This is a genomic window from Acidovorax sp. Leaf73 (assembly GCF_916855635.1).
GTDB lineage: Bacteria > Pseudomonadota > Gammaproteobacteria > Burkholderiales > Burkholderiaceae_C > Acidovorax > Acidovorax facilis.
This window is the reverse complement of record NZ_CAKASI010000003.1, coordinates 340620-569735: the sequence shown is the minus strand read 5'-3', so window position 1 is coordinate 569735 and position 229116 is coordinate 340620. Positions and strand designations below refer to the sequence as shown.

Genomic DNA, 229116 nt, shown 5'->3' with positions numbered 1-229116 from the left:
AGCGCCGGTATGGGGTTCTTGATCGACCAGGTGGATACATTCATGTCGAATGCTCCTCAATTGATAGCTGCTTGCGCTTTATTGGTAAGCGCTAGAGCCATTTTTTTATTGAAATCCGGAGCTTGTGAGGTGCTGCTGGCGGGCGGCGTGCTCACCACCCGCACCAGGTCACCGTCGTTCAGGAAGCCAGCGCCACGCACCGCTACCGAGGCATTCGCGTCCAGACCCGAGAGCACCTCGACCCGGTCAGCCACGCGGCGGCCCGTCTGCACCTTGCGCATTTGCACACGCTGCTCGGCACCCACCACAAACACGTACGAGAAGCCGTCGCGCACCACCAGCGCCTCTTGTGGCACGGTGAGTGCATCGCTGGCGCCCAGCGCGAACTCGCCGCGCGCGAACATGCCCGCACGGAAGTCTGTGTTCAGGGGTAGATCAACGTACACCAGCGCATTACGCGTCTGCGGGTCCACCGTCGGCGCAATCATGCGCACCGTACCCTCCGCCGTCGCGCCGCTGGCCGCCGTCACGCTGACCTTGGCACCGGGCGCAATGCGGCGCAGCTCGGTGGACGTGACTTCGGCGCGCCATTCGAGGCGCCCCTTGCGCACCATGCGGAACAGCTCGGTGCCCGCGCCCACCACCGCGCCCACGGTGGCGGTGCGGGCCGAGATCACGCCGCTGTCGGGCGCCACCACCTGGGTGTACTTCAGACGCAACTGCTGTGCGTTCAGCGTGGCCTTGGCCGCCTCCACGCGAGCCTGCGCGGTCTTCTCGGCCGTGGTGTACTGCTGGATCTGCTGCTGGCTCAAGGCGCCCGTGGCCTGCAGCGAGCGGGCCCGGTCGGCATTGGCAGCGGCTTCGGCCGCATTGGCCTGGGCTTCGAGCAGGCTGGCGCGGACCTGGGCCACATCGGCCTGTACGGTTTCGGCAGAGAAAGTTGCCAGCACCTGGCCGGCCTTGACCACGTCGCCCACATTCACACGCACGTCGGTCAGGCGCAGACCGTTGCTCTCGGCGCCAATGCTGGCCTCTTGCCAGGCGGCCACATTGCCGTTGGCCGCCAGGCGCAGGGGCACCGAGGTGCGCTGGGGTTGGGCCGTGCTCACGGTAAGCGCGGGGCGGGGCTGGCTGGCCTTGGGCTCATCGGCGGCGCGCGATGCGCCAGAGAAAACCAGCGCACCGCCCGTGGCCAGCACGCAGGCAGTGATCACGGCGAAGGCGGTGGGGGAAAACTTGAAGAAGAAAGAGGAGTGTTGCATGTGCATCTGTCCTGGAGAATTCATATCAGCTGTGCATGGTGTTGGGCGTGGCCCAGTGCGCTCGAAACTGGCGATGCGCAGACGAGGGCAGCCAAGCAAGGGCCGCCCCGCAGCGAGGGCTGCGTCCCCCTGCCCGCGTTGCGCAGCAATGCGAGAGCGGGGGGAAGGCGCAAAGCGCCTCAGGGGGGTGTCTCATAGCTTCCATCCACCGCCAGCGGCGCGGTACAGCGCAACCCAGGCGGCCTGGCGTTCATGCTGCAGCGCGATCAGCGCGTTCTCGGCCGCCAAGGACGTGCGCCGCGCGTCTTCCAGCTCCACCAGACTCGCCAGGCCGCCGCGCCAGCGCGCTTCGGTGGCATCAAAAGATGTGCGATAGCCCGCAGCCGCAGTTCGCGCGCTGGTGCTGCGCTCGGCCGTGCTCTGCAGCCGCACCAGCGCCTGTTCGACCTCGCTCACGGCCTGGCGCACCTTGGCGCGGTAGAGCGCGGCGGCTTCGTCATAGCGCGCCTGCGCCGCGTCCACCTGCGCGCCGCGCCGGCCACCATCGAACAGCGGCACGCTGAGCGCCAGCGGGCCGATGGTCCAGGTGTTCAGGTCGGTGGTCACGCCACCGCTGCGCACCCACGCCGTGCCCACCGAGCCGCTGAGAGACAGGCGCGGGTAACGCTGGGCCTGGGCGCTGCCCACTTCGGCACTGGCAGCGGCGACTTCGCGCTCGGCGTTGTACACATCAGGGCGCTGGGCCAGCACCTGGGCGGGTAGCGTGGCGACGGCGAACAGGGTGTCGGGGGCTGTGGCGGCAGGCGTGGACAGGCGCGAACGCAGCGCCGGCTCCTCCCACCCGGTCAGTGCCACCAGGGTCTTGACCTCCACATCGCACTGCATGCGCTGCTGCGATGCACGCGCCTGCGCTTCGGCGGCACTGGCACGGGCCAGGGCAGCCGTGGCGGGCGCCGTGAAGCCGGCGCGTTCGCTAAGACCTGACAGGCGCGAGGTTTCGCCACGCGACTGCGCATCGCGCTCGGCCACGCGCAGCTGCTCCAGGCAGGTGCGCAGGCTGCTCGTCTGCTGCGCCACCTCGGCGGCCACGCTCACGCGCGCCTCGTGCCACAGCGCCTGTGCGCCCGCCAGCCGCTCATCGGCAGCGGTCTTGGTCGCGCGGTTCGCACCAAAAAGGTCAATCTCCCAGCTCGCCTGCAGCCCGGCCTGCGCCGTGGTCGCGATGCCTGCAAGCTGTTCGTTGAAACCCCGGCTGGCGCTGGCCTGCGCATCGAGCGACGGCAGCAGGGCGGCGCGGCTGGCCACCTGCGTGGCCCGGGCCTGCGCAATGCGGGATTGGGCCTGCGCCACACCGGGGCTGACGGCCTGGGCCGCGTCGATCAACTCCACGAGCAGCGGGTCGCCCAGCTGCGTCCACCATCGGGTCAGATCCCCCAGCGAGCCCTGGTGCGGCAAGGGCGCCTGCCACGCCACAGGCGGAGTGGTGGGCACTTGGGCGGGGGGCGCTGTGATGGCACAGGCGCCCAGGGCCAGGGGCAGGCAGGTGGCCCAGAAGAATCGGGTCTTGCTCAAAGTCATGCGTTGGATTCCTTGTGCGAATTCCGTGAAGTACTGCGGCGCGCGGGCTGTTGTACGGCCTGCCGCCTGGCGATCTCGCCCTGCACCATGCTCAGGGCGTAACCGGTCAGCCGGTCCACCCATTCGTCCACAGCCCCAGACCCCGCCAGCTGCGGTGCAATAGCCTGCAGCGGGTCGCGCTGGGTCCACATCTGCATAACCAGCCCGGCCAGCGAGAAGGCGAGGCGGTGCATGTCGTCGTCCGCTGCGGCCACGCCCATGTGGCGGCACAGCACTTGGACCAGCGCCAGATGGGGTGCCCGGCACTCGCGCTCGATGAGCTCGGGCCACACATGGGTAGGGTCCAGCAGCTCGCGCACGTGCAAGCGCAGCGACTGGGTCACAAGGTCATCGTGCTTGAGCGGCTCCAGAAAGCCACCGAAGTAGGCGGCCAGCGCCTGCTGCAAGGTCAGCGCAGGGTCGGCAAACACCGGGATGAGGTCGCTGCCGCTGCCGAAGGGCTCGTAGAACGTGGCTGTGTAGAGGCGCGCCTTGTCGCCAAAATGGTAGGCGATCGCTGCCACGTTGGTGCCGGCGGCTTCGGCAATGGCACGCACCGAGGTCTGTGCAAAGCCCCGCTCGGAAAACAGCTGCAGCGCGGCGCGCAGCAGGCGCACGCGCGTGTCTTCTCCATCACTGCGGGCGGTGCGCTGGGCTGCGGGAATGAAATGGGCGCCGAAACTCATGGCACCGGATTACACACCAGAATTCAAACAACCGTTTGAATTAGCGATGCCACGCGGAAAATTCAGCCCGCAAAAATGCAACAAAACGTCACACCTTGGTGCGACTCAACCGAACACGGACCTCCACAGGGCCAGCACCGCATCGCGCTCGGCCTGCAGTGCGGGGGGGGCAACCTGGGTGGGCGCCTCGTCCAGGCGCGCCACGTGTTGCACGCGCCGCAGTTCGCGGTACGCATCCGCAGCCGCCACACCCACGCCAGGGGGCAACAGCCGCACCTGCTCGGCGCGCTGCAGCAGCGCGATGTTGCCCACATTGCCCACCAGCTCCGGGTGGTTTGCAGACTGCGAGAGCACCAGGTATTGAACGGCAAACTCCGCATCCACCATGCCGCCCGGACTGTGTTTCACATCGAACTGCCCGTCGCGCGTGGGGTGCGCTGCGCGCACACGCTCGCGCATGGCCACGATCTCCTCACGCAGGGCGGCAGCGTCGCGTTCGGAGGTGATGACAGCCTCGCGCACGGCATCGAAGCGCGCCTGCAAGGCCTCGCTGCCCATCACAAAACGCGCGCGTGTCATGGCCTGGTGCTCCCAGGTCCACGCGGTGTTGCTGCCCCGGCGCTGCTGGTAGTTGGCGTAGGCCTCGAAGCTCGTGACCAGCAGACCTGAGCTGCCATTGGGCCGCAACGCAGTGTCGATCTCGTACAGATCGCCCTCGCCCGTCTTCACGGTGAGCCAGTTGATGAGCTTGCGCACAAAGGCCGCGTAGACCTCGGGGGCGCGTTCGTCGTCGTCATCGAACACAAAGACGATGTCTAGGTCACTGCCGTAGCCCAGTTCCTTGCCGCCCAGCTTGCCGTAGCCAATGATGGCGAATTGCGGGCTCTCGCGGTGGCGCGTCTTGAGCCGGCTCCAGCACCACTGGGCCGTGATGCGCAGCACGCTGTCAGCCAGGGCGGACAGGTCATCCGCCACCTGCTCGACGGTGATGCGCCGCTCCACGTCGCGCGCGAGGGTGCGGAAGGTTTCCGCGTGCTGGGCACGGCGCAGCAGGTTGAGCAAGGTTTCGTCATCGTCCTCGCCCGTGGACTGCAGCGACGCGAGCCGCACGGCCAGTTCGCGCTCGAAGTCGGCCACCACAAAACGTTCGGCGAGCAGCGAATCCCCCACCAGTTCATCGATGACGCCGGGGTGCTGCAGCAGGTAGCGGGCGGGCCATTTGGCCGCACCCAGGAGGTGCAGCAATTGCTCGTGCACAGAGGGGCGCTCCAGCAGCAGCGCCAGATAGCTCTCGCGGCGCAGCAGCGGCTCCAGCCAGTTGGCAAGGCGCAGGGCGGCCTCTTCGGTGACGCGGCCTTCCTTGAGCCACTGTGCGGTGCGTTGCACCAGCCGGAACAGGCGGGCACGGGCTTCGTCGCGCAGCCCCGCCACGCGCGGGTGGTTGCGCCATTCGGCAACGCGCTCGCGAAATCCGGGCGGTAACTGCTCCAGCAGCGTGTCGAATTCGGGGGGGGCTGCTGCCGCAGCGCGGGGGCCGCCACAGCCTCCGCCATTGCACTGCTTCTTGCCCGCCCCGCCCAGCAGGGTGTCGAATTCCTGGGCCACCAGTTCACGGTGTGCGTCCAGCTCGTGCAGGAAGGCGCAGCAATCGGGATACCCCAGGGTGTGCGCGATCCACGCCAGATCGTCATCGCGCGTGGGCAGCACATGGGTCTGCTGGTCATCCAGGTACTGGATGCGGTGCTCCACACGGCGCAAGAAGACGTAGGCCCGCGCGAGCGCATCGGCCGTTTCCTGCGGCATCAGCCCCGCCTGGGACAGGCGGGTGAGCGCATCAAGCGTAGGGCGGCGGCGCAACTCGGGGAACTGGCCGCCCCGCACCACCTGCAGCAGCTGAACCGTGAACTCGATCTCACGAATGCCGCCGCGCGAGAGCTTGACGTCGTTGGCGCGCTCCGGGTGGCCCGCGCTGCGCTTGGCGGCATGGTCCCGGATCTGGCGGTGCAGCACCCGCAGCGCATCGAACACGCTGTAGTCCAGGTAGCGGCGGAACACAAAGGGCAGCACCACACCGCGCAGCGCCTGAACCTCAGGGCTGGCAATGCAATCACGCGGTGCCACCACGCGGCTCTTGAGCCAGGCAAAACGCTCCCACTCGCGCCCATGCAGCTGCAGGTATTCCTCCAGCGCCGACAACGAGACCGAAGGCGGGCCAGAGTTGCCATTGGGGCGCAGCGCCAGGTCCACGCGGAACACAAATCCGTGTTCGGTGGTGTCGCCCACCAGGCTGTAGATGGCCTTGACCGCACGTGCAAAGTATTCGTGGTTCGAGATGCGCCCCCGGCCATCAGCCGTGCCCGCCGTTTCGCCATCGTGCTCGTACACGTAGATCAGGTCGATGTCGCTGGAGACGTTCAGTTCCCGGGCACCGAGCTTGCCCATGCCGATGATCCACAGCTGCACGGGCTGGCCGTCCGGCCCGCGCGGCGCGCCGTGGCGCTCGTCCAGCTCCTGGCGGGCGTGTTGGCTGGCCCTGTCCAGCGCCAGCTCGGCCAGCTCGGTGACCGCGCTGGTAATGTCCGCCAGCGGAGCCTGCGTCTCGCAGTCCATCTGGATCAGCCGCTCCATGACCAGCTGGCGCAGCACCCGGAGCGCGGTGCCCGTGTCACAACCGCGTGCGCGCAGCGCGTCGTAGGCCTGCTCCATGCTGGGCCACCGGGGAACACCGGGCGGCAGGAGCAGCAGGTCAGCCTCGTAGCGGCGATGCAGGCGCTGATAGAAACGCGAGTGCGCGGCCCCGTGAACAAAGGTCGCGGAGGGATTGCAGGGGGATTCAGGATACGGGATCGACATGGCAGCCGCAGCGCAACGCTGCGTACATAAGAACACTGGTTTGTAGTGAACCCGCGCTAAGCCTGCGGGTCATAATTCCTGCCACATTCAATCCCACCATGATCGATCCCACCACGCACCCCACCCGCCTGCTGAAAATTGTGGCAGGTCTCGCGCGGTGGTCACTGGGCTTGCTGCTGGCCTTCTGGCTGCTGCTGACCATCGCGTGGGGGGCCCTTCATGGCTGGATTGTGCCGCGAATCGGTGATTTCCGCCCACAGCTGGAGGCGCATGCCGCACGGGCGCTGGGGGTTCCTGTCCAGATCGGTGCCATCGCGGCGCACACCGAAGGCCTGATCCCTTCCATTGAACTCTCGGATGTCACCCTGCTGGACGCAGCCGGCCGCTCTGCCCTGCGCCTTCCACGGGTGGTGGTGGCGCTGTCGCCGCGCTCCCTGCTCAAGGGCGGGTTCGAGCAGCTGTACATCGAAGAGCCCGAGCTGGATGTGCGCCGCACTGCGGACGGCCGCATCCAGGTGGCGGGCCTGGATTTCTCCCAGCAGCAGGGCGAGGACAACGCCGCCGCCGACTGGCTGTTTTCACAGGGCGAGGTGTTCATCCGAGGTGGCACGGTGCGCTGGACCGATGAGCAGCGCGGCGCCCCGGAGCTTGCGCTGGAGAAGGTGGACCTGCTCTTGCGCAACGGCAACTGGCACCATCACATGCGGCTGGATGCCACGCCGCCCGAAGCCTGGGGAGACCGCTTCACGGTGACGGGGCTGTTCCGCGCCCCCTTGCTGCGCGCGCGCGACGGCAACTGGAAACACTGGAATGGGCAGGTCTTCGCCGACTTTTCCCGGGTGGACGTCTCGCGGCTGCGCCACCATGCCGATGTGGGCGTGGATATCGCACAGGGCCGGGGCGCGCTGCGAGCCTGGGCCGATGTGCAGCGCGGGCAGATTGTGGGCGGCACAGCCGACCTGGCGCTGGCCGATGTCAATGCCACACTGGGTGCAGACTTGCAGGCGCTGGTGCTGCCGTCCATTCAGGGGCGGCTGGGTGGGCGCCGACTGAACGGGGGGTTCGAATTCTCGACCCAGGCGCTGCAATTCAAGACGGACGATGGTCTCACCTGGCCCGGAGGCAACGTCCGGCTTGTGCACACGGCAGCGGCCGGCAAGGCTCCCGCGCAAGGCGAGTTCCGCGCCGACCGCCTGGACCTGGCTGCCCTGGCGCAGGTCGCCAGCCGCCTGCCCCTGGGCGCCACGGCACATGAGGCCGTGCGCACCTATTCACCCCACGGGCTCGTGGACGAGATCCAGGCCACCTGGAAAGGCCCTCTCGAAAACCTGCAGCAGTATCAAGTACGCGGGCGCATTCGCGGATTGGCGCTGGCAGGCGACACCCCCGCCAGCGCTTCCACCCAACTGGGCCTGCGGGGTGCCACGGTGGACATCGACATGACCCAGGCGGGCGGCAAGGCAGCGCTGACCATTGCCTCCGGCGCGCTGGTGCTGCCCGGCGTGTTCGAAGACCCAGTGCTGCCGCTGGACAGGCTCAGCGCCGATGTGCGCTGGCAACTCGATGGCGACCGCATCGCCGTGCAGGCCACCGACGTGCAGTTTGCCAATGCCGACGCCCAAGGCGAGGCCCGGGCCACCTGGCATACCAGCGATGCGGGCAAGGTGGCACACCGCTCTCGCTTTCCGGGGGTGCTGGACCTCACAGGCACCCTGAACCGGGCGGACGGGACCCGTGTGCACCGCTACCTGCCGCTGTCCATCCCCCAGGAGTCGCGCCACTATGTGCGCGACGCCGTGGTGGCGGGCAGCGCGAGCAACGTGCAGTTCCGCGTCAAAGGGGATCTGCACCACCTGCCTTTCGACGACCCCAAACAAGGCGAATTTCGCATCGCAGCCCGCGTGAAGGATGTCACCTACGCCTACGTCCCTACGCAGCTGCAACCGGCCAATACGTTGCCGTGGCCTGCATTGACGGAGCTGGCGGGGGAACTGGTCTTTGAACGCTCCTCCATGCAGGTGCGCGGCGCCAGTGGCAGTTTTGCGGGACGTCCGGGCCTGCGCCTGTCGAAGGTGGACGCCAAGATTCCAGACCTCTCCCATACCGTGGTGGGTGTCAGTGCCGATGCCCGGGGGCCGCTGACCGAGCTGCTCACGCTCATGAACACGTCGCCTTTGGGCCGGATGACCGGCAATGCACTGGAGCAGGCCAGCGGCACCGGCAACGCAGATTTCAAGTTGCGCCTGACCTTGCCGATCAGCGACATCGAAAAATCCAAGGTCCAGGGCAGCGTCACGCTGGCGGGCAACGAACTGCGCATTACCCCCGACACCCCGACGCTGAGCCGAGTGCGGGGCGTGGTGCAGTTCACCGAAGGCGGTTTTTCGCTCAATACCGTGCAGGCCCAGGCACTGGGAGGGCCTGTGCGGCTGGAGGGCGGCATGCGCGCTCTGCCCTCCAATGCCCCGGCTACCGAATCGGCCGTGCAGCTTCGCGCACAGGGCACCGCCACGGCCGAAGGGCTGCAGCAGGCATCACAACTGGGCATGCTCTCGCAGCTGGCGCGCCGCGCCACGGGCAGCACCGCGTATTCCATGGCGCTCGCGTTTCGCCGTGGCGTGCCGGAGGTGCAGGTGACCACCAGCCTACAGGGGCTGGCGCTGGCGCTGCCCGCCCCGCTGGGCAAGACGGCCGAAGGCAGCCTGCCAATGCGGTTTGAAACCCAGGTGGCCCGCGAATCGCTGGTGGGCCTTACGCAGGCTGGAAATGGCACCGAAGCCCCGCCTTTGCGCGATCAGATCACGCTGGACCTGGGCGCACTGGGCTCGGCCACTTACATTCGGGATCTGGGCGGGCCCCAGGCCCGGGTGCTGCGCGGTGCCATCGGCATCGGCCTGTCGGGCGGGGAATCCGCCCCGGTGCCCGCGCAGGGTGTGGCGGCCAACATCAGCCAGGGCAAGCTCGATGTGGATGCCTGGGAAGACGTGCTGACCCAGGCAACCGGCAGCGAACCCGCTGCACGCCCCACGACCGCACCCGGATCGCCAGGCTCAACGGGAACGCCCAGCACGGCGCAGGACTACCTGCCCACCACACTGGCCTTGCGCGCCCGCGAACTCACGTTGCAGGGTCGCACCCTGCACAACATCGTGGCCGGCGCGCTACGGGACGGCACCACCTGGCGTGCCAACCTCGACGCCACAGAACTCAACGGCTATCTGGAATACCGCCAGCCAGGCGGCGCCGAACACCCCAATGGGCGCCTGTTTGCGCGGCTCTCGCGCGTGAACATGCCCCAGAGCGACGTCACCCAGGTCGAGGCCCTGCTGGACGAGCAGCCCGGCGCCCTGCCCGCGCTGGACATCGTGGTGGATGACTTTGAACTGCGTGGCAAACGCCTCGGGCGTGTGGAGATAGAAGCGCAGAACCGGGGCGGAGATGGCACGCAGCGCGAATGGCGCCTCTCCAAATTCAATATCCTCGCGCCCGAGGCGAACTTCACAGCCAACGGCAACTGGGCGGTGCTGAACACCGCAGGTGTGGGGCCCCGCACGCCGGAGCGGCGCACGGTGCTCAACTTCAAGCTGGACATCCGCGACTCGGGCGACCTGCTGGGCCGCATGGGCATGGCCAATGTGGTCCGGCGCGGCAAGGGCCGCATGGAAGGGCAGGTGGCCTGGATCGGCGCGCCGTTCAGCCCTGACTACCGCAGCATGACCGGGCAGATCAACCTGAACGTGGAGTCCGGCCAGTTCCTCAAAGCCGACCCAGGCCTGGCCAAGCTGCTGGGCGTGCTGAGCCTGCAATCGCTGCCACGCCGCCTGACGCTCGACTTCCGCGACGTGTTCAGCGAGGGTTTTGCGTTCGACTTTGTCCGGGGCGATGTGCGCATCGAGCAGGGCGTGGCCACCACGAACAATCTGCAGATGAAGGGCGTCAACGCCGCCGTGCTGATGGAGGGCAGCGCCAACATCGATCAGGAAACCCAGGACCTGCGCGTGGTGGTGGTGCCCGAGATCAACGCCATGACCGCGTCCCTGGTGGCCACAGCCATCAACCCGGTCATTGGGCTGGGCAGCTTCCTGGCCCAGGTATTTCTGCGCGGCCCGCTGATCGAGGCGGCCACGCAGGAGTTCCGCATCGATGGCACCTGGACGGACCCCCGCGTGGTGCGCGTGGCCCGCCGCAACCGCGAGGCAGGCCCTGCAACCGGCACGCCCACACGCCCCAGCGCACCCCGCACCGGAGAACCGTCATGATGAAAGTTGCTGCGATCCAGATGGTGTCCTGCACCCGGCTCGACGACAACCTGCGCGCTGCGCGCGCCCTGCTGGAGCAGGCCGCCAGCGCAGGTGCCGAGCTGGCCGTGCTGCCCGAATACTTTTGCGTGATGGGCCACAAGGACACCGACAAGATCGCCCTGCGCGAAGCACCGGGCGAGGGCCGTATCCAGCACTTTCTGGCCAGCGCGGCACGCGAGCTGCAGATGTGGATTGTGGGGGGCACCTTGCCGCTGGTGGCCACCACACCCGACCGGGTGCGCAACACCACCTTGGTGTTCAACCCCGCTGGCGACTGCGTGGCACGCTACGACAAGATTCACCTTTTCTACTTTGACAACGGGCGCGAGCAGTTCCACGAAGGCCGGGTCATCGAAGCGGGCAACACCCCCGTGCAGTTCGAGCTGCCATCGCGCGACGGCCACTGCTGGCGCGTGGGCCTCTCGGTGTGCTACGACCTGCGCTTTCCCGAGCTGTACCGCGCCCACGCCAGCGCGGGTGCAGACCTGCTGCTCGTGCCCAGCGCGTTCACCCACACCACCGGCCAGGCGCACTGGGAGCTGTTGCTGCGCGCCCGCGCCGTGGAAAACCTGGCGTATGTGCTGGCGCCCGCACAGGGCGGTGTGCACGAAAACGGGCGGCACACCTGGGGCCGCAGCATGCTGGTGGACCCCTGGGGCACCGTGCTCGCCCAGCAGGACCAACTGGCGGGCGTGGTGTCGGGTGTGGTGGACCCGCAGCGCCTGCGCGACATTCGCCTGCAGTTGCCCGCCTTGTCGCACCGCGTCCTGTGAAGATCCCGCAGCAGCGCACACTCTTCAGACGCTGGCGCGGCGCATGGCGGCGCTGGTCGCTGTGGACCCTGCTGGTAGCCCTGGTGATCTCCATGCTCGCCACCATGGTGTGGCTTGCGGGGCGCTACGAGGCCAGTCAGGTGCAGTCGCGCCTGGAGCGTGACACGGCCGACGCGGTGTCCGACATCCGCGTGGCGCTTACGCGCAACCTGCAAAGCCTGCAGGCCCTGCACGCGGGCGACCCGGGCCAGCTGGCCTGGGAGGTCGATGCAGCCGAGCTGCTGCGCAACCGGCGGGAGCTGGTGCGCATCGAGTGGCGCGATGCCGACCTGCGGGTACGCACCCATGCCCAGTCGCCCTACCGCCCCGTGGCCTGGGACGCCCGGCTGCGCGAGGGTAACCAGTCCGACGCCGCCATTGCCTGTGCCAACGCACGCCGCCTGAGCAGCCCAGCCTATTCAAGCAGCTACTTTCAGCCCCACGGCGACGGGCTGGGCTCGGAGATGATGGAGCTGTGCCTGCCGCTCACCTCGGGCGGGCGCAGCACGGGTTTCCTGGTGGTCACGTATTCGCTGCAGGACGTGCTGATCAACCTGGTGGCGCACAACCTCACCCGCAGCCAGGAGGCCTCGTTCACGGAGGCCGACGGCACCCGGCTGGCCGTGCTGGGCGCCGCGCGCCGCGGCTCGCGCATGTTCACGGCCACGCACCTGCTCGATCTACCTGGCAGCACCCTGGTGCTGCGCATGGACACCTGGCACAGCGCGCCCAGCCTGTTCCCCAACGTGCTGACCGCGCTGGTCACCGCCATGTCGATTGCGCTGGTCACCGTGATGGTGGTGCTGGTGCGCGACAACCGCAGGCGCCTGCGCGCCGAGCGCGACCTGGCCGACGCGCTGGCGTTTCGCAAGGCCATGGAGGACTCGCTGGTCACAGGCCTGCGCGCCCGCGATCTGGAAGGCCGCATCACCTATGTCAACCCGGCCTTCTGCGCCATGGTGGGGTTCAGCGCGCCGGAGCTGCTGGGCCAAAGCGTGACCGCGCCCTACTGGCCCCCCGAGCGGGTGGAGGAGTATCGCCAGCGCCAGGCCATCCGCTTTGCGGGCACCATGCCGCCGCGCGAGGGTTTCGAGTCAGAATTCATGCGCAAGGACGGCACCCGCTTCCCTGTGCTGATCATCGAGGCCCCGCTCATCAACGCCCAGGGCCTGCACACGGGCTGGATGAGCGCGTTCCTCGACATCAGCGAGCAGCGGCGGGTGGAAGAGCTGTCGCGGGCGTCACAAGAGCGGCTGCAGGCCACCGCCCGCTTGGCCACCGTCGGCGAAATGGCCTCGCTGCTGAGCCACGAACTCAATCAGCCCCTGGCCGCCATTTCCAGCTATGCCACCGGCTCCATCAACCTGCTGGAGGCGCCCACACCGGCAGAGCAGGGCGCAGGCGCAGCTGCCCATGCCGAGCAGCTGCAGGATGTGCGCATGGCCATGCAACATATTGCGCGGCAAGCCGAACGCGCAGGCAAAGTGATCAAGAGCGTCCACGACTTTGTGCGCCGCCGCGACCAGGCGCGCGAAGCGGTGTACGCGCAGCAGTTGCTCGATGCCATCCTGCCGCTGGTGAGCCTGCAGGCACGCAAGCTGGGGGTGCGCGTGAACACCTCACTGGAGCCCCACCTGCCCCCCGTGTTGTGCGACCGCACCATGGTCGAGCAGGTGCTGCTCAATCTGGCGCGCAATGCCATGCAGGCCATGGACGACCCCGCCCTACCCACGCGCATTCTGGACATTCGGGTGCGGCGTGCGGCGTCGAACCAGCACAGCGGCTGGATCGAGTTTGCGGTGACCGACCTGGGATCGGGCATTCCCCCGGACGTAGCCGAAAGGCTTTTCACCCCGTTTTTCACCACCCGCCCCGAGGGCATGGGTCTGGGGCTGAGCATGTGCCGCACGGTGATCGAGCAGCATGGCGGTTTTCTCGGATTTGCGCCCCATGAACCGCGTGGTACGGTGTTTACCTTCACGTTGCCAGCGGCAACCCCCTGAGCGACTGCGTCACTTCCCCCTTCTCTCGCGCTGCGCGCGGGAAGGGGTACGCCGCTAGCGCGGCGGGGCGGCCCCCGCCCAGGTCGCGCCGGTTGCGTCGACCGCGCGTAACCGACAATGCACTAGTTAACCGAGTTAAACCATGGAGCCCACCACCAACGCCACCGTGTACATCGTGGACGACGACGCCAGCGTGCGCGAAGCGCTGGCGTGGCTATTGCGTTCGCGCAGGCTATTCAGCGAGTCCTTTGAGAGCGCCGAGGCCTTTGACGCCATGCTCTCAAGCCGGCCCGCGCAGCGCCAGCCCTGCTGCCTGCTGCTGGACGTGCGCATGCCCGGCATGAGCGGCCTGGCGCTGTTCGACCTGCTGGCGGTGCGTGGTGACCTGGCCACCATGCCGGTGATCTTCCTGACCGGCCACGCGGACGTGCCCACTGCCGTGGACACCGTCAAGAGGGGTGCGTTTGATTTCTGCGAAAAACCGTTTTCCGACAACGCGCTAGTAGACCGTGTCGAGCAGGCGCTGGCCAAGTCGGCCGAGCGCCTGGCGCAACTGCGTGAGCGCAGCGACCTTCAGGTGCGCCTGCGCGATCTGACGGACCGCGAGCGCGATGTGATGGACCTCGTGGTAGCGGGCCTGCCCAACAAGCTGATCGCTGACCAGCTCGATATCAGCGTGCGCACGGTGGAGGTGCACCGCTCACGCGTGTTCGACAAGATGCAGGTCAAGTCGGCCGTGGAGCTGGCCAATCTGCTGCGCACAGAGAAGTAGGGCTCTGCGCGCCCGCCCCACGCCCTCTCGGGTGTGGTTGCTTACCCGCGTGGCCGCTCGCCCACAAAGATCTCCACGCGCCGATTGCGCGCCCGGCCGTCGGCCGACTCGTTCGTGGCGATGGGATACCGCTCCCCCATTCCGTCGATGGCGATGCGGCGCCCGTCCACGCCCCGCCCCGTGAGATAGCTGCGCGTGCTGGCAGCGCGGTCCATCGAGAGCGGGTTGTTGATGGCGTCGCTGCCGGTGTTGTCGGTGTGGCCCACGATGCGGACATCGGTGTTGGGGTTGTTGCGCAGCCCGGCAGCGAACTGGTCGAGCACGGGCGCGAAATTGGGCTGGATGTCCGAACGGCCCACGGCAAACGAAATGTCGCTGGGGATGTTGAGCATGAGCTGGTTGTCGGCGGTCTGCGTCACGCCGATGCCGGTGCCTCGCGTGGCCTGCTCCATCTCGCGCTTCTGGCGCTCCATGTTCTGCGACCAGATGTAGGTGCCCAGGGCCCCCACACCGGCACCTACCACTGCCCCGGTACCAGCGCTGCCACCGGTGGCCGAGCCGATGACGGCGCCTGCCAGCGCGCCCACGCCGGCCCCGGTAGCGGTACGGCGCTGGGTGTCGTCCATGCTGGCGCAGCCAGTGGCCAGAACGATGACGGCGGTGGCGCCGAGAAGAATGTGTTTGCGCATGGTGGTGCTCCTTGAAAGATTCAACGGAGCTGGGCGCTTCGGGACTTCCGATCGCGTGCCGCATGGCCTGTGGTGGGCCTAGGCCTCGGGTGCGCCCAGCTCATCGCCATCGTGGCTGCAGCCGGGCCGGGGCACCATCGGCACAGCGGCACCCTGGCTGTAGGACGAAGCCGCCTGGGCCCGCTGCACGCGCGCAGGCAAGGTCATTGCGCCGGAGGTGGTGGGGGAGCTGCCTGGGGGGATTCCGCTGGCGGTGGAGGCAAAGGCTCCTGCGGCGGCGGCTGCAGCTCGCCACCCTTGCGGCCCGAGAACATCGTCCACCAGACGATGGCCACCAGCAACACCAGCGCCAGCAGCGCTTCAAGCAAAATCAGCCCCATGAAATTGACACTCCTGCGCGTTGCTTTGACGGCGCTGATTGTAGGAACGCTGGCCGCCTGCTCCACGCCCCCTGCCCCAAGCCCCTCCCGCCCCGGGGCCATCCCCGCGCCACCACCGCCCAGCACCGTGGTGCTGCCCGGCGACACCGGCCCGCTGCCGCCACCGATGTCACAGCCCAAAAGCCGCTGGATTCCCGTGCGCTGGGCCGAGCTGCCGGGCTTTGCCGACGATGCGTTGCACGAGGCCTGGAACGCCTGGATCAAGAGCTGCGAACGCCCCCAGCCCCCCTTCACTGCGCTGTGCAGCGAAGTGCGCCAGCTCAGCATTGCCACCGCCGACGAGCAACGCGCGTGGCTCATCGCCCGCCTGCAGCCCTACCGCGTTGAAGCAACCGACGGCAACCCCGAAGGCCTGCTCACCGCGTACTACGAGCCGATGATGGAGGCCACCCGCCAGCCAGGCAATGGGTTTACCGTGCCCATCTACCGCGTACCGACCAGCCTTGGGGCCCGCAAGCCCTGGTACACGCGCCAGCAGATCGAGACCCTGCCGGAAGCGCAGGCCGCGCTCGCGGGCCGCGCCATCGCCTGGCTGCGCGACCCTGTGGAATCGATGGTGCTGCACATCCAGGGCTCGGGCCGCCTGCGCATCGCCGAGGCAGACGGCACGGTGTCGCTGGTGCGCGTGGCTTACGCGGGGACCAACGACCAGCCCTACCAAAGCATCGGCCGCTGGCTGCTGGACCAGGGCTACACCCGCGACGCCACCTGGCCCGGCATCCGCGCCTGGCTGGCCGCCAACCCCCAGCGCACCAACGAGCTGATGTGGACCAACCCTCGCTACGTGTTCTTTCGCGAGGAGCCTCTGAACCCGCTGGACGCAGGCTTCGGCCCGCGCGGCGCCCAGGGCGTACCGCTCACCCCCGGCCGCTCCATCGCCGTGGACCGCCAGAGCATCCCGTACGGCACACCCGTCTGGCTGGCCTCCAGCGGCCCGCAGGTGCAGCTCAACCGCATGGTGATGGCGCAGGACACGGGCAGCGCCATCCTGGGGGCGGTGCGTGCAGACTTCTTCACTGGCTGGGGCCCGGAAGCGGGCGACATCGCCGGGCGCCTGAAGCAGAACCTGCGTCTGTGGGCGTTGTGGCCCCGTTGATTTTTGAATGATTTTGGCTGTCAGCGCTTATTGAATAAGCGCTGACAGCTATTGAAATAATAGCAAACTCTCAGTCACCTCTGCGAACCAGCGCCCAGCGGTTGGCAGCCCCATTCACGGGCACGGCACCCTCGCCGCTTCGGTCTCCACCCGCTGGGCCGCAGCCGCCGCCGCGAACGCCATGGCCGGGGGCACGGTCACGGTGCGCAGTTGATCGCCCGTGACGCGGTACTCGTACTCGCGCGTCGAGCCCACCATCTCCGTCCTGAAAGTGCTGCCCGCCATGGTGGCCGCATACACCTGGGGGCGGACGACCTGGTAACGGTACGTGGTAATGGCCGTCCCGCTGGCGGTCTTGCAGGTCGATTCGAACTGATCTTCCTTGAACTGCAGGGTGCAGCGGCCGGAGGTGTCTTCGGCCTTTTCGCCATCGGGGGTGGTCAGCACGATTTTGGCGGCGCGCCAGCAGCCGAGCAGGGCTGGATCGGAGGCGGCGTGGACGCAGGGGACGATACACAGGAAAGAAAGCAGCAGGCGGGAGCGCGCGAGGAGATTCATAGGTTCATCTCACCCCATACAGAACAAGAACCAAGACCGACGCTGCGGCAAATGCGGCCCACGAGATCACGGTATATCTCGCGCCGATCTGGCCGTGCTTGGCCAACGACCAGATCGTCGTGATGTCATACGGGATACCGCGCGCGGCGCAATAGATAGCGGGGGCGAGAACCCCGTTCCCCAGCACGATCAAATACGCGAGTGGAAGCAGCGGATGCACTTGGTAGAGCATCTGAAAAATGAAGGTCATGGGCCGGGATTTTCAACCGAGTCGCACTGGCCGGGGGCGTTCAGCCCGAAGGGCGGAGTGAGGCGAGCCACAATGCTACAAAATTTATAGCTTATAGCGCTTACCCCACAAGCGCTAGCGACCAAAAACATCTCAAATCGCACAAAACCCAGCCCACGGCCGCCAACGCCCACCTTGTCCCCCTCGGCGGCGCATCCCCCATAAAGCCCCAGCGTGTGGCCCCGCTGCGCCACGTCATACAGCCATCACCCGATAAAGCACAGCAGGTATTCCGTCCGGGCTTCCTCGCGGATGGGTTCCACAAAACCGAGGGGACTGGCTGATGCCATGCAGCAATGGCCAGCCCCACATGCCCCGGAGCAGGATGGTGAAACCGATGGAGTTTTTGTGACGCGTTGTAAGAGGCACTCGCGGAACGAAGCAACGCCGCCGCCGCATCGCCCCACGTGCAGACGTTGCAAGACCATCTGTAAACAGCCATTCCTGCGGGCAGGGTGCATTTACAGAAGACTACAAAGTCAACGGCACCACTACCAGATTGGCCCTTGAGAATCTGCGCTCGTCTTCGGCAGGTAGTGGCTCACTGGGCGAACAAGGGCCTATCGCCGCCGTAACACTTCCGCCGGCCAAGAACCGCGAGAAGCACACGGATGGCACAAAGCCGCCGCTTTTGACAGCGGAGTGCAGGGGCGCCGAACCTGCCAGGCCTGCGTCGGCATGGGCTTCATTGCGGTGCCATGGTGGCGTCATGGCGATGGCAGTTGTTCTGTTCCAGCGCCGAAGACAGGGAGGAGGTCTGTGCCCCAGCACAGATCGTGTTTGTTATTAACAATGAGAGGATCGCAGCATGCGACAAGGTATTTTGAAGAGTGTTTTGGGAATGAGCTTGGGCCTGGCGATGACCACGGGTGTGCATGCCGAGCTGCTCAACATCAGCACAAACGCGGTGCAATCGCAGAACACGCCGACAGCGGCTTGCACGATTGTGGGCGCAGGTGGGAAGACGTTGCCGGACGGCAGCAAAGTGTTCGTCGTCCTGGCAGAAGGCATGGCTGCCGATTCCAACCCCACGCTGGTGATCCGATTCAGCGACAACTCCACCGGGAGTAACGACGACTGGAATTCCACATCTATCGACGCTAGCGGCAAGCCCATCCGGACGAATACTGCAGGATGGCTGGGCCGCAACCCAGGGCGCGAAAGTGATGCTGGCACAGTGGTCGCGGCGATTCCAGGCGAATGGTTTTGTGTGACTTCGCGTGAAGTTTCCGGCGGCGATGCGCTTCGTCCGGTGGCGATCTCCGTGACCGACGTCACGGCAAAGGCGGCGAGCGCGAAGTCTGCTGCCGTGGGTGCAGATGCGGGCTTGCGTTCCGATATCTGGGCCGGTTCGCCCGACTGATCCAACAGCCGCTCATTGGCTTCGGGGCGTTGCACGCTCCTATTGAAAGGGAACACCATCGTGTGTTCCCTTTTTTTCGGGCTACCGCATTGTCTGCACCAGCGGCATGCGCGGATGATTTATAGCTACCCGGGGAGGCCCCTCATTGCTCCACCGCCCAGCGCGTCACCCGGGGCGGCGCATCGCCCACATGAAACGCCAGCTTGCGGTCGCGCAGCGCCACGTCCGAGGCCGTCACGCGGTCAAAACGGCGCAGGTGCTCCGTCCACGACTCGTCCTCGATGCGCTCCACGTACCGCGCGGGCTGGCTGATGTCGTGCAGCAACTGCCAGCCCAGGGCGCCCTGGCGCAAACGGCTGCGGCGGCTTTCCTGCATCACGGCGCGAAATTCAGCGGCGCGGGCGGGGTCGATGAAGTATTCGATGGTGACCACCAGGTGCCCTGATCCCGGCGGTGTGTCGGCCACGGGCGCCTTGAAGGCGCGCGAGGGGCTCAGGTCCTCCTCCATGCTGCGGTCCGCCACCAGGCGCTGCACCAGCAGCATGGCCACCACGCCGGTGGCGGCGGCAATGCCCAGGCTCACATGCACATCGGTGACCGTGGCCACCTGGCCCCACACGGCGGCGCCCAGCGCGGTGGAGCCCATGATGGCCATCTGGTAGATGGACATGCCACGCGCGCGCACCCAGTTGGGCAGCGCGAGCTGGGCAGACACCGACAGCGAGTTGGCCGTGGTGATCCACGCCATGCCCGCCACGAACATCGCGGGCACGGCCACGTACACATTGGGCGCCACGGCCATCACGCCCGTGGCGGCGGCCTGCAGCGCTGTGCCGCGTATCACCAGCACATCGCGCGCCATGGCCTGGCGCAGGCGCGGCAAGAACATGGCCGCCGTGATGGCGCCCGCGCCCATGCTGGCCAGCAGCAGCGTGAAGGTGCCCGCGCCGCCGCCTTCGAGCCCTTTGGCCAGCAGCGGCAGCAGGGCCAGCAGTGCGGTGGCGTGCAGAAAGAAGATGGAGATGCGCCACAGCACGGCCCGCATGCGCGGCGACTGGCGCACGAACTGCAGGCCCACGCGCATGGCGCTGGTCAGACGCTCGCGGCCCAGCGGGCTGGGTGTGTGCACCCGCTTCCAGCGCATGATGACCAGGCCCGAGACGATGGACAGCACGGCGTTGAGCACAAACACCGAGGCGCTGCCCGCGCTGGCGATGATGGCGCCCGCCAGCAGCGGGCCGATGATGCGCGAGGCGTTCATGGCCACGCCGTTGAGCGCGAGTGCGGCGGGCAGCTGCGGACGGCTGACCAGCTCCGGCACGATGGCCGCAAACACCGGCCAGCGCATGGCCAGGCCAATGCCGTTGGCAAAGGTGAGCGCCAGCAGCAGCGGCGCCGTCATGCCTCCGGCCAGGATGGCCACACACAGCACCAGCGCCACGGCCGCGACCCAGAACTGCGTGGCGATGAAGTAACGGCGCCGGTCCAGGATGTCGGCCAGCGCACCGCTGGGCAGGCCCAGCAGGAACACGGGCAGCGTGGAAGCGGTCTGCACCAGCGCCACCAGCACGGGCGAGGTGGTGAGCGTGGTCATGAGCCAGGCGGCCGCCACGTCGTTCATCCACATGCAGGTGTTGGCCGCCACCCAGGTGAGCCAGAGCATGCGGAACACGGGCACCGACAAGGGCGCAAACGGTGAGAGCGAAGCCGCCTGGTTCAGCGCCGCGCTGTCCCCCAACTGGGCGGCAACGGACTCTTCGGTGCCATGCGCCAGATCCGCACGCGCGGCACGGTCTGCAGCCGCATCGCTTTGCGGCGGGGCGCCCGGGCTCAGGTCCGGGGCATCAGGGGAGGGCGGGGGCGCAACGCTGCGCGTGCTTTCGTGGGACGGCAATGGCGGCATGTCTGCGCATTGTGCGACGGTTGGCGCGGCTGTGGTGGCTCAGCGCCAAATAGCCCACTGCGGGCCTGCGCCAAACGGGCCATCACCGGCGCCGCGCTTCGTCATGGGGCATCGGTCGGCGCAGCCGGGACCTGGGTGCCCGCCTGTTTGGTTTGCCGCAGCAGCAGCCAGGCCATGAGCCAGAGTGCCGCCACGCCCGCCAGCAGCACGCCCCACAACACGGCGCTGCGCGTGGAGATGCCGCCGCTGGCCGCCGCAGCGGGCACCTGCGCGCCGTCTGCGGGCTGGCCGCCGGTGATATCGGCACGGGCCACATCGGCCAGCGCCACGGGCAGCTGGTTCTCTTGCGCGGGCTGGTAGCCCGGCACCAGGCTGGCCAGGGGCAGGAAGGCGCTGGCCGCCGCCGTGGCCCCGGGCAGCCCCGCCGCCAGCGTGAAGGGCCCCTGCCCGCTGGCCAGGAACACCAGCTGCGCGGGCTCGAACTGCAGCGCCAAAGCGGGCGCGGCAGCAAAACCGGGGGTCTTGGGGTCGGCTTCGATCTTGATCTCGCGCACCGAGGCACCGCCCAGCTCCACGGGCCCGCTGGCCTGTTCCTTGCCGCCGGTTGCCATCTTGTAGACCACGGCACTGGCCAATGGCGACCAAGGCTGCTCGCGGTGGTTGCGGCCCAGCACGCGCACGGGAATCAGCACATTGCTGCCGGGCGGCGTGATGGCGAGCGCGGCGACCGGTGTGGCAAACGGCAGCGCAAACACCAGCTCGCGCGGGTTGGCCAGGGCGGGCGTGGCCATGCTGGCGCTGACGCGCTCGCGCGGGCCCGTTTTGGACGAGGTAGCCAGCGTGGCGCCGCGCAGGGTCACGGCAGCGTCGCCCCAGGTCACGCGCAGGTAGTGGCCCTTCAGGTCGGCGCGCTGCAGGTCGACCTGCTCGTTGCCCAGGCGGCCCGGTGCCGTGGGCGCCGCCGCAGCGTCGGCACGGTAAAGCACGGTCTCGGCCAGTGGCTGCCAATGTTTGAGGTCCTTGCTGGCCTGCACCCGGAACGTCACGGGCTGGCCCGCAGGCAGATCCACGTCCAGGGCCATGCGGGCCACGGGCAGCTGCACATTGCGCGCGTCGAGCAGCGCGCCGCGCACGGCCTGTGGGGTGGCAGGGCCTGCCGTGGTGGTCGTGGCGGCCGTGTCGATCTGCACCACACGCTGGCCCTGGCGCTCCTCGATGCGCAGCGACAGGCCTTCCAACCCGGCCTGCCCTGGCGTGCCGTGCCCGCCCAGGATGGGATAGGCCGGCAACACCACCGATTCCTCCGGCGCGCTGGCGGCGGCCACGCCGGCCAGCGCCATGGGCACAGGCTGGCCCGCGCCGTTGAAGAGGCGCACATCGGCATAGCCCGGGCTTTGCAGGCGCACCAGCACCTCGGCGGGCAGCACCACGCGCTGCAGCGGCGCATCGGCCGCGAGCGTGACAGGAATGCGGATGGCGTGGGCCGCAGGGCTGTTGGCATCGGCCGCCGCCTGGGCCACGCCGGTGCACAGGGACAGGGCGGCAGCGGCCAGCACCAGGGGCAGGTTCAGGGCGACAGGCTTGTTCATAGCAGTGTTTCTGGTTGCGATGGCGCTGGCGGTGGCGCAGCAGGCTCCGCTGGGGCTGCCGCCTTGGATGGCGACTTCGGAGGTAGAGGCGCAAAGTAGCCCACCACCAGCATCAGCACACCCACGGCGATGAAGGCAATGATGCGTTCGGCACCCCCCGCGTTGGACAGATCGATCAGCAGCAGCTTGACCACCACCACGCCCAGCAAGCCCGCGCCCACCAGCCACAGCGGCCGCTGCACGCGGCGGTGTGCCAGCACCATCATGCTGAGCGCCAGCAGCGTCCACAGGATGGCGTAGCCGGTCTGCACCACAAAGCTGTTGAACAGCGCCGAGGCATCCCAGCGTACGCCAAAGAAGTGGTGGGCCACCCGCAGCCACACGGTGTTGATCACTATGAACGCGAGCAGCGCCAGGGCCACCAGCGCATGGCGCCCGGTGAGCCAACCCGAGCGGCCCGGGGGCGGCAGCGCTGCGAGCAGCACCCGCCGCCAGAACACCAGGCCGCCCAGCGCAAGCGCCAAGGTCAGGTCGGTGGGGTTGAGCAGCGGGATGTAAGGCAGCGGCGCCGTGTGTCCGGACGAATGCACGGCGGCCAGCAGCGCGCCCCCGAACACCAGCACCGCCAAGGGCAGGGCGGCCAGCCAGTAGTAGGCCTCGGCATGCGGGTTCAGCGGCCAGGGCAGCGCCGCGCGTGCCGCAGGCTGGTTGCCACGGCCCGCCCAGAGCGCGAGCAGCATCAGCACCGCAATCGCGCTGACCAGCAGGACCACACCGGCCCACGAGGTACGCCACAGCTCGGCCTTGCCGATGCCGGACCAGAGGCAGTCGGCCAGCAGCAAGGTCACCAGCCAGGCCGTGGCGGCGTGGAACCAGCCGAAGCGCGGCGCGCTTTGGGCGGACGGGCCCTCAGCGTCCGCCGCCTGCCAGCGATCGGTCTGCCACAGCATCCACCCATGCAGCGTCAGCACGATGGGCCACACGGCCCAGGCGGGGGTGGTCAGCACGCGATGGCCATCCACCACCTGCGCCACGAACCCCAGCGCCAGCACGCCGATGGTGGCGCGCGCGGGCCAGGTGGCCACGGCCCAGCGCGTGCGCAGGCCGAGCACCATCGACAGCGCGGCGCTCAACACCACAGCCAGCATGCCCAGCAGTTCGGCAACGCGGCCCGAGAACACCGGGACGGGCCACTGATTCGCCTCGGTGGCGGGCACGCTGCGCGTGATCTCCAGCCACCAGGCCAGGCACCAGAAGACAAAGCCGTAGAGGTAGGCTGGGTTGGGCAACAGCACCTCCACCCTGGCATAGCCCTGGGCCCAGGCCGAACCGCTGTGGGGCAGCGGCTGGCGCAGCCACCAGGCCAGCAGCAGCGCGGGCAAAGCAATCAGCATCGCGCCCAGGAAGGCCGGGTTGGCCAGCGGCAGGGGCGAGACCTGCAGGCCACCACCGTCCACGCCGCCCATGAACGCCAGCATGGCCACGACCTGCAGCACCAGGCCAAAGGCACGCGGCATCCAGCGGGCCTGGCGCATGCCGACCCAGAAGGCGCCCGCGCCTTCGAGCGCCCACACCGCCGAGGTCCACTGCGCATCCAGCGCGAGCGGCACGGCCAGCGTGGCAAAGCCCACGCCGATGGCGATGAAACATTCGGTGAGCAGGCGCCAACTGGCTTGCGCGCGGCGCACCAGCACGGTCGCGGTCAGCAGGTAGACCGCCGCAAAGGCCAGCGCCGAGAAGGCCGCGCCCAGCTCAAACGGCTGCACCAGCCCGGCCTGCAGCCCAAAACCCACCAGCGGCGTGCCGAAGACCAGCATGCTGTCCACCGTCTTGCCCAGCTTCGTCGGCGTGTTGCGCGCATAGAAGATGGCGGTGAACAGGTAGATCAGCACAAAGCCCACGAGGAAGGGCTGCGTGCTGGCGTAGTGATCGGGCACATATTTGAGCGCCCCCCAGGCCGTGGCCACGCCGAAGGTAGCGACAAAACCCACCACGTTGAGCACGCGCCAGGAGCGCTTGTGGGCGATGAAGAGAATCGCCAGGTTGAGCAGGGTGTAGTAGCTGAACAGGCCGACATGGCTGCCCTGGCCGGTGGAGAGCAGGATGGGCGCCGCAAAGCCCCCGGCGAACGCCGCCACCGCCAGCGCGCGCGAATCCTGCAGCAGCGCCAGCGCACAGCTCGCCGCGCAGACCGCGATCATCAGCCCGAAGGCCCAGAGCGGCGGCAGCAGCCCATAGAGCCGGAAAGCCGCAAACACGGTGAGGTAGATCACCGCCACGCCGCCGCCCTGCAGGGCCAGCGCAAAGCCGGGTTTGTCGGTGCGCTTGCGGAAACCCACCCCCAGCAGCGCAATGCCCACCGCTGCAACCGCCGCCAGGCGGAACTCGACCGGCAGCAGCCCGGCCGACGCCGCGTAGCGCGCAAGGAAGGACAGGCCGATGAACAGGATCACCAGGCCCACACGCACGATGGTGTTGCCGCCCAGGAACCAGTTCTTGGCCGCGAGCACGGCGAGCTCGATGGGGTTGGGCTGCGCGGGCGGGGCTGTCTTGCGGGGCTCGGAGGGGGCGACAGGCGCATCTGTGCGGGCGGCCACCGGGGCCGACGCCGGAGCCAACGCGGGGACGCGCGGCAGGCCTTGGGGCGTGAGTTCGCCGGCCCAAAAAGCGTCGTCCGCATCCCGAGGATCGTCGCTGGGGGTGGGCGGTGGAGGGGGTGCGTGTGGCGCAGGCCGTTGCGCCACTTGCGCTGCCGCCACAGGCCGGTCTTCGGCAACCGGCGCTGCCTGCGGTGCCCGCGTGGGCTGGGCGGTGGCCTTGGTGGCGTGCGCCTGCAGCTCGGTGCGGATGGCAGAGCGGATCGCCCAGCGCAGCGACAGCCCTGCGAAAAAGCCCAGAATGCCGCCCACAAACGGCCCGAAGTCGCCGTAACCGCCGAACCACGAGCCCAGCACCGCGCCCCAGAAAATGCCCCAGATGATCATGCCGCCCTCGCCCTCTTTTTTGGGCTCCGGTCGGCAGGCCCTGGGGCTGTGCGCGAGAGGAGCCATCGTATTGGTAGACCCACCGGCAACCGCTCGCGCAGCCACCTTGCGAACCAACACCCCGGTCAGGGACACGAGGTGCAGGGCCTTGCAGGCGCGTGGCGGAGAGGGTGCGTGCGGCAGCTTGGCAGCCCCGCTGTGGTTCCGCAGGCTTATACAGCACACCCTGCGCAGGAACCATTCCCTAACGCCTTGTTACCTCGCAGGGCGCCCAGCCACATCAAGCCCCTCGCCCCGGGGCGGGGGGTTGTGCTGCCCGGATTTGAGGCAAAAACAGGCCTCTGCGCCCGTCCATCAATCCATAGCAGCTATCAATATAGTAGCAATTATCCTTTGACCCGCGCCAGGTGCGTGAGCGGCAGCGCCCCGCTGGCCTTCACCTCGCCCAGCGAGAAGCTGGTGTGCATGTCTTTCACATTAGGCAAGTTCAGCAGCACATCGCGCGCAAACTGCGAAAAGCTGTCCAGGTCGCGCGCCACCACCTGCAGCTCGAAGGTGCCGGTGCCGCTGATGTAGTGACACGACACGACCTCGGGGATCTGGCGGATGGCCTCTTCCATCTTGCGCGTGAGGTTGCCCGTGCTGCGGTCGGCGTCCAGCCGCACAAAGGCCAGCACCCCCAGGCCAATCTTGTGCCGGTCGATCTCGGCGCGGTAGCCCTTGATGAAGCCTTGCTCTTCCAGCGCCCGCACGCGGCGCCAGCAGGGCGCGGCCGACAGGCCCACGCGCTGGGCCAGCTCGGCGTTCGTCAGGCGCGCGTCAGCCTGCAGTTCGTTGAGGATGGCGATATCGAATTTGTCGAGAGTGTTCACAAAATGGCTGCGATGAGAAAGATCCTTTCTCAGAATAGCCTAAACACGGCACAGAACGCAAAGACATATCAGCGGCGCAGACATACACTTCTCTCCACACTGGAGTCGCGGCCCTAAACGGGCGGATGGACTCTTCCCCCCACCGGCCCACAAGGCGCGGCCCCCACAAAAAAGCCATTGGAGACATAGCCATGAATGCCCCACTCCCAGAATCCGTCCGCAAGGCGCTGGAAACCGTCACGCTTGACGACAAGTATTCCCTGGACCACGGCCGGGCCTTCATGAGCGGGGTGCAGGCCCTGGTGCGCCTGCCCATGCTGCAGCGCCAGCGCGATGCGGTGGCCGGGCTGAACACCGCCGGTTTCATCAGCGGCTACCGGGGCTCCCCGCTGGGCACGTATGACCAGGCGCTGTGGGCAGCCAAGAAGCACCTGGCGGCCAACAACATCGTCTTCCAGCCCGGCGTGAATGAAGAGCTGGGCGCCACGGCCGTCTGGGGCACGCAGCAGCTGGACCTGTACCCGCAGAGCAAGAAGTTCGACGGCGTCTTCGGCATCTGGTACGGCAAGGGCCCGGGCGTGGACCGCTGCTCGGACGTGTTCAAGCACGCCAACATGGCGGGTACCGCCAAGCATGGCGGCGTGATCGCCATTGCGGGCGACGACCACATCAGCAAGAGCAGCACGGCCGCGCACCAGAGCGACCACATCTTCAAGGCCTGCGGCACGCCGGTGTTCTTCCCGAGCAGCGTGCAAGAGATCCTGGACATGGGCCTGCACGCCTTTGCCATGAGCCGTTTCTCGGGCGTGTGGTCGGGCATGAAGACCATCCAGGAGGTGGTGGAGTCTTCCAGCAGCATCAACATCGACCCGGACCGCGTGAAGATCGTGATGCCCGAGGACTTCGTGATGCCACCCGGCGGCCTGCACATCCGCTGGCCCGATGCGCCGCTGGAGCAGGAAGCGCGTCTCATGGACTACAAGTGGTACGCGGCCCTGGCGTACATCCGCGCCAACAAGCTCAACTACAACGTCATCGAAGGCAAGAACGACCGCTTCGGCATCATTGCCAGCGGCAAGGCCTACAACGACACACGCCAGGCGCTGGTGGACCTGGGCCTCGATGACGACACCTGCCGCCAGTTGGGCATCCGCGTGCACAAGGTCAACGTGGTGTGGCCGCTCGAAGCGACCATCACCCGCGACTTTGCACAAGGCCTGCAAGAGATCCTGGTGGTGGAAGAAAAACGCCAGGTCATCGAATACCAGCTGAAAGAAGAGCTGTACAACTGGCGCGCCGACGTGCGCCCCAATGTGCTGGGCAAGTTCGACGAGCCCGAGGGCGATGCCACGGGCGGCGAATGGAGCATGCCCAACCCCAGCCAGAACTGGCTGCTGCGCGCCAAGGCCGACCTGACGCCCGCCATCATCGCCAAGGCGATTGCCAAACGCCTGAAGAAACTGGGCGTGCCCGGCGACATCATCGCGCGCATGGATGCACGCATCAGCGTCATCGAAGCCAGCGAGCGTGGCATGGCCGAACTGAAGGTGGACACGGGCGAGCGTGCGCCCTGGTTCTGCAGCGGCTGCCCGCACAACACCAGCACCCGCGTGCCCGAAGGCTCTCGCGCCGTGGCCGGCATTGGCTGCCACTACATGGCCAACTGGATGCCCGACCGCAACACGTCCACCTTCACGCAGATGGGCGGCGAGGGCGTGACCTGGGTGGGCCAGGCACCGTTCACCACCGACCAGCATGTGTTTGCCAACCTGGGCGACGGCACGTACTTTCACAGCGGGCTGCTGGCCATCCGCCAGAGCATTGCGGCCGGCACCAGCATCACCTACAAGGTGCTCTACAACGACGCCGTGGCCATGACCGGCGGCCAGCAGGTGGGCGAGCGGCCCGAGGGCCACTCGGTGCTGCAGATCATGAACAGCCTCAAGTCCGAGGGCGTGGCCAAGCTCATCATCGTGACCGACGAGCCGCAGAAGTACGACGGAGTACCGCTGGCCGAGGGCGTGACGGTGCACCACCGCGACGAGCTCGACACGCTGCAGCGCCAGTTCCGCGAGATCAAGGGCTGCACGGTCATCATCTACGACCAGACCTGCGCGACCGAAAAGCGCCGCCGCCGCAAGCGCGGCACCCTGGCCACGCCCGACAAGACCGTGGTCATCAACGAGCTGGTGTGCGAGGGCTGCGGCGACTGCTCGACCAAGTCCAACTGCCTCTCCGTCGAGCCCGTGGAGACCGAATTTGGCCGCAAGCGCCGCATCAACCAGAGCACCTGCAATAAGGACTACTCGTGCGTGAACGGCTTCTGCCCGAGCTTCGTCACGGTGGAGGGCGGCAAGCTCAAGAAGCCCAAGAAGGAAAAGAAGGGCGACCTGTCGGCGCTGCCCTCCATTCCTGAACCCGTGCTGCCGGTGGCCGAAGCGGCCTGGGGCATCGTGGTCGGCGGCGTGGGCGGCACGGGCGTGATCACCATCGGCTCGCTGCTGGGCATGGCGGCGCACCTGGACGGCAAGGGCGTCATCACGCAGGACGCCGGCGGCCTGGCCCAAAAGGGCGGCGCCACCTGGAGCCACATCCAGATCGCCAACCGGCCCGAGGCCATCTACACAACCAAGGTCGATACGGCCAAGGCGGACCTGGTGATTGGCTGCGATTCCATCGTGGCGGCCCACAAGTACACGCTGGCAGTGATGCAGCCCGGCCGCACCTTTGTGGCGCTCAACACGCACGGCACGCCCACGGCGGCGTTTGTGACCAACCCGGACTGGCAGTTCCCCGGCGCCAATTGCGACAGCGCGATTGCCGCGGCGGTCGGCGCAGGCGGTGTGGGCAGCTTTGACGCTGAGCAGGTGGCCACCCAGCTGCTGGGCGACAGCATCTACACCAACCCGCTGATGCTGGGCTATGCCTGGCAAAAGGGCCGCGTGCCACTGACTTTCGCCTCGCTGATGCGCGCCATGGAACTCAACGGCGTGCAGGTGGACAACAACAAGGCCGCGTTTGAATGGGGCCGCCGCTGCGCGCACGATCTGGCGTCGGTGCAGGCGCTGTTCCAGGCTGCGCAGGTGATCCAGTTTGTGAAGAAGCCCTCGCTGACCGAGATGATCGCCAAGCGTGTCGAATTCCTCACTGGCTACCAGAACGCGGCCTACGCGGCCGAGTACCACGCGTTTGTCGAGAAGGTGAAGGCGACCGAATCGCGGCTGGACGTCGGCACCCGCCTGAGCGAAGCCGTGGCCCGCTACCTGTTCAAGCTCATGGCGTACAAGGACGAGTACGAAGTGGCGCGCCTGCACACCGACCAGGCTTTCACGGACAAGATCGCCAACATGTTCGAAGGCGACTACAAGCTGGTGCACCACCTGGCACCACCCATGACGGCCAAGAAGAACGACAAGGGCGAACTCGTCAAGCAGCCCTTCGGCCCCTGGATGCGCAGCGCTTTTGGCCTGCTGGCCAAGATGAAGGGTCTGCGCGGCACGGCGCTGGACGTGTTCGGCAAGACCGAGGAGCGCCGCATGGAGCGCGCGCTGATCGTGGAATACCGCGCCTGCATCGACGAACTGCTGGCCACGCTGAATGCGGACAACCTGGCCCTGGCCGTGGAGATCGCCCGCATCCCCGAAGAGATCCGGGGCTATGGCCACGTGAAGGAGCGCCACCTGAAAGCGGCACGCCCCAAATGGGACGGCCTGATGGCCCAGTGGCGCAGCGGCAAGGCGACCGAGCCCCGGCGCCAAGCGGCCTGACACACGGCCCGCAGCGGCCGTTTGGGGCGGAGAGCCCGCGCCTGGCGCGGGCTTTTTGCTATTAATTGATGAGCTATAAATACATAACCATCAAGCGCCAGCAGCCATTTTTACCCAAATAGCTGTCAATCCATCCCTTGCGCCGCCTGGCGCGGCAAACACCCGCTGCCGCCTTGGGTCTTCCTCCTGGGGACACAGGCGGGGCGCCGCATACAATGCCCTGTTCTGCCCTGACAGGCGCTTTGGCGCTTGCCTCTGGCGGGTTGTGTGAATTTTGAACATCCGTTGTGGAGTCCAGTCCGTGTTTATTTCTTCCGCTTTTGCCCAAACCGCACCCGCAGCAGCCGCTGGCGGCGGCGACATGATGTCCACGCTCACGGGCATGCTGCCCCTGGTGCTGATGTTTGTGGTGCTGTACTTCGTCATGATCCGCCCCCAGATGAAGCGCCAGAAGGAACACCGCGCCATGATCGAAGCCATTGCCAAGGGCGATGAAGTGGCCACCGCTGGCGGCATCGTCGGCAAGGTCACGCGCCTGTCCGAAGGTTTCCTGCACATCGAGATCGCCAGCGGCGTGGAAGTGCAGCTGCAGCGCAGCGCCGTGGTTCAGGTGCTTCCCAAGGGTTCGGTGAAGTGAGGATCAACCCCCTGAGCGGCTGCGCCGCCTCCCCCTTCTCTCGCGCTGCGCGCGGGACGGGGGACGACGCCCGTGGCTTGGCAACGCCAGTTCCACGGTGTCCGCTGGCATGAGGGGATCGGCGCACACAGCGCCTGAAATACTGAGATAAGAGCGCGATCATGAACCGTTATCCGGTCTGGAAGTACGCGATCCTGGTGATCGTGCTGCTGGTGGGGGTGTTGTACACCCTGCCCAATTTCTTCGGCGAGGCACCTGCCGTGCAGGTTTCGTCGGCCAAAGCCACCGTCAAGGTGGATACTGCCGTGCAGCAGCGGGTGGAAGAGGCGCTCAAGGCGGCTGGCGTCACGCCAGACTTCGTGGAACTGGAAGGCAACTCGGTGCGCGCGCGTTTCGATGCGCCCGACACGCAGCTCAAGGCCAAGGACGCGATCCAGAAGGCCCTGGTACCCGACGCCAGCGATCCCTCGTACATCGTGGCGCTGAACCTTGTGTCCCGCTCGCCCGTCTGGCTCAAATCCCTGCACGCCAACCCCATGTACCTGGGCCTGGACCTGCGCGGCGGCGTGCACTTCATGCTGCAGGTGGACATGCAGGCGGCCTTGACCAAAAAAGCCGAGTCGTACGCAGGCGACATCCGCACCGCACTGCGCGACAAGAGCATCCGCCACGGCGGCATCAGCCGCGAAGGGCAGAACATCGACATCAAGGTGCGCGACGAAGCCACGATGACTGCAGCCCGCAACCTGATTGCGGACCAGTTCCCCGACCTCCAGGTCGCCAGCACGCCCGAGGGCACTGAATTCAAGCTGCGCGTTGCCATCAAGCCCGAAGCCACGCGCAAGGTGCAGGAGCAGGCGCTCAAGCAGAACATGGTCACGCTGCACAACCGGATCAACGAACTGGGCGTGGCCGAACCCGTGATCCAGCAGCAGGGCCTGGACCGCATCGTGGTGCAGCTGCCCGGTGTGCAGGACACGGCCAAGGCCAAGGACATCCTGGGCCGCACCGCCACGCTGGAAGTTCGCCTGGTGGACGAGGGCACCGAAGCCCGCGCCGCCGAGACTGGCCGTGGCCCCGTGCCGTTCGGCTCAGAACGCTATCTGGAACGCAGCGGCCAGCCGGTCATCGTCAAGAAGCAGGTGATCTTGACCGGCGAGAACCTGACCGATGCCCAGCCGGGCTTTGACGGCCAGACGCAGGAACCCACTGTGAACCTCACGCTGGACGCCAAGGGTGCACGCATCTTCAAGGACATCACGCGCGAGAACGTAGGCAAGCGCATGGCCATCGTGCTGTTTGAAAAGGGCAAGGGCGAAGTGGTGACCGCGCCGGTGATCCGCACCGAGATCGGCGGCGGGCGCGTGCAGATTTCGGGCCGCATGACCACGGCCGAAGCCAACGACACCGCGCTGCTGCTGCGCGCCGGTTCGCTGGCGGCGCCCATGGAAATCATCGAAGAATTCACCATCGGCCCCAGCCTGGGCGCCGACAACATCGAGCGCGGCATCAACAGCGTGGTCTGGGGTCTGATCGCGATTGCCATCTTCATGTGCGCCTACTACATGCTGTTTGGCGTGTTCTCCAGCATTGCGCTGGGCGTGAACGTGCTGCTGCTGGTGGCGGTTCTGTCGATGCTGCAAGCCACACTCACATTGCCGGGCATTGCCGCCATGGCCCTCGCGATTGGGGTGGCCATTGACTCGAACGTGCTGATCAATGAACGCATCCGCGAGGAGCTGCGCTCGGGTGTATCGCCACAGGCGGCCATCCATACGGGCTACGAGCGTGCCTGGGCGACGATTCTCGACTCCAACGTGACGACGCTGATTGCAGGCCTGGCCCTGCTGGCCTTTGGCTCCGGCCCGGTGCGCGGGTTTGCCGTGGTGCATTGCATCGGCATCCTGACCAGCATGTTCTCGGCCGTGTTCTTCTCGCGGGGCCTGGTGAACCTGTGGTACGGCCGCCAGAAGAAGCTCAAGAGCGTGTCGATCGGTACGGTCTGGAAGCCAGATACCGACACCGCCGTGGCCAAGACGAACTAAAGGACAACGGCCATGGAATTCTTCCGCATCAAAAAAGATATCCCCTTCATGAAGCACGCGTTGATCTTCAACGCGATCTCCTTCATCACCTTTGCCCTCGCAGTGTTCTTCCTGCTGACCCGTGGCCTGCACCTGTCGGTGGAGTTCACCGGCGGTACGGTCATGGAAGTGGCCTACAGCCAGCCCGCCGAACTGGCCAAGGTCCGCGAGACGGTTTCCGGCCTGGGCTATCCGGACGTGCAGGTGCAGAACTTCGGCACCGCCCGCGACGTGATGATCCGGCTGCCCGTGCAAAAGGGCGTCACATCCGCGCAGCAAAGCGAGCAGGTGCTGGGCGCGCTCAAGGCCGCTGACCCCGAGGTCACGCTGCGCCGCACCGAGTTCGTCGGCCCGCAGGTGGGTGAGGAACTGGTGCATGGCGGCCTCATGGCGCTGGCCATGGTGGTCGTGGGCATCGTGATCTACCTGGCCTTCCGCTTCGAGTGGAAGTTCGGGGTCGCAGCCATCATCGCCAACCTGCATGACGTGGTGATCATCCTGGGCTTCTTCGCGTTCTTTCAGTGGGAGTTCTCGCTGTCGGTGCTGGCTGCTGTGCTGGCCGTGCTGGGATACTCGGTCAACGAGTCGGTCGTGATCTTCGACCGGATCCGCGAGGCCTTCCGCAAGTACCGCAAGATGAGCACGCACGAGGTGATCGACCACGCCATCACGAGCACGATGAGCCGCACCATCATCACCCACGCTTCGACCGAGGCCATGGTGCTGTCGATGTTCTTCTTTGGCGGCCCCAGCCTGCACTACTTTGCGCTGGCGCTGACGATCGGCATCCTGTTCGGCATCTACTCGTCCGTGTTCGTGGCAGCCGCCATCGCCATGTGGCTGGGCGTAAAACGCGAGGACCTTGTCAAGCCCGTCAGAAAAGATGGGGATCCGAATGATCCCCATGCCGGAGCCACCGTCTGACCCGCTAATATCTGCCCATGCAGCCCACGCCCTCTTCCGTTCCGCAGCGCCGCCTGGCCCGCCAGGCGCGCCAGCGGTTCGTAGAGGGCATCTGTGCAGGGCTCCCGGATCTGGACAAGACGGTCCTGGACCTCCTGACAACGCTGATGACCCAGACGGGCACGGCGCGCGAAATGCAGTCGCACCGCGATGCCTGGATGCGGTACCAACAGCACCACGCAGCCTGGACAGATCGCACCGGCAAGGCCTGGCGCGATGCGTTGTCCCCCCACAGCAGCACCACCCGGGGTGCCCTGGCAGCCAATGGCGCAAACCCCCAGTTCGAACTGTTGAGCGACGACGTGGTGGAAAACAAGATCCTGGCTTCACGCATGGCCCTGACGGTCAGCGAACAGGTGAGCCAGCAGTTCGACACACTGCGCCAGCGCACCCAGTCGCTGGAAGGCCAGGAACTCGACAGCAGCGACATCCTTCGTCCGGAAGCCGTGTGCCTGCTGCTGGTCGAGCAGTGGGTGGAGGCCGGACTGCCCCGCACCGACCTGCAGACCGTGGTGGACCCGCTGCAGCGGGAACTGGCCAACTTGCTCCAGAAACAGTACCAGGCCGTCAACGTGTTCTATGTGGAACAGGGTGTGACGCCACAGGCGGACCTGAAGTCCCGCGTGCGGCGCACGGCAGGGGGGGCGATCACCGGCAGCGGTGGGAGCAACGACTCCGGGGCCGGAGGCCTGGCCTCCCAGGCACTGGCCCAGACCCGGGATGCCATGGCGGCAGCGCGCGGGGGCATGATGCCCCCCCAAGGCGGTCGGCCCATGCCCCAGCATCCGTCCCGCATGCCCCCACCGGGCTACCCGCAGCACGGAATGCCAACTGCGTTTGCCACCGGCATGACTCCGCTGGCACGCGCCCGCCAGCGCGCCCACGGTGTGATGGGGCAACTGCGCAGGCTGCTCACACAGCCTGCCACCGGCTTCGACATGGTCAATGCCCCACCAGCGTCTGCGGCGCTGGCCCATGCACTGACCGCCCACCGTGTGCACGCCGACACGTACTACAGCGGTGTCGCCACCCTGATGGAAGACTACAGCCCTGCGGCCGTGGTCCAGTTGGCAGGTGCCGTGCGCGAACGCTCGACCGAACTCAAGAAAAAAGCCTCGACGGCCGGTGAAAAAGCCATCATTGAAGTGGTGGCCCTGATGTTCCAGAGCATCCTGGCCGAGGACCGCATCCCGCCAGCCGTGCGCGTGTGGTTTGCGCGGCTTCAGGTGCCTGTGCTGCGCGTGGCACTGGCCGAGCCAGAGTTTTTCAGCAACCTCAACCACCCAGCGCGCCAGCTGATCGACCGCATGGGCGCCTGCGTGATGGGCTTTGATGCGACCAGCATCAATGGCAGCGCACTGGAGGCGGAAATCCGCCGCGTGGTACAGGTGATTGAGCAGTACCCTGAAACCGGCCGCCGGGTGTTCCAGCTCGTCTACGACGAGTTCGAGAAATTCCTGTCCAAGTTCCTCACCGAAAAACAGGCTACGTCGCGCCTGGTTACGGTGGCTCAACAGGTGGAGCAAAGGGAGACGCTGGCGATCCAGTACACCATCGAGCTGCGCACCATGCTGCGCGACATGCCGGTGCGCGACGAGATCCGCGAGTTTCTGTTCAAGACCTGGGCCGAAGTCCTGGCCCTCTCGGCCGTGCGCGACGGCCCCCAGCACGCAGACACCATCTCGCTCAAGCGCACAGCCGCCGACCTCGTCTGGGCCGCCAGTGCCAAGCCCAACCGCAGCGACCGCGCGCAGGTCATCCAGAATCTTCCTGGCCTGCTGCAGCGACTGCGCCAGGGGCTGGCCCTCATGGGCGTGAACGGCGCGCCGCAGGACGCCCAGATCAAGATCCTCACCGACACCCTGGCCGATGCCTTCCTGTCCAAGACGGCCTCCATCCCGCAGGCCCACATTGACGCCATGGCCAAGCGCCTGGCCAATCTGGAGGACTTTATTAGCGACGCCACGCTGGGCGACATGCCGCTCAATGCCGACAACATCGAAATGATGCTGGGTATCGACGCTTCGTCCATTCACGTGGTCGCCGACAACGGCGCCCCGGTGGAAGACGCCATGGTGGCCTGGGCCCAGGAACTGCAGCCTGGCACCTGGTACACACTGGACCACAACGGCGCATCGGCCCAGGTGCAGTACGCGTGGCAAAGCCAGCGCAAGCAGCTGCACCTGTTCGCAGCCGTGGATGGCAGCAGCTACCTGATCCAGCTGCGCAGGCTGGCTGCGTACTTGCAAGCGGGCTTGCTCGTGGCCCAGGACGAAGAAGGCCTGACCTTGCGCGCCACGCGCGATGCACTGGCCAAGCTGGACGCAAACCCCGAGCGGCTGCTGGACTGACGCGGTTTCAGGGGCATCAAGACGATGCCTGTGCCACCGGGCAACGAGAGGTCACCGCCAGCGTCAGGCGCTGCCCAGCCGCTGGTACAGGCCGCCGGGCAGACGCGCCACCTGGCCATCCAACTCCAGCTCCAGCAATTCCACCTGCAGCGACGCCGCATCCATGCCCGTGCGGGCCACCAGGGCATCCACCCCCATGGGGTCAAAACCCAGCGCCTGCAACAAGGGGCTTTCAGTCTGGCGAGTGTCGATATCCGTGCTGCCTTCTTCGTCAAGCACGGCAGCGCCAGAAGAGGCGCTCTGCTTGCCTGCCGCAGGGGGCATGCGCAGTTCTTCCAGCACATCCTGCGCGGACTCCACCAGCTTGGCGCCCTGGCGTATGAGCGCATGGCAACCCCGCGATTGCGGTGCGTGAATGGAGCCAGGAATGGCAAAGACCTCGCGGCCCTGTTCCGCCGCCATTCGGGCGGTGATCAGCGAACCAGACGCCAACGCCGCCTCGACCACGAGAGTGCCTTGAGAGAGGCCGGAGATGATGCGGTTGCGCTTGGGGAAATTGGCGGCCAGCGGTGGCGTGCCCAGGGGGTATTCGCTGACCAACACCCCGTGGGCTGCAATGCGGTGGGCCAGGTCAAGGTTCTTGCGGGGGTAGACGCGATCCAACCCGGTGCCCACGACCGCAATGGTGGCGGGTGTTGCCTCCGCAAAGGGGTCGGAGGACACATCCAGCGCACCTTCATGGGCTGCCGCATCCACACCCAGCGCGAGCCCCGAGACGATGGTGAAGCCCGCCCCCCGCAGTGCGCGCGAAAAAAGCCGCGCGTTGTCCGCGCCCTGTGCCGTGGGGTTGCGGCTTCCGACCACGGCCAGGCACCGGGCGGTCGGAAACGGGTTTTGCGCCACCAGCCGGGCCGCCCCCATCAGGTACATGAGCAGCGGGGGATCTTCGGTGTCCAGCAACGACTGGGGATACCGGGCATCCCCCAATGTGATCACCGCACGGGCAGGTCCTTGTCGGTCTGCTCCCTCCAGCCAATGCCAGGTGGTCTCCAGCAACGCCTCCCATCCGCTGGGTACGGTACACAGCGCCTTGGCCTGGGCCAAGGTCACACAGTCCTGCAAGGCAGTTTCGGGTTGGCGGAAGATGTCCTGCGGCAGCCCAAAACGGGCCAGCAGGCGCCGCGCGGCGCTATTGCCCACGCCCTGGGAAAGCGTGAGGCGCAACCAAGCGCCCAGCTCGTCGCGGTCCATGGAGGCAGTTGATAGAAGAACCACGGCAACGCCGGCCCGCCACCGCGCCACCCACAGGCAGCCGTGCGGCTTCAGCCAGTCCGCCGTTATTCCTGAGGATTGATCAGGCGGTCGCCCACGCGCACGCCGCTGCGGATTTCAAGCAGCAGCGCGTACGAGACGCGATCGAAGGTCCGGAACACCATGGCCGTCCCGTTGCTCTCGCTGGGTAGCTTGATCATGGTCTTCCCCTCGCCAGTCACATCCTTGATGCGGTCGCCCTGGGTCAGCAGCGACAGGACATGACCTGGCTCAATGCCGTCTTGCGAACCCATGTTGATCGCAACCACCTGGTTCTGGGCGGCATAGGCTGCCGAGAAGCTGCCGTAGATGGAGACGATGCGCGCGTCCACATCGATGTGGGGCGCTCGTGGGGTGTAGCTGGTGAAGACCCGGGCAGGCGCTGGCAGGATGCGGTCCCCTGCGCGTATCTCTTCCTTGGTGCCGGACAGATCCACAGTGGCAGGCACATATTCAGAGACATAGCCGCCCTTGCCGTTGGGAATCTCTTCAAAAGACTCGCCACGCACCAGCTCGGCCTTGCCCAGGTACTGTGCTTCGTACCCCAGGATTTCACCCGTCACCGGATCCTTCATGGCCACGGCATCGCGGAAAACACGGAAAAAACGGGGCTCGCCAGGTTCTGCACGAACGGGGGCGGATGCATCGCCGCGCACATAGGCGCGGTCGCCACTGGCCATGAGCACGCGATCTTCGGTGGTGGCCACAATGCGGGGAGCCCGTTGCAACACGTCGGCATCCACCACCAGAGGCTCCACGAGGAAGGGCTCAATCAGGTGAGACTTGAGTGTGGGGAGCGCCGTGCTGGCCAGACTGTCGCTGCGGGTGCGGGGCGACACGCGCACCGTCTGAGGCTCTGAATCCGACACGCCAGGGGGTGTCGTCCGCAGGCGGGCGTAGCTGCCATCCTTGTCCAGGTAAAGCGTCTGGCCCGGATAAATCAGGTGCGGGTTTGCAATGGCCTTGAGGTTCATGCCCCACAGTTCGGGCCAGCGCCAGGGCCGCTTGAGGTACAGACCCGAAATACCCCACAACGTGTCGCCGCGCTGCACCGTGTAGGTGTCCGGGGCGTTAGGCGCTAGCTCGGACAAGGGGATGCCACGCTCCGACACTTGCTGTGCCGTGGCGCGCTGACCGCTGGAGATGGGAGGGGTCTGGGCCTGAGCCGGTGCGACCAGCAAAGCGCCAGCGATGATGGTGAGCGCGCCCAGGGCGGTCCGCCGCACGCTGGTGAATGCTGTCATGTTGTTCCTTTTCTCATGCATTGGGAAACGCCCCCTCGCTGGCACCTCGACGCACGGAGCAACCGCGCAGCCGGGCAAATACGTTACAAAGCTTCTTAGATTCTCTGCTCAAGCCCTTGATTCGGCAACGATTATTGGCTGGCGGCGCTGCAGCAGGCCTTAAAAGTGGCGAAAATAGCGACATCTCTTGGCAGCTTTCATGGCAATCCTTCCCATTCTCTGTTACCCGGACCCCCGGCTTCACAAGGTTGCACGCCCCATTGCGGCGGTGGACGACCGCATCCGGACGCTGGTCTCCGACATGCTGGCCACCATGTACGACGCCCATGGCATTGGCCTGGCCGCCACCCAGGTGGACGTGCACGAGCGCCTGGTGGTCATCGACGTTTCTGAGGAACGCAACCAGCCGCTGGTGCTCATCAACCCCGAACTGGTCTGGACCAGTGCCGAAAAGCACCTCAACGAAGAAGGTTGCCTCTCGGTACCCGGCATCTACGACGGCGTTGAACGCTTCGATGCCGTGCATGTGCGGGCACTGGACGCCCAGGGCCAGTCCCGCGTCATTGAGGCCGATGGCCTTCTGGCGGTGTGCATCCAGCACGAGATGGACCATCTCATGGGCAAGGTGTTTGTGGAATACCTCTCCCCACTCAAGCGCAACCGCATCAAGACCAAGATGGTCAAGCAGCAGCGGGGGGCGCGCGAGTGACCGGTCCGGCGCTCTGCACCCGCAGGGGTGGCGGAGTGCTGGCGCGCCTGACGCTTCTTGTGCTGGCGGTGCAAATTTCGGGCTGTGCGCTGCCAGCCCGCGAAAAAGCCGGCGCGCTGCGCGCCGAGGTGGTTGCCCGTCTGGGGCCGCCCACCGCCTCCTTCCCTTTGCCAAGCGGCGAGCGGCTGCTGTACTCCGAACTGCCCGCAGGGTTTGCGGCCTACAACCTGGATTTCGACGCCAGCGGCAGGCTGGTGCGCAACGAGCAGGTGCTGACGCAGGCGCGCTTTGAGAACCTTCCGGTGGGCATATGGACCACCGCCGATGTGCAGCGCACCTTTGGCGCGCCTTTGCGCGTGGAGCGTGTGGCGCGGTTCGAGGGCGACATCTGGACCTACCGCTTCCGCCAGAACTCCGACCCGCGCCTTGCCCACGTCCACCTGGACCGCCAGGGCGTGGTACGGCAGGTGCTATTCACGGACGAGCTTCCCCATTTTGACAACGCGCGCGACTGAGTGCGTACTTACCTCCTGACAACGGTTTCCCATGAGAGTCATTTTTGCCGGCACGCCCGAATTTGCCCGCGTGGCGCTGGAGCGGCTGCTGGCCGCAGGGTTCACGGTGCCCCTGGTCCTGACCCAGCCCGACCGCCCCGCGGGGCGCGGCATGAAGCTGCAGGCCTCCCCCGTCAAGCAATGCGCGCTGGAACACGGCATCCCGGTGGCGCAGCCCCGCAGCCTGCGCCTTGACGGCAAATACCCCGACGATGCAGCCGCCGCGCGAGATGCGCTGGTGGCTGCGCAGGCCGATGTGATGGTGGTGGCCGCCTATGGACTCATCCTGCCACAGTGGGTATTGGATCTCCCGGCCCAAGGGTGCCTGAACATCCACGCCAGCCTGCTGCCCCGCTGGCGGGGCGCCGCGCCCATCCATCGCGCCATCGAGGCCGGGGATGCAGAAACCGGCGTCACCATCATGCAGATGGATGCTGGCCTGGACACCGGCGACATGCTGCTGATGGAACGGCTGGCCATCGCCCCCATGGACACGACTGCCACCCTGCACGACCGGCTGGCCGCCCTCGGGGGCCGCATGATCGTGGAGGCTCTGGAACTGGCCGCCTGTGGAGGGCTGAAGGCTGTGCCCCAGCCCGCCGAGGGCATCACCTACGCCCACAAGATCGAGAAGGCCGAGAGCACCATCGACTGGTCGCTGCCCGCCACGGTGATCGGCCAGCGTATTCGGGCGTTTGACCCGTTCCCCGGAGCCAGCACCGAATGCGCCGGGGAAACGATCAAAGTGTGGAGTTATGAAATTGATAGCAATAAAACGAATACGGATAAGCCTCAGGGCCAAATTTTGTCGGTAAATGGCGACGGAGTGACGGTCGCCTGCGGCGAAGGCACGCTGCGCCTGACCACCTTGCAGCGGGCGGGGGGCAAGCGGCTCGCAGCGGCCGATTTCTTGCGGGGCTTTGACCTGCAGCCCGGCATGGTGCTGGGCGCTGCGCCCACCACCGCCGCGACACCAGCATGAGCCGCCGGGCCGCCATCGGCAACACACTGCGCCACCCCTCCTTTCGCGTGGCCGCCGTCGACATGGCGGGCACGGCCGTGGGCATCGGGGCCTGGGGCCTGGTCACCGGAGTGGTCATGGTCAAGAGTGGGCTGTCCGTGGGGATGGCCATCTTCATGTCGCTGGTGGTGTATGCCGGCAGCGCGCAGCTGGCGGTCATCCCTTTGATGGCGGTGGGCGCACCGCTGTGGGTGGTCTGGCTCACGGCGAGCTGTGTGAACCTGCGTTTTGTGATCTTCAGCAGCATGTGGCGCAGCTACTTCGCGCACCTGCCGCTGCGCCAGCGCCTGGCGGTGGGCTATTTCAGCGGCGATGTGATCTACGTGGCCTTCATGAAGCGTTTTCCGGAGCCGCGCCCCCAACCCGAGCAGGTGCCGTATTTCTGGGGTGCTGCCAGCACCAACTGGCTGGCCTGGCAGGTGCCGTCCATCGCCGGCATCCTGCTGGCCAATGCCGTGCCGCTGTCCTGGGGCCTGGGGTTTGCGGGCGTGCTGGCGCTGCTGGGCGTGCTGCTGTCGCTGCTGTTCGACCGGGCCACCTGGCTGGCCACCGGGGTCGCCGCCACGGCTGCAATTGCCGCGTTTGCACTGCCGCTCAAGCTCAACATCCTAGTGGCCATTGCGGCAGCGGTGGCTGCGGGCCTCTTGATGGAAGCAGTGGACCGCCGCCGCCACAAGCCCGAACTGGTCCTGTTGCCCGCCGACAGCGTGCTGCCCCCTGAAGAACGCGAGCAGGTCGAAGCCGGCGACGTGGTGCCACTGCGCGAGGAGCGCCATCCATGATGAACGACTGGTCCTGGATCGAACCCGCCATCGCCATCTTCGGCCTGGCCGTGATCACGGTGGTGTCGCGCTCGTTCTTCATGATCCCCGAGCGCGAGCTGCCGCTGCCCGACTGGCTCAAGCGCGGGCTCAAGTACGCACCGCTGGCCGCCCTCACCGCCGTGATCGCGCCCGAGATCCTGATGACCCAGGGCGAACTCATCGGCACGTTCATGGACGCGCGCATCCCTGCCGTCCTGTGCGCCACTGCCTACTACTTCTGGCGGCGCGGCATCCTGGGCACCATCGTGGTTGGCATGGTTGTGTACCTGCCACTGCACATCGGCTGGAATTGGTAGAGAAGCACCTCCTGAGCCGTGTGCGTCAGTGCCGCCGCCAGAGGCGGTGGCTCTTCGGTGCAGTCCAAGCCTGCGCAGGCAGGCTTGGAGCCGCTGCCCCTCAGCCCCCAGGGGGACGACGCCAGGGGCCTGGCAGAGCCAGTCCCACGGGTGCAATGGCACGGGCGCGGGAGCCGCATGGGCTTCGCTCACTAAAATGGCAGCCCTCAAGAGCCCGATTCAATCCACCCCTCCCGCCATGAACATCCTCCGCTTTTCCGATCTGTGCGCCCAAGGCAAGGCCCAAGGCCAGCGCGTTTTCATCCGTGCCGACCTGAACGTTCCCCAGGACGATGCTGGCCGCATCACCGAAGACACCCGCATCCGCGCATCGATCCCCTGCATCCGCATGGCGCTGGACGCCGGGGCGGCCGTCATGGTGACCAGCCACCTGGGCCGCCCGACCGAGGGTGAGTTCAAGCCCGAGGACTCGCTGGCCCCCGTGGCCGCACGCCTGTCCGAGCTGCTGGGCCGCGATGTTCCGCTGGTCTCGAACTGGGTGGACGGCGTCACCGTTGCCCCAGGCCAGGTCGTGCTGCTGGAAAATTGCCGCCTGAACGTGGGCGAGAAAAAGAACAAGGAAGACCTGGCCCGCAAGATGGCTGCGCTGTGCGACATCTTCGTGAACGATGCCTTTGGCACCGCCCACCGCGCCGAAGGCACGACCTACGGCATCGCACAATTCGCCCCCATTGCCTGCGCCGGCCCGCTGCTGTCGGCCGAGATCGACGCCCTGACCAAGGCCCTGGCCCATCCCCAGCGCCCGCTGGCCGCCATCGTGGCGGGCTCCAAGGTCTCGACCAAGCTCACCATCTTGAAGAGCCTGGCCGACAAGGTGGACCAGCTCATCGTGGGCGGCGGCATTGCCAACACCTTCATGCTGGCGGCGGGCCTGCCCATCGGCAAAAGCCTGGCCGAACCCGACCTGCTGGACGAAGCGCGCGCCGTGATCGCCGCCATGAAAGCGCGCGGCGCCGAAGTGCCGATCCCCACCGATGTGGTTACCGCCAAGGCCTTTGCCGCCGATGCCCCAGCGACCGTCAAGGCAGCCAAGGACGTGGCCGAGGACGATCTGATCCTGGACATCGGCCCCGAAACCGCCGCCCGCCTGGCCACCCAGCTCAAGTCCGCAGGCACCATCGTCTGGAACGGCCCGGTGGGCGTGTTTGAATTCGCGGCCTTTGAAAACGGCACCCGCGAGATTGCCAAGGCCATTGCCGAATCGCCCGCGTTCAGCATTGCTGGCGGTGGCGACACCCTGGCGGCCATCGCCAAATACGGCATTGAAAAACAGGTGGGTTATATCTCCACTGGCGGCGGCGCCTTTCTGGAAGTGCTGGAAGGCAAGACGCTGCCCGCGTTCGAAATCCTCGAAAAACGCTTCGTTACCATCGTTTGAAATTTGTTACACACACCGGTACAAGCAAATGCAGCCACGCGTAAGCAAGCACGCCAATCTGTGACCAAAAACAACGAATTGCGTGTGTCTGGGCGCAGTTACCTCAATTTTTTCTTGTTTTTGTTGAGTATCGCGCCCAGAATTATTTTTCAATCGCGTGGGATGTATCTGTTCATGTCCCCGCCTCTCAAAGTCCGTAGGAGGGAATCATGAAATTTTCAAAGGCAGTCAGCTTGGCGGTATTGGCCGGCGCTGTGGCTACTTTGGCGGGATGTGCTTATCGTTCGCCCATTCCCCTGGCGGAGAACTTTGAGCTGACGGTACAACCCAAGGTCCGCTCGGCGGGCCACTGGGAACTGGTCTCGAACGATGTGGTGGCGCAAACCCTCAGCACGCTCGACAAGACCGGCATGGCCCCTGGCACGCAATTGCATGTCGCGCTGCCCCCCAACCCGAGCGCATTCGATCTGGCATTCCGTGATTTCCTGATCACCAAGCTCGTGCAAAGCGGTGCGCCTGTTTTGCAGGATCCTGGCCAGGCACTCAACGTGACGTACAACACGCAGGTGGTTCGTCACAACAGCCCCCGCCCCCACTTCATTCCTGGCCAGTTCACGATGATCGCTGCGGGCCTGATGGCAGCCTACGGGCTGCGTCACGAGCACCTGGATCTGCAACTGCTGGCCGCGCTGGGTGCCACCTCGCTGGCTGACTACGGCGCCAGCATCAACTCGGGCGGCCCCACCAACACCGAGCTGATCCTGACCACCACGGTCACACGCGGCGGCCAGTATGTGGCCCGCAAGACCGATGTGTACTACCTCGAGAACGCGGACACGCCGCTGTTCATGCGTCCGTCGTACTACAAGAACGTCAATATGAAGGTAGTTTCGCAATGAAAACCGCAGCACTTCTGACCGCGCTGGCCGCAGCAGCTTTGCTGGCCGGCTGTGCCAACAATGGCGCGCCCACGCGCACCGATCCGACCTACCAGGAAGCCGCCAACAACCAGTTCCTGACCAGCAGCCGCGATGCCGTGGCCAAGCTGACCGCCGGTTTCGACCTGAGCGCTGCAGGCAGCGGCCCCGTCCTGGTGGCCACCGTGGTCAACGTGAACGACCTGAGCCGCTCGGCCCCTCTGGGCCGCACGCTGTCCGAGCAATACGCCTCGCACATGGCGGCCAGCGGTTTCAACGTGAAGGAAATCAAGCTGCGCGGCGACGTGTTCGTGCGCGAAGGTGCTGGCGAGTTGCTGCTGTCCCGCGAAATCAAGGATATCGCCCGCAGCCACAATGCCTCGCTGGTGCTGGTGGGTACCTACTCGGCCGCTGCGAATTTCACCTACGTGAGCCTCAAGCTCGTGCGCACGGAAGACAGCCGCATCATCCGCGGCCACGACTACGCACTGCCCAACGACCGGGATGTGCAGCGCCTGCTGGCGGTACCGCGCTGAGGGAATGCGAATTCGGTAGGGGTGCTCCCGCTGCGTACGGGGACTCCCGAACCACCCCCAAAAAGGCCGTCTCGACGGCCTTTTTTGTTGCCCACTGCGGGCTCGTGACCACACCCCGGAGTCCTCTGCGCCGCAGCGGTGGGCAGAAAACCGTGCGGCGGTGCTTGTCACCCCACCTAAAATCACGCCCCATGACCTTCACCGACATGCTGCGCGACGCCACGGCGCAAAACAACTCCCTGCTGTGCGTGGGCCTGGACCCGGAGCCCACGCGGTTTCCTGCGGGAATGCTGGGCGATGCGCACAAGATCTATGACTTCTGCGCCGCCATCGTGGACGCCACGGCCGATCTGGTGTGTGCCTTCAAGCCACAGATCGCCTACTTTGCCGCCCACAGCGCCGAAGACCAGCTCGAACGTCTGATGCAGCACATGCGCGCCAACGCGCCGCATGTGCCGGTGATCCTGGATGCCAAGCGCGGCGACATTGGCTCCACGGCCGAGCAGTACGCCAAGGAGGCCTTCGAGCGCTACGGTGCCGATGCGGTCACGCTGTCGCCCTTCATGGGCTTCGACTCCATCGAGCCCTACCTGGCCTACCACGGCAAGGGCGCCTTTTTGCTGTGCCGCACCTCCAACCCGGGCGGCGACGACCTGCAGACCCAGCGCCTGGCCAGCGTCGAGGGCCAGCCGCTCATGTATGAGCATGTGGCACGGCTGGCGCAAGGCCCCTGGAACAAGAACGGCCAGCTGGGCTTGGTGGTGGGTGCCACCTACCCACAGGAGATCGAGCGCGTGCGTGCCATTGCGCCCACACTGCCGCTGCTGATCCCGGGCGTGGGCGCCCAGGGTGGCGACGCCGCTGCCACCGTGCGCGCCGGGCTGCGCGATGGCGGGCCGATCATCGTGAACTCGTCGCGGTCCATCCTGTACGCGTCCAAGGGCGACGACTTTGCAGCGGCGGCGCGCACCGAGGCCCAGCGCACCCGCGCAGTGCTCGAAGCGGCCCGCGCGCGCTGACACCCCACTTTCAGCTCCTACAACCTTCGCGCCGCAGCTGCACCCGGATCACACCCATGCAGCTCAAGTGGCTCGAAGACTTCATCGTGCTGGCGCAGGAGCGCAGCTACACGCGGGCAGCCGAGCTGCGGCATGTCACGCACCCCGCCTTTGGCCGCCGCATCCGCGCGCTGGAGGCCTGGGCGGGTACGCCGCTGGTGGAGCGCGGTGGCGGCCCCGTCACCCTGACGCCTGCCGGGCAGAGCTTTCTGGAAACCGCCGGCCACATGGCGCGCAGCCTGGCGCAGTCGCACGAGGAGCTGCAGAGCCTGGCCGGGCGGCAGGCCCGCACCGTGACGCTCGCCACCGGCCGCACCCTGGCACGCACGGTGGTGGCCGACTGGCTGGTGCGGCTGCAGCCCATTTTGCAGAACGCCGAGCTGTGCATACGCACCCGCGCTCTGGCAGACACCGTGGCGCTGCTGGAAAGGGGTGAAGCCGACTTCTCGCTCGTGTACCACCACCCGGCGCTGGCGATACGGCTGGATGCGCGCCAGTTCATGCATGTCACGGTGGCGTCCGACCGGCTGGTGCCCATTTCGCGGGCGACGGCACAAGGGCAGGCGCTGCACCGCTTCGGGCAGGACCACCTGCCCGTGCCCTACCTGGCCTATGCCCCCCAGCTCGCGCTGGGCCGGCTGGTGGAAGACCATCTGTCCCAGAACCCGCATGCGCCCCGGCTGCAGCGGGTGGTGGAATGCGACTCGGCCGACGCGCACTACGAATACGTGCAAAAAGGCCTGGGCGTGGCGTGGCTGCCCTGGTCCATGGTGCACGCCGATTGCCAGGCCAAACGGCTTGCGCCTGCGGGCGATGCGCGCATGGAAGTGCGTTTCGACGTGCGCCTGTACCGACCCAAACGCCGACTCGGCCCCGTGGCCGAAGCGCTCTGGAAAGCCCTGGCACAGCGTTGACATCCCAGGGTTTGCCCGAGGGGGCAGAACCTATTTGGCACACCTCGGTGCCATTTCAGCACCACAGACGTGTGCCCGCCTTTTCACAATGGCTCCACCCACAAGAACTTCACTGGAGCCCCGCATGCAAAACACTCCCTCCCTGCGCCGCACCGCCTTGCTGTGTGGCATGGCCCTCCTGGCGGCCCCAGCGTTCGCACAGGATGTGTATCCCTCCAAACCCATCACCATTGTGGTGGGCTACCCACCCGGGGGCAGCACCGACCTGACCGGCCGCACCGTGGCCACGGAATTGAGCGCCAAGCTGGGCGTGCCGGTGGTGATTGAAAACATTGGGGGCGCAGGCGGCGCGATTGGTGCACAGAAGGTGGCGAGCAGCGCACCCGACGGCTACACCTTTCTGGTGGGCGCCAGCAACGAGATTGCCATCAACAAGCTGGTGACCAAGAAGGTGAAGTACGACGTGAAGGACTTCACCGCCATCGGCCTCATCGCCTCGCAACCGCTGGTGCTGGTGGCATCCACCGGCGCGGGCGTGAAGAACCTGGCCGAATTCACGCAGAAGGTGTCCAAGAACCCGGGCAAGTTCAGCTACGGCAGTTCGGGCGTGGGCACCTCGCTGCACCTGGCGGGCGAGATGGTCAAGGAGCAGGGCAAGCTCTTCATGACGCACATCCCTTACCGGGGCGTCGCGCCGCTCACCAACGACCTCATGGGCAACAACCTGGAATATGGCGTGTTCGTGCTCTCCAGCGGCCTGCCACACATCAAGAGCGGAAAGGTGATCGCCCTGGGCACCACCGAAGCCAAACGCTCCGCCGCCACACCGGACATCCCGGCCCTGGCCGAAACCCCGCAGTACAAGAACGTGGACATTGGCGTGTGGTTTGCGCTGATGGGCCCGGCCAACCTGCCCAAGCCGGTGTTCGACAAGGTGAAGAAGGCGCTGAACGACACCCTGCAGTCGCCCGATTTCAAGAAGAAGATGGAAGCCAGCGGCTCCACCGTGGCTGCGACCACGGTCAACATCGACCAATTCCTGGCGGCCGAAGTCGCCAAGTACAAGAAGATTGTGGAATTCGCCAAGATCGAAGAATGAGCAGCAGCACCGCCCCCCAAAACACGGCCGTTCCACCGCTGGCCTTCGAGCTGCCCGCGCCCGACATCACCGCCTGGCGCGTTGGCAACACAGGCACCGAAGGCGTCTGGCATTTCGACTCGGGCGAACCCGGCCGCCACGTGATGGTCAGCGCGCTGGTGCATGGCAACGAGCTGTGCGGCGCCTGGGCCTTGAAGGGCCTGCTCGAAGCGGGCGTGCGGCCGCAGCAGGGCACGCTCACGCTGGCGTTCTGCAACCTCGATGCGTTCGACCGGTTTGACGCGAGCAACCACGACGCCTCGCGCTTCACCGACGAAGACCTCAACCGCCAATGGCTGGACGAGCGCATCAACGCAGCCGATACCAAGGAGCGCCGCCGCGCCGCCGCGCTGCGCCCGTTTGTGGCGCAGGCGGACTGGCTGCTCGACATCCACTCGATGCACGAGCCCTCGGCCCCACTGCTGCTCACCGGCATCCAGCCGCGCAACCTGGAACTGGCGCGCGCCATGCGCTCGCCCGAGCACATCGTGGTGGACGCGGGCCACAAGGACGGCGTGCGCATGCGCGACTACGGCCGGTTTGGCGCGCTGGAAGACGACCACGGCAACAGCACCCGTTCGCTGCTCATTGAATGTGGCTTCCATGGCGACCCGGCCAGCCGCGCCGTGGCGCAGGACCAGTGCGTGCGCTTCATCGAACAGTCCGGCGCCCTGAGCGCCGACGCCCTGGCGCAGCAACTGCCCGGCTGGCGCCTGCCCGATGCGCCCCGCCAATGGGCGCTGGAGGTGACCGGCCCCGTGGTGGCCACCAGCAGCGCCTTCCGCTTTGTGGCGCCCTACACGGGGCTGGAGCTGTTTGAAAAGGCTGGCACCGTGATCGGCGACAACGACGGTGTGCCGGTGACCACGCCGTATGACAACTGCGTGCTGGTGATGCCGTCGGTGCGCCAGGCGCGCGCGGGCGTGACGGTGGTGCGGTTCGCGCGGCGCAGGGCGCTGTAAGCGCGCAGTAACAGCTCAGTAGCGGCGCAACAGGCGCACTGCAGAGGCGGTGGGTGGCAGGAGCCCCCGCCTCCTTCTATTCAAATACTATAAATTCAATAGCTGCTAGCGCTTATCCATCAAGCGCTAGAGGCCATTTTTGCTTGTATTTTTGGCCCCAGCACCACACAGGCCAGAGCTGCCACCACCAGCACAATCCCCGCCCACTGCCAGGGCGCCACGCCCTCGTCCAGCAGCAGCCAGCCTGCGGTGAGCCCCACCACCGGCACCGCCAGGCTGAAAGGGGCCACGCGGTTGGCAGGGTAGCGCTGCAGCAGGTTGGTCCACAGCGCATAGCCAACAATGGTGGCCGCCCAGCCCAGGTAGGCCACAGCCGCCCACGACAGCAAGGGCACATCCGCCAGCGTTTGCCACTGCAGCCAGCGTGCGGCGTCAGGGTCGAACACGGCAGACAGCGCCACAAAAGGCAGCACCGGCACCAGGCTGCTCCAGATCACAAACGCCAGCGGATCAAACCCCGGGCTTTGCTGCTGCGCGAGGCGCGCCACGATGTTAGACGAGGCCCACATGGCAGCGCCGCACAGCGTCAGCAGCAAACCGGCCAGCGTGGTGGCCGCCGCTACACCCACGCCAGAGCCTGGGCCCACGTAGTTCATCGCAAAACACACCAGCCCCAGCGCGGCCAGCACCATGCCCCACCGCAAGGGCAACCCCGGCCGCTCGCGCAGCAGTGCAAAGCCGAACAGCGCGGTGAAGAACACCTGCGTCTGCAGCAGCACACTGGCCAGCCCGGCCGTCATGCCCACCTTGAGCCCTACAAACAGAAAACCGAACTGCCCCACGCCCTGGAACAGCCCGAACAACAGCACCCAGCGCCAGTGCATGCGCGGCGGGCGCACTAGCAGCACCAGCGGCAAGGCGGCACACAGGTAGCGCGCGGCGCCCAGCTGGAAGGGGCTGAAGCTGCGCAGCCCCCATTTCATCGCAACGAAGTTGACGCCCCACAGGACCACCACCACCAGGGCGGCCAGCAGGTCGCGCGCACGCAGCGGGCCACCTACCGGGCCTGGAGGGCCGGATACAGGCGCCGTCATTGCGCAGCCCGCGCAGCGTCGATGTGTGCCTTCACCCGCTGGGCCAGGGCCATGTCGCCGGGGGTTTCCGGGCTCCATTTGTCGATGGCACGGGGCTGCTCGTCGGCATCCACGGCGGTGTAGACCGCCACACAGTGCAGCACCTCTTGCAGCGGCTCGCCATGGATGCCACCGCTGCGCACCTCCACGGCCAGGTGCATGGCGGTGTCGGTGGTTGACGCCAGGCGCGCATGCACCTCCACCAGATCCCCCGGGCGAATGGGGTGCACAAAATGCGCGCCGCCCACAAACTCGGTGATGCACGGCCCCTTGGCCCAGGCGCTGGCGCAGGCAAAGCCGGCCTCGTCCACCCAGCGCAGCACAGTGCCACCGGGCACACGGCCGGCCTGGGGCAGGGTGCTTTGCGACGCCAGGAAACGCAGGGTGATCGATTGCATGCCAGGTGCTCCAAGGGGCGGGTGTTGGGGCCATTATTCTCCAGCGCGCCCTCTGCCGCCGCCCCGCCTGCATGCCTCCAAAGACGCCCCGCAGGTCGGCGAAAATTGACCTGAGTCAAAACCCTACTCAAAACAGCCCCCTACATTGCGTTACATCCCGCGCGGCCTGATGGAGGGCCGCATCCCAGTCGGCGGGTGCCGACACCCCGCCCCCTGAGGTCTACCCTTTTGCGCACACACCCACCGTGCGCCTACTGCCATGTCCCTTCTTCACCGCTTGAACCTGCTCGAAAAATTCCTCATCCTGGGGACACTCGGGCTCATGATGAGTGCGCTGCCCACCTACCTGACGGTGCGCGATGCGCTGCACGCCATTGGCCATGCGCGCCACGAGGCGCAGGGCATGGTCCCTGCGCAGGCACTCACCCGCCTCGTGCAGCAGATGCAGGTGCACCGGGGCCTGTCGGTGGGCATGCTGGGCGGCGACGAAACCCTGGCAGCACGCCGCCCCGCTGCGCGCGATGCCGTCAACGCGGCGCTGGACGATGCCACCACCCGCTTTGCGGCCGCCAAGGTGCCCGCCACCCAGATGGCCGCCTGGACCCAGGCCCAGCAGACCTGGCGCACGCTGGAGCAGGCCGTGGCCGCACGCAGCATCGAGCAGGCCCAGAGCACGGCGCAGCACACGCAGCTCATCGCGTCGCTGCTGCAGCTCAACGAATCCTTGCTGCATGCCTATGGCCTGCAGATCGACCCCGACGCCGACACGCACGCACTGATCCAGGCCTCGCTGGTGCAGGCGCCCATGCTGGGCGAAAAGCTGGGCATGCTGCGCGCGCAAGGCGCCAGCGCCCTGGGCAAACGCGAGCTGACGCCCCAGGGCAAGGGCCAGTTGCTGGTGCTGCAGCAGCGTGTGGCCGAGCTGCAGGCCGACACCTTCCGGGGACTGGACCGCGCCCTGCAAGGCAATCCCGATCTCCAACGCGCCCTGGGCAGCAGCGCGCAGGCCGTGCAGGGCCAGATCCAGCAATCGCTGCAGATGGCCGAGCGCGATGTGATCAACGCCAGCGAACTCCAGCTGCCCTCCAAGGACTATTTCGACGCCTTCACCCGCACCATCGAAGCGCTGAACGCGCTCAACAACCTGTCCATGGCCAGCCTGGACCAGGCGCTGCAGGCCCGGGTGTCCGACCTGCAGCGGGGGCTGCTGTGGGTGGCTCTGGCGCTGGTCGTCACGCTCTCGGCCACCAGCGGCATGGCGCTGGTGTTTGTGCGCTCGATGACGGTGCCGCTGTCGCAGGCCGTGGCGCTGTCACGCGCCGTGGCGCAGGGTGACCTGAGCGGCGCCCCGCTGGCCCACGGCACCAACGAAGTCGGCCAGCTGCTGCAAGCGCTGCAGCAGATGCGCAGCCAGCTCACGCAGGTGGTGCGCCAGGTGCGCAACGGTTCTGAAAACGTGGCCACGGCCAGCGTGCAGATTGCCCAGGGCAATACCGACCTCTCGGCCCGCACCGAAAGCCAGGCCAGTGCGCTCGAAGAAACCGCCGCCTCGATGGAGCAGCTCAACGCCACCGTGCGCCAGAACGCCGACAGCGCCCAGCAGGCCAGCCAGCTGGCCGCGAGCGCGAGCACCGTGGCCACCCAGGGCGGCGAGGTCGTGGCCCAGGTGGTCAACACCATGCAGGGCATCAACGCCGCGTCGCAGAAGATCTCGGACATCATCGGCGTGATCGACTCCATCGCCTTCCAGACCAACATCCTCGCGCTCAACGCGGCCGTGGAAGCCGCCCGCGCGGGCGAGCAGGGCCGGGGCTTTGCGGTGGTGGCCAGCGAAGTGCGCAGCCTGGCCGGACGCAGTGCCGAGGCCGCGCGCGAGATCAAGGCCCTCATCAGCGCCAGCGTGGAGCGCGTGGAGCAAGGTACGGCCCTGGTGGACCGGGCGGGCAGCACCATGACCGAGGTGGTGGCGTCCATCCGCCGCGTGACCGACATCGTGGGCGAGATCAGCGCGGCCAGCCACGAACAATCGCTGGGCGTGGCCCAGGTGGGCGAGGCCGTGACGCAGATGGACCAGGTCACGCAGCAAAACGCCGCCCTGGTCGAGGAAATGGCCGCCGCCGCCAGCAGCCTGCAGAACCAGGCCGAAGACCTGGTGCAGGTGGTGTCGGTGTTCCGTCTGGGGGACGAAGGCCAGGGCCAGCACAGGGCACCACGTCCCACAAATTCGCTACGAATTCAATAGCTATTGGTGCTTACCCATCAAGCGCTAGCGGCCATTTCTATTCAAACTCTGCGCGCCTCGTGGCTCCGCGGCGCTGCGCGGAGCGGCGGATGGACCGGGCAGCCCGCTCGCTCCTCCGTTGCGCATCCGTTCACGCCGTCGCAGGCTCACCACCCGGCCCCGCCACCGGCAGCACCAGCCGCGCGCGCAGCCCCTGGCCGGGGGCGCTGTGCAACTCCAGCGCACCCCCCTGGGCGCGCGCCACGCGCTCGGCAATCGCCAGCCCGAGCCCGGCCCCCGGTGCGCCCGCACGCGCCGTGCCGCCGCCACGTGCAAAAGGCTGGCGCATGCGGTCGATCTCTTCGGCGGTGATGCCGGGGCCTTGGTCCTGCACCTCCAGCCATACCTGGGTGGCGTCTGCCCCCGTGCGCAGCACCACCGGCGGCGCACCGTGGCGCCAGGCGTTTTCCACCAGGTTGTCCAGCGCGCGGCGCAGGGCCTGGGGGCGCACGGGCACGTCGGGCAGGGCCCCCAGTTCCAGCACCAGCGCGCGGCCATGGTCGGCGTGCGCCTCGGCCACGGCCTGGGCCAGGTCGTTGAGCGATGCGGTGGTGGGCGCCTCGGCCTCACCGCTGCGTGCGAACTGCAGGAACTGGCCCACGATGCCGTCCATCTCGTCGATGCTGCGCGCCATGCTGGCCGCCAGCGGCGCATCGACCTGCGGACCCGCAATCTCCACCCCCAGGCGCAGCTTGGTCAGCGGCGTGCGCAGGTCGTGCGACACACCGGCCAGCATCAGGGCGCGCTCGTGGTCGGCGGTGGCCAGACTCTGTGCCATCTGGTTGAAGCTGCGCGCCACGGTGGCGATTTCTTCGGGCCCATCATCCGGCAGGGTTGCGGGCGACTGGCCTTGCGCCAGTTGCTGTGCCGCGCCCACCACCTGCACCAGCGGGCGGTTGATGTGGCGCTGCAGCCACCACGCGCCCAGCAGCGCCAGCAGCATGCTGGCCAGCGTGGCGGCCAGCCAGGCGCCGGTGAACTCACGGCTGGGGAACACGCTGGGCAGGTTGAGCCAATAGCTCTCGGCCCCCTCCGCGCCCTCGTGCACCACACGCAGGGACAGCACGCCGGTGCTGTCGCGGCGCCACAGCGGTTGCGTCGGTTGCGGTGTCTGTGTCGCAGCATCGTCCGCACCCAGACGGCGCGACACGGCCTGCACAAACTGCCGCTCCAGGGGCGACAGCAGCGCACGCCGCGCAGCGCTCTCCGGCGCAGCGGGCGGTGCGGACAACACGGCCTGCCGGTTGAACGCCTCGACAAATGCCACACGCTGCGCCGGGGACAGTGCCTGCAGCCCCGCACGCAGCGCGGCCACATTGCGCGCCACGCCATCGGCCACCTGCGCCACACGGGGCTTGAAGATCATCTGCCGCACCAGCACCGCCGCCACCAGCTGCCCCAGCACGATGAGCGCGGCCATCAGCAGCAGGTTGCGCCCGAGCAGGCTGCGTGGCCAGAGCCCCCAGCGGCGGGTGGTTGCAAAGGCCATCATGGCTGGCGCCCCCCGCCCGGCGCAGCGCCATCGGGCACAAACACATAGCCCACGCCCCACACCGTGCGGATGTGGCGCGGCTGGGCCGGGTCTGCCTCGATGAGCTTGCGCAGGCGCATCACCTGCACGTCGATGCTGCGGTCGGTGGCGGTGTGGTCGGGCCCATAGGCCAGCGCGATAAGCCGGTCGCGCCCGAGCGGTCGGTGTGGCTGCTGGGCCAGCGCCTGCAGCAGCGCGAATTCGCCGGTGGTCAGGGGCACGTCCTGCGCACCCTGACTGTGGTTGTCGTCGCGACCATCGTTGCGCTCCAGCCGGCGCTCGTCCAGCCACAGCGTGAAGGCGCCAAACACAATGCGCCCGCCCGCCTGGCGCGGCCCGGTGTGGGCACCCAGCACACGCTGGCGCCGCACCATGGCCTGGATACGGGCCAGCAGCTCGCGCGGGTTGAAGGGCTTGGGCAGGTAGTCGTCGGCGCCCATCTCCAGGCCCACGATACGGTCCACCGGGTCGCCGCGTGCGGTGAGCATCAGGATGGGAATGGTCTCGCCCTGCGCACGCAGGCGGCGGCAGATGGCCAGGCCGTCCTCGCCCGGCATCATCACGTCGAGCACCAGCACATCGAAGCGCTCGCGCTGCAGCAGCACGTCGAGCGGGCTCGCGCCATCGACCGTGCGCACGGTGTAGCCCTGGTCGCTGAGGTAGCGCTGCAGCAGGGCACGCAGGTCGGGCTCGTCATCAGCGACCAGGATTTTGGCCAGGGGGTCGGTCATGGGCAGGGAGCAACGTGGCAAGTGAAGGCGGCGTGGTGGCAATGGTAGGCGCTACTTGGACGGTACGGCGGGCCATGCACCCCCAGCCATGACAAGGCATGACGGAGCCGCAGGCGTTTGTCATGGTTTGTCATACATCGGTGGATTTCTGCCATCAATGGCTCACACCCGGGACCCACAGTACAACCATGCCGCACCCCAAGGCAAACCCCAAGGAGTTGACCACCATGCCTTTGCTGCCCCAAGCCTTTGACAACGACCTGCTGCACCGCACCGCGCTGGCAGCGGGTGTGCTCGTACTACCCGCCCTCGCCACCCTGGGGCTGAGCGCCGTGCTGGCGCTGACCGCCCCCACCGAAGCGCAGGCCCGCACCCGCCGGAGCGTGGAACACAACGCCGATGGCAGTACCACCACCCACACCGGCGTGGCCCGCAGCGGCCCGAACGGCGCGATGCTGCGCGGCCGCACCGCCACCACCGATGGGCAGGGCAACGGCAGCGTGACCCGCCGTGGCGCCGCCGTGGGCGCGCAGGGCGGGGTGGCCGCACGCCAGGGCAGCACCACCCGCAGTGTTGACGGCAGCGCCAGCCACAGCGGCACGGTGTCCGCCCAGAATGCCCAGGGCAGCCTGCACAGCAGCGGCGGGGCGAGCCGCAATGCCGACGGCAGCGTGGAGCAGGCCCGCAGCACCACCGCCACCAGTGCGGCCACCGGCAACAGCGTGCAGACGCAGAGCAGCTACAGCAAGGACAGCGGCTTGAGCCGCAGTGCCACCTGCTACGACGCGAGCGGCACGGCCATGGCTTGTCCGACGCGGCCTTAACACCGTCTGGACCCAGCCATCGATTGCCACCCTCTGACCTCAGGAGCCTTGCCATGTCCCTGCGCCGCACCCTCACCTTGACCACCCTCGCCGCGCTCACGCTGGCCACCGCCAGCGTGCAGGCCCAGACCACCGCGCACAACGGCGGCCGCCTGCGCGCTCTCATCGCACAAAAGCAGGCAGCCGCCGCACCGGCAGCCCTGTCTGCAGGCGTGCAGCGCATCGCCGATGTGCCCTACGGCACCGACCCGGCACAGCGCATGGATGTGTATGTACCCACCAGCCCCACCACGGGCACCAACAGCCTGGTGGCCAGCGCGGTGCGCGCGCCGGTCATCTTCATGGTGCATGGCGGCGGCTGGCGGCATGGCGACAAGGCCATGGGCCGCGTGGTGCAGGAGAAGGTGAACCGCTGGGTGCCCAAGGGCTTCATCCTCATCTCCATCAATTACCGCATGCTGCCCGACGCGCCCGTGGCCGTGCAGGAGCGCGATGTGCAGGCCGCCCTCATGGCCGCGCAGCAGCACGCGGGCACCTGGGGGGGAGACCCGAACCGCTTCATCCTCATGGGGCACTCGGCCGGTGCCCACCTGGTGGCCCTGCTCAATGCCCGCGCCCCGCAGGCACTGCGCGAAGGCGCCTGGCCGTGGCTGGGCACGGTCTCGCTGGACAGCGCCATGATGAACGTGCCCGCCCGCATGCGCGCCCCGCACCTTCCGCTGTACGACGACGCCTTTGGCACTGACCCTGCTTATTGGGTGGCGATGTCGCCCTTCCACCAGTGGACGGCGGGCGCTCCGCCGATGCAGATGGTGTGCTCCACCCAGCGGGCGGACGACCCCTGCCAGCAATCCGATGCCATGGCCCGCCACGTGCGCAACCAGGGCGGCCGCGCCGAGGTGTTGCCGCAGGACCTGGACCATGGCGAAATCAACGCCCAACTGGGCCTGGAGAGCGACTACACCCGGGCGGTGGAGGCCTTCATGGGATCGCTGGACGCTGAGGTGGCCCGGCGGCTGCAGTGATGCAGCGGCAATTTGCTCCTGAATCAATAGCTGCTAGCGCTTTATAGATAAGCGCTAGCAGCCATTTTCATTCAAATTTCGCCTGCAGGTAGGGCGCCAGATACCGCCCCGTATGGCTGGCCGGGTTGGCCGCCAGCTCCTCGGGCGTGCCCACGCCCACCACGGTGCCACCGCCTGCACCACCCTCCGGCCCCATGTCGATGAGCCAATCGGCGGTTTTGATCACGTCGAGGTTGTGCTCGATGATGACGATGGTGTTGCCCGCGTCGCGCAGCTGGTGCAGCACCTTGAGCAGCAGGTCAATGTCGGCAAAGTGCAGGCCCGTGGTGGGCTCGTCCAGGATGTAGAGCGTGCGGCCCGTGTCGCGCTTGGAAAGCTCCTGCGCCAGCTTCACGCGCTGCGCCTCGCCGCCCGAGAGCGTGGTGGCTGCCTGGCCCAGGCGGATGTACGACAGGCCCACGTCCAGCAGCGTCTGCAGCTTGCGCGCTATTGTTGGAACGTCCTTGAAGAAGGCGGCGGCGTCTTCCACCGTCAGCTCCAAAATTTGGGCAATGTTCTTGCCCTTCCACAGCACTTCCAGCGTCTCGCGGTTGTAGCGCTGGCCGTGGCAGATGTCGCAGGGCACGTACACGTCGGGCAGGAAGTGCATCTCCACCTTCACCACACCGTCGCCCTGGCAGGCCTCGCAGCGGCCCCCGGCCACGTTGAAGCTGAAGCGCCCGGGGCCGTAGCCGCGCTCCTTGGCGGTGTTCACCTCGGCCATCAGCTCGCGGATGGGGGTGAACAGGCCGGTGTAGGTGGCGGGGTTGCTGCGCGGCGTGCGGCCAATGGGGCTCTGGTCGACGTTGATGACCTTGTCGAAGTACTCGATGCCCACGATCTCGTCGTGCGCGGCAGGCTCTTCGTGCGCGCGGTACAGCTGGCGGGCCACGGCGGCGTACAGCGTGTCGTTGACCAGCGTGCTCTTGCCCGAGCCCGACACGCCCGTCACGCAGGTGAGCAGGCCCACGGGGAAGTCCACCGTCACACCCTTCAGGTTGTTGCCCGTGGCGCCTGCCACCCGCAGCGCCTGCAGGGCGCCCTGGCGTGCGTGGTGCTCGGCCATGCGTTCGGCGCGGCGTTTGCTGGCTTCGGTCTGCGGAAAGCGCGACTTGGCCTTGGCCTCCACCACGGGTGCAGCCTGCTCGAGCACCGGCAGCCAGGGCGTGCGGCGCGGGGGCACGGCAATCGAGCGCACGCCCGACAGGTACTGGCCCGTGAGCGACTGTGTGTTGCCACGCACTTCGTCGTACGTGCCCTGCGCCATCACGCGCCCGCCGTGCACGCCCGCACCGGGGCCCATGTCGATCACATGGTCGGCGGCGCGCATCATGTCTTCGTCGTGCTCGACCACGATCACGCTGTTGCCGATGTCGCGCAGGTGTTTGAGCGTGGCGATCAGGCGGTCGTTGTCGCGCTGGTGCAGGCCGATGCTGGGCTCGTCCAGCACGTACATCACGCCCGTCAGGCCCGATCCAATTTGCGAGGCCAGGCGGATGCGCTGCGCCTCGCCCCCGGAGAGGGTCTCGGCGCTGCGGTCCAGGCTCAGGTAGCTCAGGCCCACGTCGTTCAGGAACTGCAGGCGCGTGGCGATCTCGCGCACGACCTTGTCGGCGATCTCGGCCTTGGCGCCCGTGAGCTTCAGGTCGTTGAACCAGGTGTGGGCGGTGTTCAGTGTGGCGTGGCTCACTTCAAAGATGGCGCGGGCCTGCTCGCCCTCGCCCAGCCGCACGTGGCGGGCTTCGCGGCGCAGGCGAGTGCCGTGGCATTCGGGGCAGGGCTGGGTGCTGCGAAAGCGCGCGAGGTCCTCGCGCACCACCACCGAATCGGTCTCGCGGTAGCGCCGCGACATGTTGGGGATGATGCCCTCGAACGGGTGCTTCTTGGCATACACCTTGCCCTTGGAGGCACCGCTGTCCATGATGTAGCTGAAGGCGATTTCTTCCTCGCCCGAGCCGTGCAGGATGGCGTGCTGCACCGGTGCCGGCAGCGACTCGAACGGCGCCTCGATGTTGAACGCATAGTGCTTGGCCAGGCTCTCGAGCATCGCAAAGTAGTAGCCGTTGCGCCGGTCCCAGCCCTTGATGGCGCCGCTGGCCAGGCTCAGCGTGGGAAAGGCCACCACACGCGCCGGGTCAAACACGTCGCGCTGGCCAATGCCGTCACATGCGGGGCATGCGCCCATGGGCGAGTTGAACGAGAACAGGCGCGGCTCCAGCTCGGGCAGCGAATAGCTGCACACCGGGCAAGCAAACTTGCTGCTGAACAGGTGCTCTTGCCCCGTGTCCATCTCCAGCGCCAGCACGCGGCCATTGCCCTCGTGTCCGCCCACTCGCAGCACCGCCTCGATGCTCTCGGCCAGGCGCTGCTGCAGGTCGGCGCGCACCTTGATGCGGTCGATCACCACGTCGATGTTGTGCTTCTCGGTCTTCTTGAGCGCGGGCAGGTTCTCGTGCTCGTAGATCTGGCCATCCACCCGAAAGCGGACGTAGCCCAGCGCCTGCATCTGCGCAAACAGTTCGGTGAACTCGCCCTTCTTCTCGCGCGCTACGGGCGCCAGCAGCATGAGCTTGGTGTCTTCGGGCAGGGCCAGCACGGCATCCACCATCTGGCTCACCGTTTGCGCGGCCAGCGGCAGGTTGTGGTCGGGGCAATACGGCGTGCCAGCGCGGGCGTACAGCAGACGCAGGTAGTCGTGGATCTCGGTCACCGTGCCCACGGTGGAGCGCGGGTTGTGGCTGGTGGCCTTCTGCTCGATGGAAATCGCGGGCGAAAGGCCTTCGATCAGGTCGACATCGGGCTTGTCCAGCCGCCCCAGAAACTGCCGCGCATAGGCCGACAGGCTCTCCACATAGCGCCGCTGGCCCTCGGCATACAGCGTGTCGAACGCCAGGCTGGACTTGCCCGAGCCCGACAGCCCGGTGATCACCACCAGCTGGTTGCGCGGGATGTCGAGGTCGATGTTCTTGAGGTTGTGCGTGCGCGCCCCCCGGATGCTGATGCGCTGCTCACGCAGGGCGCGGGCGAGGTAAAGGCCGCTGCTGTCGGCAGCTTGGGCATCGGTGGGGGAATGGGAGTCGGTCACGGAGTGGGGAAACAGCAGGGAAACCGACCATGATAGGTCAAGCCCCATGCCCTGTGTTGCAGCTGCTGCCATGCCAGTACCATTGCACGCCATATTCATTTGCCTACGCCAAAGTGACCGATCCCACACCACCCCACGTCCCCCATGTCCATGCCCAGGCGCTGACCGTGACCCGTGCGGAGCGCGAGCAGCTGGGAGGCCACCCCGGCCGGGTGGTCTGGCTCACCGGCCTGTCGGGTGCGGGCAAATCGACCATTGCCAATGCGCTGGAGCGGGAACTGAATCGCCAGGGTAAACGCACCTACATCCTGGACGGCGACAACATCCGCCAGGGGCTGAACCGTGATCTGGGGTTTTCGGACGCGGACCGGGCAGAGAACATCCGGCGTGTCGCACAAGTGGCCCGCCTGTTTGTGGACGCGGGCGTGATCGTGGTGGTGGCTTTCATTTCGCCCTTTCGTGCAGAACGCCAGGCGGCCCGGGAACTGTTTGCCCCGGGCGACTTCCTGGAAGTGTTTGTCGATGTGCCGCTGGCACTCGCCGAAGAGCGCGACCCCAAAGGCCTGTACCGCAAGGCCCGCACGGGCGAGTTGCGCCAGTTCACCGGTATTGATTCGCCCTACGAGCCACCGCTGGCCGCCGAGCTGGTGCTGCCCACAGCCCAGCTCACGCCCCAGGAATGCGTGCAGCGGATCTGCGCTTTGCTGTGAGCCTTTGGGCCGGTCAGCCATGCCTTGGGAGCCGTGCCACGCCCCGCACATGCCCACGCGAATCACAACTCCTGCCCAATGGGCGAAAATCCCTGCTTTACCTGCCCCATAGGGCACCACCGTGCCGGATTCTCCTTCTTCACTTGCGGGCGCTGCCCCACCGCCCCTGTCGCCATCGCCTTCCGGCAACGCCATGACCCCGCAGGAGCGCCGCTCCAGCCTCAGCCTGGCGCTGATCTTTGCGCTGCGCATGCTCGGACTGTTCCTGGTCCTGCCTGTGTTTGCGCTGGAGGCCCGCAAGTACCCCGGTGGGGATGACCCCGCCCTGGTCGGTCTTGCCATGGGCATCTACGGCCTGACACAGGCGGTACTGCAGTTGCCGCTGGGCATGGCCTCCGACCGGTTTGGGCGCAAGCGCGTGATCGTGCTGGGTCTTTTGGTGTTTGCAGCGGGTAGCATGCTGGCCGCACTCGCCGATTCGCTCACGGGGCTGCTGGTGGGCCGCGCGATGCAGGGCGCCGGTGCCGTGTCGGCCGCCGTCACCGCCCTGCTGGCTGACCAGACGCGTGATGCCGTGCGCACCAAGGCCATGGCCCTGGTGGGTGGCAGCATCGGGCTGATGTTTGCCGTCGCGCTGGTGGCCGCACCGGTGCTGGCGGCCCACATCGGGCTGGCGGGCTTGTTCGGGCTGACCTGCGCCCTGGCGCTGGCAGGCGTGGCGGTGGTGATTTGGTGGGTGCCTGCAGAAACCGCGCAGCACCAGAATGCGCCCCGGGGCCGCCTGGCCGATGTGTGGGCCCACCCCGACCTGCTGCGCCTGAACCTGGGGGTTTTCGTTCTGCACACCGTGCAGTTGTCCATGTGGGTGGCCGTGCCGGCCATGCTGGTACAGGCGGGCCTTACCAAAGACCACCACTGGCAGGTCTACCTGCCTGCGGTGGTGCTCTCGTTTGCGGCCATGGGCGGGCTGTTTGCGCTGGAGCGCGCGGGCCGCCTGCGCGCCGCCCTGCTGGGTGCCATCGCACTGGTGCTGCTGGTGCAGGCAGGCCTGGGCCTGCTGGCGGGCAGCGGCAGCACACCCACACTGTGGGTGCTGGGGCCGTTGCTGTTTGTGTTTTTCTGCGGATTCAATGCGTTGGAGGCCAGCCAGCCCAGCCTGGTATCGCGCATGGCGCCGCCGCAGCTGCGCGGCGCGGCGCTGGGCAGCTACAACACGCTGCAATCGCTGGGCCTGTTTGCGGGCGGCGCGCTGGGCGGCGCCCTGGTGAAATGGGCCGGCGCGCCGGGCCTGTTTGCCGCCACCACCGTGCTCACGGCGCTGTGGCTGGTACTGACCTGGCCCCTGCGGCCCGTGGGGCGCGGCGGCCACTGAGTGGTGGATCGCGCCATGCCGCCAGAGCTTCCATTGCGAGCCGGTTGCGGCACAATGGCGCGTTTGGCGCCCGGAATCCTTCTCCAAATCCGGCGCTTCTTTCATCCCTTTAAGGCAAAAACAGCACCATGGCATCCGTAAACAAAGTCATCATCGTCGGCAACCTGGGCCGCGACCCTGAAATGCGCACTTTCCCCAGTGGCGACCAGGTGGCCAACGTGACGATTGCCACCACCGACAAGTGGAAGGACAAGCAGTCTGGCGAAATGAAGGAAGCCACCGAGTGGCACCGCGTGGTCTTCAACGGCCGCCTCGCCGAAATCGCTGGCCAGTACCTGCGCAAGGGCTCGCAGGTGTACGTGGAAGGCAGCCTGCGCACCCGCAAGTGGACCGACCAGAGCGGCGTGGAAAAGTACAGCACCGAAATCCGTGCTGACCAGATGCAGATGCTGGGCAGCCGCCAGGGCATGGGCGGCGGCCAGGGTGGTGGCCAGCAAGGCGGCGGATACGACGATGGCGGCTACGGCGGTGGCGACCAGGGCGGCGGCTACGACCAGGCCCCCCGCCGCGCCGCGCCCCCACCACGCCCCATGGCGGCCCCTGCCCAGCGCCCTGCGCCTGCGCCCGTGGCACAGCCACCCCGCGCAGCCTCGGGGTTTGACGACATGGATGACGACATCCCGTTCTAGAAGCCGCGCTTTCCAGTTTTGTAAAAAGGCCCGCAGCACACACGCTGCGGGCCTTTTTTTGCGCCCGCATGATGGTCAAGAAGCGCTGAGAGGCTGAGGCAGCGGCACGCGGCGCTTCTTCTACAACGGCCAGCGTCCTCCCCACCCCCTCAGTTTGTCCAGTGCGGCACGGGGACAACGGCGCCAACACTTTCTTACACCGGTTGCGCCCAACTCGAAGATCATCGGGCGCTTGTTGGCGGCTGGCCTGCGGTGCCGCCAGCAAATTCTGGTTAGTCACAACAACATTCAACAGCACAAGAGAGGGATAGCCATGCCAGGCTTTGTTCGCAAGATTTTGATTTTCATCACCGGTTACGCGTGGCTGCTGCTACTGGCCGGGCCCGGCCTGATCGGCCTGTCGCTGTACAGCGGCTGGAAGGCCGATGGCGACCACGCCTACGCAGCGCGGGAAAGCCTGCAGACCGTGGCAGGCACGGTGACGCAGGCTTCGGAGGTCACCGTCAAGCGCAAGCGCCGCGCTACCAAGCAGTTCTACGAAATCAGCGTCCAGCCCGAAGGAGCAGGCGCCGAGGCCCGCAAGCTGCGCATCGACTACAGCACACCCCAGGAACTGGTGGGCAACCTGATCGACGAAAAAATCACCGCTTTGGTGGACAAGAGCGACAACGACCTGGTGTACGAAGTGGCGGTCGATGGCAAGCCCGTGATCAGCTATGAGACCACCAGGCAGCGCCTGCAGGCCGAGGCAGCGTCCTCCGCCCGGTCCTTCAGCGGCGCTGGCACCTGGATCTTCGCGATCCTGCTGACGCTGATCGGCGCCGCCGGTGTGTGGTCCAACCGCAGGCTGCGTGCAGCGGACTCCAGCCAGCAGCTCAGCGCGGCCTGAGAAATTTTCACAGAGAGGGAGGGAGGAGGCGCCTGGTGCGCCCCTCCCGTGATTTCACAACCAACACACAGAGCGAGGAATGCGCCATGAATCCCAATGTCCTGACCCCTTCGACGCCGGAAGGCGCACCGTTTGAACGGCGCGATTTCATCGTTGCTACCTACAAGCACCTCGGTGTGGCCATGCTGGCCTTCGTGGTGCTTTCCGCCGTCCTGATGGCGACCGGATTTTCCGGCACAGCGGCCAAGATGCTGCTGGCCAGCGGCAACAAGTTCCTGTGGCTGGGCGTCATGGGCGCGTTCATGCTGGTGGGCTGGCTGGCCTCGTACATGGCCGACAACGCAGAGAGCCCGCAAACACAGCTGATGGGCCTGGGCCTGTATGTGCTGGCCGAAGGCCTGATCTTCGCGCCGATGTTCGGCATCGCCCAGATCGTGGCCCCCGGTGCCATTGGCGCTGCGGCCTTCATCACGCTGCTGCTGGTGGGCGCGCTCACCTGGACGGCGTTCACCACCAAGACCAACTTCTCGTTCCTGGGCGGCATCCTGAAGGTGGGCGGCCTGGTGGCCCTGGGCACCATCATTGCCGGCGCCATCTTTGGCTTCAAGCTGGGCATCTGGTTCTCGGGGATCATGGTGCTGTTTGCCGGCGCCTGCGTGCTGTACGACACCTCGCGCATCATCCACGACTACCCCGCCGACCGCCCTGCGGGAGCTGCGCTGCACCTGTTTGCATCGATCGCGCTGATGCTCTGGTACGTGCTGCGCATCCTGATCAGCCTGGCGACCAACGACGACTGAGCCACCATCCTTGAAGCCCCGCGCGGTGGCAAGGGCCGGCTCCTGCAAAGGGGTCGGCCCTTTTCTTTGAAGCAGGCTAAATCCAAGAAAAAACAGGCTCTAGCGCTTGATGAATAAGCGGTAATAGCTATATTATTGATAGCAAATGATCGTAGATGCATTCAGGTGCACCTGACAGGCGTGGCCCAGCCGTCGTCCGAGGTCGCATTCCCCGTGGGCGCACCGCAGCCCCACAGCCTGCCGCCCAACTCTGGCATGCCATTTTCCTGTCGTCCCTTGCGCCCGCTGCTGGCACAATTAGAAACAGCAAGACAGCCAGCATGCACCTGTGCGCGCTCGCTGGCCCGTCGATAACGCCTCGCGCGCCACGGCGGCATCTCGACGACTCCCCATTACCTACTGATCCTCTTTCTGTCCATCATGCGCAAATACTTCTGGCTATCCTTGACCTGTGCGGCCTTGCTCGCCAGTTGCGGCGGCGGCTCGTCCGACGGCGAAGACGTGGGCCCCGCCCCTGGCGTACAGCAATACCCCGGCGGCGTGTGGGAGGGCACGGTGGGTACCGGCGCTGCGCAGCGGCAGGTGGTGGGCTACATCGATCCCGGCCCGCTGGGCACCGGGGGCGAGTTCTACATGGCACGCGAGGCCCCGGGCGCAGCGGGCTTTGATGCGTTTTACGGGCGCCTGAATGTCAACGTCACGGCAGTGCTGGCCACTGGCGTCACGTACTACTCGGTCCAGGACGGCAAATTTGCCACGGGCCTGACGCTGCGTGGCACGGCATCGAACAGCGGCAAGATCGGCCGCACCGACGGCATCAGCGGCAATTACTCCGACCCGGTGCAGACGGCGGCTGCGTCTGGCGCGGTGGTGCCGATCAAGCTCTCGTACAGCAGCCTGAACTTCCACCCCGCACGCGCGAGCCTGGTCGAGGGCACCTACCGGGGTACCGGCCTGTTTGGCGGTGGATGGGTACTCACCGTCACCCCACAGGGCCAGCTCTCGGGCCGCATCGGCGGCTGCCTGGTCACGGGCACGGCCACGCCACGCGCCGCAGACTCCCCGCTGTATTCGATGACGCTCAATCTGTCGGGCGACACCACCTCCTGCGAGGCCAGCGGCACGCAGCAATCCGGCATCGCCGTGCTGCGGTTTGATGCGGCAGGGGTGCCCAACGGCATCTGGGTGTTCACGCGCAATGCGACGGGCCCGAACAACACCTTCACCCTCAACGGCATTGCCGACCCCCGCACCACCGTGCCGCCTTCCACCACGCCGTTGTCGGTGGCAGGCAACTGGCAGGGCTCCTTCACGCTGCCTGCAGGCGTGATTGGCGATACGACCGTCTGGGGCAGCGTGCTGCCGGACGGCGGCCTGTTCTTCTACACCAACAGCAGCCTGGACCACAACGCGCTGTATGGCCGCCTTATCCGCTACGAGAACAACGTCACGAACAACCGTTTTGTGACGGCCAACGATGGCGTGTTCTTCAACCGCCTGCTGGCCAACACGGGCGCCTACAACGAGTCCGTGCTGATCGACGGCACGCTCCAAAGTGGCGATGGCACCAGCACCGCCGGCCTGTTCAGCGGCAGCTTCAGCTACCCAACGCAGCCAGGCGGTTTCCCCACCCGCTTCAGCGTGACGCCCGACCCGCTGTACGCGCTGCCCTCCGGCAAGGTGCCCAACGCGGCTCTGATCGTTGGTACCTACAAGATGGCTGGCACGGGTTTTGGTGGCGACACCACAACGCTGACGGTGTTTGCCGATGGCGCCATCACGGGCCTGACCACCAGCGGCTGTGAAGTGGCGGGCAAGCTCCTGGGCGAACTGGGCAGTGGTCTGAACCTGTACCGCGTCGAGGCATTCGGCTACCTCAACAGCCCCAACGCACCCATCACCTGCGGCCTGTCCTCAGGCCCGCCGCAGTCCGGCTCGGCATCGGCACAGTTCGATGCGAATGGCAAGGTCATTGGCCTGCGCATTCTGACTGCCGGGTTGTCCGTGGCTGGCACACGTGCCCACACCGTGTTTGTGGGCGCCAAGCAGACCACGCCGTAACGGCAGGGAGCACCCCTCGCGCTAGGCGGGGGGTGCTGCAACCGGGCAATCACTGCGGTACCCCTGTGGTCGGCCCATGGGCCTTGGCTTACAGCGCCTTCACCCCGCGCAAGCGCCATGTGGCACGCAGACAGTGCTCCCGCCACAAGCGGGTTGCCCATAAAAAAGGCCCGTCGCACGTGAAGTGCGACGGGCCTTTTTGTGGCTTGCAGAGAGCGGGTGAGCGCCCTGGAAAAGTTCAGTAGCTATACGGTGACCGCAAGGGGTTCACCGGGAACGCCTGCAGGCCGTTGTAGGGCTGGAAGGCATAGCGCACATACAGGCCACCCGCGAACTCGCGGTAGTTGCGTGCGTTATTGAGCGACAGGTGCCCACCCACGAACACCTGCGGATGCATCTGGTATTCCATGGCCGCACCCAGGTTGTAGCCCAGGCCCGTGCGGGACTGGCCGGGGTAGATGGCCGTGGCGCCCGTTTCGCCAAAGGCCAGCGCGTCGGCCGCTGCCTGGACGGCAGACACCTGCCGCGATGGGCTGTTGGGGAAGTACGGCGCCGCATCCTCCTTGAAATACTGCACGCCCACCGAGCCCTTGAGCTGGTAGGACAGGCGGCCATTGCGCTGCGCCCATTCGACGGGAATGCCAAAGGACACGAACTGCTGGGGACTGAAATAGCCACCGTGGCCCACCGTGAAGTAGCGCAGGTTGCGCTGGTACGACAGCCCCGTGAAGCTCAGGCCCGCCGTGAGGTCGGCGTTCGATGTGCGGTGCACATGCCAGTACATCCCGCCACCCAGCTCGGCCCGCGCATTGCTGCGCACGCGGGTACCGGTCAGGCCATGCAGCGAACCGTACCCATAGATCCCCAGTTCACCGTCGTCCCAGGTCAGATCAACGCGGCCCCCCGAAGCGGACACGCCGCCCCAGCGGTCGCCGGTCCGGGCATCACGGACACCGGCAAACGACAGCAGGCTGTCGGTCACCGGGCGGCGCGAGAGGTCCACGGCCACGGTCAGGTCGTCGGTGATGGCTGTGCGGTATCTCGCGCCTGCCGTCACATCGGACTGGCCGAAGCCCAGCGGCGTGCTGCCGATGTCTGCCCGGAAGCCTCCGCTTTCATAGCCTACGCTCAGGCCGACGCCGCTGTCGCTTTGCGAGCCAGCACCGCGTTCGGGCATGGCCAGGGCCGTGACCGGGCCACCACCAAAGCGGCTGATGGTGCCGTAGGGAGAGCCGGGCGAACCTGCGCTGGCGCCCGTGGGCGTTACGCCCAGCAGCAGGTGACCGTCACCCACGCTCATCTTGAGCTGCACGGGCGCTTCGATCTCGGAAAGCTGGCTCATGCCTGCCTCGCCCTGCCGTGCGCGCGCAACTGCGCCCACGGAGAACGAAGAAATCTGGCTTTGCTGCACTTCGCGCAGCTCATCGCGGGCCGTGCGGGGCCGCGTGGGGTCGGGCACGTTGCCCAGGCCCGCCGTGGACCAGGCAGAAGGTGCTGCAGGAGCAGGCATTGCGCGTTGCGCAGGCAAGGACTGGGCGCCGCCCGCATACCCACCACCGTAGGCCTGTGCAGGCGTGTAGTAGCCCGCCGCAGCCGGGGCCGTAGCGCCCATCGGCTGCATGGGTTGTGCTGGCGGCACGTACACAGGTGCCATGGCCGGCGCCGCCGCAGAGGCACCCACCGACCGTGGGGTCGAAGAAGGCAGTGCCGCAGCGTTGCGCCGCGCAGCGCTCGTCGAAGCCGCCGTGTCAGCCGCCGCCACCGGGCTGGACGCCTCGGGGTAGTAACTGGCGGGCGTCATGGGAGCGGCCTGCGCATAGGCCTGCGGTGCCGTGCCAAAGCGGCTTGCACCGGCCGGGTCGGGAATGTAGAGGCCTGCAGGTGCGTTGTTGCTGCGCGCTACTGGCTGGGCCGCGTACTGCTGGGGGGTGTAGCCCACCGGCGACCGTGCGACGGCTGCGGCACCAGGCACTGACAGCCCGCCCCCGGCACGCTGCTGCAATGCCGCGCGCTGGGCAAATGGATTGCCCGAACGTGCAGGCCCCGCCGCCACGCCACTGGCGGCCAGCACGGCATCGCGCTGCGCGTTTTCGGCAGCAACGGCAGCCGTGAAGAACTCGGTGGCCTTGGAATTCTTGCCCTGCGCCCGGTACAACCGACCAGCGGCCGTCAGCACTTCGGGATCACGCGGCGCGCGCGCCAGCGCCACGGACAGCAGCGACTCCGCATAGCCATAGTCCTTGGCGCCCGTGGCCATGGCTGCGGTCTGCAGGATGAGGGGCACGTCATTGGGAGACTTTTCCAGCAGCCGCGCATACAGCGCCTGCGCCTGGGCATAGTCGTTGTTGGCCGCGTACATGCGGGCCAGTGCCGCCATGGCCAGGGGCTCGTCGGGCTGCTCGGCCAGCAAGGGAACGAGCGTGTCGTAGGCCGCGACCAGGTCGCCCGCCTCGCGCAGGCCATCGGCCTGGCGCACGATGTAGGCGCGGCGGATGTCGCTGAAACTCTTGCGCTCGCGGTCATTCATCGGGGCCGTCTGCAGCTGCCGCAGGATGCCCGCCAGTTCCACATCCTGCTGGGTCTTGAGCAAGGTGGCTGCGTACTGCAGGCGCAGGCCGACATCGGGCCGGGGGGTGCGCGCCAGCACCTGGCGCACCATGCCGAGCGCGCGCTGCGGATCGCCAGCGTCCGCGTAGGCCAAGGCCATGGCGCCCAGCAATTCGGGGTCTTGGGTGGCAAAGGACTCGGCCTGGGCCAGGGTGGCCAGGGCTTCCGTCTGGCGACCTTCGGCCGCCAACGCCGACGCAGCCGATGCCTGCACATGCACCCACACCCGCTTTTGCAGCGCGGCGATGTCACGGGTGCGGTGCTTTTCTGGAACGCGGTCCAGCAGCGCCAAGGCGCTGGGCCAGTCACCAGCCTCCGAGGCCAGCAGGGCGCTGGCATACAGGGCCTCGGGCATATTGGGGTTGGACAGCAACAACCCGTCCATCACGCCCCGCGCCTCGGCCACCGCGCCCATGCGCAGGTACAGGCGGGCCAGGTCCAGCCGCACCCAGGGGCTGGCCGGATCGTTCAGCAGGGCATCTTCCAGCGCTGCGCGGGCGGCGGCGGTATCGCCACGCTCCGTCGCTGCGCGGGCCTGGCCCAATGCCTGCGCAGCACGCAGGCGCCCCAGGGCTCCCACCTTTTCTTGCTGCGAGGGTGACAGCTTCTCCACCAGCGCCAGGGCTTCGGCCGCCTTGTTGTTCTGCGCCAGCACGCCCACGAGGCCCCGCACCGCGTCGGGGTTGTCGGCCTGGCGCGCGAGCACACGGCGGTAGGCCGCCTCGGCGGCGTCGTACTGGCCATCTTCGACCAACAGGTCTGCCAGGTCGGTTTCGGCCGTGACTTCGGCCGGATTCAGCCGCACAGCCTGCTCCAGCGAACGCCGCGCTGCCGCTGTCTCACCGCGTTCGCGTTCGGAGGTGGCCTGCTCGACCAGGCTCCAGTAGGTGGCACTGTCGAGCGCCTGTTTCCAGCGGCTGGCCGAGCCCGCACGCGAGGCCCGCTCCAGCAGCCCGCGCGCGTCGGCAAACCGTTCCTGGCGCAAACGCAGAATGCCCAGGCCACCCAGCGCATCGCCGTCGGTGGGACGGGATTCGAGCACGTTCAGAAATGCGGCCTCTGCAGCATCCAGCTCGCCATCGTCCAGGGCCTGGAACCCTGCTGTCGTCCGCTGGCGCAGCGGGTCGGCCGTCCGGACGGAAGCTGCCTGAGACTGTTTTTGCAGGTTCTGGGCCTGCACCAGGCGCGTCTGCACCGCAGTGTCTCCGGGATTGGCGCGCAGGAATTCCTGGTACAGCGGGATGTCGGCCGAGCGATTGCCCGTCCAGGCCAGCGCCTTGCGCCAGCTTTCCGTCGCCGCCTTGCCCACATCGGCGCGCCCGGCCAGCCGCGACAGCTGGGCGATGCCTTCGCGGCGCGTGGATTCGCGGTAGGTCAGGTGTTGCGCCAGGGCCAGCGCAATCTGCGGGTCTTCGGGCGATTCCTGCGCCAGGCGGTTCAACCCCCGGCGGGCCTCGTCCCAGCCGCCTGCTGTGGCGCCCAGCGTCTGGTAGTACTCCAGCGCCAGGGGGCCGGTGGGAGCGCGGTCTCCCAGTGCCGCCTGGTAGGTGCTCAAGGCCTGGCTGGCCTGCCCGCTGCGGGCCTGCTGGCGCGCAGTTTCGATCTGGGGTGCGCTGCGGCCCGTGCGGATGGATTCCTGCAACCGGCTGACCAGCGGGCTGCGCGGATGGGCTGCCTGCAACTGGTTCAGGTAGCGCTGGGCGCCCTCGGGGCGGCGGGCGTTGAGCTCCACCAACGCCATCCCATAGAGGGCCTGGGCGTTCTGGGGGTTGATGCGCAACAGCTTCTGCCACGCCTCACCCGCGCGTTCCGTGTCGCCGCGCTCCTGCCAGTACTGCCCCTGGTCCAGCAGGGTCTGCTCGGCCCCGGTCTGCGCCCAGGCAACGGGGGCCATCAGCGAGGCCAGCAGCCCCATGGCAAGTGTTTGATGACGACGACGTTTGGAGGACATGCCTTCCTTCTCCCTGCGAGGCTCCCGGCCACCGAGGTGCCGGGAATGTGTTGCGTGATTCAGAAACAGCCGGGCGTGCTTTGCACCGCCTCAGCCTTTTTGCTTCAGCCGGGCCCGTGCGCGCGCTCTCAGCGACAGGTACATGATGATCGCTATCAGCACCGCCGCCGACACGCCCAGGACAATCAGCAACAGCGGATTGCGCGAAAGAAACCACTGGGTATACAGCAAGGGGCCCAACTGACCCACATGGTAGTTTTTCTCGGCCACCAGGCTGTCCACCTGCTTGCCCCGGATGACCGTGGTGCTGCCCTGCACGTGTTTGAGCATTTCGGCATCCAGCAGTGCATCCATCACTTGCGACAGACCTGCAGGCTGGTTGCTGGCAACCAGCACCACACTGCGGCCACCGCGCAAAGGCGATTCAAAACCTGCCACCAGAGCATCGGTGCTGTCGCTGGAAAACGCAACCTGGCTGCGCCGTGCGTGCACGCTGGAGTCCTCGCCAAAGCCCCACCAGCGCAGCAGGCGGTTGGCGAAATCCGACATCTGGAAACTCTTGGTTTCGCCCTGCAGGAGGGCCGGAATGGAACTGGCCCATTGCTTGAGCAGGGGCTGGTTGCCGCCGGAGGCAATGACCAGCAGGTCCTTGTCGGCAAGCCGCTCCACCTGCTGGGCCTGCGCCACGGTCACGCCCAGGGCAGGGTATCCCGTGACGCGCCCCATGACACCCATCAGGCCCAGATAGGCCGCGTACTCCTGCGCACCCGGCTTGTCCGGCATCACCACCGCAGATTCAGAAAGGTCTGCCATGCGTGTGAACGGGAACCCTGCATTGCCAAAGGCCGCCAGATCCGGCATGGCGATGAAATGCGGAAAACCGGAGATGTCGATGGTCGAGTCGGCCTCGACAGAGCCCCGGACGTTGTCGAGTGGCACGTCCTTGCAGGCGCCCTGCTTGACCACGTCATAGTAGTAATGCATCTGCAGCTGCGACTGGGCCGGCAGCTTGAACAGCGGGATGTGGAAAGTCTCGCGCTCCGGCGCCATCTCGCCCTTGGGGACCACCTTGGTCAGCAGGCGGTCCAGAGCGCCGGGTTCTTCATGGTTCACTGCGTGCAGGGGCAACGAACGCAGGAACTGCTGGTTCACATTGATGTTGAGGGTGGACTTGTCCGGGTTCGGGCGCGGGGTATAGCGATACCGCAGGTCCACCGGGATGCCCTTCTGGCGCCATGCGAACAGGTCGGGCGGCAGGAAGAAGTTCAGGCGGATCAGATCTGGCGAGTAGCCGGACACGTTGAGCGCATCGGCCTCGACCAGTTCACCAAATTTCACGGGCCGGTCATTGGAAAGCCAGTTGGGCGCGTCGTACGGCTTGCGGGGCTTGAGTTCCGTGACCTCGGTGATCCGTGCCAGCGGGCCGGACAGGGCCGAGGAACCGATGGCCAGTGCCTTGGCGGCAACGCCAAGCTCGGCCTCGTCCCGCCCCATGACCAGCAGCAGCTTGCCATGGCGGTCTGCCGGGTGGCTCACCACGGCCACGGTGGGGCCCTGGATGTCTGGCAGGGTCAGCCCGGCGGGCGCTTGCGCCTTGCCCGCGATCATCACCACCGCGTTGCCGCGCGCGGGGAGTTCGCCCACCAGTGACGGGAACCTCGCTCCCCGGAAACCCGCCAGCGCGCCAAACCAGGATGACATCGTGCCTGCGGCCTGCAAGGTGCCCGTGTTGGGCACTGCGCCGAACACCATCGGCAGCTCCAGCGGGCGCACATCCCGGCGATCAAAGAAAGGCTGCGGCAGCAGCGCCAGATCGTTCGTCTGGGCCACGGGCGCCACCGTCAGTTCCAGCACGCTGTCGTTGCCGACGTTGGCCCACAGGCTGGAGTGCAGCGGGTCTTCGCACTCCATCGTGTAGTGGCCGATCAGCTGCAGGTTGAGCCGGTTGAACTCGGTGATGAGGCGCGGCGGGATGACGATCTCGCGCTGCAGGTTTTCGCCCGCCTGCTGCGTGGTCACCGGAATGGTGGCGGCCACCTGCTCGTTCACCAGCACCTTGATATGGGACAGGTTGGGGAGCAGGGCGGGCGAGTAGGAGTAGTTCAGCTTCAGTCGCGCGCCTGTGACCACTTCGTCGTTGCGCACGCTGAACGCCACACCGCTGGTGCCGTCCACACCCCGCAATTGCAGCGGAAACAGGGCCCCCAGATCCTTGAAACTGGTGCGGTGTACACGCACTCCACTCTCGGTCGGTTGCGCCGCAGCCAGCATTTCCGCCCCAGCCAAGCCCGCTGGTGCAGGGGCCGCAGCAAGTTGGGATACGGGCACGGCCGTCCCTGTCAGTACCAAGGCCAGCATGGCAGGCAGCATGCGCTTGCGCGGCAGCCGCGCTGTCGGATGTCTTTTGGGAATCATGGTGTCGAGTCTTTGGAAACAGGGAAAGGCTTAACGGGGCTTGAGGGACTTGACGGCGGAGACGGTCAGTTGTCCCATGCCGCGCACTCCAATCGCAATCACGCTCCAGAGCGAGCGCAGCGGCTTGTCGCGCTGGCCCGTGCCCCAAGTGGCAATCCAGGCATCCGCCCGTGCAAAGGTCAGCGATGCCAGTTCGGCCTGCTGGCGCAGACTGAGGTTGTCGAACTTCACGCCCAGACGCCCCTTGCCACTGAACGTGACAACGGCCGGAAAAACACCTTCTTCGTCGGACCGGAACAGCGACACGGAAAGGCGGCTGCCCATGGGAATGTCGCTGTCCGCCGGAACGGACAGGCCCAGCCCGTGCTGCGAGAAATCTTCGGTCTTGCAAACCAGCGTGCGGCCGTTATCAAAGCGGATGACAGCGGGCAGGGCAGCCGCCACGCGCGGTGTGCCACGGATCTGGCGCGTCTCGCTGGCCACCGCCACACTGGCGCCCAGCAGGATGACGTTGTAGGTGGTCCAGACCATGTTGATGACCAGCGTGGTGGTTTCGTCGCCGGCGGAGGAGAACAGCTTCCAGATCCCCACCGCAAAACCCACCAGATTGATCACCAACAGCACCACGTAAGGCCGTGCAATGGTCCAGTCGAAATAGGCTTTCTCGATCACGCCCCCCTTGGCCGTCACGTTGAACTTGCCCAGCTTGGGGTTGATGAAGGCAACGATCACCGGGCGCATGATGTACCAGGCCAGCACTGACTCGTACACCTCGTTCCAGAACGAGTGGCGAAAGCGCCCCTGGATGCGGGAGTTGGTCACGCTGGCGTGGGCCAGGTGGGGCAGCGCATAGGCGGTGATCATCAGCGCCGTGGCCTGGAACACGTGGGCCCCGAAGAACAGGTAGGCCAGCGGTGCAGTCAGAAACACCAGGCGCGGCAGTCCGTAGAAGAAATGCAGCATCGCATTCAGGTAGCACAGCCGCTGGCCGAACTTGAGACCCTTGCCAAAGAGCGGGTTGTCGGTGCGCGCGATCTGCGCCATGCCCCGCGCCCAGCGAATGCGCTGGCCTACGTGGCCGGAAAGGCTCTCGGTGGCCAGGCCCGCAGCCTGAGGCACTTCGAGGTAAGCCGTGTTGTAGCCCAGGCGGCTGAGCTTGAGCGCCGTGTGGGCGTCCTCGGTCACGGTTTCTACCGCAATGCCACCCACTTCCAGCAACTCCTTGCGGCGGATGATGGCGCAAGAACCGCAGAAGAACGACGCGTTCCAGAGGTCGTTGCCGTCCTGGACGATGCCGTAGAACAACTCGCCCTCGTTGGGCATCCGGTGGAACGTGTCCAGGTTGCGCTCAAACGGATCGGGTGAGAAGAACACGTGCGGCGTCTGCAGCATGACCAGGTTGGTGTCCTTGAAGAACCAGCCCATGCAGACCTGCAGGAAGGAACGCGTGGGGATGTGGTCGCAGTCAAAGATGGCGATGTATTCGGAACTCGTGACTTTGAGCGCCGCGTTGATGTTGCCCGCCTTGGCGTGGTGGTTGTTGTCGCGGATCAGGTAGCCGACGCCCAGCTCTTCGCAGAACTCACGGAACTCGGGACGGCGGCCGTCGTCGAGCACATACACGTGCAGGCGATCGGCGGGCCAGTCCAGGCTCATGGCCGAGAACACCGTCTGGCGCACCACTTCAAGCGGCTCGTTGTAGGTCGGAATGAACACATCCACGCTGGGCCAGGTGCTGATGTCCTGGGGCATGGGAACCGGGCGGCGCTGCAGGGGCCACGCCGTCTGGAAGTAGCCAATGAGCAGCACCGCAAAGGCATACAGCTCTGCCAGCACCAGGCCATAGCCGAATGCCGCATCCAGCCAGTTGGTAAAGCCGATGGTGTCGGTAAAACGCCAGTAGATGTAACGCGACGAGGCCGAGATCGACAGCACGATCATTGCCAGCGTGGACAGGCGGCCGGGGGTCCTGCTCAGCAGCAAGGCCGCACCAAAAGAACCCACCGAAAAGAGAATCTGCCCCTGGAGATCCAGCGGTACGCTGATGACCAACCCCATCAGCAAGGCACTGAACACCACAGCCGCGACACGCGCTACGGGGTGCTGCCACAGATCCCACCCGGTGATGGCATGCACCACGGTGCGCCAGTGTGCCTGGGGACTGTGGGAATCGGCGTCAGCTACCTCGTCGGCCTGCGGGCGTTGGTCGATACTCATTGCGCGGCTCCAGCCAGTGGCAGTCGCAGGCGCTGCGCAAGGACGCGCGCGCACTTGCACAGATCATCGGCCGCCTGGCCTTGGGGGTCATACTCCAGCACGCTCTGGTCGTAGGCGAGCGCCTCGCGCACCGCCTGGTCTTCGTGGACCACGCCCACCAGGCGCTCACCCAGGTTGTCCTGCATCACACGCGTGATGTCTTTGGACAACTGGCGCGCGCCGTCCACCTGATTGAGCACGTACAGCGTTTCGGAAAAATCAGGGCGCGGTGTGCAGTAGGTGTGCACCAGCCGCTGCATCAGGGCCAGCGCCGCATAAGACGCCGCATCCGGCAGGCTGACCACCACCACCACCTGGGCCGCCGACAGCGCCTGCTGCATATAAACAGAAGGACCGGGCGGCGTGTCGACCAGCACCACGGCATCCTCCGGAAGTTCCAGGCCCTGCAATTGCTGCACCAGCCAGTTCGGGTGTGCGTCCAGGTGCCGCTCGAAAGCCACGCGGTCAGACTCGTTCACCACGCCATAGGGCAGCACATGCACGCCCGATGGGCTTTGCACGCAGACCGAGCCCCAGTCTTCGCCTGCCAGGCTGGCACGGGATACACCGGCCAGAGAACGGGGATCGGCGCCGAAATGCAAGCCCAGCGCATTCTGGGGGTCCATGTCCACCACCAGCAACGTCGCAACACCTTCGCGCTGCAGTGCGGTAGCCAGGTTGGCCGTCAGGGTCGTCTTGCCCACGCCACCTTTGGCAGAAACGATGGCAATCACTTTCATAGGTGGCCCTTGCGAGGCTGCCAGGCGGGCGCTGGCGCAGCGCCGGCGGCCACGGGAGCACCCGCCAGACGCGCAAAAACCGATGGGAGGTCCACCGGCAAGGACTCCTGGTGCACGGCCTGCTCTTCAGCAACAGTCGGCGCAGCCTGTCCACGCAGGCCCGCAAGACCCGCCAGGGGGGAACGCGAGGCCAGCGCAGCCGCTGGCGGCAGACGGTCTGCCGCTACTGCTGCGGGCGCGGCCACCGGGCGGGGCGACTCGGCGGCGACGGGTGCAGTGCGCTGCACTGCCACAACGGGCTCTGGTCGCGCCGAAACGGAGGCCTGAGCCTGCTGGGGAAGAGGCGCCGCAGCGGTACCGGCGCTTCGGTCTACCGAGGGCACGTCATCGGCCACGGCATTACGAACGGCGGAGACAAGGGGCCAGCGCTCGTTGGAGAGTTGGTGCTCCTGCTTGCGGGCCAGCTCATGGTAGGGGTCTGCCTTGGCCCCAAACTGCTGAAAGAGGTTCACGATGTCGTCTGAGTGTTTCATGGGTCACCGCCAATGCCGCAACATATAGATCCGAAACCCGGTGCTCAGCGCGACAGCTGAAGGTGTACACACCCCCAGGTATCGGCAGGTGCGCATTGCACCACCTTGAGTTGCCCGGCACCCGCTTGGTCGAACCAGCTTTGGTAGACCCCTTCGAGGAAACCACCGGACCAATGCACGTGGTCCGGCCCGAATGCAGCAGATACGGGCGAGAGGCTGTGGTGGATGTTCAACTGCGCAACTTCCTGCGTCAAATCGACCCAGCCCCAGTCGATGCTCGTCCAGACCGCCGTCATGCTGCGCTGCAGGTCTTCCACAGTGGCACACGCTGGCAAAGGATGGTCTGCCGCAAACCGCACGCCCACCCGGAACATCAGCGCGCGAAGGTCTTCCGGTGGCAGGGCCGCGACAAATTCCGCTGCAAGAGCCTGGAAAAACCCTCGCCATTGCACCGAACACTGCTGCCGGACCAGGTGCGCGGCGATGTCGGGGCTCGAAGGCATGGAAACAATTTGAGACATGGTGCAAGCACGAGCAAGCTTCGGGCCCGTTTTTGACGGCCGTCAGCAAGATGAACTAAGGGTTTACCACGTGCATTTTTTGATACATGTGGTTTCAAACAGCGTTTTCGGGAATTCTAGAAGCCACGCCGTGACAAATGACGCTTGTGGCGACGAACCAAAGGTCAACTTAGTTCAACTGGCGGTAACTACGTAGAAGTTTGTGGGTGTCACGCCACAAGAATTAATTATTTACTATTTGGATTATTCAATCCATAGTCTTAATTAATTAGAAAACCCCATTTGTGGGGGTGCACCACAATCGGCTAGAGGGCTAATGTGCCCCAGATGTTTCAGTCTGTCGCACCAAAAATGACCCCGCCCCCGAGGCAGACCTCCCCGTCGTACAAGACCGCACTCTGTCCCGGCGTCACCGCCCACTGCGCCTGTGGGAAACGCAGCTGAAAACCCGCGCCGTCCGCGCTGACGACGGTGCACGCGGCGTCCTGCTGCCGGTAGCGGGTCTTGGCGGCATAGTTCCCCGGCACAGGGGGGTGGCCGGACGTCCAGCTGGCATCTTGCGCCTCCAGGGCGGAGGACAGCAGCCAGGGGTGGTCGTGCCCCTGCACCACGCGCAGCGTGTTCCTGGCCAGGTCCTTGCGGGCCACAAACCAGGGCGCATGCTCGCCGCCGCCACGTTGTGCGCCCTTCTCCTTGATTCCGCCGATGCCCAGGCCCTGGCGCTGGCCCAAGGTGTAGAACGACAAGCCCACATGCTGGCCCAGCTTGCGGCCCCGGTCGTCCAGGATGGGGCCGGGCTCATGGCTGATGTAACGGTTCAGGAACTCGCGGAACGGCCGCTCGCCAATGAAGCAGATGCCCGTGGAATCCTTCTTCTTGGCATTGGGCAGGCCAATCTCCTCGGCGATCCGGCGCACCTCGGTCTTGTGCAACTCGCCCACCGGGAACAGCGTCTTGGACAGCTGCGCCTGGTTCAGGCGGTGCAGAAAGTAGCTCTGGTCCTTGGAGGGATCCAGCCCCTTGAGCAGCTCGAACAGGCCGGAGGATGGGTTCTGACGCACGCGGGCGTAGTGCCCCGTGGCGATCTTCTCCGCGCCCAGGCGCATGGCATGGTCCAGAAAAGCCTTGAACTTGATCTCGGCGTTGCACAACACGTCTGGGTTGGGCGTGCGGCCCGCTTGGTACTCACGCAGGAACTCGGCAAACACGCGGTCCTTGTAGTCGGCTGCGAAGTTGACGTGTTCGATCTCGATGCCGATCACGTCGGCCACGGCGGCGGCGTCCACGAAGTCGATGTTGGACGAGCAGTATTCGCTGTCGTCGTCATCTTCCCAGTTCTTCATGAAGATGCCGACGACTTCGTGGCCCTGTTGCTTGAGCAGGTGGGCGGTCACGGCAGAGTCCACTCCGCCCGAAAGGCCCACGACAACACGTTGTTTGGGCGGTTTGGTATTGGCAGTCATTGCCCCGATTGTATTTTTTGCGCCGTGGCAGCACTGCGTGGGCGCACAGAACGCGTAGCCACCAGCAGGTCATAGAGCTGCTGCGCAGCGGGCGACAGCGATTTGCCCCTGCGTTTGATCAGCCCCATCTGGCGCGTCACCACGGGCTCGATCAGCGGAATGCTCACCAGCGTGGGATGGTCCTTACCCGGCATGGCCAGGCTGGGCACGGCAGCCACGCCCAGGCCCGCCTCCACCAGGCCGAGCAGCGTGGTCACGTGCTTGGCCTCGTACAGGCACTGGGGGCGGTCGGGCACGTTGGCCAGCGCCAGGTCCATCAACAGACGGTTTCCCGAGGTCTTGCCCACCGACATGAAGTCGTGCTGGCCCAGCTCTGCCCAGGTGACCTTCTTGCGCCGCGCCAGCACATGGTCGCGCCGGCAGGCGGCTACGAAGCGCTCGGCCAGCACGGGCTTGAACTCGATCTCGGCCTCCTGGCTGCCGATGAAATTGAGGCCAAAGTCGGCATCGCCCTGCGCCACGGCCACCAGCACCTCGTTGGCGCTGGCGTCGTGCACCTTGACGCGGATTTTCGGAAACCGCTCGTGGTAGCGCTTGACCACCTGCGGCAGGAAGTAATACACGGCCGAGGGCACGCAGGCAATCGTCACCTCGCCCATTCGCCGCGCGGCCACATCGCCCAGGCCCATGAGCATGCCGTCCAGGTCGTCCAGCCACACGCGGGTCTTGCGCGCGAAGTCACGGCCCACGGCCGTGAGCGTGACGCGGCGCGTGGTGCGGTCAAGCAGGCGCACGCCCAGGGCTTCTTCGAGCTTGTCGATGCGACGGCTGAAGGCAGGCTGCGACAAGTGGATCGCCTCGGCCGCAGCACGAAAGCTCTGCAGCTCAGCCACCGCGGCAAAGGCCTGGATGTCAGCAAGATCGAATTTGTTGTTCATGGGCATGGGCTTTCAAAACGCTTCGCTGTTGCGCAGCACGCATCAAACGATCAGAACATTGCAATTCACGAACGTGATTTCACCATGTACAAGGGCTCATAGCCTATTGCGCTGCATGCATCAATCATTGTCAACAATGCAATTCACAGAACAGATGAAGCGTCGCACCATGCCGACCCATGAGCTACAACCTTCCTTGCGTTCTGATGCGTGGCGGCACTTCCCGGGGGCCGTTCTTCCTGGCCGACTGGCTGCCGCAAGACCCTGCGGCGCGCGACCGCACCCTGATCGCCGCGCTGGGCTCGCCGCATGAATTGCAGATTGACGGCCTGGGCGGAGGAAACTCGCTGACCAGCAAGGTGGCGATCGTTTCCAGGTCGGTACATGCCGACTGCGATGTGGACTACCTCTTCGCCCAAGTCAGTGTGGAAGAGGCCCGCGTGGACACGCGGCCCAACTGCGGCAACATGCTGGCGGGCGTGGGGCCCTTTGCCATCGAGCAGGGGCTGGTGCCCGCTTCCGGCCATGGAAACACCACCACGGTACGGGTCTACAACGTCAACACCCGTTCACGCATTGATGTGCAGGTGTGTACCGCTGGCGGACGGGTGCACTACGACGGCGATGTGCATATTGACGGCGTGCAGGGCACTGCGGCACCGGTGCTGATGAACTTCCTGGACGCCTGGGGCGCCGTCACGGGCCAGATTTTCCCGACCGGCCAGCGCATCGACACCATCCACGGCCTGCAGGTCACCTGTATCGATGCAGCACAGGTCATGGTGCTGGTGCGCGCAGCCGACCTGGACCTGCGTGGCAACGAGAGCCCTGCGGAGCTGGATGCCAATGCCGAGCTGCTTTCCAGGCTGGAAGCGTTGCGGTGCGAAGCCGGTCTGCGCATGGGCATGGGCGACGTATCGAACAGCGTGCTGCCCAAGCCCGTGATCGTGTCTGCGGGCGATCAACCGGGCAGCGTCGTCTCGCGCTATTTCACACCCCACCGCTGCCACCGCTCACACGCCGTGACCGGTGCGATTGGCGTGGCTGCTGCCCACGTGCTGCCAGGCACGGTGATCACCGACTCCCTGCAGCACGCCATTGCAGGCACACGCCGTGTGGAAGTGCTGCACCCCGCCGGCCGCATTCATGTGGACGTGGAACTCACCGAAGTGGACGGCCAATTCAAGCTGGTGCAGGCCGCGCTGGTTCGCACGGCGCGAAAAATTCTGGAGGGCACGCTGTTCGTTTCAGAAAACGCATTCACCCACTGATTTCACACCCCAACCCTTTGGATGACAGGAGACAAAAAATGATTCGCCAACACTTTGCGCCATCGCGCACACGCCGCACCCTGCTCACCGCGGCGGCCCTCGCCACCGCTGTGCAAATGATCCCCACCCTGGCACATGCGGCCTATCCCGACAAGCCCATCACGCTCGTGGTGCCGACCGCCGCTGGCGGTGGCAACGACGGCATGGCGCGCGTGGTGGCGCTCAAGCTGTCCACCCTGCTGGGGCAACAGGTCATCGTGGAGAACAAGGCGGGCGCCAACGGTGCCATTGCGGCGGAGTTTGTGGCCCGCGCGGCGCCCGATGGTCACACGATTCTTTTTGGCTACATCGGCACCCACGGGATGAGCCCTGCGCTGCAAAAGCTGCGCTACGACCCCATCACGCAGTTCGAGCCCATTGGCATGGTGAGCTACTCGCCCACGCTCATGGTGGTTCACCCCAAGGTGCCAGCCAAGTCGGTGAGCGAGCTGGTGGCGTTGACCAAAGCCAAGCCCCAGGACTTCAACTACGCCTCGGCCGGCAACGGCACAGCTCCGCACTTCTCCGCCGAAATTTTCAAGTTGGAAAGCGGTGCGCAAATGGCCCACGTGCCCTACCGGGGTGCCGCGCCCGCGATGAATGACACCATGGCCGGGCAGACCCAGGTCATGTTCCCCAGCCTGTTCTCAGCCTACCCTCACGTCAAGAACGGCAAGCTGCGCGCCCTGGCGCTGGCAGGCCCCAAGCGTTCATCGCTGTTGCCCGATGTGCCCACGCTGGAAGAGGCGGGCGTGAAAGGCGTCGAGATCACGCAGTGGTACGCCCTGTTTGCGCCCGGCAAAACGCCCAAGCCCGTCGTCGATCAGCTCAACAAAGCGCTCAACACCGCCCTGGCGGACAAGGACGTGGCACGGCGCATTGAAGAACAAGGCGCCGTGGTGGACCCCAGCACGCCCGAGCAATTGGCCCTGACCGTACGCCAGGAGATCGCCAAGTGGAAGGGCGTCGTGCACAAAGCCCAGCTCACCCCCGATTGAGGCCCCAAAAATACCCTCGCACCCGTTTCAGATTTCAATCAGGCAGGAGACATCTATGAGAAAAAGAATAGGCAACATCGGTGCGCTTTGTGCCGCACTGGCCAGCAGCTGCATCGCGGCACAAACCAGCGGCGTCACGCTGTATGGAACCGTGGACCTGGGGCTGCGCCACGGCAGCGGCCTCACGGCGGCCAATGCGGCAGCCCCCGGCTCGTCGCATAGCCTGGGCAGCGGCATACACACCACCAGCCGCTGGGGGCTTCGCGGCAGCGAAGACCTGGGGGGCGGTGCCAAGGCGCTGTTCCAGTTCGAGAGCGGGCTGAACGCCGACACCGGCGCTTCTGCCAACGCCAGCAAGACCTTTGATCGCGCATCCTGGGTCGGTCTGGAGGGCGGATGGGGCACGCTGGCCCTGGGCCGCCAGACCACCACACTGGCGGATGCCATCTCGCCCGTGGACCCGCTGGGCATGCGCTTTGCCAGCTTCAACCCCAGCATCGGCGTGGCCGCGCTCAGCCAGCATGGCCTGGGCATCGAGTTCGGCAGTGCGGGGTCCACGTCAGGCTCGTACCGGCTGGACAACGCGATCAAGTACACAGCGCGATTTGGCGGCCTCACCGCACGGGCGATGTTGGGCACGGGTGAAGTGGTTGGAAAGACATCGGCCCTGTCGTCGCGCGGGGTCGGCATGGCCTATGCGGCCAGCGGCGTCACACTGTCGGGCGCATTCCAGACCTTCAAGGACACGAACCAGCGCACCCTGGACGGAGCCACCCTGGGCGCGGCCTACCAATGGAACACCGTGCGCCTGGCGGCCAACGCGGCACGCAGCGATGCCGAGACAGCGGTCGGCAAGCACACGGTGCAGCGCGTGTTCTCGGCAGGCGCGACCTGGTCCGTCACGCCCCTGTTCGATCTGACGGCTGCCTACTACAAGGTGGACCGCACCCGCACGGGCGCCGCCGACGACGGCTACGGCCGCCTGGTGGCGTTTGCCGAATACAAGCTCTCGCGCCGCACGAAGGTGTATGCCGAGCTGGACAACACCCGCTGGCGCAACGGCTTCCAGGGTGCGGCGAACAAGGCCACTGCCACCGGCATCTCCGCCGGTGTGGTGCACACGTTCTGAGCAGAACTTAGAACCTGTTCAAGATCTTTTCGGGGTCGCACAAGTCCCTTGCCGGGATGGGATGCAAGGCGCGGGGTGCGGTGGATAGCTCGGCTATCCACAAGCGCCGCAACGCCGCAGACCGCCCGGCAAGGCACTTGCCCGAAGGGTTGGAGTGAAATCGGGCGATTGAACGCCCTGGCCGCTTGCATGGGCATGAGCCCATGCGGCGCATCCGAAGCATCCACTCATCCCGATTGCACTCCAATGCGATCCCCGAAAAGACCTTGAACAGGTTCTCAAACAAACTTGCCGGTGATGCCCCCGTCCACCACCAGTTCGGTGCCGGTCACGTAGGCAGCTGCATCGCTGGCGAGGAAGGCGCAGGCATGGGCCACGTCCCAGGCCGTGCCCATGCGGCCCATGGGCACCTGGCGGGCGCGCGCGGCGCGGGCCTCGTCGAGGCTGGTGTCCGAGAACATCTTCGCCACCGTGGTGGCAATGCGCGGCGTGTCGATGAGCCCGGGCACCACCGTGTTGGCGCGTACGCCCTGGCCCGCGTACTGCTGCGCCACCATGCGCGTGAAATGCGTGACGGCCGCCTTGGTCACGCCATAGGCCAGGTGTGGGTAGCCGAGGTAGCGCATGCCCGCGATGGACGAGATCGCAATGATGGAACCCCGCCCGCGCTCCACCATGGCGGGCAGCACCTGCTGGCAGGCCAGCAGCAGGCTGTTCACATTGACGGAATGGATGCGGTCGAAGTCTCCAACGCTCGTCTCCAGCGGGCCGCCGGTCTTGCCGATGCCCACGTTGTGGTGCAGCACGTCGATGGCGCCGCCGAAGCGCTCGCGCCCCTCGGCAAACAGGCGCTGCACATCGGCCGCGTCCGCCACGTCGCCCACCAGGGTGGCGGCCGTGCCGCCCTCGGCGTGGATGAGCGCCGTGGTCTCCTCAGCCGAGGCCGCGTCGCGGTCTACCACGCACACGCTGGCGCCCAGGCGCGCGTAGGTCACGCAGGCGGCGCGGCCAATACTCCACCCGGGGCCGGCGGACCCGCCGCCTGCCACGAAGACCACGCGGCCCGACAGGTCGAGCGGCAGGGCGGGATGATGGCCTGGCTGCGCGCTCATGCGTCCGTGCCCTGGCCGGCACTGCCGCCGACGAAGGGAATGGCGTGCTCCACCGTGTCCCAGATGAAGCGGCCCGAGGGGCTCTGCTGCTCTTCCACGATGTGCGCCACCAGCCCGGCCGCGCGCGAGATCACGGCAAAGCCGCGCATCACGGCCGTGGGCACGCCGATCTCGCCCAGCAGCGCGGCCACCGCGCCTGTGGCGTTGATGGTGATGGAGCGGCCTGCAACCGCGTCCACGGCTTTGGACAGCATCTCCAGCGCGCGGATCTTGTCGCCCCGCAAATCGGGTTCGGCACGGCCCATTTCCAGCAGCTTGTAGGCGCGCGGGTCCACGGGCTTGTGCAGGTGGTGGCCGAAGCCCGGCACGGGCGATTTGAGCCCTTTGCAGTGGCGTGCAATGGCCAGCGCTTCAGCCTCGGGGTCCTGGGCCGCCGCGATGCGGTCGAGCAGGCCCGAGCAGTTCTCCATGGTGCCCACGAAGGAGCTGCCCACGGCCAGCAGGCCCGCGCTTACGGCGCCCTGCAGGTTCTCGGGCGCGCTCATGTAGATGAGCCGCGTGGCAATGGCGCTGGGCGTGAGGCCGTGCTCCATCAGCACGATGAGCACCACGTCGGTGATGCGCAGGTCCACGCCGCGCGGCGTGCGGCCCAGGATCTGCATGAGCATCACCTCGGTGAAGGTCTTCTTCCCCATCAGGTCCTCCACCAGATTCGCATCGCGGTAATGCAGGCTGGTGAGGGTGTGGGTGCACAGGCGGGTGACGGGGTTCTTGGAAGCAGTTTGGGTCATGAGATGGGTTCCTTCGTTCAGGCAGTGGCCGTACCAGCCAGGGCAGCCAGGGCCGCATCGCGCACGGCAGACTTGAGCACCTTGCCCACGGGCGAGCGCGGCAGGCTCTCGTGAAAGTGGATGCGCTTGGGGGTCTGCACCGGGCCCAGGCGTTCGCGCACAAAGGCGATCAGCTCGGCCTCACTCGCGTGCTCGCCGGTGCGCAGTTGCACGGCGGCCTGCACGGTCTCGCCCCATTTGTCGTCGGGCAGTCCGAACACGGTGCATTCGTGCACCGCAGGGTGCTGGCCCAGCGCGTTCTCCACGTCCACGGGGTAGACGTTGAAACCGCCAGTGATCACCATGTCTTTGAGCCGGTCCTTGAGGTAGAGAAACCCCCGCTCATCGATCAGGCCCCGGTCGCCCGTGTGCAGCCAGCCGTCCACCAGGGTCTCGGCGGTCTTCTCGGGCAGGCGCCAGTAGCCGGTCATCAGCAGGTCGCCCCGCGCCACCACCTCGCCCACCTCGCCCGGGGGCAGCAGGCGGCCATCGGGCGCCATGATGGCCACGTCGCTGAACCAGGTAGTGCGGCCCACCGAGGCCAGGTTGCGCTCGTCCTCGAAATCTTCGGGGCACAGCACGGTGAGGATCTGCGGCGCCTCGGTCTGGCCGTAGGTGGTGCCCAGCACCGGGCCAAAGAACTCGCGCACCTGGCGGATCTTGTCGGGCGGCATGGGCGCGCCGCCGTAGATGAGCCGGCGCAGGCGCGGAAAGTCCGCGCGGGAGGCGCCAGGCAGCGCCATCAGCATGTAGACCAGCGTGGGCGGCATGAAGCACACGGTGCCGCCGCGCTCGCGGAAGGCCGTGCGCACCGCCTCGGCGCCCGCGCCGGCCAGCACCACGTGGCAGCCACCCTGCGCCAGGATAGGCAGGATGTACGTGGAGGTGCCGTGTGTGATGGGTGCGGCCACGATGTAGCGCTCGTGCTCGTCAAAGCCCCAGGCGTGGATCTGGTTGGTTATGTTGGCCATCCACGCGCGGTAGGGCTGCATCACGCCCTTGGGTGCGCCCGTGGTGCCGCCAGTGAACTTGAGGGCCTGGGTGGCGTCGTCCGGCAGGTCCAGCTGCGGGCGGGGTGCGCCAGCGTGCGCAGCGGCCAGGCTGGCCAGCGTGGAGGCGTCCTCGGTGGCCGGCGCCCCAGTCAGCACGCGGGCGCCGGGCGCGCCTTCGAGCAGGTCGGCGCACGCGGCGTCTAGCACCAGCAGGGTGGGCTCGGTGGCGTCGATGATGCGGCGGATCTCGGGCCGCGTGCTCTTGGGGTTGAGCGGTACCCACACCTTGCCGCAGGCCAGCACGGCCAGCAGCGCGGCGATGTGGTCGGCGCTGTTGCCCGCGCAGATGCCCACGCGGCTTTGGGGTGTGGGGTCGATGGCTGTGAAGCCCGCCGCGAGCGCTGCCACGCGGGCGGCCAGCGCGTCGTAGCGGATGGAGCCCTCGGGCGCGTCGATGGCGATGCGGTCGGGCCAGCGCTGGGCGGCCCGCCAGAAGAAGTCGATGGGGAACATGGTGAGGACAGGGTTTCCTGGGTTGCCTTCAAAAGGAGTGCAAACGGTGGGCAAAGCCCAGCGAAGCGGTCCTGGCTAGGCGTTCCGTCGCAGGCAGTACGGTCAGTACGACAAGACGGAACAACGACGCCGGGAGGGCTTTTCCCGCCGTTTACTCGGCCGATGCGCCCGATTCCTTCACCACTTCACGCCAGCGCTTGATCTCGGTGGCGGCAAACTGGCGCATCTTGTCGGGGGTGCCACCGTCGGGCGTGGCGGCCAGCTCCTGCAGGCGCGTGCGCACCTCGGGCTGGGCCAGCACCTTGTTCAGGGCCGCGTTGACCTGCTCGATCACGGCGCGCGGCGTGCCCGCCGGTGCGGCCAGGCCAAACCACGACTGCACGTCAAACCCCGCATAGCCCGACTCGGCCAGCGTGGGCACGTCCGGCAGCAGGGGCGAGCGCTGGGCACTGGTGATGGCAATGGCGCGCAGCTTGCCGGCCTGCACATGCGGCAGGGCCGACGGCGTGTTGTCGAACATCGAATCCACCTGGCCGCCCAGCAGGTCGGTGACGGCGGGTGCGCTGCCCCGGTAGGGCACATGCAGCATCTTGAGCTTGGACTGCATCTTGAACATCTCGCCAGAGAGGTGGATGGACGAGCCGCTGCCCGAGGACGCAAACGTGATGCCGTCCTTGGACTCCTTGGCGTAGCGCACGTAGTCGGCAAGGTTCTTGATGGGCAGCTTGGGGTTGACCACCAGGATGTTCGGAATCTTGGCGATCATGCCGATGGGCTCGAAGTCCTTGACCGGGTCGTAGCCCAGCTTGGGGTACAGCGTGGCGTTGATGGTGTTGGCGATGGTGTAGACGTAGAGCGTGTAGCCATCGGCCGGCGCGCGCGCCACGGCCTCTGCGCCCACGTTGCTGTTGGCGCCTGCGCGGTTGTCCACCACCACGGGTTGGCCCAGCTGGTCGCCGAGCTTGACGGCCACCATGCGCGCAATCACGTCCGTGGCGCCGCCCGCCGCATAACCCACCACCAGCTTGACCGGTTTGGTGGGCCAGCCCGAGGCATTGGGCTGGGCCTGCAATGGCATGGCGGCGCCGCAGGCCAGGGTGGCGACCAGCGCCAGCAGGGCGCGGCGCGGCAGGGATGGCGAAGCTTTGCGCTGACCCAGCGCGGCGGGGGTGTGTGGGCTCATGGTGTCTGTCTCCGGTGGTTCTTGGAAAAATGCCGTCGTGGCACCCTGCTGCGTGCTCTGCGGCACACTGCGCACTGGTTGCGTTGACGAACAAATTCTTTCCCATGCCCTCCCGACCTGCGAATTCAAACGTCCGGCTGCCGGACGAACGTGTGAGTGCGCACACGGCAGACGAACCGGCCGACGACCACGGCAGCCGCACGCTGCGGCGCGGCCTGCAGGTGCTGGACGCCGTTCTGGCCCATGGCCGCGACGGCGCGCGCGTGGTGGACCTGTGCCGCGCCGCCGCGCTGGAGCGGGCCCCCGTGTACCGGCTGCTCGCCACGCTGATGGAGAGCGGCTACGTGGCGCAGCGCGGGCGCTTTCGCTACGTGGCGGGCCCGCGCCTGGCCGCCCTGGCCGAGCCCCCGGGCCAGCCCAACCTGGCCGTGCGCCTGGCGCCTGTGCTGGAGCGAGTAAGCCGCGCCTGTGGTGACGCAGCCTTTGCCATCGTGCGCGAAGGCCCCACCTCGCACTGCATTGCACGCCATGTGGGCACGCACCCGGTGCAGATCCTGGTGATCCAGGTGGGCACGCGCCAGCCGCTGGGCGTGGGCGCCGCGGGCCTGGCGTTGCTGGCGGCACTGCCCGATGCCGAGATGCAGGCCTGCATCGACGCCAACGCGCAAGATCTGCCGCGCTACGGCGGCATGACGCCCGAGCGCCTGCAGATCCTGGTGCGCGCCACGCGCGAGCGCGGCTGGTCGGTGGTGGGCAACCACGCCACGCAGGGCGTGCTGGCGGCTGGCATGGCCGTGCGCAACGCGGCGGGCGAACCCGTGGCGGCGATCAGCGTGGCATCGACCGTGGACCGCATGCCGCGCGACCGCCAGCAGCTCATCGCGCGCTGGATGCGCGAGGCGCTGGCGGCGCACCTGCCCAATGGCATCTGAGCGGGTCTGCGGCACACTCTGGCAAGCCGCAGACGGACGATGCCAGCCAGCCGACGCCGCGAACGCCACCGAAGCAATTACTATAAAAATGATAGCTCTCAGCGATGAATGGACCAGCGCCAGATGGCAATTTGGCTTCAAACCAATGCTTCCCCTGCATTTCCTCCACCCTGTTGACCGCCCTGCATCCGAGTCACGCCACGCACCCTGAGGCACGCCCATGGAACTGAGACAACTGCGCTATTTCGTGCGTGTGGTGGAGCAAGGCTCCATGAGCCGCGCTGCGCTGGACCTGGACGTGGTGCAGTCCGCGCTGAGCCAGCAAATCACCCGGCTGGAGAGCGAGCTGGCCACCCGCCTGCTGCAGCGCACGCCGCGCGGCGTCACGCCCACAGAGGCAGGGCTGGCGTTCTTTCGCGAGGCGCAGCTCACCCTGCGCCATGCCGACCAGGCCGTGCGCGCGGCGCAGCAGGCGCGGCTGTCGGGCACCGTCACCGTGGGGCTGGCGCCCACCACTTCGGGCGTACTCGGCCTGCCACTGATGCAGGCCATGCGCACACGCTACCCCGACGTGCGGCTGCACATGGTGGAGAGCATGTCGGGCCACCTCACGGCCATGCTGCATGCGCGCGAGCTGGACCTGGCCGTGCTGTTCGACACGCGCCTGCACCAGGCGCAGCAGGCTACCGGCGCGCGCCGCTGGGACATGGCGCCGCTGCTGGAGGAAGACCTGTTCCTCATCTGCGCCCGTGACCGACGGGAGGGCCCCTGCAACCCCCGTGGCCGGCAGCTGCCGGAAACCATCACCGTCGCCGAGCTGGTGCAAGAGCCGCTGATCCTGCCCACTGGCCCACACGGCCTGCGCAGCACGCTGGACACCGCCTTTGCCCGCGACCGCGTGGCGCCGCACGTGGTGCTGGAGGTGGACTCGCTCGCCATGGTGATGGCCGCCGTGGACGCGGGCCTGGGCTCCACCGTGCAGCCCTGGGCTGCCATGGGCCGCTACCCCGATGCGGCCGAGCGCTTTCAGTGCGCGCGCCTCACCGACGCGCCCGCGCGCCGCGTCAACCTGCTGTGCAGCCTGCCCGACGAAGAACTCTCGCCCGCCGCGCTGGCCGCGCGCGTGGTGCTGACGGACTGCGTGCGCGAATTGGTCACTACGGGTCAGTGGTTTGGCACGGCATGGATCGGTGGGCAGGACGCCAGCGCCTGAGTGGCCACGCCGCAGCCATCACGATCCGTGATACCCCCATGACCTGAACCCGCTGCACGGCGGGCCTGTGTCTCCCTACAGTCGCCATCACCCCGATGAACGACACGGCAACCACGCCAGGAGACACCCCATGGGTCCCACACCCCCCTCTTCATTCCCCCGCGCGCAGTACACCGCCGGGCGCCACCAGCCATGAGCGGCGATGCTGTGGCCGATGTGCTGGTCATCGGTGGCGGCAATGCCGCCCTGTGCGCCGCCCTGATGGCACGCGAGGCGGGCGCCAGCGTGCTGCTGCTCGAATCCGCCCCGCGCGCCTGGCGCGGCGGCAATTCCGCCCACACCCGCAACCTGCGCTGCATGCACGATGCGCCGCAGGATGTGCTGGTGGATGCCTACCCCGAGGAAGAGTTCTGGCAAGACCTGCTCAAGGTAACGGGCGGCCTCACCAACGAACACCTGGCGCGCCTGGTGATCCGCGAGTCGAGCACCTGCCGGCCCTGGATGCGCCGCCACGGCGTGCACTTTCAGCCCGCGCTGGCGGGCACGCTCCATGTGGCGCGCACCAACGCGTTCTTCATGGGTGGCGGCAAGGCGCTGGTCAATGCCTACTACCGCAGCGCGGAGCAGCTGGGCGTGCAGATCCGCTACGAAGCGCCCGTGGAGCGCATCGAGATGGACGGCAGCCGCTTCATCGCTGCCCACCTGGCGAATGGCGAGCGTATCGCCGCCAAAAGCTGCGTGCTGGCCGCGGGCGGCTTTGAATCGAACCGCGAGTGGCTGCGCGAGGCCTGGGGCCAGAACGAGCGCGGCGAGTGGCCAGCCGACAACTTCCTGATCCGCGGCACGGCCTACAACAAGGGGGTGCTGCTCAAGCACCTGCTTGAAGACCATGGCGCGGACCGCATCGGCGACCCCACGCAGGCGCACATGGTGGCCATCGACGCCCGCGCGCCGCTGTACGACGGCGGCATCTGCACCCGCATCGACTGCGTGTCGCTGGGCGTGGTGGTCAACCGCAATGGCGAGCGCTTCTACGACGAGGGCGAGGATTTCTGGCCCAAGCGCTACGCCATCTGGGGCCGCCTGGTGGCGCAGCAGCCGGGGCAGATCGGCTACTCCATCATCGACAGCAAGGCCATTGGCCGCTTCATGCCGCCCGTGTTCCCGGGCGTGAAGGCCGACACCCTGCCCGAGCTGGCGCAAAAGCTGGGCCTGCCCGTGGACACCTTCACACGCACGCTCGATGCCTACAACGCCGCCTGCCGCGTGGGAACGTTTGACCACACCACGCTGGACGACTGCCACACCGAAGGCGTTGCGCCCGCCAAGACGCACTGGGCGCGGCCCATCGACACCGGGCCGTTCTACGGCTATGCGCTCAAGCCTGGCGTCACCTTCACCTACCTCGGCCTGCACACCGATGACACGACTGCGGTGCGCTTTCACAACCAGCCCAGCCCCAACCTGTTTGTGGCGGGCGAAATGATGGCCGGCAACGTGCTGGGCAAGGGCTACACCGCCGGGGTGGGCATGAGCATTGGCACTGCGTTTGGCCGCATTGCCGGCACGCAGGCCGCGCTGGCATCAAAACAGGCTCCATCGCTTTCCCATCAAGCGCCAGCAGCTATAAAAACAGGAGTTAACCATGCAAGCGCTTGAAGCCCTGACGCGCGACGCCCGGGCGCTGGCGAACGGCGAGATCGTGCTGTCTGCACCCGAAACCGAAGTGGCGCGCCAGCTGCAGATCTGCAATGCCTGCCGCTACTGCGAAGGCTTTTGCGCCGTGTTCCCGGCCATGACAAGGCGGCTGGAATTTGGCAAGGCCGATATCCATTTCATTGCCAACCTGTGCCACAACTGCGGCGCCTGCTTGCACGCCTGCCAGTACGCACCGCCGCACGAATTTGCGGTGAACATTCCTCAGGCCATGGCCCAGGTGCGCGGCCAGACCTATGCCGACTACGCCTGGCCGCCCGCACTGGGCCAGCTCTACCAGCGCAACGGCTTGACCCTTGCGCTGGCGCTGGTGGGCGGGCTCACGCTGTTCCTGCTGCTGGCCGTGGTGCTGCACGGGCAAGGGCTGGCGGCGCTGTGGCACGCGCCCGTGGGCGGCTTCTACGGCATCTTCCCGCACAACCTGCTGGTGGGACTGTTCGCGCCCGTCTTTCTGTTCGCCGTGCTGGCGCTGGGCCTGGGCGTGCGCCGTTTCTGGCGCGATATCACACCCGCCACCAGCGGCGCACCGCTGAGCGCGCCCGCCACGGCCGAGGCCACCGATGCGGTGCTGCGCCTGAAGTACCTGGACGGCGGCCACGGCGACGGCTGCCACAACGAGGACGATGCCTACACCCTATCGCGCAGGCGTTTCCACCACCTCACCTTCTACGGCTTCATGCTGTGTTTTGCAGCCACCAGCGTGGCCACGCTGTACCACTACCTGCTGGGCGCGCCCGCACCGTACGACCTGCCCAGCCTGCCCAAGCTGCTGGGCGGGCTGGGTGGCATCAGCCTGGCGATTGGCACGGCCGGCCTGTGGCGGCTGAACCAACGCCGCCACCCGCAACACGGCGATGCCGCGCAAAAGCCCATGGACCGCGCCTTCATCGCCCTGCTGTTCCTCACCGCCACCAGCGGCCTGGCGCTGTGGGGGGCACGCGGAAGCGCTGCCCTGCCGCTGCTGCTGTGCCTGCACTTGGGCGCGGTGATGGCGCTGTTCGCCACCATGCCCTACGGCAAGTTTGCGCACGGCATCTTCCGCACCGCATCGCTGCTGCGCCACGCGGTGGAAAGGCGCCAGCCCCACCCCATCGGTTTGAGCGCCGACTGAGCCAACGATCCATACACCACCCACGATGAAGGAGACACCCATGAAAAAACGCACCCTGCTGCACTGTGCCCTGGCACTGGCAACCGCCCCCCTGGCGTTCGGCGCTGCCGCGCAAGACTTTCCGCCCAAGAAGCCCGTCACGCTCGTCGTGGGCTTTGCCGCAGGCGGTGCAGCCGACGCGGCGGCGCGACTCATTGCCAAGAAGCTGGGTGAGAACATCGGCCAGTCGGTGGTGGTGGACAACAAAGGCGGCGCAGGCGGCAATATCGCGCACCAGTTCGTGGCCAATGCGGCACCCGACGGCACGGTGCTGCTGTTCGGCTCGGTGGGCCCGCTCACCATTGCGCCGCACTTGATGAAACTCACCTATGACCCGTTCAAGGACCTGGCGGCGATCTCAGGCGGCGTGAACTTCCCCAACGTGCTGGTCGTGCACAAGGCTGCAGGCGCAAAGACGCTGGCAGAGTTTGTGCAGCTGTCCAAGAAGAAGCCTGGCAGCGTTGACTTTGCCTCCACGGGCGCGGGCTCAGCATCGCACCTGGCGGGCGAGCTGTTCAACCAGCGGGCGGGCATCGACATGACCCACGTGCCCTACAAAGGTGGGGCACCCGCCTTGCAGGATTTGCTGGGCGAGCGCATCACCTCCTACTTTGCAGCCCCACCCACGGCCCTGCCGCACATCGAAACGGGCAGGCTGATCCCGCTGGCCACCACGGGTCTCACGCGGCCGGCTTATCTGCCCAACATCCCCACCGTGGCGGAATCGGGCTTTCCGGGCTTTGAGGCGCTCAACTGGTATGCGTTTGTGGCGCCGGGCAAAACGCCGGTGCCGCTGCTGGAGCGCTGGAACCAGGAGATCGTCAAGGTGCTCAACGACCCGGCCGTGAAGGACGCACTGAACAAGCACGGCCTGACGCCCCAGCCCACCTCACGCGCCGAACTCACCGCCTTCATGAAGAAGGAGTCGACCCAGTGGGCTGCCATCATCAAGGAGCGCAAGCTCACGGCGGACTGAGCTGGCCTCTGCGGCAAAGCGGTGCCCCCGCCGCCCCATGCAGGTCAGGCCATCTTCTTGCGCGCCGCGCTGCCGCGTGCTGAAAAGCCGGCCCGTCCGCCGCTGGCCTGGGCCTCACCCAGCAGCCAGCGTGTGAACTGCGCGACCGATTCGTTCTCGGCCAGTGCTGCACGGCTGCACAGGTAATAGCCCCGGTCCGTGTTCACGGCCGGGCTGAAGGGCAACACCAGCTGGCCCAACGCCAGTTCGGCTTCGATCAGCATGGGCTGGATCACCGTGACCCCCATGCCCGCACAGGCTGCAACGATCAGGTTGTTGCCCAGATCAAACCCCGGGCCCAGTACGGGGGCTACGTCTATCCCTGCGGCCTTTTGCAGCCACAGCGCCCAATTGCCGGGAAAGTTGATGTGCTGCAGCAGCGTTGCCTTGAGCAGATCACGCGGTTGGCGCAGCTTGGCCGCCAGCGCCGGGGTGCAAGCGGGCACGATCTCCCGCCCCGCCAAGTAGCGTGCACGGATGCCGCGCGGCCAAGTGCGCCCGGGGCGCTTCACATTGACCCACAGGTCCACGTCGTCGCGCGTGAAGCTCTCATCGTGGTGGAACGGCCGCAGCTCGATCTCGATGTCAGGGTGCAGCGTGTGGAACTGGCCCAGCCGTGGGACCAGCCAGCGGGTGGCCAGGGTGGGTACTACGCTGACCCGCAGCCGACGCTTTGAAGCGCGCACCCCGAACCGGCTCACGGCGGTCTCCAGGCCTGCCACATGGGCCTCCACCAATTGCTGGAACTCGCGGCCCCGCGCCGTGGGTAGCACCCGGGGGCCGGAGCGGTCCAGCAGCGTGCATTCCAGCCGCTGCTCCAGCCGCTGCACTGCCCGGCTGACAGCCGCCTGGGTCACGTACAGCACACCCGCCGCCTGTCGAAAACTGCCAAGCTGGCAGACCGCAAGAAAGGCGTGCAACTCGGGCAGCGAGGGGGACTTGAACTGCATGGTGGTGATTACATCCGGTTATCAGCGCAGATCAAATTGTCGTTTGCCCGCAGGCACCTGGCTCCCTACGCTTCGCCCATCTGCCCCACCTTGATTCCCGAGAACCATGCAGCTGCCCGAAGCCCTTCTCCCCGCCGCGCCCGTCCAGGTGCTCCTGCCCGCCACCGATGCCGCCATCCCCTTGGTCTGCGACTCTCCGCACAGCGGCACCGACTATCCGCCCGACTTTGGCTATGCCGTCTCCACCGCCGATCTGCGCAAGTGCGAAGACACCCATGTGCACTGGCTGTGGGACGCCGTGCCGCGTGTGGGCGGCACGCTGGTGCACGCCACCTTTGCGCGCAGCTACATCGACCCGAACCGCCATGAGCACGACATCGACCCCACCATGCTGGCCGATGCCTGGCCCGGCAATACCGCCCCTACCGCCCGCACCCTGGAGCTGGGCATGGGGCTGGTTCCCAGCCACACCCCCACGCACCAGCGCATCTACGCGCGCCGCCTGTCGGCCCAGGAGGTTGCGCACCGCATCACCCACTACTGGCGCCCATACCAACATGCGCTGGCGCAGGCACTGGAGGCCGCCGCCCAGCGTGGCCCGCGTTGGCACCTGAACTTGCATTCCATGCCCAGCAACGCCTACGAGCGGCTGGGCCGCGTGGCGCCCGGCCCGCTGGCCGACGTGGTGCTGGGCGACCTGAACGGTCGCAGCTGCAGCAGCGCATTCACCCAGCGCGTGGCCGAAGCTTTCCGCCGCCGCGGCTACTGCGTGGCCATCAACGACCCCTATGCAGGCCAGGAGCTGCTGCGCCGGTTCGGGGCGCCTTCGCGGGGTCATGAAAGCCTGCAGATCGAGATCAACCGGGCCATCTACCTGAACGAGCAGACGCGGGAGCCGCTGCCACACGCCAACCGCGTGCGCGCGGACATCACCGACCTGCTGCACGAGATGGCCGCCCATATCCGCAGCGCTTGCCTGGACAACGCCTGATTTCAACCAAGAGGACCCACCATGCCCACCCCCATGAACCGCCGCCGTTTTATCGCATCGACCAGCGCCGTGACGAGCGCCATTGCCCTGCCGGCACTGGCCCAGGCGCCCGACCGCTATCCCACACGTCCGATCACGCTGGTGGTGCCGTTTCCGCCCGGAGGCGCCGTAGACAACTCCGGCCGGGCGATAGCCGACAGGCTGGGCCGAGTGCTGGGGCAGCCCGTGATTGTGGAAAACAAAGGGGGCGCTGGCGGCACCATCGGCACCACGCAGGTGGCCAAGGCCCAGCCCGATGGCTACACGCTGATCGTCACCTCGCAGACCACGCATGTGATCAACCCCGCCCTGTCGGCCAGTCTGCCCTACGACGCGGTCAATGACTTCGCCCCCATCACGCTGATTGATCGCCTGGCCAATGTGCTCTTGATCACCCCCGGCCTGCCCGTGAAGAACTTCGCCGAGTTCGTGAAATACGTGAAGGAGAACCCGGGCAAGCTGAACTACGCCTCCTCGGGCAATGGCTCGCTGGCGTACCTGAGCATGGAGCTGCTCAAGGCCAAGCTGGGGCTGTCCATCACCCACATCCCATACAGGGGCGCTGGCCCCGCGCTGACCGACCTGCAGGCGGGCCAGGTGCACATGACCTGGAACAACCTGTCCTCCAACCTCAGCATGGCTCAGAACGGTCGCCTGCGCGCTCTGGCGGTGGCATCGCCAATCCGCGCTCCCCAGCTGCCGGATGTCCCGACCTTCGACGAGCTGAAGTTGCCGGAGCTGAACCTGACTTCCTGGACAGGTCTTGCCGCACCTGCAAAAACGCCGGAATCCATCGTTGCGCAGCTCTACGAAGCGATGCGTACCGTGTTGCGTGATCCGCAAACACAAAGGGCATGGAATGACCGCGGCGCTATGCTGCCTGATACCGTGAAGCCCGCAGAGTTTCGCAAGGAGATTCAGCAGCGCATCGGTTTTTACAAGAACATCGTGAAGACCCACAAGATCTCCGTGGATCAATAGTGCCCACTCCCCATCCGTGCGGAATGGACGAAACATATCCCCGACCTCGTGCGCATGTGGGCAAGCCATCAGCACGTTGGAACATCGCCTTCAACTGGCCCATCCGCTCGCACCAGCCCATCATCCAGCAACTGCGCAAGCCAGCCGCCGAGCACAGTGGGGTCGCCTTGCCACAGGCCGCTGCCCAGCAGCGCCGCGCAGGCGTCGTGCACCGAGGCACCGGCGTACAGCGCTTGCACCCAGGCGGCCTCGGCCGCGTCGAGCGTGCGAAAGTGCGGCTGGTGGCCTTTGCGCCAGACCAGCAGCGTGGCCGGTGCAGGCAGGGCCACGGCCTCGGGCACGTCGTCGTCGGTATGGATGGCGTTCCACACCCCCACAACGTTCGTCGTGATCGCGCGCAGCAAGGCGCTGGGGTGCAGTACACCAGGGCGGGTGGTCCAGGTGTCCGACGCCTGAGCAGCCGCAGTCTCCAAGGTCGGCACATCGGCACTGTCAAAGCGGGTGCGAAGATCCCAGTCGAGCTGGGCCAGTTCATGCAGCTCGGGGTTGTCGGGGTACGCCGCGCGCAGCGTGCCCACCAGGCCTTCGCCATAGCGGTTCAGGCTGCGCGTGCGCGGCGGATGGGCCTCGGCGTAGTCGCGCGCATGGGCCTCGAAGGTGTCTGACCCCATGTAGAGGCAAGTCTTGGCATAGGTGTCGGCCAGCACCTCGGCCAGCCGGGCGCGGTAGGCATGGTGGTAGATGGGCAGGCGACCTGTGATGAGGTCTTCGGGCATTTCGGGCGGCAGCGCATTCGCCAGCACACGGTCGGCAAAGTGGCGCTGCACCGCAGCCAACCCCGTCGGGTCTGCCGTGGGGGCCAGGGTGATGGAGGTGATCGCGACAGGCTCGGGTGGGGCCACATGCTCCGCGGCAACGCGCCGGGCGATGGCCATTTCATCCAGCAGCTCGGCCAGCGGCGGGATGTGGTCGTCGCGCTCGATCATCGCGGCCACAGCGCCAAAACGCTGGCAGGCCTGTGCGTACAGGTCCCACACCGGCTGCGCCACCGGGTGGTCGTGCGTGTCGATGATGTGGTCGCCGTTGTCGCTGTGTCCAGCCAGGTGAATTTGCTGCACCCGGTGCGCGGGCAGGGCATACAGATAGGTCAGTGGGTCGAATCCATGGTTCACGCTGCTCACGTAGATGTTGTTCACATCCACCAGCAACAGGCAGTCGGCCTCTTGCGCGATGTGGGCCAGAAACTGCCACTCGCTCGCGCTGTCATGCCGGTAGCGGATATAGCTCGACACGTTCTCCAGCACCAGCCTGCGTCCCAGCACATCCTGTGCGCGACGGATCTGTGCGATCACATGGCGTGCAGATTCGTCGGTGTAGGGCAGCGGGTACAGGTCGTGCAACTGCTCGGGGCCAGGGCCCGTCCAGCACAGGTGGTCTGACACCCACAGCGGCTCGATACGGTCAGCCAGCGCCTTCACGCGCTGCAGATACGGCACATCCACGCCCTGCGACGCACCGATGGACATGGCCACGCCATGCATGGCCACGGGGTAGTCGCGCCGGATGGCATCGATCACCGCCAGAGGTTTTCCACCGTCGATGAGGTAGTTGTCGGTGATGATTTCCAGCCAGTCCAGTGGCTGCTTACGCACCAGGAAATCGGCGTAGTGCTGCGTGCGCAGCCCCAGGCCAAAGCCGGTGCCGCGCGTAGCGATGAGGTCATGTGCCATGGCGAAATCAAGGTATCAAAGTGCGGGCACTGGGCATGATCGCCGAGACTGGCACGCCCTGATGCCAGCACCGCCGCGCTGGCGGTGTTCCCATGGGGGGATGGCGCGCAGCGCCTCAGGGGGCTTGTTGCCTTATCCCTTGATGTCGCCGATGGTGCCCTTCTCCATCAGGCACTGGGCCGCGGTCTTGGCCTTGAAGCCGTGGCCCTTGCAAGCGTTCTGGCCCTTGCAGCTGTGCTCGGCCGTGGAGCAGTCGCTATTGCCCTTGCAGTCGTGCACGTTGTAGCAGTGCACCTTGTCGTTGGCGCCGATGGCGGCGCCTTTGGAGCCCTTGGGCGCGTCGGCTGCAAAGCTGGTGGATGCCAGTGCCAGCAGCGCGGCAGGCAGGGCGAAAGATGCAGTGGTCTTGGTGTTCGTGGACAGCATGGCGGGTAACTCCGTAGGCGTTAAGGGATGAGTAATCAGGTGGTTAGATCGCGCTGCACCGTGCCGCGCTCTCTGCCTGGTAATTCGTCCCCCGCACGCTGCGGGTTACATGCAGTCCAAAAAAACTTTTTTGCGTGGTGCCTCGGCGCTATTGCGCAGAAGGTTCGGTCACCGAAATGTCGGTGTGCACCAGCGTCAGCGGAAACCGCTGGCCCGCCAGGTAGTCCTCCAGGCAGCGCAGCAGCAGGGGGCTGCGATGGCGCTCGGGGCAGGCGCGGATCTCATCGGCCGTGAGCCACAGCGTGCGCACGATGCCGGTGTCGAGCGTGCGCCAGTCGTGGTGCGTGCCCAGCGAGCCCGCAAACGCAAAGCGCATGTAGGTGATGTCGTCGCCCGTGCGCGTCTTGGTGAAGCGGTTGAGGTACACGCCGATCAGCGCCGTGGGCTCGAAGTCGTGCGCGGTTTCTTCCAGCACCTCGCGCGCGCAGGCCTGGATGGGCGACTCGCCCGGGTCCAAGTGGCCGGCAGGGTTGTTGAGCTTGAGGCCGTCGGTGGTTTCTTCCTCGACCAGCAGAAAGCGGCCGTCGCGCTCGATGAGGGCGGCCACGGTGACGTTGGGTTTCCAGCGGTGGGGCATGGCGCGCATTATGACGAGGGGCGTTGACGCCAAGCCTACAGCGTGCGCGCCATGTACACGGCGCCTTCGCCGTAGCTGGCCAGGCGGGCCTGCTGGGCGGCGTCCGGCAAGGGGTGCAGCGCATAGCCCTGCCGCTGCCAGTAGGCCTGCGAGCCCTGCACCGAGACCAGCGCGCTGTGCCGCAGCCCTTCTGCACGGGCCTGCGCCCACAGGGGCTGCAGCAACGCGTGGGCCAGGCCTTGCCCCGCATGGGCAGGGAGCACGGCCATGTCGTGCAGATACAGCGTATCGGCGGGGGCAGCGGCTTCAAAGTCGCCGTGCAGCGGGGTGACCTTGCCGCGCACGCTGCGGTAGGCCGCCAGGTAGGCGCACACCGTGCCGCCGCGCTCCAGCACCACCGAGCAATTGGCGGGGCTGGCGAGACGGCGGGCAAACACCTCGCCACTTTCCACAAACCCCTCGCCATAGCAGGCCAGTTGCACGGCCAGCAAGTCGGCCAGGTCGCTCAGCGCCAGGGGGCGCACCACCACGGACATGGAAAACTCGCTAGGTCAGTGCGGCAGCACGGGCGCCTGCACAAAGTCGTCCAGCGACAGACCCTTTTCTTTCAACAGCGCCTCCAGCACCGGCTGCAGGCGGCCCAGGCTTTCCTGCACGGCCTCGCGGACGGTGTCCACCACCACCTGGGTGCTGCGCTCGATCTCGATGTTCAGGCGGTCACCCACCTTCTTGGCTTCAAACACCGTGGCACGGCGTGTTTCTGGAATCATCCAGATCTCGAACCAGCCCTCCTGACGGTTCACCTCGGCCACCGTCAGGCTGGCCCCGTGGATGGCGATGTAGCCCTTGGCGAAGATGTAGCGGCGAAACGCCTCGGGCACAGCCACGCGCCACACCAGGTTGTTGTCAAACTCGCGCCGCTCAATCAGCGTGCCGGTGAAGTCCACATGGCCCGACAGCGGATGGCCGCCAATCTCGGCACCGTCCTTGGCCGCGCGCTCCACGTTCACGCGGTCGCCCTGGCCGTAGCTGCCCAGCGTGGTGATGTTCAGGCTCTGCAGCATCACGTCGAAGTTGGCCTGCGTGGGCGACAGGATCTCGGTGACCGTGAGGCACACGCCATCGGTGGCCACACTGGCGCCGATGGCCAGGTCCTGGCAGAAGCCCTCGGGGAAATCGAGCGTGAACGTGCGCAGCCCTGCGCGGTCGTGGATGGCGGCAATGCCTGCCGTGGCTTGGACGATGCCTGTGAACATGGTGGCGCGGCTTCCGGGTACGTTGGAACGGGAACCGGGAATTTTGCCACCCGGCCCCCACCGCGCGCTGGCGCCGGGTTACTTGGCCCGGAGCAACTCGCCCACTTCGAGCAGCACCAGCTCGTTGTCATCCGCCTTGTTCGGGTCGCGGCTGCTGCTGAAGGGCAGGTTGTTGTCGTTGCCCACCACGATGTGCGTGCTGTCCACGATGTCCACGTTCTCGATGGTGAAGAACGGGAAGGTCAACACGCCGTTGTTCAGCGGCTTCTTGGCCAGGCGCTTGGGGTCCTGGATGTTCATGAGGTCGATGTAGCCAATCTTGCGGATCTCGCCGCCCACATTGGCGTCGCTCATCTCGACCTTGTACACGCGCTTGAACTTGGCGAGGTCGTGGAAGCAGTCCGCGCGCTTCTGGCCCTCTGGGCAGGCCTTGTCGGCCGTGCCTTCGCCGTTGTCGCGCTCGATGATGAGGCCCATGCTGGCGTCGATCATGTTGAAGTCGCCAATCGCGTGGTGGTTGGCCTCCAGCACGTACTTCCAGTGGCGGCCGGTCCATTGCTCGGTCTTCACGTCGAACTCCAGCACGCGCAGGTACTGCTTGCCGCCCACGTTTTCATACGCCTTGGCATCGTCGTTCCACAGCGCGCCTTCCAGCAGCGCGTAGAGCTTGCTGCCGTCCTTGCTGGCGGCCATGCCTTCGTAGCCCTTGGAGCGCTTGACCACAAACGCAGTGGGCTTGGCGTCGGGGGCGCCGGGCATCAGCACGCCGGGCGCATCGGGCGAGCGCACGGTCTTGCCGTCCACCTGGGTATCGAAAACGCCGAGCACCTTGCCATTCAGGTCGGCCTTGATGAGGAAAGGGCCGAACTCATCGCCAATCCACAGCGCGCCACCGGCGAACTGGAAGCTTTCGGGGTCGAAGTCGGCGCCGGTCAGGTAGCGGCTGCTGGTGCCTTCGTGCGTGATGCGAAACGGGATCTTCTTGTCCGGGTCGTGCAGGAAGATGGTCTTGAGGCGATTGAACTGGCCGCTTTTGAAGTCCACGGTGTAGTGGCTCAGGTGCAGCATGAAGTCGGGCGAGTTGGCCTTGGAGCCGGCACCGTTGTCAGTCAGGATCCAGAACGAACCATCGGCCATGCGCTTGATGCCCGAGTGGCCCTGGATGGGCTGGCCCTGGAACGGCAGCGACACGCCGGTGTCGCGGCCGCCCGACTGGCCCATCACGCTGCCCACGGCGTCCACCCGGCGGGGTGTGGTGAACTTGCCCGCCACCTGCAGGTCGTGTGGCGCATCCTTGGGCGCGGCAATCATCGTCAGGGCGGGCAGCACCGCGTGGCCGGTCAGCGTGGCGGGGTAGGCCTGCTGGGCCAGGGCTGCAGAAGAGGCGGCGCACAGCAGGGCTGCACTGGCGGCGATGAAGGAAAGACGGGACATGTTCATGGGGAATAAAGCCAAAACCCGCACGATGCCGCGCCCTTGTGACGCCACCATGAAAGGCAGGCACCAGGATATGCCCCGGCATGCAGCCAATGGACACGGACCTTTTGCCAGGGTCGAGAGTCACACCCGCCTTGCGCTCCCCCACCATTCCCCACCCACAACGCTGGACAGCACCTATTCCCTATGGACACCCTTTCTGCATTGCAATCCCTCGGACTGGAACTGCCCAGCCCCGCCTACATCGCGGGCGCCATCGTGTTTGGCCTGATCGGCATGGCGGCTTACTGGCACGGCAAAAGAGCGCAGCTGCCACGCACCCGCTGGTGGGGCGTGGCGCTCATGTTCTACCCCTACGCGGTTTCGCGGACCTGGATGCTGTTTGCGGTGGGCGTGGCGCTGTGTGCGGGTCTGTGGCTGGACATGCGGCGCGGCTGAAACGCAGGCCAGGGCTGCGCGCAAACGCTATGATTTTCATAGCTTATTGCGCTTGATGGATAAGCGACAGGGCCATTTTTAGTGAAAATTTCTGGCGCATCACACCAGCCGCTGCAATGCCTGGCGCCGCCATACCCCGTGGAAGTACAACCCCTGCAGCACCAGGGCGCACAGGTACGTGGCGGGGTAGGCCACCCAGGTGGCCACCAGCCCAAACTGGCGCCCCAGCAGCCAGCCCAGCGGCACGATGAGGCAGGCCAGGCACCCCAGTGAAATGAGCGTGGGTGCCAGCACCGTGCCACTGGCACGCATCACGCCGGAATACACGCTGGCCCATCCAAAAAACACCGCGCCCCACACCGTGATGGGCAGCACGCGTGCGGCGATGTCGATCACGCGGGCGTCGGCCACAAACAGGCCCACCACCCAGGGCGCAGCGCCAAACATCAGCAGGGCCAGGCCGCCGGTGAGGAGCAGGTTCATGCGCATGCCGGTGCGCGTGACGGCCGCCAGCTGCTGCCCGTGGCCCGCACCAATGGCCTGCGCCGCAAACACCGACGACGCAATGGCCACGGCCATCGCCGGGAACAGCACATACGACATCACCTGGCTGGCGGCCCCCCACGCCGCCGTGGCTGCCGAGCCGTGCGCGTTGACCAGGCTGAGCAGGCCCAGGTCGGCCAGCGAGCCGGTGATGAAGAACAGGCCCGTGGGCACGCCCAGCCGCACCAGGGTGCGCAGCAAGGCAGCGTCCAGCCGCAGATGCGCGGCCAGCGCCCGCGTGGGGGCCAGCACATGCGCGCGGCGCCGCAGGTGCCAGGCCGTGTAGCCCAGCGAGCACAGCGTGGCCAGCAACAGCGCGGCCACGCCACCCAGGATGCCCAGCGCAGGCAGCCCGAGGGCAGGCACGCCCCGGATGAACAGCGGCGCGCACACCAGCGTGACCGACAGCGACACCACCAGCGCGCGCAGCGGCGTGACGGTGTCGCCCGTGCCACGCAGCAGCGCCGCCGTGAGCATGGAGGTGAACAGCACGGGGAACAGCACCATCATCCCCCGCGCATAGGCCACCGCCTGGGGCAGCACGTCGGCCGGCGTGCCCAGCAGCAGCATCAGAGGCCGCACGGCCAACAGCCCCAGGGCGGCCAGCACCAGGCCCAGCAGCACCCCGGCGCACAGCGTGGTGCCCGCCACGGCATGCAGCCGCGCGTGGTTGCGCGCGCCAAAGGCCTGGCCCACCAGGATGGACGACCCATTGCCCAGCCCGAAGATGAAGGCACTGAGCAGCAGGAACAGCGGCATGAACGAGGCCACGGCCGCCAGCGAGCCCGCACCCAGCAGCCGTCCCACGTAGATGTGGTTCAGCGTGCCGGTGAGCGCCTGCAGGATGTTGGTGAGCACCAAGGGGCCCAGGAACACGAGAAAGCGCCGGTCGAGCGAAGGCGGCGGGCTACCGGGGTGGGCCTTGTCCGTCATGGTGCTGCGCCCTCCATGAGCCCGGGGGTCTGGGTGCTGTGGATGCACACCCGCGTGCCCACGGCCACCCGGTCAAACAGGTCGATCACATCGGCGTTGGTCATGCGCACGCAGCCGTGCGACCGCGGCACGCCCATGGGGCAGTCGTCCGGGCAGCCGTGGATGTAGATGTAGCGGCGCAGCGTGTCCACCGCGCCGCCCCGGTTGAAGCCAGGCTCGCAGCCCGTCAGCCACAGGATGCGGCTCAGGATCCAGTCGCGCCCCGGGTGCTCAGCGGCCAGCGCGGGCGAATAGATCTCGCCTGTGGCACGGCGCCCCACAAACACCGTGCCCGGCGCACAGCCCGCGCCCACCTTGGCGCGCACGCGGTGCAGACCGCGGGGAGTGCAGCCGCTGCCGTTGTGTTCGCCCACGCCATTCAGGGCGGTGGATACCGGGTAGGTGCGCAGAGTGGCCCCGTCCACCATCAGGTGGAGCTGCTGCCGCGCCACGTCGATGTGCACTTCGGGGCCCGCCATCGGCATTCACCCCGCCGCCACCAGCCCGGCACCGTGACCGCGCGTGAAGGCCTCTTCAAACACCGAATAGCCCGACCAGTCGCTGTGCGCAAACGCGAGCCGCGCCGTGGTGGGGGTGGGAATCCAGGGCGATTGCTCACCATTTGATAGCTGTTTGCGCTTACCTGATAAGCGCTGGAGGCCAATTTGGCTTAAAAAGCCCTGCATGCCAGGTACCGGGATGGCCATGGCGTGGCCGTAGCGGGTGATGTCCACGCGTGTGGCGCGCTGGCGCAGGTCGGGGTGGGGCACGGCCAGGGTGGCCAGCGCGGCCTCGGCCCATGGTTGCCAGGGCTGGGTGGCCAGCTGCTGGCGGGCGCCCTGCACATCGCCCAGCGCCTGGTAGTAGGTGAGCACGGTGGGCCCGGCCAGCGCGGCCCCTGTGTCCAGCCGCTGGTGCCCGGCGTTCACGTAGCCCAGGCCGCCGGCGGTGGGGTCGGCGTAGAGCACGTTGTCCCACGCGGGGGCAGCGCCGGGGCGGTCGGTGAGCGGGCTGTCGATGTGGATGTTGGCCACCAGCCAGGGGGCCGACTGCAGGCGCTGCGCAGCGCCGGTCAAAAAAGCGGGAGGATTGTGCACCACCCGCGCCGCCACGAACACGGGCAGCGCCACGACGCAGCGCGGCGCCTGCCACCGCTCCACGCTGTCGGTGGCATGGTTGAAGGCGTCCACCTCCACGCCGTGGCGGGTTTCGGTAATGCGCAGCACGCTGGTGGCAGTGCGCAGCTGGCCGCCCCCATTCACAGTGTTGGCAAGCGGCTCGGCCAGACGCTGGGTGATCCAGCCGTTGCCTTCAGGCCAGGTGAGCACGCTTTCGCGCGCCTCATCCACCGCCTCGCCCGGCGCGTGAAAACCGTGGCGGCTGGCAAAGTAGTGGATGCCCGCCCAGGCCGACACGCGCGCCACGCCCGCGCCGTAGTCGTCGCGGCAGCAGTAGTTCAGGTACCAGAGCAGGTGCTCGTCATCCAGGCCCTCTTGCGCCAGCCAAGCACTGAAAGTCATGGCATCCAGCGCTTGATGGGCGGGCGCTAGAGGCTTTTTTGGCCCCAACAGCTTGAGCGCAGGCATGGCAAACCGCGCGGCCTTCGCCTCTCGCTCCACCGCCTGTGCAAAGCGGCGGTATTGGGCCAGCGTGGCTTCGCCCACACCGTGCACGGGCAGCAGGCCTTCTTGCCACTCGCCGTCAAAAAACAGGCGCTCCTGCGGGCTGTGGCACAGATGGCGCTCGTCGTACTGCCAGCGGCCAGCCACGCGGCGGCGCAGGCCCAGCTCTTCCAGCAGATCCTGCACCTCGCGCGCATCATCACCGGGCACGGGCAGGTAGTGCGCGCCCAGCGGGCAGGCAATGCCGCTCACGACCCCGCCCCGGCTGTTGCCGCCTGCACCGTCTTCCAGCTCCAGCAGCGCAAAGTCCTCCACCCCCGCCAGCCGCAACGACCGCGCCGCAGCGAGCCCCGCCACGCCACCGCCCGCGATGATGACCTGCGCGCGGCGGACTACGCTGGGAGCGGGCAAGGTGCCGGTCTTGAGCAGGTCGCGCAGCTGGTGGCCCCGCGCCATATCGATGCCGGTGAAGCCGCCTTCCAAGACGCGAGGGGCCTTGTCGCAACCCGGCAGGAGCACCGCGGCGGCAGTCGAAGCGGCGGCGGTGGCTAGGAAATGGCGACGTTGCATGGCGTCAGTGTCTCCGGGTGTACGCAACGCCTGCGCCGCTTGCGACCGGCGCGGCCCAGACCAGCGGCCCCCGCGCAAGGGCCGCCCCGCCGCGCTGGGGGCGTCCCCCTGCCCGCTGCGCGCAGCGCTGCGAGAGCGGGGGGATGGCGCGAAGCGGCTCAGGGGGGCTTCTCAATGTTTTCCCCACTCGCGTTCGTACGTGTGCACCAGCGCCTGGTTCGACAGCCGGTTCACCTCGGCAGGCACGCGCGCCATGTCGAGCGGAAAGTCGAACAACAGCGGCAGCGTGTCGGCACCCAAGAACCGCAAATCGGCTGGCAGTGCCTCCGGCAGGCGCCAGGGCCTGCGGCTGGCGATGATGAAACCCCATTCGCCAAAGCTGGGCACATGCGCGTGGTAGGGCGCCGTCTGCAGGCCGATGGATTCGATGGTCTGCGCCACCGTCCAGTAGCTTTTGCGGGCCACCAGCGGGGAGGTGGTCTGCACCACCGCGTAGCCGCTGGCGGCCAGGCGCTTGTCCAGCAGCGCGTAAAAGCTGTTGGTGTAGAGCTTTCCGATGGAGAAATTGGTAGGGTCGGGAAAGTCCACCACGATGACATCAAACGCGTCCGATCCTTCCTGCAGCCAGCCAAATGCATCGGTGTTGACGATCTTCACCTTGGGGTTCTGCAGCGCGTGGCCGTTGAGCTGCGCAAGGCGCGGGTTCTCGCTGAAGATCTTCGTCATGGCCGGGTCCAGCTCCACCAGCGTCACGGACTCGACCGAGGGGTACTTGAGGATCTCGCGCACGGCCATGCCGTCGCCGCCGCCCAGCACCGCCACCTTCTTCGGTGCACCGTGGGCCGCCATCGCTGGATGCACCAGCGCCTCGTGGTAACGGTATTCGTCGGCCTGCGCAAACTGCAGGTTGCCGTTGAGGTACAGCCGGTGCCCCAGGCGGCCCTGTGTGACCACGATGCGCTGGTAGGGCGACGCAGTGCTGAAGACGATGCGGTCCTGGTAGAACTTGTCTTCGGCCACACTGGTGATCTGCTCGGCCCCCGCCAGCGCGGCCAGCAAGATGCCCAGCACCATCACGCAGGCCGCCAGGTGCGCCTTCAGGCGCCGCAATTCGTGCCGAAACAGCCACACCGCCCACAATGCCACGGCCGCATTCATCACGCCAAACAGCAGCCCCGTGCGGATGAGCCCCAGGTGCGGCACCAAGAGCAGCGGAAACGCCATCGACACCGCCAGCGCGCCCAGGTAGTCAAACGTGAGCACCTGCGAGACCAGGTCCTTGAGCGCCACGTTGCGCTTCAAGATGCGCATCACCAGGGGGATCTCCAGCCCCACCAGCGTGCCCACCATCAACACCATGCCGTACAGCAGAAACCGGAAAGCGCCAGGCGTGTACGCATTGGCCAGGAACAGCGTGGCTGGCAAGGCTCCGCCAATCAGCGCCACCAGCAATTCGATGCGCAAGAAGTGCGCGGGCAGTTGCCGCTCGAAGTACCGCGACAGCCACGAGCCCACGCCCATGGCAAACAGGTAGGTGCCGATGATGGTGGAGAACTGCAGCACCGAATCGCCCAGCACATACGACGCCAGCGCGCCCGCCGCCAGCTCGTACAGCAGGCCGCAGGCGGCCACCACGAACACGCTGATGAGCAGGGCGATTTCGATGGGGCGGGGGCCGGCGGTGGCGCCCGGGGCCTCGGACGGCGAGGCAGGAGAAGTCAGGTCGGATTGCAAGGCAGGTACCGGCGCGCCGCAGGGGCGCGCGCCGTTTCAGGCAAGGTGCGTCAGTGAATGGCCGCCGCCACGATGATGCTGATCCCCAGGCACATCGCCGCCACCACCATGGCCAGGGCCTTGTTTTGTTTCTCGACGATCTCGCGCCACAGGTCGTAGGGCGTGATCTTGTCCACGATGACAAAACACAGCCAGAAAATGACCACGCCAATCAGCGCGTACAGCATGGACCCGAGGAAGGCTGCGGGCCGGAGCCATTCGATTCCCATCATGGTGTGAACTCCTTGAAACGGTGGTGTGTAGGTGGTGGTGGGGTGGTGAAGACGGGGCTCATGGATCTGTCTGCAGGCAGGCGCCTTGGAGCGCCCGCCTACTTGTGGCTTCCGCCGGACGAGTATCCGCCGAACGAGCCGCCCGAGCTGCGGTAGCCGCTGCCCGATGACCCCGAACAATTGCTCAGGATGATCAGCAGGATGATGATGATGATCGCAATCAGGATGATGGTGCCGCAGCCCAGGCCCGACTTGGCGGTGAAGGGGCCGGGGTCGTCGCGCTGCAGTACATCGGCCTTGTCTTCGAGCTTGAAGGCCTTGGCCACGGTGTCGCTGGCCAGCTTGTCACCGGCGGACCAGGTGACTTCGTTCGGCGTCTGCTCCAGCGACAGCAGGCCCTTGGCGCTCGCAAAGTCGCGGTTGCTGGTTTTCTGGCCCCGCGTGACCTGCCAGTAGAACTCGCCCAGCACGTAGGTGGTTTCAGCCTCGTAGGTGTACTTGAGCTCGTATTTGGTGCCCATGTAGGTGGCGGTGCGACCGTTGGAGGAGAGCTGCGGCGCGCCGGTGGTGGGGCGCACCATGCTCCAGCCTTCTTCGGAATCGACCAGGAAGGCAAACCCGCGCTTCTGGTTGTAGAGCAGGTATTCGCTCCAGCCAAAGTGCTCGTCGTCGCCCGGCTCCACGCCCATGCGGTGCTGAAAACCCACCACCTGCCAGTGCACACCCTGCAGCTGGCCCTTGCTGCCCAGCGGAATGAGGGGCTGCACGGGCTCGTCCTGCTCGGCCGAGCGCAGTTCGCCGCCCACGCCGCTATCGAGGCTGATGATGCTGGCGCAGGAACCGCAGGTGATGCTTTTGGTGCCCGCCAGCTTCACCTGCACGGGCGCGCCGCAGTGCGGGCAGTTGAACTGGCGGCCTTTTTCGTCCTTGGCGGATTCGTCCTTGAGGCCCTGGAGCTGCAGGTCTTCCAGCAGTACCGACTTGCCGCGCTCCACGTTGGGCGGGGTGTGGCCGTAGTCGATGCTGACCACTTCACCGTCGGCGCTGCGCAGCTCGACCATGCCAAAGGGCTGGCCCAGCGGCGGCAGCTTGGGCAGCTCGCCCTGGGCAGAGATCAGCGATGCCTGGCCGGTGTAGGCCACGCTGTAGGGCTTGCCGTTGATGGCGGTGGTGGTGCCGATGCGAAAGCGCTCGGGCGCAGGCATTTCGCGGCCGGGGTCGATGGGGCGCGTGAAGACATAGGCACCGTTGTCCTCGCCCAGCGTGGCCAGGGTGCCGTCGTTCAGGAAGGCGGCCCATTCGGTCCAGACCCCTGCATCGCCTTTGTATTGCAGGCGACCCACCAGGGTGAAGGGCACATCCTTGCCGTCGAGCTGGATGCGCCCGCTGGCCATGAGCTGCAGGGGGCTGTGGTCGTCGAACAGCTCGGCCATCTTGCCCAGGCGCGTGAGCACGTCGCCGCTGCGCACAACGGTGCTCTGGCAGTAGCCGCAGACGGCGTGCGTGGACTGCGCGCTGCGGAATTCAACCGGCGCGCCGCAGCCCGGGCAGGGCGCGCGGTAGTAACGCTGTGTGGGGTCGGTGGCCATCGTGGGGCTGCTGCCTGCGCCGCGCTACACGGCTTTGAGGCCTTTTTGGCCTCTAGCGCTTATCCCTCCAGCGCAAACAGCTATATTTATGATAGCAACCGGGTTCAGACCAGCTTCTTGAGCAGCTCAGCCTTCTTGGCGTCGAACTCTTCCTGCGTGAGGATGCCCTTGGACTTGAGTTCGCCCAGCTTTTCCAGCGTTGCCATGACCTCTTCGGGCTTGACACCCACCGGGGTCGCTGCGGCCTGCGCTGCCGCAGCAGCAGCGGGAGCCACCGGGGTCTGCAGGCCCTGCTGCAGGTTTTGCGCCAGCACCTGGCCCAGCGCCACGCCCGCGCCGAGGCCCATCGCATCGCCCGCAATGCCGCCACCACCGCCACTGGCTTCGGCGAACTTGGGGATGGCCTGCGCCGTCTGGTACTGCATGAATTTGGCCATGTCGTTACCCACCATGCCCATGCCGATCTTCTGGTCGAGGATCTTTTGCAGCTCTTCGGGCAGCGAGACGTTCTGCACCGTGAGAGATTCGATCAAGATGCCCAGCTTGGCAAAGATGGGCGCCAGTTCCTTGACCATCGCCTCCGCAAACATCACCTGGTTGGCCGCCAGGTCGAGGAACGGCAGGCCGCTGCCCGCAATGGCGTTGCTGATGTTCTGCAGCACCAGGCCGCGCAGCTGGCCTTCCAGGTCGGCCACGGGGTAGGACTCGCGCGTGCCCGAGATTTCGGTGTGGAAAGCCTTGGGGTCGGCAATGCGGAAGGCGTAGTTGCCGAACGCGCGCAGGCGCACGGCGCCAAAGTCCTTGTCGCGGATCGTGATGGGCTGGGGTGTGCCCCACTTCTGGTCGATCTGCTGGCGTGTGCTGAAGAAGTACACATCGCTCTTGAAGGGGGACTCAAAGAGCTTGTCCCAGTTCTTCAGGTAGGTCAGCACCGGCAGCGTCTGCGTGGTGAGCTTGTAGGTGCCGGGGCCAAACACATCGGCCACCTGGCCTTCGTTGACGAAGATGGCCATCTGCGACTCGCGCACCACCAGCGTGCCGCCGTTCTGGATTTCCATGCCCGCCATGGGGAAGCGCCAAGCCAGCGTGCCGTCCCCCTCTTCGGTCCATTGAATGATGTCAATGAACTGTTTCTTGATGAAGTCCATGAGGGCCATGTGTGCTCCCAAAGCAAAAGAGGGGGTTGAAAAGAGCGGCCATCATAGCAACGGGGGCATGGCGCGGAGCGGCTTTTTTTGAGCCCCATCGATGAACTGGTTCACGCGCTGAACCAGTTTGGTTGGCATGGCGCCGCCCGACCGGGATGGATGGCCGCTTGATAGTGGCTATCTCCGGCTTAGTCATGATCAATTAGCCAACGCTATTGAGAATTACTACCATTTCAACATCCCTGCACACCACCGCAGGCCCTGATGAAGAAGTGAAAAGGAGTCCGCCATGTCCCACATCCGCCGCGCTGCCCGCCAGAACAAAACCATGCTGATGAAAACGGGCAGCTACTACGTGATCCACATTTGCGTGGCCGCCCTGGTGGCCTATGCCGTCACGGGCAACCTGTGGGCCTCGCTCACGCTGAGCCTGCTGGAGCCCACGGTGCAGGCGGTGGCCTTCTTCTTCCATGAAAAGGCGTGGGACCGGGCTGCGCGGCGCGGCGCTGACGACGCCACACAGGCACCCAGCCCAGCCGCCTTGCAGGCCGTTTGAACCAACGTCTGAACCACCCGTACGAAGGAGCCCCCATGTACAGCATTCCCTTGCGCAGCCGCACCGCTACCGGCTTGGCCTTTCAACGCTGGCTCGTTCACCGGCTGGCCGGGCTGGCTGTAGCCAGCTGAGGTCGCCCGAGGCCACTCCAGCGCTGGCGCTGAAAACAACAATGCCCCGGCTGGCGGGGCATTGTGGGGAGCGCGGGAGAAACGACTCAGGCCTTTACGTCCAGCAGCGAACCCATCATTTCGTCTTGTGCCTTGATGGTCTGCAGATTGGCTTTGAAGGCGTAGGTGGCCGACATCTGCTCGACCGCCTCCTTCTCCAGCGCCACGCCCTCGGCCTCTTGCTGGCGCTGCACGGTGGCGCGCACGCCAGCGCTGTCGGCGGCCTCTTCCTGCGCCACCACCTGGCGGCGGTAGTTGGGGGTGTTCATGTTGGCCACGTTGTTGGCCGAGGCATCCAGCCGCAACTGCGCGGCCTGCAGGCCGGAACTGCCAATCGAAGAAATGGTTGCCATGGTGTGCCCCGCTCAAAAGCGCCAAAGAGCTGGCATTGTCTGCCTGCGCCGCGCTGCGGGCAAGTCATCAACCATGGGCCTCCAGTAGGCATTGTGCAAACGCCTGCGCCGCCCTCGGCGGTTGCGGCGACTTGCGCAGCACGCTTACAAACTGGCAGCGGTAGTGGAACTGCGCGGGCAGAACGGCCTGCATGAGCCCCTGGCGCTCGAAGCCTTCGGCGTAGTGGTCGGGCAGAAAACCCAGGTAGCAGCCTGAGAGGATCAGCGTGGCAATCGACTCCTGGTCGAACCCGGTGGCCTTGCGCGGCAGGCGGGTGCTGTGGCTCAGCTCCATGTTGGGCGAGTGGTAGCCCAGGCCCGCAAACTGGTAGACGCGCAGGGATTCCCAGGTGAGCGCAGCATGGTCGGTGCCGTACAGCGGGTGGCGCGCACCGCAGTACAGCAGCATGGTTTCGGCAAACAGGTCGGCATAGACCAGGCTTTGCGACGTGCGGTGCGCCGGGATGATGCCCACGTGGAAGCTGCCGTCGATCAGCCCGCGCTCGATGGCCGGGATGGACGCCACGTGCATCTGCAGGCTGACTTCCGGCGCTTGGCTGGCAAAGAGCGCAATCGCATCGCCGATGTGCGCGGCCGGGTTGCTGGCGGTCTTGTCGAACACCGCCACCTCCAGCCGCCCGCCCATGCGGCGGTGGATGTCATCGATGCTGCTGCGAAAGGCGTCCACGGCCGACAGCAGGCGCAGGGTCTCGTCGTACACGCGCTGCCCCTCGGCCGTGAGGGCAAAACCGGCCCGGCCCCGGCGGCACAAGGTGAGGCCCAGGCGGGTCTCCAGGTCCTTCATGTGGCGGCTGACGGTGCTGGTGCCAATGTTCAGCTCCAGTTCGGCGGCCGACATGCCGCCGCACTCGACCACGCTCTTGAAGACCTGCAAGAGGCGCAGGTCCATGTCGCTGAGCTGGCCCAGTACGGCGCGGTGTTTGGGGGAAGGGTGGGGTGGAGGTGTTTTTACTTGCATAAACCGTCAAGTAAACATTGATATTGGAGTATTGGAGAGATTAACAGGCAGCGCAACAATGCCCTACGTCAAGCCCCAGACCGCTGGGGTTGCCCGCCTTTTGTCGCCGCCTTTGCACTGGAGAACCCCATGAGCTTCGTCAACATCGAAAAACCCGCCGCAGGTGCCGAAGGCCCCCGCATGGACGCCGAGTGGCTGGACGCGCACTGGATGCCCTACACGGCCAATCGCCAGTTCAAGGCCAACCCGCGCATGATCGTGGAGGGCAGCGGCGCCTACTACACCGACGCGGACGGTCGCAAGATTTTTGATGGCCTCTCGGGCCTGTGGTGTGCGGGCCTGGGCCATGGCCGCCGCGAGATCGCCGAGGCCATTGGCAAGCAGGCGATGAAGCTGGACTACGCGCCCGCCTTCCAGTTCGGCCACCCGCTGTCGTTCGAGCTGGCCAACCGGGTCAAGGAACTGACGCCTGCGGGCCTGGACTATGTGTTCTTCACCGGCTCGGGCTCCGAGTCGGCCGACACCTCGCTGAAGATGGCGCGCGCTTACTGGCGCAACAAGGGCCAGGCGAGCAAAACCCGCCTGATCGGCCGCGAAAAGGGCTACCACGGCGTGAACTTCGGCGGCATCTCGGTGGGCGGCATTGTTGCCAACCGCAAGATGTTCGGCCAGGGCATTGAAGCCGACCACCTGCCCCACACCCAGCCACCCGCTGGCTCGTTCCACAAAGGCATGCCGCCCACGGGCAAAGAGCTGGCCGACCGCCTGCTGGACGTGATTGCGCTGCACGACGCATCGAACATTGCCGCCGTGATCGTGGAACCTTTCTCGGGCTCGGCCGGTGTGGTGATCCCGCCCGTGGGCTACCTGCAGCGCCTGCGCGAGATCTGCACGCAGAACAACATCCTGCTGATTTTTGACGAAGTGATCAGCGGCTTTGGCCGCAGCGGCGCCTGGACCGGGGCAGAAGCCTTTGGCGTGACGCCCGACATCCTGAACTTTGCCAAGCAGGTGACCAACGGCGCGCAACCGCTGGGCGGCGTGGTGGCCACCAAGGAGATCTACGACACCTTCATGGCGGCGGGCGGCCCGGAGTACATGCTGGAGTTCGCGCACGGCTACACGTACTCGGCCCACCCTGTGGCCTGCGCGGCGGGCATTGCGGCGCTCGACATCCTGCAGAAGGAAGACATGATCGGCCGCGTGAATGCGCTGGCGCCGTACTTCGAGCAAGCCGTGCACAGCTTGAAGGGCGCCAAGCATGTGGCTGACATCCGCAACTTTGGGCTGGCTGCTGGCTTCACCATTGCCGCGCTGCCGGGCGAGCCGGCCCGCCGCCCCTATGAAATTGCGATGAACTGCTGGAAGAAGGGCTTTTACGTGCGCTACGGTGGCGACACCATCCAGCTGGCGCCGCCCTTCATCAGCGAGAAGGCCGAAATCGACCGCCTGATCAACGCACTGGGCGATGCCCTGGCTGAAACGGCGTGATGACACACCCCGGCCCGTGCACGGCGGCCGCTGGCCTGGCGCGCGCCGTTTCATCCGCCAGCGGGAATACTCCTGATTCAATAGCTGCTAGCGCTTTCTAGATAAGCGCTAGCAGCACTTTTTACCCATATTTTTGCCATGAACCACGACAAGAACGTCACCACCACCGTCGGCCACCTGATCGACGGCAAGATCGTTGCGGACACGGCGCGCACGCAGCCGGTGTTCAACCCCGCCACGGGCCAGTCGACCACCAGCGTGGCGCTGGCCAGCAAGGCTACTGTGGAGGCCGCCATTGCTTCGGCCGAAGCCGCCTTCCCGGCCTGGCGCAACACGCCGCCCCTGAAACGCGCCCGCGTGATGAGCAAGCTGAAAGTCCTGCTCGAAGAAAACGCCGACAAGATCGCCGCCCTGATCACCGCCGAACACGGCAAGGTGCTGGCCGATGCACACGGTGAGCTGCAGCGTGGCATTGAAAACGTCGAATACGCGAGCTACGCGCCCGAGCTGCTCAAGGGCGAGCACAGCCGCAACGTGGGCCCCAGCATCGACTCATGGAGTGAGTTCCAGGCGCTGGGCGTCACCGCAGGCATCACACCCTTCAACTTCCCGGCCATGGTGCCGCTGTGGATGTGGCCCATGGCCGTGGCCTGCGGCAACACCTTTGTGCTCAAGCCTTCGGAGCGCGATCCCTCCTCCACGCTGTTCATCGCCCAGCTTGCGCTGGAAGCGGGCCTGCCGCCCGGCGTGCTGAACGTCGTCAACGGCGACAAGCTGGCCGTGGACACCCTGCTGCAGGACCCGCGCGTGAAGGCCGTGAGCTTTGTGGGCTCCACGCCGATTGCCGAATACATATACAGCGAAGGCTGCAAACACGGCAAGCGCGTGCAGGCCCTGGGCGGCGCCAAGAACCACGCCGTGCTCATGCCCGACGCGGACGTGGACAACGCCGTGAGCGCCTTGATGGGCGCGGCCTACGGATCGTGCGGCGAGCGCTGCATGGCCATCCCGCTGCTGGTGGCCGTGGGCGACGAAGTGGGCGACGCCGTGATCGCGGGCCTGAAGACCGAGATCGCCAAGATGAAGGTCGGCCCAGGCACCGACAACAGCAACGACATGGGCCCGCTGGTCACGAAGCCGCACTTCGAGAAGGTGAAGGGCTATGTCGACCAGGGCGTGGCAGAGGGCGCCACGCTGGTGGTCGATGGCCGCGGCGTGAAGGTTGCGGGCCATGAGGAAGGCTACTTTTTGGGCGCGTGCCTGTTCGACAACGTCAAGCCCGGCATGAAGATCTACCAGGAAGAGATCTTCGGCCCCGTGCTCGGTGTGGTGCGCGTGAAGACGCTGCAGGAAGCCATGCAGCTCATCAACGACCACGAATACGGCAACGGCACCTGCATCTTCACGCGCGACGGCGAGGCCGCCCGCTACTTCACCGACCACATCCAGGTGGGCATGGTGGGCGTGAACGTGCCCCTGCCCGTGCCGGTGGCTTACCACTCGTTCGGCGGCTGGAAGCGTTCGTTGTTTGGCGACCTGCACGCCTACGGCCCCGACGCCGCGCGCTTCTACACCAAGCGCAAGACCATCACCCAGCGCTGGCCCAGCGCCGGTGTGCGCGAGGGCGCGGTGTTCAGCTTTCCGAGCAGCCGATAGAGCGCAGCGCGCGCCCAGGGCCCGTTCAAAGTCCCCCCGAGGGGGTGACAGACAGGCCGGGGAGTGCGTTCGCGTGTGTGAAATGCCTCTTGCAGCATATTCGTTGACCGCTCCCGTGTTGCCGTCATAGTATTCCTGAGCCTATCACTCACTAATGGAGGAGAACTCATGGAAGCATTTATGGGGATGATCATGCCGGTCGGTTTCAACTACGCGCCGCGCGGCTGGGCGTTCTGCAACGGACAGACGGTTCCTATTCAGCAAAACTCAGCCATGTTCGCCTTGCTGGGAACCACGTACGGGGGGGATGGCGTGAACACCTTCGGCCTGCCGGATTTGCGAGGCAGGGTCCCCGTCGGATCACAAGCCGCTGGACCAGGATTGACCCCCATTGCACAAGGCGAGAAGGCGGGTACCAACACCAACACTGTGATTGGCACGGGCTCGGCCACGGTGACACTCAATGCCTCGAATCTGCCACCGCACACGCACCCGGCCACCTTCGACCCCGCAGGGCTCACGGGCACAACGCATTTGCAGGCGTCCACGGGCACCACGGGCACCAGCACGACTCCCGCCAATGGCTCTTTCCTCAGCGCATCGCCGAGTGGCCCGAGCAGCGCATCCATCTACTCACCGACCGCAACGGGTCCTGTCAACCTGGGCGGCGTCAGCACCGCCATTGGTGGTACAGGTGCGGTGACGGTGGGCGCCAATACCGGCGGCCAGCCGTTGGCCGCCCCCGTGACGACCACAGCCACGGTGTCCAACATGCAGCCGTATCTGGGCCTCAACTACATCATTTGCATGGAAGGCATCTTCCCGTCGCGCAACTGAGATCGTTGGACGGTCTCGCGCAAGCAGCGCTGCGGTCGCTGCGTGCGGCGTGGGCACCTGTGCGGCTGTCGCATAGCTGCACTGGGGCACCTGGTCTGGGGCATGGATTGTCTGCAGCCAGGTGGCCAGCAAGCGCCGCAGCTTGTTCTGCGGCCCCCGGCACCGTGATCTACTTGCAGTGTGTCCCCGTTGGCGATGCAGGAACCGCCCCACCGATGGCGTTGCCTGCAAGCGCTACGCGGTCAGGCACATTTCATTTCCCCCGTCGAAGATGGCTTCAACAACGGGGCGATTGCGCTGGCAGGTCTCACTGCGAAGTGCTTCTCCAGATCATCTGTACGAACAGATCGTCTTCGGTCACGGAAGTGAATCCGCATTTTTGATACAGGCACTGCGCTGGACCGTTGTATCGCCCTACCGCCAGACACAGTGGCAGGCCCTGCGCTGCTGCATGGCGCTGCAGCGCAGCCAACGCAGCCATTGCGGCGCCGCTGCGGCGAGCTGGCGGCGCAATGGCGATATCCACCAGACGCAATTGTTCGGGTGAGGCGTCTACCACCATGCGCCCTATTGGGTGGCCGGAACGCAGCAGTACCAACTGGCGGGCCAAGGGGAACTGGTGGCGGTAGCCGGTCTCCTGTGCATTGAACTGCATGGCTATCAACTGCTGGAGCAGCGCGAGGTCGGGGATGGCCTGCTGGAGGTCATCGCGGGTAGACAGATAGAGTTCCAGCAGAAAAGGCTGATCGTCGTCGGCCCTCTCACGCAGGGCGAATGGTTCAGATAGCAAATACACAGTGGATTCTCGGCTGTAGGATGTTGAGTGGGTCGTGGATACCAGCCCATTCTGGCGACTCAATGGCCTGTATCCAACCCTTTTGTGATCCCTCAACACACGCCATCGATGAGCACCACTTTTGAATCCGTCAACACCCTGGTGGGCAGTCCCTTCGTCGCACTGACACAGCATGGCCCTGTGGAGCTGGTTTTGGTAGAAGCTACCGAACGGGCGCGCGGCCATTTGCCAGAGCAATTTCGGACACCGTTCACACTGCTATTTCATGGACCAGATGTTCCAAGGCTTTCTCAGGCAACGTACACCCTGAGCCACCCGCAATTGGGAAGTGTGCAGTGGATGCTGGTGCCCAGCATGCCGGATACGCGCTCGCCGAACATCGCCCGCTATGAGGCGCTGTTTGGCTAACAGCTTGCCCCCATGGGAAGCACCGCTAACGATAGCGCCCGCTTCGATCTGTTGCCCGCTGGAGCTGGAAACGAACGGAAAACCGTCGATGACAGAAGGACCGCTGCAGTCCATTTCTGCGGTCTTTTTTCCGTATCTCGGCCATGGACTGCGCTGACCGTAAAACAACCCTGGCTAGGAACGATTGTGGTGAAGCCCACGGTTTAGCAGCTTGAAGCCCAGGCTGGACGGGCTCGAAGCGGAGCTCCAGACCACTTCGGCAGCGGTTGCGTAAAGGTTGCACCTCGCGCAGAAGCGGTCCGCCGCATTCCAACCCAGACGGCAAAGCTGAATTTCCCATGTAAGCAGATTCGCTTACTAGGGTTTTTACCGAACGCGGCCTACAATCGCCCACCCTTACGAAAGCTGACAACCTGCGCCGGACCTGCTTGAACCGGCGTGGCATTGACACCCCAAGCTGGAGACAATTGAATGCCCGAAAACACCACGGCCCAGAACAACAACGATTCCGACAAGCGCGCCCAGTTGCGCCGTGCCGCTCTCGAGTACCACGAGTTTCCCAAGCCCGGCAAGATCGCCATTGCCGCCACCAAGCAGATGGTCAACCAGCATGACCTGGCGCTGGCCTACTCGCCCGGTGTGGCTGCACCTTGCGAAGAAATCGTCAAGGACCCGGCCAATGCCTTCCGCTACACCTCGCGCGGCAATCTGGTGGCCGTCATCACCAACGGCACCGCCGTGCTGGGCTTGGGCGACATCGGCGCGCTGGCCTCCAAGCCGGTGATGGAAGGCAAGGGCGTTCTGTTCAAGAAATTCGCCGGCGTGGATGTGTTCGACATCGAGATCGACGAAAAAGACCCCCAGAAGCTGGTGGAAGTGATCGCCGCGCTGGAGCCGACCTTCGGCGCCATCAACCTCGAAGACATCAAGGCGCCCGATTGCTTCTACGTGGAGCGCGAGCTGCGCAAGCGCATGAAGATCCCGGTCTTCCACGACGACCAGCACGGCACGGCCATCACGGTGGCGGCGGCCATCGTGAATGCGCTGAAGGTGGCGGGCAAGAAGATCGAGGAGGTGAAGCTGGTCACCAGCGGCGCGGGTGCAGCGGCGCTGGCCTGCCTGAACCTGTTGCTCAAGGTGGGTGTGCAGCGCAAGAATGTGTTTGTCACCGACTTGGCTGGCGTGGTCTACGAGGGCCGCGAAGAGCTGATGGACGACGACAAGCGCCAGTTCATGCAAAAGACCGACGCGCGCAAGCTGGCCGAGGTGATGGTGGGCGCGGACGTGTTCCTGGGCCTGTCGGCGGGCAATGTGCTCAAGCCCGAGATGGTGGCCACCATGGCCGAGCGTCCGGTGATCTTTGCGCTGGCCAACCCCAATCCCGAAATCACGCCCGAGCTGGCGCACAGCGTGCGCAGCGACATCATCATGGCCACGGGGCGTTCGGACTACCCGAACCAGGTCAACAACGTCCTGTGCTTCCCGTACATCTTCCGTGGCGCGCTGGACTGCGGCGCCACCACCATCACCGATGAGATGGAAATTGCCGCCGTCCACGCGATTGCCGAGCTGGCCCAGGCCGAGCAGAGCGAAGTGGTGGCCGCCGCCTATGTGGGCGAGAAGCTGTCGTTCGGCCCGGAATACCTGATTCCCAAGCCGTTCGACCCGCGCCTGATGATGAAGATTGCGCCGGCCGTGGCCCAGGCCGCCATGGACAGCGGCGTAGCCCAGCGCCCCATCGCCGACATGGACGCGTACCGCGACCGGCTGCAGACCTTTGTCTACGCCTCCGGCACGACGATGAAACCCATCTTCGACGCCGCCCGCACTGCCGCCAAGAAGCGCGTGGCCTACGCCGAGGGTGAGGAAGAACGCGTGTTGCGCGCCGCGCAGATCGTGGTGGACGAAAAGGTGGCCCGCCCGACGCTGATCGGTCGCCCCGCCATCATTGCCCAGCGCATCGAAAAGTTTGGCCTGCGCCTGAAGGAAGGCGTGGACTACGACGTGGTCAACACCGACTTCGACCACCGCTACCGCGACTTTTGGCAGACCTACCACCGCATGACCGAGCGCAAGGGCATCACCCAGCAGGTCGCCAAGATCGAAATGCGCCGGCGCCTCACGCTCATCGGCGCCATGATGCTGCACAAGGGCGAGGTGGACGGCCTGATCTGCGGCACCTGGGGCACCACGGCCAACCACCTGCTCTACATCGACCAGGTGATCGGCAAACACGCGGGCGGCGCCGACAGCACGGCGCAGGATGTGCCGGTATACGCCTGCATGAACGGCCTCATGCTGCCCGGGCGCCAGGTGTTCCTGGTGGACACCCACGTCAACTACGACCCGACACCCCAGGAGCTGGCCGAGATCACCGCCCTGGCTGCCGAGGAAATGATGCGCTTTGGCGTCAAGCCCAAGGCCGCGCTGCTGTCGCACTCCAACTTCGGCACCAGCAACCACCCCAGCGCCGTCAAAATGCGCCAGACGCTCGAACTGCTGCGCCAGCAAGCCCCCTGGCTGGAAGTGGACGGTGAAATGCATGGCGACGTGGCGCTGGACGGCAAGGCCCGTGCGGCCCTCATGCCCAGCAGCGAACTGACGGGTGACGCCAACCTGCTGGTGTTCCCCAACATCGACGCAGCCAACATCGCCTACAACCTGCTCAAGACCGCCGCAGGCGGCGGCATCGCCATCGGCCCCGTGCTGCTGGGCGCGGCCAAGCCGGTCCACATCCTGACGCCCAGCGCCACCGTGCGCCGCATTGTGAACATGACAGCACTTACCGTGGCCGATGCCAACGTGTCAAGATAAGCCAAAAATTGATAGCAAGCGCTAACTTAAAGAGCTTGTTTTTCCCTTCAGCGTCTGCCCAATCTTTGTGCAGACGCTTGCTTTTTGGGGGCCGTTGAGCGACACTAGCGGCTCGAAATTTCGGGTTAACCCGTAGTTTCTGAAAGGTTCGTTGATGCTGAAGGCTGTAGCCACCCGGGCGCGCAAAGCAGGGTTTTTGTGTGTTTTGGGTGTTGCGTTCGTGTTGTCCCCGGTAGCGGGGCATGCCCGGAACTCCCCGTCCACCGACGGCTCCATCCCCCCTATCGCATTGGCCGAGTTGCCGCCCCAAGGGCGGGCGACGTATGCGCTGATCCGTGAAGGAGGGCCCTTTCCGTATGACAAGGACGGAACAGTTTTTGGCAATCGCGAGCGGCTGTTGCCCGCCCACAAGCGGGGCTACTACCGTGAGTACACCGTCAGAACACCAGGATCGCGCAACCGGGGAGCCCGGCGCATTGTGTGTGGCGGCAAGCCCCGGGTTCCGGACGCCTGCTACTACACCAGCGATCACTACGCCAGTTTTCGCGAGATCGTCGAGTGACCCCCGTTGCGCTGCACGCAGGCCAGAGATACGCTGGCAGCGGTAAGCGCGCCCCCTTGAATCCCCCACCCGCAGGCTGCATCCCGCAGCCCTGCGAAATGCCAGAAGTTTGTGGACTTTAAAAAGAAAGAGTAGCGGAGATGCAGACGCCACTTCGTAAAGACCTGGAAACGCCACTGCGTGGCGTGCGCACCAACATCGTGCAGTCCATTCGCGCTTTCCGCGTGCAGGACCTGCAGGATGCGGCCACCTCCATGGGTCACCATTTCTTGTACGCCAACCTGGCCCACGCACAGTCCAAGCAGGATGTGCTGGACCTGATTGCCGGGCAATTCACCTTCCCGTCGCACTTCGGCAAGAACTTTGATGCGTTGTACGACTGCATGACGGATCCCTTGCATAAATCGGGCCCGCAGCCTGGTTTCATCGTGGTGCTGGAGCAGATCCCCGCCACGGGCAAGTTCGACAAGGAAGCGCGTGAACAACTGCTCGATATCTTCCGCGACGCCGCCGACTACTGGGGCGACCGCAAGATACCGTTCCGGTGTTTCTATTCTTTTCTGTAGCCCGTTCTGCATCCACCAGCCAAGCAGAACGGGCGAACGAGGCTACCGGCACCCAACAAGGTGTCGAGGGCATAGAAATCGGCACGGATTCCGCCGAAAAAATGCCGACCGACAAGCTTGTCGATGTCTCCCCGATGGCGCTGCGCATGAGCAGCCCTTTCAACGCGGGTTACTGGCTGAGCGCGGCGTAACAGAGACATCCCCCTGAGGCGCTTTGCGCCTTCCCCCTTCTCTCGAATTGCTGCGCAATTCGGGAAGGTGGACGATGCCCTCGCTGCGGGGCGGCCCTTGCTTGGCATCTCTCGCCTGGGGCGCGCCAGTTGTTGACGCTTTGCAGCCAAATCAGGCACTAGCGCTTATGCATCAAGCGCTAGCAGCTATTGATTTATGAGCATTCCTGCGCCAGAGCGACAAACTCGCTCACCGGCACTTCCTCGGCGCGGCGCTGGGTGTCGAAGGTGCCGGCGAACTGGCGCGCTTCGAGCCAGCGGCCCAAGGTGTGGCGCAGCAGCTTGCGGCGCTGGCTGAAGGCGACCTGCACCAGTTCTTCCAGCAGGGGCACCGACAAAGGCGCAGGCTCTGCGTGCGGCACCATGCGGACCACGGCGCTGTCCACGCGTGGGGGTGGGTCAAAGCTCTCAGGCGGCACGAACAGCACGTTTTCCATGGCGTAGCGCCACTGCAGCATGACTGACAGGCGCCCATAGTCGCTGGTGGCGGGCTCGGCCACCATGCGATCGATCACTTCCTTTTGCAGCATGAAGTGCTGGTCTTCAATCACCTGCACATGGTCCAGCAAGTGGAACAGGATGGGCGTGGAGATGTTGTAGGGCAGGTTGCCCACCACGCGCAGCTTAAGGCCGGGCAACGCGGCTTTCTCGCGCATGGCCAGTGCCAGCGCGGTGAAGTCCACCTTGAGCACGTCGGACTCGATCACTTCCAGCTGGCCGTGCAGCCGCAGGCGCAAGGCCAGATCGCGGTCCAGCTCGATGACCGTGAGGCGCCCCAGGCGCTCGACCAGGGGCTGGGTCAGCGCCGCGAGGCCCGGCCCGATCTCAACCATGGGCTGGCCCGGCTGGGGTGCAATGGCCTGCACGATATCTTCGATGATGCCCTTGTCGGACAGAAAATGCTGCCCGAAGCGCTTGCGGGGGATGTGTTTCAACGCGTGCTTACCTGTCTGATCATCGATCGGTCACTGCGGTGGGTCGCGGTATTCGACATACGCGCGTCCGCGCAGCTCCTGCGCCCAGGTGGCGTAGGCCTCGTCCAGTTTCTTCTCGCGCACGGTGTCGCGCGCCATGTCGCGCTGCTCGCGCTGGGTGAGCTTGGCCTCGCGGCGCTCCAGCAGCTGGATCAGGTGCACGCCGAAACGCGAAACCACGGGTTCGCTGATGTCGCCGGGCTTGAGGGCGTTCAGGGCCTGCTCGAACTCAGGCACATAGCGGCCGGGGGTGGCCCAGCCCAAGTCGCCACCTTCCTTGGAGCTACCGTCCTGCGAGTGCTCACGGGCCAGCGTCGCAAAATCGGCCTGCCCCATCTGCACACGGCGGCGGTAGTCGGCCAGGCGAGCGGCGGCGGCGCTTTCGGAAAGTTGCGGCCCCGTGCGCAGCAGGATGTGGCGGGCATGGTTTTGCACCACCGTGGTGGGCACGCCAGCCGTGACTCGCTCGATCACCTTGAGCACGTGGAAGCCCGCTGGCGAGCGCACGGGCCCGACGATGCTGCCCACAGGCAGGCCCAGCGTGGAGTTCACAAACAGCTCGGGATACCGGTCGGCCGGGCGCATGCCCAGTTGGCCGCCCGCGCGCTGTCCCTCGGGCGCATCCGAAAACTCGCGGGCCACGGCCGCAAAGTCTTCCCCCGCGCGCACCTTGTCGGCCGCGCGCTGGGCGCGTGCCTGGCGCTCGGCCACCTGCACGGGGCTCGCGTTCTCGGGCACCAGCACCAGCACATGGCCCAGGTTGATCTCCATCGAAGCGACGTCGTTGCCCTTTTGCTGCTCGCGCAGGTACTGGTCGATGTCCAGGTCGGTGACTTTCACGCGCGCCTCCACCTCGCGCTCGCGCAGGCGCTGCAGCAGCAACTGGTTGCGCAATTCCTCGCGGAAGCGCTCCTTGCCCATGCCGTCCCGCGCCAGGCGGCGGTAGAGGTCATCGACCGACATGTTGTTCTGGCGGGCCACGCCCTGTTCGGCCTGCGACACGGCGTAGTCATCCACCTTGAGGCCCGATTCCTTGGCTTGCTGCAGCTGTGCGCGCTCCAGGATGATGCGCTCCAGCACCTCGCGCGCCAGCAGCTCCCGGGGCGGCATGGCACCCCCTTGCTGGGCCAGCTGGGCTTCGGCGCGGGCCAGGCGCGCGCGGACCTCGTTGTTGGTCACGGGCTCGGAATTGACCACGGCGACAATGAAATCCGCCTGCCGGGGTGCCGAGCTGCTGCCACCACTCGCCGTTTCTGCAGGCAGCGTGATCGATGGTGCGGCCGCCGGGCGCGCCGTCAGCCCTTTGCCCGACGGTGCGCCGGAAGGGCGCAGCCCTTGGGCCAGGGCGCCCTGGGAGAGCAGGGAAGCCAGGGTGGCAATGGCCAGTGCAATGACACGGTGATTCATGGCGTTAAGCGTAGGAGCGTTGGGCGTTAGTCGTAGTTGCTGAAACGGCTGGGCGTTGTGACCTGCTCGCGCAGGTTCTGGTAACGCGGCACATTCTGCTTGAAGGTGTCCAGGGGGCTGGAGCCCAGGCTCAGGCGCGAGAAGCCGACGAACTCGATCTGGAACAGCAGGCGGGTGTTGGAGGTGGTCACGCTGCTTTGCAGGCGCTCCAGCACCACACGGCCAATCCAGCAGCAGCTGTCGTACTCCAGGCCGACCACAGTGTCCACCAGCTTGCGGTCCTGCAGGCTGTAGTTCAGGCGGCCTACGCTGTACCAGCGCCCGCCGCCCTGGCCACGGCCTGCGCCCAGGTCTTTGCCCTTGTCGCCCCACAGGTCGTTGAGTGGCCACTGCCAGCCGATGTCGATCTGCTCGCTGGTGCCACGCTGCAGTCGGTAGGCCGCGCTCACGGTGCGGTAATTGCCGGGGCTGTAGCGCGCGCCGATGGTCGAGCGGATGGAGCGGCCCGTCTTGGGGTTGTACTGCACGGTGGAGTCAAAGCCCCACTGGGGCGTCCAGCTGATGCCCGCGCCCAGCAGCAGGTCCGACAGGCGCTCGCTCACGGGGGTACCGCCGGGCAAGGTGACCTTCTGGTCCGAGAACCGCAGCCGCTGGGCAATGCCAAAGCGTGCGGCCTCGGCGCCCGTGTTCGGGTCCAGCAGCCGCGTGGTCACACCCAGTGTGAGCAGGTTGTTGTCAGCCAGCCGGTCGTTACCGCCGAAAGCGTTCTCGGTGTAGATGGTGGCGAAGTTGAAATCATTGGCCGCCGTGTCGTACACGGGCAGCATGCTCTGGTCACGGTAAGGCGTGTAGGTGTAGAACGCGCGCGGCTCCAGCGTCTGCAAAAAGGCGCGGCCAAAGTAGGCGGCATCGCGTTCGAACACCAGCCCGCTGTCCAGGCTGAAGGTGGGCAGGGTGCGGTTGGCTGAACGCTGCCCGTTGGACAGCGCCGACTCAAACTGGTACTGCGTGGCGTGCAATTGCAGGCGTGGGGTCACGAAGCCACCGGGCGCCAGAAACGGCCGGCTGATCTGCGCCATCGCATAGCTGCGGTTGGCATTGGGCTGGCCTGTCAGCTCGCGGGCGGCCTGGAAGCGGGTGGTGTCCAGCTCCACGCTGGCATCGAGCCCGCCACCCAGCTGCGACGGTGCATAGCGCCACTGCAACTGGGGCAGCCGGTCATACGGCGGCACGATGGGCGAGGTCACGTCCTGCAAGGTCTGCCACTTGAGGGTGCGCACGCTGGCGGACATGTCATTGCGCGCCCACGACAGCGTGGCGTCGCCCGGCAGCAGGCGCTGGCGCAGCAGGTCGGACGCCCGGCCAAAGTCGCGCCAGTAGTTGTCGTCGCTCACGCGGTTGACGTTCAGATTGAGCCCCAGCCCGCCCATCGGCGTGTCAAAGGCGCCTTGGTGCTGGCCCGAAAAGCTCCAGCGCATGCGGTCGCGCAGGCGGTCGGTGGGCATCACATCGGCACTGATCTGGCCGGTGTAAGTGGGCTCCAGGTAGCGGAATTCGCCGCCCAGGTTGGCGCCGCGCTTGGTCATGAGTGCCGCGCGCAGCGTGGCGTCGCGGTTGGGTGCGATGTTCCAGTAGTAGGGCTGGATGTACGCCACCCCGTCGCGGCTGTCCAGCCCGATGGTGGGCGGCAGCAGGCCGGACTTGCGCTTGTCCGACAGCGGGAAGGTGATGTACGGAATGGGCAGCACAGAGACGCCCTTGAACTCCAGCACCGCGTCTTCGGCGGTGCCGACCTCTTCCTCGTTGTCGATGCGAATGGTGGCGGCGCGCAGCACCCAGTCGGGCTGCCAGCTTTCCTCATTGCCGCGCTCGCAGGTGGTGTAGGTGGCGTTGTGCACCACGGCACGGTCGCGGTCGATGAAATCCACGCGCGTGGCGTCGCCGTGCGCCTGGGTGGCCAAAAATTGGTAGCGGGCGTCGCTGAAGAATCCCTCAAAGGCATCCACCCGCAGCTCCAGCGCCGTGCCTTCGTACACGTTGCCCGCGCGGTTGATGCGCACCTTGCCGTTGGCCTTGGCCAGGTCTTCGGGCACGTTGTAGTCCAGGCGGTCGGCACGGATCACGGTGTCGCCCCGGCGCAATTCGGCATTGCCTTCGATGACGGCGTTCAGGTCGGTCTGGCCGCTGATCCGGTCCCCCGTCACAAAAACGGGGAGCTGGGGCCGGACCGCCTCGGGAATCTTTTCCTGAAGCAGGGGCGAGGTGCGCAGCGCAGGGGGTGCATCCCAGGCGCTGTCAGGCGGGGCAGCGTCAGGCGCCTGCGCCAGCACAGAGAGCGGCAGACCGCACCAGGCCAGCGCCACGCCATAAGCCAGGGCCCGGGGTACGGGAGCGCGCAGCCGCTCGGGCTTCGCCTTGGCGGGCCGGGGCCGGAGGGAGGATGTCTGCACGGTGGGGGGCTTGCAGCGTGGCACGTGGGGCGGTGGGCAGGGGCGGATCAAAGAAGGAGGAACCCGCCCACCTCAGAGCCTGGGGGGAGCGGGTTTGTAAAATCAGATTATCCATGAGCCACCCATCTTCCCCTTCTCCCGCCTGCCCGCCCCCGGGCACGGCCGTGGCAACCCCCGCAACTTCCACCGTGGCCTGGCCCGATGCGGCCCGCCAGACAGCCTTCGAGGCCTGGCTGGCGCCCCTGGTGGGCCCGCACCAGCTACTGCCCGCCACGCTGCGCCCCGCCTCGGCGGACGCGAGCTTTCGGCGCTACCTGCGCATCGACAGCGCCATGGGCTGCAGCCGCATCGTGATGGATGCGCCGCCGGACAAGGAAAACTGCAAGCCCTTCGTGCAGGTGCAGGGCCTGATGGCCGCCGCCGGTTTGAACGTGCCCGATATCCTTGCGTACGATGAACCGACCGGCTTCATGCTGCTGTCCGACCTGGGCCACCAGACGCTGATCGAGCTGCTGAACCCCGAAAAGCCCCAGGACGCCTACGCCTGGTACCAGCAGGCCACCGATGTGCTGCTGGACTGGCAAAAAGCCTCCCAGCCGGGCGTGCTGCCGGCCTATGACGAGGCGCTGCTGCGCCGCGAACTGGCGCTGTTCCCCGACTGGTACCTGGCCAGGCACCGCAGCGTCACGCTGGACGACAAGCAGCAGGCCACGCTGGCCAGCGCCTTTGATGCCATCGTGGCCCACAACCTGGCAGCCCCCCAGGTCTATGTGCACCGCGATTTCATGACCCGGAACCTGATGGCCCCCACCGAACAGGGCGCGCGCCTGGGGGTGCTGGACTTCCAGGACGCCGTCTACGGCCCTATCACCTACGACATTGCCAGCCTGCTGCGCGATGCGTTCATCAGCTGGGAAGAGGAATTTGTCATCGACATTACGGTGCGTTACTGGGAGAAGGCGCGCAAGGCCGGACTGCTGGGGGCCCGCAGCGCCAGCGGCTGGGGCGATGACTTCGGCGAGTTCTACCGTGCGGTGGAATGGATGGGCCTGCAGCGCCACCTCAAGGTCGCCGGCATCTTTGCGCGCCTGACCCTGCGCGACGGCAAGCCCAAGTACCTGGCCGATGCGCCGCGTTTCATGGCCTACATCCGCGCCACGGCCAACCGCTACCGGCAGCTGGGGCCGCTGCTCAAGATGCTCGACCAGATCGAAGGTACCGAGCCGGTGGTGGGCTTTGCCTACGGCCGGATGTAGCGGCGCGACTGGGCGCACACAGTAAAACAGAATAAAACTAGGCTCTAGCGCTTGTCTATCAAGCGCAAGTAGCTATAAATTAAGTAGCAAATGCCCCGTTTCCATTGCCCTGCCCTTCTGGCCACCGGCGCCGAGCTAGACCTGCCCCCCGGCGCTGCGCGCCACGTGCAGGTGCTGCGCCTGCAGCCGGGCGACACCATCACGCTGTTCCACGGCGGGCAAGCCGAGAGCGACCCGGGCGGCGAATTCGACGCCACCGTACTGAAGATGGGCCGCAGTGACGTGCGTGTGGTGGTGGGCGCCCACCATGCCACCGAACGTGAAGCCCCGCGTGCCGTGCACCTGCTGGCCGGTATCACCGCCAACGAACGCATGGACTGGCTGGTGGAGAAAGCCACCGAGCTGGGCGTGGCGAGCATCACGCCCCTGGTGGCCGAGCGCAGCGTGCTCAAGCTCAAAGGCGAGCGGGCCGAGAAAAAAATCGCCCACTGGCAGGCCGTGGCCGTGGCCGCCTGCGAGCAGTGCGGCCGCAACCGCGTGCCCGTGGTGCACAACGCCGTGGACCTGGCCGGCTGGGTACGCGCCCAGGCCCAGGCCACCACCGTGCAGCGCCTGCTGCTGTCGCTGCGCGCGGGCACGGCGCCGCTGCACACGGCGGCGGGCCCGGCCGGGCCCGTGGTGTTTCTCTCCGGCCCCGAAGGCGGGCTCTCCAGCACCGAGGAAGACCTGGCACTGCAACACAGCTTTGCCCCGGTCACGCTGGGCCCCCGTGTGCTGCGCGCCGAGACGGCGCCGCTGGCCGCCTTGGCGGCACTCACGCTTCTTTAAGGATGACCGGCATAACTCCCTGCGGTCTGTGATAGCGCGGCCTCGGGCGGTTCGCTGCGTTGCTTTTCTTGCCAATAGCCCGGCTATTGGCTGCCAAAAGACGCCTTGCGCCCCATCCCGGTCCGCACTACCACCGACTCTCGAGGGTTATGCAGGACATCCTTAACGGGGTCAGGGTCCTTCGGCGAAACCCCAGGCCGCGCCTGGGCAGGGCTGTACGCCGGGCGATGACCCTCCTAGAATGAAAAGCGCACGGCCAGGCCCCGTTGCACGCCGCAGCGCAGCCCCACCCATCCACACGCCACCCGACCGCCCTGGCAGGAGCACCCACCTTGCGCACACCTTCCCGCTGGCACCGCATTCGGGACGTGGTTCTCTCCACCGACCGTCGGCGGCGCACGCTGGTGGCCATGGCGTTGCTCGCGCTGGTGCTCATGACCAGCAGTGCGGGCGTCATGCTGATGGTGGCAACGGCGAGCAGCGCAGTGAACGCCGTTGCCGTGCAATGGTGGGCCGCCATCTCGGTCGGCGGGATGGTGGTGATGACCGCGTTCATCCGTTCGGGCGAGACCGCGCGGCTCAGCGACCCCTCACTCACCGTGCCCCAGATGGTCTGGACCATCACCAGCGGCGCCGTGGCTTATGTGCTGGCGGGCGACGCGCGGGGCGTGGTGCCCGCCGTGCTGGCCATGATCCTGTTCTTTGGCACCTTTGGCCTGACCGTGGCCGAGGTGATCGGCATCGGCGTGTATGCACTGCTGGCCTTCGGCTGTGCGGTGGCGGCCACCACGCGTTTTAACGCCAGCCCGTTTGGCTACCTGGATACCGCCTATGCGCTCATGGTGCTGATCGTGCTGGGGGGCAGCATTGCGCTGAACCTGCGCATACAGCGCATCCGCGCGCGGCTGCAGGAGCAGCGCGAGGCGCTGGCCCAGGCGCTCGCCGTCAACCGCGATCTGGCCACCCGCGACGAGCTGACCGCCCTGCCCAACCGCCGCGCCATGCAGGACCTGATGGAGCTGGAACGCCGCCGCAACCTGCGCAACGGCCGCCCCCTGCTGCTGGCCCAGCTGGACATTGACCACTTCAAGCGCGTCAACGACACCCATGGCCACGCCACGGGCGACCGGGCGCTGCAGGCCTTTGCGGGCATCGTGCGGGCCAGCGTGCGCGACACCGATGTGCTGGCCCGCTGGGGTGGCGAAGAGTTTGTGCTGCTGCTGTCCGACACCCAGATGGACGATGCCCGCGACCTGCTGGAGCGCGTGCGCCAGGCCGTGGCCGCGATGGAGATTCCGCACGCTGCCGGCGTGCTGCGCATGACGGTATCGGCTGGCCTGGCACTGCACCTGCCCGGCGACATGGTGGAGCAGACGCTGGAGCGCGCCGACCAGGCGCTGTACACCGCCAAGTCGCTGGGGCGCAACCGCGTTGTGGTGGCGCCCTCCGGCCCGCGCGCCGCGCGGGCCTCGGCCGCGTCCTCCTGACTCCCGCCGCACTGTCCGGTGCAGGTGCTCAGGCACTCAGCCGTGGCGGCGCGCGCATCTGCTCCGGGGTGGTGAAGTAGGCTGCTAAGGTGCCGAGCTGCTCGCGCGCCTGACGCAGTTCGTGCCGCGCCACAGTGCGCAGGTGCACCTCGTCGGGCCCATCCATCAGCCGCAGCGCGCGGCCCCAGGTCCAGAACGCCGCCAGCGGCGTGTCGGGCGACAGGCCCATGGCGCCAAAGATCTGCATGGCGCGGTCCACCACGCGCTGCTGCAGGCGCGCGGCCACCACCTTGATGGCGGCAACCTGGGCACGCACAGTGCGCGCATCCGAAGCGTCGCCCTGGTCCAGCAGCCAGGCCGCATGCAGCACCAGCAGGCGCGCCTGGTCGATCTCGATGCGCGACTCGGCCAGCCATTCCTGCACATTGGCCTGCTCGGCCAGCGGCTTGCCAAACGCCGTGCGCTCCAGCGCCCGCTCGGTGGCCAGGGAGAGCGCCAGCTCGCACTGGCCGATGGTGCGCATGCAGTGGTGCACACGGCCGGGGCCCAGGCGCGCCTGCGCCATCGCAAAGCCGGCGCCCCAATCGCCCAGCAGGTGGTCCGCAGGCACACGCACACCCTGCAGCAGGATCTCGCAATGCCCCTCGGGCGCATGGTGGTGCAGCACACTGATGTTGCGCACGATCTGCACACCCGGCGTGTCCACGGGCACCAGCACCATGCTGTGGCGATGGTGGCTGTCAGTCTGGTCATCACCTGCATTGCGGCACAGCACGATGAGCAGCTGGCAATGCGGGTGCGCCGCGCCGGTGATGAACCACTTGCGACCGCTGAGCACCAGGTGGTCACCCTCGCACCGCACCGTGGTCTGCAGGTTGGTAGGGTCGGACGAGGCCACGTCGGGCTCGCTCATCGCAAAGGCCGAACGCATATGGCCGTGCAGCAACGGCACCAGCCAGCGGGCGCGCTGGGCGGGTGTGGCAAAGCGGTGCAACAGCTCGATGTTGCCGGTGTCCGGCGCGTGGCAGTTGAACACCTCGGCCGCCCACGGCAGGCGGCCCATGGCCTCGGCCAGCGGCGCGTAGTCGAGGTTGGACAGCCGCGTGCCGGGCTCGTCGTCCTCAAGCGTGGGCAGGAACAGGTTCCACAGGCCTTCTTCGCGCGCCAGCGCCTTCAGGTCCTCCACAAAAGGCGGCGGGTAGTCGCCCGCCAGCACGGCCGCATGCCAGGCAGGGTTGTAGGGCAGCAGATACCGGTCCATGAACGCCAGCAGGCGATCACGGCATTGAAGGGCCAGAGGGGAAGGTGCGAAGTCCATGAGGGCATTGTGAAAACAGCGCCAGCGCGCGTCACAACGCAGGCGACAACGGGCTTGATACAAGTCAGGACCGGGCCGGATGGGTGACACAGCGGGCTCGAAAATGCTTCTGTTTTTATAGCTGTTAACGCTTATCAAACAAGCGCTAGAGCCCTATTTCATGCAAGAAACCTCAACGCCACACGCTACCATCGCCCCATGAGCACCCATTACGAAACCCTGACCCACGCCGACACCTACCGCGAGGCCTTTGCGGTCGAGCCACCGCAGGCCCTGGGTGAACGCCACCTGTGGCCACGCAAGCCCGGCTTCTTCATCGTGCATGCGGCCACGGCAGCCGCCATCGCCCAGCCAGTGGTGGCCAAAGCGGCGGCCGACGCCGAACCCAGCCCCCCGGCAGACACGCCCACAGACGCACCCGCCGCCAGCACGGAACGCGTGCTCGTGCCCGCGCAATGGGGCCTGGTGCCGCACTGGGTCAAGTCGGCATCCGATGCCAAGCTGCGCGCGCCCAAGCTGGTCAATGCCAAGTCCGACACCGCCTCCACCGGCACCGCGTTCCGCGACGCGTGGCTGAACGGCCAACGCTGCATCGTGCCCATGGTGGCGTTTTACGAAGACGACCTGCGCAGCGGCAAGGCCGTGCCCACCCGCGTGGCGCGCGTGGACGGCAAACCCATGGGCGTGGCGGGCCTGTGGGCGCGCTGGCAGGGGGCCGATGGCGAGGTGATCATCAGCTACTGCCTGCTCACGGTGAACGCCAACAACCACGCATTGCTGCACCGCTACGGCCAGCCCGGCAGCGAAAAAAGCATGCCTGCCATCCTGAACGAAGGCGCCTACGACGCGTGGCTCACGGCCCGGCCAGAGAAGGCCAAGGAGTTCATGCGCCAGTACGCGGCCCAGTGGCTCACGGCCAACCCGGTGGAAAAAAAGACGGACAAGGTGCCCAAGGGCTGGCTGGGATAAGGCCTGCCTGCCAGCTCTTCAGCACACCCGAACGGTGGATTGGGGTGGAGGCGGGGGGCGGGGGGGCGGGAGGTAGATCGTCGCTCGGTGGCCAACTGCGTTCAGCCTTTTCGCGCCGAGGGTCCCAGCCAGCGGCTGACCCACAAACCCTCCCACACCACAAGCCCCCGTTCACGCTGAGCTTGTCGAAGCGGAGCGCGAGGCATCGACAAGCTCAGCCCGAACGGTGGGGGCGTGCGGAGCCGCCGAACAGTCCGAGGCGGTAAGCAGCAGGAAGCACCCTGCCACGCCCCCACTCCATGCCCCCTTCAACGGACACAATCAGGCCGGAAAACAGGCCGAGTCCAATCGCCTGCACCTGGGGAAAACCCGCCCCGGGGTTCGGCCAGAGCTGGCACTCGGGAGGGCGCCGCGGGTGCGCCTCGCGGCCCCTCTCTTTCTCAGCACGCCACCCGCCAGAGAGCGGTCCTACAAGGTTGTACACCGGATGAACAAATCAATACACTTCTCTTGCGCGGGCTTGCCAACCCCCACGCAAGAACGTGGTGCGGGCTAGTCAACACGCTCTAACAATGGTTGGTTCATGGTCAAGCTGAACGAAAGATCAACATGAAAAATTCTTTCTCAAACTGGGGAGTACTGCTGTTGGCCACGCTCCTGCTGGGACTGGGTTCCTCTGCCCATGCGCAGGCGACACGCACCTGGGTGTCCGGCGTAGGCGATGACGCCAATCCCTGTAGCCGAACCGCCCCCTGCAAGACATTCGCGGGTGCGATCAGCAAAACGGCGGCAGGTGGCGAGATCAACGCCATGGACGACGCGGGCTACGGAGCCGTCACCATCACCAAGTCAATCACCATCAACGGCGGGGGCCATATCGCAGGCATCCTGGTCTCCGGTGCCGGCCAGAATGGCGTCACCATCAATGCAGCTACCACCGATGTTGTTGTCTTGCGCGGACTCACCTTCACGGGTCTGTCCGGCGCCCTGAACGCCGTGAGGTACCTGGCAGCGCGCTATGTGGTGGTGGAAGACAGCACGATCGAGGGCTACGCCAATGGGATCAATATGCTGACCACCGTCGTGAACGGGCGGATGGATATCCGCAATGTGCAGATGACCAACGCCACCTCGACCCCCAATACTTTTGGCATACACATTGGGCCTGCTGGTTCCATTTCGACCATCAGCAACGTCTCCGTCCGGGGATATACCAATGGCATCACCACCCGCGGCGGTGTTACCTATCTGAGGGGATCCACCATCGTGGCGAACGATACGGGCTACAGCAACCTGGGTGGGAGCCTGCTGTCCTTTGGCGACAACATGGTGAGCGGCAACACGGTCAATGGCACGGCCACCGGGAGCATTCCGCATTTCTGACAGGGTATAGATGTCCTCAAGGGTCTCCTCATCTGCCCTCCCGGGTGCGGTACCCTTGATCCAAGACTCATCGGATTTCTGGCAGGAAATGTCTCAATCTGGTACCGCGCAGGCGCGGGCTCAGGCAAAACACCGCTTGGACAGCTGTCGTCCATATCCCGCTGTCAAGACAATGCGCTTGCAAGACGCGCATAAAACCGCCATCCAGATGAGGCCGCCTGGGGCCCGTTAAAAACGACCCGTGATTTCTTGCAGAGGAGTCCACTCGAATTCCTCAGACCCTGATGAACTTGGCGCATCTTGCAAAACTGCCGTCAGATCGATCCACCAGCCTGCAATGCGATACCTAGCCAGCCTATCTATGATCTGCCAAGGCACGCAAAATCCGCAAGATCAATCAATTCAATAACACAAATGCTCGGATTGCTGCGATTTTTTCTTGCATTGTCTGTGATCATTGCCCATTTGGCCGAAGGCGTGCAGTTCTTTGCTCATTGGGGGCTTTTCGCCGTATTTGGTTTCTACCTTATATCAGGCTACCTTATCACCACGATTCTAAATGAAACGTATCATTTCCGTTTTTCAGCCTTCGTAGTTAATAGATTTTTGCGCCTTTTTCCCATTTACTACGTGGTGGGTGTCGCCACGATACCGGTCATCATTCTGTCGGACAATGCATCTGGCTTTCACCCTGCATGGGCCACTCAAACCAGCTGGATCGATATTCTTGGAAATGCTCTCATAATACCATTTGAATTTTATGATTCATCTTTCCGCTTAGTGCCTCCAGCATGGTCAATCGCAGTGGAGTTGGTTAATTACCTCATACTTTGGCTCATTGTCGCGAGAAGCCGATCACTGGCAGTCCTGGTATTCCTGGTTGCTTGCGCATACCACATTGCAAGCCTGTGGAGTGGTGCCGATTGGGGAAAGCGGTATTATCCCTTCTATGCTGCGCTGCTGCCATTTTCGCTGGGTGCAATGGTCTATTTCTTTCGGAATTCTATCAACACCGGATCACCAAGAATCCAGGTATTACTTGCAAATTTTTCATTTGCCACATGGCTGATCAATCTGGCACTGTGTGATTTTCTAGGTGGAATCGGTGGTCGATTATTCAGCCTGCTGTTCTACGTGAACCTTGCAGCCCTATCGATTTTCTTGTACATGATGGTCAATTCGCCCAAAAGCGTTCCAAAATTGAAATGGGACAAGCAGATCGGGGACTTGGCATACCCCATATTTCTCACGCACTGGGTCATTTCCTATCTGGTAGGCCAATATTTTCTGGATGGGCAGCGCAGGGGAATGATTCTGCTTGCAGCTTCCATTGTTCCGATCATCGTGGTGTCCTACGCGCTGGCCAAAATGGCAGACAAAATGATCGAGCCCTTGCGAAACCAAGTGAGGAGCGAGATCAAACCCTGAGATTGCCGGAGCAAGTACGGATGCGACCTCCATCCATTCACCAGGGGTGCCGAGCCGGGCGGTGCTTGCCTAGAGCCCCAGTGACTCAAAAACGCCGCCCATGCGGTTTTCCACCTCCACATCCATCGCCATAGGACGGCCCCACTCGCGCAGCGTCTCCCCCGGCCACTTATTCGTGGCATCCATCCCCATCTTGCTGCCCAGCCCGCTCACAGGCGAGGCGAAGTCCAGGTAGTCAATCGGCGTGTGCTCCACCAGCAGGGTGTCGCGGGCAGGGTCCATGCGGGTGGTGATGGCCCAGATCACGTCCTTCCAATCCCGCACGTTCACATCGGCATCGACCACCACGATGAACTTGGTGTACATGAACTGGCGCAGGTGGCTCCACACGCCCATCATCACGCGGCGCGCGTGGCCGGCGTAGGCCTTGCGGATGCTGACCACCGCCATGCGGTAACTGCAGCCTTCGGGCGGCAGGTAGAAGTCCACGATCTCGGGGAACTGCTTTTGCAAGAGCGGGATAAACAGCTCGTTCATCGCCAGGCCCAGCACGGCGGGCTCGTCGGGCGGTTTGCCGGTGTAGGTGCTGTGGTAGATCGCGTCCTTGCGCAGGGTGATGCGGTCCACCGTGAGCACGGGGAACTCGGCGCATTCGTTGTAGTAGCCGGTGTGGTCGCCGTAAGGGCCTTCCAGCGCGTGCTGCCAGCCGCTCGGGTGGCTCGCGTCGGGCTGTATACGGCCTTCGAGCACGATCTCGGAGGTGGCGGGCACCTGCAGGGGCACGCCCAGCGCAGGCGTGACCTCGGTGCGGGCGCCGCGCAGCAGGCCGGCGAACTGGTACTCACTCAAGCTGTCGGGCACGGGCGTGACGGCGCCCAGCAGCGTGGCCGGGTCGGCCCCCAGCGCCACGGCCACGGGGTAAGGCTGGCCGGGGTGGGCGGCGCAGTGGTCGGCAAAGTCCAGCGCCCCGCCCCGGTGGGCCAGCCAGCGCACGATGACCTGGTTGCGCGAGAGCACCTGCTGGCGGTAGATGCCCAGGTTCTGCCGCGCCTTGCGCGGGCCACGCGTGATGGTCAGGCCCCAGGTGATGAGCGGGGCCACGTCGCCGGGCCAGCAGTGCTGCACGGGCAGGCGGGCCAGATCCACGTCCGGCCCCTCCCACACCTCCTGCTGGCAGGGTGCGCCGCGCGCCACGGTGTGCGGCGCCATGTTCCACAGGGTCTTGAGCAGCTGGCCCATGCCCAGCATGTCCTTGAAGCCTTTCGGCGCCTCGGGCTCCTTGAGGGTGGCCAGCAGTTCGCCCAGGGCGCGCACGCCGCGCAGGTCGGCCACGCCCATGGCGCGGGCCACGTGGTCTGTGGTGCCAAACAGGTTGGTGAGCACCGGCATGCGGTGGCCCGTGGGCTGGGTGAAGAGCAGCGCCGGGCCGCCTGCGCGCAGCACGCGGTCGCTGAGCGCGGTCATCTCCAGGTGGGGCGAGACGGGTTCGTGCACGCGACGCAGGTCGCCCGTGGCTTCAAGCTGGGCCATGAAGTCGCGCAGGTCGCGGTAGGCCATATCGGGTCCAGAATTTGAATGAAATTGGCCGCTAGCGCTTGTCCAATGAGCGTAAACAGCTATCAATTAGGAAGCGTTCAGCTCCAGACCCTGCCACCGAGGCGCCAGGTCGTGCGGCACATCGATAAGGTCGAGCGCGCGCGCCACGCTGGTGTCCACCACCTCGCCCACGGTCTGCGGGCGCAGGTAGAAGGCGGGCAGCGGCGGACAGATGATGCCGCCCATCTCGGTCACGGCCACCATGTTGCGCAGGTGCGTGAGGTGCAGCGGCGACTCGCGCACCATCAGTACCAGGCGGCGGCGCTCCTTGAGCGCTACGTCGGCCGCGCGCGTGAGCAGGTTGTCGGCCAGCCCATGCGCTATGGCAGCCAGCGTGCGCATGGAGCAGGGCGCGACCACCATGGCATGGCACTGGAACGAGCCGCTGGCGATGGCCGCGCCCACGTTGGCCACGTCGTGCACGCATTGGGCCAGGGCCTCGACGGCGGGGCGGTCCATGTCCAGCTCGTGCTGCAGGTTGCGCCAGCCGGCGTCGGAGACGACTAGGTGGGTCTCGATGCCGCTTTGGCTCTGCAGCACCTGCAGCAGGCGCGCGCCGTACACGGCGCCGCTGGCGCCCGAGATCGCGACGATGATGCGACGGGTGTGGGCAGCATCAGCCATGCGAGGGCTCCACGGCGGCAGAACGAACCAAGGGCTGCGCCTGCTGATCGGCCTCCACCTGCTCCAGCACCAGCGCGGCCTGCACGGGGTCAAAGTCTTCGTGCGCGCGTTTTTTCACACCGTATTGCTGCAGCTGGTAATGCCGGCCGGCCGCGATGCCGTGGCGCGCGAGCGTGCTTTTGACGCAGACCAGCGGGCAGCCGTCGAGCGCGATGATGGGCCGGCCCGAGCGCACGGTTTTCATGAGGTGCGGCACATCGCCACCCACCCCGGCGATGCACGACATCTCGGCCACGCCGCGCCGGTCGAGCTGCAGCGCCACGTGGTTGGCCAGCTGGGCGGCGCTGGAGCAGCCCGAGCAGGAATAGACCAAGGGGTGGTTCTGGGGATCGGTGTCGGTGGCCATGCTTATCCTCCGTTGCGTGGTGTGGGGTCCAGGCGGCGACGCAGGAGGCCCAGCACCTCGCGCGGCGCCAGCCTCTGCGCCCACTGGCGCGGGTCCAGCACCGGCAACTCGATGGCATCGAGCGCGTTCTTCACCACCAGGCCCAGCTCGGTGTCGCCCTCCATCGACAGGCGGCGGCTGAAGAACAGCGTGTCCGGGTCTTGCTGGCGCTGGGCCAGCAGCAAAAAATCATGGGCTGTGGCGCTCAGCGTCACGTCGGCCACCTGCGGCAGCACCAGCGGTGCGTGGGGGGCGAAGCGCTGGCCTGTCCAGGCGAAGTCAAAGGCCAGGCGCGCATCGCGCACCTGCACGCGCATCTTCTTGTGGAGCAACAAGCGGCCCACGTCATCGGGCAGGTGCCGCGCGAGCGCCAGGTTGAGCGCCGTCACCAGCAGCATCGAGCCGGGGTAGGCGGGCAGGCGTGCCAGCAAAGCCCCCACGGGCGGCGGCACTTGTCGTTGGTTCGCGGCAGGCGTGGGCGAAGAAGGGAAAGCAGCCATTGGTAGAAGACGGGCCCTCAGGCCACGTAAAAAAACACGGTGAAAAAATGGCAGACGCTGCCGGCCAGCACAAACAGGTGCCACAGCCCGTGGCCGTGGCGCACGCGGTGGTCCAGTGCATAAAAGACGATGCCCAGCGTGTAGCAGGCGCCGCCCGCCAGCAGCCAGGCAAACCCGGCAGGCGTGAGCGCATGCCACAACGGCACCACGGCCACCAGCGCCAGCCAGCCCATGAGCACATAGATGACCAGCGACAGCACGCGTGCACCCCGCGCCCACCAGATCTCCTGCGCAATGCCCAGCAGGGCCAGGCCCCACACCACGCCCAGCAGCGACCAGCCCCAGGGCCCGCGCAGCGACACCAGCGCAAACGGCGTGTAGCTGCCCGCAATCAGCAGGTAGATGCTGCAGTGGTCCAGCTTTTGCAGCACGGCCTTGATGGTGCGTCGGCGCACGCTGTGGTACGCGGCGGAGGCGGCGTACAGCGCCACCAGCATGGCGCCGTAGATGCTGAACGCCACCACCTTCCACGGATCGCCCAGGCGCGCAGCAAGGGTGATGAGCACAGTCGCGCCCGCCGTGGCGAGCAGGGCGCCGACCAGGTGGCTGATGCTGTTGAAACGTTCGCCGGGGTACATGCGGTGATTCGCTTCGCGTTATGGATGCATGGCAGGCCGCGCGGCACCACCACCTACAGCGCCATGCAGCCCCTGCTCCAGGCCCGGTCGCCCGAACCAGTAGCCGTTGCAGGGCAGATCGGGCATGAAGGGCTGCATGCGCTCCACATAGTCAGGTGCCTTTTCGCCAGCATCCTCCGCAGCCACGGCGCGGCGGGCTTCGTCAAACGCCGCGATCACCTGCGGCATGTGCTGGGCCTGCGGGCTCAGGCGCACCACGTCCACGCCTTGGGTGCGCATCGCCGCCAGCTCGTTGGCCAGGTTGTAGACGCGGGCCGACTGGGTCTGCGTGCCGTTAAGCACGAGAAAGCCCTCGCTCTCGCGCGTGCGCAGCGGCAGGCCGTCAGGATGGTCGAGGCAGCTGAACTGGCAGTCGTCCTTGGGCAGGTTGCGGTGGCGGGCGGTGAAGCAGCGCGCCGAATAGGCCAGGGGCATGCGGCCGTAGGCAAACACCTCGGTCTCGATGCCTGCGGGCCGCTGCGCCAGCACAGCAGCGAGCGCATCCTGCGACATCTCCAGCGGCATCACCCAGCGCGTGGCGCCCCGTTGCGCCATCCATTGCAACGAGGGCGCGTTGTACAGGTTCAGGTGCGGCCCGGCCACAAAGGCCTGCGGCCCGGCGGGTGCACGCGCAAGGCAGCTCACCGCACCCATGTCATTGGCCTCGACCAGAAACTCGCCGTTGCCTGTGATCTTGTGCATCACGCCCACGTCGGCGCTGGACTCGATGAGCACCTGGCTGGACAGCACCGCCTCCTTGCCCGCGTCCCGCAGCATGCGCGCCAGCGCCAGCCAGTCGGCCAGGCGCAACTCATGGCGGCGTGAGCACACCGTCTCGCCCAGGTACACCACATCCACGGGCGTGGCGGCCATGGCCTCGTAGAACGCGAACACGGTGTCGCGGGGCCAGTAGTACAGCAGCGGGCCGAGAGAGAGTTTCATGGGGCGATCTCCGGGGTTTCATCGTGATATTTCGGATTCAAAGCGGCGCACCGACCTTCGATCTGGCGCGATCCAGGCCAGGGGACGCCGCGCAAGGGCCGCCAAGCCGCGTATGCGGCGCTTCGCTGTCGTGCGCTGGCGTTGTCCCCCTTCCCCTAGCGCGAAGCGCGTAGAGAGAAGGGGGAAGCCGCGCAGCGGCTCAGGGGGTTGTCGCCTGATCATTTCATTTCCAGGGGCGGTGGTAGGCGCCCAGCGTGTGCTGCTGGCCTTCTGCCACCTGGTCCAGGCTGGCCATCCAGCGCGTCTTGGGCGCATAGCGGTGCGGGTAGGACAGGCACTGGTCCATGGCCTCGCGCCAGACCTGGGTGACCTGCGCCACATACGCGGGGCTGCGCTGGCGGCCTTCGATCTTGATGGCGCGCACACCCATCTTGAGCAGCTGGGGCAGCAGCTCCAGCGTGTTGAGGCTGGTGGGCTCTTCGATGGCGTAGTAGTTCTCGTCATCCCCCACGTCGAAGCGGCCCTTGCACAGTGTGGGGTAGCCCGCGTTCTCGCCGGGTGCATAGCGGTCGATGAGCACACCGTTCAGGCGCGACTCGCGGCCCTGCGGGGTCTCCACCCAGCGCACGGCCTTCGGGGGTGAACACACGCCATGCGTGTTGGGCGATTCGCCCGTCGCGTACGACGACAGCGCACAGCGCCCCTCGACCATCACACACAGGCTGCCGAAGCCGAAGACTTCGATCTCGACCGGCGTGCGATCGATGACCTGGCGCACCTGCTCCATCGAGAGCACGCGCGGCAGCACGGCGCGCACGATGCCGAACTGCTCGCGGTAGAAGTTGATGGCCTCGTAGTTGGTGGCCGAGCCCTGCACCGACAGGTGCAGGCGCAGCCGGGGATGGTGCTGCACCGCGTAGTGCATGAGGCCGGGGTCGGCCAGGATGACCGCGTTCACGCCCAGGTCCACCGCCTTGTCCAGTGCGCTGCGCCACGGCCCCGGGTTGGCCGCCTGCGGGTAGGTGTTGAGCGCCATGAAGACCTTGCAGCCGCGACCATGCGCATAGGCAATGCCGTTGGCGATGGCGGCCTCGTCAAAGTTGAGGCCCGCAAAATTGCGCGCATTGGTGGCGTCGCGCAGGCCCAGGTAGACGCAGTTGGCGCCGTGGTCCACAGCGGCCTTCAGGGCGGGCAGGCTGCCGGCGGGGCAGACGAGTTCCAGTCCGGGGGTTGCAGCTTCAGGCAGCACCGCCTCCATCGATTTCAGGGGTTCCATCACAAACATTCAAACGCGGGCCCCGGGCCGGGCCACAGCACTGGGCGCCACCATAATGAGGACACCCCACGCATCCGCTGATCTTCATCAACGGCGGTGCACAATTCCGGAGCAAACCAGTCGGGTTTTGATGTGGCCCGCCTCCGCAGCGCACCCCATAGCCGCCAGGCCTTGACTTGCGTCTACGCTGTCCCACTTTTCGTTCCTTCCTTTTGCCCAACCCGGGCGCTGCCCTGTCATGAACAAGAACCTGTGGCTGCTGGCGCTGTGCCAAGGCCTTTTCCTCACCAACAACGTTGTCTTCATTGCCATCAATGGCCTGGTGGGCCTGCAGCTGGCGCCCTTTGGCTGGATGGCCACGCTGCCGGTGATGGGCTACGTGGTGGGCGGGGCGCTGTCCACCCCGCTGGTGGCGCGCACGCAGTCGCGCTGGGGGCGCAAGGTGTCGTTCCAGATCGGGCTGGCCGTGGCCGTGGCATCGGCCGCGCTGTGTGCCTGGGCGGCGTTCAGCGGCAGCTTCTGGCTGCTGTGCACCGCTACGCTGGTGGCGGGCTACTACAGCGCCAACGGTGGCCTGTACCGCTTTGCGGCCGCCGAGCTGGCGGCCCCGGACTACCGCGAGAAGGCCGTGTCGTTGGTGCTGGCCGGTGGCCTGCTGGGCGCCGTGGCAGGCCCCAACCTGGCCAGCGCCACGCGCACCTTGTTCCCGGTGCCGTTTGCGGGCGCGTACATCGCGCTCATCGGCGTGGCGCTGTTGTCCATGCTGTGCATGGCAGCCATCCGGTTCGAAGCGCAACCCGTGGTGCTCAACGCTGCGGGCCAACGCGAGCAGGGGCGCCCCCTCTCTGTACTGATGCGCCAGCCTGCCTTCATCGTGGCCATTGTGGGCGCTGCGCTGGGCTATGGGGTGATGAACCTGCTGATGGCGGCCACGCCTCTGGCCATGCAGGTGTGTGGCTTTGACTTTGACGCCTCGGCGCTGGTGCTGGAGTGGCATGTGATTGGCATGTTCGCTCCCGGCTTTGTCACCGGCCACCTCATCAAGCGGTTTGGCGTGCTGCCCATCATGGGCACGGGGGTGTTGCTCAACTTCGCCTGCGTAGCCGTGGCGCTGATGGGCGTGGAGCTGCACCACTTCGGCATTGCGCTGTTCTTCCTGGGGGTGGGCTGGAACTTCCTGTTCACCGGCTCCACCACGCTGGCCATGACGGCCTACCGCCCCGAGGAGAAGGACCGCGCCCAGGCGGCCATCAACTTCTGCGTGTACGCCACGCTGGCGCTGAGTGCGTTCTCGTCGGGCGTGCTGGTCACGACGCAGGGATGGACGCTGCTGAACGCCGGTTCGCTGGTGCCGATTGTGGTGACGGGGCTGGCACTGGCCTGGCTGGGTGTGCAGCGCAAGCGCGTTTCACGCGGCGTCTGAAGGCACCTCAGCCACAGCGCCTTCTGCGGCCACCGTGGTGCGCAGCCACTGTGCAAACGCCGCCACCGCCCGGTCTTCCAGGCGCCCCGGCGCCACGAAGAGGCTGTAGCCCCGCGCACCGCTGTCGTGGTGCGGGTGGGCCAGCACCAGCTCGCCCGATTGCAGTTCGCGCTCCACAAAATACCGGGGCACCAGGCCTAGCCCCAAGTCGGCGCGCACGGCCTCCACCAGCATCGAGAACAGATCAAAGCGGTGGCCTCCCAACGTGTGGCCGGGGATGCGCGTGATGCCCGCACGGGCCAGCCAGTCGTCCCAGGCGCCCAGGCGCGAGCTGAGCTGCAGCAGCGGCACGGCCCGAAAATCGCCGCGCTCCGTCGCACGCCGGTGGCGCGACTGCGGTGCACACACGGCCACGCAAACCTCGGGCATCAGGGGCGCTGGCACCACACCGGGCCAGGCCGCGTCGTCGTACTGCACGGCCACGTCGAACGGTATCTCCGCCATGTAGATCTGCGTGGGGTACACCTGCAGGTGCAGGCTGCAGCCTTTGTGCTGCGCAAGGAAGGCAGGCAGCCGGGGCAGCAGCCAGCGCTCGGCAAACACCGGCACGCAACCCACCAGCAGGCGCGCGCCATCGGGCCGCTGGGCCATGGCTTCGAGGGTGTGGTTCTGCAGCCGCAGCAAGTCGCCCACCACCTGCGCGTGGTAGCGGCGGCCTACGTCGGTGAGCGTGGAGCCGCGTGCGCCGCGCTGCACCAGCTGCAGGCCCAGCTGGCCCTCCAGCAGGCGCAGCTGCTGGCTCACGGCGCTGTGGGTGAGGCAGAGTTCTTCGGCGGCTTTGCTCACGCCGTGGTGGCGTGCCACGGCATCGAAAACAAGCAGGGCGCGGGTGCTGGGGATGTGTTTGCGCATGTAAGAAAAACTGTCGGCTGGGCAGATTAAAGCAGAGCCCAGGGGCGGGGTTCGGTCCAACAATTGCGTGGCCCTGCATGCCGGCCCACGGCTCCATCCACGATGGCTGGACAGGCCGGTCACCCCTTCCGTTTGTGTTCGTGTTTCGCTGGATCACCATGACTCTCCCTCTCCATACCTTCCGTGCCACAGCCCTTGCGGGTGCCATGGCCCTCGCCTGCGCCGCCTTGCTGCCCGGTGCCGCCCATGCGCAGTTCGGCGCCGTGGCGCCCACGCCCACCACGCTGCGTCCCGCCGTGGACAAGGCCTACGGCCAGCTCATGGCTGCGCCCCAGATCCTGCAGCTGCTTGACGCCGTGAAGGCCGACCACGACCGCGCCACCGAAGACCTGCGCATGCTCACCGAGATCGAGGCGCCGCCGTTCAAGGAACAAAAGCGTGCCGAAGCCTTTCTTGCCCGGCTCCAGGCCCTGGGCCTGACCAACGCCGCTATCGATGCCGAAGGCAATGTGGTGGGCGTGCGCAAGGGCACGGGCAACGGCCCCAAGCTGGTCATCTCGGCCCACCTGGACACGGTGTTCCCATCCGGCACCGACGTGAAGGTGAAGGAGCGCGACGGCAAGCTCTAAGCGCCCGGCATTTCCGACAACACGCGCGGCCTGGCCGTGCTGCTGTCGTGGCTCAAGGTGCTGAACGACCAGAAGATCGCCACCGTGGGCGACCTGGTGTTCGTGGGCAATGTGGGCGAGGAAGAGCTGGGCAACCTGCGCGGCATGAAGCACCTTTTCAAGGAACACCTGGACATCGACGGCATGGTGGCGCTGGAGCCCGCGCCCGATGGCACGGTGCTGGTGCTGGGCACGGGCAGCCACCGCCACGAGGTGACCTTCAAGGGCCCGGGCGGCCACAGCTACGCCGCGTTCGGCGAGGTGCCCAGCGCCATCCACGGCATGGGCCGCGCCATTGCCAAGATCGCCGACATCCGCACGCCCAAGAGCCCCAAGACCACGTTCACTGTGGGCACTGTGGGCGGCGGCACATCCGTCAACACCATCGCGCCGGATGCGCGCATGGCGGTGGACATCCGCTCCGACGAAACAGCCCCGATGCTGGCCACCGAAAAGCAGGTGCTGGCCGCCGTGGACAGCGCCGTGACCGAAGAGAACGCACGCTGGGGCGTGAACACCCTGAGCGCATCGACCAAACTCATCGGCGACCGGCCCGGTGGCCGCACGGCGGCGGATTCGGTCATTGTGGAAGCGGCCGTGCGCGCCAACACGGCGTTTGGCCGCAAGACCATGCTGGGCGGCGCCAGCACCGACGCCAACGTGCCGATGTCGCTGGGCATCCCCGCCATCGTGATCGGGGGCGGCGGCAAGACGGGCGGGTTCCACGCACTGTCCGAGTGGATTGACCTGACGGACGCCTGGAAGGGTGCTCAGACCTCGCTGGTCACGGTGCTGGGGCTGGTGGGGGTGCAGGGTGTGAGCGCACCGCTGCTGGACAAGCGCCCACCCCGCACCAAGTAGTTGCGCGGCAGCGGGGCGCCCTCTCAGCGACACACACCAGCGCGGGAGTGGAGCGGGCCGTGGATGGCGTGTTGCCGCGTGCCCTGCCGGGCAGGGCCCGCAGCACCACAATTCACGATTGTTGACATGAAGGAGACGCCAAGGTGCGTACCATGGGTGGTTCCGTCCGGGGCGGCGCACCGCCGTCTTTTATCCCTCTGCAGGAGAACACCATGGGTTTGCTCGATTCCGTTCTGGGTGCCGTTATCAACAATGCATCGCAAGGCGGCAATGGCGCCGCTGCAGCCGGTGGGGCCGGGAGTGGCCTGGGCGGCTTGATCAGCCTGGCTGCGCAGAACCCGCAGCTGGTGCAGGCCGTGATGTCCCTGATCAGCAACGACGGCCCGGTGGGTGGTCTGCCGGGGCTGATGGCCAAGTTTCAGCAGGCGGGGCTGGGCAATGTGATTGCGTCCTGGCTGAGCGCGGGGCCGAACCAGGCGATCTCAGGTGAGCAGTTGTCCAACGTGCTGGGCGCCGGCCCGCTGTCGCAGATCGCATCGCAACTGGGCGTGGGCCCTGGCGCTGCAGCAGGCCAGCTGGCCCAGGTACTGCCGGGCCTGATCGACCAGCTCAGCCCGCGCGGCGAGGCGCCGCAGGGCGGGTTTGGCACCTCGAACGACCTGTTCGGAATGCTGGGCGGATTGTTACAAAAATGATAGCTGCTAGCGCTTGATAGATAAGCGCTGGCGGCCATTTTGGCTTGAAATTTTGGGTAACCGCGACGACCCGGCTACCTCACTGCCGGACAGCGCCGCACCAGCCACTGCTGCAGCAGGTCGAACACCGGCTCGGCCAGTTCCGGGCTTTCATTGAACAGCTCGTGGAACAGGGGTTCAAAGCAGTGTGCATGCACGACGGCCTTGGGGGCTGCGGCCGCAAAGGCACGGCTGCCCGCAGGGTGGACCAGCTTGTCGCTGCCCGCCCACATCAGCAACGTGGGCACGCTCCAGTGCGTGGCGCGGGCCACGGTGGCGGGGCCGCCGTTGGCGATGAAGCGGGCCAGGCGAGCGCTGATGCGGTCGTGGCACAGCGGGTCGGCCAGGTAGGCCGCGACCACGGCCGGGTCGTGCGAGAGGTACTGCGCATCGAGCCCATTGCCCACGCGCAGGTTGGGTGCGATGCGCGGCAGCGTGGCCAGCAGCAGCTTTTGCACGGCGCCCAGGCCCGCATCCAGCGCGGGGGATGACAACACCAGGGCGTCCACAGGCCGTATCTTCAACGACACAAAACGCGAAGCCACAAGCCCGCCCATGCTGTGGCCCAGCAGCACCAGGGGCTGGCCTGCGGGCATGCGGGCGCGCGTGGCGTCCACCAGGTCGGCCAGGTCATCCAGCAGGCGCAAGTCCGAAGTGAGGCCGCCACGCGGCCCTCCGGATTCGCCGTGACCATACTGGTCGTAACCCCGCACGGCAAAACCCCAGTCGTTGAGGCGGCGGGCCACCGCGTCGTAGCGGCCCACATGTTCGCCCAGGCCGTGCACCAGCAGCACGGTGCCCCGGCAGGGCTCGCCCTCGGGCAGGGGCCAGTCCTGCACAGCCAGGTTTTCGCCGTCGCTGGCGGTGAAGGTGGTGAGGGTGGAGGGAATGGGGTCGTCAGAGATCATGGCGGGCGGTGCTGTTGAGCGGGCAATCGCTCAACCAGGAAAGAACAGGAAGGCAATCCCATAAAAAGGCGGTACGGCATGGCCCGGCGGTGGCCGAACGAATCACGCGTGGCGCAACCCACATCAGGCGATGGAGGCCCAGAGGTCGTCCCAATCCGTGGGCAGAAAATTGCCTTCGCGGCGCAACACCTGCTGGTGCTGGCGGTTGAGCACATAGTGCGTGGGGCGGCGGGTGATGGTGCCAAAGCTGTCCTGGTGCCCCACAGCGTTGCGCCAGGCAATCGGAAAGCGCTGCTCGGCAGGCACGGACACTTTGAGCAGCTCGATGTACTGCATGAAGTCCGCGTTTTTGTCGTCCATGTTCACGCCCAGCAGCACATAGTCGCGCTGGCGGTTGTTCGTATAGAACTCGCGCATCAGCCGCAGCTCGTTGGTGCACAGGGCGCAGCCAGCGGTGAAAAAGCTCACCAGGCACACCTTGCCCGCAAAGTCGGTCAGTGCGACAGGCTTGCCTTCGCTGTTGGTGCCCAACAGCGTGTGGCGCGGGCCAGGAGCGGCAACCCCCGCCGTTGCCGCAGGCGCCTGGGCGTGGACGAGAGGGTGTACCGCAGCGGCCAGTGTGGTGGCCGTACAGGCGTGGAGAAAAGCGCGTTTGTCCATGGTGATCTGTGCCTGCCAGAAGGGTGTGAGGACTTGCGCAAACCGGAACGCAGCGGCCGCATCGCTTGGAGCGTGCCGGCTGCCCATGCCCATGCCCATGCCCATGCCCATTTTTGCGTCAGTCGTGGGTGTGAAAGAACGGTGAAAGCTGAAAAGATCGCGCCTATCAGCCCGCTGCGGCAGGTGCGACCGCCTGCTGTGCCATGCCTGCAATCACCTGCGCCACGGCGGCGGTGAGCTTTTTGGCGTAGGGCACATGCAGGAACTCGTTGGGGCCGTGGGCGTTGCTCTTGGGGCCGAGCACACCACACACCATCATTTGCGCGGTGGGGAAGCCTTCGCTGAGCATGTTCATGAGCGGGATGGTGCCGCCCTGGCCGATGTAGCCGCAGGGCGCACCAAAGTGGGCCTGCGAGGCGGCGTTGAGCGCCTGCTCGAACCAGGGCGTGGTGGCGGGGGCATTCCAGCCTGTGGCGCCGCTCATGCTCTGGAAGGTGACCTTGGCCTGGTAGGGCGCGTTGTCTTCCAGCAAGGCCTTGAGTTCCTGCACAGCCTGGGCGGCATCTACCAGGGGCGGCAGGCGCAGGCTGAGCTTGAAGGCGGTGTAGGGGCGCAGCACATTGCCTGCGTCCTGCAGGGCCGGGAAGCCTTCGGCGCCGGTCACGCTCAGCGTGGGCTCCCAGGTGCGCTTGAGCAGGGCCTGCAGCGGGTCGGTGGTGGTGGGCAATGCAAAGGTGGTGGAGCCGCCGCAGTCGTAGTGCGCCCAGGGGAAGCGCTTGTACACCTCTTCGCCCAGGATGCCCGCCGTGGCGCGGGCCTGGGCCAGGCGGTCGGCAGGCACTTCGCAATGAAAGCTCTGGGGCAGGAGACGGCCGGTGGCACTGTCTTCGAGCCGGTCGAGCACCTGCCGCATGATGCGGAACGACGAAGGCACCAGGCCCGAGGCGTCACCGGAGTGGATGCCTTCGGTGAGGATCTCGACCTTGAGCGTGCCGGTGGCCATGCCGCGCAGGCTGGTGGTGAGCCACAGCTGGTCGTAGTTGCCGGCGCCCGAGTCCAGGCACACCACCAGTGCCACGTTGCCCATACGGGGCTTGAGGGCGTCGATGTAGGGCAGCAGGTCGCGCGAGCCGCTTTCCTCGCAGGTCTCGATCAGGCCCACGATGCGCGGGTGGGGCACGTTCTGGCGCTTGAGCTCCTGCACGGCCGCGATGCTGGCATAGACCGCGTAGCCGTCATCGGCGCCGCCGCGGCCATAGAGCTTGCCGTCTTCGTATTTGGGCGTCCAAGGGCCGAGGTCGTTGCGCCAGCCGCTGAACTCGGGTTGCTTGTCGAGGTGGCCGTACATGAGCACGGTATCGGTGGCGCCGGCCTGGGTGGCGTCGATTTCAAAGAACAGCACGGGGGTGCGGCCTGGGAGGCGCACGATTTCGAGCGTGAGGCCTTCAACCTTCTGCGACTCGACCCACGCGGCGGCGTTGCGCACCACGGTGTCGAGCAGGCCCTGCTCGGCCCAATCGGGCGAGAACATGGGCGACTTGGCGGGGATGGCGATGTAGTCGGTGAGCTGGCGAACAATGTCGTTGTCCCAGGCTTGGCTGACCCGTTCGAGGGCCAGGGCGGGTTGCAGGGCGTGGGGGGGGACTCGGGCGTTCATGGGCAGCTCTCCTGAATACGGCGGATCTTGTGGACCGAAACCAGCATTCCAACACAACGCCTGTGCGGGCGCCATGGCAGGTATCCATACACCCGCGACATAGTCTGGCAGCGCTGTGGCAGGGGGCGCAGCTCTTCTTCGGGTGGTGCGCCCAGCGTGGCCCGTCCCGCGTCCCTCTTGGGGTCAATACCGAGAAACAGGATGCGTGTCGGGATTGGCCTGTGCCGCCGCCAGGGAGGCGGGGCGCCGCAGGCTGGTGGACACCTCCACCCGGTTGCGGCCGTTTTCCTTGGCCTGGTAGAGCGCACGGTCGGCTGCGGCGATCAGCATGTCCCAGCTGTCGCCGGGCTCCAGCCGGCCGCCAAAGACGCCAATGCTGACCGTGACGGCAATGCCCAGGGCCGCGTCGGTGGTTGCATCTGGCGCGGCTCCGCCCACTGCGCGGATGCGGCAGCGCGATTCCTCCACCGCCTTGCACAGTTCTCGCGCCAGCTGCTCGGCCCCCAGCAACGTGGTGTCGGGCAGCACCACCATGAATTCCTCACCCCCGTAGCGGCCCACCAGGTCCTGCGCCCGCACGCGCTCGCTCAGCACATTGACCACGCTGCACAGCACCTGGTCACCGGCGGGGTGCCCGTAGCGGTCGTTGACCCGCTTGAAGTGGTCGATGTCCACCATCATGAGCGCGATGGATTCGCGCGAGCGCACGGCGCGCGAGACGTCGCGGTCCAGCGCCGCGATCAGCGAGCGGCGGTTGGCCACGCCGGTAAGCGGATCCAGCGCCGCCATGATGCGGTTGTTCTCGTCGGCACGGTCGCGTGACATGAACACAAATCCCATGGAGCTGATGAGCACCACCGAAAACGTGGCCATGAAGGTCAGCGTCTGCAGCAGGCTGCCCTGGAGGATGCTGGTGGCCGTCTGGCTTTCGCCCAATGCCAGCAACGCGCGGCCGCCCAGCACCAGCGCCTCCAGGCCCAGCCCGGCCACCAGCAGCCACTGCCCGCGCCCCACGGTGGCATGGCGGCGCTCCAGGGCCGCTACCAGAGCCCACACGGCCTGCAGCCCGATGACCAGGCCCACAAAACTCGCGCGCGCCGGAAAGTTGTCGATAAACACGATGACAAAACACGTGACCAGCGCCGACGGTGTGAGCAGCAGCAGCCACCGTGGCGGGCGCCCCTGGAACTGGTAGATCGCGGCGATCATCCCCACAAACACGCAGGACAGCAGCAGGTTGCCCAGCACGATGGACACCACATCCGGCACCAGGCCCCGCAGCATGATCAGCAAATGCCCGACGGCATTGACCATCAGGGCGGCCGCCCACCGTCCCAGGCCATCGCGCCGACGCCCCCAGCCCACCACAGCCATGGAGGCGGCCATCATGAGCGAACTCACGATGATCATGACCAGCATGGTGGGAACGTGGGCGGCCATGGATGGGGGTGGGCGGTGTGGTGGGGGGGTTTCAGATCAGCATAAACGAAGGTCTGCAGACCGCAAACCGCCAGATGACCACGCGTCCCCGCCGCACAGTCGATTGGTCGGATGCAGTGGGCTATTGCAACTGGGCGGGTGCGCGCGCGCCACTGCCGGGGGCGTGCACCGCCTCGCCCTCGCCCGTTTGTGCCATGGGCGCGGCCAGGGCCGCGCGCTGGGTGTAGCCGATACCGCCACCGGCAGCGCCCTCGGCCCGCGAGAGCTTGAACACCTGCACCGCCCCCGCAAGACGGGAGGCCTGCTCCCGCAGGCTTTGGGCTGCGGCGGCGGATTCCTCCACCAGGGCAGCGTTCTGCTGTGTCATCTGGTCCAATTGGTTGACGGCAGTGTTGACCTGGCCGATGCCGTCGGACTGCTCGCTCGATGCCGCTGTGATCTCACCAATGATGTCGCCCACGCGTTTGACCGAGCCCACGATCTCGTCCATGGTGGTGCCCGCGTTCTGCACCAGGCGTGCGCCCGATTCCACCCGCTCCACCGAGGCGCCGATGAGCGCCTTGATCTCGCGCGCGGCCTCGGCACTGCGCCCTGCCAGACTGCGGACCTCGCTGGCCACCACGGCAAAGCCCCGGCCCTGTTCGCCAGCACGGGCAGCTTCCACTGCCGCATTCAGCGCGAGGATGTTGGTCTGGAAGGCAATCGAATCGATGACGCCGATGATGTCGGCGATCTTGCGCGAGCTTTGGTTGATGTCGCCCATGGTGGTGACCACCTCGCCCACCACCTGGCCACCGCGTGCGGCCACGGCGGCGGCGGTGCTGGCCAGCTGGTTGGCCTGGCGCGCGGCGTCGGCCGACTGGCGCACGGTGGAGGTGAGGTGCTCCATGCTCTGCGCGGTCTGCGCGAGGCTGCTGGCCGTGGCCTCGGTGCGGGCCGACAGGTCCTGGTTGCCGCTGGCGATCTCGGCGCTCGCGGTGGTGATGCTGTCCACCGCCGTGCGCACCTGCTGCAGCATCTGCGTGTAGCGCTGGCGCATGCCTTCCACCTCCTGCACCAGCGCGCCGATTTCGTCGCGCCGCGTGGTGCGGAATTCTTCGGTCAGGTCGCCCTGCGCTACCAGGGTGATGGCCTGGGTCAGATCCTGCAGCGGGCGGCTTACGCCCCGGCGCAGCATGAGGAACAGGCCAATGGCCAGCAGCACCACGGCCACGGCCATCAAGCCCCACACGGCGAGCGTGACGCGGCGCTGGCTGGCCATGGCCTCGCCGTCGGCCACCTCCGCCACCACCCACCAGCCGCCGCCGGTTTTGCGCACCAGGGCCCAGGGGTCTTCGGCACCGGTGCCCAGCACGGGCGCGGCCTCGCGCACAAAGCCGTCGGGCGATGCGGCCAGGGCTTCAAAAAACGGGCGGGCCTGGGGGTAGGCTTCCAGCACACGCTTGCCGCGTGCCGTGGGGTGGTACACGAACACCGCCTTGTCGAGCGAGGTGCCGGGGTTGATCACGTACGTGCCGCCATGCTCGAAGAATTTTGTCTGCGTGACCTGCTTTTGCAGCATGGCGTGGAACACGCTGATGTCGTTGCCGATGAACAGCAGCGCAATCACCTTGCCCGAAGCGTCTTTGGCGGGCAGGTAGTGGCCCATGAAGGGCTTGCCGCCCACCACGGTGACGCCGGTGTAGGGCTCGCCCTTGGACACGGTGGCATAGGCCGGGTCGTCCTTGCCCAGCGGCGTGCCCTGCTGGCGCGCGCCCTGTTCGTTCTTGACCGAGGTGGTGATGCGCACGAAGTCATCGCCCTTCTTGGCGAACACGGTGGCGATACCGCCGGTCTCGCTGGCGAACTTGTCGACCGAGCCGTAGTCCTCGTTCACCAGCGCGCCGTAGCTGCGCAGCTCGCCCGAGGCTTCGTCGAGCTGCATGGTGGCCTCGAAGTAGCGCTGAAAGCCCTTCATGGTCAGCTGCACCAGCTCGCGGTTGGTGTTGTCGGCGGCGTCCAGCGACTGCGCCACGCTCTGCGCGGTGTCGCCCACACTGGAGGCGACCAGGGCGCGGGTGCTGCGCTCGGTGAGCACGGCAATGGCCAGCCCCACCAGCACCAGCACCAGGGCCACCAGCGCAATGGCGGTCAGCGTGACCTGGCGCGCGACGGAACGGTTGTTGGCAACGGAAGCAGCCATGCAGTGTGTCTCCTGGAGATTGAAAGCCCAAAGCCGGCTGTCGCCGGTCTGCGGTCACTCTACGTCCAGAGGCTTGTTACATTTATTCACGCATTCCCTTACGCAAAGCTGCGTACCTCAACGCCGCCGATGTGTGAGTCATGGCCTGCGAAACTGGCACTGCCCAAGCCGAGGACGCCGAGCAAGTACCGCCCCACAACGAAGGCGTAGGGGGAAGGCGCAAAGCGACTCAGCGGATCTTCCCAGTCATCCAGCCCAGGCCTTGCGAGGTGCCCGCTGCGGGCCGGTATTCGCAGCCGACCCAGCCGCCGTAGCCCAACGCGTCGATGGTGTCGAAGAGAAAGGGGTAGTTCAGCTCCCCCCGGTCCGGCTCGTGGCGCCCGGGCACACCGGCAATCTGAACATGCGCCACCCGGCCCGTGGGCAGGTACTGGTGCAGCTTGGTGGCCACGTCACCCTCCACGATCTGGCAGTGGTAGAGGTCCATCAGCACCTTGAGGTTGGGGGCCTGCGCCGCATCAAGCAGCTCGTGCGCGTGATCCTGCCGGTTCAGAAAGTAGCGCGGCATGTCGCGCAGGTTGATGGGCTCGATGAGGATGTCGCACCCCGCACGCGCAGCCTCGGCCGCCGCCCAGCGCAGATTGCCAACGCACAGGTCCTTGAGGGATTCGCGCTCCACGCCGGGCGGCACGATGCCCGAGAGCACGTGGATGCGCGGGCAGCCCAGCACCTCGGCATAGCGCAGGGCTTCTTGCACGCCCGCGCGGAACTCGGCCTCATGCCCAGGCAGCGCTGCGGTGCCGCGCGCGTTCTGGTCCCACGCCGCCGCCATGCGGCTGCGGTCGGTGCCGCCAGGCGGGGCATTGAACAGCACCAGCTGCAAGCCGTTGTCCGCAAGCCGGGCCGCCACCTCGACGGGCTCGAAGGCATAGGGAAACAAGAACTCCACCGCCGTGAACCGGTCGCGCGCCGCAGCGGCAAAACGGTCCAGAAACGGCAGCTCGGTGTACATCAGGCTCAGGTTGGCGGCAAACTGGGGCATGGCGGGCGCGGGCGGAAGGTGGAATCAGAGCGCAGCAGCTTATCGTGCAGCATCGGGGCCAGCAGCCCTTGACAAGCCTCAACCAGGCTCCACCCATGAAAAATATGAGCAAAATTGGCACCTAGCGCTTAATGGATAAGCGCCAGTAGCTATTAATTTAATAGTATTTTGCTCTCCTACCAGGACACCCAATGCGCATCGGAGAACTCGCCCAACGCACCGGCACCACGCCCAAGGCCATCCGGCTGTACGAGGCCCGGGGCCTGCTGGGCACGGTGGCGCGCGCAGGCAGCTACCGCCACTATGGCGAGGCCGATGTGGCCCGCGTGTTGCTGATCCGCCAGGCCCAGGCGCTGGGTTTTCGGCTGTCGGAGCTGGATGGCCTGCCCCACATCGACACCGCTGCAGGCTGGGAACGCATGGCCCAGCTGGTGGCCGGGCGGCGGGCCGCCGTGGCGCAGGAGCTGGCGCGCCTGTCAGCGCTGGACGCGCAGCTGGCGCTGTTGGAAGCCGAGCTGCACACCTGCGACACGCTGGCCGTGCCCATGGCACCCGAAGCCTGCGCCGCGCCCTCCACACTGGCGGTGGCACCTCCAGCGCACAACCCCGCGCAATTTGGTGCAGCGACCACGGCGGGCGCTGCGAGATTCACCGCGACTTGACCTGACCGCTTGACTCTGCCCCGTGGGGCAGGGTGACCATGGCGCCATCAACAACACCGTGATGGAGCGTCTGTGGCAGAGCAACAAAACATTCTGGTCATCCTGGGCCACCCCACCGCCGAGAGCCTGTGCGCAGGCATGGCACGTGCCTATGCCGAGGGCGCCAGGCGCGCAGGGGCGCAGGTGCGGTTTCTGGACGTGGGTCAGCTGACCTTCAACCCCCTGTTCCAGGGCTATGGCGCTGCCCAGCCGCTGGAACCCGATTTGCTGGCCGCGCAGGCAGACATCACCTGGGCGCACCATCTGGTGTGGGTCTATCCGATCTGGTGGGGCGCCATGCCCGCGCTGCTCAAGGGTTTTATCGACCGCGTGCTGCTGCCCGGCTATGCCTTCAAGTACCGCAAAGGCTCATCACTGTGGGACAAGCTGCTGGCCGGCCGATCGGCCGAGCTGCTGGTGACCATGGACTCGCCGCCCTGGTACTTCCGCTGGGTCACACGCATGCCAGGGCACCACCAGATGAAGAAGGCCATCCTGGAGTTCTGCGGCATCAGCCCCGTGCAGGTGCACAGCTTTGGCCCGGTGCGCAGCGCCAGCACCGAGCGGCTGGCGCAGTGGGTGGAAAAGGCGAGGCAACTGGGGCAGCGCCAGGGGGCACGCTCCGCGCCGGGCAAGCCGCGCCCGGCACCCGTCACTTCGTCGCCATGAATGCTTGAACGGCAGCTCGGCCCACGGCCGGGTCGTCGGTGAAGAAGCCGTCGATGCCTGCGCGCAGATAGGCCGTGATCTCACCCACGCTGTCGCCGCGCACGGTGCCATCGGTGGCGGGCGCCTTTTTCAGCCCGGCGGGCAGAAAGGCGTTTTCGGGCCGCAGCGTCCAGATGTGTACGCCCAGGCCTTCGGCGCGGGCGCGCGCCACCAGCGGGGTGGGTTCGCCCGGCACGCCATCCTTGACCGGCACCACCAGCGTCTTGAACGGGCCGATGGCATTGGCATAGGTGGCCACCTGCTTCAGGCCTTCGGGCGTGATCAGGTCGGCATAAGCGCGCGTGTTGGCCGCGCCCTGCGCCACAAAGTCATACGGCCGGCCCGAAGGCGCGACCAGCTGCACCAGGCGCACGCTGCTGAGTTTGCGGATCGCCTGCAAGTTGCTGACCTCGAAGGACTGCACGAACACGGGCGCGTCCTTGTGGTTCCAGCCGTTTTTCTCCAGCACGGCCAGCAGCGGCGCCTCCAGCGGCAGGCCGATGGACTGGAAGTAGGTGGGGTGTTTGGTCTCGGGGTAGATGCCGATGGTCCTGCCCGTCTTGGCTGTGGCCGCCTTGGCCAGGTCGATCACCTCCTGCAACGTGGGCACCTCGAACCGACCGTTGTAGGCCACGTTGGCCGGGCGCTGCGCGGGGATGCGCTCGCGGGCGCGCAGGGTCTTGAGTTCGGCCAGGGTGAAGTCTTCGGTGAACCAGCCGGTGATGGCCTGGCCGTCAATGGTCTTGGTGGTTTTGCGGCCCGCAAACTCGGGGCGGTCCACCACGTCGGTGGTGGCTTCCTTCACAGAGCCATCGGCGCCCAGGATGGCGATGGCGTTCTCGTGCCGCGCCACCAGCACGCCGTCCTTGGTGATCACCAGGTCGGGCTCGATGATGTCGGCGCCGTCGTCAATGGCCTGCTGGTAGGCGGCCAGCGTGTGCTCTGGCCGCAGCGCCGAGGCGCCCCGGTGGGCAATGACGGTGGGGGTGGGTGGCCAGGCCTGGGCCACGGCGCCCAGCGCCCAGGTGGTGAGCAGCGCGGCGGCAGTCACGGCGCGCAGTGCAGTGCGTTTCATGCGGGTCTCCTACAAGCAGAGCCCGCACCTTAGCCGATGCGTTTGACAGCGTCGTGTCGCGAGGATGCCTACGCGTGTTCGAAGTGAAAAACGGCCGTGCCCGCGCGTGCATTGGGCAGCCAACGCACCTCTTGCCCGTCCTGCAGCCCGAAGGAGTCGAGGATGCGCAGGCTGTTCTTGGTGGCCAGCACTTCGAAGTCTTTGTAGGTGCCCACACGGATGTTGGGCGTGTCGTACCACTGGTAGGGCAGGCGCCGCGTCACCGGCATGCGCCCGCGCAGGATGGACAGGCGGTTGGGCCAGTGCGCAAAGTTAGGGAAGGCCACCACACCCGTGCGGCCCACGCGCGCTGTCTCGCGCAGCATGGTCTCGGCATTGCGCAGGTGCTGCAGCGTGTCGATCTGCAGCACCACGTCAAAGCTGTTGTCGTCGAACATGGCCAGCCCCTCGTCGAGGTTGAGCTGGATCACATCCACCCCGCGCTGCACGCAGGCCAGCACGTTGGCGTCGTCGATCTCCACGCCATAGCCACTGCAGCCGCGCTCGCGCTGCAGGTAGTCGAGCATGGCGCCGTTGCCGCAACCGAGGTCGAGCACGCGCGAGCCGGGGGGCACCAGGCGCGCCAGGGCTTGCATCGCCGCTTTTTCGGTCATGGTTGCAACTCCTTGGCAATGCTATCGAAGTAAGAGCGCATGACGCCCATGTACCGGGCGTCATCGAGCAAAAAGGCATCGTGCCCGTGGGGCGCGTCGATCTCGGCGTAGCTCACGCTGCGGCGGTTGTCGAGCAAGGCCTTCACGATCTCGCGGCTGCGCTTGGGCGAAAAGCGCCAGTCGGTGGTGAAGCTCACCAGCAGGAACCTGGCCTGCGCCCGGGCCAGGGCCCGCGTGAGGTTGCCGGCATGGGTGCGCGCGGGGTCGAAGTAGTCGAGCGCGCGGGTGATGAGCAGGTAAGTATTGGCGTCGAAGTAGTCGCTGAACTTGTCGCCCTGGTAGCGCAGGTAGCTTTCGATCTGAAACTCGATGTCCTGGGTGCTGTATTTCAGTTCCAGGCCTTCGCGCAGCTGTCGGCCGAACTTCTCGTTCATCACATCGTCGCTCAAGTACGTGATGTGGCCGATCATGCGGGCGATGCGCAGGCCACGCTTGGGGATCACGCCGTGGCGGTAAAAGTGGCCGCCGTGGAAGTCCGGGTCGGTCACGATGGCGCGGCGGGCCACTTCGTTGAAGGCGATGTTCTCGGCCGTGAGGTTGGGCGCACTGGCCACCACCACCGCGTGGCGCATGCGCTCGGGGTACTGCAGCGTCCAGCTCAATGCCTGCATGCCGCCCAGGCTGCCGCCCAGCACGGCGGCCAGTTGCTGGATGCCCAGACGGTCGAGCAGGCGGGCCTGGGCGTTGACCCAGTCTTCCACCGTGACCACCGGGAAGTCCGCGCCATAGACCTCGCCCGTATCGGGATGGTTGTGCATGGGGCCGGTGGAGCCAAAGCAGGAGCCCAGGTTGTTCACGCCGATCACGAAGAAGCGGTCGGTGTCCACGGGCTTGCCGGGGCCGATCATGTTGTCCCACCAGCCCTCGCTCTTGTCCTGCCCGGCGTAGACGCCCGCGACGTGGTGCGAGGCATTGAGGGCGTGGCACACGAGCACGGCGTTCGAGCGGTCGGCATTGAGCGTGCCGTAGGTCTCGTAGGCCAGGTGGTAGTCGCGGATGGACGCACCGCTTTGCAGCGGGAGCACCTCCGGAAAATGCATGGACTGGGGCGTGGCAAAAAACGACATAAAAAAACCCGGCGTCGCTAAAAACGAGGCCGGGCGGATGTGTCGGACGGGTCTTTAGCAGGATTTATAAAGCGCCCGCAAGCTGTGGCAAATCGGCGCGTCTGGCAAATATACCAAAACGGCCGCTGCTGCTCACCCGGCGGGCGTGAAGATCGCCACCAACCCCAGCACCAGAAAAATCACCGCCGAGACCACATGGACGGCGCGAATGGGCACGCGGCGAGTGATGCGCTCGCCCAGCCATACCACCGGCGCGTTGGCGATCATCATCCCGAGCGTGGTGCCCGCCACCACCCACAGGTAGGCGTTGTACTGCGCGGCCAGCATGACGGTGGCGATCTGCGTCTTGTCGCCCATCTCGGCCAGGAAAAACGCCACCACCGTGGTGCCGAACACACCCCAGCGCGGCGAGCCATCGGCCTCACCTTCGTCAAGCTTGTCGGGGATCAGCATCCACACCGCCATGGCGATGAACGATGCACCCAGGATCCAGCGCAGCACCTGGGGGCCGAGGAACGTGGTCACCCAGGCGCCCAAAGCCCCGGCCAAGCCGTGATTCACCAGGGTCGCCACCAGGATGCCAAGCACGATCGGCCAGGGTTTGCGGAAACGTGCGGCCAGCACGAGCGCGAGCAGCTGCGTCTTGTCGCCCATCTCGGCGAGCGCGACGATGGCGGTAGAAATGAAGAAGGCTTCCATGGGGGAGGGGGTCCTATCCGGCCGGATGGGTGGAAAACGCATTGACTGCACCCCGACTCCGGCCATGTGGATCGGTTTGCAGTCAATGGTCTCGCCCAGCTCAAAAGCCGCATACGCCATGGGTTTCGAAGAACCCAAGTGTGTTGACGCATGCCCCCGGCGCATTGCGCTGCCGGGCGGGCTACTCCCCAAAGACTCGCGGATTTTACCCTGCTTCCGACAGGGAAAACAGGCGGGTGGTTGCCGAAAGGTGGCGACGGGCCAGGTTCGGATGGCCGTTCAGACCCTGCGGGTTTCCCCTGAAAACCGCCGTTGCACGCTCCAAAATACCCACAAATTTGTGCAGGATGGATGGCTTGATCCAGAAATAAACCCCACACGCCTCATAAAGTGATTAATAATGGGTTCGCTTTTCTGCTTGCAGGAAAGCAGTTAGCTTAGCGGTGAATGGTCAGTTTCGCGTCTTTGAAGTCGTCACAGGTTTGTTGATTGCGTCGGACTCCATCGCGTTTTTGTGTTTTTTCAGGAGTCCTTCATGGGCAACAAACTTTACGTGGGCAACCTGCCCTACTCTTTCCGCGACGAAGATCTGCAACAGACCTTCAGCCAGTACGGCTCGGTCGGCAGCGCCAAGGTCATGATGGAGCGCGACACCGGCCGCTCCAAGGGTTTCGGCTTTGTCGAAATGGGCAGCGATGCTGAAGCCCAAGCCGCCATCCAAGGCGTGCATGGCACCAATTTCGGCGGCCGTGACCTCGTGGTCAACGAAGCCCGTCCCATGGAGCCCCGCGCTCCCCGTAGCGGCGGCTTCGGCGGCGGCAACGGTGGTGGCGGCGGCTACGGCGGTGGTGGCGGCGGCGGTTACGGCGGTGGCCGTAGCGGTGGCGGCGGTGGTGGTGGTTACGGCGGTGGCCGTAGCAGCTACTAAAAGACCTTGCTGGCAGACCTTTGCGGTCTGCCAAAGGCAAAACAAAGGAGCCCCTGGGCTCCTTTTTTCATGCCTGCGCGGCATCGCCACCACAGTCGGCATTGCCGCTTGCTTTTTCCGCAAAAGTGTGGCGCATAATGAGCCAGCGGGGTTTCCCCCGCTTAAAGTTTGCGGTGATCCGTCAGTTTCGCGCTGAGAGCGTCATTGAGATTAGCTGGCTGCGTTTTCGGGACTCCATCGCTTTTTCCATGTGTTTTTGAGGAGTCCCTCAATGGGCAACAAACTGTACGTCGGCAACCTGCCGTACTCGGTGCGCGACAGCGATCTCGAACAGGCCTTTGGCCAATTCGGCGCAGTGACCAGCGCCAAGGTCATGATGGAGCGCGACACAGGCCGCTCCAAGGGCTTTGGTTTCGTGGAAATGGGCAGTGACGCGGAAGCCCAAGCCGCCATCAATGGCATGAATGGCCAGCCACTGGGTGGCCGCAGCATCGTCGTGAACGAAGCACGCCCCATGGAGCCCCGCCCACCCCGCAGTGGCGGATTTGGCGGCGGTGGCGGCGGTGGTGGCGGTGGTGGCGGTTACGGCGGCGGCGGTGGTCGCAGTGGTGGCGGCGGTTACGGCGGTGGCCGTGAAGGCGGCGGCGGTGGTGGCTATGGCGGCGGCCGCGAGGGCGGCGGCGGTTACGGCGGCGGTGGTGGCGGTGGCCGCAGCGAAGGCGGATTCCGCAGCCCCTACGGCTCTGGCTCCCGCAACGGCGGTGGCGGCGGTGGCGGCGGTGGCCGCAACGGCGGTGGTGGCGGCTATGGTGGCGGTGGTGGCAACGGCTACTGAAGCAGACCTGCGACGTTTCTCTGAAAGCCCCCTCGGGGGCTTTTTTCATGCCCGGCCGCCACGGCTTGCTTCTATCGCAGCCAGGACCGCCCCGAACCGGCGGCCAAAAACCACCTCCGGTGGACCTAAGAGCTACTGCTCGCTCTGCCGCCGCTTGCGCGGGCGCCCGGCCAGCAGCTTGTCGAACAGCACGTTCGGCACCATGCGCAGCAACTTGGCAACCACCCCCATTTGCCAGGGGATGACCCGGTAGCTGACAGCGGCCGTGATGGCCCGGAAGGCACGGTCCGCAAAATCATCGGCCTGCATCAGAAACGGCATGCTGTAGCGGTTCTGACGGGTGAGCGGCGTGTCGATGTAGCCCGGAGAAATGGTGACCACACGCACTCCGTGGGGGCGCATCTCCCCGCGCAGGCTCTCGCAGTAGCTGATGACGGCCGCCTTGCTGGCGCAATACGCACCATGCCCGGGCAGGCCACGGATGCCTGCCACGCTGCCGATGCCCACCAGCGTGCCGCTGCCACGCTGCGCCATCGCGTCGGCAAAGGGGTGGAAGGTGGCCGCCACGCCGATGTTGTTGGTGGCAAAGGTGCGTGCCATCACCTCGATGTCGTCGCGCACTGCCGTGTCCATGCCCACGCTGATGCCCGCATTGGCAATGACCACGTCAGGCACCCCTTGGCGTGCGATGCAATCGCGGCCCGCAGCAACGATGCTGTCGGTCACGGCTACATCTGCACTATAAATTTCGTAGCTGTCAGCGCTTATTCCTTGAGCGCTAGCCCATGTTTTGACCTCAGAAGTGCGGCGCGCCACCAGGGCCAGGCGGTAGCCCGACCGGTGAAAGCGCAGGGCCAGGGCCTGGCCGATGCCGCTGGACGCGCCGGTGATGAAGACAAGGGGAGTGGTCATGCAGGTTCCGGACGTGGGCAACGCGTACTAGGGTTTGGCCGCGCCAGGCTGGAGCACGCCACGCACACGTCCGCGCAGCTGCAGCACCTGGTCGAGGTTGTCGTAGTCCATGCCATCGGCCGTGAAGCGATCATTGCCGCGCGTGAGGGTGACGGGCTTGTCGGAACGCACGCGTTCGGTGTTGGTGTAGGCGTGCAGGAATTCGCTGCGGAACTCCAGCCGAGGCTGGGCGGGTGACCCAGGCTTGGCGGGCAGGGGCTCGCGCGTGACGATGGCATTGCCAAACAGCTGCACCTCCGAACCATCGGCGTTGGTCAGGGCGCGGTCTGCCGTGGCCACGGTGAGGCGGCCCTGCGGCGTCACCGAGCGCATGCGCGCTTTGTCGATCTCCAGCGTGTCGGAGTCGGGGTAGTGCCGCGCTTCTTCGCCCTGCACTTCGCTTTGCAAGCGCCCGCTCGCGTCAAAGCTTTTTACCGAGAACGACTTCATGAAATAGTCGGGCTGGTTGCCTTGTTGGCGCTCGATGGCAGGCAGCAGGGGCATGGGCGCGTTGCGCACCAGCCACCAGGTGCCCAGCGCCAGCAGCCCCATGAGCACGACGGGCAGATAGAGCGAGAACTGTTCCCAGCCCTGGCGGACCCAGTTGCGCATCACGGTGTTGCCTCCGGGCTAGGCACGACAACCTGGCAGGTGGGGAAAGAGCGCAGAAAACCCCGGTTCATGCTGTGTACTCCGCCAGCAGTGCGGCATAGCGGCCCGAGGCCACCAGCAGCAGATCACACAGTTCGCGCGCGGCACCATCGCCGCCCCGGGCCTGCGTCACAAAATGGGCGGCGTGGCGCACTTCGGCCTGGGCGTTGGCCGGGGCGCACGCGAAAGCACTGCGGCGCATCACCGGCAGGTCGGGCCAGTCGTCACCCATCGCAGCAGCCTGGGACCAGTCCAGCCCCAGCGTGGCCAGCATCTGCTCAGCGGCGGGGCGTTTGTCTTCGGTGCCGAACACCGCGTGTTCGACCCCCAGCGCCTTCAGGCGCACGCGCAGCGGTGCGGAGTCGCGGCCCGTGATGACCGCAGGCGTGATGCCTGCCTTTTGCAGCAGCTTGAGCCCATGCCCGTCCAGCGTATTGAAGCGCTTGAGCGTTTCGCCCGATTCGCTGAAATACAGGCCGCCATCGGTCAGCACGCCATCGACATCGAAGAAGGCAATGCGCACGCCTTGGGCGCGCAGCAGCAGCTCGGGGGGAAATTGCAGCACCGGAAAGGTCACGTCAGAAGTCATCACGCAGCGTTTGAACAAGCACGGCCAAAGCCAGTGCACCCGTGGAACCGGCTTCGCCGGGCCAGGGGGTGCGTCTCCCCTTCAAGGGGGGAAGGCGCGAAGCGACTCAGGGGGGGCCTATCCAATGAGGTCATATGACTTTGGCTCGCATCAGGTCGCCGATGTGCACCACCCCCGTGAGCACCCCTCCCGCATCCACCACCAGCACGCTGGTGATGGCATGCGCCTCCATCATTTCGGCGGCGTCCACCGCAAGGGCGTCCGGGGCAATGCGGCGCGGGTGGGGGTGCATGACCTGGCCCGCCGTGGCAGTGCGCAGGTCGGCCCCGGCCTCGATGCGGCGGCGCAGGTCGCCGTCGGTGAAGATGCCCAGCACCTGGCCGGCGGCATCCACGACGGCCGAGGCGCCCAGGCCCTTGGCACTCATTTCGCGCATGAGGTCGCTGAAGGAGGCGTCGGGCGCCACACGCGGCACCTCGCTGCCGGTGCGCATGACATCGCTCACATGGGTGAGCAGCTTGCGCCCCAACGCACCGCCAGGGTGCGAACGGGCAAAGTCTTCAGGGCGGAAGCCCCGGGCGTCGAGCAGGGCCACGGCCAGCGCGTCACCCATGGCCAGCTGGGCTGTGGTGCTGGCGGTGGGGGCCAGGTTCAGGGGGCAGGCCTCACGCTCCACGCTGCAGTCGAGCACCAGGTCGGCATGGCGGGCGAGCGTGGACTGCAGCCCGCCGGTCATCGCGATCAGCGGGGCGCCCAGGCGCTTGAGCACGGGCAGGATGGCCGTCAGTTCACCACTTTCGCCGCTGTTGGAGATCGCCAGGACCAGGTCGTCGCCCGTGACCATGCCCAGATCGCCGTGGCTGGCCTCGGCCGGGTGCACAAAAAACGCTGGCGTGCCCGTAGATGCCAGCGTGGCTGCAATCTTGCGGCCCACGTGGCCGCTTTTGCCCATGCCCATCACCACCACGCGGCCACGGGCCTGCAGCACCATCAACACAGCCTCGGCAAACACGCCATCGACGCGGGCCGCCAGCCCGGTCAGCGCCGCCGCCTCAATGTCAAAGGTCTCGCGGGCCAGGCGCAGGGCCTGTTCGGCGTCAAAAGGGGGCAGCGTGGCGGGCACAGGGGTCATCCGGTGGATTCTATCGACCGGGCATGCCTGCGCGGGTGGCAGATTTTTTGCCCTGGCTCTGGCATGGACCCTGCTTCGGACAGAAAACACCGAGGGCCGCAGGAAGGCTCGGATAGCATCGAACCATGTCCTCACTCGCCCTCACCTTGCTTTACCTGTTGGCCGCAGTGCTGGGTGTTGTGGTCTGCCGCAGCCTCAAGCTGCCACCCATGCTCGGCTACCTGGCTGCGGGGGTGCTCATCGGCCCCCATGCGCTGGCGCTGACGCAGAACTCGGAAGGGGTGCGGCACCTGGGCGAGTTTGGCGTGGTGTTCCTGATGTTCGCCATCGGGCTGGAGTTCAGCCTGCCCAAGCTGCGCGCCATGCGGCGCCAGGTGTTCGGCCTGGGACTGATGCAGGTGGTGCTGACGATGGTGGTGGTCACCGGCGCGGCACTGGTGCTCTCCCGCTGGGTGGGCGGCGTGTGGGATATGGGCTGGCAGACGGCGCTGGCGCTCTCGGGCGTGATGGCGATGAGCAGTACGGCCATTGTGGTCAAGCTCATGGCCGAGCGGGCCGAGCTCGAAAGCGAACATGGCCGCCGCGTGATGGGCATTCTGCTGTTCCAGGATCTGGCCGTGGTGCCGCTGCTGGTGTTGATCCCCGCGCTGAGTTCCTCGTCAGACCAGCTGCTGACCGCGCTGGCGTGGGCGCTGGTCAAGGCCACGGTGCTGGTGGGCATTCTGCTCACGGGCGGGCAGCGGTTCATGCGCTGGTGGCTCACGCTGGTGGCGCGGCGCAAGAGCGAGGAGCTGTTCATGCTCAACCTGCTGCTGATCACGCTGGGCCTGGCCTGGCTGACCGAACTGGCGGGGCTGAGCCTGGCGCTGGGCGCCTTCATCGCGGGCGTGCTAGTGTCCGAGACAGAGTACAAGCACCAGGTGGGCACGGACATCCGCCCGTTTCACGATGTGCTGCTGGGGCTGTTTTTCATCACCATCGGCATGATGCTGGACTGGCACATCCTGGTGGACCGCTGGGCGCTGGTGCTGGCCCTGCTGACGGTGCCGCTGGTGGTCAAGCTGGGGATCATCCTGGTGCTGGCCCGCAGCATGGGGGCCACCACGGGCGTGGCCCTGCGCACCGGGCTCTACCTGGCCCAGGCGGGGGAGTTCGGATTTGTGCTGCTGTCGCTCACGCAGGCCAACGGGCTGGTGCAGCCCGCGCTGATGAACCCCATCCTGGCGGCCATGGTGCTGTCCATGCTGGCGACGCCGTTTCTCATCATGTACAGCAACCGCATCGTGATGAAGCTGGTGGCCAGCGACTGGCTGCAGCAGTCGCTGCAGATGACGTCCATCGCGCGCAAATCCATCAACACCAGCAAACACGTGATCATCTGCGGCTACGGCCGCTGCGGACAAAACCTGGCGCGAATGCTGGAGCATGAAGGCATCCCCTACATGGCGCTGGACCTGGACCCGGACCGTGTGCGCCAGGCCGCCGCTGCGGGCGATTCGGTGGTGTATGGCGACGCCACCCGCCTGCAGGCGCTGATGGCCGCTGGCCTGGTGCGTGCCAGCGCGGTGGCGATCACCTACATCGACGTGCCGGCCGCCCTGAAGGTGCTGGCCAACGCGCGCTCGCACGCACCGCAGGTGCCCGTGGTGGTGCGCACGCAGGACGACCTGCACCTGGACAAGCTGCAAGAGGCGGGCGCCACCGAGGTCGTGCCCGAGGCGATCGAAGGCTCGCTCATGCTCGCCAGCCACGCGCTGGCCCTGGTGGGCGTGCCCATGCGCCGCGTGCTGCGCCTGGTGCAGGACCAGCGCGATGCGCGCTACAACCTGCTGCGCGGCTACTTCCACGGCGCCGACGACGACACGGCCAACGAGCGCGACCAAGAACGCCTGTCCACCATCAACCTGCCGCCCGGCTCCACAGCCCTGGGCCGCAGCCTGGGCCAGCTGGCCCTGCCCGCCATGGGCGTTCGGGTGGTGAACCTGCGGCGTGGCAACGGCCACATCAGCGCAGCGGAGGACGACGCACAGCTGGCCGAAGGCGACACGCTGGTGCTCTCAGGGCACCCGGCGGCGCTGGCACTGGCGGAGGACAAGTTGTTGCGGGGGTAGCAGGGTACATCCCCCTGAGGCACTGCGTGCCTTCCCCCTTCTCTCTAAGCGCTACGCGCTCCGGGAAGGGGGACGATGCCCTCGCTGCGGGGCGGCCCTTGCTTGGCATCTCTCGCCTAGTGCGTGCCAGTGGCTGAGGCTGGCGCCAAAATTTGAACTAAATATGGCCCTAGCGCTTATCTATCAAGCGTCAATAGCTATATATTTAATAGCAAACTACAAAAGCTCGGCGGGCCCTGGCCGCCCGAACAGATAGCCCTGGAACTGCTGGCAACCGTTGCGCAACAGGAACGCGCGCTGCCCTTCGGTTTCCACCCCTTCGGCCACCACGTCCAGGCCCAGGCTGTGGGCCAGGGTGATGATGGTGCAGGCGATGGTGGCGTCGTTGGGGTCGGTGAGCACGTCGCGCACAAAGCTCTGGTCGATTTTGAGCTGGTCCAGTGGCAGGCGCTTGAGGTAGCTCAGGCTCGAATAGCCCGTGCCAAAGTCGTCCAGCGAGAAGCCCACGCCGAGCGTGCGCAGTGCCTGCATCTTGAGGATGCTGTCTTCCACGTCATGCAGCAGCAGGCTTTCGGTCAGTTCGAGCTTGAGGTGGGCCGGGTCCGCCCCGCAATCGCGCAGCACGCTGAGCACTTCGTCGGCAAAGCCGGGTTGGCGAAACTCCTGCGCGCTCACGTTCACGGCCACGGTCCAGTCCGCAGTGTGCGGCGCTGTTGCCCAGAGCGCCAGCTGGCGGCAGGCCATGGTCAGCACCTGGCGCCCTAGCGCCAGGATCAGTCCGGTCTGCTCTGCCAGGGGGATGAAGTCGCCGGGAGGCACCATGCCGCGCTGCGGGTGGTTCCAGCGCACCAGCGCCTCGGCCCCCAGCACCTTGCCGGCCTCGTCCACCACCGGCTGGTAGTGCAGCAGGAACTCGTTGCGCAGAATGCCCTGCCGCATGTCGCCTTCCAGCGCCGACCTCGCAGACGCCGCCGCCTGCATGGCGGGGTCAAAGAAACACAGCGTGTTGCGACCCTGCGCCTTGGCCTGGTACATGGCCAGATCAGCGCGCTGGAGCAGCTCCTGCACGGGCAGCTGCACACCGCGAAAAAGGGCAATGCCAATGCTGGGCGTGCTGTGCACTTCGCTGTTTTGCACCACGTAGGGCTCGTTCAGCGCCGCCAGCACCTTTTGCGCCACGGCCTCGGCTTCGGCGGCCGCCACGTCCACCTCGGCGTGGAGGCCCTGCAGCACCACCACGAACTCGTCGCCACCCAAACGCGCCACCGTGTCGGTGGCGCGGACGCACGCGCCGATGCGCCCGCCCACCTGCACGAGCAGCCGGTCTCCCCACTCGTGGCCCATGGTGTCGTTGATGCCCTTGAAGTTGTCGAGGTCCAGGAACAGCAAAGCCCCGTGGCATCCCTCCCGCGCACACGCGTTGGCCGCGCGGTCCAGCCGGTCCATGAGCAGCCGCCGATTGGGAAGGCCGGTGAGTTCGTCATAGAAGGCCAGGCGCTGGATCTCGGCCTCGGCCAGCTTACGTTCGGTGATGTCGCGCGCCACGCCCCGGTAGCCCGTGAACTGGCCGGCACCATCAAAGATGGGCTCCCCGCTGATGGAGACCCACACGGGCTTTCCGTCTTCGGTCAGACGTTGCATTTCAAAGTCGTGGAACACCTCGTGCGCCTCCAGTTGCCTGCGGTGCTCCCGCCATTGGCCCTCGCTCACAAAGGTATTGGGCAGCTCCCAGCGCGTGCGCCCGTAGTGCATCTCGTCGGGTACACCGGCATCGTTGTAGGGGTTGCCGTCCAGGCGCACAAAGCGGAACTGCGCATCCTGCTCCCAATACCAGTCGGAGGACAGGTGGGTGAGGCTGCGCCAGCGCGATTCGCTCAGGCGCAAGGCCTCCAGGGTGCTCAGGTAGTCGGTCACGTCCGTGAAGGTGCGCACGCGCCCCCCTGGCTCCAGGGCCCGAGTGCGCACTTCGATGTAGCGGCCGTTGTGGGTGCGCCGCACATAGGTGTCCGGCATGGTGAGCTTGCCACCGTGGGCCGCATATTCCGACGCCACATAGTTGCGCGCCGTGGGTTCTATCAGCTCAAATCCGGTGCCGAAATCGCCCCGTTCGGTCTGAAACCGCACCACGTCCTCGACTTTGGGCTGGGCGGCCAGCAGGGATTCGGGCAGGTCGAGCAGCTCCAGATAGCGCCGGTTGTAGACGCGGATACGTCCCTCCGCATCCACGTTGGTAATGCCTTGCGACACGCTGGCCAGCGTGCCTTCGAGGGCGCGCGTCTTCTCCGCCAGCAACGCGCTGGTGCGCGCGAGTTCCACCTCGACCGCGCTGCGCGCCAGCTCGGCTCGGCGGGCCATTTCCAGCTGGCCCACGGTGTTGAGCAGGGGCTGGAGAAACTGCACGTCTGCCGCCGAATACCCCTCGGGCCGATTGGCCAGGCCCACCATGGCCACCAGTTCGCCCGCCGCATGGATGGGCAGCCCCAGGTAGGTGTGCAGCGGGGGATGGCCCGGGGGCGTGCCCGCGCTGCGCGTGTCGTGGCCTGCATCGTTGGTGAGCACCGGCTCGCCCGACACCAGCGCCGCGCCCACCAGGGACTGCAGGTTGTCGAACACCATGCCTTCTTCTGCGTGCTGGGCATAGAGGGCATGGGAGGCCTCGTCCCAACTGATGTCCGTCATCGCATGCACCCGCAGGAAGGGATGCCCATCAGCGGCACGTTGTACCTGGCCCACCAGGCCAAAGGCACTTTGCGTGAGCGACATCAGCTCCTTGAGCAGGGCCTCGAACGCGGCGCGCGGGCCCGAACTGGCGATGAACATGGCCTGCGCGAGCGATATCGCCTGCAGCAACCGGTGCTGGCGCGTCAGCATGGCCTCTGCCACCAGCCGGGCACGGGCGCTGGAACTGCGCTCCAGCACCGCATCGATCTGCGCGGGCAGGGTCAGCAGGTAGTCCAGCGCAGGGTCCTGCACAGCATAGTCATCAAAGCCGTGGCGCAGGGCCTGGGCCGCATGGGTCTCGGCGCCCTTGCGCACGATGATCATGGCCGGGACGCCATCGAGCAGCCGCAGCAGGTCAAAGGCCGAGCCATCGACGCTGCGCTGCGCCGCCAGCACAATGTCCGGCCTGCTGTGCTCCAGGTGGTCCCGGGCCTGCGCCAGCGACTGAGCCACATCCACCCGCCAGCCGGACCAGGGGTCTGCGAGCGCATCCACCACCGCCTGCGCGTGGTGATGATCGCTTTCGATCAGCAGGATGGAGATGGGCATGGCCGATCGGCGTTGTGGAGTGGTCCAACGGGGGACGTTACCAAGGGTGTAACAGCACGGAAACATTATGGGGGCTTGCAGCGCTCCGGGCACACCCCCAGGGCACCCACCCCCGGCTGGATACACTTTGCCCCACAACGGCCTTTGGCCTGCGCACGTTTGCGCGTGCAGCCTTTCTTTACCCCCTCGATCCCATGCAGCCACTCAGCGTCAACGAATACCTCCGCCAGCACATCCGCACCGTACCCGACTGGCCCGCACCCGGTGTGCAGTTCCGGGACATCACCCCGCTGCTGCAGGACCCCAAGGTGTTCCGCGTGCTGATCGACGCCTTTGTGCACCGCTACATGGACAAGGCGCTGCGCCCGGATGTGGTGGCCGGGCTGGATGCACGCGGCTTCATCCTGGGTGCCGTGGTGGCCTATGAACTCAACGTGGGTTTTGTGCCCATCCGCAAGAAGGGCAAGCTACCCTTCACCACGGTAGAGGAAACCTATGAACTTGAATACGGCAGCGCCACGGTGGAACTGCACACCGACGCCGTAAAGGCAGGCGACCGCGTGCTGCTGATCGATGACCTCATTGCCACGGGCGGCACGATGATGGCGGGCCGCAAGCTGCTGGAGAAACTGGGCGCGACGGTGACCGAGGGCGCCGCCATCGTGGACCTGCCCGAGCTGGGAGGCTCCAAACGGCTGCGCGAATCCGGCCTGCCGCTGTACACGCTGGTGGACTTCGAGGGCCACTGATCACGGCCGCCCAGAGTCCGACGAGCTGCGGCCCGCAGGGTCAGTTCAGTTCAGCTCGCCGTACTGGGTGCTGCTCAGGTCCGGCGCGGGGCCATCGGACCCGGGCATTTCGGTGTCTTCAAACCCCGTGGGCTGCGAAGGCGGCAGCAAAGGCCCCGAACGCACAGGCACACCGGGCTTGGCCGCTGCCAGCGGCACTGCGGCGGTGGTGCCTGCCGCCGAGGCCAGGGCGCGCTTGAACGCCGCCACTTCGTCCGCCTCGATGGGTTCGTACCGTGGTGCTGGGCGTGGTGCGGCGGCGGGCGCAGTGGGCGCCGCAGCAGGCGCAACCGCCGGAGCAGCCAGGGGAGGGCGCAGTGGCGCGGGGGCCGTGGCGGCGGCTGTCGGCACGGGCGCCACCGGGCGGGCCGGGGTGGCCACCACCGGAGCGGGTGCCGTAGCCACCGGAACCGGCCGCCGGGCCAGCGGTGGCGCTGCCTGCAGGGAAGCCCCCTGGGGCGCAACCCCCTTCTGGGGGATACCCACTGCCACGTGGTCATTGATGCGCCAGTACACGGCGGTTACCAGGATGTCGTAGCGGGTTTTGGCCGTCTGGGCAATCAGCGCCTCGATTTCGGACAGGCGCACAGTTTCTCCACCGTATTCACGCGCCAGGTCCATCATGACCAGAAACTGGCGCCCCCGCTGGTCCAGCGACAGCACCTTGAACTTGTAGCTGGCCGACAGCACACCGGCCCGCACCATCGCGTCGCGGACCACCGTGTAGAGCAGCTCGCGGCGCTCCATGCGTTCGTTCTTGCGGTTGGCGGCGTGCTCGGGAGGCAGGGGCTCCACCAGCGGTTTGCCCTGGCGGCCTGGCGAGAGCGGTACCGTGGCATCGGCATTCAACAGGCCCGACGGTTCGGCCATGGGCCGGGGCTTGGGGGGAGTAGGTTTGCGGCTAAACCAACTGAACAGAGACATGGCTTGCTTTCTACGGGACGGCGCCAGAAAAATCCAAATTGAGTGTAACTTGCTGTACACCCATTCTTGCCCCGCAAAAGCCCGCAGGCCACCACCACATCGGTGGTCTGTCAGGTGGCCGCAACGCGGCGGCGGCGATTGCCCAGCCGCTTGGCCAGTACCGCCCCAGCGGCCATCACCAGGCCCAGCGCAATGGCAGGCTGGCGGATGGAAAGTTCGGTGAAGCGGATGGCGGTCAGGCTCCACAGCTTGCAGGGCGCGCTGGCCTGCACGGTGGCGCTGCGGGAGCGGTGCGAGAAAAACGCACCTTCGCCCACCACGGAGCCTGCCCCGACGATCGCCAGACGCAAGCGCTCTTTTTCGTCCTGGTAGTGCACGCTCAGGCTGCCGCTTTCCACCAGGTACAAGGTACGGTCTGTAGCGCCCTGCGTGAACAACACCTGTCCGGCGGGCATGACCACGGGCAGAAGGTAAGACGAGAGGATGTCCCACTGCGCCTGGGTCAGTGGGTTGGTCATGCTGTCGTCGGCACTGGCCTGTGCGATGGCATCGATCAGACCTTGCAGGTCTACCTTGGAAACAACAGGCGTGGGAACATTCATGGTTTGCCGAAAGTACCCTTGTTACAGATTGCGCACAAGCGCTGTTTACGTCCATTTACAACATAAGCGACAGGCGGCGGCCTGTGCGCCCTGGTCGGAGGCCAGCCCGTTCAAACTGCACGAACAGTCGCACTTCTGCGGACCTATTTGCCAATACAAAAACTGGAAAAAATGACGCCCAGCAGGTCATCCGAGCTGAACTCGCCGGTGATGGCGCTGAGGGCATTCTGAGCCAGGCGCAACTCTTCGGCCAACAGATCCAGCGCCGGGCCCTGGGCCTGCAGCTGGTCGGCCGCCTCTTGCAAGTGAGCCCCCACGGCCTGCAAAGCCTCCACATGCCGGGCACGGGCAATGTAGAGGCCTTCCGGCGCAGACTGCCAGCCGGCTACTTCCAGAAGCAGGCGCCGCAGACCATCCAGGCCCTCGCCCGTCCGGGCAGACAGGTGCACGCCAGGCCGGGCGTTTTCACCCGCCGCCGCAGCCGCCCCTGGCGCCCGGTCGAGCTTGTTCCAGACGTCAATCACGGGAATGCTCTTGGGCATTTTTTGGGCCATGGCGCTTGCTATATCGGCGTCACCAGCTATGTATTCAGGAGCATCCGCACGCTCCAGGTCATGCAGGAACAGCACCGCGTCGGCCCCGGCAATCTCGTCCCAGGCGCGGGCAATGCCGATGCGCTCCACCTCGTCCTCGCTGTCGCGCAGGCCGGCGGTGTCGATGATGTGCAGGGGCACACCTTCGATCTGGATGGTCTGCTGCACCTTGTCGCGGGTGGTGCCTGCAATGGGGGTGACGATGGCCAGCTCGACCCCCGCCAGCGCGTTGAGCAACGAGCTTTTACCGGCATTGGGCTGGCCTGCGATCACCACCTTGATGCCCTCGCGCAGCAGCGCGCCCTGGCGCGCCCGCTGCATCACAGAGGCCAATGTTTGCTGCAAATTCGATAGCTGTCCATGCGCATCTGCCTTGCGCAGGAAGTCGATTTCTTCCTCAGGGAAGTCCAGCGTGGCCTCCACCAGCATGCGCAGGTGGATGAGGGCATCACGCAGGCCATGGATCTCGGCCGAAAAAGCCCCGGTCAGCGAGCGGCTGGCGCTGCGGGCAGCCGCCTCGGTGCTGGCGTCGATCAGGTCGGCAATCGCCTCGGCCTGGGCCAGGTCGATCTTGTCGTTCAGGAAGGCTCGTTCGGTGAACTCGCCCGGCTGGGCGACGCGCAAGCCGCGCAGATTGGGCTGGCCGGTAGCAGGGTCGGTGGCGGCACCCGCCTCCAGGCAGCGTGCCAGCAGCAGTTGCAGCACCACCGGGCCGCCGTGGGCCTGCAGCTCCAGCACGTCTTCGCCGGTGTAGCTGTGCGGGCCGGGAAAGTACAGCGCCAGCCCCTGGTCGATGGCCTGGCCCTGCGCATCGCGAAAGGGCAGGTAGGTGGCCTCGCGGGGCTTGAGGGTGCGCCCGCAAACCGCCTGCACCAGCGCATCCAACCCGCGCCCTGACACGCGCACGATGCCGACGGCCCCACGCCCCGGGGCGGTGGCGATGGCGACGATGGGGTCTTGGTGGCGGGCAAGCATGGTGGTGACTGTACAGGGTGGATGGGCAAGAAAAAGGCCGCTTGCGCGGCCTTTCGGGAGTCAGTTCATTGATGTCAGCGTTGCCGCTGCGGCATCACTTGAACTTCGGCAAGTTAAATTGCGGTGGCACGCCCATTCGGGTGTTGATGAGCCACTGCTGCGCAATCGACAGGATGTTGTTGGTCAGCCAGTACAGCACCAGGCCGGCCGGGAAGAAGAAGAACATCACGCTGAAGATCAGCGGCATGAACCACATCATCTTGGCCTGCATCGGGTCTGGCGGCGCGGGGTTCAGGGCTGTCTGCAGCAGCGAGCTGGCCGTCATCAGCAAGGGCAGGATGAAGAACGGATCCGGCGTTGAGAGGTCGTGGATCCAGCCGATCCAGGGCGCGTTGCGCATTTCCACGCTGGACAGCAGCACCCAGTACAGCGCAATGAACACAGGGATCTGAATCATGATAGGGAAGCAGCCGCCCATAGGGTTGACCTTCTCCTCGCGGTAGATGCGCATCATCTCCTGCTGCATCTGCTGCGGCTTGTCCTTCAGGCGCTCGCGCATCTCCATGATCTTGGGGTTGATGGCCTTCATCTTGGCCATGCTGGCGTAGGCCTTGGCGTTGAGCCAGTAGAACGCGATCTTGAGCAACAGCACCAGGGCGACGATGGACCAGCCCCAGTTGTTCAGCAGCTTGTGCAGCTGGTCCAGCAGCCAGTACAGCGGCTTGGACAGGATGGTGAGCCAGCCATAGTCCTTGACCAGCTCCAGACCGGGGTACAGCTTTTCCATCATCGTTTCGACCTGCGGGCCAGCGAACAGGCGCGCATCGATGGTCTTGGTGGCACCGGGCTCGATGGCGCCCAGCGAGGTCAGCATGCCCACGGAGTACAGGTTGGTGTCCACCTTGCGAGTGAAGGGCTCGCGCTGCACACCGTCGGCCAGCAGCCATGCTGTGGCGAAGTAATGCTGCACCATGGCCACGTAGCCGTTGGGCGAGTCCTTGGGGATGTCGATCTTGCCGTTGTCGATGTCCTTGAACTCGATCTTCTGGTACTTCTTGGCGTCGGTGTAGACGGCCGGGCCGGTGAAGGTGGAGTAGAACGACGACTCTCCGGGAGGCTTGTTGCCATCGCGCACCAATTGCAGGTACAGCTGGGGCGACACCGCCGCGCTGCCCGTATTGACGATGTCGTGCTTGACAGCGATGTCATAGGCGCCACGCTTGATGGTCCAGGTCTTGACCAGCTTCACGCCGCCCTGTGCAGGCGATTCGAAGCGAACGCTGATTTCATCTTCACCGTCCTTGAGTTCACGCGGGCCGGGCACCACGGTCATGGCAGTCTTGTGGGTGGGGAACGTGCCACCGATCAGGCCGGTTTGCGCCACATAAACGCGCTGGGCGCTTTCGTCCAGCAACAGGAAATTGCGGGCCTTGTCGGCCATGTCGGCGTGCTTGAGCAGCTCGGCATGCGTGAGCGAGCCGCCTTCGCTGTCAAACACCAGGCGATACAGGTCGGTCTTGACCTCGATGCGCTCGCGGGGGGCAGGTGCTGCCGCAGCAGCCGCTGGCTGGCCCGGCACGGCGGAGGCCCCCGTCGCTGCAGCGGCCACGGGTGCACTCGTGGAAGGCACGCTGGCAGCCCCGGTCGCGCCCGACGCAGCGCCAGCAGCGGCGGGTGCCGTCACGGCGGGCGTGGTGGGGAAAAAGGTGGCTTTGTTGCCGTTGTGCAGCTGCCACTTGTCCCACAGCAGAACCATGGAAAAGCCAAAAATCACCCACAGGATGGTGCGGCGAATGTCGTTCATGAAGACTTCTTTGGTGAGGATGGTTGGGTGTTGGAAGGATGAAGCCGCGAGAAAAGCCGCATGCTGCGCGGCAATTGTTGCGGGACCGGGTCATGGCCCCCGTCACACCAGGGGTGGCAGCGTACCAGCCTGCGCACCGTGAGATAGCTACCCGCCGCAGCGCCATGCTGCTCCAGCGCCTGCAGCGAATAGACCGAGCAGGTCGGTTCAAACCGGCACGACGAACCCAGCCAAGGGCTCAGGAACAGCCGGTAGCCCTTGACGACACCGATCAAGAGGCGCTGCATCAGCATGGCACCACCGGCTCTGCAACACCACCTTGTTGCTGCGCGGGGGAAGCAGCACCGGCCCCACCTGCACGCCGTGCGGCGTAGCCAAACAGCTGCAACAGCTCTGCCCGCACCGCCTGCTTGAGCTGGTCGGACGTAGCGCTCACGAACTGCTTGCGGTCAAACGCCGTGCGCAGACGCACCACATGGGCGGCCTGCGGGAGCCGCGCTTCAAACGTGGCGCCCACGGTGTAGATCTGTCGCTTGATCGTGTTGCGCGTCACGGCGCGGCGCGCCCAGCGCTTGGGCACCATGGCACCCAGCCAGACGCCCTGCACGGCAAACAGGGCCTGCGGCCCTTGCTGTTGCGGCAAGGAGCCGGGCCCTGTGGGTAAAGCAGCACTGGCTTGGCGGTCAGCCGCAGCACCTTCGGCATCCAGCACCAGACGGTGCAGCACAAAATGCGCTGTACGGGAGACAGTGCCTCCCGCCATGGTGGCCTGGAACTGCGGACGGGTTTTCAGCCTGTGCATGCAAGCGCCCCGTTTGGAACCTGGCGGTACAAGCCGGGAACAGGCGGGGAGCAGGCCGTAGACCGTAGCGGCCTTAGACGGCCAGGCGCTTGCGGCCCTTGGCGCGGCGTGCGTTGATAACGGCACGGCCGCCGCGGGTCTTCATGCGGACGAGGAAACCGTGGGTGCGCGCGCGGCGCGTCTTGGAGGGCTGATAAGTACGTTTCATGGTGCTATTCCTTGAGGTTCAGTTCCGGACTGCTGCTCTTGAACCCCCTGCAATCTGCGCAGCCACGCCCTGTACAACAGGACTTTGGCGGCAGATCCACGGGGCAGAAATAACGGCGCGCCGGGTCAAATCACCCTGAACACATTCAGGGAAACCCGAGATTATCGCAGGCTAGCCAGCTGCTGGCAATGCCTTTTGGCTGGCAGGCTTATCTCCGGATCACGTTTCGGCTTGTTTTATCGCGGCTTATCACGGGTTCTCGGCAACTACGGCTGCGGTTTTCAATGGGTACACGCCAGCACCACAGCGCCCCCTGAACGTCTATCAACACCTCTGACCACCGCAGTTTTCAAATTGTGGATAACTATTTGACAAGCTACAATCCGCCGCCCAGCCCCGTTCCTCCTATCCACAACAAGAATCCCCCTGAAATGATCGAGGAACCCTCCCGCAGCCCCCAACATTCACCCGGTGCAGATGCCGGCCAGGGCCTGTGGCAAGCCTGCGTAGAGCAACTGGCGCAAGACCTGCCCGAGCAGCAGTTCAACACCTGGATCAAGCCCCTGATTGCCCAGGTGGCCGAAGACTTCTCCAAGGTCACCGTGCTGGTGGGCAACCGGTTCAAGCTCGACTGGATCCGGGCGCAATATGCGGGCCGCATCGCCGCCTTGCTCGAAGGCCTGTATGGCCAGCCCGTCACCCTGGAGTTAGCGCTCGCTCAGCGGGAATCCGTTGTACGCACTTACGCACGACCCGCAGCGTCTGAACCATCGAACACCGCAACGCAGTCCGAACCGCCATCGAGCCACAGCGATGAAGCCTCAGCGGGCGCCTTCCGCAACCGGCTCAATGCAGGCCTCACATTTGAGACGCTGGTGGAAGGCACGGCCAACCGCATGGCGCGCTCGGCCGCCATGCACGTGGCGGGCATGCCCGGCCACCTGTACAACCCGCTGTTTATCTATGGCGGCGTGGGTCTGGGCAAGACCCACCTGGTGCACGCTGTGGGCAACCGCCTGCTGCAGGACAAGCCCGACGCCAAAGTTCTCTACATCCATGCCGAGCAGTTTGTGTCGGATGTGGTTAAGGCCTACCAGCGGCGCACCTTTGATGAATTCAAGGAACGCTACCACTCGCTCGACCTGCTGCTGATCGACGATGTGCAGTTCTTCGCCAACAAGGACCGCACGCAGGAAGAATTCTTCAACGCGTTCGAAGCCCTGCTGGCCAAGAAGTCTCACATCGTGATGACGTCGGACACGTATCCGAAGGGCCTGGCCAACATCCACGAGCGGCTGGTGTCGCGCTTCGACTCGGGTCTGACGGTGGCCATCGAGCCACCCGAGCTGGAAATGCGCGTGGCCATCCTGATCAACAAGGCCCGCGTCGAAGGCACCGAGATGCCCGAAGAAGTGGCCTTTTTCGTGGCCAAGAACGTGCGCTCCAACGTGCGCGAGCTCGAAGGCGCGCTGCGCAAGATCCTGGCTTACTCGCGCTTCAACCAGAAAGAGATTTCCATCCAGCTCGCCCGCGAGGCGCTGCGCGATCTGCTGTCGATCCAGAACCGGCAGATTTCTGTGGAAAACATCCAGAAAACGGTGGCTGACTACTACAAGATCAAGGTCGCCGACATGTACAGCAAGAAGCGCCCGGCCAGCATTGCCCGGCCGCGCCAGATTGCGATGTACCTGGCCAAGGAACTGACGCAAAAGAGTCTTCCCGAGATCGGAGAATTGTTTGGTGGGCGCGACCACACCACCGTTTTGCATGCAGTGCGCAAGATTTCGGGCGAGCGCCAGCAGCTGACCGAGTTGAACCAGCAGTTGCATGTGCTGGAACAGACCCTGAAAGGCTGACAACCGGTGGGAGAGACCCCGAAAAGAACCCGCCCGGTAAACGGGCAAAATGGCGGGTTATACAGCAGGGGGAGGCACGACCTGTGCCGCTGTCCACGCACCGTCCCAAAAACCACAAGAGGTTGAAGACATGATCGTCCTGAAGGCAACACAAGACAAGGTTCTCGCGGTTCTGCAATCCGTGGCTGGCATCGTGGAGCGCCGCCACACGCTGCCCATCCTGGCCAATGTGCTGATCCGCAAGACGGGCAATGCCCTGCAGCTGACGACCAGCGACCTCGAAATCCAGATCCGCACCACGGCTGAGCTGGGCGGCGACACCGGCGACTTCACCACCACCGTGGGCGCGCGCAAGCTCATTGACATCCTGCGCACCATGCCCGGCGACCAGACCGTGAGCCTCGAATCGGCCCAGTCCAAGCTCATCCTGAAAGGCGGCAAGAGCCGCTTCACGCTGCAAAGCCTGCCCGCAGAAGACTTCCCGCTGGTGCAGGAATCCGCCGCCTTCGGCCCCGTGTTCGCCGTGCCCCAAAAGACGCTGAAAGACCTGCTCGGTCAGGTGTCGTTTGCCATGGCGGTGCAGGACATCCGCTACTACCTCAACGGCATCCTGTTCGTGGCTGAGGGCAAGCAACTGTCCCTGGTGGCCACCGACGGCCACCGCCTGGCCTTTGCCAGCGCCACGCTGGATGTGGAAGTGCCCAAGCAGGAAGTCATCCTGCCGCGCAAGACCGTGATCGAGTTGCAGCGTTTGCTCAGCGATGCGGGCGGCGAGAACCAGCCCCACATCGAGATGCAGTTCGCCAACAACCAGGCCAAGTTCACCTTTGGCGGCATGGAGTTCGTCACCAAGCTGGTCGAGGGCAAGTTCCCCGACTACAACCGCGTGATCCCCAAGAACCACAAGAACAGCATCACCCTGGGCCGCGCCCCGCTGCTGGCCAGCCTGCAGCGCACGGCCATCATGACCAGCGACAAGTTCAAGGGGGTGCGCCTGAACCTGGAGCCCGGCACCCTGCGCGTGGCGTCGAACAACGCCGAGCAGGAAGAGGCCGTGGACGAGCTCGACATCGACTACGGTGGCGACACCATCGAGATCGGCTTCAACGTGACCTACCTCATCGACGCCCTGGCCAACATGGGCCAGGACATGGTGAAGGTGGAGCTTTCGGACGGCAACAGCTCTGCGCTGCTGACCATCCCCGAGAACGACAGCTTCAAGTACGTGGTCATGCCAATGCGCATTTGAGGCGGCCCCCGCCCTGCTGCACAGCCTGACCACGACGACTACCGTTTTGATAGCTGCTAGCGCTTACTGGATAAGCGCCAGAGCCCAATTTGACCCATATTGACACATTGGAAACCCCGGTTTCCACGGATCCCAAGGCCCACCATGACCGTTGACAACATCCCCTCCGAGCCCGAAGACACCGGCGTCTCCGGCCATGTTGAGCCCACCCTCGCCAAGATCGACACCAACCAGGCCGGGGCCAGCGAAAGCTACGGCGAAGGCGCCATCACCATCCTCGAAGGCCTGGAGGCCGTACGCAAGCGCCCCGGCATGTACATCGGCGATACCAGCGACGGCACCGGCCTGCACCACCTGGTGTTCGAGGTGGTCGACAACTCCATCGACGAAGCCCTGGCCGGCCACTGCGACGACATCGTCGTCACCATCCATTCCGACAACTCCATCAGCGTCACCGACAACGGCCGGGGTATTCCGACCGGCGTGAAGATGGACGACAAGCACGAGCCCAAGCGCTCGGCCGCCGAGATCGCACTGACCGAACTGCACGCGGGCGGCAAGTTCAACCAGAACAGCTACAAGGTCTCGGGCGGCCTGCATGGCGTGGGCGTGAGCTGCGTGAACGCGCTCAGCAAGATGCTGCGCTTGACCGTGCGCCGCGAAGGCAAGGTGCACGCGCTGGAGTTCAGCAAGGGCTTTGTGCAGAACCGCATCGTGCAGACGGTGGACGGCGTGGAAGTCTCGCCCATGCAGGTGCTGGACGACACCGACAAGCGCGGCACCGAAGTGCACTTCTTGCCCGACACCGAGATCTTCAAGGAGAACAACGAGTTCCACTACGAGATCCTGGCCAAGCGCCTGCGCGAACTCTCGTTCTTGAACAACGGCGTGCGCATTCGCCTCAAGGACGAGCGCAGCGGCAAAGAAGACGACTTCTCGGGCGCTGGTGGCGTGCGCGGCTTTGTGGAGTTCATCAACAAGGGCAAGACCGTCCTGCACCCCACATCGTTCTACGCAGCGGGCGAGCGCCCGGCCGAGACGTATGGCGGCATCCCTGGCACCCACATCGGCGTGGAAGTGGCGATGCAGTGGAACAGCGCGTACAGCGAGCAAGTGCTCTGCTTTACCAACAACATCCCCCAGCGTGACGGCGGAACCCACCTCACCGGCCTGCGCGCCGCGATGACCCGCGTCATCAACAAGTACATCGAAGAAAACGAGTTCGCCAAGAAGGCCAAGGTCGAAGTGACCGGCGACGACATGCGCGAAGGCCTGTGCTGCGTGCTCAGCGTAAAGGTGCCCGAGCCCAAGTTCAGCAGCCAGACCAAGGACAAGCTGGTATCGAGCGAAGTGCGCGCCCCCGTGGAAGACATCGTGGGCAAGCTGCTGACCGATTACCTGCAGGAGCGCCCGGCCGACGCCAAGATCATCTGCGGCAAGATCGTGGAAGCCGCCCGCGCCCGCGAAGCCGCCCGCAAGGCCCGCGAAATGACCCGCCGCAAGGGCGTGCTCGACGGCATGGGCCTGCCCGGCAAACTGGCCGACTGCCAGGAAAAAGACCCCGCCCTGTGCGAAATCTACATCGTGGAGGGCGACTCCGCCGGTGGCTCTGCCAAGCAGGGCCGTGACCGCAAGTTCCAGGCCATCCTGCCGCTGCGCGGCAAGATCCTGAACGTGGAAAAAGCCCGCTACGAAAAGCTGCTGACCAGCAACGAAATCCTCACGCTGATCACCGCCCTCGGCACCGGCATCGGCAAGGCCGGGGGCACCACGGGTGGCGACGACTTCGACGTGGCCAAGCTGCGCTACCACCGCATCATCATCATGACCGACGCCGACGTCGACGGCGCCCACATCCGCACCCTGCTGCTCACCTTCTTCTACCGCCAGATGCCCGAGCTGGTCGAGCGCGGCCACATCTACATTGCCCAGCCACCGCTGTACAAGGTGAAAGCTGGCAAGGAAGAGCTGTACCTGAAGGACGCCCCCGCGCTCGACGGCTTCCTGCTGCGCATTGCGCTCAACCACGCCAGCGTGACCACCGGCGGTGCCAACCCACAAACGCTGACCGGCGACACCCTGGCCGAACTGGCGCGCAAGCACCAGATCGCCGAGAGCGTCATTGCGCGCCTGGGCAACTTCATGGACGCCGAAGCCCTGCGCGCCATTGCCGATGGCGTGAGCTTGAAGCTCGACACCGTGGCCGACGCTGAAGCCAGCGCCGTGGCCCTGCAGGCCAAGCTGCGCGAACTGAACACCACCGGCGCCCCCGCCGAAGTGGCTGGCGAGTTCGACGCCCGCACCGACAAGCCCCTGCTGCGCATCAGCCGCCGCCACCACGGCAACATCAAGAGCAGCGTCATCACGCAAGACTTCGTGCACGGCGCCGACTACGCCGCCCTGGCCGAAGCTGCAGAGACCTTCCGCGGCCTGCTGGGCGAGGGCGCCAAAGCCCTGCGCGGCGAAGGCGAAAAGCAGAAGGAAGAAAAAGTCGGCGACTTCCGCCAGGCCATGAAGTGGCTGATCAGCGAAGCCGAACGCAGCACATCCCGCCAGCGCTACAAGGGCCTGGGCGAGATGAACCCCGAGCAGCTGTGGGAAACCACGATGGACCCCAACGTGCGCCGCCTGCTGCGCGTGCAGATCGACGACGCGATCGAGGCGGACCGGGTGTTCACGATGCTGATGGGGGATGAGGTGGAGCCCCGGCGGGATTTCATTGAAACGAACGCTTTGCGGGCGGGCAATATCGACGTCTGATCGTTGAGATATCCCATCGCCATCGTTGACGTCGACCGGCTCGACACCTGGACCCGCTACCGCGCAGGCCTGTGCGACACCTGCGCGGCCAACTGCTGCACGATGCCGCTGGAAGTGCTGTTGCCCGACCTGGTGCGGCTTGAGCTGGTAGACCCGTTCGAGGCCGAGCATGAAGAGCTGCGGCACATTGCCAAGCGGCTGCTCAAGGCGCGGTTGATTGACCACTTCAATCACAAGAACGCGATCTTCACGATGGCGCGGCGGGCCAGCGGGGACTGCAATTTTCTGGACCCGAAGACCCGGCTGTGCACGGTGTATGACAAGCGGCCCGAGACGTGCCGGCTGCACCCACAAAAGAAGAGCCCCAAGCCTGGGTACTGTGCTTATGGGGCTCGGGACTTGCAGCGCAAGGGCTGAACGGTCACCAAGACCAATCCGTCGGTTGGTGCAGCAGCGCGGCACCCGACACGGTGCAAGCTGACCAACCTCCCTGCTCCTACACCGTGTCCCTCTGTACAAGGCCTGCCCAAGGCTCCGCAGGCTCTGCCATCACGGCACTTGCACACCGCGCTGCTGGGCAGCCAGCATCATGGACCAGCGGTAGCTGACGCCCTGGACGTGTCCATGGATGTGAAGGTGCCGGATGATGCTGGAGGCACTGTTGCTGCTGCAGGGGCGTGCACGCACGGTATCGCCAGCGCACCCGCCTTCGATGGTGGTTACAGCCCGCCCACCACGGCAGCGCTCGACCAGCGGTGCTGCGTGCGCTGAGCTGCAATGCTGTCGTGGTCGCCTGGCTCTATCCTGCTGCTGCGATCTGCACGGGGTGCGCCTTGTGCGCGGTGCGGTGTCCGTTTGATGCGATCCGCATGGTGCGGACCCAGCCCCTCATTGAAGACGTTTAGTGTGGTGTTGGACGCTATCCGGCACTTCTAACCGGGTCTTTTCGGCCAGGGCGGCGTTGCAAATCCGCGCGATACCTACGGGTGTCGCTGTGGCTTGCGCCTTGCCCTGACCAAAAATCCATCGGCTTTCAATGTGCCGTCAAGCATGCAACACCACACTAGCGCTGCAACGGGCACCCATGCCCGCCACGATGCACGTTCAAGATGGACAGCACGACGCGACGGTGTCCCACACGCCCGAGCGGCGGGGCGTGGTGACATGGGCGGTTCACCCCATTCACCACAAGGAGCACACCATGTCTGAAAAGAAAGCCAGCGTTCACTGGGAAGGTGCCGGCAAGTCCGGCCAGGGCCAGATCAGCACCGAGACCGGCGCACTGGACAAGTACCCCTACGGCTTTGCCAGCCGCTTCGGCGACGACCGCAAGGGCACCAATCCCGAGGAGATCGTGGGCGCTGCCCATGCAGCCTGCTTCACCATGGCGTTTTCTTTTGCCGCCGAGAAGGCTGGCATCGCCACCGAGACCGTCGACACCACGGCCAGCGTGCGGCTCAGCAAGGAAGGCGATGGTTTTGTGATTGACCGCATCGCCCTCACGCTCACGGCCAAGGTGCCGGGCTTGGACGACGCGGCCTTTCAGAAGCTAGCGGCCGATGCCAAGGCCAACTGCCCGCTGTCGAAGGCGCTGGCCTCGGTGCCAGAGATCACGCTGACCGCCACGCTCGTGAAGTAGCTAACGGTACAGGCGCAGCGCCGGGGGCGCCGCCTTGGCCGATTCTTCTTCACCCTCAGCGAGCCCGCACCGCCGCTGCCAGCGCAGCAAACGCCTGCCGGTCCAGCGCGTGGGTGAAGGCCGTGTTGGGCACCGGGTGTGTTGATAGCTTCACCACCACCAGTTCTGCCGCCGGGTTGATGTGGATGTGCTGGCCCATCAGGCCCTTGGCTTCCAGCGTACCGTCCGCATCGTGCGGCACCCACCACTGGTTGTGGTACGAGTAGCCCGCGCGCATGGCCGTGCCGGGGGCCTTGCTGAATTTCGTGGGATCGGCACCCTTGCGCAGCTCGGCAATGGTGGCGGCCGAGATGATCTGCTGGCCGTTGAAGCTGCCATTGGCACGAAGCATTTCTCCAAAGCGCCCCAAGTCGCGCAGCGTGGCGTTCACGCCGACGCTGGTGGACTGGCCACCGTTCGCATCGGCAAACACATAGGCATCCTCCTGCGCGCCCAGGCGCGACCAGATGCGCTCGGACAGCAGCGTGGCGTAGCTCTTGCCCGTCACGCGCTGAAGCAGCCAGCCCAGTACTTCCGTGTCCACCGACTTGTACGCAAACGCGGTGCCGTGCTCCCCTTCTTTCTTCAACGTGGGCAGGAACTCGGCCATGCTTTTGGCGGCGTTGCTGCCGGGCGGCGCGGGCTGCAGGCCTGCGGCGGCCAGGTACTGGAAAACGCCGGACGCAGGGTCGGCAAAGTTCTCGGCGTATTGCACGCCGGTCGTCATGTCCAGGGTCTGCTGCACGGTGGCATCGGCCCAGGCGCTGGTGGCCAGCTCGGGCAGGTAGCGGGGAATCAGCGCTTTCGGGTCGATCACGCCTTCCTGGATGAGTTCAGTGGCCAGCAGGCCGGTGAGCGATTTGCTCATGGACCACAGCACGTGGGGCTGGTGCGGCTGCATGCCGATGTGGTGGCGCTCGTACACGACACGGCCCCGGTGCAGCACCAGCAGGCCATCGGTGTAGGTGGCCTTTTGCCAGTCAGCCAGCGTGGTGGTGCCGCCCTTGCCGTCGGGCACCGGCAGTGCATCGTCCAGCGCGCGGGCTGCGGCGAGTAGCGCGCTGGGTGCGCCGGCGCCGCGCCACACGGCCGCCGTGGGGCCCAGCTCGCGCAGGTGGTGCGCGGCCCAGCGCACGTTGGGGTATTTGAGGATGTTGGCCAGGCGCACGACCTTGTCGGGCGGCGGCGGAAAGCCCTGCATCAGCTGCAGCGTGGCGGGGTGGGTGGCGTCGGGCGGGGGCAGTTGCGGTGCCTGGGCATGGCTGGTAGCGGCCATGCAGAGAGCAGCAGCGGCCGCGGCGAGTGTGACCAGGGCAAATTGAAGGCGAGGGTACGGCATGGTGCAAGAGTCCTGCAAAGGTGAGTGGAGAGCGGGCAGAGAAATGACGGGATAAAAATGAGTGAACGGTGGAGCCAGAACGCCTAGCTCCGCGCCGCGAGCAGCGCGCGGATTACGGCCTCGGTGCGCTCGTATTCGCCTTCGCCAAAGTGCTTGTAGCGAATGCGGCCCTGCGCATCGATGAGGTAGGCCGCGGGCCAGTACTGGTTGCTGTAGGCCTTCCAGGTGCCGTAGCGGTTGTCCTGCGCCACGGGGTGCTTCACGCCATGGCGGCGCATGGCCACCTCGACGCTGCTGGTGGTGCGCTCGAATGGAAACTCCGGCGTGTGCACGCCGACCACGGTGAGTCCCTGGGGCGTGTACTGCTCTGCCCAGCGGTTCACGTGAGGCAGGGTGCGGATGCAGTTGATGCAGGCGTACGTCCAGAAGTCCACCAGCACCACGCGGCCGCGCAGCTGGGCCAGAGTGAGCGGCTGGGAGTTGAGCCAGCGCTCGATGCCCGTGAACTCGGGTGCCGCGCCAAAGTCGGGCAGCGTGGCCGCCTGGACGGCGGGCCCTGCTGCGTGGGTGAGGGCGGGTGCCGCCACGGCGGCAGCCACAGATGCTGCAGACGCCAGGAACGTGCGGCGCTGAAACGAGATGGGTGAAGAAATGCGCGATGTCATGGTGAAACTCCTTGCTGAGGGCCGCTTACAGCCCTCCAAAACTTGAGGGATAGAACTGCGACAGCCACGCTGTGACCTGGCCATCCACCTCCAGCAGCATGGCCAGCGCGACGGCGATGACCACCACCCCAAAAACCTGCTGCACGCGGTGCGCATGGCGGGAGATGCGGCGCACATGACTGGCCGCGGCCTGACCGCCGTAGGCGATGGCCAGCATGGGCAGCGCGGCGCCGGTGGAATAGGCCAGCAACAGCACCGCCGTGCTGACCCCCGGCGGCTCCGTGGCGATGAGCGTGAGGATGGAGGCCAGAACCGGCCCGGCGCAGGGCGTCCACACCGCACCCAGGCTCAGACCCAGCAGCAGCCCGCCCCAGTTGCCCGCCGATGCGCCCATCCCCAGGCTGGCCGCGCGGTTGAGCACGCCACCCGCCTGTTGGCTCAGCCACTGAAATGGCTTGGGCCACACCGTGAGCACGCCAAACACCAGCAGCAATACGGCGGCGAACCGGCGCAAGCCCTCGGGCGACACGCCCAGCACCTGCGTGAAGCTGCTGAACAGCAGCGCCACGGCTGCGAACGACAGCGCAAACCCCAGCGCGATGAACAGCGGACGCGTGCGCTGCGCTGGGCCGCCCGCCACCGACGCCCCCAGCACCACCGGCAACATGGGCAGCACGCAGGGCGCGCCCACAGTCAGCATGCCAGCGGCCACAGCCAGCCAGGGGGAGGTGGCGGCCATGCTCATTGCACGCCCCCACGCTCTGCGGCCGGGCGACGCCACACCTGCGTCTTGCCGAACAGCGGGATACCGACATACGCGCGCACCAGCAGCTGGTCGGGCTCAGCGGGGGTGAGGGTGGAGCGGTAGGTCTTGGCGTTCTCGCGGTTGTAAATCTCGCCTTGGTACTCGCCGCTGCCGCTGTCGCGCAGGCCGGACAGCATCGTCATGCCCAGCGCGGGCCGCGCGTCGGCCGCGGTCATCTCGGTGCCGGGTGCACTCATCGACCGGTTGGCCAGCACGCGCACCACCTTGCCGCAGAGGGTGTTGGTGCCGCTGCTGCCACCGGTGTTCGCACTGGCAGTGCCATTGGCGTTAGTGGGGCAGGGAGCAATCTCCACCTCCAGGTTTCCGCTTTCGGTGATCCAGCGGCCCAGCGGGGCCTTGGGGTGCGCCGCCGTGGCGGGCTGGGTGGCAGCCTCTTGCGCGCTGGCGTTGTGCGCCAAGCCCAGGGCCAGCGCAGCGGCGGCCAGGGCGAAGGATGGTTTCATGGCAAGTCCTCGTGACGTTCAGGAAGACTGCATTGAAGCCAGCGTACGTATCGGCGGTTTGTCCTGCACAGGCCTTTTGGTATGCGCGCGTGTCGGCGGCACCGGCAGACAAGTTCAGATACATGCGGGCCCGTACCGGCCTCACCGCTAGGCGCCAAAGCCTGGACAATCAGCGCCCATGACGACGACCCCGCCCGACCACATCCTGATCGTCGATGACGACGCCGGCATCCGCGAGCTGGCGGCCGAGTACCTGCAGCGCCAGGGCCTGCAGGTGAGCGTGGCAGCCGACGGCAGGCAGATGCGCGAGGTGCTGGCCACGCAACGCATCGACCTCTTGGTACTGGACTTGATGCTGCCGGGCACCGACGGCATCGCGCTGTGCCGCGAGCTGCGCAGCCCCGGCACGCCGCCGCTGCCCATCATCATGCTCACCGCGCGCAGCGACGAGGCGGATCGCATCCTGGGCCTGGAGCTGGGCGCGGACGACTACCTGACCAAGCCCTTTGCCGCGCGCGAGCTGCTCGCGCGCATCCACGCCGTGCTGCGGCGCACGCGCATGCTGCCGCCCAACCTGGCCGTGGCCGAGCCCGCGCGCCACCTTGCGTTCGGCGACTGGCGGCTGGACACCACGGCGCGGCACCTGCTCGATGCCACGGGCGCAGTGGTGGCGCTGTCGGGCGCCGAATACCGGCTGCTGCGCGTGCTGCTGGACCACCCCCAGCGCATCCTCACACGCGACCAGCTGCTGCAGCTCACGCAGGGTCGCGATGCCGATGTGTTCGACCGCTCCATCGACCTCTTGGTCAGCCGCGTGCGCCAGCGGCTGGGCGACGGGGTACGCGGCTCGCGCTATATCAAGACCGTGCGCAACGAGGGCTATGTGTTCTGCGCCAACGTGTTGCCCGCATCGGCAACCGCACCCGCGCCGGGAGGAGCCGCCGCATGACGCTGCGCTGGTGGCCCCGCTCGCTGTTCGGTCGCATCCTGCTGGTGCTGGCACTGGGCCTGGCGCTGGCGCATGCGCTGACCTTCGTGCTGGCGATCACCGAGCGCAGCATGACCATGCGCCGCGCCATGGTGTCGTACCTGGCGAGCGATGTGGCCAGCTCCGTGGCCATGCTGGACCGCCTGCCCGCCGCGGAGCGCGCGCAGTGGGTGGACCGGCTGGCGCGTCGCAACTACCGGTTTGCGCTGACCGCGCCGCTGGACGTACCCGAAGACCCGTCCGACCTGGCCCGCCTGATTGCAGGCGCCGTGGGCGCCACGCTGCCCCCCGGCCAGACGGTGCGGGTGATCGACCCCCACGTGCCCGGCACCGAGCTGCGCCTGCAGCTCCAGTTGAGCGACGGCACGCCGCTGGCCGTGGACATGGACGAGCCCCGGCTGCAGGTCTCGCCCTGGGTGCTGGGCGCGCTGGCGCTACAGCTGGCGCTGCTGGTAGGCCTGTGCGCCTGGGCCGTGCGCGCGGCCACGCGGCCCTTGCGCACGCTGGCCGATGCGGCCGATGCGCTGGGTGCCGACCGCGCCGCCGTGCCCCTGGCCGAGGACGGCCCGCGCGAGGTGCAGCGCGCTGCCCAGGCCTTCAACCGCATGCAGCAGCGCATCCAGGCGCACCTGGAGGAGCGCATGCGCATCCTGGCCGCCGTCTCGCACGACCTGCAAACGCCCATCACCCGCTTGCGCCTGCGCGCCGACCTGCTGGACGACACCGCGCTGCAGGGCAAGCTGCACGCAGACCTGGCCGAGATGCAGTCGCTGGTGGAAGAGGGCATCGCCTACGCGCGCTCGTCCCAGGCGGCCCAGGAGCCCCCACAGCGCGTGGACCTGCGCGCGCTGCTGCAGAGCATTGCGTTCGACTACGCCGATGCGGGCCTGCCCGTGACGCTGCTGCACGCAGACCCTGGCACCTGCGACTCGCGCCCGCAGGCCCTGCGCCGGCTGGTGTGCAACCTGGTGGACAACGCGCTCAAGTTCGCGGGCGCGGCTGAAGTGAGTCTGGAGGCTGGAGATCACGGCCAGTGGCTGCTGCGCGTGCTGGACCGGGGGCCGGGCATACCGGAAGCTGACCTGGCCGCCGTGCTCCAACCCTATGTGCGGCTGGAAGACTCGCGCAACCGCGGCACAGGCGGCACGGGGCTAGGCCTGGCCATTGCGAACGAGCTGGCGCAGGCGCTGGGCGGCCGGCTGGTGCTGGGGCCGCGTGAGGATGGTGCGGGGCTGGAGGCGCGGGTCGAGCTGCCCGGCCCGCAGCCATAGCACCGCTCTGTGGGCTCTCCAGGCGCAGCAGGCCGCTGCTACAGTGGCCCTTCCGTGGATTCATGAGGGGAACACCGTGGACAGCACTGGTAGCACCAACGCAGGCAGTAGCAGCAGAAGCCAAAACATCCGCATCGGCATCGGCGGCTGGACCTTCGAGCCCTGGCGCGACAACTTCTACCCCGCAGGCCTCGCGCACAGCAAGGAGCTGCAGTACGCCAGCCGCCAGCTCACCTCCATCGAGGTCAACGGCACGTACTACAGCACCTTCAAGCCGCCCACCTTCGCCAAGTGGCGGGATGAAACGCCCGAAGGTTTCCTGTTCTCGCTCAAAGCCAACCGTTTTGCCACGCACCGGCGCGTGCTGGCGCAGGCAGGCGAGTCGATCACGCGGTTTGTGGAGAGCGGCATCTCGGAACTCAAGCACAAGCTCGGGCCCATCGTGTGGCAGTTCATGCCGACCAAGGTGTTTGAGCCACGGGACTTTGAGGCCTTTCTGGCCCTGCTGCCACAACAGGTGGATGGCCTGCGGCTGCGCCACGCCCTGGATGTGCGCCACCCGAGTTTTGCCACGCCAGAGTTCGTGGCGCTGGCCCGCCAATACGGCTGCGTGCCTGTCTACACGGACTCCGAAAAGTTTCCCGCCATCGCAGATGCAGAGGCCGATTTTGCCTACCTGCGGCTGATGCGCAGCCAGGCCGATGTGCCCACCGGCTACACGCCCAAGGCGATTGCACAGTGGGCCGATGGCGTGCGCACCTGGACGGGCGGCGAGCGGCCGCGCGATGTGTTCGTGTACTTCATCAACGGGGCGAAGGAGCGGGCGCCTGCGGGGGCGATGGAGTTGCTGAGGCAACTGGGCCTGCGCCCATAGCAGCGGCGCAGCTACAGCGTCTCTCGCTGCACAAACCCCTGCGGGGCCTCGCCACCATCGGGCACATTGCCCACCACCACACGTTCCACCCGCGCATGCACAGGCCCCTGCTGCGCCCAGTCGATGAGGGCCAGCACGGCCTGCTCGGTGCCCCATGCGCAGGCCTCCACGCGGCCATCCTGGCGGTTGCGCACCCAGCCCTTCACGCCCAGGCGTTCGGCGGCCTGCACCATGGACCAGCGGTAGCCCACGCCCTGCACATGGCCGGTGATCAACAGATGGCGGGTGATGGTGGAGTGGGGTTCTGCGTTCATGAGGGGCACTGTAGCGCGCTCCTTGTGGGGGAGCCCGCTCCAGGGGCACACTGCCAGCACCACCGCACCACATGACCACGACCACCCCCAAGGCACTGCCCACCATCGACCCCCAGCGCTGCACCGGCTGCGGCTGGTGCATTGCGGTGTGCCCGCCGCATGTGCTGTCGCTGCAGGTGCAAGGCACGGGGCCCTGGGGTCCCAAGTGTTCCACCCTGCACGATGCGCCGGGCTGCACCGGGTGCGCGCTGTGTGCGGTGCGCTGCCCATTCGATGCGATCCGCATGGTGCGCGTGGCAGCCACCCAGGCCCGGTGAGGCCGTTGCGCCACAGGCGCACGCAGGCGCGTACAGACGGGTTGACAGGCCCCGGCACGCATCCAGTACACTGCGCCCTTCATGTCGTACACCTCCATCCCCTTCACCGCACGCGCCGCTGCCTTCCAAGGCATGGGCATGATGCCGCCCGCATTCACGCGGGCCAATGGTGAACAGCGGGCACTGGGTGCACGAATGATTACCACCATTACCACCGCGGCCACCTGAGCACGCGCAGGTGGCCGTTTCGGCAGCCACCTGGTGATCGCTCTCTTCTCCCCCAAGACGAATGCACGAAACCCAGCTCTGGCAGCTGGGTTTTTTTGTTTGTTCGTTCGTTAGCCGGAGAAGACCATGTACCGCGATCCCGTCCCGTCCCTCGAAGCCCCATCGTTGCCGCCGCACGCCACGGCCATGCGCCCCCTGCGCGTGGGCATGATCGGCATTGGCACCGTGGGCGCGGGCACCTTTCGCGTGCTGGCACGCAACCAGGCGCTCATCGCAGGCCGCGCAGGGCGGGAGATCAAGCTGGTGGTGGTCTGCGCCCGCAGCCTCGCCCGCGCCATGAGGGTGGTGGGCAAAGATGTGGCCCTGACCAACGACCCCATGCAGGTGGCCACACACCCCGATGTGGATGTGCTGGTGGAAGCCGCTGGCGGCACCGGCCCTGCGCGCGACTGGGTGTTGGCCGCCATCCGCGCGGGCAAGCATGTGGTCACGGCCAACAAGGCGCTGCTGGCCACGCACGGCAACGAGATCTTTGCCGCCGCCCGCCAGCACGGCGTGGCCGTGGCCTATGAAGGCGCGGTGGCGGTGAGCATCCCCATCGTGAAGGCGCTGCGCGAGGGCCTCACGGCCAACCGCATCGAATGGGTGGCGGGCATCATCAACGGCACCACCAACTTCATCCTGAGCAAGATGCGCGATGAGGGTGTTGGCTTTGCCGAAGCGCTGGCGCAGGCCCAGGCGCTGGGCTATGCCGAGGCCGATCCGACGTTTGACATCGAGGGCGTCGACGCTGCGCACAAGATCTCGCTGCTGGCGGCCAATGCGTTCGGCATGCCGGTGCGCTTTGCCGATGCGCAGGTGGAGGGCATCACCCGCTTGCAGGGGCTGGACGTGGCCTGCGCCGAGCAACTGGGCTTTCGCATCAAGCTGCTGGGCGTGGCCAAGCGGCGCAAAGAGAGCGATGTGGACGGCGTGGAGCTGCGCGTGCAACCTGCGCTGGTGCCTGCCGCGCATTTGCTGGCGCAGGTGAACGGCTCGATGAACGCGGTGATGGTCAAGGGCGATGCGTCGGGCGTGACGATGTTCTACGGCGCGGGTGCGGGGTCCGAGCAAACCGCATCGGCCGTGATTGCCGACCTGGTGGACGTGGCGCGCCTGGATGGCACCCGTACACAGCAGCGCGTGCCGCACCTGGGGTTTCACCCCCAGGCGATGGACGAGCAACTGGCCGTGCTGCCCCGCGCAGCCGTGCACACCCGCCACTACCTGCGCGTGCCTGTGCACAGCGCCCAGCAGATCGAAGCCGTGGGTGCCTGGCTGGCGGCGCAGCACTTGCCCGTGCAGCGTGTAGAGCTGGCCTGCGACAAAGCGCTGCCCACGGGCAGCGAGCCCCAAGTGCTGGTGCTGACCGATGCCGTGGCCCAAGCCACGGTAGACCTGGCCGTGCACGCACTGGCCGCCCACCCTGCGGTGGCCGGGCCAGTGGCAGCGCTGCGGGTGGAGCTGCTGGAGGGATGATTCGTCCATAACCCGTTCACGCTGAGGCTGTCGAAGCGCCGCGCACGGCTTCGACAGGCTCAGCCCGAACGGTGATGAACGATTTCAGCCACCTAAAAAATATGGTCGAAACAGGCTCTATCGCTTATCTATCAAGCGCCACAAGCTATCAATTTTGATGCTGGCGTGTACTCAAGGCATCAAGCCACCCGCACCAGCGCGGCCATGTCTTGTGCTGCAGATGTGCCCTCGGCCATCAGGCCCTGCACCACGCCCGCGCGGTCGGTGTCGGTGCGGTTCTGGCTCACCTTCCAGACGCCTTCCCAACGCTCCACCGCCAGCTCGATGCCCACGATGGCGCCCAGCAGCTTGTCGATGTAGTCGGGCGGGGCATCGTCAATGCGCCAAGGGTCGGGGCGGTGCGCCTCGTGCCGCTCGCTCAGAATGTGCAGGATGGCGCGCAACTGCACTGGATCGTCCACCGCGCTGAGCGTGCCGTGGGCGTGCACGGTGGCGTAGTTCCAGGTGGGCACCTGCTTGCCGTCGATGGCCTTGGACGGATACCACGAGGGCGACACATAGGCCTGGGGGCCGTGGAACACGGCCACGGCCTGCTGCGGCAGCAGCGGCCACACGCCGTTGCCGCGCCCCACATGGCCCACCAGCGTGCCGTGCGGTCCGCGCGAGGGGTCCAGATACAAAGGCACATGGTTCACGTGCAGCGTGCCCTCGTGCGACACGACCAGGGTGGCCAGGGGCTGGGCCTGCACCAGTCCCTGCTGCGCGGCCGGGTCGGTGACTTGAAACTGGCGGTTGGCAATGGTCATGTCAGGCCCCATCCACTTCGAGCACGGGCGCGCAGTCGATCTGCGTCTTGACCGAGTTGGCCAGAAAGCACGTTGTGTGGGCGCGGTGGTGCAGGTCGTCCAGCTGGGCAGCGCTGGGCGCGTGGGCCCCATCAAAGCGCGTGACGGGGCGCAACTGCACGTGGGTGACGACAAGCTGCCCCTGCGCGTTCTTGGCCATGGTGCCCACGGCGGCGTCGGCGTAGCTGTTGAGCCGATAGCCCGCGCGGCTGGCGAAGTCCATAAACCACAGCATGTGGCAGCTCGACAGGGCCGCGACATAGGCTTCTTCCGGGTCCACCGCTGCCGCGTCGGAATACGGCAGCGGCACGACATGGGGTGACGACGACGCGGCCACGGTGGCGCCGCCATCGAACTGCCAGGTGTGGGTGCGGTGGTAGCGCTTGTCCAGAAAGTCATCGTTGCCACGGGACCAGGTGATAGTGGCGGTGTGCTCGGCCATGGATAGGTCTTTCTTGCGGTGGCCGGGCCTTGGAGGAAACACAAGCCCGGGATTTCTAAAATGGCTCTTCAGTTTATGGTTGCATCACCACAACCAAGGGGCCAATTCATGCCAGTTGCCGGAGCCAATCCCAAGACCACAGCCCCCCGGGACGGGCGCCTGGGCCAGTTGCGCCAGCAGGTGTACGAGCAGCTGCGCAGCGCCATCGAACAGGGCCGCCTGCCGGCGGGCACGCGCCTGCCGCCGTCGCGCGAGCACGCAGCCAGCCTGGGCGTGTCACGCAACACCGTGCTGTGGGCCGTGCAGCGCCTGCAGGCCGAAGGGTATGTGGAGGCGCGTGTGGGCGACGGCACCTATGTCTCGCAGGCCGCAGGCGCACCGCCTCCGCAAGGGCTGGTGGCGCCGCCGCGTGGGCTCTCGCGGCGCGGGCAGCTCATTGCCGAGACGGCTGCCCGCTGGCGGCCGCCGCATGTGGCGGCACGCGCGTTCCGCATCGGCGCGCCCGAAGTGGACACGTTTCCGTTTGCCCTGTGGGACCGCCTGGCACGCCAGGCCAGCCCCCGTCAGCGCAGCGCCCGCGCGCAGTACCTAGACCCTGCCGGCGACCCCGACCTGCGCCAGGCCGTGGCCCTGTGGCTGTGGGCGTCGCGCGGCATCCGCTGCGATGCGGCGCAGGTGGTGGTGTGCTCGGGCTCACAGCAGGGCATCGACCTGATCGCGCGGCTGCTGCTGGACGTGGGCGACGAGGTGCTGGTGGAAGACCCCGGCTACCCGGGCATCCGCGCCAGCCTGCTGGGCCACGGTGTGCTGGCGCGGCCTGTAGCGCTGGATGCGCAGGGCCTGCGCATCGACGAGGGCGCGGCCCAGTGGCCCAGCGCGCGCATGGCCGTGGTCACGCCCACGCACCAGTTCCCCACCGGCGTGTGCATGGGCCTGGCGCGGCGGCAGGCGCTGCTGCAATGGGCGCGCGCACACGACGCCTGGGTGGTGGAAGACGACTACGACGGCGAGTTTCAGTACGGCGGCGCTGCCCAGCGCGTACCCGCGCTGTGCAGCCTGCCGGGCTCGGAACGCGTGCTCTACGTGGGCACCTTCAGCAAGACGCTGCACCCCGGCCTGCGCCTGGGTTTTGTGGTGGTGCCACCCGCACTGGTGGAGGCCTTTGCCATGGCCCGCGCCATCACCGACCGGCATGCACCGGGCGACACCCAGGCGGTGCTGGCGCGCTTCATTGCAGAAGGCCACCTGCTGCGCCATCTGCGGCAGATGCGCGAGCTGTACCAGGCGCGCCAACGGGTGCTGATCGATGCGCTGGCCGAGGCGAGCGGCGGAGCCCTGCAGCTGGCGCCCAGCGACCGGGGCATGCACCTGCTGTACGAAGCCGCCCCAGGCAGTGACGACGAGACCCTGAGCCGCAAGGCGCTCACCGCCGGGGTGATGCTGGCGCCACTATCGCGCTATGCGATGCAGTCCACGCGGCGTGGCTGGCTGTTGGGGTATGCAGGCTATAGCGAAGCCGAGATCGTGGCCGCCGCGCGCGCGGTGGGCGGGCTGGCGCGCATGCGGTAAATCACCACGCGCCGGGCTGCGGAGCCAGGGCCACGCTGCGGTCCACTGCCGTGGCCTCGGCCTGCGGCTCTACCTTGCGCCACCAGTGGGTGGACAGCGCGGGCGCGCGGATGTCCAGCCGCTCGCCCATGATGGGCGCCACCAGCGGCACCTGCGCTGCTGCTGCGAGCGCGGTGATGCGCTCGAACGGCTCCACCCACGGGTGCAGCGACAGGTCGAACGTGCCGTTGTGGATGGGGAACAGACGGCGCCCCTTGACGTCCAGATGGGCCTGCAGGCTCTCCTCGGGGTGCATGTGGATGTCGGGCCAGTCTGCGTTGTAGGCGCCGGTTTCGATCAGCGTCAGATCGAACGGGCCGAACCGCTCGCCGATGGCCTTGAAGCCGTCGAAGTAGCCCGTGTCGCCACTGAAGAAGATGCGGATCGGATCAGCGCCTTGGCCCGCGATCAGCACCCACGAGGCCCACAGCGTGCTGTTGCCGTCCGACAGGCCCCGGCCCGAGAAATGCTGCGCAGGCGTGGCCACCAGCTGCAGCCCACCAATGGTGGTGCCCTGCCACCAGTCAAACTGCTGCACCTTGGCCGCAGGCACGCCCCAGCCGATGAGCCGGTCGCCCACGCCCAGCGGCGTGATGAAGTGCTCCACCTTGGGCGCAAGCTTCTGGATGGCTGCGTAGTCCAGGTGGTCGTAGTGGTCGTGCGACAGGATCACGCCGGTAATGGGCGGCAGCTCGTCAATCGTGATGGGCGGCGCATGAAAACGCTTGGGGCCCAGGAACTGGAACGGCGAGGCGCGCTCGGAAAACACCGGGTCGGTCAGCCAGAACTGGCCGTTGATCTTAAAGAGCAGGGTGGAGTGCCCCAGGCGCCACAGGCTCAGGTCGGGCGCGGCCAGCAGGTCTGACCGCATCACCGCGTACACCGGCACGGGCTGGCGCGGCACCGAGTCGTCGGGCTTGCCGGTGGCAAAGCGCCACATCACCTGCAGCGTCTTGAGGGCGCCCAGCGCATGGCGGGGTGCCACGTTGCGAAACTTGCCACCCGCGAACTGCGGCGACTGTTCATAGGCGGCCACCGGCTGGGCGGCGCGGGAAAAGAGGCTGTAGGCCATGGCGATCAGTACAACGAAGGCGACACAAAGTGCCGGGAGCAGACGGCGGCGGCGGGCGATGGAGAGTGACACCGGATCTGCGACATAGAAATTACACTGCACAGTGTAGTTCACTTTTTAGAAAAGTAAACTACCCGGTGTAAAATTTGCGCATGACTGCCTCCCAGCCCACCCCTCGCCTGACCGACCGCAAGCGCGATGCCATCGTGCAGGCCGCCATCGGCGAGTTCCGCGAACACGGCTTCAACGGCACCAGCATGGACCGCGTGGCCGCAGCGGCGGATGTGTCCAAACGCACGGTGTACAACCACTTCCCAAGCAAGGAAGAACTGTTCGAAGCCATCCTGCTGCTGATGTGGGAGCGCAGCCAGTCACCCGACGAACTGGCCTACACCCCCACGCGCCCGCTGCGCGACCAGCTGCTGGAGCTGCTGGCGCAAAAGATGCGCCTGCTCAACGACGCGAGTTTCATCGACCTGAGCCGCGTGGCCATGGCCGACATGATGCACACCCCCGAGCGCGCGCGCGGCATCACCGCCAAGCTCTCGGCCAAGGAAGAGGGCCTGCCGCGCTGGTTGCGCGCGGCCCAGCAAGATGGCCGCCTGCGCGCCACTATGGATGTGCCCTACGCCGCGCAGCAACTGCAGGGCATGGTCAAGGCATTTGCGTTCTGGCCCCAGCTGGCCATGGGGCAGCCGCCCTTGAGCGCCGCACAGCAAGCGCAAGTGGTGGGGGATGCGGTGGACATGTTTCTGGGGTTCTACGCCGCGCCCACCCAGGAGGCCAAGGCCCCCGCAAAAAAAGCCCGGGTTGGAAGCACGGGCAAGGCAGCGGCAGTCCCTGTTGCAACCTCTGCGAAAGCTGCCCCTCGCCGCGCCCCAGCGCGCTGACCAACGCCACCACCCTGGTCAGCAAACCGGCGTGAGGAGCGATTTGCACTACGCTCACCCGTTCTTTCCACGCAGCCTGACACCAAGATGCCCCTCGCTCCCTACCTCGACACCGCCCCGGTCCTGGACACCGGCGTTTTCATCCACGACTCTGCCCAGGTCATCGGCGACGTCACGCTGGGCCGCGACAGCTCGGTGTGGTGCAACGCCGTGCTGCGCGGCGATGTGAACCGCATCACCGTGGGCGTGTGCAGCAACGTGCAGGACCTGACCATGGGCCATGTGTCGCACCGCAACGCCAGCAAGCCCGAAGGCTCGCCGCTGGTCATCGGCGACTACGTCACGGTGGGCCACTCGGTGATCCTGCACGGCTGCCGCATCGGCAACGAATGCCTCATCGGCATGGGCTCCATCGTGATGGATGACGCCATCATCGAAGACCGCGTGATGCTGGGCGCAGGCAGCCTGGTCTCGCCCGGCAAGGTGCTGGAGAGCGGGTACCTCTACATCGGCCGCCCGGCGGTGCGCCAGCGCGCGCTCACCGATGCAGAGATTGCGTACCTGAAATATTCGGCCGAGCACTATGTGCGGGTGAAGAACAACTACCAGGGATGACCTGCGGCACACCCCACGCGGTGCCCCCGGCGCCCCCCGCCCACCAGGGATAAAGCCGGGCCGGGATAATCGGGGGTTCCACGACCCCTGCGGCGGCACCGCATCGCCCCATTGCCTGTTTCCACCATGTCTGCCGTCGCCCCCGCCTCACCCGCCCAGCGCGTCCTCTCCGTCATCCCCCCGATGACGCAGCTGAACACGCCATACCCCTCCACCGCCTACCTCACGGGCTTTCTGCGCTCGCGGGGGGTGACGGCGTTCCAGGAAGACCTGGCATTGGCGCTGGTGCTGCGCCTGCTCTCGCCCGAAGGGCTGCGCGCGGTGGCCACCCAGGTGGATGCGCTGCCCGCCAAAAAGCAGAGCCCCGCCGTGCAAAGTTTTGCGGCGCAAAAGGACCGCTACCTCGCCACCATCGGCCCCGCCATTGCCTTCTTGCAAGGCCGCGACAGCACGCTGGCGCACCGCATCGTGGGACGGAACTACCTGCCCGAGGGCCCGCGCTTTGCCACACTGGATGTGTATGTGGATGACGAAGGCGGCGACCCGCTGGGCTGGGCTTTTGGCGCGCTCGGCCTGACGGACAAGGCCAAGCACCTGGCCACGCTGTACCTGAACGACCTGGCCGATGTGCTGCGCGACGCGGTGGACGAGCGCTTTGAGTTTGTGCGCTATGCCGAATCGCTCGCAGGCAGCCAGCCCACGTTTGACCCGCTGGCCAAAGCGCTGGCGACAACACCCACGCTGGTGGACACGCTGCTGGAGCAGCTCACGCACGAGGCGATTGCCAAGCACCAGCCCAGCGTGGTGCTGCTGTCCGTGCCGTTCCCGGGGTCCGTGTATGCGGCGTTCCGCATTGCCCAGGCCATCAAGGCGCGGCACCCGCACATCGCCACCGTGCTGGGCGGCGGCTTTGTGAACACCGAGCTGCGCGAACTGGCCGACCCGCGTGTGTTCGACTTCTTTGACTACGTGACGCTGGACGCGGGCGAACGCCCATTGCTGGCGCTGCTCGAGCACCTGCGCGGCGAGCGCGGCCGCCAGCGCTTGGTGCGCACCTTCGTGCGCGGTGACGATGGCGCGGTGCAGTACATCAACATGATGGAAGCCGACATCGCCTTTGCCGAGGTGGGCACACCCACGTGGGACGGCTTGCCGCTGGACCGATATCTGTCGCTCCTGGACATGCTCAACCCCATGCACCGCCTGTGGAGCGATGGGCGCTGGAACAAGCTCACCGTGGCGCACGGCTGCTACTGGAAGAAGTGCAGCTTTTGCGATGTGAGCCTGGACTACATCAGCCGCTACGAAGGCGCCAGCGCCGCCGTGCTGGCCGACCGCATCGAGCAGATCGTGCGCGAGACGGGGCAGACCGGCTTTCATTTCGTGGACGAGGCCGCACCGCCCAAGGCGCTCAAGGCACTGGCCACCGAGCTGATCGCGCGCAACGCAGGCATCAGCTGGTGGGGCAATGTGCGGTTCGAGAAAACCTTCACGCCCGACCTGGCCGAGCTGCTGGCCGACAGCGGCTGCATCGCGATCTCGGGCGGGCTGGAGGTTGCATCGGACAGGCTGCTGGAGCTCATGAAAAAAGGCGTATCGGTCGACCAGGTGGCGCGCGTGACGCGGGCGTTCACCGACACGGGCATCTTGGTGCATGCGTACCTGATGTACGGCTTTCCCACGCAGACCGTGCAGGACACCGTGGACGCACTCGAATACGTGCGCCAGCTGTTCGCCAACGGCTGCATTCAGAGCGGGTTCTTCCACCGCTTTGCCTGCACCGTGCACTCGCCCGTCGGCAAAAACCCCGAGGAATACGGCGTCACGCTGGCGCCCCTGCCCCCGGGCGACTTCGCCAAGAACGACGTGGCCTTCATCGACCCCACGGGCGTCGACCACGACGCGCTGGGCGGCGCGCTCAAGAAGGCCATCTACAACTACATGCACGGCATCGGGCTCGAAGAGGACGTACGCACGTGGTTCCCGTTCAAGGTGCCCAAGACGACGGTGCGAAGGGACCGGATCGAGCGCGCGCTGCGCGAGCGGGGGTAAGCGTTGGCGGTGGCGAACAACTGAATGAAATTGCCTGCAAGCGCTAAATTATCAAGCGATAGAAGCTATCAAAATCAGAGCATTTGCATGCCCAAGACTCTCCGCCAGTTTCGCTTCACCGCCGCCATCTTCGACATGGACGGACTGCTGGTGGATTCCGAGCGTGTGACCCAGCGCGCCTGGATTGACGCCGCACAGGCGCGGGGGATCGCGCTGGCAGAGGTCGACTACCTGCAGGTGGTAGGGCGTGCGTCTGCCGACTCTGATGCCATGCTCACGAAATTACTGGGTGGGCCCGGTGTCTTTGAGCTGGTGCAGTCCGATGTGGCTGCGCGCCTGTGGGACGCGGGGCCAGAGCCCCTGTTTCCCCTCAAACCCGGCGCCGCCTCGCTGCTGCGCGCCTTGGGGCAAGCAGGCGTGCCCTGCGCGGTGGCCTCATCGTCGCGGCGCGACGAGATCGAGCACCGCCTGGGCAGGGTGGGCGTGCTGCAGCACTTTCACGCCTGGGCTGGCGGCAACGAGGTGCCGCGCGGCAAACCCGACCCCGCCCTGTACCAGCTGGCGGCTGTGCGCCTGGGCGTGGACCCCGCACAGTGCCTGGCGTTTGAAGACAGCGAGAACGGCGCACGCGCAGCGCAAGCCGCAGGGGTCGCGGTAGTGATCGTGCCGGACCTCAAAGCGCCGGGCATTGAGGTGGTGGAGCGCAGCCACGGCGTGCTTGAATCGCTGGTGCACGCCCATGACCACCTGCCGCGCTGGTTCAGGGCGGCGCGGGTGCCGTAAAACTGATAAGAATTGGCCTCTAGCGCTTATCCATCAAGCGCAAATAGCTATCAAATTAGCAGCATTACCGTTTCTGCTTCTGGTACGCCTTGTCGGCCGGTGGCCCCCGGTCCGTGTCCTGCAGGCCACGTTTCACATCACGGTAGGCCTGCTCCATCTTGGCGTCGGGTTCGCCGTCGGTCATGTTGACCGCCTCGTCGCGCTCGTGGGGCAGGCGGGGTTCGGGCCCGCTCAGGTCTTCGGGTCCGCTGCCAGGGTGCGGCTGGGGCTGGGTGGTGTTCACGCGCCGCTCGGTGCGGGCGGGCACAGGAGCGGAGGGGATGATCTCCTCTTCCTTGCGGGGGGCTGTGGGGGTCGTTTTCATGCGGGGCCTTGGTATGCAACGTGGAGTCCCTTCACCCTAGCGCCGCTGGCCTCCCCGCTCTGTAGGCCCAGGCCCTGCGCCGCTGCGGGCGTGCGGAGCCTGCTGTCACCAGAACAACCACCGCTCCAGCGCATGGAGCACGATGACCACGATCACGCCGAGCAAAAAGAGGATCGCCTTGCGGCGCGCCCGCGCGCTCACCACCAGCTTGTAGACCGTGTACGCGGCGAGCGTGCCCACAAAAGGCGCCGCGATGGCTGCACCCGACAGGACGATGGCCACGAGTTTGCCCCAGCCGTCGGTCCCGCCCATGGTCCAGATCGAACGCAAGTAGATCGCGCTCGGAATGGCCAGGCCCAACCACAGCACCCCGGACGCCACTGCCACGCTGACGTGGTGCGCGAGCAGGCCATAGAGCACCAATGCGCCCACCACCCCGCCCAAGAACGCCACCCGCTTGAGCCAGAGCGGTAGCGGCTCAGCAGAGCGGCGCGCTGGCGTGGCTTCACGGGCCTTCTTCGCCGCTGCGGCCTCCGCCTGGGCCCGTTCTTTTTGCAGTTGTTGCTGCTTCTCGGTGGATTCACGGGCACCACGCAGGAAGTCGTCCACCGCCGGGTTGTCCACCTGGCCCAGGATCCGGCCCGTGCGCGACAAGGCCTGGTCGCGCTGGGGCAGTTCGGTCTGCAGGGACGCCCCCTGGCTGAACCACTCACCCATCTGCGCCAGCCACCCCACGCCGGGCGGCGGCAGCCCAAGGCCACCCTCGCCCGCGCGGCACAGGTAATGCTGCGTGCTTTGCGGCGGGATGAGCTGCCGCGTGCTGTACCGGGGCAAATAGCATTGCATCAACGGCGCAGCCGCCTGCTGGCCGGGGCGGCCCAGGCGCAGCGCAAACTCCGGCAAAGGCACGGGCTCGCCCAGCCCATTGCGCACGCCCAGCCAAAGGTAAAGGCCCCGAGGCCGGCCATCTTTGGCCCGGTGCACCCAGAGGCCAGGGCCTTCTTGGGCAATGCTGTCCGCGCCCAGGGCATCCAGCTCGGACGGCAGCGGAACATCGGGGCCGTCCATGTCCCATAGCGGCCGCAGCTGGGCTCTGAGGAGAGAGGGCCAGACCGCACGCGCCCGGCGCTGCAGATCGTCCGCATCGACCTCGCGCCCGTGAGCGATGGCAACTTCGATGGTGCGACTGGCCTGCGCCGGCCGCCCTTCCAGGGCGAGCAGCCATTCGTCGAGCAATGCAAGCCGCAGATAAAGCGCATCGGCCCCTTGCCCCTGGGCCTCTGCCGCACGCATCCATGCGTACCGGGCAGGGTGCTGCGGCACCAGCTCCTGCGCCAGCAACCGCTGGCGCGCAGGGCTGCCTGCCGGGGCAGCCGACGATGCGGGTTGCTGTGCCCATGCGCCCGATGCACTCACCATGCACAGCAGCAGCACGAACCCCAGCGTCCGAAGCAGGGTGCCTTGCACACCTTTCGCCCCACCCGGAACACAGCTTGCGCTTGCCATTGCCCATGGCCTGCAGCGCAGCAGCGGACCGCAGTTCAGCGCAAATCCCCACGCATTTCCCCCCTGCATCTTTGCTCTCCTGTAGCTGTGCGGGGATTTTCTTTCAAGGCAGCTGCGGGGGGACAGCCCGCCCATCCGCCACAAGGCACTGCCCAGCGTCAACCTGTCTTCGGCATGCGACACTACTGTATGTCTCAACAGGTGTGGGCCGCGCAGGCCCTTGAATCTTTCGATGCGGTGGTGTCAGCCACCGAGGGTTTTCGCAGCCGTGCCGGCCAGCGGCTGATGGCCGAGCAGGTGGCGCGCACGTTCAGCAGCGCCACGCTGGGCAAGGTGGATGAAGAAAGTGGCGAGGCCGCGCCCACGCGCTCCATTGCGGTCATCCAGGCGGGCACGGGCGTGGGCAAGTCGCTGGCCTACTGCGCGCCCGCCATTGCGCTGGCGCTGTCGCGCGGCACGCGGGTGCTGATCTCCACGGCCACCGTGGCGCTACAGGAGCAACTGGTCAACAAGGACCTGCCTGCACTGGCCGCGCTGCTGCCGCAACCTTTCAAGTTTGCGCTGGCCAAGGGGCGCGGGCGCTATGTGTGCAAGCTCAAGCTGGACCGCCTGGCAGGCACGGGCGAGGCCGAGGAGGAGGGCGAAGACGACCTGTTTGCCGAGGAAGAAGCCGCAGCCCGCGCCAAGCGCCCTCGGCACGAAACCGAGGCGCGCATGCAGTTCTACAGCTCCATGGCGCAAACCTTGTCGAAAGGCGCCTGGGACGGCGACCGCGACAGCCTGGACACGCCCCCCGAGCCCGAAGTGTGGAGCCCCGTGGCAGCCGAGGGCGCGTCGTGCACCGGCAAACACTGCCCGGCCTTCAGCCAGTGCACCTACTACGACAAGCGCAAGGAGCTGGTGGGCGCGCAGGTGATTGTTGCCAACCACGATTTGCTGCTGTCATCGCTGGGCGCGCGCGTGCTGCCCGAGCTGGACAACTGCCTCCTGGTGCTGGACGAAGCCCACCACCTGCCCGCCACGGCGCTCGACCAGTTTGCATGCAGCATGGACCTGTCGCGCATCACCTGGATCGAGCGGCTGGCCAGCCGGGGCCTGCGCATTGGCGCACTGCTGGAGGTCGAAGAAATTGCCGACATCCCCAAACATTCGGCCCAGTTGCGGCAGACGCTGCAGGACCTGGCGCGCATCGTGATGGATGTGTATGGCGCGCAGCTCAAGAGCCAGCCCAGCGCCTGGGGTCCGGCACGTGTGCGCGTACCACGGGGCGAGCTGCCTGAACAGCTCATTGCCCCGCTGGGTCTGCTGGCCGCCAGTGCCGAAGGCTTCCTCGACGCCCTGCGCGCCATCAGCAAGGCCTTGCGCGCCGAGATGCGCGACAAGCCCGACGAGGCCAAGCGCCTGTCCACGCTGTATGCACAAATCGGCATGCTGGCCCCGCGCCTGGAAGAGCTGCACGCCACGGCCCAGTTGCTGCTGCAGGATGCGCCCGAAGGCGCGGTGCCGGCAGCCAAATGGTTCACGCTGGAGGTGGATGGCGACTTCATCGTGGTCAAGGCGCACGCCAGCCCCATCCTGCCTGGCACCACACTGCGCAACCACCTGTGGAGTGCGGTGCGCGGTGCGGTGCTGACCTCGGCAACGCTCACCAGCTGCGGGCACTTTGACTTCTTCTTGCGCGAGGCGGGCCTGCATGGTGACGAGGCCACCACCACGCTGGAGGTGCCCAGCCCCTTCAACTACGCCGCGCAGGGCACGTTGATTGCGGCCGAAACCCGCGCCGATCCCAAGAACGCCGCGCAGTTCACCACCGAGATGGTGGACGCGCTGCTGCACGACATTGCCCGCGTGGAATACGGCGCGCTGGTGCTGTTCACCTCGCGGGAGCAGATGCGACAGGCGGTGGACGCATTGCCCACCGCAATGCGCAGCGTGGTGCTGGTGCAGAACGCACTGCCGCGCACGCAGCTGCTCAAGCGCCACCGCGAGCGCGTGGAAAACGGCGAGCCCTCGGTCATCTTCGGCATGCAGTCGTTTGGCGAGGGGCTGGATCTGCCGGGACGCCTGTGCGAGTCGGTGTTCATCACCAAGCTGCCCTTCGCCCCGCCCGACGACCCCGTGGGCGAGGCCCGCGCCGAGTGGCTGCGCGCCGTGGGGCGCGACCCGTTCAGCGAGCTGGTGGTGCCCGCCACCGCCATCCGTCTGGCGCAATGGGTGGGCCGCGCGATTCGCACCGAAGAAGACATGGCGCATGTGTACTGCTACGACAAGCGCCTGACGCGCACCAGCTACGGCCAGCGGCTGCTCAAAGGGCTGCCACCGTTTGCGCTGGAGCAACGCGCGCCGCTCTGAAGCGGCGACACTTTGCGCACCGATTTCACAACCACTACAACAACGACAGAGAGGACCCCACCATGCCCCACACCACCCCTGCCTGCCCCCAATGCGGCCTGGAGAACACTTACCCCGATGGCAGCAACTATGTGTGCCCCGACTGCGCGTTTGAATGGCCGCAGGTGGCCGATGCTGCCGAATCCGAGTCCGATGCCGCAGAAGCAGGCGATGGCATGGTGCGCGATGCCAACGGCAACCCGCTGGCCGATGGCGACGCGGTGATCCTCGTGAAAGACCTCAAGGTCAAGGGCTCATCGTCCACCCTCAAGAAGGGCACCAAGATCAAGAGCATCCGCCTGGTGGATGGCGCCGATGGCCACAACGTGGACTGCAAGACCGACCTGGGCAGCATGCTGCTGAAGTCGGAGTTTTTGAAGAAGGCGTGAAGCGCCTTCCCTCCACCTGGCGCACCACGCTGTACCGTGACAGCGCGGCAGGTGCTGCGCAAGGCGGAGTTACCGGTGCAGCCGCACGGGCAGCATAGGTAACGCCCGGTCCTGACCCATCCTGTCTGGACGGGTAGGACGGGATGTCGGACAAGCGCCCACGCACAGGCGGGCAGGGGGACGACGCGGCGCAGGGCGCAGGCGGCCTAGAGTCGTAGCACCCCCTCCATTTCACGGAAGCCCCCCATGCACCACGACACCCCCGGCCACGAAACCTTGTGGAAGCTCATCAAGGACATTCGGTTTGGCATGCTCACGCACCGTACCTCCACGGGCATGCTGCACGCGCACCCGCTCACCACGCAAAACCGCCAGTTTGACGAACACGGCGAGCTGTATTTCTTCATCCCCAAGTCGGGCGAGCTGTACGAACGCCTGCTGACCGATGGCGAAGTCAACGTGTCGTATGCCAACCCGGACGACGACAGCTACGTGTCGCTGTCGGGCCAGGCACGCGCTGTGGACGACCATGCGCAAAAACAAGCCCTGTGGTCCCCCATGGCCCAGGCGTGGTTCCCTGGTGGCGTGTCCGACCCCAACCTGGCGTTGCTGGCCGTGCGCATCCGCCATGCCGAATACTGGGATGTGGATGAAAGCAAGATGGTGCAGCTCTTCAAGATGGCCAAGGCCGCCATCACGGGCGAACCACCGCGCAGCCTGGGCGAGCACAAGGAACTGACCTTGTATTGAGCTGAGCGGCAGGCCCCCGGGCGGCTGTTTCCCCAAGGTGGGGCAGGGGCCGGAGGCACGCCGCACCCTGCCGCGATGCCAGGAAGAGCGTCAGCGTCTTGCACAGAAATTCAAGAAAAAATGGGCTCCAGCGCTTTTCTATCAGGCGCTAATAGCTACATATTTCATAGCAAAACTACCGAGCCATGGAGCCCACGGGCTCCTTTTTCTTTGGGCCACGGCTCTTGAAACAGCGCGCAAAGGCATCCACATGCCATCCATACACCATCCCATTGGATGTTTTATGGAGTTCCCCCGATGAACAATATCGTTCCCATCGCCCCGTCGCGCGGCAAGGTGCCCGAGTCCGAGAAGGTCACGATCAACCTGGGCTTCGTGGACCTGGGCCACATTGATCTGCTGGTCTCCGAAGGCTTTTACGCCAACCGCACCGACTTCATCCGCACCGCCATCCGCAACCAGCTGACCGCCCAGAACGACGCCGTGCGCCAGGTGGTGGCCCGCAAGATGCTTGTGCTGGGGCTGCAGCGTTTTGGCCGGGCCGAGCTGGAGGCCGTGTTGGCGGCGGGCGAGACGCTGGAGATCCGCGTGCTGGGCCTGGCCAGCATCGACGACGACGTGCCGCCCGCCCTGGCGCAGGCCACGATTGCCTCGGTGACGGTACTGGGCGCGTTCCATGCCAGTGCGGCCGTCAAGACCGCCCTGGCCGGGCGCATGCATTGAACACCACCGACCCGGACCGCAGCGCACCGCTGCCGGACGCACCAACCACCAAGGAGTCCCCATGGACTGGAACCTCAATCTCAAGCGCCTGATGGGCGAAGCCACTCAGCTGGTGCGCAGTGGTCAGCTGGCCGACGCCACGCGGGCCATCCAGCAGACCCTGGGCGCAGCCGTGGCGCGCCACAGCAACGAACCGACACCTGCCAGCGCAGGGGCTACGCCGTTGCAAGCACCGTCACCCGCAGGCGGAGAGGCCCCACCCTGGCGCAATGCCAACACCGCGCAAGACGTGGAAGACGCCGTGGTCATCGACCGCAGCGCCCCCACCCCCCAGGCCGAGCCAAAGGCCCCCACAGCCCCACGCCCCGCCGCCAGCAATCACCCGCTGGCCGAGCCGCCCGGCAGCTTCACCCGCGTGGTCTTCACCCACGCCGATGCACGGCGCCACCCGCACCACTACCACCTCTACGTGCCCCCGGGCGCCACGGCTGGCACCCCCATGCCGCTGGTGCTGATGCTGCACGGCTGCACGCAGAACCCCGTGGACTTTGCCACCGGCACGGGCATGAACGACGCAACCGCCCCCGCCAACGCCCTGGTGCTGTACCCGGAGCAACCCCACAGCGCCAACCCCAACGGCTGCTGGAACTGGTTTCGCCCCGGCGACCAGCACCGGGGCAGCGGCGAACCCGCGCTGCTCGTCGCCATGCTGCAGGACGTGATGGCGCGCCACCCGGTGGATGCGCAACGCGTTTACGTGGCGGGCCTGTCGGCTGGCGGCGCCATGGCCGCACTGCTGGGCCGCGAATACCCCGAGCTGTTTGCCGCCGTGGGCGTGCACTCCGGCCTGCAGGCGGGCGCGGCAAACAACGTGATGGCCGCGCTGTCGGCCATGAAAAACGGCGCCAAACCCGGCGCCGCCACCCACCCCACCGCCGAGGCTCCTGCACTGCCGCCTCCGCCGATGATCGTGTTCCATGGCGACGCCGACACCACCGTGCACGCCCACAACGGCGAGCAACTCATCGAGGCAACGCTGTCAGCACTGGCCACGGCCCCAGATGGCGGCCAGACGACGGTGGAGACGGTGCACCAGGGCCAGTCCCGTGGTGGCCAGAGCTATACCCGCAAGGTGTACACCGTGGCGGGTAGCGCCCTGTCGGCCAGCACACTGCACAGCACGGTCGTGGCAGAACAATGGGTGCTGCACGGCGCAGGGCACGCGTGGGCTGGTGGGCACGCGGGCGGCAGCCATACCGACCCACGCGGCGTGGCTGCCACGCAGGAGATGCTGAGGTTTTTTCTGGAACATCCGCGCGCTCCGAGGCATTGACTCCCCACACGCGTCCCCTCACTCGGTCTTCGATGCGCTAAGGCCGGTGTGCAAGATCGCGTACAACACCTTCGAGCCCCTGAACCACGCGGGCCAATCGGTCATAGTCCACCTTATCGGATGTGTCCTCGCGGGTGTGGTAGTGCGGGTAGCGGTAGGGGGCGGTGTCGGTCACCATCAGCGCGGGGTAGCCCGCGTCGATGTAGGCCGCGTGGTCCGAATAGTCCACGCCAGGAATGAAACGCGGCGCCGCGATGCCCTCGGACGGGAACGCCGCATGCGAACGGAAAGACCGGACCACCCGGCGCGCGAACCCCAGATCAGGCGTGGTTGCTACGAAGGCGATGAAATCACCCTGCGTGGGGTAGAACTGGTTCAGCGGCCAGGGGTACTTCTGCGACCCTTCGGCGTTCGAAAAATACCCCATGGTCTCCAGCGACAGCATCGCCACCACCGGCGCCCCACGGGCGAGCAAGGCCTGGGCGTGCACCTGGCTGCCCATCTGCGAGGTCTTGAAAAAAGGCGGCTCTTCGTTGGTGTAGAGCACAAACATCACATCCGCCTGCGCGGTGGCGCCCAGGTGCTTGAGGCTTTTGGCCAGGGCCAGCACGGCGGCGGTGCCCGTGGCGTTGTCGTTGGCGCCGGGTGTTTCGTGCGCCGAATCGTAGTGCGCGCCGATCACCACCAGGCGCCGCCCCGGCGCGCTCTGGCTGGGCACCGTGACCTCCAGGTTGCGCACCGCCACGCCCCGCGCCTTGAACTCGTCGCGCCGAACCTTGTAACCATACGAGACCAGCTCTGACTCCAGGTAAGTCGCCACGGCCTCCAGCGCAGCAGGGTGCTGGGCGTTGTGCTCCTGCGCTGCAATCACGGCCACATGCCGCTGCAATTGCTGCGCCAGCGCCTGCTGCGCAGCACTGGCGGCTGGGAGCGCGCCACGGTGCGAGCTGCCCGGCATGGTAGTGAACACCAGTATGGCCGCCAGAATCAGGCCAAACACGGCGGCGAGGGCGCCTGTGATGCGCAGGAGACTTTGCCCCACACGCAGGGCTACGTCGCTCACGCCGATGTGGCGCTGCGGCCGGGGCGCGTCTTGCTCTTGCGATAGCGCTGGGTGGCCTCTGCCAGCATCGCGTCCTTGGGCAGAAGCTTGGAGCCGCCCACCCACAGTTCGGTCGGCACGCCGTGGGCATCGCGCACGCGGCGGACCGCCTGGCCCGGGCTGGCGTAGGCCGAGGCTTTCTGGACCACCCCGGTGTCGCGCCCGGTGATGGCCAGCTCGGTGGTTGCTGCGTTGAAGGGCACGAACATGGCAGGCACCACTTGGCACACCACCTTGCCCATGGGCACCAGATCAGTGGCGCCCCACAGGCTCCACCAGCGCCCCGCCCAGGCAGCCTCTTTTTTGGCAGGCGCGCCGTGCTGCTGGAACGCAAACAGGATGCTGGCAACGCCGTCCACCCACTCGGTGGACAGGCCATCCTGCGCGTTGGTAAGCGCGGTCACCGTCAGGTCCAGCGCGGGGTAGCGCGCCGTGCGCGACAGAAACCCCTGCAGCCCGCCGGTGTGGCCCGTCCATTCACGCGGGCCCGGCGCGCTGAGCATGGTGCCCAGCCCGTAGTGGGACTCGAACACGTTGCAGGGGTCGCGCCAGCGGCGCTGCGCCATTTCGCGGCGGCTGGCGGGCGAAAGGATGCTGTGCTTGCTGTCTGGCGCCAGCTGCGAAAAGAAGCGGGCCACATCCGACGCGGTAGACACAAACCCGGCCGCCGGGGCCATGGCGTCGCACACGTTGTCGCCAGGCACGATCAGGCGCTGGCCGAACGGAAACTCACTGCTGTGGCCCACAGCCATCGGGGCGCCCCGCGCAAGGCGCGGCATGTCGGGCACCGTTTCCTGCAGGCCTGCAGCATCAATCACATGGCGCACCATCCAGCTTGCGTACTCCGTACCCGTAACCTGCTCCATCATCAGCCCGAGCAGGCCGTAGCCGTGGTTCGAATACTTGAGCTGCACCCCCGCGTCCAGCGGCGGCTTGTCGCGCAGGTCCGCCAGCAGTTCTGCACGGGAGAGAAAGGCCCGCCGGTCCAGGAACTGGCCCGCGTCGGGGCCGTCGCGCGTGACGCCTGCGGCGTGCGACAGCAGCTCGCCAATGCGCGCCCGGGCCAGGTCCTTGTGCAGGCCATCGACATAGCGGCCAATGGGGTCGTCCAGGCCGATTTTTCCTTGCTCGCGCAGCAGCATGACCCCAGTGGCCGTGAAGCTTTTGGAGTGCGATGCGATGCGATGCGCAGGCGGTGCCGGGGCGTAAGGGGTTTGCCAGTCCGCATATCAGCCACGCCCAGCGCCAGCTCTGCCAGGGTCTCTCCCCCGCGTGCGATGGCCACGGAACACCCGGGCTGGCGGAAGCGCTCCAGCTGCAGGCCCAGCCATTGCGGCACATAGTCCAGTGCCGCCTTGAGCCAGGCTGAATCGGTGCCGTTCTTCTTCATGCGTTGCTCCGCTCGATCCGTCGAGAAAAAGGGATGGGCAGTGTAGGGCACGCGTTCCCGCAGGGCTTGCGCACGCGCACGCGTGCCAGGCCCGCGGGGCACTGGCCGACGTCCAGATGCCCCAGGCCGCGCAATCACAGACCGCAGGGGGTCATGCAGGCCATCCCCGGGTGTTTCACCACAGGTCCCAGGACATCCAAAGGGCCATCCCCCACATCGCCAGGGCAATGCTGACATCCAACGCTCGGCATGCGCTGGAGGCTCCCATGAATCGCTGCGCTTTGCGTGCACCCAAAACCCATACCGAAAACCACACCAGCGACGCATTCACCGCGCCCAGGGCATAGCTCCAGCGGGTATCGACCGGCAGCGCTGCGCCCACTGCTCCGATGATCAGTACCGTGTCCAACCAAGCCGCTGGATTGAGCAACGACACCAACAGGAGCTGGTGCAATCCGTGCGATCCGGGGGCCGCTGCGGCGACCTCATTCAATGACACGGCAGGACAGGCACGCATGGCGTTGCGCACCGCCAACCCGCCGTGCAGGACCAAAAGCGCAATGCCAAGCACCTGCGCGGCCAACCGCAATGCAGGTTCCGCCTGTAGCGCGGCAGACAGCCCGAGAAGCCCCAGGGCAATCAGCACCGCATCGCTGCCGCAGCCCACAGCAATCAACTGGGCCGGAGAGCGTCCACGCAGTGCTTCGCGAAGGATCAGGACATCCTTCGGTCCTGGGCAAATGAACACGCCCAAGCCAAGTACAAAGCCCTGCAACCAGGTAGAGAGGTCAATCATGTCGGCGCCTTACCGACAACCTCTCAAGCTGAACCGGACGATTTGAAGAGCGATGATCATAAGGCTCTCGCTGCAATGGCCACGAGCCTGTCCTGTATCTTGGTGCCCTGGTGCCAACGAGAGGCGGCCCAACCCACACCACGGACAATATGTCCCTCACGCCACCCGCCCCACCCATGCCCCCCATCGCCGTCATCGACTTTGAAACCACCGGCATCTCGCCCGGCCAGGGCGCGCGTGCGACCGAGGTGGCGATCGTGCTGCTGGAAAAAGGGCAGGTGGTGGACCGTTTTCAAAGCCTGATGAAAACGGGGGTGTGGATACCGTCGTTCATCACCCAGCTCACCGGCATTACCAACGCGATGGTGAACGCCGCGCCCGATGCGGCGGGGGTGATGCAGGACGCGGCGCGTTTTGTGGGCGATGCGCCCATGGTGGCGCACAACGCTTCGTTTGACAGCAAGTTCTGGCAGGCCGAGCTGGCCCTGGCCGGGCTGCCCGCGCCGCAGCCGTTTGCGTGCACGGTGCTGCTGTCGCGGCGGCTGTACCCGCAGGCGCCCAGCCACAAGCTGGGCTCGCTGGTGGACTACCACGGCCTGCCGCGCACGGGCCAGGCGCACCGGGCGCTGGCCGATGCCGAGATGGCCGCTGCGCTGCTGGCCCGCATGCAGCACGACCTGCGCACGCGTTGGAGGGTGGCGGAGCCCAGCTACACGCTGCTGCAAACGCTGCAGCGCTGCGCCAAGCCCAAGGTGGGGGCGCTGCTGGCGCAGCATGCGGTGGCCTAGCGAGAGCCCGCTGAGGGCACGTCAAGCAACACCCATTAACTATCAATTTGATAGCTATCAGTGCATGATGGACGAGCGCAGAAGGCCATTTTTATTCAAATTTCTTGCATACTGAGGCCGCGACAATCCCACACAAGGTGGCTGCGCCCACAACAACCCCCGATGAAAGGTCTTGCCATGGAAATTCTGGTTCTTGGACTGGTGCTGTTTCTGGGTGTGCATTCGGTGCGCATCGTGGCCGATGGCTGGCGCACGCAGACGCTGGCACGCATGGGTGAGATGCCGTGGAAGGGGTTGTATTCACTGGTCTCCGCCGTGGGCCTGGCACTCATCGTGTGGGGCTATGGCTTGGCGCGGCAGCAGCCGGTGGTGCTGTGGGTGCCGCCCATTGGCATGCGGCACGCTGCGTCGCTGCTGACGCTCATTGCCTTCATCCTGCTGGCCGCCACCTACGTGCCGCGCAATGCCATCAAGGCCCGGCTGCACCACCCCATGGTGCTGGGCGTGAAGGTGTGGGCGCTGGCACATTTGCTGTCCAACGGCAACCTGGCCGATGTGTTGCTGTTTGGCAGCTTTTTGCTGTGGGCCGTGCTGAGCTTTCGGGCCGCACGGCAGCGCGACCGGGCGATGAACACCGGCTACGCGCCCGGCACTGCGGCGGGCACGGGCGTGGCCGTGGTGGTGGGCGCTGTGGCCTGGGTGGGCTTTGCGTTCTGGGCGCATGCCTGGCTGATCGGCGTTGCGCCTCTCGCGCGGTAGGGCGGCAGGGGCTTGGCGCAGCACTGCAGGACCAAATCCCGGAGAATCCGCGCTTTCCGTTTTTGTTTTCTTTCCCATTGCCTTTTCACACTGAGCCTTCTGCATGACCGACGCAACCACCTCCACCACGCCACCCCCCTTGCCCGATCACCTGTCGGTGGACCCCCGCAGCCCGCACCATGTGGCGGAGGTGTTCAAGCACGACATCGGCATCCGCTTCAACGGCAAGGACCGCAGCGATGTCGAGGAATACTGCGTCAGCGAGGGCTGGGTGAAAGTGCCCGCAGGCAAGACGGTGGACCGCAAGGGCCAGCCATTGATGATCAAGCTCAAGGGCAAAGTCGAAGCGTTCTACAAATAGGCCGTGGCCACCGAACCCGCCCATTGGGTGGTGCACTGCGACGGCAGCGCCGTGCCCAACCCCGGGCGCATGGGGCTGGGGGCAGTGCTGGTGGGGCCCGGTGGGGCCACGCAACACACCATTTCTGAAGCCACGACCTTCACCGGTTGCAACAACGAGGCCGAACTGCGCGCGCTGCTGCGGGCGCTGCAGTGGCTGGAACCCCAGGTGGTGGCCACTGCAACCACCGTGCAGGTGCTCAGCGACAGCAGCGTGCTGGTGGAGCAACTGGGCGAGCAGGCCGTAGCGCCTATCGAGCGGCTGGCACCGCTGTTTGACGAGGCGCGCCGTGTGCTGCAGCGGTTTGCACAGGTGGACCTGCAATGGGTTCCCCGCCACCGCAATGGGGCGGCCGATGCGCTGGCGCGTGCCGCGCTGGGTCTGGCGCCCAAGGTGGCCACGCCACACGGCCGCACCCAGAAGCGTCGACGCTGATCCTGCCCTGCTCCGACCTGCTTCACGCAGCGCGCCGGCTGCAGTGCATGTCCATCACGCTCGCGCTCGCGCCAGCAGCAAGGCCTTCTCCTGCGCATTGCGCGTCAGGCTGGCGGCCCGTTCAAACTCTGCACAAGCTTCCGTCTGGCGCCCCAGCTTGGCCAGCAGGTCGCCCCGCACACTGGGCAGCCAGTGGTAGTGGCGCAGGCTGGGTTCTGCGGCCAGTTCATCCACCAGGGCCAGTGCTGCGGCCGGACCCAGGGCCATGCCCACCGACACGGCGCGATTGAGAGCGACCACAGGCGAGGGCGCCACCTGCAGCAGTGCGTCATACAGCGCCACGATGTGGTGCCAGTCGGTGTCTTGTGCGCGGTGCGCGCGCGCATGGCAGGCCGCAATCGCACCCTGTAGCGCATAGGGCCCCCAGGCATGGCCCATGCGTGCCAGCTGCTCGGCCTTGTCGAGGGCTGCCAGCCCCCGGCGCACCAGCAGGTGGTCCCAGCGCGCACGGTCCTGGTCCATCAGCAGCACGGGCTGGCCTTGTGCGTTGGTGCGTGCGGGCAGGCGGGAGGCCTGGATTTCGAGCAGTGCCACCAGCCCCTGCACCTCGGGCTCATCGGGCGCCAGGCTGGCCAGCACGCGCACCAGTCGCTGCGCCTCGCCACACAAAGCGGGGCGCATCCAGTCATCGCCCGCCGTGGCGGCATAACCTTCGTTGAAGATGAGGTAGATCACCTCCAGCACCGAGGCCAGTCGCGGCGCGCGCTCCGCAGGGCCGGGCACTTCAAACGGAACGTGGGCCGCAGACAGGCTTCGCTTGGCGCGAACAATGCGCTGGGCCACGGTGGGCTCGGGCACGAGAAACGCGCGTGCGATCTCAGCCGTGGTGAGCCCGCCCAACAGCCGCAAGGTGAGCGCCACACGCGCCTCGGTGGGCAGCACGGGGTGGCAGGCGGTGAAGATGAGGCGCAGCAGGTCGTCACCAATGTCGTCCTGCTGTACGTGCATCAGGGTCTCCACCACGTCGGGCGCGTACTGCGCTTCGAGCGCTTCGAGGTCGTGGCCCAGGGCTTCGTTCTCACGCGTGTGCAGCGCCTGCTGGCGAAGGTGGTCGATGGCGCGGCGCTTGGCCGTGGTCATCAGCCACGCCGCCGGATTGGCGGGCAGGCCGGTGGCAGGCCAGTGCTCCAGCGCGGCCACCAGGGCGTCCTGCGCCAGCTCCTCGGCCCGGCCCACGTCCCGCGTCATGCGCGCCACGCTGGCGATGATGCGCGCGGCCTCGATACGCCACACCGAGTCGATGGTGCGGTGCAGGGCATCGCGGTCGGGAAGGGTAGAGGGTTTCACGCGATCAAAAGGTGTGAATGAATCCGGCGCATTCATTCACACGTTCTCATCCCAGCGCCTTGCTGGCGTCCACCATGTGCACAAACTCCCAGGTGTGCCCATCCAGGTCGTCAAAGCTGCGCGAGTACATGAAGCCCAGGTCCTGCGCAGGGCGGGGGGTGGTGCCGCCCGCAGCCACGGCCTTGTCCACCAGCGCATCGACTTCTGCACGGCTTTGGCAAGAGAAGCACACCAGCACCTCGGAGGTGGTGCGTGCATCGGCAATCGTCTTGCTGGTGAAGGTCTGGTAGAAGTCCTTGACCAGCAGCATCACGAAGAGGTTTTCGCCCACCACCAGGCAGGCGCCCTGGTCGTTGGTGAACTGGAGGTTGAAGTCATAGCCCAGTGCGCGGAAGAACGCCTGCGAGCGGGCCATGTTCTCGATGGGCAGGTTCACGAAGATTTGTTGGTGCATGAGGTGCTCCTGAGGAGTAAGGAAGGTAAAGCGAAACGAAAGGTTTTGCAAAGCGCAACAGGGGATGGGGCTCAGCCGGCAGGCTTTTGCGCCACAGCCTGCAGGTTGACCAGGCCGTCTTCAAAGTCCTGGCCCACCATGCGGTCCATGTTGAAAACCAGGTGCGCAATCTTGGCCAGGTAGGGCACAGGGCCGTGCATGGCCCAGGTGACGCGGGTGGTGCCTGCCCCTTCGGGCTGCAGCGTGAACTCGACCTGGTTGTGGGCTTCGAACGGGGCCACAAAGTCGAGCTTCATTGCCACGCGCGCCGGGGCCTTGGCATCGACGATCTCCATGCTGCCGGTGCCCACCTTGTCGCCCTGCCACGCATAGCGCGCGCCGGGGCCGATGGTGTTGGCGCTGTACTCGCCCTTGGCGGCGGGGTCCTTGCGTTCGTACGGGTTCCAGGTGTTGAACTGGCGCAGGTCGTGGATGAGGCCGTACACACGCTCGGGCGGGGCGGAGATGACGCGGCTGCGCTCCACGCGGAAGGTGTCGGGGCGGGTGGCAGCAAACGCCAGGAAAAGTCCCAGCGCCGCCAGCAGCACAAGGGCAACGGTCTTGATCATGGTAGAGGGTCCTCCCGGTTGGTTTCAGCCGCGCATCGCTTCGAGGTCATGGAATTTCTCCACGCCTTCGACGCCGGCAAAGTCCTCCATCTCAAAGAGCTGGCGCACTTCGATCTCGGCATCGAGCCCCTCACCCCGCGGATTGGGAAAGCGGCGCGTCCATTCCAGCGCCTCGCCCTTGCTGCGCACCTGGATCAGGGTGTAGCCGGCGATGAGTTCCTTGGTTTCGGTGAACGGCCCGTCGGTCACGGTGCGGCCGCTGGCGGTGTAGCGCACACGCCAGCCCTGCGCGCTGGGCTTGAGGCCGCTGCCGTCCAGCAGCACGCCCGCATGGGCCAGTTCTTCGTGGTAGCGGGCCATCTCGGCCATCAGGGCGGCGCTGGGCATGCAGCCTTGTTCGGATTCGGCGGTGGCTTTGACGATGATCATGAATCGCATGGGGTTCTCCTGAAAGTGATGGGTTGAGGGCCCGTTGGTGGACCTTCACCTGCACGACGAACGAAGGCCGGGCAGATCGACAGGATGGTTCAAAAAATCAGGGTAACTACGTAGAAAAAAGTCGCCAAGGTGTCAGGTGCAGCCCAAGGTGTGGGGCATTTGCCAAGGCGTGCAAATGGTTACGCGCCCGGCCAGACACCCTCGGTAGGATGCCGCGCGGAGAGCCCCCGAGCACAATGAACGAAGACAGCGACATCACCACCGAACCGGCCCCTCCCTGGCTGGCCAGCATTCCGCTGGAACCCAGTTGCCAGAGCCCGGCCCTGGTCATCGTCCACCCCGGGCGGGCCGTGGTGCCACCAGAAGGCTTGAAGGCGGTATTGCGCTTCAACGCCGACGGGCGCGGCGGCTGGGTCAGCGCTGCCCAGGCCGACAACTCGCTGTGGGGCTATATCGATGGTGAAGGCTGCTGGCGCGTGCCGCCCGCGCTGCAGAACGCACGCAACTTTTCAGAAGACGGACTGGCGCGCTTTTGCGACAGGGGCCGCTGGGGCTTTGTGGACCTGGCGGGTGCGGTGGTCATCCCCCCGACCTTCGACAACGCCCACCCATTCCGCAACGGGGTGAGTGCCGTGCAGGTGGGCCAGGATGCATGGCGCCCCATCAACCGCGAGGGCCAGCCCACCAGCGACGAAGTTTTTCATGAACTGGGCCTGTTCGGCGCGAACGGCCTGGCCCGCGCCACGCTGTGGAAAAAGGATAGCAACCAGCGCACCCAGGGCTTTGTGGACCGCGCGGGCCGCTGGGTGATTGAACCCCGCTTTCGCGATGCCAAGCCGTTTGGCGAGTCCCCCACCACGGCCGCATCGCTCGATGGAGAACGCTACGGGCTGATCAATGCCCGGGGCGATTGGGTGTTGAAGCCGCATTACCCCAGCATCGACGCCTTCAACAGCGATGGCCTGGCCTACTTTGACGAACCCAACGCCTGGGACAACGGCCACGGCTATCTCGACGCCCGGGGCAAGGTGGTGGTCAAGGGTGGCCGCCACCTGTCTCGGCGCATGGTCTGCGGCGTGGTGGCCAACAGCTACGACGGCACGGGTTTTCTCTCGGCCGAAGGCAAGCCCTTGCCCGGCCCGCGCCTGAGCTATGGCTCGGACTTTTCTGCCGAGAGCGGCTTTGCCGTGGTGCGCACCGCCGCGCAAGGTCCGTCGGCCTGCGCCACCTGGGGCCTGCTGCATCCCGATGGCCGTTTCGTGCCGGCACCGGCGCATCTGCTGGAGCCGCTGACCAACGGCGATGGCTGGCTGGTGGGCAATACGCCCGATACCCCGCTGGTGCCGTTCCTCACCCGCGATGGTCAGCTGGCGTACATCGACGGCGAAGGGGTTGTGGTCTGGCGCGCGCACTATGACGGCCAGCAGGTGGCCTTGCTCGGCGCCGAAGGTGCGCCCCTGTGGCGCAGCGGCGTGCGCGAGAACTGCTGGCCGCCCCGGCCCTTTTTCCATGCCCCCCTGACCGACCACCTGGAAGGCCTGGACACGCTCGACGGCATCGTGCCCCTGGCCAGCCGCCTGCTGGCCCAGGCCGAGACACGCCTGCACCAACTGGCTGCGGGCGACATGCTGCAAGCTGACCGCGCGGGCACGGAAAAGGACGATGACGGCACCGACGATGAGGAAGATGCGGACGACCCAGACCAGGTGCAGGCCGACCGCACCGTGGTCGTGCGCCGGGTCATGCGCGCCTACCTGAGCGATTCGCACAACGGCCCGTATGAATTCCTGTCTGCCGACCTCCACCGCGCGGTGAACGAAGCCCGCGAGGCCATGGTGCAGCGCCTGTCAGCGCGCTTTGGCCCGGCCGACCCGGACCCCGAACACGCCACCCCCTGGCACCGCAGCGGCGACCACACCCAGGCCTGGGCCTCGCCGCTGGCCAGACCCCTGCCCGGTGATGGCGGAGTGCTGCGCGAATCGCGCGAGCAGTGGCTCACGCTGTACCAACATGCGGATTCCGGCGATGGCGACGCATGGTGGGAGCTGTGGCTGATGGCAGCGCCCAGCGTGGATGCGCTGCAGCTTGCGCAACGTGCGCGTTCTGCACCGCCAGCACCCCAGGCCCAAGCCGCCGACGAGACCACGCTGATGGCACAGCTGCAGTCGCACCCACGTACGCTGGCCGATGTGCCGCGTGAACACATCACCCACGCCATGGTGGACGCCGCGCTGGCCACCGATGAAGACACCGTGCGCTTTGTGCCCAGGCGGCTCATGACACCCGCACGCTACGCCACCGCACTGCGGCAGGGTGTGAAAAGCTTTGCGCAAATACCGGCCGGGATGCTCAGCGAGGACGCCTGCATCGCCCACGTGCAGGACGGTGGCTGGCGCCTGGAACAGGTGCCCGAGACCTTGCGCACCGTCGCTGTCTGTGCGCACGCGCTGCGCCGCAGCCCCAGTGCGCTGGAACACGTGCCCGAATCCCTGCGTGCGCAGGCGCGCGAAGCGATAGCCCAGCTACCCCCGGATGCACAGGAAGAAGACCCGCCACGCGCGGGTGGCGACCTGGGCGACTGGTTGTCCCGGCGCGTGGTGGGCTCGGCCCTGCGAGGCCAGGACACCACGGCACGCAGGCTCCAGCACAAGGGGTTTTTGGCAGCGTTTGTGATGCAGGCAGCACTGACCGCCAAGTCAGACACGCCCCCCACCCTCAGGGGGATGGCGGGGTGGTTCGAGCAGCGGCCAGTGCTGGCGCTGGTGGCCCACCTGCTGCTGGGCCTCGCAGCCTTGGTGGGCCATGCATTCGTCTCGGTCGCGGCCTGGCGGGCCGAGGGCCCGTGGATCGGGCTGGGCACCTTCGCACTGATGGGATTTGCGGAGCTGTACTGGGCGTGGCGTTTTGTAGCGTCCAGCCCCTGGAGCCCCTGGTTGGCGCTTGCAGCCACCCTGGTGGTGGTGTACGTGTTCGGCTGGCGCCGCCTGTATCGCCGCGTGGGGCTGGCCTATGCGGCACGTGAGGGCATCACGCCCGTCGAGTGAGCTCCGGCAAGGGTTCACGGGCCGGCCGCTGCATTTTTTACAGTTTTCTAGGGGTCATCACCGATCCCCGGAGGGACTGTTCGGTCCCGGCGATGGATACACTTTGTAAACCTTTCGCCCCACTGATTCACGAACCTCCAGAACGCCTTGGCCTGCATGCGCGGGCCTTCACCACAGCGGGTGCACCACCCATGCAAAGAGGATCGGAACCCAATACAACCCAGCGGACACAGCAGCTGGTGCTGGCGCTGCTGTGTGGCTTTGCATCCCACGCTGCCGCGCAGGCGGACATTGCCCAGCTGCCGCTGGAACAGCTCATGCAGATGGAGGTCCGGACGGCCAGCCGGTATGCGCAAACCGCCCTGGAAGCGCCTGCCGTGGTGAGCGTGGTGACCGCAGACGACATCCGGCTTTTTGGCTACCGCACGCTGGCGGAAGTGCTGGGCAGCATGCGCGGGCTGTATGTCTCGTACGACCGCTCTTACCACTACCTTGGCACACGCGGCTTTGCCACACCGGGCGACTACAACACCCGGGTGCTGCTGCTGGTCAACGGCGTGCGCTTTAATGACAACCTCTACGACCAGGCCACCATCGGCACGGATTTCCCGCTCGACCTGGACCTGGTGGACCGCGTGGAGTTCGTTCCCGGGCCGGGCTCTGCGGTGTATGGCGCCAATGCGTTCTTTGGCGTGGTCAACGTCATCACGCGCAACGGCCGCCAGCTGGCCGGGCCGCAGATCAGCGTGGAGGCGGGCAGCCAAGGCAGCGCCAAGGCACGCTTCTCGCTGGGCACGGTGGATGCCCAGGGCAGCGACTGGCTCATCGCGGTGACGCGCTCCAGCAGCCGGGGGGCAGACCAGTACTTTTCGGCGTTCGACGCGCCCGAGACCCACCATGGTGTGGCACACCGCCTGGATTTCGACCGCAGCACGCAGCTGTTTGCCCGCATGCAGCGGGAGGGGCTCACGCTCACCCTGGCCCATGGCGAGCGCACCAAGGGCACGCCCACGGCTTCGTTCTCGCAGGCCTTCAACGACCCACGCTCGCGCTACATCGACACCACCACCCGCCTGGCGGCCGAAACCACGCACCAGATTTCGCCCTCACTGGCGCTCACCGGCCGCGTACACGCCGGGCGCTACCGCTTCGTGGGCGACTATGTGTACGACTACCCACCCCTCACGGTCAACCGCGACGTCGGCACCGGGCAGTGGTGGGGCACCGACTGGCAGTGGGTCAGCACGGCGTTTGCACGCCACAAGCTCGCCTGGGGCATCGACTACCGGCGCGACACCCGCATCCAGCAGCTCAACGTCGATCTGGACCCACCCGCCCAGTACCTGGACACTCGCCGCTCGGGCGATGCGCTGGGCATCTACATGCAGGATGAATTTGCGCTGGCGCCCACACTCACGCTGCACACCGGGCTGCGCTGGGGCAAGCAGTCCGGCAGTGCGGGCCGCTTCCATCCCCGGCTGGGCCTGGTGTATTGGTGGACCCCCTCTACCGCCCTCAAGCTGCTGCACGGCACGGCCTACCGGCCCCCCAATGCCTACGAACGCGACTACCGCGTGGACCTGCCCGGCGGCATCGTCAGCTCGGAGGGGCTTCGGTCGGAAAAGGTGCGCACCACAGAGCTGGCCCTCGAACATGCCCCCACCGGCGCCACCCGCATGCTGCTGACGGCGTTCCGGTCGCAGGTGACCGACCTGATCGCGCTGGGCGATGCGAACGCAGCGGAAAGACTGAATTTCGGCAACACCGGCAGCGTGCGCGTTCACGGGCTGGAAGCCGAGGTGGAACAGCGCTGGCAAGGCGGCTCGCGCCTGCGTGTGGCCTATGGCTGGCAAAAGGCGCGCAACACCAGCACCCCCCAGCCGCTGACGAACTCTCCCCGGCACTTGCTCAAGGTCCAGTGGTCGGACACCCTGGCGCTGGGCGCATGGGCAACGCCAGGCGCTGGCAGGCCGGGCCAATATGCCGTGGAGGCCATTGGCGTGGGCGCGCGCGCAACCCGTTCGGGCGCACGCCTGCCGGGGACCATCGTCACCAACCTCGTCTACACACAACGCTTCGCGGATGTGGACGTGTCGATGGGCGTCTACAACCTGTTCAACCACCGGCATGCAGATCCCGCCTCGTACGAGATCCGCGAAGAATCGATCCGGCAGGATGGACGGACCTACCGGCTCAAGCTCACCTACGCGTTCTGAGCCATGTACAACGCCATCCACCTGGGCAAGATACTGTGGTTCGGCCTTTGTTTGCTGGGCGGGTTGGTCGGCCTGGCGCATGCCACCAACCCCGTGGAAGAACCCGACCTCAAGGCCGCCTATATCTTCAACTTCATCCAGTTCATCGAATGGCCTGAAAACGACAGCGCCATGGGCAGCGAACTGACCGTCTGCGTCTCGCCCTTCAGTCCACTCAAGCGCCCCCTGACCGCCCTGGAAGGCAAACAGGCCGCCAAAGGCCGTAACGTGCGGATCAGGCTGCTGGAGATGGCCAGCCTGCGCGACTGCAGGGTGCTCATCCTGCAAAACGCAGACGTAGAGCAGGCATTGCGAGCGCTTCGAACCCTGTCTCAGGGCCATGGCGTGCTGACGGTCTCGGATGAGCTGACCTTCGTCAACCCGGAGATCGTCATCGCTCTCACCCAGCAGGACGGGCGTATCGTGTTCGGCATCAGCCCCGACGCCGCCGCCAAGGCGGGTCTCACGATCAGCTCCCGACTGCTGCGGCTGGCCAAGGTGAACCGATGAGAACCCAGGCCCCCGAACCCCAGATTGCCATCCCGGCGCCACCGCTGCCGCCCGTGCTGCTGTCGTCCAGGCTGGTGGTAACGGGCATCCTGGCGGCGGGCCTGGCGCTTTTGACGGTGGTGCTGGCACTCACAGGGCTGGACTACTGGAGCACGCGCCAGTCCATGCTGCAGGACAGCCGCGTGGAGGCCGCCATCGTCGCGGACAACATTGCGGCCGCTGTCATGTTCCGAGATGCGCGCACGGCCAACGAAATGCTCGCGGCGCTGAAGTCGTCGCCCATGGTGCTGGGCGCCGGGGTGTACGACGCCCAGGGCCTGCTGCTGGCGCACTACACACGCGGGCCAGACGACAACTTCCCCGCCACGCTGGCGGCCACAGGCATGGGCGGGTTGACCGAGCGTGCGGGGCTGAGCGTGCTGGAGATTGCCCGGCCGGTTGAAACGGCGGGCGTGGCAGAGGGAACGCTGTACTTTCGCAAGTCCATGCGTGCGGTGTACTCGCGCCTGGCCATTCGTTTTGTCAGCGCGTTGCTGATTGCCGGGTGTGTGATGGCCATGGCCGCCGCCATGGTGCTGCGCAGCCGGGCGGCCGTGCGCAACGCCGAGAACCGGCTGCACGCGCTCGCCCATACCGATGCCGTCACGGGCACGGGCAACCGGCACGCCTTCAATGAACGCCTGGCCGCAGCGATCGAAGCCGCCCGGAACCATGGCACCCGCGTGGCCCTGGTGTACATCGATCTCGACAATTTCAAGACGCTCAACGACACCTTCGGACATGCGGCCGGAGATGGTTTGCTGCGCCAGGTGGCGCGGCGCCTGCAGTCCGTGGTGCGCAGCACCGACGCGATCTCGCGCCTGGGGGGCGACGAGTTCGCCGTGATCCTGCCGCTGGACATGGACGACGCAGCGCTCAACACCTATGGCCAGCGGATTGTCGGCACCTTCCACCATTCGTTCACCGAAGTCGGCCAGCAGATGACCATGACCTGCAGCGCTGGCATCGCCACCTTTCCGGGTGATGCGGCCGACATGGACGGCCTGGTCAGCAATGCCGATACGGCCATGTACCGCGCCAAGGAAATGGGCAAGAACCGCTGTGTGCGGTTTGACGCGTCGATGAACCAGGCGGTGGTCCGGCGCCAGGCCATCGAGCATGCACTGCGCGCCGCGCTCCAGCAGGGCGAGGGCCTCGCGCTGCACTACCAGCCGCTTTTTGCCGCCACCGACCGCGCCCTGGTGGGCGCCGAGGCGCTGCTGCGCTGGTCGCATGCGGAGCTGGGCAACGTTTCGCCGCTGGAGGCCGTGATGGTGGCCGAGGACTGCGGCCTCATCGTGCCGCTGGGCTACTGGGTGATGCGCACGGCCTGCCGCGATGCCGCCCGGTGGCAGGCGGGCGGGCCGCTCCGGGTGTCGGTCAACATCTCGGCACGGCAGTTGGGCGACCCGCAGTTTCTGGAGCGCGTGATGGACATCCTGCGCGAAGAGGGCCTGCCCGCCCACCTGCTCGAAATCGAACTCACCGAAACCGTGCTGATGGACAACATGGAGGCCGGTGCGCACACCCTGCACCGCCTGAGCCAGCTGGGCATCCACCTGGCCATTGACGACTTTGGCACCGGCTACTCCTCCCTGGCCTACCTGCGGCAGTTGCCGATGCGGCGCCTCAAGATCGACCGCAGCTTTGTCAAGGACCTGCCCGGCCAGGAACACAGCCGCACCATCGTCACCGCCATCGTGGCGCTGGCCCACGGGCTGGGGCTGCAGATCACAGCCGAAGGGGTGGAAACGCCCGAGCAGGCCGACTACCTGGTGCGCCAGGGCTGCGATGTGCTGCAGGGCTACCTGTTTGCGCGGCCCATGCCAGTGGGGGAGTTTCAGGTACAGCTGCAGGAAGGTACTGCGCGCCGGGGAGTGTGAAAAGCGTCAGCGCCCCGGATCACAAAGCCCCGTGGTAACACGGCGCCACTTCGCGCACCTCGACAGTGGCCCATTCGGCGGCCGGGCATTCACGGGCAATGGCCACAGCCTCCTCGCGCGTGGCGCAGTCGAGCAGGTAAAAACCACCCACCATTTCTTTCGTCTCGGCAAAGGGTCCATCGACCATGCGGGCCTGGCCTTCGCGCACCTGCAGGCGCACGGCCTGCTCGGTGGAGGCCAGCGATTCGGAGGCACGCAGCAGGCCCCGGGCCTGCAGGCCTTCGCCAAAACGCAGCATGCGCGCATAGGCCTCCTGGCCCCCCGCCAGCCCCCGCTCGGCCCGTTGGCCGTGGGGTTCCATGATGAGCAGCATGTAGGCCATGAAAAGATCTCCTGACGAAACAGATGGGGAGGGCACGCAACGAAAGGCGCCATCCTATCAGCAGTATTCACTATTATTTTGATAGCTATCAGCGCTTATCCATCAAGCGCTATCGGCAATTTTCATCAAAATTATTGCGCACCGCAGCAAGCCTGTGCTATCTTTGCCACCTATGCAACGCAGCATGCTCCTATCCACCCTATCGCTAGGCCTAGTGCTTGGCCGGGGTCTGCCTGCGTTCGCCACCGTTGCCTGATCCGCTCAGCGCAACACCTGATCTCCCCCTGACCCCGGCCCGCGAACCAGCCTTTGCACATGCAAAGGGCTGCAGGGGATGTCATTCGTTTCTAGATTCGTTTGACCTGTGCACCGTGTCTTTCACACCGCACACACCGTTCGTGGAGCCTTTGTCATGATTTCCAAACCCGCCACCAAGTACCAGCCCATTGCCCCGGTCGCGTTGACCGATCGCCAGTGGCCCACTCGCAGCATCACCCACGCGCCCGTGTGGCTGTCCACCGATTTGCGCGACGGCAACCAGGCCTTGTTCGAGCCCATGAACGGCGAGCGCAAGATGAAGCTCTTTGAAGAGCTGGTGCGCATCGGCTTCAAGGAGATCGAGGTCGGTTTTCCGGCAGCATCGCAGACGGACTTCGACTTTGTGCGCCGCCTCATCGACGAGAACCTCATCCCCGATGACGTGACCATCATGGTCATGACCCAGTCGCGCGAGGACCTCATTGCGCGCACCGTGGAGGCCGTGAAAGGCGCGCCCCGCGCCATCGTGCACCTCTACAACGCCACGGCCCCCGCATGGCGGCGCATCGTGTTCGGCATGAACGTGACGCAGGTGATGCAGCTCATCGCGCACCACGTGGGCTACCTCAAGCAGCTTACCGATGCACAGCCCGAAACGCAGTGGACCTTGCAGTATTCACCCGAGACCTTCAGCGCCACCGAGCTCAGCGTTTCCCTCAAGGCCTGCCAGACCGCGATTGCCGCGTGGAACGCGGGCCCCGGCCGTCCCATCATCATCAACCTGCCCACCACGGTGGAGAACGCCACGCCCAACGTGTTTGCCGACCAGATCGAGTGGATGGACCGGCACCTCAGCCCGCGCGAGCACATCACGCTTTCGGTGCACCCGCACAACGACCGGGGCACGGGCGTGGCGGCGGCAGAACTCGCGATGATGGCCGGCGCCGACCGCGTGGAAGGCTGCCTCTTCGGCAACGGCGAGCGCTGTGGCAACGTGGACATCGTGACGCTGGCGCTCAACATGTACACGCAGGGCGTGCACCCCAACCTCGACTTCTCGGACATCACCTCGGTCGCGCGCATTGCCGAAGAATGCACCTCGCTGCCCGTGCACCCGCGCCACCCGTATGCTGGCGACCTGGTGTTCACCGCATTCTCGGGCTCGCACCAGGATGCGATCAAAAAAGGCTTTGCCGCGCAAGACCCGAACGCCTTGTGGGAAGTGCCGTACCTGCCCATCGACCCGGCGGACCTGGGCCGCACCTACGACAGCGTGATCCGTGTGAACAGCCAATCGGGCAAGGGCGGCATTGCTTTCCTGCTCGAACGCGAACACGGCGTGGTGATGCCGCGCCGCATGCAGGTCGAATTCAGCGCGGTAGTGCAACGGCAGACGGACGCGAGCGAGGGCGAAATGAGCGGCGAGGCGCTGTGGGACTTGTTCCAGACCACATACCTGAAAGCGCCTGCGCACGCCGCCATCACCTGCCACAGCCACAAGCTCGATGAAGACGGGCAGGGCATCGAGCTGGACGTGACCATCGACGGCACGCGCCAGCATTTGCGCGGCCAGGGCAACGGGCCGATTGCCGCCACGGTGGATGCCCTCGGCCTGCCGCTGCGCGTGGACCACTATGAAGAGCGCGCCACCGGCACGGGCGCCAACGCCCAGGCGCTGGCGATTGTGGAAGCAGCCATGGACGGCGTGGCGGGCTCCACCTTTGGCGCGGGGGCTAGCCACAACATCGTGACGGCGTCGGTACAGGCCATCGTGAGCGTGGCCAACCGGTTGCTGCTGCGGCGCCAGACGGCCGAAATCACTGCGACGGCGTGAGCTCCCAAGTGTTGTAAAAAAGATAGCTGCCAACGCTTGATGTACAAGCGCTGGCGGCATTTTTGACCAATATCCCCAAGGCAGGAACGGCGTCAGCGCATGCGCCGGGCTCCATCCGTTACCCTTCGGTCCATGCGCGTTTTTCACAGTCTGGCCTTTGCCGCCTGCACCGCCGCCCTGCTGGCCCTGGGCGGCTGTGGCACCTCACGGCCGCCTTCGACGTCTTCTTCTTCGTCCGCCCCGATCCGCACCACGCCGCCCCTGACCGCCGAGCAGGCACACGACATCGCCATCCACGCACTGGGCCTGGTGGGCACGCCATACCGTTACGGCGGCAACACGCCCGACTCGGGTTTCGACTGCAGCGGGCTGATTGGTTACGTGTACCGCAACCAGGTCGGCACACCGCCGCCGCGCACGGTGGCGCAGCTCAACAACTGGGGATACCGAATCGACGGTGGGGAGTTGCGCGCCGGAGACCTGGTGGTGTTTGGCACCGGCCGCCAGCCCAACCATGCGGGCATCTATGTGGGGGAAGGGCGTTTTGTGCACGCGCCCTCCACGGGCGGAACGGTGCGGCTGGATCACCTGCAGTCGCGCCATTGGGCGCGGCAGAATGCGGCGTTCCGCAGGCCTTGAATTCGGACACCCCCCTGAGCGGCTTCGCCGCTTCCCCCCGCTCTCGCATCGCTGCGCGCTGCGGGCAGGGGGACGACGCACTCGCTGCGGGGCGGCCCTTGCTCTGCGTCACTGGCCTGGGCCGCGCCAGTTCCGAGCCGTGTGACCACCTCCTTGACCAGCAGGCAACGGCGGCTCCGCGACAATCGGGGCCACCATGACCCACGCACACCGCTCCGCCAACCCCATTTCCACCCACGACACCACCCGCATTGATGACACGCGCATCAAGGCCGTGCGCCCGCTGATTACACCTGCGCTGCTGCAGGAGTGGCTGCCCGCACCCGATGCGGCGCAGGCGCTGGTCGAATCGAGCCGCGCCGCCATCTCACGCGTCCTGCACGGGCAGGACGACCGGCTCATCGTGGTGGTGGGGCCCTGCTCCATCCACGACCACGACCAGGCCATGGACTACGCGCGCCAGCTCAAGCAACAGGCGGATGCGCTGCAGGCCGACCTGCTCGTCGTCATGCGCGTGTACTTTGAAAAGCCGCGCACCACGGTGGGCTGGAAGGGCTACATCAACGATCCGCACCTGGATGGAAGTTTTGCCATCAACGAAGGGCTGGAGCTGGCGCGCCAGTTGCTGCTCGATGTGCTGGCCACGGGCCTGCCGGTGGGCACCGAATTTCTGGACCTGCTCTCGCCACAGTTCATCAGCGACCTGGTGAGCTGGGGCGCGATAGGCGCGCGCACCACCGAGAGCCAGAGCCACCGCCAGCTGGCCAGTGGCCTGTCGTGCCCCGTGGGCTTCAAGAACGGCA

The 229116-nt window shown here is 66.4% G+C and carries 200 protein-coding genes, 4 pseudogenes and 1 riboswitch (2 of these 205 running past the window's edge); of the genes and pseudogenes, 101 read left to right on the top strand and 103 right to left on the bottom strand.

The window, feature by feature from the left end; translation table 11 throughout:
- The 5 genes from LPA35_RS12370 to glnE form a co-directional block, all read right to left on the bottom strand.
- On the bottom strand, positions 1–44 hold the 5' end (the start) of the coding sequence (locus LPA35_RS12370) for an efflux RND transporter permease subunit (protein WP_228897179.1). It extends 3064 nt beyond the left edge of the window; the window shows 44 of its 3108 coding nt (coding positions 1–44); it begins with the start codon at positions 42–44; its stop codon lies beyond the left edge, outside the window.
- Between the two features lie 12 nt (positions 45–56).
- Complete coding sequence (locus tag LPA35_RS12365) at positions 57–1262, bottom strand: efflux RND transporter periplasmic adaptor subunit (protein WP_228897178.1); 1206 nt, start codon at positions 1260–1262, stop codon at positions 57–59.
- Positions 1263–1454: 192 nt separating this feature from the next.
- The gene (locus LPA35_RS12360) at positions 1455–2840 is read right to left on the bottom strand and encodes an efflux transporter outer membrane subunit (protein ID WP_228897177.1); all 1386 of its coding nucleotides are present in this window, start codon (positions 2838–2840) and stop codon (positions 1455–1457) included.
- Positions 2837–3565, bottom strand: coding sequence for a TetR/AcrR family transcriptional regulator (locus LPA35_RS12355; RefSeq protein WP_176887534.1), 729 nt, complete (start codon positions 3563–3565; stop codon positions 2837–2839). The genes LPA35_RS12360 and LPA35_RS12355 overlap by 4 nt, the downstream gene beginning before the upstream one ends.
- A gap of 105 nt (positions 3566–3670) precedes the next feature.
- Positions 3671–6418 carry a bifunctional [glutamate--ammonia ligase]-adenylyl-L-tyrosine phosphorylase/[glutamate--ammonia-ligase] adenylyltransferase gene (gene glnE / locus LPA35_RS12350; RefSeq protein WP_228897176.1) on the bottom strand — a complete coding sequence of 916 codons (2748 nt, stop codon included), beginning with the start codon at positions 6416–6418 and terminating at the stop codon, positions 3671–3673.
- 98 nt (positions 6419–6516) lie between these two features.
- Between glnE and LPA35_RS12345 the strand changes: the two genes are divergently transcribed.
- From LPA35_RS12345 to LPA35_RS12330, 4 genes are all read left to right on the top strand, one after another.
- A complete protein-coding gene (locus tag LPA35_RS12345; protein ID WP_228897175.1) occupies positions 6517–10677 on the top strand; it encodes a YhdP family protein in 4161 nt (1386 codons plus the stop codon).
- Positions 10677–11492, top strand: coding sequence for a carbon-nitrogen hydrolase family protein (locus LPA35_RS12340; RefSeq protein WP_228897305.1), 816 nt, complete (start codon positions 10677–10679; stop codon positions 11490–11492). The genes LPA35_RS12345 and LPA35_RS12340 overlap by 1 nt, the downstream gene beginning before the upstream one ends.
- Entirely contained in the window at positions 11489–13534 is a 2046-nt protein-coding gene (locus tag LPA35_RS12335) for a nitrogen regulation protein NR(II) (RefSeq protein ID WP_370110263.1), read from the top strand. Before LPA35_RS12340 ends, LPA35_RS12335 begins: the two co-directional genes overlap by 4 nt.
- 142 nt (positions 13535–13676) lie before the next feature.
- A complete protein-coding gene (locus LPA35_RS12330) occupies positions 13677–14306 on the top strand; it encodes a response regulator transcription factor (protein ID WP_055394714.1) in 630 nt (209 codons plus the stop codon).
- 41 nt (positions 14307–14347) lie between these two features.
- Here LPA35_RS12330 and LPA35_RS12325 read toward each other — a convergent pair whose 3' ends face one another.
- The 3 genes from LPA35_RS12325 to LPA35_RS12320 form a co-directional block, all read right to left on the bottom strand.
- Positions 14348–14995 (bottom strand): OmpA family protein, encoded by a 648-nt coding sequence (locus tag LPA35_RS12325; protein ID WP_055394716.1) that lies wholly within the window; start codon positions 14993–14995, stop codon positions 14348–14350.
- Between the two features lie 78 nt (positions 14996–15073).
- Positions 15074–15202, bottom strand: a complete 129-nt coding sequence (locus LPA35_RS26085; RefSeq protein ID WP_255669686.1) for a hypothetical protein — start codon at positions 15200–15202, stop codon at positions 15074–15076.
- A complete protein-coding gene (locus LPA35_RS12320; RefSeq protein WP_228897174.1) occupies positions 15199–15375 on the bottom strand; it encodes a hypothetical protein in 177 nt (58 codons plus the stop codon). Before LPA35_RS12320 ends, LPA35_RS26085 begins: the two co-directional genes overlap by 4 nt.
- Between LPA35_RS12320 and LPA35_RS12315 the strand changes: the two genes are divergently transcribed.
- The gene (locus LPA35_RS12315; protein ID WP_228897304.1) at positions 15308–16531 is read left to right on the top strand and encodes a murein transglycosylase A; all 1224 of its coding nucleotides are present in this window, start codon (positions 15308–15310) and stop codon (positions 16529–16531) included. The two genes, LPA35_RS12320 and LPA35_RS12315, sit on opposite strands and share 68 nt — an antisense overlap.
- A 114-nt stretch (positions 16532–16645) precedes the next feature.
- Here LPA35_RS12315 and LPA35_RS12310 read toward each other — a convergent pair whose 3' ends face one another.
- Both LPA35_RS12310 and LPA35_RS12305 read right to left on the bottom strand, forming a co-directional pair.
- The gene (locus LPA35_RS12310; RefSeq protein ID WP_228897173.1) at positions 16646–16978 is read right to left on the bottom strand and encodes a hypothetical protein; all 333 of its coding nucleotides are present in this window, start codon (positions 16976–16978) and stop codon (positions 16646–16648) included.
- 115 nt (positions 16979–17093) lie between these two features.
- Positions 17094–17339, bottom strand: a complete 246-nt coding sequence (locus tag LPA35_RS12305; protein WP_228897172.1) for a hypothetical protein — start codon at positions 17337–17339, stop codon at positions 17094–17096.
- A gap of 847 nt (positions 17340–18186) precedes the next feature.
- Here LPA35_RS12305 and LPA35_RS12300 point away from each other — a divergent pair.
- A complete protein-coding gene (locus LPA35_RS12300; RefSeq protein WP_228897171.1) occupies positions 18187–18741 on the top strand; it encodes a hypothetical protein in 555 nt (184 codons plus the stop codon).
- 142 nt (positions 18742–18883) lie between these two features.
- Here the strand turns inward: LPA35_RS12300 and LPA35_RS12295 are convergent, their stop codons facing one another.
- From LPA35_RS12295 to LPA35_RS12280, 4 genes are all read right to left on the bottom strand, one after another.
- Positions 18884–20644 (bottom strand): MFS transporter, encoded by a 1761-nt coding sequence (locus LPA35_RS12295; RefSeq protein WP_228897170.1) that lies wholly within the window; start codon positions 20642–20644, stop codon positions 18884–18886.
- Positions 20645–20745: 101 nt separating this feature from the next.
- Positions 20746–22233, bottom strand: coding sequence for a DUF3999 domain-containing protein (locus LPA35_RS12290; RefSeq protein WP_228897169.1), 1488 nt, complete (start codon positions 22231–22233; stop codon positions 20746–20748).
- Complete coding sequence (locus tag LPA35_RS12285; protein WP_228897168.1) at positions 22230–25217, bottom strand: DUF2339 domain-containing protein; 2988 nt, start codon at positions 25215–25217, stop codon at positions 22230–22232. Before LPA35_RS12285 ends, LPA35_RS12290 begins: the two co-directional genes overlap by 4 nt.
- A gap of 386 nt (positions 25218–25603) precedes the next feature.
- Entirely contained in the window at positions 25604–26089 is a 486-nt protein-coding gene (locus LPA35_RS12280) for an Lrp/AsnC family transcriptional regulator (RefSeq protein WP_094289647.1), read from the bottom strand.
- A 191-nt stretch (positions 26090–26280) separates the two neighbouring features.
- Here LPA35_RS12280 and LPA35_RS12275 point away from each other — a divergent pair, with 191 nt between their 5' ends.
- From LPA35_RS12275 to LPA35_RS12255, 5 genes are all read left to right on the top strand, one after another.
- On the top strand, positions 26281–29856 hold the full coding sequence (locus LPA35_RS12275; protein ID WP_228897167.1) for an indolepyruvate ferredoxin oxidoreductase family protein: 3576 nt from the start codon (positions 26281–26283) through the stop codon (positions 29854–29856).
- A gap of 301 nt (positions 29857–30157) precedes the next feature.
- Positions 30158–30493 carry a preprotein translocase subunit YajC gene (yajC, locus tag LPA35_RS12270; RefSeq protein ID WP_055400362.1) on the top strand — a complete coding sequence of 112 codons (336 nt, stop codon included), beginning with the start codon at positions 30158–30160 and terminating at the stop codon, positions 30491–30493.
- Between the two features lie 161 nt (positions 30494–30654).
- Positions 30655–32538 (top strand): protein translocase subunit SecD, encoded by a 1884-nt coding sequence (gene secD / locus LPA35_RS12265; RefSeq protein ID WP_228897166.1) that lies wholly within the window; start codon positions 30655–30657, stop codon positions 32536–32538.
- Positions 32539–32550: 12 nt separating this feature from the next.
- Entirely contained in the window at positions 32551–33501 is a 951-nt protein-coding gene (secF, locus tag LPA35_RS12260) for a protein translocase subunit SecF (protein ID WP_121421621.1), read from the top strand.
- A 17-nt stretch (positions 33502–33518) separates the two neighbouring features.
- Positions 33519–35891, top strand: a complete 2373-nt coding sequence (locus tag LPA35_RS12255) for a DUF1631 domain-containing protein (protein WP_228897165.1) — start codon at positions 33519–33521, stop codon at positions 35889–35891.
- A gap of 63 nt (positions 35892–35954) precedes the next feature.
- On the opposite strand, the gene dprA is transcribed toward LPA35_RS12255, so the two are convergent.
- Positions 35955–37142 (bottom strand): DNA-processing protein DprA, encoded by a 1188-nt coding sequence (gene dprA, locus LPA35_RS12250; protein ID WP_228897164.1) that lies wholly within the window; start codon positions 37140–37142, stop codon positions 35955–35957.
- A gap of 86 nt (positions 37143–37228) precedes the next feature.
- Positions 37229–38446, bottom strand: coding sequence for a LysM peptidoglycan-binding domain-containing protein (locus tag LPA35_RS12245; protein WP_218300823.1), 1218 nt, complete (start codon positions 38444–38446; stop codon positions 37229–37231).
- A gap of 199 nt (positions 38447–38645) precedes the next feature.
- On the opposite strand from LPA35_RS12245, the gene def reads away from it, so the two are divergent.
- From def to LPA35_RS12185, 12 genes are all read left to right on the top strand, one after another.
- Positions 38646–39155: a peptide deformylase gene (gene def, locus LPA35_RS12240; protein WP_121421624.1), complete on the top strand. Its 510-nt coding sequence runs from the start codon at positions 38646–38648 to the stop codon at positions 39153–39155.
- 35 nt (positions 39156–39190) lie between these two features.
- Positions 39191–39670: a hypothetical protein gene (locus LPA35_RS12235; protein ID WP_228897163.1), complete on the top strand. Its 480-nt coding sequence runs from the start codon at positions 39191–39193 to the stop codon at positions 39668–39670.
- 31 nt (positions 39671–39701) lie between these two features.
- On the top strand, positions 39702–40691 hold the full coding sequence (gene fmt, locus LPA35_RS12230; RefSeq protein WP_228897162.1) for a methionyl-tRNA formyltransferase: 990 nt from the start codon (positions 39702–39704) through the stop codon (positions 40689–40691).
- Positions 40688–41512, top strand: coding sequence for an AzlC family ABC transporter permease (locus LPA35_RS12225; protein WP_228897161.1), 825 nt, complete (start codon positions 40688–40690; stop codon positions 41510–41512). The genes fmt and LPA35_RS12225 overlap by 4 nt, the downstream gene beginning before the upstream one ends.
- Positions 41512–41850, top strand: a complete 339-nt coding sequence (locus LPA35_RS12220; protein ID WP_121421627.1) for an AzlD domain-containing protein — start codon at positions 41512–41514, stop codon at positions 41848–41850. The genes LPA35_RS12225 and LPA35_RS12220 overlap by 1 nt, the downstream gene beginning before the upstream one ends.
- Positions 41851–42088: 238 nt before the next feature.
- A complete protein-coding gene (locus tag LPA35_RS12215) occupies positions 42089–43288 on the top strand; it encodes a phosphoglycerate kinase (protein ID WP_121508157.1) in 1200 nt (399 codons plus the stop codon).
- Between the two features lie 209 nt (positions 43289–43497).
- Positions 43498–44187 carry a hypothetical protein gene (locus LPA35_RS12210; protein ID WP_055400342.1) on the top strand — a complete coding sequence of 230 codons (690 nt, stop codon included), beginning with the start codon at positions 43498–43500 and terminating at the stop codon, positions 44185–44187.
- A complete protein-coding gene (locus tag LPA35_RS12205) occupies positions 44184–44741 on the top strand; it encodes a FlgO family outer membrane protein (protein WP_055400340.1) in 558 nt (185 codons plus the stop codon). Before LPA35_RS12210 ends, LPA35_RS12205 begins: the two co-directional genes overlap by 4 nt.
- Positions 44742–44932: 191 nt before the next feature.
- A complete protein-coding gene (pyrF, locus tag LPA35_RS12200) occupies positions 44933–45760 on the top strand; it encodes an orotidine-5'-phosphate decarboxylase (protein ID WP_228897160.1) in 828 nt (275 codons plus the stop codon).
- A gap of 56 nt (positions 45761–45816) precedes the next feature.
- Complete coding sequence (locus tag LPA35_RS12195) at positions 45817–46713, top strand: LysR family transcriptional regulator (RefSeq protein ID WP_218300819.1); 897 nt, start codon at positions 45817–45819, stop codon at positions 46711–46713.
- Between the two features lie 124 nt (positions 46714–46837).
- Positions 46838–47812 (top strand): tripartite tricarboxylate transporter substrate binding protein, encoded by a 975-nt coding sequence (locus LPA35_RS12190; protein WP_228897159.1) that lies wholly within the window; start codon positions 46838–46840, stop codon positions 47810–47812.
- A complete protein-coding gene (locus LPA35_RS12185; protein ID WP_228897158.1) occupies positions 47809–48813 on the top strand; it encodes a succinylglutamate desuccinylase/aspartoacylase family protein in 1005 nt (334 codons plus the stop codon). The genes LPA35_RS12190 and LPA35_RS12185 overlap by 4 nt, the downstream gene beginning before the upstream one ends.
- A gap of 119 nt (positions 48814–48932) precedes the next feature.
- Here the strand turns inward: LPA35_RS12185 and LPA35_RS12180 are convergent, their stop codons facing one another.
- Complete coding sequence (locus LPA35_RS12180) at positions 48933–49907, bottom strand: EamA family transporter (protein WP_228897157.1); 975 nt, start codon at positions 49905–49907, stop codon at positions 48933–48935.
- Positions 49904–50344 (bottom strand): acyl-CoA thioesterase, encoded by a 441-nt coding sequence (locus tag LPA35_RS12175; RefSeq protein ID WP_055400328.1) that lies wholly within the window; start codon positions 50342–50344, stop codon positions 49904–49906. The genes LPA35_RS12180 and LPA35_RS12175 overlap by 4 nt, the downstream gene beginning before the upstream one ends.
- Before the next feature lie 259 nt (positions 50345–50603).
- Here LPA35_RS12175 and LPA35_RS12170 point away from each other — a divergent pair, with 259 nt between their 5' ends.
- Positions 50604–52586: a methyl-accepting chemotaxis protein gene (locus LPA35_RS12170; protein WP_228897156.1), complete on the top strand. Its 1983-nt coding sequence runs from the start codon at positions 50604–50606 to the stop codon at positions 52584–52586.
- Between the two features lie 130 nt (positions 52587–52716).
- On the opposite strand, the gene LPA35_RS12165 is transcribed toward LPA35_RS12170, so the two are convergent.
- Together LPA35_RS12165 and LPA35_RS12160 are read right to left on the bottom strand one after the other, a co-directional pair.
- A complete protein-coding gene (locus LPA35_RS12165; RefSeq protein WP_228897155.1) occupies positions 52717–54117 on the bottom strand; it encodes an ATP-binding protein in 1401 nt (466 codons plus the stop codon).
- The gene (locus LPA35_RS12160) at positions 54114–54887 is read right to left on the bottom strand and encodes a response regulator (RefSeq protein WP_228897154.1); all 774 of its coding nucleotides are present in this window, start codon (positions 54885–54887) and stop codon (positions 54114–54116) included. The genes LPA35_RS12165 and LPA35_RS12160 overlap by 4 nt, the downstream gene beginning before the upstream one ends.
- Positions 54888–55114: 227 nt before the next feature.
- On the opposite strand from LPA35_RS12160, the gene LPA35_RS12155 reads away from it, so the two are divergent.
- Together LPA35_RS12155 and LPA35_RS12150 are read left to right on the top strand one after the other, a co-directional pair.
- Positions 55115–55711: a hypothetical protein gene (locus LPA35_RS12155; protein WP_228897153.1), complete on the top strand. Its 597-nt coding sequence runs from the start codon at positions 55115–55117 to the stop codon at positions 55709–55711.
- A 53-nt stretch (positions 55712–55764) separates the two neighbouring features.
- A complete protein-coding gene (locus LPA35_RS12150; protein WP_228897152.1) occupies positions 55765–56736 on the top strand; it encodes an alpha/beta hydrolase in 972 nt (323 codons plus the stop codon).
- 67 nt (positions 56737–56803) lie between these two features.
- On the opposite strand, the gene uvrA is transcribed toward LPA35_RS12150, so the two are convergent.
- Positions 56804–59860 (bottom strand): excinuclease ABC subunit UvrA, encoded by a 3057-nt coding sequence (gene uvrA, locus LPA35_RS12145; protein ID WP_228897151.1) that lies wholly within the window; start codon positions 59858–59860, stop codon positions 56804–56806.
- 113 nt (positions 59861–59973) lie between these two features.
- On the opposite strand from uvrA, the gene cysC reads away from it, so the two are divergent.
- The 6 genes from cysC (at position 59974) to LPA35_RS12115 (ending at position 66381) form a co-directional block, all read left to right on the top strand.
- A complete protein-coding gene (gene cysC / locus LPA35_RS12140; RefSeq protein WP_055400369.1) occupies positions 59974–60570 on the top strand; it encodes an adenylyl-sulfate kinase in 597 nt (198 codons plus the stop codon).
- A gap of 193 nt (positions 60571–60763) precedes the next feature.
- Entirely contained in the window at positions 60764–61942 is a 1179-nt protein-coding gene (locus tag LPA35_RS12135) for an MFS transporter (RefSeq protein WP_228897303.1), read from the top strand.
- 128 nt (positions 61943–62070) lie between these two features.
- Positions 62071–62631, top strand: a complete 561-nt coding sequence (gene ssb, locus LPA35_RS12130) for a single-stranded DNA-binding protein (protein WP_055400317.1) — start codon at positions 62071–62073, stop codon at positions 62629–62631.
- A 313-nt stretch (positions 62632–62944) separates the two neighbouring features.
- The gene (locus LPA35_RS12125; protein WP_228897150.1) at positions 62945–63520 is read left to right on the top strand and encodes a hypothetical protein; all 576 of its coding nucleotides are present in this window, start codon (positions 62945–62947) and stop codon (positions 63518–63520) included.
- Between the two features lie 86 nt (positions 63521–63606).
- The gene (locus tag LPA35_RS12120; RefSeq protein WP_121421645.1) at positions 63607–64320 is read left to right on the top strand and encodes a Bax inhibitor-1 family protein; all 714 of its coding nucleotides are present in this window, start codon (positions 63607–63609) and stop codon (positions 64318–64320) included.
- A 420-nt stretch (positions 64321–64740) separates the two neighbouring features.
- A complete protein-coding gene (locus LPA35_RS12115; protein ID WP_228897149.1) occupies positions 64741–66381 on the top strand; it encodes a hypothetical protein in 1641 nt (546 codons plus the stop codon).
- Positions 66382–66619: 238 nt separating this feature from the next.
- Here the strand turns inward: LPA35_RS12115 and LPA35_RS12110 are convergent, their stop codons facing one another.
- From LPA35_RS12110 to LPA35_RS12075, 8 genes are all read right to left on the bottom strand, one after another.
- Positions 66620–70939: a cellulose biosynthesis protein BcsC gene (locus LPA35_RS12110; RefSeq protein ID WP_228897148.1), complete on the bottom strand. Its 4320-nt coding sequence runs from the start codon at positions 70937–70939 to the stop codon at positions 66620–66622.
- A 90-nt stretch (positions 70940–71029) separates the two neighbouring features.
- Positions 71030–73354, bottom strand: a complete 2325-nt coding sequence (gene bcsB, locus LPA35_RS12105; protein WP_121421647.1) for a cellulose biosynthesis cyclic di-GMP-binding regulatory protein BcsB — start codon at positions 73352–73354, stop codon at positions 71030–71032.
- A 30-nt stretch (positions 73355–73384) separates the two neighbouring features.
- Entirely contained in the window at positions 73385–75571 is a 2187-nt protein-coding gene (gene bcsA, locus LPA35_RS12100; protein WP_055400303.1) for a UDP-forming cellulose synthase catalytic subunit, read from the bottom strand.
- A complete protein-coding gene (gene bcsQ, locus LPA35_RS12095; RefSeq protein WP_228897147.1) occupies positions 75568–76350 on the bottom strand; it encodes a cellulose biosynthesis protein BcsQ in 783 nt (260 codons plus the stop codon). Before bcsQ ends, bcsA begins: the two co-directional genes overlap by 4 nt.
- Positions 76347–76883, bottom strand: a complete 537-nt coding sequence (bcsP, locus tag LPA35_RS12090) for a cellulose biosynthesis protein BcsP (RefSeq protein ID WP_228897146.1) — start codon at positions 76881–76883, stop codon at positions 76347–76349. Before bcsP ends, bcsQ begins: the two co-directional genes overlap by 4 nt.
- A 44-nt stretch (positions 76884–76927) precedes the next feature.
- Complete coding sequence (gene bcsD, locus LPA35_RS12085) at positions 76928–77404, bottom strand: cellulose biosynthesis protein BcsD (protein ID WP_228897145.1); 477 nt, start codon at positions 77402–77404, stop codon at positions 76928–76930.
- Between the two features lie 332 nt (positions 77405–77736).
- Complete coding sequence (mnmA, locus tag LPA35_RS12080; protein ID WP_055398068.1) at positions 77737–78867, bottom strand: tRNA 2-thiouridine(34) synthase MnmA; 1131 nt, start codon at positions 78865–78867, stop codon at positions 77737–77739.
- Positions 78864–79805 (bottom strand): LysR family transcriptional regulator, encoded by a 942-nt coding sequence (locus tag LPA35_RS12075; protein WP_055398073.1) that lies wholly within the window; start codon positions 79803–79805, stop codon positions 78864–78866. Before LPA35_RS12075 ends, mnmA begins: the two co-directional genes overlap by 4 nt.
- Before the next feature lie 179 nt (positions 79806–79984).
- Between LPA35_RS12075 and LPA35_RS12070 the strand changes: the two genes are divergently transcribed.
- From LPA35_RS12070 to LPA35_RS12060, 3 genes are read left to right on the top strand one after another with little or no spacing between them, the layout of a single operon-like run.
- A complete protein-coding gene (locus LPA35_RS12070; RefSeq protein ID WP_176887564.1) occupies positions 79985–81076 on the top strand; it encodes a 4-oxalomesaconate tautomerase in 1092 nt (363 codons plus the stop codon).
- A gap of 38 nt (positions 81077–81114) precedes the next feature.
- A complete protein-coding gene (locus tag LPA35_RS12065; protein WP_370641421.1) occupies positions 81115–82113 on the top strand; it encodes a Bug family tripartite tricarboxylate transporter substrate binding protein in 999 nt (332 codons plus the stop codon).
- Positions 82114–82168: 55 nt separating this feature from the next.
- Complete coding sequence (locus LPA35_RS12060) at positions 82169–83242, top strand: porin (RefSeq protein ID WP_228897144.1); 1074 nt, start codon at positions 82169–82171, stop codon at positions 83240–83242.
- 278 nt (positions 83243–83520) lie between these two features.
- On the opposite strand, the gene LPA35_RS12055 is transcribed toward LPA35_RS12060, so the two are convergent.
- The 4 genes from LPA35_RS12055 to LPA35_RS12040 form a co-directional block, all read right to left on the bottom strand.
- The gene (locus tag LPA35_RS12055) at positions 83521–84354 is read right to left on the bottom strand and encodes an SDR family NAD(P)-dependent oxidoreductase (RefSeq protein WP_228897143.1); all 834 of its coding nucleotides are present in this window, start codon (positions 84352–84354) and stop codon (positions 83521–83523) included.
- Positions 84351–85145: a citryl-CoA lyase gene (locus LPA35_RS12050; RefSeq protein WP_228897142.1), complete on the bottom strand. Its 795-nt coding sequence runs from the start codon at positions 85143–85145 to the stop codon at positions 84351–84353. Before LPA35_RS12050 ends, LPA35_RS12055 begins: the two co-directional genes overlap by 4 nt.
- 17 nt (positions 85146–85162) lie before the next feature.
- Entirely contained in the window at positions 85163–86689 is a 1527-nt protein-coding gene (locus LPA35_RS12045) for a class I adenylate-forming enzyme family protein (protein WP_228897141.1), read from the bottom strand.
- 151 nt (positions 86690–86840) lie between these two features.
- A complete protein-coding gene (locus LPA35_RS12040) occupies positions 86841–87872 on the bottom strand; it encodes a tripartite tricarboxylate transporter substrate binding protein (protein WP_228897140.1) in 1032 nt (343 codons plus the stop codon).
- Between the two features lie 104 nt (positions 87873–87976).
- Between LPA35_RS12040 and LPA35_RS12035 the strand changes: the two genes are divergently transcribed.
- The 5 genes from LPA35_RS12035 to LPA35_RS12015 all read left to right on the top strand — a co-directional run bounded on the left by LPA35_RS12035 (position 87977) and on the right by LPA35_RS12015 (position 93859).
- A complete protein-coding gene (locus LPA35_RS12035; protein ID WP_228897139.1) occupies positions 87977–88804 on the top strand; it encodes an IclR family transcriptional regulator in 828 nt (275 codons plus the stop codon).
- Between the two features lie 220 nt (positions 88805–89024).
- Complete coding sequence (locus LPA35_RS12030; RefSeq protein WP_228897138.1) at positions 89025–90017, top strand: LysR substrate-binding domain-containing protein; 993 nt, start codon at positions 89025–89027, stop codon at positions 90015–90017.
- 192 nt (positions 90018–90209) lie between these two features.
- On the top strand, positions 90210–91676 hold the full coding sequence (gene tcuA, locus LPA35_RS12025; RefSeq protein WP_304505254.1) for an FAD-dependent tricarballylate dehydrogenase TcuA: 1467 nt from the start codon (positions 90210–90212) through the stop codon (positions 91674–91676).
- Positions 91663–92844, top strand: a complete 1182-nt coding sequence (gene tcuB / locus LPA35_RS12020) for a tricarballylate utilization 4Fe-4S protein TcuB (RefSeq protein WP_228897137.1) — start codon at positions 91663–91665, stop codon at positions 92842–92844. The genes tcuA and tcuB overlap by 14 nt, the downstream gene beginning before the upstream one ends.
- A gap of 40 nt (positions 92845–92884) precedes the next feature.
- Positions 92885–93859, top strand: coding sequence for a tripartite tricarboxylate transporter substrate binding protein (locus LPA35_RS12015; protein ID WP_121508133.1), 975 nt, complete (start codon positions 92885–92887; stop codon positions 93857–93859).
- 44 nt (positions 93860–93903) lie between these two features.
- Here the strand turns inward: LPA35_RS12015 and LPA35_RS12010 are convergent, their stop codons facing one another.
- Positions 93904–94848 carry a LysR substrate-binding domain-containing protein gene (locus LPA35_RS12010; protein WP_228897136.1) on the bottom strand — a complete coding sequence of 315 codons (945 nt, stop codon included), beginning with the start codon at positions 94846–94848 and terminating at the stop codon, positions 93904–93906.
- A gap of 106 nt (positions 94849–94954) precedes the next feature.
- Between LPA35_RS12010 and LPA35_RS12005 the strand changes: the two genes are divergently transcribed.
- Positions 94955–95839: an N-formylglutamate amidohydrolase gene (locus LPA35_RS12005; protein WP_228897135.1), complete on the top strand. Its 885-nt coding sequence runs from the start codon at positions 94955–94957 to the stop codon at positions 95837–95839.
- A gap of 21 nt (positions 95840–95860) precedes the next feature.
- On the top strand, positions 95861–96859 hold the full coding sequence (locus LPA35_RS12000; protein ID WP_121508130.1) for a tripartite tricarboxylate transporter substrate binding protein: 999 nt from the start codon (positions 95861–95863) through the stop codon (positions 96857–96859).
- A 68-nt stretch (positions 96860–96927) separates the two neighbouring features.
- On the opposite strand, the gene LPA35_RS26175 is transcribed toward LPA35_RS12000, so the two are convergent.
- The 6 genes from LPA35_RS26175 to LPA35_RS11965 form a co-directional block, all read right to left on the bottom strand.
- The gene (locus tag LPA35_RS26175; protein ID WP_370641419.1) at positions 96928–98589 is read right to left on the bottom strand and encodes a DUF692 family multinuclear iron-containing protein; all 1662 of its coding nucleotides are present in this window, start codon (positions 98587–98589) and stop codon (positions 96928–96930) included.
- 132 nt (positions 98590–98721) lie between these two features.
- Positions 98722–99015, bottom strand: coding sequence for a hypothetical protein (locus tag LPA35_RS11985; RefSeq protein ID WP_228897134.1), 294 nt, complete (start codon positions 99013–99015; stop codon positions 98722–98724).
- 148 nt (positions 99016–99163) lie between these two features.
- Positions 99164–99652, bottom strand: a complete 489-nt coding sequence (locus LPA35_RS11980) for an NUDIX hydrolase (RefSeq protein ID WP_121422951.1) — start codon at positions 99650–99652, stop codon at positions 99164–99166.
- 35 nt (positions 99653–99687) lie between these two features.
- Complete coding sequence (locus LPA35_RS11975) at positions 99688–100188, bottom strand: GNAT family N-acetyltransferase (RefSeq protein ID WP_228897133.1); 501 nt, start codon at positions 100186–100188, stop codon at positions 99688–99690.
- Positions 100189–100203: 15 nt separating this feature from the next.
- Positions 100204–100908 (bottom strand): riboflavin synthase subunit alpha, encoded by a 705-nt coding sequence (locus tag LPA35_RS11970; protein WP_121508127.1) that lies wholly within the window; start codon positions 100906–100908, stop codon positions 100204–100206.
- A 78-nt stretch (positions 100909–100986) separates the two neighbouring features.
- Positions 100987–102342, bottom strand: coding sequence for an esterase-like activity of phytase family protein (locus LPA35_RS11965; RefSeq protein WP_228897299.1), 1356 nt, complete (start codon positions 102340–102342; stop codon positions 100987–100989).
- A gap of 189 nt (positions 102343–102531) precedes the next feature.
- On the opposite strand from LPA35_RS11965, the gene LPA35_RS11960 reads away from it, so the two are divergent.
- A complete protein-coding gene (locus tag LPA35_RS11960; protein ID WP_228897132.1) occupies positions 102532–102783 on the top strand; it encodes a hypothetical protein in 252 nt (83 codons plus the stop codon).
- Between the two features lie 99 nt (positions 102784–102882).
- Here the strand turns inward: LPA35_RS11960 and LPA35_RS11955 are convergent, their stop codons facing one another.
- The 7 genes from LPA35_RS11955 to LPA35_RS11925 form a co-directional block, all read right to left on the bottom strand.
- Positions 102883–104259 carry an MATE family efflux transporter gene (locus tag LPA35_RS11955; RefSeq protein WP_228897131.1) on the bottom strand — a complete coding sequence of 459 codons (1377 nt, stop codon included), beginning with the start codon at positions 104257–104259 and terminating at the stop codon, positions 102883–102885.
- Positions 104256–104777 (bottom strand): L,D-transpeptidase, encoded by a 522-nt coding sequence (locus LPA35_RS11950; RefSeq protein WP_228897130.1) that lies wholly within the window; start codon positions 104775–104777, stop codon positions 104256–104258. Before LPA35_RS11950 ends, LPA35_RS11955 begins: the two co-directional genes overlap by 4 nt.
- 6 nt (positions 104778–104783) lie before the next feature.
- A complete protein-coding gene (locus LPA35_RS11945) occupies positions 104784–106490 on the bottom strand; it encodes an NAD(P)-binding protein (RefSeq protein ID WP_228897129.1) in 1707 nt (568 codons plus the stop codon).
- A 171-nt stretch (positions 106491–106661) separates the two neighbouring features.
- Positions 106662–108224 carry a polyamine aminopropyltransferase gene (locus tag LPA35_RS11940; RefSeq protein ID WP_228897128.1) on the bottom strand — a complete coding sequence of 521 codons (1563 nt, stop codon included), beginning with the start codon at positions 108222–108224 and terminating at the stop codon, positions 106662–106664.
- Between the two features lie 50 nt (positions 108225–108274).
- Complete coding sequence (locus LPA35_RS11935) at positions 108275–108496, bottom strand: DUF350 domain-containing protein (protein ID WP_055398038.1); 222 nt, start codon at positions 108494–108496, stop codon at positions 108275–108277.
- Positions 108497–108594: 98 nt separating this feature from the next.
- Positions 108595–110085, bottom strand: coding sequence for a DUF4178 domain-containing protein (locus LPA35_RS11930; protein WP_055398036.1), 1491 nt, complete (start codon positions 110083–110085; stop codon positions 108595–108597).
- A 104-nt stretch (positions 110086–110189) separates the two neighbouring features.
- Entirely contained in the window at positions 110190–111242 is a 1053-nt protein-coding gene (locus LPA35_RS11925; RefSeq protein ID WP_055398033.1) for an SPFH domain-containing protein, read from the bottom strand.
- Positions 111243–111522: 280 nt separating this feature from the next.
- Here LPA35_RS11925 and LPA35_RS11920 point away from each other — a divergent pair, with 280 nt between their 5' ends.
- Positions 111523–111789, top strand: a complete 267-nt coding sequence (locus LPA35_RS11920; protein WP_055398031.1) for a DUF2061 domain-containing protein — start codon at positions 111523–111525, stop codon at positions 111787–111789.
- Positions 111790–112006: 217 nt separating this feature from the next.
- On the opposite strand, the gene LPA35_RS11915 is transcribed toward LPA35_RS11920, so the two are convergent.
- On the bottom strand, positions 112007–112312 hold the full coding sequence (locus LPA35_RS11915; RefSeq protein ID WP_055398029.1) for a flagellar basal body protein: 306 nt from the start codon (positions 112310–112312) through the stop codon (positions 112007–112009).
- A 67-nt stretch (positions 112313–112379) separates the two neighbouring features.
- On the bottom strand, positions 112380–113330 hold the full coding sequence (locus LPA35_RS11910) for a LysR family transcriptional regulator (protein WP_228897127.1): 951 nt from the start codon (positions 113328–113330) through the stop codon (positions 112380–112382).
- A gap of 129 nt (positions 113331–113459) precedes the next feature.
- Between LPA35_RS11910 and LPA35_RS11905 the strand changes: the two genes are divergently transcribed.
- The 3 genes from LPA35_RS11905 (at position 113460) to LPA35_RS11895 (ending at position 117314) form a co-directional block, all read left to right on the top strand.
- Positions 113460–114821, top strand: a complete 1362-nt coding sequence (locus tag LPA35_RS11905) for an aspartate aminotransferase family protein (protein WP_055398024.1) — start codon at positions 113460–113462, stop codon at positions 114819–114821.
- 138 nt (positions 114822–114959) lie between these two features.
- Entirely contained in the window at positions 114960–116477 is a 1518-nt protein-coding gene (locus tag LPA35_RS11900) for a CoA-acylating methylmalonate-semialdehyde dehydrogenase (protein WP_228897126.1), read from the top strand.
- 168 nt (positions 116478–116645) lie between these two features.
- Positions 116646–117314 (top strand): phage tail protein, encoded by a 669-nt coding sequence (locus tag LPA35_RS11895; RefSeq protein WP_228897125.1) that lies wholly within the window; start codon positions 116646–116648, stop codon positions 117312–117314.
- A gap of 307 nt (positions 117315–117621) precedes the next feature.
- Here the strand turns inward: LPA35_RS11895 and LPA35_RS11890 are convergent, their stop codons facing one another.
- Positions 117622–118173 carry a GNAT family N-acetyltransferase gene (locus LPA35_RS11890; protein WP_228897124.1) on the bottom strand — a complete coding sequence of 184 codons (552 nt, stop codon included), beginning with the start codon at positions 118171–118173 and terminating at the stop codon, positions 117622–117624.
- 45 nt (positions 118174–118218) lie between these two features.
- Between LPA35_RS11890 and LPA35_RS11885 the strand changes: the two genes are divergently transcribed.
- From LPA35_RS11885 to LPA35_RS11865, 5 genes are all read left to right on the top strand, one after another.
- Complete coding sequence (locus LPA35_RS11885) at positions 118219–118518, top strand: hypothetical protein (protein ID WP_228897123.1); 300 nt, start codon at positions 118219–118221, stop codon at positions 118516–118518.
- A 471-nt stretch (positions 118519–118989) separates the two neighbouring features.
- Complete coding sequence (locus tag LPA35_RS11880; protein ID WP_121421673.1) at positions 118990–121332, top strand: NADP-dependent malic enzyme; 2343 nt, start codon at positions 118990–118992, stop codon at positions 121330–121332.
- 154 nt (positions 121333–121486) lie between these two features.
- Positions 121487–121894, top strand: coding sequence for a ribonuclease domain-containing protein (locus LPA35_RS11875; RefSeq protein WP_055398013.1), 408 nt, complete (start codon positions 121487–121489; stop codon positions 121892–121894).
- 140 nt (positions 121895–122034) lie between these two features.
- Positions 122035–122460: a barstar family protein gene (locus tag LPA35_RS11870; RefSeq protein ID WP_010464776.1), complete on the top strand. Its 426-nt coding sequence runs from the start codon at positions 122035–122037 to the stop codon at positions 122458–122460.
- Complete coding sequence (locus tag LPA35_RS11865; protein ID WP_147433275.1) at positions 122439–122651, top strand: hypothetical protein; 213 nt, start codon at positions 122439–122441, stop codon at positions 122649–122651. Before LPA35_RS11870 ends, LPA35_RS11865 begins: the two co-directional genes overlap by 22 nt.
- A gap of 194 nt (positions 122652–122845) precedes the next feature.
- On the opposite strand, the gene rsmA is transcribed toward LPA35_RS11865, so the two are convergent.
- From rsmA to LPA35_RS11850, 3 genes are read right to left on the bottom strand one after another with little or no spacing between them, the layout of a single operon-like run.
- A complete protein-coding gene (gene rsmA / locus LPA35_RS11860; RefSeq protein WP_228897122.1) occupies positions 122846–123625 on the bottom strand; it encodes a 16S rRNA (adenine(1518)-N(6)/adenine(1519)-N(6))-dimethyltransferase RsmA in 780 nt (259 codons plus the stop codon).
- 30 nt (positions 123626–123655) lie between these two features.
- Entirely contained in the window at positions 123656–125071 is a 1416-nt protein-coding gene (locus LPA35_RS11855) for a peptidylprolyl isomerase (RefSeq protein ID WP_228897121.1), read from the bottom strand.
- Positions 125072–125097: 26 nt separating this feature from the next.
- Positions 125098–127470, bottom strand: a complete 2373-nt coding sequence (locus LPA35_RS11850) for an LPS-assembly protein LptD (protein ID WP_228897298.1) — start codon at positions 127468–127470, stop codon at positions 125098–125100.
- Between the two features lie 164 nt (positions 127471–127634).
- Between LPA35_RS11850 and LPA35_RS11845 the strand changes: the two genes are divergently transcribed.
- The 3 genes from LPA35_RS11845 to LPA35_RS11835 all read left to right on the top strand — a co-directional run bounded on the left by LPA35_RS11845 (position 127635) and on the right by LPA35_RS11835 (position 131092).
- Complete coding sequence (locus LPA35_RS11845) at positions 127635–128777, top strand: aminoglycoside phosphotransferase family protein (protein WP_228897120.1); 1143 nt, start codon at positions 127635–127637, stop codon at positions 128775–128777.
- 90 nt (positions 128778–128867) lie between these two features.
- Positions 128868–129605, top strand: coding sequence for a 16S rRNA (uracil(1498)-N(3))-methyltransferase (locus LPA35_RS11840; protein WP_228897119.1), 738 nt, complete (start codon positions 128868–128870; stop codon positions 129603–129605).
- A 332-nt stretch (positions 129606–129937) separates the two neighbouring features.
- Complete coding sequence (locus LPA35_RS11835) at positions 129938–131092, top strand: diguanylate cyclase (protein WP_228897118.1); 1155 nt, start codon at positions 129938–129940, stop codon at positions 131090–131092.
- A gap of 28 nt (positions 131093–131120) precedes the next feature.
- Here the strand turns inward: LPA35_RS11835 and LPA35_RS11830 are convergent, their stop codons facing one another.
- Complete coding sequence (locus tag LPA35_RS11830) at positions 131121–132410, bottom strand: acyl-CoA dehydrogenase family protein (protein ID WP_228897117.1); 1290 nt, start codon at positions 132408–132410, stop codon at positions 131121–131123.
- A 198-nt stretch (positions 132411–132608) separates the two neighbouring features.
- Between LPA35_RS11830 and LPA35_RS11825 the strand changes: the two genes are divergently transcribed.
- The 3 genes from LPA35_RS11825 to LPA35_RS11815 all read left to right on the top strand — a co-directional run bounded on the left by LPA35_RS11825 (position 132609) and on the right by LPA35_RS11815 (position 136190).
- Positions 132609–133379 (top strand): SOS response-associated peptidase, encoded by a 771-nt coding sequence (locus tag LPA35_RS11825; RefSeq protein ID WP_228897116.1) that lies wholly within the window; start codon positions 132609–132611, stop codon positions 133377–133379.
- Between the two features lie 609 nt (positions 133380–133988).
- Positions 133989–134762: a hypothetical protein gene (locus LPA35_RS11820; RefSeq protein ID WP_228897115.1), complete on the top strand. Its 774-nt coding sequence runs from the start codon at positions 133989–133991 to the stop codon at positions 134760–134762.
- Between the two features lie 414 nt (positions 134763–135176).
- Positions 135177–136190: an acyltransferase gene (locus LPA35_RS11815; RefSeq protein ID WP_228897114.1), complete on the top strand. Its 1014-nt coding sequence runs from the start codon at positions 135177–135179 to the stop codon at positions 136188–136190.
- A 69-nt stretch (positions 136191–136259) separates the two neighbouring features.
- On the opposite strand, the gene ubiD is transcribed toward LPA35_RS11815, so the two are convergent.
- The 7 genes from ubiD to LPA35_RS11780 all read right to left on the bottom strand — a co-directional run bounded on the left by ubiD (position 136260) and on the right by LPA35_RS11780 (position 142232).
- Positions 136260–137747 (bottom strand): 4-hydroxy-3-polyprenylbenzoate decarboxylase, encoded by a 1488-nt coding sequence (gene ubiD, locus LPA35_RS11810; protein ID WP_228897113.1) that lies wholly within the window; start codon positions 137745–137747, stop codon positions 136260–136262.
- A 66-nt stretch (positions 137748–137813) separates the two neighbouring features.
- A complete protein-coding gene (locus tag LPA35_RS11805) occupies positions 137814–138410 on the bottom strand; it encodes a UbiX family flavin prenyltransferase (protein WP_228897112.1) in 597 nt (198 codons plus the stop codon).
- Positions 138403–138816: a putative zinc-binding protein gene (locus tag LPA35_RS11800; RefSeq protein WP_228897111.1), complete on the bottom strand. Its 414-nt coding sequence runs from the start codon at positions 138814–138816 to the stop codon at positions 138403–138405. Before LPA35_RS11800 ends, LPA35_RS11805 begins: the two co-directional genes overlap by 8 nt.
- A gap of 2 nt (positions 138817–138818) precedes the next feature.
- Entirely contained in the window at positions 138819–139355 is a 537-nt protein-coding gene (locus tag LPA35_RS11795) for an SCP2 domain-containing protein (RefSeq protein WP_228897110.1), read from the bottom strand.
- A 17-nt stretch (positions 139356–139372) separates the two neighbouring features.
- A complete protein-coding gene (locus LPA35_RS11790; protein WP_228897109.1) occupies positions 139373–139993 on the bottom strand; it encodes a hemolysin III family protein in 621 nt (206 codons plus the stop codon).
- Between the two features lie 18 nt (positions 139994–140011).
- On the bottom strand, positions 140012–140974 hold the full coding sequence (locus LPA35_RS11785) for a U32 family peptidase (RefSeq protein WP_228897108.1): 963 nt from the start codon (positions 140972–140974) through the stop codon (positions 140012–140014).
- Positions 140975–141197: 223 nt separating this feature from the next.
- A complete protein-coding gene (locus LPA35_RS11780) occupies positions 141198–142232 on the bottom strand; it encodes a peptidase U32 family protein (protein WP_370641432.1) in 1035 nt (344 codons plus the stop codon).
- Between the two features lie 256 nt (positions 142233–142488).
- On the opposite strand from LPA35_RS11780, the gene LPA35_RS11775 reads away from it, so the two are divergent.
- Positions 142489–143673: an MFS transporter gene (locus LPA35_RS11775; RefSeq protein ID WP_228897106.1), complete on the top strand. Its 1185-nt coding sequence runs from the start codon at positions 142489–142491 to the stop codon at positions 143671–143673.
- Here the strand turns inward: LPA35_RS11775 and LPA35_RS11770 are convergent.
- Positions 143659–144585 carry a LysR family transcriptional regulator gene (locus tag LPA35_RS11770; RefSeq protein WP_228897105.1) on the bottom strand — a complete coding sequence of 309 codons (927 nt, stop codon included), beginning with the start codon at positions 144583–144585 and terminating at the stop codon, positions 143659–143661. The two genes, LPA35_RS11775 and LPA35_RS11770, sit on opposite strands and share 15 nt — an antisense overlap.
- Before the next feature lie 206 nt (positions 144586–144791).
- Here LPA35_RS11770 and LPA35_RS11765 point away from each other — a divergent pair.
- Together LPA35_RS11765 and LPA35_RS11760 are read left to right on the top strand one after the other, a co-directional pair.
- A pseudogene (locus LPA35_RS11765) lies at positions 144792–146114 on the top strand (M20/M25/M40 family metallo-hydrolase).
- 212 nt (positions 146115–146326) lie between these two features.
- Positions 146327–146809, top strand: coding sequence for a YidB family protein (locus LPA35_RS11760; RefSeq protein WP_228897104.1), 483 nt, complete (start codon positions 146327–146329; stop codon positions 146807–146809).
- Between the two features lie 74 nt (positions 146810–146883).
- Here LPA35_RS11760 and LPA35_RS11755 read toward each other — a convergent pair whose 3' ends face one another.
- The 6 genes from LPA35_RS11755 to otnI all read right to left on the bottom strand — a co-directional run bounded on the left by LPA35_RS11755 (position 146884) and on the right by otnI (position 154737).
- Complete coding sequence (locus LPA35_RS11755; protein WP_228897103.1) at positions 146884–147756, bottom strand: alpha/beta hydrolase; 873 nt, start codon at positions 147754–147756, stop codon at positions 146884–146886.
- Positions 147757–147879: 123 nt separating this feature from the next.
- A complete protein-coding gene (locus LPA35_RS11750) occupies positions 147880–148527 on the bottom strand; it encodes a peroxiredoxin (RefSeq protein WP_228897102.1) in 648 nt (215 codons plus the stop codon).
- A gap of 55 nt (positions 148528–148582) precedes the next feature.
- Positions 148583–150073: a M20 family metallopeptidase gene (locus LPA35_RS11745; protein WP_228897101.1), complete on the bottom strand. Its 1491-nt coding sequence runs from the start codon at positions 150071–150073 to the stop codon at positions 148583–148585.
- A 183-nt stretch (positions 150074–150256) separates the two neighbouring features.
- Positions 150257–151513 carry a diguanylate cyclase gene (locus LPA35_RS11740; protein ID WP_121421690.1) on the bottom strand — a complete coding sequence of 419 codons (1257 nt, stop codon included), beginning with the start codon at positions 151511–151513 and terminating at the stop codon, positions 150257–150259.
- A 121-nt stretch (positions 151514–151634) separates the two neighbouring features.
- Positions 151635–153695 (bottom strand): methyl-accepting chemotaxis protein, encoded by a 2061-nt coding sequence (locus tag LPA35_RS11735; protein ID WP_228897100.1) that lies wholly within the window; start codon positions 153693–153695, stop codon positions 151635–151637.
- Positions 153696–153924: 229 nt separating this feature from the next.
- A complete protein-coding gene (gene otnI / locus LPA35_RS11730; protein WP_218300763.1) occupies positions 153925–154737 on the bottom strand; it encodes a 2-oxo-tetronate isomerase in 813 nt (270 codons plus the stop codon).
- A 191-nt stretch (positions 154738–154928) separates the two neighbouring features.
- Here otnI and LPA35_RS11725 point away from each other — a divergent pair, with 191 nt between their 5' ends.
- On the top strand, positions 154929–155399 hold the full coding sequence (locus tag LPA35_RS11725) for a MerR family transcriptional regulator (protein WP_228897099.1): 471 nt from the start codon (positions 154929–154931) through the stop codon (positions 155397–155399).
- Positions 155400–155471: 72 nt separating this feature from the next.
- Positions 155472–156107, top strand: coding sequence for an NAD(P)H-dependent oxidoreductase (locus LPA35_RS11720; RefSeq protein WP_218300761.1), 636 nt, complete (start codon positions 155472–155474; stop codon positions 156105–156107).
- On the opposite strand, the gene LPA35_RS11715 is transcribed toward LPA35_RS11720, so the two are convergent.
- The 4 genes from LPA35_RS11715 to LPA35_RS11700 form a co-directional block, all read right to left on the bottom strand.
- Positions 156091–157221 carry a glycerophosphodiester phosphodiesterase gene (locus tag LPA35_RS11715; protein ID WP_228897098.1) on the bottom strand — a complete coding sequence of 377 codons (1131 nt, stop codon included), beginning with the start codon at positions 157219–157221 and terminating at the stop codon, positions 156091–156093. The two genes, LPA35_RS11720 and LPA35_RS11715, sit on opposite strands and share 17 nt — an antisense overlap.
- Positions 157222–157289: 68 nt before the next feature.
- Positions 157290–157874: a methionine biosynthesis protein MetW gene (gene metW, locus LPA35_RS11710; RefSeq protein WP_108498592.1), complete on the bottom strand. Its 585-nt coding sequence runs from the start codon at positions 157872–157874 to the stop codon at positions 157290–157292.
- Positions 157871–159001, bottom strand: coding sequence for a homoserine O-acetyltransferase (locus tag LPA35_RS11705; RefSeq protein WP_142149827.1), 1131 nt, complete (start codon positions 158999–159001; stop codon positions 157871–157873). The genes metW and LPA35_RS11705 overlap by 4 nt, the downstream gene beginning before the upstream one ends.
- Positions 159002–159133: 132 nt before the next feature.
- Positions 159134–159700 (bottom strand): TMEM165/GDT1 family protein, encoded by a 567-nt coding sequence (locus LPA35_RS11700; RefSeq protein WP_121421696.1) that lies wholly within the window; start codon positions 159698–159700, stop codon positions 159134–159136.
- Between the two features lie 16 nt (positions 159701–159716).
- A riboswitch (yybP-ykoY riboswitch) is annotated at positions 159717–159902 on the bottom strand.
- 333 nt (positions 159903–160235) lie between these two features.
- Between LPA35_RS11700 and LPA35_RS11695 the strand changes: the two genes are divergently transcribed.
- The gene (locus LPA35_RS11695; protein WP_100408622.1) at positions 160236–160628 is read left to right on the top strand and encodes an RNA-binding protein; all 393 of its coding nucleotides are present in this window, start codon (positions 160236–160238) and stop codon (positions 160626–160628) included.
- A 271-nt stretch (positions 160629–160899) separates the two neighbouring features.
- Positions 160900–161463, top strand: coding sequence for an RNA-binding protein (locus tag LPA35_RS11690; protein ID WP_228897097.1), 564 nt, complete (start codon positions 160900–160902; stop codon positions 161461–161463).
- Between the two features lie 132 nt (positions 161464–161595).
- On the opposite strand, the gene LPA35_RS11685 is transcribed toward LPA35_RS11690, so the two are convergent.
- The 4 genes from LPA35_RS11685 to LPA35_RS11670 all read right to left on the bottom strand — a co-directional run bounded on the left by LPA35_RS11685 (position 161596) and on the right by LPA35_RS11670 (position 164786).
- Entirely contained in the window at positions 161596–162375 is a 780-nt protein-coding gene (locus LPA35_RS11685) for an SDR family oxidoreductase (RefSeq protein WP_228897096.1), read from the bottom strand.
- A gap of 27 nt (positions 162376–162402) precedes the next feature.
- The gene (gene lptC / locus LPA35_RS11680) at positions 162403–163026 is read right to left on the bottom strand and encodes an LPS export ABC transporter periplasmic protein LptC (protein ID WP_121421699.1); all 624 of its coding nucleotides are present in this window, start codon (positions 163024–163026) and stop codon (positions 162403–162405) included.
- Positions 163027–163093: 67 nt separating this feature from the next.
- The gene (locus LPA35_RS11675; protein WP_218300753.1) at positions 163094–163654 is read right to left on the bottom strand and encodes an HAD family hydrolase; all 561 of its coding nucleotides are present in this window, start codon (positions 163652–163654) and stop codon (positions 163094–163096) included.
- 130 nt (positions 163655–163784) lie between these two features.
- Entirely contained in the window at positions 163785–164786 is a 1002-nt protein-coding gene (locus LPA35_RS11670) for an SIS domain-containing protein (protein WP_228897095.1), read from the bottom strand.
- A gap of 125 nt (positions 164787–164911) precedes the next feature.
- On the opposite strand from LPA35_RS11670, the gene LPA35_RS11665 reads away from it, so the two are divergent.
- Positions 164912–166897 carry a monovalent cation:proton antiporter family protein gene (locus tag LPA35_RS11665; RefSeq protein WP_055401241.1) on the top strand — a complete coding sequence of 662 codons (1986 nt, stop codon included), beginning with the start codon at positions 164912–164914 and terminating at the stop codon, positions 166895–166897.
- Positions 166898–167113: 216 nt separating this feature from the next.
- On the opposite strand, the gene LPA35_RS11660 is transcribed toward LPA35_RS11665, so the two are convergent.
- Positions 167114–170167, bottom strand: coding sequence for an EAL domain-containing protein (locus tag LPA35_RS11660; protein ID WP_228897094.1), 3054 nt, complete (start codon positions 170165–170167; stop codon positions 167114–167116).
- A 194-nt stretch (positions 170168–170361) separates the two neighbouring features.
- On the opposite strand from LPA35_RS11660, the gene LPA35_RS11655 reads away from it, so the two are divergent.
- The gene (locus LPA35_RS11655; RefSeq protein WP_121421703.1) at positions 170362–170916 is read left to right on the top strand and encodes an adenine phosphoribosyltransferase; all 555 of its coding nucleotides are present in this window, start codon (positions 170362–170364) and stop codon (positions 170914–170916) included.
- Between the two features lie 45 nt (positions 170917–170961).
- On the opposite strand, the gene LPA35_RS11650 is transcribed toward LPA35_RS11655, so the two are convergent.
- The 7 genes from LPA35_RS11650 to rpmH all read right to left on the bottom strand — a co-directional run bounded on the left by LPA35_RS11650 (position 170962) and on the right by rpmH (position 176863).
- Positions 170962–171879 (bottom strand): hypothetical protein, encoded by a 918-nt coding sequence (locus LPA35_RS11650; protein WP_228897093.1) that lies wholly within the window; start codon positions 171877–171879, stop codon positions 170962–170964.
- A 110-nt stretch (positions 171880–171989) separates the two neighbouring features.
- Positions 171990–172481 (bottom strand): Crp/Fnr family transcriptional regulator, encoded by a 492-nt coding sequence (locus tag LPA35_RS11645; protein WP_055401233.1) that lies wholly within the window; start codon positions 172479–172481, stop codon positions 171990–171992.
- A 143-nt stretch (positions 172482–172624) separates the two neighbouring features.
- Complete coding sequence (mnmE, locus tag LPA35_RS11640) at positions 172625–174049, bottom strand: tRNA uridine-5-carboxymethylaminomethyl(34) synthesis GTPase MnmE (protein ID WP_228897092.1); 1425 nt, start codon at positions 174047–174049, stop codon at positions 172625–172627.
- A 94-nt stretch (positions 174050–174143) separates the two neighbouring features.
- Positions 174144–175853, bottom strand: a complete 1710-nt coding sequence (gene yidC / locus LPA35_RS11635; RefSeq protein ID WP_121421705.1) for a membrane protein insertase YidC — start codon at positions 175851–175853, stop codon at positions 174144–174146.
- Positions 175850–176143, bottom strand: a complete 294-nt coding sequence (gene yidD, locus LPA35_RS11630; RefSeq protein ID WP_176889075.1) for a membrane protein insertion efficiency factor YidD — start codon at positions 176141–176143, stop codon at positions 175850–175852. The genes yidC and yidD overlap by 4 nt, the downstream gene beginning before the upstream one ends.
- On the bottom strand, positions 176140–176655 hold the full coding sequence (locus tag LPA35_RS11625; RefSeq protein ID WP_055401229.1) for a ribonuclease P protein component: 516 nt from the start codon (positions 176653–176655) through the stop codon (positions 176140–176142). Before LPA35_RS11625 ends, yidD begins: the two co-directional genes overlap by 4 nt.
- A 73-nt stretch (positions 176656–176728) precedes the next feature.
- Positions 176729–176863: a 50S ribosomal protein L34 gene (rpmH, locus tag LPA35_RS11620; RefSeq protein ID WP_005798102.1), complete on the bottom strand. Its 135-nt coding sequence runs from the start codon at positions 176861–176863 to the stop codon at positions 176729–176731.
- Positions 176864–177294: 431 nt separating this feature from the next.
- Between rpmH and dnaA the strand changes: the two genes are divergently transcribed.
- The 7 genes and pseudogenes from dnaA to LPA35_RS11585 all read left to right on the top strand — a co-directional run bounded on the left by dnaA (position 177295) and on the right by LPA35_RS11585 (position 184367).
- The gene (gene dnaA, locus LPA35_RS11615; protein ID WP_121421707.1) at positions 177295–178719 is read left to right on the top strand and encodes a chromosomal replication initiator protein DnaA; all 1425 of its coding nucleotides are present in this window, start codon (positions 177295–177297) and stop codon (positions 178717–178719) included.
- A gap of 130 nt (positions 178720–178849) precedes the next feature.
- Positions 178850–179968, top strand: coding sequence for a DNA polymerase III subunit beta (gene dnaN / locus LPA35_RS11610; RefSeq protein WP_055401227.1), 1119 nt, complete (start codon positions 178850–178852; stop codon positions 179966–179968).
- 144 nt (positions 179969–180112) lie between these two features.
- Entirely contained in the window at positions 180113–182728 is a 2616-nt protein-coding gene (gene gyrB / locus LPA35_RS11605) for a DNA topoisomerase (ATP-hydrolyzing) subunit B (RefSeq protein ID WP_055401225.1), read from the top strand.
- Positions 182729–182731: 3 nt separating this feature from the next.
- The gene (locus tag LPA35_RS11600; protein WP_228897091.1) at positions 182732–183145 is read left to right on the top strand and encodes a YkgJ family cysteine cluster protein; all 414 of its coding nucleotides are present in this window, start codon (positions 182732–182734) and stop codon (positions 183143–183145) included.
- Positions 183146–183286: 141 nt separating this feature from the next.
- Positions 183287–183499, top strand: coding sequence for a hypothetical protein (locus LPA35_RS11595; RefSeq protein WP_228897090.1), 213 nt, complete (start codon positions 183287–183289; stop codon positions 183497–183499).
- Positions 183500–183546: 47 nt separating this feature from the next.
- A pseudogene (locus tag LPA35_RS11590) lies at positions 183547–183633 on the top strand (4Fe-4S binding protein); the annotation flags it as partial.
- Positions 183634–183929: 296 nt separating this feature from the next.
- On the top strand, positions 183930–184367 hold the full coding sequence (locus tag LPA35_RS11585; RefSeq protein WP_228897089.1) for an OsmC family protein: 438 nt from the start codon (positions 183930–183932) through the stop codon (positions 184365–184367).
- Between the two features lie 55 nt (positions 184368–184422).
- Here LPA35_RS11585 and LPA35_RS11580 read toward each other — a convergent pair whose 3' ends face one another.
- The 4 genes from LPA35_RS11580 to LPA35_RS11565 form a co-directional block, all read right to left on the bottom strand.
- Positions 184423–185745, bottom strand: coding sequence for a serine hydrolase (locus LPA35_RS11580; RefSeq protein WP_228897088.1), 1323 nt, complete (start codon positions 185743–185745; stop codon positions 184423–184425).
- Positions 185746–185828: 83 nt separating this feature from the next.
- Positions 185829–186410 (bottom strand): thioredoxin family protein, encoded by a 582-nt coding sequence (locus LPA35_RS11575; RefSeq protein ID WP_228897087.1) that lies wholly within the window; start codon positions 186408–186410, stop codon positions 185829–185831.
- Positions 186411–186435: 25 nt separating this feature from the next.
- Entirely contained in the window at positions 186436–187149 is a 714-nt protein-coding gene (locus LPA35_RS11570) for a cytochrome c biogenesis CcdA family protein (protein ID WP_228897086.1), read from the bottom strand.
- A 2-nt stretch (positions 187150–187151) separates the two neighbouring features.
- Complete coding sequence (locus LPA35_RS11565) at positions 187152–187679, bottom strand: DUF2147 domain-containing protein (protein ID WP_228897085.1); 528 nt, start codon at positions 187677–187679, stop codon at positions 187152–187154.
- Positions 187680–187857: 178 nt separating this feature from the next.
- On the opposite strand from LPA35_RS11565, the gene LPA35_RS11560 reads away from it, so the two are divergent.
- The 3 genes from LPA35_RS11560 to LPA35_RS11550 all read left to right on the top strand — a co-directional run bounded on the left by LPA35_RS11560 (position 187858) and on the right by LPA35_RS11550 (position 190812).
- Positions 187858–188628: a response regulator gene (locus LPA35_RS11560; protein ID WP_228897084.1), complete on the top strand. Its 771-nt coding sequence runs from the start codon at positions 187858–187860 to the stop codon at positions 188626–188628.
- Positions 188625–189938 (top strand): ATP-binding protein, encoded by a 1314-nt coding sequence (locus tag LPA35_RS11555; RefSeq protein ID WP_228897083.1) that lies wholly within the window; start codon positions 188625–188627, stop codon positions 189936–189938. The genes LPA35_RS11560 and LPA35_RS11555 overlap by 4 nt, the downstream gene beginning before the upstream one ends.
- Positions 189939–190014: 76 nt before the next feature.
- Complete coding sequence (locus LPA35_RS11550) at positions 190015–190812, top strand: DUF72 domain-containing protein (protein WP_228897082.1); 798 nt, start codon at positions 190015–190017, stop codon at positions 190810–190812.
- Positions 190813–190823: 11 nt separating this feature from the next.
- On the opposite strand, the gene LPA35_RS11545 is transcribed toward LPA35_RS11550, so the two are convergent.
- On the bottom strand, positions 190824–191126 hold the full coding sequence (locus LPA35_RS11545; RefSeq protein ID WP_228897081.1) for an acylphosphatase: 303 nt from the start codon (positions 191124–191126) through the stop codon (positions 190824–190826).
- A gap of 71 nt (positions 191127–191197) precedes the next feature.
- On the opposite strand from LPA35_RS11545, the gene LPA35_RS11540 reads away from it, so the two are divergent.
- From LPA35_RS11540 to LPA35_RS11530, 3 genes are all read left to right on the top strand, one after another.
- Positions 191198–191443 (top strand): ATP-binding protein, encoded by a 246-nt coding sequence (locus LPA35_RS11540; protein ID WP_228897080.1) that lies wholly within the window; start codon positions 191198–191200, stop codon positions 191441–191443.
- 81 nt (positions 191444–191524) lie between these two features.
- Entirely contained in the window at positions 191525–191671 is a 147-nt protein-coding gene (locus LPA35_RS11535; protein ID WP_158603834.1) for a hypothetical protein, read from the top strand.
- A 126-nt stretch (positions 191672–191797) separates the two neighbouring features.
- Positions 191798–193189, top strand: a complete 1392-nt coding sequence (locus LPA35_RS11530; protein WP_228897079.1) for a homoserine dehydrogenase — start codon at positions 191798–191800, stop codon at positions 193187–193189.
- A 179-nt stretch (positions 193190–193368) separates the two neighbouring features.
- On the opposite strand, the gene LPA35_RS11525 is transcribed toward LPA35_RS11530, so the two are convergent.
- Both LPA35_RS11525 and LPA35_RS11520 read right to left on the bottom strand, forming a co-directional pair.
- Positions 193369–193995 carry an FMN-binding negative transcriptional regulator gene (locus tag LPA35_RS11525; RefSeq protein ID WP_228897078.1) on the bottom strand — a complete coding sequence of 209 codons (627 nt, stop codon included), beginning with the start codon at positions 193993–193995 and terminating at the stop codon, positions 193369–193371.
- Position 193996: 1 nt separating this feature from the next.
- Complete coding sequence (locus LPA35_RS11520; protein WP_228897077.1) at positions 193997–194476, bottom strand: OsmC family protein; 480 nt, start codon at positions 194474–194476, stop codon at positions 193997–193999.
- 108 nt (positions 194477–194584) lie between these two features.
- Here LPA35_RS11520 and LPA35_RS11515 point away from each other — a divergent pair, with 108 nt between their 5' ends.
- Positions 194585–196045: a PLP-dependent aminotransferase family protein gene (locus LPA35_RS11515; protein WP_228897076.1), complete on the top strand. Its 1461-nt coding sequence runs from the start codon at positions 194585–194587 to the stop codon at positions 196043–196045.
- 1 nt (position 196046) lies between these two features.
- On the opposite strand, the gene LPA35_RS11510 is transcribed toward LPA35_RS11515, so the two are convergent.
- Positions 196047–197156: an MBL fold metallo-hydrolase gene (locus LPA35_RS11510; RefSeq protein ID WP_228897075.1), complete on the bottom strand. Its 1110-nt coding sequence runs from the start codon at positions 197154–197156 to the stop codon at positions 196047–196049.
- A 152-nt stretch (positions 197157–197308) separates the two neighbouring features.
- On the opposite strand from LPA35_RS11510, the pseudogene LPA35_RS11505 reads away from it, so the two are divergent.
- The 4 genes and pseudogenes from LPA35_RS11505 to LPA35_RS11490 all read left to right on the top strand — a co-directional run.
- Positions 197309–197923 (top strand): annotated as a pseudogene (locus tag LPA35_RS11505) (TetR/AcrR family transcriptional regulator); the annotation flags it as partial.
- 210 nt (positions 197924–198133) lie between these two features.
- Complete coding sequence (locus LPA35_RS11500) at positions 198134–198661, top strand: gamma carbonic anhydrase family protein (protein WP_055401191.1); 528 nt, start codon at positions 198134–198136, stop codon at positions 198659–198661.
- Between the two features lie 183 nt (positions 198662–198844).
- Positions 198845–200713, top strand: a complete 1869-nt coding sequence (locus tag LPA35_RS11495) for a radical SAM protein (RefSeq protein WP_228897297.1) — start codon at positions 198845–198847, stop codon at positions 200711–200713.
- Between the two features lie 87 nt (positions 200714–200800).
- On the top strand, positions 200801–201496 hold the full coding sequence (locus LPA35_RS11490; RefSeq protein ID WP_228897073.1) for an HAD family phosphatase: 696 nt from the start codon (positions 200801–200803) through the stop codon (positions 201494–201496).
- Between the two features lie 64 nt (positions 201497–201560).
- Here the strand turns inward: LPA35_RS11490 and LPA35_RS11485 are convergent, their stop codons facing one another.
- Together LPA35_RS11485 and LPA35_RS11480 are read right to left on the bottom strand one after the other, a co-directional pair.
- Positions 201561–201860 carry a hypothetical protein gene (locus LPA35_RS11485; protein WP_121421725.1) on the bottom strand — a complete coding sequence of 100 codons (300 nt, stop codon included), beginning with the start codon at positions 201858–201860 and terminating at the stop codon, positions 201561–201563.
- Between the two features lie 105 nt (positions 201861–201965).
- Positions 201966–203327, bottom strand: coding sequence for a hypothetical protein (locus tag LPA35_RS11480; protein ID WP_228897072.1), 1362 nt, complete (start codon positions 203325–203327; stop codon positions 201966–201968).
- Positions 203328–203555: 228 nt separating this feature from the next.
- On the opposite strand from LPA35_RS11480, the gene dinG reads away from it, so the two are divergent.
- The 5 genes from dinG (at position 203556) to LPA35_RS11455 (ending at position 208952) form a co-directional block, all read left to right on the top strand.
- Entirely contained in the window at positions 203556–205718 is a 2163-nt protein-coding gene (gene dinG, locus LPA35_RS11475) for an ATP-dependent DNA helicase DinG (protein WP_228897071.1), read from the top strand.
- Between the two features lie 62 nt (positions 205719–205780).
- Complete coding sequence (locus tag LPA35_RS11470) at positions 205781–206146, top strand: zinc ribbon domain-containing protein YjdM (RefSeq protein ID WP_228897070.1); 366 nt, start codon at positions 205781–205783, stop codon at positions 206144–206146.
- 246 nt (positions 206147–206392) lie between these two features.
- Positions 206393–206896 carry a pyridoxamine 5'-phosphate oxidase family protein gene (locus tag LPA35_RS11465; RefSeq protein ID WP_121421727.1) on the top strand — a complete coding sequence of 168 codons (504 nt, stop codon included), beginning with the start codon at positions 206393–206395 and terminating at the stop codon, positions 206894–206896.
- A 297-nt stretch (positions 206897–207193) separates the two neighbouring features.
- The gene (locus LPA35_RS11460) at positions 207194–207619 is read left to right on the top strand and encodes a CopG family transcriptional regulator (protein ID WP_228897069.1); all 426 of its coding nucleotides are present in this window, start codon (positions 207194–207196) and stop codon (positions 207617–207619) included.
- 61 nt (positions 207620–207680) lie between these two features.
- Positions 207681–208952 (top strand): PHB depolymerase family esterase, encoded by a 1272-nt coding sequence (locus tag LPA35_RS11455; RefSeq protein ID WP_228897068.1) that lies wholly within the window; start codon positions 207681–207683, stop codon positions 208950–208952.
- A 37-nt stretch (positions 208953–208989) separates the two neighbouring features.
- Here LPA35_RS11455 and LPA35_RS11450 read toward each other — a convergent pair whose 3' ends face one another.
- The 4 genes and pseudogenes from LPA35_RS11450 to LPA35_RS11440 all read right to left on the bottom strand — a co-directional run bounded on the left by LPA35_RS11450 (position 208990) and on the right by LPA35_RS11440 (position 212219).
- Entirely contained in the window at positions 208990–210015 is a 1026-nt protein-coding gene (locus LPA35_RS11450) for a M28 family peptidase (RefSeq protein WP_228897067.1), read from the bottom strand.
- A complete protein-coding gene (locus tag LPA35_RS11445) occupies positions 210012–211196 on the bottom strand; it encodes a serine hydrolase (RefSeq protein ID WP_255669638.1) in 1185 nt (394 codons plus the stop codon). The genes LPA35_RS11450 and LPA35_RS11445 overlap by 4 nt, the downstream gene beginning before the upstream one ends.
- Positions 211197–211297: 101 nt before the next feature.
- Positions 211298–211444, bottom strand: a pseudogene (locus tag LPA35_RS26170) (serine hydrolase); the annotation flags it as partial.
- Between the two features lie 175 nt (positions 211445–211619).
- The gene (locus LPA35_RS11440; protein WP_228897066.1) at positions 211620–212219 is read right to left on the bottom strand and encodes a LysE/ArgO family amino acid transporter; all 600 of its coding nucleotides are present in this window, start codon (positions 212217–212219) and stop codon (positions 211620–211622) included.
- Between the two features lie 197 nt (positions 212220–212416).
- On the opposite strand from LPA35_RS11440, the gene LPA35_RS11435 reads away from it, so the two are divergent.
- From LPA35_RS11435 to LPA35_RS11420, 4 genes are all read left to right on the top strand, one after another.
- A complete protein-coding gene (locus tag LPA35_RS11435; protein ID WP_121421731.1) occupies positions 212417–213028 on the top strand; it encodes a PolC-type DNA polymerase III in 612 nt (203 codons plus the stop codon).
- Positions 213029–213205: 177 nt separating this feature from the next.
- Entirely contained in the window at positions 213206–213787 is a 582-nt protein-coding gene (locus LPA35_RS11430; RefSeq protein WP_121421732.1) for an NnrU family protein, read from the top strand.
- A 103-nt stretch (positions 213788–213890) separates the two neighbouring features.
- Entirely contained in the window at positions 213891–214148 is a 258-nt protein-coding gene (locus LPA35_RS11425) for a DUF3297 family protein (protein WP_010464995.1), read from the top strand.
- 3 nt (positions 214149–214151) lie between these two features.
- Positions 214152–214622: a ribonuclease HI family protein gene (locus tag LPA35_RS11420; protein WP_255354178.1), complete on the top strand. Its 471-nt coding sequence runs from the start codon at positions 214152–214154 to the stop codon at positions 214620–214622.
- Positions 214623–214676: 54 nt separating this feature from the next.
- Here LPA35_RS11420 and LPA35_RS11415 read toward each other — a convergent pair whose 3' ends face one another.
- The 4 genes from LPA35_RS11415 to LPA35_RS11400 all read right to left on the bottom strand — a co-directional run bounded on the left by LPA35_RS11415 (position 214677) and on the right by LPA35_RS11400 (position 217469).
- The gene (locus LPA35_RS11415) at positions 214677–215969 is read right to left on the bottom strand and encodes an RNA polymerase sigma factor (RefSeq protein WP_228897065.1); all 1293 of its coding nucleotides are present in this window, start codon (positions 215967–215969) and stop codon (positions 214677–214679) included.
- Between the two features lie 46 nt (positions 215970–216015).
- Positions 216016–216423, bottom strand: a complete 408-nt coding sequence (locus LPA35_RS11410) for a VOC family protein (RefSeq protein WP_228897064.1) — start codon at positions 216421–216423, stop codon at positions 216016–216018.
- A 71-nt stretch (positions 216424–216494) separates the two neighbouring features.
- The gene (locus LPA35_RS11405; protein ID WP_228897063.1) at positions 216495–217031 is read right to left on the bottom strand and encodes an SRPBCC family protein; all 537 of its coding nucleotides are present in this window, start codon (positions 217029–217031) and stop codon (positions 216495–216497) included.
- A 24-nt stretch (positions 217032–217055) separates the two neighbouring features.
- A complete protein-coding gene (locus tag LPA35_RS11400; RefSeq protein ID WP_121508052.1) occupies positions 217056–217469 on the bottom strand; it encodes a YciI family protein in 414 nt (137 codons plus the stop codon).
- 236 nt (positions 217470–217705) lie between these two features.
- On the opposite strand from LPA35_RS11400, the gene LPA35_RS11395 reads away from it, so the two are divergent.
- The 4 genes from LPA35_RS11395 (at position 217706) to LPA35_RS11380 (ending at position 225200) form a co-directional block, all read left to right on the top strand.
- Positions 217706–220513 carry a WG repeat-containing protein gene (locus LPA35_RS11395; protein WP_228897062.1) on the top strand — a complete coding sequence of 936 codons (2808 nt, stop codon included), beginning with the start codon at positions 217706–217708 and terminating at the stop codon, positions 220511–220513.
- A gap of 191 nt (positions 220514–220704) precedes the next feature.
- Entirely contained in the window at positions 220705–222729 is a 2025-nt protein-coding gene (locus tag LPA35_RS11390; RefSeq protein WP_228897061.1) for a TonB-dependent siderophore receptor, read from the top strand.
- Positions 222730–222732: 3 nt separating this feature from the next.
- Positions 222733–223278: a YfiR family protein gene (locus LPA35_RS11385; RefSeq protein ID WP_228897060.1), complete on the top strand. Its 546-nt coding sequence runs from the start codon at positions 222733–222735 to the stop codon at positions 223276–223278.
- Positions 223275–225200, top strand: coding sequence for a bifunctional diguanylate cyclase/phosphodiesterase (locus LPA35_RS11380; RefSeq protein ID WP_228897059.1), 1926 nt, complete (start codon positions 223275–223277; stop codon positions 225198–225200). Before LPA35_RS11385 ends, LPA35_RS11380 begins: the two co-directional genes overlap by 4 nt.
- A 19-nt stretch (positions 225201–225219) precedes the next feature.
- Here LPA35_RS11380 and LPA35_RS11375 read toward each other — a convergent pair whose 3' ends face one another.
- Complete coding sequence (locus LPA35_RS11375; RefSeq protein WP_055393669.1) at positions 225220–225582, bottom strand: YciI family protein; 363 nt, start codon at positions 225580–225582, stop codon at positions 225220–225222.
- 412 nt (positions 225583–225994) lie between these two features.
- Here LPA35_RS11375 and leuA point away from each other — a divergent pair, with 412 nt between their 5' ends.
- The 3 genes from leuA to LPA35_RS11360 all read left to right on the top strand — a co-directional run.
- On the top strand, positions 225995–227674 hold the full coding sequence (gene leuA / locus LPA35_RS11370) for a 2-isopropylmalate synthase (RefSeq protein ID WP_121508049.1): 1680 nt from the start codon (positions 225995–225997) through the stop codon (positions 227672–227674).
- 132 nt (positions 227675–227806) lie between these two features.
- Entirely contained in the window at positions 227807–228313 is a 507-nt protein-coding gene (locus LPA35_RS11365; protein WP_176887658.1) for a C40 family peptidase, read from the top strand.
- 196 nt (positions 228314–228509) lie between these two features.
- Positions 228510–229116, top strand: the 5' portion of a protein-coding gene (locus LPA35_RS11360; protein ID WP_228897058.1) for a 3-deoxy-7-phosphoheptulonate synthase. The gene runs 494 nt beyond the window's last position; 607 of the gene's 1101 nt are visible here — the first part of the coding sequence; its start codon is at positions 228510–228512; its stop codon lies beyond the right edge, outside the window.

Coding starts and splice junctions, on each gene's coding strand:
- LPA35_RS12365 (WP_228897178.1), bottom strand. CDS start 1,262: ATGCAACACTCCTCTTTCTTCTTCAAGTTTTCCCCCACCGCCTTCGCC.
- LPA35_RS12360 (WP_228897177.1), bottom strand. CDS start 2,840: ATGACTTTGAGCAAGACCCGATTCTTCTGGGCCACCTGCCTGCCCCTG.
- LPA35_RS12355 (WP_176887534.1), bottom strand. CDS start 3,565: ATGAGTTTCGGCGCCCATTTCATTCCCGCAGCCCAGCGCACCGCCCGC.
- glnE (WP_228897176.1), bottom strand. CDS start 6,418: ATGTCGATCCCGTATCCTGAATCCCCCTGCAATCCCTCCGCGACCTTT.
- LPA35_RS12345 (WP_228897175.1), top strand. CDS start 6,517: ATGATCGATCCCACCACGCACCCCACCCGCCTGCTGAAAATTGTGGCA.
- LPA35_RS12340 (WP_228897305.1), top strand. CDS start 10,677: ATGAAAGTTGCTGCGATCCAGATGGTGTCCTGCACCCGGCTCGACGAC.
- LPA35_RS12330 (WP_055394714.1), top strand. CDS start 13,677: ATGGAGCCCACCACCAACGCCACCGTGTACATCGTGGACGACGACGCC.
- LPA35_RS12325 (WP_055394716.1), bottom strand. CDS start 14,995: ATGCGCAAACACATTCTTCTCGGCGCCACCGCCGTCATCGTTCTGGCC.
- LPA35_RS26085 (WP_255669686.1), bottom strand. CDS start 15,202: ATGACCTTGCCTGCGCGCGTGCAGCGGGCCCAGGCGGCTTCGTCCTAC.
- LPA35_RS12320 (WP_228897174.1), bottom strand. CDS start 15,375: ATGGGGCTGATTTTGCTTGAAGCGCTGCTGGCGCTGGTGTTGCTGGTG.
- LPA35_RS12305 (WP_228897172.1), bottom strand. CDS start 17,339: ATGACCTTCATTTTTCAGATGCTCTACCAAGTGCATCCGCTGCTTCCA.
- LPA35_RS12300 (WP_228897171.1), top strand. CDS start 18,187: ATGCGACAAGGTATTTTGAAGAGTGTTTTGGGAATGAGCTTGGGCCTG.
- LPA35_RS12295 (WP_228897170.1), bottom strand. CDS start 20,644: ATGCCGCCATTGCCGTCCCACGAAAGCACGCGCAGCGTTGCGCCCCCG.
- LPA35_RS12290 (WP_228897169.1), bottom strand. CDS start 22,233: ATGAACAAGCCTGTCGCCCTGAACCTGCCCCTGGTGCTGGCCGCTGCC.
- LPA35_RS12285 (WP_228897168.1), bottom strand. CDS start 25,217: ATGATCATCTGGGGCATTTTCTGGGGCGCGGTGCTGGGCTCGTGGTTC.
- LPA35_RS12275 (WP_228897167.1), top strand. CDS start 26,281: ATGAATGCCCCACTCCCAGAATCCGTCCGCAAGGCGCTGGAAACCGTC.
- secD (WP_228897166.1), top strand. CDS start 30,655: ATGAACCGTTATCCGGTCTGGAAGTACGCGATCCTGGTGATCGTGCTG.
- secF (WP_121421621.1), top strand. CDS start 32,551: ATGGAATTCTTCCGCATCAAAAAAGATATCCCCTTCATGAAGCACGCG.
- LPA35_RS12255 (WP_228897165.1), top strand. CDS start 33,519: ATGCAGCCCACGCCCTCTTCCGTTCCGCAGCGCCGCCTGGCCCGCCAG.
- dprA (WP_228897164.1), bottom strand. CDS start 37,142: ATGGACCGCGACGAGCTGGGCGCTTGGTTGCGCCTCACGCTTTCCCAG.
- LPA35_RS12245 (WP_218300823.1), bottom strand. CDS start 38,446: ATGACAGCATTCACCAGCGTGCGGCGGACCGCCCTGGGCGCGCTCACC.
- def (WP_121421624.1), top strand. CDS start 38,646: ATGGCAATCCTTCCCATTCTCTGTTACCCGGACCCCCGGCTTCACAAG.
- fmt (WP_228897162.1), top strand. CDS start 39,702: ATGAGAGTCATTTTTGCCGGCACGCCCGAATTTGCCCGCGTGGCGCTG.
- LPA35_RS12225 (WP_228897161.1), top strand. CDS start 40,688: ATGAGCCGCCGGGCCGCCATCGGCAACACACTGCGCCACCCCTCCTTT.
- LPA35_RS12220 (WP_121421627.1), top strand. CDS start 41,512: ATGAACGACTGGTCCTGGATCGAACCCGCCATCGCCATCTTCGGCCTG.
- LPA35_RS12215 (WP_121508157.1), top strand. CDS start 42,089: ATGAACATCCTCCGCTTTTCCGATCTGTGCGCCCAAGGCAAGGCCCAA.
- LPA35_RS12210 (WP_055400342.1), top strand. CDS start 43,498: ATGAAATTTTCAAAGGCAGTCAGCTTGGCGGTATTGGCCGGCGCTGTG.
- LPA35_RS12205 (WP_055400340.1), top strand. CDS start 44,184: ATGAAAACCGCAGCACTTCTGACCGCGCTGGCCGCAGCAGCTTTGCTG.
- pyrF (WP_228897160.1), top strand. CDS start 44,933: ATGACCTTCACCGACATGCTGCGCGACGCCACGGCGCAAAACAACTCC.
- LPA35_RS12195 (WP_218300819.1), top strand. CDS start 45,817: ATGCAGCTCAAGTGGCTCGAAGACTTCATCGTGCTGGCGCAGGAGCGC.
- LPA35_RS12190 (WP_228897159.1), top strand. CDS start 46,838: ATGCAAAACACTCCCTCCCTGCGCCGCACCGCCTTGCTGTGTGGCATG.
- LPA35_RS12185 (WP_228897158.1), top strand. CDS start 47,809: ATGAGCAGCAGCACCGCCCCCCAAAACACGGCCGTTCCACCGCTGGCC.
- LPA35_RS12180 (WP_228897157.1), bottom strand. CDS start 49,907: ATGACGGCGCCTGTATCCGGCCCTCCAGGCCCGGTAGGTGGCCCGCTG.
- LPA35_RS12175 (WP_055400328.1), bottom strand. CDS start 50,344: ATGCAATCGATCACCCTGCGTTTCCTGGCGTCGCAAAGCACCCTGCCC.
- LPA35_RS12170 (WP_228897156.1), top strand. CDS start 50,604: ATGTCCCTTCTTCACCGCTTGAACCTGCTCGAAAAATTCCTCATCCTG.
- LPA35_RS12165 (WP_228897155.1), bottom strand. CDS start 54,117: ATGATGGCCTTTGCAACCACCCGCCGCTGGGGGCTCTGGCCACGCAGC.
- LPA35_RS12160 (WP_228897154.1), bottom strand. CDS start 54,887: ATGACCGACCCCCTGGCCAAAATCCTGGTCGCTGATGACGAGCCCGAC.
- LPA35_RS12155 (WP_228897153.1), top strand. CDS start 55,115: ATGCCTTTGCTGCCCCAAGCCTTTGACAACGACCTGCTGCACCGCACC.
- LPA35_RS12150 (WP_228897152.1), top strand. CDS start 55,765: ATGTCCCTGCGCCGCACCCTCACCTTGACCACCCTCGCCGCGCTCACG.
- LPA35_RS12135 (WP_228897303.1), top strand. CDS start 60,764: ATGACCCCGCAGGAGCGCCGCTCCAGCCTCAGCCTGGCGCTGATCTTT.
- ssb (WP_055400317.1), top strand. CDS start 62,071: ATGGCATCCGTAAACAAAGTCATCATCGTCGGCAACCTGGGCCGCGAC.
- LPA35_RS12125 (WP_228897150.1), top strand. CDS start 62,945: ATGCCAGGCTTTGTTCGCAAGATTTTGATTTTCATCACCGGTTACGCG.
- LPA35_RS12120 (WP_121421645.1), top strand. CDS start 63,607: ATGAATCCCAATGTCCTGACCCCTTCGACGCCGGAAGGCGCACCGTTT.
- LPA35_RS12115 (WP_228897149.1), top strand. CDS start 64,741: ATGCGCAAATACTTCTGGCTATCCTTGACCTGTGCGGCCTTGCTCGCC.
- LPA35_RS12110 (WP_228897148.1), bottom strand. CDS start 70,939: ATGTCCTCCAAACGTCGTCGTCATCAAACACTTGCCATGGGGCTGCTG.
- bcsB (WP_121421647.1), bottom strand. CDS start 73,354: ATGATTCCCAAAAGACATCCGACAGCGCGGCTGCCGCGCAAGCGCATG.
- bcsA (WP_055400303.1), bottom strand. CDS start 75,571: ATGAGTATCGACCAACGCCCGCAGGCCGACGAGGTAGCTGACGCCGAT.
- bcsQ (WP_228897147.1), bottom strand. CDS start 76,350: ATGAAAGTGATTGCCATCGTTTCTGCCAAAGGTGGCGTGGGCAAGACG.
- bcsP (WP_228897146.1), bottom strand. CDS start 76,883: ATGAAACACTCAGACGACATCGTGAACCTCTTTCAGCAGTTTGGGGCC.
- bcsD (WP_228897145.1), bottom strand. CDS start 77,404: ATGTCTCAAATTGTTTCCATGCCTTCGAGCCCCGACATCGCCGCGCAC.
- mnmA (WP_055398068.1), bottom strand. CDS start 78,867: ATGACTGCCAATACCAAACCGCCCAAACAACGTGTTGTCGTGGGCCTT.
- LPA35_RS12075 (WP_055398073.1), bottom strand. CDS start 79,805: ATGAACAACAAATTCGATCTTGCTGACATCCAGGCCTTTGCCGCGGTG.
- LPA35_RS12070 (WP_176887564.1), top strand. CDS start 79,985: ATGAGCTACAACCTTCCTTGCGTTCTGATGCGTGGCGGCACTTCCCGG.
- LPA35_RS12065 (WP_370641421.1), top strand. CDS start 81,115: ATGATTCGCCAACACTTTGCGCCATCGCGCACACGCCGCACCCTGCTC.
- LPA35_RS12060 (WP_228897144.1), top strand. CDS start 82,169: ATGAGAAAAAGAATAGGCAACATCGGTGCGCTTTGTGCCGCACTGGCC.
- LPA35_RS12055 (WP_228897143.1), bottom strand. CDS start 84,354: ATGAGCGCGCAGCCAGGCCATCATCCCGCCCTGCCGCTCGACCTGTCG.
- LPA35_RS12050 (WP_228897142.1), bottom strand. CDS start 85,145: ATGACCCAAACTGCTTCCAAGAACCCCGTCACCCGCCTGTGCACCCAC.
- LPA35_RS12045 (WP_228897141.1), bottom strand. CDS start 86,689: ATGTTCCCCATCGACTTCTTCTGGCGGGCCGCCCAGCGCTGGCCCGAC.
- LPA35_RS12040 (WP_228897140.1), bottom strand. CDS start 87,872: ATGAGCCCACACACCCCCGCCGCGCTGGGTCAGCGCAAAGCTTCGCCA.
- LPA35_RS12035 (WP_228897139.1), top strand. CDS start 87,977: ATGCCCTCCCGACCTGCGAATTCAAACGTCCGGCTGCCGGACGAACGT.
- LPA35_RS12030 (WP_228897138.1), top strand. CDS start 89,025: ATGGAACTGAGACAACTGCGCTATTTCGTGCGTGTGGTGGAGCAAGGC.
- tcuA (WP_304505254.1), top strand. CDS start 90,210: ATGAGCGGCGATGCTGTGGCCGATGTGCTGGTCATCGGTGGCGGCAAT.
- tcuB (WP_228897137.1), top strand. CDS start 91,663: ATGCAAGCGCTTGAAGCCCTGACGCGCGACGCCCGGGCGCTGGCGAAC.
- LPA35_RS12015 (WP_121508133.1), top strand. CDS start 92,885: ATGAAAAAACGCACCCTGCTGCACTGTGCCCTGGCACTGGCAACCGCC.
- LPA35_RS12010 (WP_228897136.1), bottom strand. CDS start 94,848: ATGCAGTTCAAGTCCCCCTCGCTGCCCGAGTTGCACGCCTTTCTTGCG.
- LPA35_RS12005 (WP_228897135.1), top strand. CDS start 94,955: ATGCAGCTGCCCGAAGCCCTTCTCCCCGCCGCGCCCGTCCAGGTGCTC.
- LPA35_RS12000 (WP_121508130.1), top strand. CDS start 95,861: ATGCCCACCCCCATGAACCGCCGCCGTTTTATCGCATCGACCAGCGCC.
- LPA35_RS26175 (WP_370641419.1), bottom strand. CDS start 98,589: ATGGCACATGACCTCATCGCTACGCGCGGCACCGGCTTTGGCCTGGGG.
- LPA35_RS11985 (WP_228897134.1), bottom strand. CDS start 99,015: ATGCTGTCCACGAACACCAAGACCACTGCATCTTTCGCCCTGCCTGCC.
- LPA35_RS11980 (WP_121422951.1), bottom strand. CDS start 99,652: ATGCCCCACCGCTGGAAACCCAACGTCACCGTGGCCGCCCTCATCGAG.
- LPA35_RS11975 (WP_228897133.1), bottom strand. CDS start 100,188: ATGTCCGTGGTGGTGCGCCCCCTGGCGCTGAGCGACCTGGCCGACTTG.
- LPA35_RS11970 (WP_121508127.1), bottom strand. CDS start 100,908: ATGTTCACAGGCATCGTCCAAGCCACGGCAGGCATTGCCGCCATCCAC.
- LPA35_RS11965 (WP_228897299.1), bottom strand. CDS start 102,342: ATGTCCCGTCTTTCCTTCATCGCCGCCAGTGCAGCCCTGCTGTGCGCC.
- LPA35_RS11960 (WP_228897132.1), top strand. CDS start 102,532: ATGGACACCCTTTCTGCATTGCAATCCCTCGGACTGGAACTGCCCAGC.
- LPA35_RS11955 (WP_228897131.1), bottom strand. CDS start 104,259: ATGACGGACAAGGCCCACCCCGGTAGCCCGCCGCCTTCGCTCGACCGG.
- LPA35_RS11950 (WP_228897130.1), bottom strand. CDS start 104,777: ATGGCGGGCCCCGAAGTGCACATCGACGTGGCGCGGCAGCAGCTCCAC.
- LPA35_RS11945 (WP_228897129.1), bottom strand. CDS start 106,490: ATGCAACGTCGCCATTTCCTAGCCACCGCCGCCGCTTCGACTGCCGCC.
- LPA35_RS11935 (WP_055398038.1), bottom strand. CDS start 108,496: ATGATGGGAATCGAATGGCTCCGGCCCGCAGCCTTCCTCGGGTCCATG.
- LPA35_RS11930 (WP_055398036.1), bottom strand. CDS start 110,085: ATGGCCACCGACCCCACACAGCGTTACTACCGCGCGCCCTGCCCGGGC.
- LPA35_RS11925 (WP_055398033.1), bottom strand. CDS start 111,242: ATGGCCCTCATGGACTTCATCAAGAAACAGTTCATTGACATCATTCAA.
- LPA35_RS11920 (WP_055398031.1), top strand. CDS start 111,523: ATGTCCCACATCCGCCGCGCTGCCCGCCAGAACAAAACCATGCTGATG.
- LPA35_RS11915 (WP_055398029.1), bottom strand. CDS start 112,312: ATGGCAACCATTTCTTCGATTGGCAGTTCCGGCCTGCAGGCCGCGCAG.
- LPA35_RS11910 (WP_228897127.1), bottom strand. CDS start 113,330: ATGCAAGTAAAAACACCTCCACCCCACCCTTCCCCCAAACACCGCGCC.
- LPA35_RS11905 (WP_055398024.1), top strand. CDS start 113,460: ATGAGCTTCGTCAACATCGAAAAACCCGCCGCAGGTGCCGAAGGCCCC.
- LPA35_RS11900 (WP_228897126.1), top strand. CDS start 114,960: ATGAACCACGACAAGAACGTCACCACCACCGTCGGCCACCTGATCGAC.
- LPA35_RS11895 (WP_228897125.1), top strand. CDS start 116,646: ATGGAAGCATTTATGGGGATGATCATGCCGGTCGGTTTCAACTACGCG.
- LPA35_RS11885 (WP_228897123.1), top strand. CDS start 118,219: ATGAGCACCACTTTTGAATCCGTCAACACCCTGGTGGGCAGTCCCTTC.
- LPA35_RS11880 (WP_121421673.1), top strand. CDS start 118,990: ATGCCCGAAAACACCACGGCCCAGAACAACAACGATTCCGACAAGCGC.
- LPA35_RS11875 (WP_055398013.1), top strand. CDS start 121,487: ATGCTGAAGGCTGTAGCCACCCGGGCGCGCAAAGCAGGGTTTTTGTGT.
- LPA35_RS11870 (WP_010464776.1), top strand. CDS start 122,035: ATGCAGACGCCACTTCGTAAAGACCTGGAAACGCCACTGCGTGGCGTG.
- LPA35_RS11855 (WP_228897121.1), bottom strand. CDS start 125,071: ATGAATCACCGTGTCATTGCACTGGCCATTGCCACCCTGGCTTCCCTG.
- LPA35_RS11845 (WP_228897120.1), top strand. CDS start 127,635: ATGAGCCACCCATCTTCCCCTTCTCCCGCCTGCCCGCCCCCGGGCACG.
- LPA35_RS11840 (WP_228897119.1), top strand. CDS start 128,868: ATGCCCCGTTTCCATTGCCCTGCCCTTCTGGCCACCGGCGCCGAGCTA.
- LPA35_RS11830 (WP_228897117.1), bottom strand. CDS start 132,410: ATGGACTTCGCACCTTCCCCTCTGGCCCTTCAATGCCGTGATCGCCTG.
- LPA35_RS11825 (WP_228897116.1), top strand. CDS start 132,609: ATGAGCACCCATTACGAAACCCTGACCCACGCCGACACCTACCGCGAG.
- LPA35_RS11820 (WP_228897115.1), top strand. CDS start 133,989: ATGAAAAATTCTTTCTCAAACTGGGGAGTACTGCTGTTGGCCACGCTC.
- LPA35_RS11815 (WP_228897114.1), top strand. CDS start 135,177: ATGCTCGGATTGCTGCGATTTTTTCTTGCATTGTCTGTGATCATTGCC.
- ubiD (WP_228897113.1), bottom strand. CDS start 137,747: ATGGCCTACCGCGACCTGCGCGACTTCATGGCCCAGCTTGAAGCCACG.
- LPA35_RS11805 (WP_228897112.1), bottom strand. CDS start 138,410: ATGGCTGATGCTGCCCACACCCGTCGCATCATCGTCGCGATCTCGGGC.
- LPA35_RS11800 (WP_228897111.1), bottom strand. CDS start 138,816: ATGGCCACCGACACCGATCCCCAGAACCACCCCTTGGTCTATTCCTGC.
- LPA35_RS11795 (WP_228897110.1), bottom strand. CDS start 139,355: ATGGCTGCTTTCCCTTCTTCGCCCACGCCTGCCGCGAACCAACGACAA.
- LPA35_RS11790 (WP_228897109.1), bottom strand. CDS start 139,993: ATGTACCCCGGCGAACGTTTCAACAGCATCAGCCACCTGGTCGGCGCC.
- LPA35_RS11785 (WP_228897108.1), bottom strand. CDS start 140,974: ATGAAACTCTCTCTCGGCCCGCTGCTGTACTACTGGCCCCGCGACACC.
- LPA35_RS11780 (WP_370641432.1), bottom strand. CDS start 142,232: ATGGAGGCGGTGCTGCCTGAAGCTGCAACCCCCGGACTGGAACTCGTC.
- LPA35_RS11775 (WP_228897106.1), top strand. CDS start 142,489: ATGAACAAGAACCTGTGGCTGCTGGCGCTGTGCCAAGGCCTTTTCCTC.
- LPA35_RS11770 (WP_228897105.1), bottom strand. CDS start 144,585: ATGCGCAAACACATCCCCAGCACCCGCGCCCTGCTTGTTTTCGATGCC.
- LPA35_RS11760 (WP_228897104.1), top strand. CDS start 146,327: ATGGGTTTGCTCGATTCCGTTCTGGGTGCCGTTATCAACAATGCATCG.
- LPA35_RS11755 (WP_228897103.1), bottom strand. CDS start 147,756: ATGATCTCTGACGACCCCATTCCCTCCACCCTCACCACCTTCACCGCC.
- LPA35_RS11750 (WP_228897102.1), bottom strand. CDS start 148,527: ATGGGCATGGGCATGGGCATGGGCATGGGCAGCCGGCACGCTCCAAGC.
- LPA35_RS11745 (WP_228897101.1), bottom strand. CDS start 150,073: ATGAACGCCCGAGTCCCCCCCCACGCCCTGCAACCCGCCCTGGCCCTC.
- LPA35_RS11740 (WP_121421690.1), bottom strand. CDS start 151,513: ATGGCCGCCCACGTTCCCACCATGCTGGTCATGATCATCGTGAGTTCG.
- LPA35_RS11735 (WP_228897100.1), bottom strand. CDS start 153,695: ATGGCTGCTTCCGTTGCCAACAACCGTTCCGTCGCGCGCCAGGTCACG.
- otnI (WP_218300763.1), bottom strand. CDS start 154,737: ATGCCCCAGTTTGCCGCCAACCTGAGCCTGATGTACACCGAGCTGCCG.
- LPA35_RS11725 (WP_228897099.1), top strand. CDS start 154,929: ATGCGCATCGGAGAACTCGCCCAACGCACCGGCACCACGCCCAAGGCC.
- LPA35_RS11715 (WP_228897098.1), bottom strand. CDS start 157,221: ATGAAACGCACTGCACTGCGCGCCGTGACTGCCGCCGCGCTGCTCACC.
- metW (WP_108498592.1), bottom strand. CDS start 157,874: ATGACCGAAAAAGCGGCGATGCAAGCCCTGGCGCGCCTGGTGCCCCCC.
- LPA35_RS11705 (WP_142149827.1), bottom strand. CDS start 159,001: ATGTCGTTTTTTGCCACGCCCCAGTCCATGCATTTTCCGGAGGTGCTC.
- LPA35_RS11700 (WP_121421696.1), bottom strand. CDS start 159,700: ATGGAAGCCTTCTTCATTTCTACCGCCATCGTCGCGCTCGCCGAGATG.
- LPA35_RS11695 (WP_100408622.1), top strand. CDS start 160,236: ATGGGCAACAAACTTTACGTGGGCAACCTGCCCTACTCTTTCCGCGAC.
- LPA35_RS11690 (WP_228897097.1), top strand. CDS start 160,900: ATGGGCAACAAACTGTACGTCGGCAACCTGCCGTACTCGGTGCGCGAC.
- LPA35_RS11685 (WP_228897096.1), bottom strand. CDS start 162,375: ATGACCACTCCCCTTGTCTTCATCACCGGCGCGTCCAGCGGCATCGGC.
- lptC (WP_121421699.1), bottom strand. CDS start 163,026: ATGCGCAACTGGGTCCGCCAGGGCTGGGAACAGTTCTCGCTCTATCTG.
- LPA35_RS11675 (WP_218300753.1), bottom strand. CDS start 163,654: ATGACTTCTGACGTGACCTTTCCGGTGCTGCAATTTCCCCCCGAGCTG.
- LPA35_RS11670 (WP_228897095.1), bottom strand. CDS start 164,786: ATGACCCCTGTGCCCGCCACGCTGCCCCCTTTTGACGCCGAACAGGCC.
- LPA35_RS11665 (WP_055401241.1), top strand. CDS start 164,912: ATGTCCTCACTCGCCCTCACCTTGCTTTACCTGTTGGCCGCAGTGCTG.
- LPA35_RS11660 (WP_228897094.1), bottom strand. CDS start 170,167: ATGCCCATCTCCATCCTGCTGATCGAAAGCGATCATCACCACGCGCAG.
- LPA35_RS11655 (WP_121421703.1), top strand. CDS start 170,362: ATGCAGCCACTCAGCGTCAACGAATACCTCCGCCAGCACATCCGCACC.
- LPA35_RS11650 (WP_228897093.1), bottom strand. CDS start 171,879: ATGTCTCTGTTCAGTTGGTTTAGCCGCAAACCTACTCCCCCCAAGCCC.
- LPA35_RS11645 (WP_055401233.1), bottom strand. CDS start 172,481: ATGAATGTTCCCACGCCTGTTGTTTCCAAGGTAGACCTGCAAGGTCTG.
- mnmE (WP_228897092.1), bottom strand. CDS start 174,049: ATGCTTGCCCGCCACCAAGACCCCATCGTCGCCATCGCCACCGCCCCG.
- yidC (WP_121421705.1), bottom strand. CDS start 175,853: ATGAACGACATTCGCCGCACCATCCTGTGGGTGATTTTTGGCTTTTCC.
- LPA35_RS11625 (WP_055401229.1), bottom strand. CDS start 176,655: ATGCACAGGCTGAAAACCCGTCCGCAGTTCCAGGCCACCATGGCGGGA.
- rpmH (WP_005798102.1), bottom strand. CDS start 176,863: ATGAAACGTACTTATCAGCCCTCCAAGACGCGCCGCGCGCGCACCCAC.
- dnaA (WP_121421707.1), top strand. CDS start 177,295: ATGATCGAGGAACCCTCCCGCAGCCCCCAACATTCACCCGGTGCAGAT.
- dnaN (WP_055401227.1), top strand. CDS start 178,850: ATGATCGTCCTGAAGGCAACACAAGACAAGGTTCTCGCGGTTCTGCAA.
- gyrB (WP_055401225.1), top strand. CDS start 180,113: ATGACCGTTGACAACATCCCCTCCGAGCCCGAAGACACCGGCGTCTCC.
- LPA35_RS11585 (WP_228897089.1), top strand. CDS start 183,930: ATGTCTGAAAAGAAAGCCAGCGTTCACTGGGAAGGTGCCGGCAAGTCC.
- LPA35_RS11580 (WP_228897088.1), bottom strand. CDS start 185,745: ATGCCGTACCCTCGCCTTCAATTTGCCCTGGTCACACTCGCCGCGGCC.
- LPA35_RS11575 (WP_228897087.1), bottom strand. CDS start 186,410: ATGACATCGCGCATTTCTTCACCCATCTCGTTTCAGCGCCGCACGTTC.
- LPA35_RS11570 (WP_228897086.1), bottom strand. CDS start 187,149: ATGGCCGCCACCTCCCCCTGGCTGGCTGTGGCCGCTGGCATGCTGACT.
- LPA35_RS11565 (WP_228897085.1), bottom strand. CDS start 187,679: ATGAAACCATCCTTCGCCCTGGCCGCCGCTGCGCTGGCCCTGGGCTTG.
- LPA35_RS11560 (WP_228897084.1), top strand. CDS start 187,858: ATGACGACGACCCCGCCCGACCACATCCTGATCGTCGATGACGACGCC.
- LPA35_RS11555 (WP_228897083.1), top strand. CDS start 188,625: ATGACGCTGCGCTGGTGGCCCCGCTCGCTGTTCGGTCGCATCCTGCTG.
- LPA35_RS11545 (WP_228897081.1), bottom strand. CDS start 191,126: ATGAACGCAGAACCCCACTCCACCATCACCCGCCATCTGTTGATCACC.
- LPA35_RS11540 (WP_228897080.1), top strand. CDS start 191,198: ATGACCACGACCACCCCCAAGGCACTGCCCACCATCGACCCCCAGCGC.
- LPA35_RS11535 (WP_158603834.1), top strand. CDS start 191,525: ATGTCGTACACCTCCATCCCCTTCACCGCACGCGCCGCTGCCTTCCAA.
- LPA35_RS11530 (WP_228897079.1), top strand. CDS start 191,798: ATGTACCGCGATCCCGTCCCGTCCCTCGAAGCCCCATCGTTGCCGCCG.
- LPA35_RS11525 (WP_228897078.1), bottom strand. CDS start 193,995: ATGACCATTGCCAACCGCCAGTTTCAAGTCACCGACCCGGCCGCGCAG.
- LPA35_RS11520 (WP_228897077.1), bottom strand. CDS start 194,476: ATGGCCGAGCACACCGCCACTATCACCTGGTCCCGTGGCAACGATGAC.
- LPA35_RS11515 (WP_228897076.1), top strand. CDS start 194,585: ATGCCAGTTGCCGGAGCCAATCCCAAGACCACAGCCCCCCGGGACGGG.
- LPA35_RS11510 (WP_228897075.1), bottom strand. CDS start 197,156: ATGGCCTACAGCCTCTTTTCCCGCGCCGCCCAGCCGGTGGCCGCCTAT.
- LPA35_RS11500 (WP_055401191.1), top strand. CDS start 198,134: ATGCCCCTCGCTCCCTACCTCGACACCGCCCCGGTCCTGGACACCGGC.
- LPA35_RS11495 (WP_228897297.1), top strand. CDS start 198,845: ATGACGCAGCTGAACACGCCATACCCCTCCACCGCCTACCTCACGGGC.
- LPA35_RS11490 (WP_228897073.1), top strand. CDS start 200,801: ATGCCCAAGACTCTCCGCCAGTTTCGCTTCACCGCCGCCATCTTCGAC.
- LPA35_RS11485 (WP_121421725.1), bottom strand. CDS start 201,860: ATGAAAACGACCCCCACAGCCCCCCGCAAGGAAGAGGAGATCATCCCC.
- dinG (WP_228897071.1), top strand. CDS start 203,556: ATGTCTCAACAGGTGTGGGCCGCGCAGGCCCTTGAATCTTTCGATGCG.
- LPA35_RS11470 (WP_228897070.1), top strand. CDS start 205,781: ATGCCCCACACCACCCCTGCCTGCCCCCAATGCGGCCTGGAGAACACT.
- LPA35_RS11465 (WP_121421727.1), top strand. CDS start 206,393: ATGCACCACGACACCCCCGGCCACGAAACCTTGTGGAAGCTCATCAAG.
- LPA35_RS11460 (WP_228897069.1), top strand. CDS start 207,194: ATGAACAATATCGTTCCCATCGCCCCGTCGCGCGGCAAGGTGCCCGAG.
- LPA35_RS11455 (WP_228897068.1), top strand. CDS start 207,681: ATGGACTGGAACCTCAATCTCAAGCGCCTGATGGGCGAAGCCACTCAG.
- LPA35_RS11445 (WP_255669638.1), bottom strand. CDS start 211,196: ATGCTGCTGCGCGAGCAAGGAAAAATCGGCCTGGACGACCCCATTGGC.
- LPA35_RS11435 (WP_121421731.1), top strand. CDS start 212,417: ATGCCCCCCATCGCCGTCATCGACTTTGAAACCACCGGCATCTCGCCC.
- LPA35_RS11430 (WP_121421732.1), top strand. CDS start 213,206: ATGGAAATTCTGGTTCTTGGACTGGTGCTGTTTCTGGGTGTGCATTCG.
- LPA35_RS11425 (WP_010464995.1), top strand. CDS start 213,891: ATGACCGACGCAACCACCTCCACCACGCCACCCCCCTTGCCCGATCAC.
- LPA35_RS11410 (WP_228897064.1), bottom strand. CDS start 216,423: ATGCACCAACAAATCTTCGTGAACCTGCCCATCGAGAACATGGCCCGC.
- LPA35_RS11405 (WP_228897063.1), bottom strand. CDS start 217,031: ATGATCAAGACCGTTGCCCTTGTGCTGCTGGCGGCGCTGGGACTTTTC.
- LPA35_RS11400 (WP_121508052.1), bottom strand. CDS start 217,469: ATGCGATTCATGATCATCGTCAAAGCCACCGCCGAATCCGAACAAGGC.
- LPA35_RS11395 (WP_228897062.1), top strand. CDS start 217,706: ATGAACGAAGACAGCGACATCACCACCGAACCGGCCCCTCCCTGGCTG.
- LPA35_RS11390 (WP_228897061.1), top strand. CDS start 220,705: ATGCAAAGAGGATCGGAACCCAATACAACCCAGCGGACACAGCAGCTG.
- LPA35_RS11385 (WP_228897060.1), top strand. CDS start 222,733: ATGTACAACGCCATCCACCTGGGCAAGATACTGTGGTTCGGCCTTTGT.
- LPA35_RS11380 (WP_228897059.1), top strand. CDS start 223,275: ATGAGAACCCAGGCCCCCGAACCCCAGATTGCCATCCCGGCGCCACCG.
- LPA35_RS11375 (WP_055393669.1), bottom strand. CDS start 225,582: ATGGCCTACATGCTGCTCATCATGGAACCCCACGGCCAACGGGCCGAG.
- leuA (WP_121508049.1), top strand. CDS start 225,995: ATGATTTCCAAACCCGCCACCAAGTACCAGCCCATTGCCCCGGTCGCG.
- LPA35_RS11365 (WP_176887658.1), top strand. CDS start 227,807: ATGCGCGTTTTTCACAGTCTGGCCTTTGCCGCCTGCACCGCCGCCCTG.